This is a genomic window from Leifsonia sp. Root1293, from assembly GCF_001425325.1.
Taxonomy (GTDB): domain Bacteria; phylum Actinomycetota; class Actinomycetes; order Actinomycetales; family Microbacteriaceae; genus Orlajensenia.
Genome location: NZ_LMEH01000002.1, coordinates 223,583 through 451,590, shown reverse-complemented (window position 1 = coordinate 451,590; position 228,008 = coordinate 223,583). Strand labels below are relative to the sequence as shown.

Annotated in this window: 211 protein-coding genes and 3 tRNA genes (2 of these 214 running past the window's edge); 106 read left to right on the top strand and 108 right to left on the bottom strand. The window is 68.5% G+C overall.

Annotation, left to right across the window (positions count from 1 at the left end):
* The 5 genes from ASC59_RS13960 to ASC59_RS13940 form a co-directional block, all read right to left on the bottom strand.
* Positions 1-602, bottom strand: the 5' portion of a protein-coding gene (locus tag ASC59_RS13960) for a DNA-methyltransferase (protein WP_082513695.1). The gene continues 367 nt to the left of window position 1, outside the view; 602 of the gene's 969 nt are visible here — the first part of the coding sequence; the start codon lies at positions 600-602; the stop codon falls past the left edge of the window.
* 123 nt (positions 603-725) lie between these two features.
* Positions 726-1,028 (bottom strand): hypothetical protein, encoded by a 303-nt coding sequence (locus ASC59_RS13955; RefSeq protein WP_055824283.1) that lies wholly within the window; start codon positions 1,026-1,028, stop codon positions 726-728.
* Between the two features lie 91 nt (positions 1,029-1,119).
* Positions 1,120-2,169 (bottom strand): lipoate--protein ligase family protein, encoded by a 1,050-nt coding sequence (locus tag ASC59_RS13950; protein WP_055824280.1) that lies wholly within the window; start codon positions 2,167-2,169, stop codon positions 1,120-1,122.
* Between the two features lie 159 nt (positions 2,170-2,328).
* On the bottom strand, positions 2,329-3,894 hold the full coding sequence (locus tag ASC59_RS13945; protein ID WP_162243189.1) for a glycoside hydrolase family 6 protein: 1,566 nt from the start codon (positions 3,892-3,894) through the stop codon (positions 2,329-2,331).
* A 236-nt stretch (positions 3,895-4,130) separates the two neighbouring features.
* Complete coding sequence (locus tag ASC59_RS13940; RefSeq protein ID WP_055825579.1) at positions 4,131-4,979, bottom strand: alpha/beta fold hydrolase; 849 nt, start codon at positions 4,977-4,979, stop codon at positions 4,131-4,133.
* Between the two features lie 103 nt (positions 4,980-5,082).
* Between ASC59_RS13940 and ASC59_RS13935 the strand changes: the two genes are divergently transcribed.
* Positions 5,083-6,111, top strand: coding sequence for an alpha/beta hydrolase (locus ASC59_RS13935; RefSeq protein WP_055824277.1), 1,029 nt, complete (start codon positions 5,083-5,085; stop codon positions 6,109-6,111).
* Positions 6,112-6,120: 9 nt separating this feature from the next.
* Here ASC59_RS13935 and ASC59_RS13930 read toward each other — a convergent pair whose 3' ends face one another.
* The 4 genes from ASC59_RS13930 to ASC59_RS13915 form a co-directional block, all read right to left on the bottom strand.
* A complete protein-coding gene (locus tag ASC59_RS13930) occupies positions 6,121-6,966 on the bottom strand; it encodes a transglutaminase family protein (RefSeq protein WP_055824274.1) in 846 nt (281 codons plus the stop codon).
* Positions 6,963-7,892: an alpha-E domain-containing protein gene (locus ASC59_RS13925; RefSeq protein WP_055824271.1), complete on the bottom strand. Its 930-nt coding sequence runs from the start codon at positions 7,890-7,892 to the stop codon at positions 6,963-6,965. Before ASC59_RS13925 ends, ASC59_RS13930 begins: the two co-directional genes overlap by 4 nt.
* Entirely contained in the window at positions 7,886-9,607 is a 1,722-nt protein-coding gene (locus ASC59_RS13920) for a circularly permuted type 2 ATP-grasp protein (RefSeq protein ID WP_082513694.1), read from the bottom strand. Before ASC59_RS13920 ends, ASC59_RS13925 begins: the two co-directional genes overlap by 7 nt.
* A 113-nt stretch (positions 9,608-9,720) precedes the next feature.
* Complete coding sequence (locus tag ASC59_RS13915) at positions 9,721-10,500, bottom strand: SDR family oxidoreductase (protein ID WP_055824268.1); 780 nt, start codon at positions 10,498-10,500, stop codon at positions 9,721-9,723.
* Positions 10,501-10,555: 55 nt separating this feature from the next.
* Here ASC59_RS13915 and ASC59_RS13910 point away from each other — a divergent pair, with 55 nt between their 5' ends.
* The 3 genes from ASC59_RS13910 (at position 10,556) to ASC59_RS13900 (ending at position 13,044) form a co-directional block, all read left to right on the top strand.
* Positions 10,556-11,017, top strand: coding sequence for a DoxX family protein (locus tag ASC59_RS13910; protein WP_055824265.1), 462 nt, complete (start codon positions 10,556-10,558; stop codon positions 11,015-11,017).
* 153 nt (positions 11,018-11,170) lie between these two features.
* Positions 11,171-11,590 carry a MarR family winged helix-turn-helix transcriptional regulator gene (locus tag ASC59_RS13905; RefSeq protein WP_055824262.1) on the top strand — a complete coding sequence of 140 codons (420 nt, stop codon included), beginning with the start codon at positions 11,171-11,173 and terminating at the stop codon, positions 11,588-11,590.
* A gap of 5 nt (positions 11,591-11,595) precedes the next feature.
* On the top strand, positions 11,596-13,044 hold the full coding sequence (locus tag ASC59_RS13900; RefSeq protein WP_055824260.1) for an MFS transporter: 1,449 nt from the start codon (positions 11,596-11,598) through the stop codon (positions 13,042-13,044).
* A gap of 202 nt (positions 13,045-13,246) precedes the next feature.
* On the opposite strand, the gene ASC59_RS13895 is transcribed toward ASC59_RS13900, so the two are convergent.
* Positions 13,247-14,257, bottom strand: coding sequence for a LacI family DNA-binding transcriptional regulator (locus tag ASC59_RS13895; RefSeq protein WP_055824256.1), 1,011 nt, complete (start codon positions 14,255-14,257; stop codon positions 13,247-13,249).
* Positions 14,258-14,448: 191 nt separating this feature from the next.
* Between ASC59_RS13895 and ASC59_RS13890 the strand changes: the two genes are divergently transcribed.
* The 15 genes from ASC59_RS13890 (at position 14,449) to ASC59_RS13820 (ending at position 31,521) form a co-directional block, all read left to right on the top strand.
* Positions 14,449-15,969, top strand: a complete 1,521-nt coding sequence (locus ASC59_RS13890; RefSeq protein WP_157488150.1) for a sugar ABC transporter ATP-binding protein — start codon at positions 14,449-14,451, stop codon at positions 15,967-15,969.
* Positions 15,966-17,000 carry an ABC transporter permease gene (locus tag ASC59_RS13885; protein ID WP_055824253.1) on the top strand — a complete coding sequence of 345 codons (1,035 nt, stop codon included), beginning with the start codon at positions 15,966-15,968 and terminating at the stop codon, positions 16,998-17,000. Before ASC59_RS13890 ends, ASC59_RS13885 begins: the two co-directional genes overlap by 4 nt.
* Positions 16,997-18,073 (top strand): ABC transporter permease, encoded by a 1,077-nt coding sequence (locus tag ASC59_RS13880; RefSeq protein ID WP_055824250.1) that lies wholly within the window; start codon positions 16,997-16,999, stop codon positions 18,071-18,073. The genes ASC59_RS13885 and ASC59_RS13880 overlap by 4 nt, the downstream gene beginning before the upstream one ends.
* 64 nt (positions 18,074-18,137) lie before the next feature.
* Positions 18,138-19,184 carry a rhamnose ABC transporter substrate-binding protein gene (rhaS, locus tag ASC59_RS13875; RefSeq protein ID WP_055824247.1) on the top strand — a complete coding sequence of 349 codons (1,047 nt, stop codon included), beginning with the start codon at positions 18,138-18,140 and terminating at the stop codon, positions 19,182-19,184.
* Positions 19,185-19,326: 142 nt separating this feature from the next.
* Complete coding sequence (locus ASC59_RS13870) at positions 19,327-19,722, top strand: L-rhamnose mutarotase (protein ID WP_055824244.1); 396 nt, start codon at positions 19,327-19,329, stop codon at positions 19,720-19,722.
* Positions 19,719-20,885, top strand: a complete 1,167-nt coding sequence (gene rhaI, locus ASC59_RS13865) for an L-rhamnose isomerase (RefSeq protein WP_200942408.1) — start codon at positions 19,719-19,721, stop codon at positions 20,883-20,885. The genes ASC59_RS13870 and rhaI overlap by 4 nt, the downstream gene beginning before the upstream one ends.
* A 115-nt stretch (positions 20,886-21,000) precedes the next feature.
* The gene (locus ASC59_RS13860) at positions 21,001-23,037 is read left to right on the top strand and encodes a bifunctional rhamnulose-1-phosphate aldolase/short-chain dehydrogenase (RefSeq protein ID WP_055824241.1); all 2,037 of its coding nucleotides are present in this window, start codon (positions 21,001-21,003) and stop codon (positions 23,035-23,037) included.
* A gap of 5 nt (positions 23,038-23,042) precedes the next feature.
* Positions 23,043-24,470 (top strand): rhamnulokinase, encoded by a 1,428-nt coding sequence (locus ASC59_RS13855; protein ID WP_082513693.1) that lies wholly within the window; start codon positions 23,043-23,045, stop codon positions 24,468-24,470.
* Between the two features lie 112 nt (positions 24,471-24,582).
* The gene (locus tag ASC59_RS13850; RefSeq protein WP_055824235.1) at positions 24,583-24,966 is read left to right on the top strand and encodes a hypothetical protein; all 384 of its coding nucleotides are present in this window, start codon (positions 24,583-24,585) and stop codon (positions 24,964-24,966) included.
* A 183-nt stretch (positions 24,967-25,149) separates the two neighbouring features.
* Positions 25,150-26,280, top strand: a complete 1,131-nt coding sequence (locus ASC59_RS13845; protein WP_055824232.1) for an ABC transporter substrate-binding protein — start codon at positions 25,150-25,152, stop codon at positions 26,278-26,280.
* 14 nt (positions 26,281-26,294) lie between these two features.
* Positions 26,295-27,215, top strand: coding sequence for an ABC transporter permease (locus ASC59_RS13840; RefSeq protein WP_055825570.1), 921 nt, complete (start codon positions 26,295-26,297; stop codon positions 27,213-27,215).
* Entirely contained in the window at positions 27,212-28,111 is a 900-nt protein-coding gene (locus tag ASC59_RS13835) for an ABC transporter permease (protein ID WP_055824229.1), read from the top strand. The genes ASC59_RS13840 and ASC59_RS13835 overlap by 4 nt, the downstream gene beginning before the upstream one ends.
* Entirely contained in the window at positions 28,108-29,235 is a 1,128-nt protein-coding gene (locus tag ASC59_RS13830; RefSeq protein WP_055824226.1) for an ABC transporter ATP-binding protein, read from the top strand. Before ASC59_RS13835 ends, ASC59_RS13830 begins: the two co-directional genes overlap by 4 nt.
* A 121-nt stretch (positions 29,236-29,356) precedes the next feature.
* A complete protein-coding gene (locus tag ASC59_RS13825) occupies positions 29,357-30,181 on the top strand; it encodes a FadR/GntR family transcriptional regulator (protein WP_055824223.1) in 825 nt (274 codons plus the stop codon).
* 8 nt (positions 30,182-30,189) lie between these two features.
* Entirely contained in the window at positions 30,190-31,521 is a 1,332-nt protein-coding gene (locus tag ASC59_RS13820; protein WP_055824220.1) for an alpha-hydroxy acid oxidase, read from the top strand.
* Between the two features lie 302 nt (positions 31,522-31,823).
* Here ASC59_RS13820 and ASC59_RS13815 read toward each other — a convergent pair whose 3' ends face one another.
* Positions 31,824-32,777, bottom strand: coding sequence for a transglutaminase-like domain-containing protein (locus ASC59_RS13815; protein ID WP_082513692.1), 954 nt, complete (start codon positions 32,775-32,777; stop codon positions 31,824-31,826).
* Between the two features lie 40 nt (positions 32,778-32,817).
* The gene (locus ASC59_RS13810) at positions 32,818-35,070 is read right to left on the bottom strand and encodes a glycoside hydrolase family 3 C-terminal domain-containing protein (RefSeq protein ID WP_055824217.1); all 2,253 of its coding nucleotides are present in this window, start codon (positions 35,068-35,070) and stop codon (positions 32,818-32,820) included.
* Positions 35,071-35,216: 146 nt separating this feature from the next.
* On the opposite strand from ASC59_RS13810, the gene ASC59_RS13805 reads away from it, so the two are divergent.
* Positions 35,217-35,798 (top strand): TetR/AcrR family transcriptional regulator, encoded by a 582-nt coding sequence (locus ASC59_RS13805; protein ID WP_200942407.1) that lies wholly within the window; start codon positions 35,217-35,219, stop codon positions 35,796-35,798.
* On the opposite strand, the gene ASC59_RS13800 is transcribed toward ASC59_RS13805, so the two are convergent.
* The 3 genes from ASC59_RS13800 to ddaH are packed head-to-tail and all read right to left on the bottom strand — an operon-like array spanning position 35,795 to position 39,562.
* Positions 35,795-37,282 carry a peptide MFS transporter gene (locus tag ASC59_RS13800; RefSeq protein WP_055824210.1) on the bottom strand — a complete coding sequence of 496 codons (1,488 nt, stop codon included), beginning with the start codon at positions 37,280-37,282 and terminating at the stop codon, positions 35,795-35,797. The genes ASC59_RS13805 and ASC59_RS13800 overlap by 4 nt on opposite strands.
* 34 nt (positions 37,283-37,316) lie before the next feature.
* Entirely contained in the window at positions 37,317-38,699 is a 1,383-nt protein-coding gene (rocD, locus tag ASC59_RS13795; protein WP_200942406.1) for an ornithine--oxo-acid transaminase, read from the bottom strand.
* On the bottom strand, positions 38,696-39,562 hold the full coding sequence (ddaH, locus tag ASC59_RS13790; protein WP_055824208.1) for a dimethylargininase: 867 nt from the start codon (positions 39,560-39,562) through the stop codon (positions 38,696-38,698). Before ddaH ends, rocD begins: the two co-directional genes overlap by 4 nt.
* 197 nt (positions 39,563-39,759) lie before the next feature.
* On the opposite strand from ddaH, the gene ASC59_RS13785 reads away from it, so the two are divergent.
* Both ASC59_RS13785 and ASC59_RS13780 read left to right on the top strand, forming a co-directional pair.
* Positions 39,760-40,200 carry an Lrp/AsnC family transcriptional regulator gene (locus ASC59_RS13785; RefSeq protein WP_055824204.1) on the top strand — a complete coding sequence of 147 codons (441 nt, stop codon included), beginning with the start codon at positions 39,760-39,762 and terminating at the stop codon, positions 40,198-40,200.
* 5 nt (positions 40,201-40,205) lie between these two features.
* Positions 40,206-40,568, top strand: a complete 363-nt coding sequence (locus ASC59_RS13780) for a GntR family transcriptional regulator (RefSeq protein ID WP_235492740.1) — start codon at positions 40,206-40,208, stop codon at positions 40,566-40,568.
* A 377-nt stretch (positions 40,569-40,945) separates the two neighbouring features.
* Here ASC59_RS13780 and rimK read toward each other — a convergent pair whose 3' ends face one another.
* Positions 40,946-42,145 carry a 30S ribosomal protein S6--L-glutamate ligase gene (gene rimK, locus ASC59_RS13775; RefSeq protein ID WP_055824201.1) on the bottom strand — a complete coding sequence of 400 codons (1,200 nt, stop codon included), beginning with the start codon at positions 42,143-42,145 and terminating at the stop codon, positions 40,946-40,948.
* 25 nt (positions 42,146-42,170) lie between these two features.
* On the opposite strand from rimK, the gene ASC59_RS13770 reads away from it, so the two are divergent.
* Complete coding sequence (locus ASC59_RS13770) at positions 42,171-42,650, top strand: ATP-dependent zinc protease family protein (protein WP_055824199.1); 480 nt, start codon at positions 42,171-42,173, stop codon at positions 42,648-42,650.
* A gap of 125 nt (positions 42,651-42,775) precedes the next feature.
* Here the strand turns inward: ASC59_RS13770 and ASC59_RS13765 are convergent, their stop codons facing one another.
* Positions 42,776-46,372 carry a proline dehydrogenase family protein gene (locus ASC59_RS13765; protein ID WP_055824197.1) on the bottom strand — a complete coding sequence of 1,199 codons (3,597 nt, stop codon included), beginning with the start codon at positions 46,370-46,372 and terminating at the stop codon, positions 42,776-42,778.
* Between the two features lie 136 nt (positions 46,373-46,508).
* Here ASC59_RS13765 and ASC59_RS13760 point away from each other — a divergent pair, with 136 nt between their 5' ends.
* The gene (locus tag ASC59_RS13760; RefSeq protein ID WP_055824196.1) at positions 46,509-47,435 is read left to right on the top strand and encodes a LysR family transcriptional regulator; all 927 of its coding nucleotides are present in this window, start codon (positions 46,509-46,511) and stop codon (positions 47,433-47,435) included.
* A 209-nt stretch (positions 47,436-47,644) separates the two neighbouring features.
* On the opposite strand, the gene ASC59_RS13755 is transcribed toward ASC59_RS13760, so the two are convergent.
* Complete coding sequence (locus ASC59_RS13755) at positions 47,645-50,359, bottom strand: OmpL47-type beta-barrel domain-containing protein (RefSeq protein ID WP_200942405.1); 2,715 nt, start codon at positions 50,357-50,359, stop codon at positions 47,645-47,647.
* Between the two features lie 253 nt (positions 50,360-50,612).
* On the opposite strand from ASC59_RS13755, the gene ASC59_RS13750 reads away from it, so the two are divergent.
* Both ASC59_RS13750 and ASC59_RS13745 read left to right on the top strand, forming a co-directional pair.
* Positions 50,613-52,211: a phytoene desaturase family protein gene (locus tag ASC59_RS13750; RefSeq protein ID WP_055824195.1), complete on the top strand. Its 1,599-nt coding sequence runs from the start codon at positions 50,613-50,615 to the stop codon at positions 52,209-52,211.
* 375 nt (positions 52,212-52,586) lie between these two features.
* Positions 52,587-53,387 (top strand): alpha/beta hydrolase, encoded by an 801-nt coding sequence (locus ASC59_RS13745; protein ID WP_082513691.1) that lies wholly within the window; start codon positions 52,587-52,589, stop codon positions 53,385-53,387.
* Positions 53,388-53,530: 143 nt separating this feature from the next.
* Here ASC59_RS13745 and ASC59_RS13740 read toward each other — a convergent pair whose 3' ends face one another.
* A complete protein-coding gene (locus ASC59_RS13740) occupies positions 53,531-53,914 on the bottom strand; it encodes a hypothetical protein (protein WP_055824194.1) in 384 nt (127 codons plus the stop codon).
* A 146-nt stretch (positions 53,915-54,060) separates the two neighbouring features.
* On the opposite strand from ASC59_RS13740, the gene ASC59_RS13735 reads away from it, so the two are divergent.
* Together ASC59_RS13735 and ASC59_RS13730 are read left to right on the top strand one after the other, a co-directional pair.
* Positions 54,061-54,561: an SRPBCC domain-containing protein gene (locus ASC59_RS13735; RefSeq protein WP_055824193.1), complete on the top strand. Its 501-nt coding sequence runs from the start codon at positions 54,061-54,063 to the stop codon at positions 54,559-54,561.
* Positions 54,562-54,596: 35 nt separating this feature from the next.
* Complete coding sequence (locus tag ASC59_RS13730; RefSeq protein ID WP_055824192.1) at positions 54,597-55,694, top strand: AI-2E family transporter; 1,098 nt, start codon at positions 54,597-54,599, stop codon at positions 55,692-55,694.
* A gap of 24 nt (positions 55,695-55,718) precedes the next feature.
* Here the strand turns inward: ASC59_RS13730 and ASC59_RS13725 are convergent, their stop codons facing one another.
* The 5 genes from ASC59_RS13725 to ASC59_RS13705 all read right to left on the bottom strand — a co-directional run bounded on the left by ASC59_RS13725 (position 55,719) and on the right by ASC59_RS13705 (position 61,382).
* Positions 55,719-56,288, bottom strand: coding sequence for an acyl-CoA thioesterase (locus ASC59_RS13725; protein WP_055824188.1), 570 nt, complete (start codon positions 56,286-56,288; stop codon positions 55,719-55,721).
* 119 nt (positions 56,289-56,407) lie between these two features.
* Positions 56,408-57,529, bottom strand: coding sequence for a bifunctional 2-methylcitrate synthase/citrate synthase (locus tag ASC59_RS13720; protein WP_055824183.1), 1,122 nt, complete (start codon positions 57,527-57,529; stop codon positions 56,408-56,410).
* A 75-nt stretch (positions 57,530-57,604) separates the two neighbouring features.
* Positions 57,605-58,504 carry a methylisocitrate lyase gene (gene prpB / locus ASC59_RS13715; RefSeq protein ID WP_055824180.1) on the bottom strand — a complete coding sequence of 300 codons (900 nt, stop codon included), beginning with the start codon at positions 58,502-58,504 and terminating at the stop codon, positions 57,605-57,607.
* 129 nt (positions 58,505-58,633) lie between these two features.
* Entirely contained in the window at positions 58,634-60,172 is a 1,539-nt protein-coding gene (locus ASC59_RS13710) for an MmgE/PrpD family protein (protein ID WP_055824176.1), read from the bottom strand.
* A gap of 124 nt (positions 60,173-60,296) precedes the next feature.
* Positions 60,297-61,382, bottom strand: coding sequence for an enoyl-CoA hydratase/isomerase family protein (locus ASC59_RS13705; protein WP_082513777.1), 1,086 nt, complete (start codon positions 61,380-61,382; stop codon positions 60,297-60,299).
* A gap of 173 nt (positions 61,383-61,555) precedes the next feature.
* Here ASC59_RS13705 and ASC59_RS13700 point away from each other — a divergent pair, with 173 nt between their 5' ends.
* On the top strand, positions 61,556-62,194 hold the full coding sequence (locus ASC59_RS13700; protein WP_055824173.1) for a LysE family translocator: 639 nt from the start codon (positions 61,556-61,558) through the stop codon (positions 62,192-62,194).
* Positions 62,195-62,446: 252 nt separating this feature from the next.
* Here the strand turns inward: ASC59_RS13700 and ASC59_RS13695 are convergent, their stop codons facing one another.
* Entirely contained in the window at positions 62,447-62,983 is a 537-nt protein-coding gene (locus ASC59_RS13695; protein WP_055824170.1) for a YbhB/YbcL family Raf kinase inhibitor-like protein, read from the bottom strand.
* Positions 62,984-63,172: 189 nt separating this feature from the next.
* Between ASC59_RS13695 and trhO the strand changes: the two genes are divergently transcribed.
* Positions 63,173-64,096: an oxygen-dependent tRNA uridine(34) hydroxylase TrhO gene (trhO, locus tag ASC59_RS13690; protein WP_055824167.1), complete on the top strand. Its 924-nt coding sequence runs from the start codon at positions 63,173-63,175 to the stop codon at positions 64,094-64,096.
* A gap of 136 nt (positions 64,097-64,232) precedes the next feature.
* Here trhO and ASC59_RS13685 read toward each other — a convergent pair whose 3' ends face one another.
* A complete protein-coding gene (locus tag ASC59_RS13685) occupies positions 64,233-65,663 on the bottom strand; it encodes an LssY C-terminal domain-containing protein (protein ID WP_055824164.1) in 1,431 nt (476 codons plus the stop codon).
* Between the two features lie 102 nt (positions 65,664-65,765).
* Between ASC59_RS13685 and ASC59_RS13680 the strand changes: the two genes are divergently transcribed.
* The gene (locus ASC59_RS13680; protein WP_055824163.1) at positions 65,766-66,977 is read left to right on the top strand and encodes a cysteine desulfurase-like protein; all 1,212 of its coding nucleotides are present in this window, start codon (positions 65,766-65,768) and stop codon (positions 66,975-66,977) included.
* Between the two features lie 134 nt (positions 66,978-67,111).
* Here the strand turns inward: ASC59_RS13680 and ASC59_RS13675 are convergent, their stop codons facing one another.
* A complete protein-coding gene (locus ASC59_RS13675; protein ID WP_055825546.1) occupies positions 67,112-68,653 on the bottom strand; it encodes an MFS transporter in 1,542 nt (513 codons plus the stop codon).
* 143 nt (positions 68,654-68,796) lie between these two features.
* Between ASC59_RS13675 and ASC59_RS13670 the strand changes: the two genes are divergently transcribed.
* The 6 genes from ASC59_RS13670 to ASC59_RS13645 all read left to right on the top strand — a co-directional run bounded on the left by ASC59_RS13670 (position 68,797) and on the right by ASC59_RS13645 (position 74,519).
* The gene (locus ASC59_RS13670; protein WP_055824159.1) at positions 68,797-69,432 is read left to right on the top strand and encodes a TetR/AcrR family transcriptional regulator; all 636 of its coding nucleotides are present in this window, start codon (positions 68,797-68,799) and stop codon (positions 69,430-69,432) included.
* Positions 69,433-69,542: 110 nt separating this feature from the next.
* Complete coding sequence (locus ASC59_RS13665; RefSeq protein WP_055824157.1) at positions 69,543-70,322, top strand: isocitrate lyase/PEP mutase family protein; 780 nt, start codon at positions 69,543-69,545, stop codon at positions 70,320-70,322.
* Positions 70,323-70,428: 106 nt separating this feature from the next.
* Positions 70,429-71,433, top strand: coding sequence for an ABC transporter ATP-binding protein (locus tag ASC59_RS13660; RefSeq protein ID WP_082513689.1), 1,005 nt, complete (start codon positions 70,429-70,431; stop codon positions 71,431-71,433).
* On the top strand, positions 71,430-72,260 hold the full coding sequence (locus tag ASC59_RS13655; protein ID WP_055824155.1) for an ABC transporter permease: 831 nt from the start codon (positions 71,430-71,432) through the stop codon (positions 72,258-72,260). Before ASC59_RS13660 ends, ASC59_RS13655 begins: the two co-directional genes overlap by 4 nt.
* A gap of 32 nt (positions 72,261-72,292) precedes the next feature.
* Positions 72,293-73,372 (top strand): MDR family oxidoreductase, encoded by a 1,080-nt coding sequence (locus ASC59_RS13650; RefSeq protein WP_055824153.1) that lies wholly within the window; start codon positions 72,293-72,295, stop codon positions 73,370-73,372.
* 4 nt (positions 73,373-73,376) lie between these two features.
* Positions 73,377-74,519 carry a winged helix DNA-binding domain-containing protein gene (locus ASC59_RS13645; RefSeq protein WP_055824151.1) on the top strand — a complete coding sequence of 381 codons (1,143 nt, stop codon included), beginning with the start codon at positions 73,377-73,379 and terminating at the stop codon, positions 74,517-74,519.
* A 23-nt stretch (positions 74,520-74,542) separates the two neighbouring features.
* Here the strand turns inward: ASC59_RS13645 and ASC59_RS13640 are convergent, their stop codons facing one another.
* The 13 genes from ASC59_RS13640 to hemE form a co-directional block, all read right to left on the bottom strand.
* Entirely contained in the window at positions 74,543-74,884 is a 342-nt protein-coding gene (locus ASC59_RS13640) for a DUF4190 domain-containing protein (RefSeq protein WP_055824149.1), read from the bottom strand.
* A 77-nt stretch (positions 74,885-74,961) separates the two neighbouring features.
* Positions 74,962-75,330 carry a hypothetical protein gene (locus tag ASC59_RS13635; RefSeq protein ID WP_055824147.1) on the bottom strand — a complete coding sequence of 123 codons (369 nt, stop codon included), beginning with the start codon at positions 75,328-75,330 and terminating at the stop codon, positions 74,962-74,964.
* 203 nt (positions 75,331-75,533) lie between these two features.
* Positions 75,534-76,856 (bottom strand): glutamate-1-semialdehyde 2,1-aminomutase, encoded by a 1,323-nt coding sequence (gene hemL / locus ASC59_RS13630; protein ID WP_055824144.1) that lies wholly within the window; start codon positions 76,854-76,856, stop codon positions 75,534-75,536.
* The gene (gene hemB, locus ASC59_RS13625) at positions 76,853-77,851 is read right to left on the bottom strand and encodes a porphobilinogen synthase (RefSeq protein WP_235492739.1); all 999 of its coding nucleotides are present in this window, start codon (positions 77,849-77,851) and stop codon (positions 76,853-76,855) included. Before hemB ends, hemL begins: the two co-directional genes overlap by 4 nt.
* A gap of 367 nt (positions 77,852-78,218) precedes the next feature.
* Positions 78,219-79,004 (bottom strand): uroporphyrinogen-III synthase, encoded by a 786-nt coding sequence (locus ASC59_RS13620; RefSeq protein WP_442915101.1) that lies wholly within the window; start codon positions 79,002-79,004, stop codon positions 78,219-78,221.
* On the bottom strand, positions 79,005-79,973 hold the full coding sequence (gene hemC, locus ASC59_RS13615) for a hydroxymethylbilane synthase (protein ID WP_055824141.1): 969 nt from the start codon (positions 79,971-79,973) through the stop codon (positions 79,005-79,007). It abuts the gene before it with no gap.
* Positions 79,970-81,238, bottom strand: coding sequence for a ferrochelatase (locus ASC59_RS13610; RefSeq protein WP_055824138.1), 1,269 nt, complete (start codon positions 81,236-81,238; stop codon positions 79,970-79,972). The genes hemC and ASC59_RS13610 overlap by 4 nt, the downstream gene beginning before the upstream one ends.
* The gene (gene hemQ / locus ASC59_RS13605; protein ID WP_055824136.1) at positions 81,238-81,993 is read right to left on the bottom strand and encodes a hydrogen peroxide-dependent heme synthase; all 756 of its coding nucleotides are present in this window, start codon (positions 81,991-81,993) and stop codon (positions 81,238-81,240) included. The genes ASC59_RS13610 and hemQ overlap by 1 nt, the downstream gene beginning before the upstream one ends.
* Positions 81,994-82,074: 81 nt before the next feature.
* Complete coding sequence (locus ASC59_RS13600) at positions 82,075-82,377, bottom strand: DUF3618 domain-containing protein (RefSeq protein ID WP_082513687.1); 303 nt, start codon at positions 82,375-82,377, stop codon at positions 82,075-82,077.
* Positions 82,364-82,774 (bottom strand): phage holin family protein, encoded by a 411-nt coding sequence (locus ASC59_RS13595; protein ID WP_055824132.1) that lies wholly within the window; start codon positions 82,772-82,774, stop codon positions 82,364-82,366. Before ASC59_RS13595 ends, ASC59_RS13600 begins: the two co-directional genes overlap by 14 nt.
* Before the next feature lie 12 nt (positions 82,775-82,786).
* A complete protein-coding gene (locus ASC59_RS17530) occupies positions 82,787-83,245 on the bottom strand; it encodes a YtxH domain-containing protein (protein ID WP_200942404.1) in 459 nt (152 codons plus the stop codon).
* Positions 83,246-83,369: 124 nt separating this feature from the next.
* The gene (locus ASC59_RS13585; protein WP_082513686.1) at positions 83,370-84,944 is read right to left on the bottom strand and encodes a protoporphyrinogen/coproporphyrinogen oxidase; all 1,575 of its coding nucleotides are present in this window, start codon (positions 84,942-84,944) and stop codon (positions 83,370-83,372) included.
* Positions 84,941-86,092 carry a uroporphyrinogen decarboxylase gene (hemE, locus tag ASC59_RS13580; RefSeq protein ID WP_055824129.1) on the bottom strand — a complete coding sequence of 384 codons (1,152 nt, stop codon included), beginning with the start codon at positions 86,090-86,092 and terminating at the stop codon, positions 84,941-84,943. The genes ASC59_RS13585 and hemE overlap by 4 nt, the downstream gene beginning before the upstream one ends.
* Positions 86,093-86,127: 35 nt before the next feature.
* Between hemE and ASC59_RS13575 the strand changes: the two genes are divergently transcribed.
* The 3 genes from ASC59_RS13575 to ASC59_RS13565 all read left to right on the top strand — a co-directional run bounded on the left by ASC59_RS13575 (position 86,128) and on the right by ASC59_RS13565 (position 89,329).
* Positions 86,128-87,012: an alpha/beta fold hydrolase gene (locus ASC59_RS13575; RefSeq protein ID WP_055824126.1), complete on the top strand. Its 885-nt coding sequence runs from the start codon at positions 86,128-86,130 to the stop codon at positions 87,010-87,012.
* Positions 87,013-87,332: 320 nt separating this feature from the next.
* A complete protein-coding gene (locus tag ASC59_RS13570; protein ID WP_082513685.1) occupies positions 87,333-88,706 on the top strand; it encodes a glutamyl-tRNA reductase in 1,374 nt (457 codons plus the stop codon).
* Positions 88,706-89,329, top strand: coding sequence for a GNAT family N-acetyltransferase (locus tag ASC59_RS13565; protein ID WP_082513684.1), 624 nt, complete (start codon positions 88,706-88,708; stop codon positions 89,327-89,329). Before ASC59_RS13570 ends, ASC59_RS13565 begins: the two co-directional genes overlap by 1 nt.
* 135 nt (positions 89,330-89,464) lie before the next feature.
* Here the strand turns inward: ASC59_RS13565 and ASC59_RS13560 are convergent, their stop codons facing one another.
* Complete coding sequence (locus ASC59_RS13560) at positions 89,465-90,850, bottom strand: glycine--tRNA ligase (RefSeq protein ID WP_055824123.1); 1,386 nt, start codon at positions 90,848-90,850, stop codon at positions 89,465-89,467.
* A gap of 201 nt (positions 90,851-91,051) precedes the next feature.
* Here ASC59_RS13560 and ASC59_RS13555 point away from each other — a divergent pair, with 201 nt between their 5' ends.
* From ASC59_RS13555 to ASC59_RS13545, 3 genes are all read left to right on the top strand, one after another.
* Entirely contained in the window at positions 91,052-91,483 is a 432-nt protein-coding gene (locus ASC59_RS13555; protein ID WP_055825524.1) for a VOC family protein, read from the top strand.
* A 109-nt stretch (positions 91,484-91,592) separates the two neighbouring features.
* Positions 91,593-92,432 carry a helix-turn-helix domain-containing protein gene (locus ASC59_RS13550; RefSeq protein ID WP_055824120.1) on the top strand — a complete coding sequence of 280 codons (840 nt, stop codon included), beginning with the start codon at positions 91,593-91,595 and terminating at the stop codon, positions 92,430-92,432.
* A 247-nt stretch (positions 92,433-92,679) separates the two neighbouring features.
* Positions 92,680-93,408, top strand: coding sequence for an alpha/beta fold hydrolase (locus ASC59_RS13545; RefSeq protein WP_055824118.1), 729 nt, complete (start codon positions 92,680-92,682; stop codon positions 93,406-93,408).
* A 156-nt stretch (positions 93,409-93,564) separates the two neighbouring features.
* Here the strand turns inward: ASC59_RS13545 and ASC59_RS13540 are convergent, their stop codons facing one another.
* From ASC59_RS13540 to ASC59_RS13530, 3 genes are all read right to left on the bottom strand, one after another.
* Positions 93,565-94,194: a DNA alkylation repair protein gene (locus ASC59_RS13540; RefSeq protein ID WP_235492738.1), complete on the bottom strand. Its 630-nt coding sequence runs from the start codon at positions 94,192-94,194 to the stop codon at positions 93,565-93,567.
* A 16-nt stretch (positions 94,195-94,210) separates the two neighbouring features.
* Complete coding sequence (locus ASC59_RS13535; protein ID WP_082513683.1) at positions 94,211-95,119, bottom strand: serine hydrolase; 909 nt, start codon at positions 95,117-95,119, stop codon at positions 94,211-94,213.
* A gap of 315 nt (positions 95,120-95,434) precedes the next feature.
* Positions 95,435-97,411 (bottom strand): M13 family metallopeptidase, encoded by a 1,977-nt coding sequence (locus tag ASC59_RS13530; protein WP_055824113.1) that lies wholly within the window; start codon positions 97,409-97,411, stop codon positions 95,435-95,437.
* Positions 97,412-97,473: 62 nt separating this feature from the next.
* Between ASC59_RS13530 and ASC59_RS13525 the strand changes: the two genes are divergently transcribed.
* Positions 97,474-97,848: a YccF domain-containing protein gene (locus ASC59_RS13525; RefSeq protein WP_055824110.1), complete on the top strand. Its 375-nt coding sequence runs from the start codon at positions 97,474-97,476 to the stop codon at positions 97,846-97,848.
* 55 nt (positions 97,849-97,903) lie between these two features.
* On the top strand, positions 97,904-98,431 hold the full coding sequence (locus ASC59_RS13520) for a GNAT family N-acetyltransferase (protein ID WP_055824108.1): 528 nt from the start codon (positions 97,904-97,906) through the stop codon (positions 98,429-98,431).
* Positions 98,432-98,558: 127 nt separating this feature from the next.
* Here ASC59_RS13520 and ASC59_RS13515 read toward each other — a convergent pair whose 3' ends face one another.
* The 3 genes from ASC59_RS13515 to ASC59_RS13505 form a co-directional block, all read right to left on the bottom strand.
* A complete protein-coding gene (locus tag ASC59_RS13515) occupies positions 98,559-99,026 on the bottom strand; it encodes a GbsR/MarR family transcriptional regulator (RefSeq protein WP_055824106.1) in 468 nt (155 codons plus the stop codon).
* A gap of 71 nt (positions 99,027-99,097) precedes the next feature.
* Entirely contained in the window at positions 99,098-100,735 is a 1,638-nt protein-coding gene (locus ASC59_RS13510) for an ABC transporter permease (RefSeq protein WP_055824103.1), read from the bottom strand.
* On the bottom strand, positions 100,732-101,676 hold the full coding sequence (locus ASC59_RS13505; RefSeq protein ID WP_055824100.1) for an ABC transporter ATP-binding protein: 945 nt from the start codon (positions 101,674-101,676) through the stop codon (positions 100,732-100,734). The genes ASC59_RS13510 and ASC59_RS13505 overlap by 4 nt, the downstream gene beginning before the upstream one ends.
* Before the next feature lie 113 nt (positions 101,677-101,789).
* On the opposite strand from ASC59_RS13505, the gene ASC59_RS13500 reads away from it, so the two are divergent.
* On the top strand, positions 101,790-103,124 hold the full coding sequence (locus ASC59_RS13500) for an MATE family efflux transporter (RefSeq protein ID WP_055824098.1): 1,335 nt from the start codon (positions 101,790-101,792) through the stop codon (positions 103,122-103,124).
* 154 nt (positions 103,125-103,278) lie between these two features.
* Here ASC59_RS13500 and ASC59_RS13495 read toward each other — a convergent pair whose 3' ends face one another.
* Entirely contained in the window at positions 103,279-104,502 is a 1,224-nt protein-coding gene (locus tag ASC59_RS13495) for an amidohydrolase (RefSeq protein WP_055824096.1), read from the bottom strand.
* Positions 104,503-104,622: 120 nt separating this feature from the next.
* Positions 104,623-105,681, bottom strand: a complete 1,059-nt coding sequence (locus ASC59_RS13490; RefSeq protein ID WP_055824093.1) for a LacI family DNA-binding transcriptional regulator — start codon at positions 105,679-105,681, stop codon at positions 104,623-104,625.
* A gap of 151 nt (positions 105,682-105,832) precedes the next feature.
* On the opposite strand from ASC59_RS13490, the gene ASC59_RS13485 reads away from it, so the two are divergent.
* From ASC59_RS13485 to ASC59_RS13460, 6 genes are all read left to right on the top strand, one after another.
* Positions 105,833-107,086 carry an MFS transporter gene (locus tag ASC59_RS13485; protein WP_055824090.1) on the top strand — a complete coding sequence of 418 codons (1,254 nt, stop codon included), beginning with the start codon at positions 105,833-105,835 and terminating at the stop codon, positions 107,084-107,086.
* Positions 107,087-107,112: 26 nt separating this feature from the next.
* Positions 107,113-107,808: an endonuclease NucS gene (gene nucS / locus ASC59_RS13480; RefSeq protein WP_055824087.1), complete on the top strand. Its 696-nt coding sequence runs from the start codon at positions 107,113-107,115 to the stop codon at positions 107,806-107,808.
* Positions 107,809-107,924: 116 nt separating this feature from the next.
* Positions 107,925-108,614, top strand: coding sequence for an HAD hydrolase-like protein (locus ASC59_RS13475; RefSeq protein WP_055825518.1), 690 nt, complete (start codon positions 107,925-107,927; stop codon positions 108,612-108,614).
* A gap of 85 nt (positions 108,615-108,699) precedes the next feature.
* Entirely contained in the window at positions 108,700-109,554 is an 855-nt protein-coding gene (locus ASC59_RS13470) for an SMP-30/gluconolactonase/LRE family protein (RefSeq protein WP_055824084.1), read from the top strand.
* Between the two features lie 319 nt (positions 109,555-109,873).
* Positions 109,874-110,512: a ScbR family autoregulator-binding transcription factor gene (locus tag ASC59_RS13465; RefSeq protein WP_055824083.1), complete on the top strand. Its 639-nt coding sequence runs from the start codon at positions 109,874-109,876 to the stop codon at positions 110,510-110,512.
* Positions 110,513-110,633: 121 nt separating this feature from the next.
* Positions 110,634-110,846 (top strand): hypothetical protein, encoded by a 213-nt coding sequence (locus ASC59_RS13460; protein ID WP_055824080.1) that lies wholly within the window; start codon positions 110,634-110,636, stop codon positions 110,844-110,846.
* 105 nt (positions 110,847-110,951) lie between these two features.
* Here the strand turns inward: ASC59_RS13460 and ASC59_RS13455 are convergent, their stop codons facing one another.
* The 3 genes from ASC59_RS13455 to ASC59_RS13445 all read right to left on the bottom strand — a co-directional run bounded on the left by ASC59_RS13455 (position 110,952) and on the right by ASC59_RS13445 (position 113,046).
* The gene (locus ASC59_RS13455; RefSeq protein WP_055824078.1) at positions 110,952-111,545 is read right to left on the bottom strand and encodes a gamma carbonic anhydrase family protein; all 594 of its coding nucleotides are present in this window, start codon (positions 111,543-111,545) and stop codon (positions 110,952-110,954) included.
* Between the two features lie 163 nt (positions 111,546-111,708).
* On the bottom strand, positions 111,709-112,575 hold the full coding sequence (locus tag ASC59_RS13450) for an alpha/beta hydrolase (protein ID WP_055824075.1): 867 nt from the start codon (positions 112,573-112,575) through the stop codon (positions 111,709-111,711).
* 105 nt (positions 112,576-112,680) lie between these two features.
* The gene (locus ASC59_RS13445) at positions 112,681-113,046 is read right to left on the bottom strand and encodes a DUF2834 domain-containing protein (protein ID WP_055824073.1); all 366 of its coding nucleotides are present in this window, start codon (positions 113,044-113,046) and stop codon (positions 112,681-112,683) included.
* 132 nt (positions 113,047-113,178) lie between these two features.
* Here ASC59_RS13445 and ASC59_RS13440 point away from each other — a divergent pair, with 132 nt between their 5' ends.
* Positions 113,179-114,003 carry a hypothetical protein gene (locus ASC59_RS13440; RefSeq protein ID WP_055824070.1) on the top strand — a complete coding sequence of 275 codons (825 nt, stop codon included), beginning with the start codon at positions 113,179-113,181 and terminating at the stop codon, positions 114,001-114,003.
* A 63-nt stretch (positions 114,004-114,066) separates the two neighbouring features.
* Here ASC59_RS13440 and ASC59_RS13435 read toward each other — a convergent pair whose 3' ends face one another.
* Positions 114,067-115,485, bottom strand: a complete 1,419-nt coding sequence (locus tag ASC59_RS13435; protein WP_200942403.1) for an MFS transporter — start codon at positions 115,483-115,485, stop codon at positions 114,067-114,069.
* Between the two features lie 275 nt (positions 115,486-115,760).
* Here ASC59_RS13435 and ASC59_RS13430 point away from each other — a divergent pair, with 275 nt between their 5' ends.
* The 3 genes from ASC59_RS13430 (at position 115,761) to ASC59_RS13420 (ending at position 121,882) form a co-directional block, all read left to right on the top strand.
* Positions 115,761-118,547 (top strand): immune inhibitor A domain-containing protein, encoded by a 2,787-nt coding sequence (locus ASC59_RS13430; RefSeq protein WP_055824064.1) that lies wholly within the window; start codon positions 115,761-115,763, stop codon positions 118,545-118,547.
* A 162-nt stretch (positions 118,548-118,709) separates the two neighbouring features.
* A complete protein-coding gene (locus tag ASC59_RS13425; protein ID WP_055824062.1) occupies positions 118,710-119,687 on the top strand; it encodes an NAD(P)-dependent alcohol dehydrogenase in 978 nt (325 codons plus the stop codon).
* 71 nt (positions 119,688-119,758) lie between these two features.
* On the top strand, positions 119,759-121,882 hold the full coding sequence (locus ASC59_RS13420; RefSeq protein ID WP_055825516.1) for a S9 family peptidase: 2,124 nt from the start codon (positions 119,759-119,761) through the stop codon (positions 121,880-121,882).
* Between the two features lie 246 nt (positions 121,883-122,128).
* On the opposite strand, the gene ASC59_RS13415 is transcribed toward ASC59_RS13420, so the two are convergent.
* The 4 genes from ASC59_RS13415 to ASC59_RS13400 all read right to left on the bottom strand — a co-directional run bounded on the left by ASC59_RS13415 (position 122,129) and on the right by ASC59_RS13400 (position 125,932).
* Positions 122,129-123,007, bottom strand: coding sequence for a pentapeptide repeat-containing protein (locus tag ASC59_RS13415; protein WP_055824059.1), 879 nt, complete (start codon positions 123,005-123,007; stop codon positions 122,129-122,131).
* 48 nt (positions 123,008-123,055) lie between these two features.
* Positions 123,056-124,183: an NYN domain-containing protein gene (locus ASC59_RS13410; protein ID WP_055824056.1), complete on the bottom strand. Its 1,128-nt coding sequence runs from the start codon at positions 124,181-124,183 to the stop codon at positions 123,056-123,058.
* 194 nt (positions 124,184-124,377) lie between these two features.
* A complete protein-coding gene (locus ASC59_RS13405; RefSeq protein ID WP_055824053.1) occupies positions 124,378-125,226 on the bottom strand; it encodes a DNA/RNA non-specific endonuclease in 849 nt (282 codons plus the stop codon).
* A 136-nt stretch (positions 125,227-125,362) separates the two neighbouring features.
* Positions 125,363-125,932 (bottom strand): NADPH-dependent F420 reductase, encoded by a 570-nt coding sequence (locus tag ASC59_RS13400; protein ID WP_055824051.1) that lies wholly within the window; start codon positions 125,930-125,932, stop codon positions 125,363-125,365.
* A gap of 111 nt (positions 125,933-126,043) precedes the next feature.
* Here ASC59_RS13400 and ASC59_RS13395 point away from each other — a divergent pair, with 111 nt between their 5' ends.
* Positions 126,044-126,604, top strand: coding sequence for a MarR family winged helix-turn-helix transcriptional regulator (locus ASC59_RS13395; RefSeq protein WP_082513679.1), 561 nt, complete (start codon positions 126,044-126,046; stop codon positions 126,602-126,604).
* 301 nt (positions 126,605-126,905) lie between these two features.
* Entirely contained in the window at positions 126,906-127,841 is a 936-nt protein-coding gene (locus ASC59_RS13390) for a lytic transglycosylase domain-containing protein (protein ID WP_235492735.1), read from the top strand.
* 123 nt (positions 127,842-127,964) lie between these two features.
* Here the strand turns inward: ASC59_RS13390 and ASC59_RS13385 are convergent, their stop codons facing one another.
* Positions 127,965-130,034, bottom strand: a complete 2,070-nt coding sequence (locus ASC59_RS13385) for a glycosyl hydrolase family 28-related protein (protein ID WP_055824046.1) — start codon at positions 130,032-130,034, stop codon at positions 127,965-127,967.
* A gap of 294 nt (positions 130,035-130,328) precedes the next feature.
* On the opposite strand from ASC59_RS13385, the gene ASC59_RS13380 reads away from it, so the two are divergent.
* The 6 genes from ASC59_RS13380 to ASC59_RS13360 all read left to right on the top strand — a co-directional run bounded on the left by ASC59_RS13380 (position 130,329) and on the right by ASC59_RS13360 (position 134,304).
* A complete protein-coding gene (locus ASC59_RS13380) occupies positions 130,329-131,060 on the top strand; it encodes a hypothetical protein (RefSeq protein ID WP_055824043.1) in 732 nt (243 codons plus the stop codon).
* A complete protein-coding gene (locus ASC59_RS13375) occupies positions 131,060-131,929 on the top strand; it encodes a hypothetical protein (protein WP_055824038.1) in 870 nt (289 codons plus the stop codon). Before ASC59_RS13380 ends, ASC59_RS13375 begins: the two co-directional genes overlap by 1 nt.
* 31 nt (positions 131,930-131,960) lie before the next feature.
* Entirely contained in the window at positions 131,961-132,125 is a 165-nt protein-coding gene (locus ASC59_RS17285; RefSeq protein ID WP_157488145.1) for a hypothetical protein, read from the top strand.
* 174 nt (positions 132,126-132,299) lie between these two features.
* Positions 132,300-133,190, top strand: a complete 891-nt coding sequence (locus tag ASC59_RS13370) for a carbohydrate kinase family protein (RefSeq protein ID WP_055824035.1) — start codon at positions 132,300-132,302, stop codon at positions 133,188-133,190.
* Between the two features lie 5 nt (positions 133,191-133,195).
* The gene (locus tag ASC59_RS13365; RefSeq protein WP_055824033.1) at positions 133,196-133,666 is read left to right on the top strand and encodes an SRPBCC family protein; all 471 of its coding nucleotides are present in this window, start codon (positions 133,196-133,198) and stop codon (positions 133,664-133,666) included.
* An 80-nt stretch (positions 133,667-133,746) separates the two neighbouring features.
* Complete coding sequence (locus ASC59_RS13360; RefSeq protein ID WP_055824030.1) at positions 133,747-134,304, top strand: NADPH-dependent FMN reductase; 558 nt, start codon at positions 133,747-133,749, stop codon at positions 134,302-134,304.
* 53 nt (positions 134,305-134,357) lie between these two features.
* On the opposite strand, the gene ASC59_RS13355 is transcribed toward ASC59_RS13360, so the two are convergent.
* The 5 genes from ASC59_RS13355 to ASC59_RS13335 all read right to left on the bottom strand — a co-directional run bounded on the left by ASC59_RS13355 (position 134,358) and on the right by ASC59_RS13335 (position 139,442).
* Positions 134,358-136,019 (bottom strand): molybdopterin-dependent oxidoreductase, encoded by a 1,662-nt coding sequence (locus tag ASC59_RS13355; protein WP_055824027.1) that lies wholly within the window; start codon positions 136,017-136,019, stop codon positions 134,358-134,360.
* 128 nt (positions 136,020-136,147) lie between these two features.
* Positions 136,148-136,507 (bottom strand): hypothetical protein, encoded by a 360-nt coding sequence (locus tag ASC59_RS13350; protein WP_055824023.1) that lies wholly within the window; start codon positions 136,505-136,507, stop codon positions 136,148-136,150.
* Positions 136,508-136,586: 79 nt separating this feature from the next.
* Positions 136,587-137,606, bottom strand: coding sequence for a PHP domain-containing protein (locus tag ASC59_RS13345; RefSeq protein WP_055824020.1), 1,020 nt, complete (start codon positions 137,604-137,606; stop codon positions 136,587-136,589).
* A gap of 49 nt (positions 137,607-137,655) precedes the next feature.
* The gene (locus tag ASC59_RS13340; RefSeq protein WP_268765498.1) at positions 137,656-138,072 is read right to left on the bottom strand and encodes an arsenate reductase ArsC; all 417 of its coding nucleotides are present in this window, start codon (positions 138,070-138,072) and stop codon (positions 137,656-137,658) included.
* 26 nt (positions 138,073-138,098) lie between these two features.
* A complete protein-coding gene (locus ASC59_RS13335) occupies positions 138,099-139,442 on the bottom strand; it encodes an FAD-dependent oxidoreductase (protein WP_055824017.1) in 1,344 nt (447 codons plus the stop codon).
* A gap of 111 nt (positions 139,443-139,553) precedes the next feature.
* Here ASC59_RS13335 and ASC59_RS13330 point away from each other — a divergent pair, with 111 nt between their 5' ends.
* Positions 139,554-139,907, top strand: coding sequence for an ArsR/SmtB family transcription factor (locus tag ASC59_RS13330; protein ID WP_055824014.1), 354 nt, complete (start codon positions 139,554-139,556; stop codon positions 139,905-139,907).
* Between the two features lie 236 nt (positions 139,908-140,143).
* Positions 140,144-141,088: a J domain-containing protein gene (locus tag ASC59_RS13325; RefSeq protein ID WP_055824012.1), complete on the top strand. Its 945-nt coding sequence runs from the start codon at positions 140,144-140,146 to the stop codon at positions 141,086-141,088.
* A 3-nt stretch (positions 141,089-141,091) separates the two neighbouring features.
* Here ASC59_RS13325 and ASC59_RS13320 read toward each other — a convergent pair whose 3' ends face one another.
* The 5 genes from ASC59_RS13320 to ASC59_RS13300 form a co-directional block, all read right to left on the bottom strand.
* Entirely contained in the window at positions 141,092-143,746 is a 2,655-nt protein-coding gene (locus tag ASC59_RS13320) for a phosphoenolpyruvate carboxylase (protein ID WP_442915100.1), read from the bottom strand.
* Positions 143,747-143,869: 123 nt separating this feature from the next.
* A complete protein-coding gene (locus ASC59_RS13315; RefSeq protein ID WP_055824005.1) occupies positions 143,870-144,193 on the bottom strand; it encodes an L-rhamnose mutarotase in 324 nt (107 codons plus the stop codon).
* Positions 144,190-144,969, bottom strand: a complete 780-nt coding sequence (locus ASC59_RS13310; RefSeq protein ID WP_055824003.1) for an SDR family NAD(P)-dependent oxidoreductase — start codon at positions 144,967-144,969, stop codon at positions 144,190-144,192. Before ASC59_RS13310 ends, ASC59_RS13315 begins: the two co-directional genes overlap by 4 nt.
* A complete protein-coding gene (locus ASC59_RS13305; RefSeq protein ID WP_055825510.1) occupies positions 144,966-145,811 on the bottom strand; it encodes a fumarylacetoacetate hydrolase family protein in 846 nt (281 codons plus the stop codon). The genes ASC59_RS13310 and ASC59_RS13305 overlap by 4 nt, the downstream gene beginning before the upstream one ends.
* 14 nt (positions 145,812-145,825) lie before the next feature.
* Positions 145,826-146,737 carry an amidohydrolase family protein gene (locus tag ASC59_RS13300; protein WP_157488144.1) on the bottom strand — a complete coding sequence of 304 codons (912 nt, stop codon included), beginning with the start codon at positions 146,735-146,737 and terminating at the stop codon, positions 145,826-145,828.
* A gap of 104 nt (positions 146,738-146,841) precedes the next feature.
* Here ASC59_RS13300 and ASC59_RS13295 point away from each other — a divergent pair, with 104 nt between their 5' ends.
* Positions 146,842-147,612 (top strand): FadR/GntR family transcriptional regulator, encoded by a 771-nt coding sequence (locus tag ASC59_RS13295; protein ID WP_055824000.1) that lies wholly within the window; start codon positions 146,842-146,844, stop codon positions 147,610-147,612.
* A gap of 4 nt (positions 147,613-147,616) precedes the next feature.
* On the opposite strand, the gene ASC59_RS13290 is transcribed toward ASC59_RS13295, so the two are convergent.
* Positions 147,617-148,588 carry an aldo/keto reductase gene (locus ASC59_RS13290; protein ID WP_055823997.1) on the bottom strand — a complete coding sequence of 324 codons (972 nt, stop codon included), beginning with the start codon at positions 148,586-148,588 and terminating at the stop codon, positions 147,617-147,619.
* Between the two features lie 188 nt (positions 148,589-148,776).
* On the opposite strand from ASC59_RS13290, the gene ASC59_RS13285 reads away from it, so the two are divergent.
* The 4 genes from ASC59_RS13285 to ASC59_RS13270 are packed head-to-tail and all read left to right on the top strand — an operon-like array spanning position 148,777 to position 152,199.
* On the top strand, positions 148,777-149,829 hold the full coding sequence (locus ASC59_RS13285; protein ID WP_055823994.1) for a zinc-dependent alcohol dehydrogenase: 1,053 nt from the start codon (positions 148,777-148,779) through the stop codon (positions 149,827-149,829).
* Positions 149,826-150,584, top strand: a complete 759-nt coding sequence (locus tag ASC59_RS13280) for an SDR family oxidoreductase (RefSeq protein ID WP_055823991.1) — start codon at positions 149,826-149,828, stop codon at positions 150,582-150,584. Before ASC59_RS13285 ends, ASC59_RS13280 begins: the two co-directional genes overlap by 4 nt.
* Positions 150,581-151,189 (top strand): bifunctional 4-hydroxy-2-oxoglutarate aldolase/2-dehydro-3-deoxy-phosphogluconate aldolase, encoded by a 609-nt coding sequence (gene eda, locus ASC59_RS13275; RefSeq protein WP_055823987.1) that lies wholly within the window; start codon positions 150,581-150,583, stop codon positions 151,187-151,189. Before ASC59_RS13280 ends, eda begins: the two co-directional genes overlap by 4 nt.
* Positions 151,189-152,199, top strand: coding sequence for a sugar kinase (locus ASC59_RS13270; RefSeq protein ID WP_055823983.1), 1,011 nt, complete (start codon positions 151,189-151,191; stop codon positions 152,197-152,199). The genes eda and ASC59_RS13270 overlap by 1 nt, the downstream gene beginning before the upstream one ends.
* Before the next feature lie 10 nt (positions 152,200-152,209).
* On the opposite strand, the gene ASC59_RS13265 is transcribed toward ASC59_RS13270, so the two are convergent.
* Positions 152,210-152,584, bottom strand: a complete 375-nt coding sequence (locus ASC59_RS13265; RefSeq protein WP_055823981.1) for a hypothetical protein — start codon at positions 152,582-152,584, stop codon at positions 152,210-152,212.
* Positions 152,585-152,632: 48 nt separating this feature from the next.
* Here ASC59_RS13265 and ASC59_RS13260 point away from each other — a divergent pair, with 48 nt between their 5' ends.
* Positions 152,633-153,388, top strand: a complete 756-nt coding sequence (locus ASC59_RS13260) for a DeoR/GlpR family DNA-binding transcription regulator (protein WP_055823978.1) — start codon at positions 152,633-152,635, stop codon at positions 153,386-153,388.
* A gap of 27 nt (positions 153,389-153,415) precedes the next feature.
* On the opposite strand, the gene ASC59_RS13255 is transcribed toward ASC59_RS13260, so the two are convergent.
* From ASC59_RS13255 to ASC59_RS13205, 11 genes are all read right to left on the bottom strand, one after another.
* Positions 153,416-154,933, bottom strand: a complete 1,518-nt coding sequence (locus ASC59_RS13255) for an aldehyde dehydrogenase (NADP(+)) (RefSeq protein WP_055823976.1) — start codon at positions 154,931-154,933, stop codon at positions 153,416-153,418.
* 14 nt (positions 154,934-154,947) lie between these two features.
* The gene (locus tag ASC59_RS13250) at positions 154,948-156,150 is read right to left on the bottom strand and encodes a fumarylacetoacetate hydrolase family protein (RefSeq protein WP_055825504.1); all 1,203 of its coding nucleotides are present in this window, start codon (positions 156,148-156,150) and stop codon (positions 154,948-154,950) included.
* 61 nt (positions 156,151-156,211) lie between these two features.
* Complete coding sequence (locus tag ASC59_RS13245; protein ID WP_055823973.1) at positions 156,212-156,994, bottom strand: enoyl-CoA hydratase/isomerase family protein; 783 nt, start codon at positions 156,992-156,994, stop codon at positions 156,212-156,214.
* Positions 156,991-158,190, bottom strand: coding sequence for an extracellular solute-binding protein (locus ASC59_RS13240; protein ID WP_157488142.1), 1,200 nt, complete (start codon positions 158,188-158,190; stop codon positions 156,991-156,993). Before ASC59_RS13240 ends, ASC59_RS13245 begins: the two co-directional genes overlap by 4 nt.
* Positions 158,190-159,467, bottom strand: a complete 1,278-nt coding sequence (locus ASC59_RS13235) for a CaiB/BaiF CoA transferase family protein (RefSeq protein ID WP_200942401.1) — start codon at positions 159,465-159,467, stop codon at positions 158,190-158,192. Before ASC59_RS13235 ends, ASC59_RS13240 begins: the two co-directional genes overlap by 1 nt.
* Positions 159,464-160,537, bottom strand: coding sequence for a Gfo/Idh/MocA family protein (locus ASC59_RS13230; RefSeq protein WP_082513678.1), 1,074 nt, complete (start codon positions 160,535-160,537; stop codon positions 159,464-159,466). Before ASC59_RS13230 ends, ASC59_RS13235 begins: the two co-directional genes overlap by 4 nt.
* Positions 160,534-161,505 carry an MBL fold metallo-hydrolase gene (locus ASC59_RS13225; protein WP_055823966.1) on the bottom strand — a complete coding sequence of 324 codons (972 nt, stop codon included), beginning with the start codon at positions 161,503-161,505 and terminating at the stop codon, positions 160,534-160,536. Before ASC59_RS13225 ends, ASC59_RS13230 begins: the two co-directional genes overlap by 4 nt.
* A gap of 4 nt (positions 161,506-161,509) precedes the next feature.
* The gene (locus tag ASC59_RS13220) at positions 161,510-162,661 is read right to left on the bottom strand and encodes a mandelate racemase/muconate lactonizing enzyme family protein (RefSeq protein ID WP_055823963.1); all 1,152 of its coding nucleotides are present in this window, start codon (positions 162,659-162,661) and stop codon (positions 161,510-161,512) included.
* Complete coding sequence (locus ASC59_RS13215) at positions 162,658-163,560, bottom strand: carbohydrate ABC transporter permease (protein WP_235492733.1); 903 nt, start codon at positions 163,558-163,560, stop codon at positions 162,658-162,660. Before ASC59_RS13215 ends, ASC59_RS13220 begins: the two co-directional genes overlap by 4 nt.
* Entirely contained in the window at positions 163,553-164,497 is a 945-nt protein-coding gene (locus ASC59_RS13210) for a carbohydrate ABC transporter permease (protein ID WP_235492731.1), read from the bottom strand. Before ASC59_RS13210 ends, ASC59_RS13215 begins: the two co-directional genes overlap by 8 nt.
* A gap of 1 nt (position 164,498) precedes the next feature.
* The gene (locus ASC59_RS13205) at positions 164,499-165,872 is read right to left on the bottom strand and encodes an ABC transporter substrate-binding protein (protein WP_055823960.1); all 1,374 of its coding nucleotides are present in this window, start codon (positions 165,870-165,872) and stop codon (positions 164,499-164,501) included.
* Positions 165,873-166,021: 149 nt separating this feature from the next.
* On the opposite strand from ASC59_RS13205, the gene ASC59_RS13200 reads away from it, so the two are divergent.
* Together ASC59_RS13200 and ASC59_RS13195 are read left to right on the top strand one after the other, a co-directional pair.
* A complete protein-coding gene (locus ASC59_RS13200) occupies positions 166,022-166,789 on the top strand; it encodes a FadR/GntR family transcriptional regulator (RefSeq protein ID WP_082513677.1) in 768 nt (255 codons plus the stop codon).
* Between the two features lie 232 nt (positions 166,790-167,021).
* Complete coding sequence (locus tag ASC59_RS13195) at positions 167,022-169,781, top strand: beta-glucosidase H (protein WP_055823954.1); 2,760 nt, start codon at positions 167,022-167,024, stop codon at positions 169,779-169,781.
* A 123-nt stretch (positions 169,782-169,904) separates the two neighbouring features.
* On the opposite strand, the gene ASC59_RS13190 is transcribed toward ASC59_RS13195, so the two are convergent.
* Positions 169,905-169,988 (bottom strand) — tRNA-Leu (locus ASC59_RS13190).
* 330 nt (positions 169,989-170,318) lie between these two features.
* On the opposite strand from ASC59_RS13190, the gene ASC59_RS13185 reads away from it, so the two are divergent.
* The 9 genes from ASC59_RS13185 (at position 170,319) to pknB (ending at position 182,619) form a co-directional block, all read left to right on the top strand.
* The gene (locus ASC59_RS13185; RefSeq protein WP_235492730.1) at positions 170,319-171,122 is read left to right on the top strand and encodes an HAD family hydrolase; all 804 of its coding nucleotides are present in this window, start codon (positions 170,319-170,321) and stop codon (positions 171,120-171,122) included.
* Positions 171,119-173,629: a glycoside hydrolase family 65 protein gene (locus tag ASC59_RS13180; RefSeq protein ID WP_055823948.1), complete on the top strand. Its 2,511-nt coding sequence runs from the start codon at positions 171,119-171,121 to the stop codon at positions 173,627-173,629. Before ASC59_RS13185 ends, ASC59_RS13180 begins: the two co-directional genes overlap by 4 nt.
* Before the next feature lie 77 nt (positions 173,630-173,706).
* Entirely contained in the window at positions 173,707-174,450 is a 744-nt protein-coding gene (locus tag ASC59_RS13175) for an FhaA domain-containing protein (protein WP_055823946.1), read from the top strand.
* Positions 174,447-175,025 (top strand): FHA domain-containing protein FhaB/FipA, encoded by a 579-nt coding sequence (locus ASC59_RS13170; RefSeq protein ID WP_055823942.1) that lies wholly within the window; start codon positions 174,447-174,449, stop codon positions 175,023-175,025. Before ASC59_RS13175 ends, ASC59_RS13170 begins: the two co-directional genes overlap by 4 nt.
* 4 nt (positions 175,026-175,029) lie before the next feature.
* Complete coding sequence (locus ASC59_RS13165) at positions 175,030-176,265, top strand: PP2C family protein-serine/threonine phosphatase (protein WP_055823939.1); 1,236 nt, start codon at positions 175,030-175,032, stop codon at positions 176,263-176,265.
* Between the two features lie 82 nt (positions 176,266-176,347).
* Positions 176,348-177,664: an FtsW/RodA/SpoVE family cell cycle protein gene (locus ASC59_RS13160; protein WP_082513772.1), complete on the top strand. Its 1,317-nt coding sequence runs from the start codon at positions 176,348-176,350 to the stop codon at positions 177,662-177,664.
* Complete coding sequence (locus ASC59_RS13155) at positions 177,664-179,130, top strand: peptidoglycan D,D-transpeptidase FtsI family protein (RefSeq protein ID WP_055823936.1); 1,467 nt, start codon at positions 177,664-177,666, stop codon at positions 179,128-179,130. The genes ASC59_RS13160 and ASC59_RS13155 overlap by 1 nt, the downstream gene beginning before the upstream one ends.
* Positions 179,127-180,857, top strand: a complete 1,731-nt coding sequence (locus tag ASC59_RS13150) for a protein kinase domain-containing protein (RefSeq protein WP_082513676.1) — start codon at positions 179,127-179,129, stop codon at positions 180,855-180,857. The genes ASC59_RS13155 and ASC59_RS13150 overlap by 4 nt, the downstream gene beginning before the upstream one ends.
* A gap of 64 nt (positions 180,858-180,921) precedes the next feature.
* Entirely contained in the window at positions 180,922-182,619 is a 1,698-nt protein-coding gene (gene pknB, locus ASC59_RS13145) for a Stk1 family PASTA domain-containing Ser/Thr kinase (protein ID WP_055823934.1), read from the top strand.
* 147 nt (positions 182,620-182,766) lie between these two features.
* Here pknB and ASC59_RS13140 read toward each other — a convergent pair whose 3' ends face one another.
* The 3 genes from ASC59_RS13140 to ASC59_RS13135 are packed head-to-tail and all read right to left on the bottom strand — an operon-like array spanning position 182,767 to position 184,374.
* Positions 182,767-183,402, bottom strand: a complete 636-nt coding sequence (locus ASC59_RS13140) for an anthranilate synthase component II (protein ID WP_055823930.1) — start codon at positions 183,400-183,402, stop codon at positions 182,767-182,769.
* Complete coding sequence (locus ASC59_RS17525) at positions 183,399-183,557, bottom strand: hypothetical protein (RefSeq protein WP_167756862.1); 159 nt, start codon at positions 183,555-183,557, stop codon at positions 183,399-183,401. The genes ASC59_RS13140 and ASC59_RS17525 overlap by 4 nt, the downstream gene beginning before the upstream one ends.
* A gap of 1 nt (position 183,558) precedes the next feature.
* The gene (locus ASC59_RS13135; protein WP_235492729.1) at positions 183,559-184,374 is read right to left on the bottom strand and encodes a class E sortase; all 816 of its coding nucleotides are present in this window, start codon (positions 184,372-184,374) and stop codon (positions 183,559-183,561) included.
* A 45-nt stretch (positions 184,375-184,419) separates the two neighbouring features.
* Here ASC59_RS13135 and ASC59_RS13130 point away from each other — a divergent pair, with 45 nt between their 5' ends.
* Entirely contained in the window at positions 184,420-184,659 is a 240-nt protein-coding gene (locus tag ASC59_RS13130; protein WP_055823927.1) for a cell division protein CrgA, read from the top strand.
* 223 nt (positions 184,660-184,882) lie between these two features.
* On the opposite strand, the gene ASC59_RS13125 is transcribed toward ASC59_RS13130, so the two are convergent.
* Positions 184,883-185,587: a rhomboid family intramembrane serine protease gene (locus tag ASC59_RS13125; RefSeq protein ID WP_235492728.1), complete on the bottom strand. Its 705-nt coding sequence runs from the start codon at positions 185,585-185,587 to the stop codon at positions 184,883-184,885.
* 146 nt (positions 185,588-185,733) lie between these two features.
* On the bottom strand, positions 185,734-186,273 hold the full coding sequence (locus ASC59_RS13120; RefSeq protein WP_055823921.1) for a peptidylprolyl isomerase: 540 nt from the start codon (positions 186,271-186,273) through the stop codon (positions 185,734-185,736).
* A gap of 135 nt (positions 186,274-186,408) precedes the next feature.
* On the opposite strand from ASC59_RS13120, the gene ASC59_RS13115 reads away from it, so the two are divergent.
* The gene (locus tag ASC59_RS13115) at positions 186,409-186,939 is read left to right on the top strand and encodes a hypothetical protein (protein WP_055823918.1); all 531 of its coding nucleotides are present in this window, start codon (positions 186,409-186,411) and stop codon (positions 186,937-186,939) included.
* Positions 186,940-186,988: 49 nt separating this feature from the next.
* Here ASC59_RS13115 and ASC59_RS13110 read toward each other — a convergent pair whose 3' ends face one another.
* From ASC59_RS13110 to dnaA, 11 genes are all read right to left on the bottom strand, one after another.
* Positions 186,989-187,441 carry an NUDIX hydrolase gene (locus ASC59_RS13110; protein WP_082513675.1) on the bottom strand — a complete coding sequence of 151 codons (453 nt, stop codon included), beginning with the start codon at positions 187,439-187,441 and terminating at the stop codon, positions 186,989-186,991.
* A 52-nt stretch (positions 187,442-187,493) separates the two neighbouring features.
* Positions 187,494-187,566 (bottom strand) — tRNA-Ala (locus tag ASC59_RS13105).
* Positions 187,567-187,598: 32 nt separating this feature from the next.
* Positions 187,599-187,672 (bottom strand) — tRNA-Ile (locus tag ASC59_RS13100).
* 154 nt (positions 187,673-187,826) lie between these two features.
* Positions 187,827-188,231 carry a DUF3566 domain-containing protein gene (locus tag ASC59_RS13095; protein WP_055823915.1) on the bottom strand — a complete coding sequence of 135 codons (405 nt, stop codon included), beginning with the start codon at positions 188,229-188,231 and terminating at the stop codon, positions 187,827-187,829.
* Positions 188,224-190,833 carry a DNA gyrase subunit A gene (gene gyrA / locus ASC59_RS13090; RefSeq protein ID WP_235499195.1) on the bottom strand — a complete coding sequence of 870 codons (2,610 nt, stop codon included), beginning with the start codon at positions 190,831-190,833 and terminating at the stop codon, positions 188,224-188,226. Before gyrA ends, ASC59_RS13095 begins: the two co-directional genes overlap by 8 nt.
* A gap of 67 nt (positions 190,834-190,900) precedes the next feature.
* Positions 190,901-192,880 carry a DNA topoisomerase (ATP-hydrolyzing) subunit B gene (gene gyrB, locus ASC59_RS13085; protein WP_055823911.1) on the bottom strand — a complete coding sequence of 660 codons (1,980 nt, stop codon included), beginning with the start codon at positions 192,878-192,880 and terminating at the stop codon, positions 190,901-190,903.
* Positions 192,881-193,002: 122 nt separating this feature from the next.
* Positions 193,003-193,584, bottom strand: a complete 582-nt coding sequence (locus ASC59_RS13080; protein WP_082513674.1) for a DUF721 domain-containing protein — start codon at positions 193,582-193,584, stop codon at positions 193,003-193,005.
* Entirely contained in the window at positions 193,577-194,755 is a 1,179-nt protein-coding gene (gene recF, locus ASC59_RS13075) for a DNA replication/repair protein RecF (protein ID WP_055823908.1), read from the bottom strand. The genes ASC59_RS13080 and recF overlap by 8 nt, the downstream gene beginning before the upstream one ends.
* Before the next feature lie 276 nt (positions 194,756-195,031).
* Positions 195,032-195,919 (bottom strand): phosphogluconate dehydrogenase (NAD(+)-dependent, decarboxylating), encoded by an 888-nt coding sequence (gene gnd / locus ASC59_RS13070; protein WP_055823904.1) that lies wholly within the window; start codon positions 195,917-195,919, stop codon positions 195,032-195,034.
* A 28-nt stretch (positions 195,920-195,947) separates the two neighbouring features.
* The gene (gene dnaN, locus ASC59_RS13065) at positions 195,948-197,096 is read right to left on the bottom strand and encodes a DNA polymerase III subunit beta (RefSeq protein ID WP_055823901.1); all 1,149 of its coding nucleotides are present in this window, start codon (positions 197,094-197,096) and stop codon (positions 195,948-195,950) included.
* Between the two features lie 481 nt (positions 197,097-197,577).
* The gene (gene dnaA / locus ASC59_RS13060) at positions 197,578-198,996 is read right to left on the bottom strand and encodes a chromosomal replication initiator protein DnaA (RefSeq protein WP_055823898.1); all 1,419 of its coding nucleotides are present in this window, start codon (positions 198,994-198,996) and stop codon (positions 197,578-197,580) included.
* A 387-nt stretch (positions 198,997-199,383) separates the two neighbouring features.
* On the opposite strand from dnaA, the gene rpmH reads away from it, so the two are divergent.
* From rpmH to ASC59_RS13020, 8 genes are all read left to right on the top strand, one after another.
* A complete protein-coding gene (gene rpmH / locus ASC59_RS13055; protein ID WP_055823896.1) occupies positions 199,384-199,521 on the top strand; it encodes a 50S ribosomal protein L34 in 138 nt (45 codons plus the stop codon).
* Positions 199,522-199,530: 9 nt separating this feature from the next.
* Complete coding sequence (rnpA, locus tag ASC59_RS13050; protein ID WP_055823894.1) at positions 199,531-199,866, top strand: ribonuclease P protein component; 336 nt, start codon at positions 199,531-199,533, stop codon at positions 199,864-199,866.
* Positions 199,863-200,174, top strand: a complete 312-nt coding sequence (gene yidD / locus ASC59_RS13045) for a membrane protein insertion efficiency factor YidD (RefSeq protein WP_055823892.1) — start codon at positions 199,863-199,865, stop codon at positions 200,172-200,174. The genes rnpA and yidD overlap by 4 nt, the downstream gene beginning before the upstream one ends.
* An 8-nt stretch (positions 200,175-200,182) precedes the next feature.
* Positions 200,183-201,172, top strand: a complete 990-nt coding sequence (gene yidC / locus ASC59_RS13040) for a membrane protein insertase YidC (RefSeq protein ID WP_055823890.1) — start codon at positions 200,183-200,185, stop codon at positions 201,170-201,172.
* A gap of 28 nt (positions 201,173-201,200) precedes the next feature.
* A complete protein-coding gene (locus ASC59_RS13035; RefSeq protein ID WP_055823889.1) occupies positions 201,201-201,701 on the top strand; it encodes a Jag family protein in 501 nt (166 codons plus the stop codon).
* Between the two features lie 39 nt (positions 201,702-201,740).
* Positions 201,741-202,382 carry a 16S rRNA (guanine(527)-N(7))-methyltransferase RsmG gene (gene rsmG / locus ASC59_RS13030; protein ID WP_055823887.1) on the top strand — a complete coding sequence of 214 codons (642 nt, stop codon included), beginning with the start codon at positions 201,741-201,743 and terminating at the stop codon, positions 202,380-202,382.
* 448 nt (positions 202,383-202,830) lie between these two features.
* Entirely contained in the window at positions 202,831-203,754 is a 924-nt protein-coding gene (locus tag ASC59_RS13025; RefSeq protein WP_055825475.1) for a ParA family protein, read from the top strand.
* Positions 203,754-204,704 carry a ParB/RepB/Spo0J family partition protein gene (locus ASC59_RS13020; protein ID WP_055823885.1) on the top strand — a complete coding sequence of 317 codons (951 nt, stop codon included), beginning with the start codon at positions 203,754-203,756 and terminating at the stop codon, positions 204,702-204,704. The genes ASC59_RS13025 and ASC59_RS13020 overlap by 1 nt, the downstream gene beginning before the upstream one ends.
* Positions 204,705-205,421: 717 nt before the next feature.
* Here the strand turns inward: ASC59_RS13020 and ASC59_RS13015 are convergent.
* The 6 genes from ASC59_RS13015 to ASC59_RS12990 all read right to left on the bottom strand — a co-directional run bounded on the left by ASC59_RS13015 (position 205,422) and on the right by ASC59_RS12990 (position 213,424).
* Positions 205,422-206,393, bottom strand: coding sequence for a D-alanine--D-alanine ligase family protein (locus ASC59_RS13015; RefSeq protein WP_055823882.1), 972 nt, complete (start codon positions 206,391-206,393; stop codon positions 205,422-205,424).
* A gap of 23 nt (positions 206,394-206,416) precedes the next feature.
* Positions 206,417-207,730: an aminotransferase-like domain-containing protein gene (locus tag ASC59_RS13010; RefSeq protein WP_055823880.1), complete on the bottom strand. Its 1,314-nt coding sequence runs from the start codon at positions 207,728-207,730 to the stop codon at positions 206,417-206,419.
* Between the two features lie 136 nt (positions 207,731-207,866).
* Positions 207,867-208,190: a thioredoxin gene (trxA, locus tag ASC59_RS13005; protein ID WP_055823877.1), complete on the bottom strand. Its 324-nt coding sequence runs from the start codon at positions 208,188-208,190 to the stop codon at positions 207,867-207,869.
* A gap of 52 nt (positions 208,191-208,242) precedes the next feature.
* Positions 208,243-209,223, bottom strand: coding sequence for a thioredoxin-disulfide reductase (gene trxB / locus ASC59_RS13000; protein ID WP_055823875.1), 981 nt, complete (start codon positions 209,221-209,223; stop codon positions 208,243-208,245).
* A 132-nt stretch (positions 209,224-209,355) separates the two neighbouring features.
* The gene (gene murJ, locus ASC59_RS12995; protein WP_235492727.1) at positions 209,356-210,978 is read right to left on the bottom strand and encodes a murein biosynthesis integral membrane protein MurJ; all 1,623 of its coding nucleotides are present in this window, start codon (positions 210,976-210,978) and stop codon (positions 209,356-209,358) included.
* The gene (locus ASC59_RS12990; RefSeq protein ID WP_055823868.1) at positions 210,971-213,424 is read right to left on the bottom strand and encodes a DUF6049 family protein; all 2,454 of its coding nucleotides are present in this window, start codon (positions 213,422-213,424) and stop codon (positions 210,971-210,973) included. Before ASC59_RS12990 ends, murJ begins: the two co-directional genes overlap by 8 nt.
* Positions 213,425-213,507: 83 nt before the next feature.
* On the opposite strand from ASC59_RS12990, the gene ASC59_RS12985 reads away from it, so the two are divergent.
* From ASC59_RS12985 to dnaB, 6 genes are all read left to right on the top strand, one after another.
* Positions 213,508-214,941, top strand: a complete 1,434-nt coding sequence (locus ASC59_RS12985; RefSeq protein ID WP_055823866.1) for a CCA tRNA nucleotidyltransferase — start codon at positions 213,508-213,510, stop codon at positions 214,939-214,941.
* Positions 214,942-215,131: 190 nt separating this feature from the next.
* A complete protein-coding gene (gene rpsF, locus ASC59_RS12980) occupies positions 215,132-215,560 on the top strand; it encodes a 30S ribosomal protein S6 (RefSeq protein ID WP_055823863.1) in 429 nt (142 codons plus the stop codon).
* A gap of 5 nt (positions 215,561-215,565) precedes the next feature.
* Positions 215,566-216,069 carry a single-stranded DNA-binding protein gene (locus ASC59_RS12975; protein WP_055823859.1) on the top strand — a complete coding sequence of 168 codons (504 nt, stop codon included), beginning with the start codon at positions 215,566-215,568 and terminating at the stop codon, positions 216,067-216,069.
* A gap of 66 nt (positions 216,070-216,135) precedes the next feature.
* Positions 216,136-216,396: a 30S ribosomal protein S18 gene (gene rpsR / locus ASC59_RS12970; RefSeq protein WP_055823856.1), complete on the top strand. Its 261-nt coding sequence runs from the start codon at positions 216,136-216,138 to the stop codon at positions 216,394-216,396.
* 11 nt (positions 216,397-216,407) lie between these two features.
* A complete protein-coding gene (gene rplI, locus ASC59_RS12965; protein WP_055823853.1) occupies positions 216,408-216,860 on the top strand; it encodes a 50S ribosomal protein L9 in 453 nt (150 codons plus the stop codon).
* A 497-nt stretch (positions 216,861-217,357) separates the two neighbouring features.
* On the top strand, positions 217,358-218,731 hold the full coding sequence (gene dnaB, locus ASC59_RS12960) for a replicative DNA helicase (protein WP_055823850.1): 1,374 nt from the start codon (positions 217,358-217,360) through the stop codon (positions 218,729-218,731).
* 8 nt (positions 218,732-218,739) lie between these two features.
* On the opposite strand, the gene ASC59_RS12955 is transcribed toward dnaB, so the two are convergent.
* Positions 218,740-220,035 (bottom strand): NAD(P)/FAD-dependent oxidoreductase, encoded by a 1,296-nt coding sequence (locus ASC59_RS12955; RefSeq protein WP_055823847.1) that lies wholly within the window; start codon positions 220,033-220,035, stop codon positions 218,740-218,742.
* Positions 220,036-220,134: 99 nt separating this feature from the next.
* On the opposite strand from ASC59_RS12955, the gene ASC59_RS12950 reads away from it, so the two are divergent.
* The gene (locus ASC59_RS12950) at positions 220,135-220,749 is read left to right on the top strand and encodes an HdeD family acid-resistance protein (RefSeq protein WP_055823844.1); all 615 of its coding nucleotides are present in this window, start codon (positions 220,135-220,137) and stop codon (positions 220,747-220,749) included.
* On the top strand, positions 220,746-221,105 hold the full coding sequence (locus tag ASC59_RS12945) for a hypothetical protein (protein ID WP_200942400.1): 360 nt from the start codon (positions 220,746-220,748) through the stop codon (positions 221,103-221,105). The genes ASC59_RS12950 and ASC59_RS12945 overlap by 4 nt, the downstream gene beginning before the upstream one ends.
* 55 nt (positions 221,106-221,160) lie before the next feature.
* Here the strand turns inward: ASC59_RS12945 and purB are convergent, their stop codons facing one another.
* A complete protein-coding gene (gene purB / locus ASC59_RS12940) occupies positions 221,161-222,540 on the bottom strand; it encodes an adenylosuccinate lyase (RefSeq protein ID WP_055823843.1) in 1,380 nt (459 codons plus the stop codon).
* 161 nt (positions 222,541-222,701) lie between these two features.
* Between purB and ASC59_RS12935 the strand changes: the two genes are divergently transcribed.
* Positions 222,702-223,613 carry an aminoglycoside phosphotransferase family protein gene (locus ASC59_RS12935; protein ID WP_055823838.1) on the top strand — a complete coding sequence of 304 codons (912 nt, stop codon included), beginning with the start codon at positions 222,702-222,704 and terminating at the stop codon, positions 223,611-223,613.
* A 10-nt stretch (positions 223,614-223,623) separates the two neighbouring features.
* On the opposite strand, the gene ASC59_RS12930 is transcribed toward ASC59_RS12935, so the two are convergent.
* Entirely contained in the window at positions 223,624-224,142 is a 519-nt protein-coding gene (locus ASC59_RS12930; protein ID WP_055823835.1) for a low molecular weight protein-tyrosine-phosphatase, read from the bottom strand.
* A gap of 142 nt (positions 224,143-224,284) precedes the next feature.
* Between ASC59_RS12930 and ASC59_RS12925 the strand changes: the two genes are divergently transcribed.
* Complete coding sequence (locus tag ASC59_RS12925; RefSeq protein WP_157488136.1) at positions 224,285-224,578, top strand: hypothetical protein; 294 nt, start codon at positions 224,285-224,287, stop codon at positions 224,576-224,578.
* Positions 224,575-226,203: a hypothetical protein gene (locus ASC59_RS12920; RefSeq protein WP_157488134.1), complete on the top strand. Its 1,629-nt coding sequence runs from the start codon at positions 224,575-224,577 to the stop codon at positions 226,201-226,203. Before ASC59_RS12925 ends, ASC59_RS12920 begins: the two co-directional genes overlap by 4 nt.
* 28 nt (positions 226,204-226,231) lie before the next feature.
* Here ASC59_RS12920 and ASC59_RS12915 read toward each other — a convergent pair whose 3' ends face one another.
* Entirely contained in the window at positions 226,232-226,621 is a 390-nt protein-coding gene (locus ASC59_RS12915) for a phage holin family protein (protein WP_055823828.1), read from the bottom strand.
* A gap of 55 nt (positions 226,622-226,676) precedes the next feature.
* Here ASC59_RS12915 and ASC59_RS12910 point away from each other — a divergent pair, with 55 nt between their 5' ends.
* The gene (locus ASC59_RS12910) at positions 226,677-227,843 is read left to right on the top strand and encodes a histidinol-phosphate transaminase (RefSeq protein ID WP_082513672.1); all 1,167 of its coding nucleotides are present in this window, start codon (positions 226,677-226,679) and stop codon (positions 227,841-227,843) included.
* A 4-nt stretch (positions 227,844-227,847) separates the two neighbouring features.
* A protein-coding gene (locus tag ASC59_RS12905) for a thiamine pyrophosphate-dependent enzyme (protein WP_055823823.1) crosses the window boundary here: on the top strand, positions 227,848-228,008 show its start. It continues 973 nt past the right edge of the window; the window shows 161 of its 1,134 coding nt (coding positions 1-161); the start codon lies at positions 227,848-227,850; its stop codon lies beyond the right edge, outside the window.

Below are 228,008 nucleotides of genomic sequence, written 5' to 3'. Positions count from 1 at the left end.
GGGTTCTTCACGTATACCAGGATCGTGTCGTGCTTCGTGGGCCAGCGCTTCTTGGACTTCGCGCCGTAGTCGTAGGCCCAGATGAGCTCATTGAGGAAGCATTCGCGACCGAACAGGGCGTCGAGCATGACCTTCGCGTAGTGAGCCTCGCGATAGTCGAGGTGCAGGTAGAGAGTGCCGTCGTCGGCGAGCAGGCGCCAGGCCTCGATGAGCCGCGGTTCGAGGAAGCCCCAGTAATCCTCGAACTGATCGTCGTAGCTGTAGAGGTCGCCGCGGATGCGCTGGTACTGCCGCCCCTTGAACCCGGAGATGACCCCGGCGGCGCGCTGGGGAGCCGCGTCCGCGTCACCCTCGGCGCCCAGTCCCGTGCGCACATGCGTCGTGCTCTGGCGGGACTGCGGGCGCCCGGTGTTGAAGGGCGGATCGAGGTAGATCAGCGTGAACGTCGCATCGGCCAGGCTCGGGAGCACAGTGAGGTTGTCGGCGTGGATGATGCGGCCGACGGATGCCGCGGCCGGCGCTGCATCACCGGCACGGCCGGGCTGCGCGCGGCCGGTGTCGTCGCCCGCCACCGCTATGTCGTCGTCGCGGAGGTCGGGCATCCCATCATTGTGTCAGCAGCCGGCGCTTCCGCCCTCTGGCCCGGATGGGAGTCTCGCTCGCCACGTGTGGCCGCTGGAACGACCGCCGGCGGCCACAGATGGCGAGCCGGCGAACGAAGCCGGCTAGAGGTCGAGGCGGATGCGGCCGTCGAACCGGGTCGTCGGGTCGTCGGCGTCGTTCGTCTCGAGGATTCCCTTGTCGTCATCGTCGGCGACGGGAGACGGGGCTGGAAGCACGCTCTCCCGCTCGCGCTGCACCTCGATCTCGTGCCGGTGCGGCGCGAACACCTCGTCCACCACTCCGAGGGCGCCGCCGCCTGCCGTGCCCCGGCCGACCTTGTTGCTGAAGTCGACCCAGCCCATGCGCGAGGCGAACACGATGAACGCGACGAGCACCGCTATCGCGACGGGGATCCACCAGTTCATGCGTCCAGCCTAGAAGAATGAGCCGGTGGTTCGTCAGCCCGGCCGGCCCGCTGTGCGGGAACCGAAGGCCTGACGCGGCTGCCGTCGGCGATCACGGCACGCGGTTGAGCCACTCCGCTGTCGCGAACTTCGACGCGACGAGCGCCTCGGCCTGGGCGTACTCCTCGTCGGTGATGTCGCCGGGAACGGCATCCGTCAGCGCGGTGAAGGTCTTCTCGAGCTGCTCGATGATGACGGCCCGCTCGACTCCGGCCTGGCGCTTGAGAGGGTCGACCCGCTTCGCCGCGCTCGCGATGCCCTTGTCGCTGATCTTCTCCCGGCCGATGCGGAGGACCTGCGTCATGATCTCGCCGTCCATGTCGTAGCTCATCGTGACGTGGTGCAGGATGCCGCCGTTGCCGAGGCGCTTCTGCGCGGCACCGCCGATCTTGCCGGTCGGACTCGTGATGTCGTTGAGCGGCTGATAGCTCGCTTCGACCCCGAGGGCGCGGAGCGCGTCGATGACCCAGGCGTCGAGGAAGGCGTAGGAGTCGGCGAAGGTCATGCCCTGCACGAGATCGGCTGGAACGTAGAGCGAGTAGGTGACGACAGAGCCCTTCTCCATCATCATCGCGCCGCCCCCGGAGATGCGGCGCACGACGTCGTAGCCGAACCTGGCGGCGCCGTCGGGGTCGACCTCGTTCTTGAGCGACTGGAAGCTGCCGATCACGACGGCCGACTCGTCCCACTCCCAGATGCGCAGCGTCGGCTGGCGGCGTCCAGCGCCCACCTCGACGGCCAGCACCTCGTCGAGGGCGAGGTGCATGGCCGGGCTCACGGCACGGGCATGGATGAGCTGCCACTGGTAGTCGCGCCAGCTGGTGGCCTTCTTCAGGGCGCGGCGGATGGCGACCGCCACGCCTTCCGCCGAGAAGCCGAGCATGACGGTTCCCTCGGGAAGCGCCGCCGTGATGGCGCGGGCTATCCCCGTGGCATCCGTCTCGGCCGAGAGCCCGTTGACAGCGGTGTCGATCGCGCCGAGAGCTTCGTCGGGTTCGAGGAAGAAGTCACCGGCGAGCCTGAAACCCGAGATCAGGTCGTCGACGACCTCGAAGTCGACGACGACGAGCTTGCCCTGGGGAACCTTGTACTCACCGTGCATGCGTCCAGCCTAGGACGGGGCGGGGCGTGTCTGCCGCTGACCGAGGGCCGGACGTGCGCTGCGCGTCCGAAAGCGCACGACGACAGTTCAGGCGCCGTCGTGCGCTTCGGGCAACCGCTCGCCCGGCCCTCGGGCACCGGGCGGAGCGGCCGTCGGCGATCAGTCAGAGGCGCAGGCCCGTCCGTTCAGCGTGAACAGCCACGGCTCGACTCGCTGCTTCGCATGCGAGCCCACGAAGGCGACAGGCACCCAGGCGCCCGGCTTGATCTTCGCGGTGGCCGAGGAGTTCTTCACGGTGACGGCATCGCCCACCTGGGTGACCTTGCCGCCGATGAGCTTCACGACCCTCTCGGAGCCGGCGAAGTTCCACTTCAGCGTCCAGCCCGTGATGGGGGCCGCACTCGTGTTACGGATGCGCAGCTCGGCACCGAACAGGCCGAACAGCGACTTCGTGGCCGAGTACGAGACCTGGCAGCTCGGAGCCGGGAAGGCCGGTACGGCGTTGGCGATCAGTTCGCGCGCCTGCTCCACGAACCACTGGCCGGCGGCCGGGTCCTCCATGCCGCGAACGGGATCGAGCGGGCCGGCAGTGCCGCGATAGCACTGCCCGTCGGACTCGCCGGGAACCTTGATCCAGAGGTAGGCGTCGATGATCGCGTTCCCGGTGTCCGTCGTCGGACGGACTCCGGCGCCGCGGTCCGGCGGGTTGCACCAGACCTCGGCGTCGCCCTGCCAGCCAGCCGGCGCCGTCCAGGGGCCGACGCCGTTCCGGCTGGTGTCGATGACGAAGTGCGCCTGCGCGGCGGGGTCGGGGGTGAGTCCGGTGTCGGCGTAGGCCTGCGCGTAGGCGGCATCCGTCAGTCCCCAGGTCGAGAAGTCGTCGGGGCTGGCCGGGTAGTACTGACTGCCGCAGTAGCTCGGCTCATACCAGCTGTTGACGCTGAGGTTGATGCAGTCCGAGATCCAGGTGCCGTACTTGGCGAGGCGCTCGGTCTGCACGTAGTTGGAGGCGTTCAGGAAGAAGCCGTCAGCCTTCTCGACGCCGCCGGCGATGAGGCGCTGCGAGATGTCCCCGACGCCCAGCCAGCCGCTGTGGGTGCCGTCGAGGTAGACAGCGGTGTTGGGCAGGGCCGTGAGCACGTCGACGGCGTGGTTGACCTGCTCGAAGCGGTCGGATGCGGCCGTCGCCGGGTCGAGGTCCGGCGGCTGGCACCACTCGAGGTTGCCGTTGATATCGGTGTGCCACGGAATGATGCCGAGGCCGTCAGGCTCCAGGATGATCGCCGCCTTGGCGTCGCCGATACCCGCCGCCACCGCGTCGACCCACGCCTCGTAGGCTGCCGTGTCGAGAGCTCCGCCCGCCGAGTACTGGGCGCAGTCGCGGTACGGCAGGTTGTAGACCACGACGGTGGGCACGGCACCGGATGCAGCCGCGGCCGAGGTCACCTCGGCTGCCGCCGCCTGCGCCTGCGCCGGAGTGCCCTTGGTGAGCCAGGTCGCCGAGGGGAAGCTGCCGAGCAGTTGGGCGTCGGTTCGCGCCTGGCCGGACAGGCCGGACGCCGCCTCGAGGGTCGTCGAGTGCGGATCGACGTAGAGAGCGCTGCCGGGGCCGAGCACGTCATTGGCTGCCGCGGCAGGAGTGGCCGTGAGGCCGAGCGTCGCCAGGGTCGCGATCGCCGCGACGGCAGCGATCCGCATCCCGAGGCGGGTGTTCTTCTTCATCATGCTGAGGACTCCCAGGGGGTCATCGTCGACCTCGGTCGACATCCTTGTGGACCGTGCAGGGTGGTGCGTCATGCGTGCGGCGCGAGGTGTACCCCGTTGTGAGAGCGCTCTCACGGGTGCCGCGTCTCCCAGAGTGCCGCAATCCATGACCCCCGTCAAGGGGTCGCCGCCGTTCCGCGCCACCGCGGTCTGACGCCGGTCAGTGAGGGTCTGCGGATCAGCGCTGTGCGAAGGGGCTAGCCGAGATGCTCGTCGAGCCAGGCCGTCGTGTCGGCGAGAACGTCGGCGCGGTTCAGCTCGTTGAAGATCTCATGGCGAGCCTCGGGGTAGACGATGAGGGTGACGTCGGTGAGCCCGGAGCGGCGGTGGTACGCATCGACCAGCTTGAGCGCACTCTTCTCGCCACCGACGCTGTCGTCGCCGCCCACCTGGATGAGCACGGGGATGTCGGGCAGGTCGGGCGCCGGGCGACCGTACAGACGTACGCCATCCACCAGTCCGAAGAGCTTCGCGATGGGAACGGAGGTGGTGAGCGGGTCGTCGAGGAAGGCCTGCTGCACCTCCACATCGCGGCTGAGCCACTCCATGCCCGTCGTTCCGAGGTTCTTATGGCGACGGTTGAGGTCGCCGCTGTTGACGGATCCCGGCATCCGGTACCCGGTGCCGGTGAGAATGGCGGCGGCGTAGTCGGCGGCCGATGAATTCAGGATGATCTGGGCCATGAGGGAGCCCCACGAGTGGCCGAGGAGCACGACCGGAGTCTCGGGGTTCTCCTCGCGGATGAGCTCGGTGAGCTGGTGCACCGCCGCCACGGTTGCGCGAAGGCCACCGGGGCCGAGCCTGCCGAGCATGGCGACGTCTCCGCCATGCTGCTCCATGCCGGTTCGACCATGGCCTCGGTGGTCGTCGGCGTAGACCGTGTAGCCCGCGTCGTTCAGCGCCTGGGCGACGTGACGGTAGCGACCGGCGTGCTCGCCGACCCCGTGCACGAGCTGCACGATCGCCTTCGGCTGCGGCACGTCGTGCACGTCGAAGTGGATGCGGATGCCGTGGCTGTCGGTGAAGGTGCGGGCTGCGCTGCTCATGGGCTCAGGGTATGACACGGATGCGGCGATCGCATGCGCCCGACGCGTGCGCAGCATGCGGCATCCGCCGCCTCGACGACACGCACGCCGATAGGGTCGGGGAATGCCCAGCGAACCCCGTCGACGTCGGACCGGAGACATCGTGACGGGGGTGATCCTGGGCGGTCTCTCGATCGTGATGATCGCGGTCGTCGTCGCGGCGGTCAACCCGTGGCCCAGCGCCATGCTGATCCGGTCGCTCTTCGAGAAGGGCGCCAGGGACACCGTCGCCGAGATGGAACCCTATGCACCGACGAGCGGGGTGCGCGCGCACCGGGACATCTCCTACGGCGATGCGGGTGCAGAGACCACGCTGGACGTCTTCTCCCCCGACGGGGCGACGGATCCGCTTCCCACGGTGGTCTGGATCCACGGCGGGGCGTGGATCTCGGGCGACAAGCGCGATGTCGCTCCCTACCTCCGGATGATCGCGGCGGCCGGCTACACCACCGTCGGCCTCAACTACTCCATCTCCCCCGAGGTGACCTTCCCGACCGCGTTGAACCAGCTCAATGACGCACTCGGCTTCCTGGTGGAGCACGCCGACGAGTACGGCATCGATCCCACCCGGATCGTGCTGGCAGGCGACTCCGCGGGCTCCCAGTTCACCTCCCAGCTCGCCACCCTCGTGACCAGCCCCGACTACGCGACGAAGGTCGGCATCACGCCGTCGCTCACCCCCGCCCAGGTGCGTGCCGTCATCCTGAACTGCGGCATCTACGACGTGCACGGCATCCCCGACGCCCCCGGCATCGGCGGCTGGGGGTTCCGAGTGGCACTGTGGTCGTACCTCGGCGAGAAGGACTGGTCTGCGACACCGGGCGCGCGGGACATGTCGACCATCGAGTACGTCACCGGCGACTTCCCGACCACCTGGATCTCGGGCGGCAACAGTGATCCGCTGACGGATGCGCAGTCCAAGCCGCTGGCCGCGAAGCTGACCGGACTCGGCGTCGATGTGACGACGGTCTTCTATCCGAAGGACGAGGAGCCGGCACTGCCCCACGAGTACCAGTTCCACCTCGACTTCCCGGCGGCGCAGGCCGCTCTGGACTCGACGATCGCGTTCCTCGGAGTCGTCACCGCCGAGTGACGCCGGGAGCTACGCCTCGCGCGTGATCTCGACGCGCACGAACAGCTTCGAGGCGCTCGGGCCGGCGTAGACGCCCCGAAGCGGAGAGACATCCGAGTAGGAACGACCGCGCCCGACGAGCACGTGCCTGTCGCCGATCTCGATCTGGTTCGTGGGGTCGTAGCCCACCCAGTCGCCGCTGAACCACTCGACCCACGCGTGGGACTCGCCGATGACGGTCTCGCCGATGGCCGCTTCGCGCTTCGGATGCAGGTAGCCGGACACGTAGCGCGCCGGGATGCCGACGGAGCGGAGCGCGCCGAGGGCGATGTGGGCGATGTCCTGGCAGACGCCCTTGCCCTGCTCCCACGACTCTCGCGCGGTGGAGCTCACCCGGGTGGATCCGGGAACGTACTGGATGCCGTCGCCGATGGCGCGACAGATCTCGAGGGCGGCGTCGTGGGGGTCGAGACCGCGGGAGACGATCTCGGCGGCGAGCGCGGCCACGTCATCGGGCGGCTGCGTCGCCTCGGTCTGTCGGAGCTGCTCGACGAAGACACTGGCGGTCTCGCGCACATCGGCGAGCTCCTCCCAGCCCAGCCGGGTGCCGGTGAGAGCGATCGGAGCCACGTCGACCAGGCTCGTCGCGGTGACGGACAACTCGGTGTGAGGCGTCAGCACGTCGAAGGTGCTGACGCGCGTGCCCCAGTAGTCGATGTAGGAGTGCTGGTGCGCCACCGGGTCGATGTGCAGTTCGCTCGACAGCACGAACTGGCCGCTGCCGTGCCAGGGCAGCATCCGTGCCTCGTTGTAGGAGGCGGTCGCCGCACGCGAGTACGAGAATCCGGTTCGGTGGACTATGCGCAGACGGCTCATGAGTTCTCTCCGATCCAGACGGGAACGGCGCTCGTCGGGAAGTATCGCTGTCTGATCGCCTCGCTGGCCGAGGCCGTCGCCACCTGGAACTCTTCCATATGGCCGGGAAGGTCGGAGATGATCTCGCTGATCGGCCTGAACTCCAGCTCGGCACGGATCTGCCCGAGCACACGCTGCGACTCCTCACGCACTCCGAGGCGGCTGCTCGTCGGATCGAGCGCCACGAGATACTCCTCGGCACGACTCAGGGAGAACATGACCGAGCGGGGGAACAGCCGATCGAGCAGCAGGAACTCGGCGGCGTTGCGGGCAGATGGCATGCCGCGGTAGCTGCGCAGATAGGCCTCGAAGGCGCCGCAGCTGCGCAGGATCGTGGTCCAGCTCGGCCCGCTCGCCTCGGTGAGCGACCTGGTGGCGAGCAGGCGCGCGGTCATGTCGGCCCGCTCGATCGTGCGGCCGAGGGAGAAGAACAACCAGGCGTCGTCGTGGCTGGTCGACGTCTCGGTGACGCCGATCGCCAGGGCCGTGCGCTCGCGCACCCAGCGGAAGAACTCGTGGGCCTTGTCGCCGGCCACCCGTCGCGGCATGCGGGCGTGGGTGGTGTTCAGGCACTCCCACAGTTCGGTCGAGATGATCTCGCGGGCGCGGCGCGCGTTCTCCCGGGCGGAGCTCAGCGAGTAGGCGATCGACGCCGAGTTGTCGCGATCGACGGCCAGCAGGGCCAGGACGTCCTTGCGGGTCAGCTGCACGTCGGGATTGCCCTCGCCGCCCATGAGCGCGATGAGCGATCGGCAGGCCGTGTCCTCGTCGATCCAGGGGTCCTCGAGCAGCAGCTGAAGGTGCACGTCGAGGATTCGGGCGGTGCCGTCGGCCCGCTCGAGGTAGCGCCCGATCCAGAACAGCGACTCGGCGATGCGACTCAGCATGAGAGGGTCTCCTGCCGCTGGAGCGCTTCGATCGCCGACTTCGTCCGGCCCTCAGCGAGCGAGGGTGGCTGTTGCTGTTGCTGTTGCTCCTGCTGTTGCTGTTGCTGTTGCTGTTGCTCCTGCTGCTGGCGCACTTCACCGTTGTCCTGCGGAGAGGTGGCGGCAGCCGGCATGGAGTCGTAGATCACCGGAGCGCTCGGCAGGGCCGCCTGATCGGACACCAGGCTCGCGGCATCCGTTCCCCGGGGAGTGCCGATGCGTCCGGTGACCCAGGTGTCCTTCGAGCCGCCGCCCTGCGAGGAGTTGACGACGAGCTGACCCTCGGGCAGCGCAACGCGGGTGAGGCCGCCCGGGAGCACCCAGACGTTCTCCCCGTCGTTGACCGCGAACGGCCTGAGGTCGGCGTGACGCGGGCGCATGCCGTCGTCGACCAGCGTCGGAATGGTCGACAGCTGCACCACGGGCTGCGCGATCCAGCCGCGGGGGTCGGCGATCAGCTGCGAACGCAGGGTGTCGAGCTCGGCGCGACTCGCGTCGGGTCCGACGACCAGCCCCTTGCCGCCCGAGCCGTCGACGGGCTTCACCACGAGCTCGTCGAGGCGGTCGAGGACTTCCTCGAGTGCACCCGGATCCTCGAGGCGCCAGGTGTCGACGTTCGGGAGCACCGGCTCCTCGCCCAGGTAATAGCGGATGAGGTCGGGCACGTAGGTGTAGACGAGCTTGTCGTCGGCGACGCCGTTGCCCACGGCGTTGGCGATGGTGACGTTACCCAATCGCGCGGCCAGCAGGATGCCCGGTGAGCCGAGCACGGAGTCGGGGTAGAACTGCTGCGGGTCGATGAACTCGTCGTCGACACGGCGGTAGATGACGTCGACGCGGGTCGGACCCGACGTCGTGCGCATCCAGACGCGGCCACCGGAGCAGAACAGGTCACGGCCTTCGACGAGCTCGACGCCCATGAGGCGGGCCAGCAGAGTGTGCTCGAAGTAGGCCGAGTTGTAGACGCCGGGGGTGAGCACCACGATCACGGGATCGTCGACGCCCTCCGGGGCACTGGCGCGCAGCGCCGAGAGCAGGCGATTGGGGTAGTCGCCGACGGGGCGGACGTGCATCGAACTGAACAGCTCGGGCAGGGTCTGCGCCATGACTCGGCGATTCGAGATCACGTAGCTCACGCCGCTCGGCACGCGCACGTTGTCCTCGAGGACGCGCCAGGCGCCGTTCTCGTCGCGGATGAGGTCGATGCCCGACACCTGGATGCGCACGCCGTTCGCGGCGACGATGCCTGCAGCCTGGCGGTGGAAATGGGTGGAGCTCGAGATGAGGGCCGCTGGAATGACGCCGTCGCGCACGGCCGCCTGGGCTCCGTAGGCGTCGGAGAGGAAGGCCTCGAGGGCCCGCACGCGTTGTTGAACGCCCTTCTCGACGACGGCCCAATCCGCGCCGTCGATGACGCGGGGAACGGCATCCAGCGGGAACGGGCGTTCCTCGCCGGCGAAGTCGAAGGTGACACCCTGGGCGAGGTAGGAGCTGGCCAACGACTCGGTGCGACCGCGCAGCTCCTCCTGCGTCATGCGGGCGAGCGCCGAGTGGATGTCGGTGTAGGCCTCGCGCACCGAGGTCCCGTCTCCGATGGCCGGGAACATCTCGTCCCAGGGGGACGCGCCGCGCCGCTTGATCGTCGCGGATCCGTAACCTTCGAACAGGTTCACCATGGGCCGAGCATTCCAGCGCACGGTTACGGGCGTGTTTCCGACACGCGTCCGCCCGCTTTCGGCGGTGAATCCGACGAACGGATGCCGCCCGTCGGGCGGACGCGACAGCCGAGTCAGCCGACTGCGAACCCGCCGTTGCTGAACAGGATCTGTCCGTTCATCCACGAGCCGGCATCCGAGAACAGGAAGCGCACCAGATCGGCCGTGTCCTTCGGCGTGCCGAGACGCCCGGCCGGCGTCGCCTCGACGCCCCACGCCCGCACCTCGTCCGTCATCCAGCCGGTGTCGATCGGTCCCGGGTTGATGACGTTCGCACGCACTCCCCGGTCGGCGAGTTCGACGGCTGCAGCTGTGACGATGCGGTCGAGCGCGCCCTTGCTGGCGCCGTAGGGCAGGTTGTTCACGGTGTGATCGCTGGTGAGGGCGACGACCCGTCCCCCGACCTTCCCCGGCGCGACCGAAGCCGGAAGCTCCTCGGCGAACGCCTTGATCAGAAGCCACGTCGCTCTGGCGTTGACGGCGAAGTGGCGATCCCAGCTCTCCAGGTCCGTCGTCAGGATGGAGCTGTCGACGGATTCGCAGTGCGACATGACGAGTCCGGTGACCGGCCCCATCCTCCGGGCAGCAGCGAGCAGCTCGCCGGGGGTGGCCGGGTCGCTCAGGTCTCCGGGGAGGAGCTCGACGGCGGCGCCGAGCGAGCGGCACTCCTCGGCGATCACCTCGGGGTCGTCGGGAAGCCGCTCCAACCCGACACGGTCGTCGTAGGGACGCCAGTGACTGAGCGCGAGGTCCCAGCCGTCCTCGGCCAGCGCGAGCGCCAGGCCGGCTCCGATCGACCGCCGCCGTCCGACTCCGGTGATGACGGCGACGCCCCGTCTGTTCGGTGTGCTCATGACCAGAACGGTACAAGACCGCCATCCCCCGGTCCGGCGGTGTGAGGATGGGGAGATGGCACCCACGCTCGCGTCTCGCTTCGTCACGTCACTCACCACGACCCCGCGTGCGTCGACCACGCCGCAGCTTTTCGGGCGCATCGCGCTCGGCGCCGCGCTGCTGTTCGCCGGAATCAGCCACCTCACCTTCGCGCGCGACGACTTCCAGGCGCAGGTGCCCGACTGGGTTCCCGCAGACAAGGACTTCGTGGTGCTGGCCTCCGGCGTCGTCGAGATCACGCTCGGCGGCGCCCTCCTCGTGCTGGGCCGCAGACGCGTCGCCGTCGGCTGGATCGTCGCCGCCTTCTTCGTCGCCGTCTTTCCGGGCAACATCTCGCAGTACGTCACCAGAACGGATGCCTTCGGCCTGGACACCGACACGGCTCGCGGCATCCGCCTCGTCTTCCAGCCTCTCCTGGTGCTGTGGGCGCTGTGGTCGACGGGCGCGCTGCGCGCTCTGCGCAAGCGCGGTCGCTGACGCCCGTACCCGTTCGCTCAGCCCGTACCCGCTCGCTGAGCCCCGCACGGACCCGCTCCCTGACGCCCGGACGCAGTCCGCGGTCGAAGCGCACTCGGCCCTCAGCGAACGACGATTACTTAGCAACACTAATGAGCTAAGCTAAGTAATACCATGACCATTCCCCAGCAGAGCTCCCTCCTGCGGATGTCGACGTTCCGGCTGGCCAGGCGCCTGCGCGCCCAGAAGAGCGACGACTCCGTGTCCGATGCGCAGTTCGCCGTGCTCGCGACGCTCTCGATCCACGGTGCGCACACGTTGTCTGCCCTGGCCGAGCGCGAGCGCGTGTCGGCGCCGTCGATGAACCGCACGGTCAACTGCCTCGAGGAGGCCGGCTACCTCGCCCGCGCCGAGGACTCAGTCGATCGGCGCAAGACGAACATCAGTCTCACGGCATCCGGAAGCGACCTCGTCACGGCGACCGTGTCCAAGCGCGACGCCTGGCTCACGGAGCGCATGCGTGCGCTCACTGCCGACGAACGCGACCTGCTCGCGCGTGCCGCCGACCTAATGGGGAGGCTCGCCACCCAGTGAGAGCGATGTTCCGTTCCCTCTCGACCTACAACTACAGAATCTGGTTCGTCGGCGCCCTCGTCTCCAACATCGGCGGATGGATGCAGTCGATGACGCAGGACTGGGTCGTGCTCACCCAGCTCACCCAGAACAGCGCCGTCGCCGTCGGCTTCACGATGGCACTCCAGTTCGGGCCGCAGCTCGTGCTGGTGCCGTTCACCGGCCTCGTTGCCGACCGTTTCGACCGCCGCCGCATCCTCTTCGTCACGCAGACCGTGCTCATGCTACTGGCCGTCGGCCTCGGTGTGCTCCTGCTCGGCGGTCACGCCGAGCTGTGGCACCTCTACGCCTTCGCACTGGCGCTCGGCATCACCAACGCCTTCGATGCACCGGCTCGCCAGAGCTTCGTGAGCGACCTGGTCTCCGGCCAGAACACGTCCAACGCCGTCGCACTGAACGCCGCATCCTTCAACACGGCCCGCCTCATCGGCCCGGCCGTCGCCGGCCTGCTCATCGTCGTGATCGGTTCCGGCTGGGTGTTCATCGTGAACGCGTTCACCTTCATCGCCATGCTCGCCGCCCTCGCCATGCTGCGACGCGACGAGTTGAGGCTGCATCCGAAGATCAAGCGCGCCCGCGGCCAGTTCGTGCAGGGCTTCAGGTACGTGGCGACGCGCCCCGATCTGAAGGTCGTGTTCGTGATCGTCTTCCTGGTGAGCGCGTTCGGCATGAACTTCCCGATCTTCGCCTCGACCATGGCCGTGGAGTTCGGTGAGGGCGCCGGCGAGTACGGCCTGCTCTCGTCGATCCTCGCGATCGGATCCCTGACGGCGGCGCTGCTCTCGGCGCGCCGGTCGCGGGCGCGCCTGCGGGTGGTGATCGCGGCCACCGGCTTCTTCGGCCTCGCGGCCCTGACCGCAGCGCTCATGCCCAGCTACGCGACCTTCGCCGTGTCGCTCATCTTCATCGGCTTCGGCACCGTCACGCTGCTCACCACGGCCAACGGCTATGTGCAGACGACGGTGCCGGGTGAACTGCGCGGCCGTGTGCTCGCGCTCTACATGGCACTGCTCATGGGCGGCACGCTCATCGGCGCACCCGTCATCGGCTGGGTGGCCGACGCCTTCGGGCCGCGCTGGGGTCTCGGAGTCGCCGCCATCGCCGCCACCACCGGATTCGTCATCGGCGCGTGCTGGATGTTCTTCGCTCGCGGCGTGCGGCTCGTGCGTGTTCCGCAGACGCGCTGGCGCTTCTCCGTGGCCTCGGCGGAATCGGCCGACGCCATCGCCGTCGGGGATCGCGTGACACTGCCCGGTGCGGCGGATGCCGACCAGGCGACCTCGCGGCATCCGCTGCCCGAGGACTTCTCCGACGAACTGGCACTCACCTCGCCCATCCCGCTGCCGAAGCTGCCGCCACGCGACGCGCAGGCGCACGGGCACACCCGCACGGGACCGCTGCCGCGCACGAACTGAGTCGCGCGCCCGTCGTCGCACCCGCATCCCGGACCCTGGGCCGCGACTCCAGCGCGTACGAGTCAGCGGAGTTCGTCAGCCTCCGCCGGCTGCAGGCGCCGGACTGGGCGGGCTCTGCTGCGCGCCGAGCGGCCGAATCCGCTGACTCGTACACGACGGAGGTGAGTCCGCGGGCGGCGAGCGGGCGGCCGGTGAACTCGGCTCAGACGCCGCTCGTCGACTGACGCACCACGAGCTCGGGCTGGAACACCACATGTTCGCGCTCGAAGCCGGCGGCGCCGGCGGCCTCGCGCAGCATGAGGTCGACGGCCGTGTACCCGATGAGGGCGGCCGGCTGGCGGATCGACGACAGCGGCACCACGGCGGCCGCCGCGAAGCCGATGTCGTCGTAGCCGATCAGGGCGATGTCATCGGGGATGCGGATGTCGCCCAGCATGTGCAGCGCCTGCAGCACGCCCATCGCGAGCAGGTCGTTGGCGGCGAAGACGCCGTCCGGCCGGTGCACGGCCTCACGGGAACGCAGCGCCTCGCCTGCTGCTCTGCCCTGGAGCACGGAGAGCGAGTCGGTGTCGATGAGCTCGAGCTGAACGCCTGGGGTCTCCGTCACGGCCTTGCGCGCACCCGCGAGGCGATCGCGCACCTGCCGCAGGCCGTGCGGGCCTCCCACGAACGCGATGCGCCGCTTGCCCTGCTCGATGAGGTGCCGCACCGCGAGGTAGCCCCCGGCCACGTCGTCGACGGACACGGACGAGAACTCGGCCCGATCGGCCTCTCGGTCGACGAGCACCGCCGGCGTTCCATTCGCCTGCACTCGTCCCAGCCGAGCAAGGTCCTCTCCGACGGGGGTGATCAGGATGCCGTGCACCCGCTGCTCCTCGAACAGGTCGAGGTAGGACCCTTCGCGGGCCAGCTTCTCGTCGCTGTTGCCGAGCAGGAGGGTGAAGCCGTCTTCTGCGGCGCGGTCCTCTGCTCCCCGAGCGACGTCGGTGAAGAACGGGTTGCCCACATCGAGCACGACCATGCCGATGCTGCGGCTCTTGCCGGCCCGCAACTGCCGGGCGGCGTCGTTGCGCACGAAGCCGAGCTTCTCGATGGCGGCCTGCACCCTCGCCACGGTCTCGGCAGCGACCTTGTCGGGATGATTGAGCACGTTCGACACTGTGCCGACCGAGACGGATGCCGCCGCCGCGACGTCGCGGACACTCGCTGACATGGATCCCCCTGACGACACTGACGATGCGGGCGCGTACCTGTCGCCGACGCTCCACGGCGAGGCGACCCGTACACGCCACTGTAACGATTCATCGGCGCGCAGGGGTCACGACTTGACCACGACACCGGGATCGTCCTATTGTTCCCTTGTGCCGTATTGAAACGGTTCAACTCAATGAGGAGATGATGCCGATGGTGTCGCGAGATCAGACGCCCACCGATGCCCTCGTGCTCCGCGACGTCGGAAAGGCGTTCGGCGCCGTCGTCGCACTCCGATCGGCCTCCCTCACGCTGCAGCGCAATTCCATCCACGCGCTCGTCGGCGAGAACGGCGCAGGCAAGTCGACGCTCGTGAAGATCATCGCCGGGCTGTATCAGCGCGACACCGGCGATTTCGAGCTCGACGGCCAGTCCGTCGACTTCACATCGACGGCTCAGTCGAAGGCATCCGGGATCGCCGTGATCTACCAGGAGCCCACCCTCTTCCCCGACCTGTCGGTCACCGAGAACGTGTTCATGGGGCGACAGCCGACAGGACGCTTCGGCCGCATCGACCGGAAGGCGATGCGCACCGAGGTCGTCGCGCTGTTCAAGCGTCTGGGCGTGCGCATCGACCCCGACCGCCCGGCCGAGGGGCTCTCCATCGCCGACCAGCAGATCATCGAGATCGCCAAGGCCATCTCACTCGACGCCAGCGTGCTCGTCATGGACGAGCCGACCGCCGCACTGTCGGGTGTCGAGGTCGACCGCCTGTTCGCGGTCGCCAGAAGCCTCCGCGACGAGGGTCGCGCCCTGTTGTTCATCTCGCACCGCTTCGACGAGGTCTTCGCGCTCTGCGACACCGTCACCGTCATGCGCGACGGCGAGTACATCTCCACGGACGCCATCGTCGACACCAGCGTCGAGGAGATCGTGCGGCGCATGGTCGGCCGCGACGTCGGCGACCTGTTCCCCAAGGAGGTCGCCGAGATCGGCGACCCCGTGCTCGTGGTCGACGGACTCCACTCGGCGGGAGTCTTCAGCGACATCAGCTTCACCGTGCGCTCGGGCGAGATCGTCGGGCTCGCCGGTCTGGTGGGTGCCGGCCGCAGCGAGGTGGCCCGTGCCATCTTCGGCGTCGACTCCTACGACAGCGGCAGCACCAGCATCGGCGGCGTCCCGGTTCCCAAGCGCAATCCGACGGCAGCCATGCGCCTGGGCCTCGCCCTGGTGCCCGAGGATCGCCGCAAGCAGGGACTCTTCCTCGACGCGTCGGTCTCCGGCAACATCACCATGGCCATCCGCCGCCAGCTTGTCAAGGCCGGCATCCTCACCGCGGGAATGGAGAATGCCGCTGCGCAGATCTGGGCGAGCCGGCTCGAGGTCAAGACCAGTGCGCTCGACACCCTCGCCGGAACACTGAGCGGTGGAAACCAGCAGAAGGTCGTGCTCGGCAAGTGGCTCGCCACGGATCCTCGGGTCCTCATCATCGACGAGCCCACCCGTGGCATCGATGTCGGCACCAAGGCCGAGGTTCACCGGCTCCTGTCGGAGCTCGCCGGCCGCGGCCTCGCCATCCTGATGATCTCGTCGGAGCTGCCGGAGGTGCTCGGCATGGCCGACCGCGTCCTCGTCATGCGAGAGGGCCGCATCACCGCAGAGATCGACCGGGCCGACGCCACCAGCGAGTCGGTCATGTTCGCAGCCACCCACGCATCGGAGCAGCACTCGTGACCACCGTCGCCCCCACCGCGAAGAAGCCCAACCGCGTCGTGAGCAGCGCCGGCAGCCTGCTCAAGGCCCGCGAATTCGGCATCTTCCTCGCCCTCGCGCTCGTCGTCATCGTGACGACGGCCAAGAACCCCAACTTCCTCTTCAGCCCGGACGGCTGGCGCGACCTGCTGCTCACGCCGTCGATCCTCGTGCTCGTCGCCGTCGGCCAGGCCATCGTGATCATCACGCGCAGCGTCGACCTGTCGGTCGGCTCGGTGCTCGGGCTCTCCGCATACCTCAGCGGCCGTCTCTTCATCGACCTGCCGGGCATTCCGATCCCGGTGGTGTTCCTGCTCTGCATCATCTTCGGCGGGCTGCTCGGCCTCATCAACGGCGCCCTGGTCGCCTTCGCGCGAGTGCCGGCTCTGGTGATCACGCTCGGAACGCTCTACGCCTATCGCGGCATCAACGTGCTCTGGACCGGCAGCGATCGCATCAACGCCTCCGACTTCCCCAAGGCGTTCCTCGCGCTCGGGACCAACTCCATCCTCACCATCCCGATCCTCACGATCATCGCCCTTGTGGTGCTCATCGTGGCGGCCTGGTACATGAAGAACATCCGCGGAGGCCGCGAGTTCTACGCCATCGGATCGGACCCGGATGCCGCCGAGCTCTACGGACTGCGCGTGACCCGCCGCATCCTCACCGCCTTCATCACCTCGGGCGCCCTCGCCGGACTCGCCGGCGTGCTCTACGCCGCGCGGTACGGAACGGTCAACTCCCAGGCCGGCGTGGGCTTCGAGCTCGACGCCGTGGGAGCGGCCGTCATCGGCGGCGTCGCCATCTTCGGCGGATCCGGCACGGTGTGGGGCGCTGCCATCGGCGCCGTCCTGCTGCTCACCATCAACCGGGCGCTTCCGATCCTCGGGGTGCAGGACTTCTGGCAGCGTGCCGTCGTCGGTGCCCTCATCATCGGCGCCATCGTTCTGGACCGCCTGCTCTCCCTCCGACAATCACGCAAGCTCCTGGAAGCGAGGGAGGAATCCGAATGACCAGCCTCGACACAGCGCCGGCCACTCCGGCCGCCGCCTCGGCACCCCGCAGCTATCGCAACTACGGGCATCCGCTCTGGCGACGCATCCTCGTGAGTCGCGAAGCCGCCGTCATCGGCGCGCTCATCATCGTGATCCTCGTCGCCTCCGGGATGGTGCGCAACTTCGGCAGCCCCATCACGATGACCTATCTGCTGCTCGACGTGGCGCCGATCCTGCTCATCGCCCTGCCGATGACGCTGATCATCATCACCGGCGAGATCGACCTCTCCGTCGCCAGCATCGTGGGCCTCGCCAGCGTGCTGCTCGGCACCCTGACCCAGGGCGGGATGCCGATCGAGCTCGCGGCGCTCGTGGCCATCGTGGTCGGCGCCCTCGGCGGCGCCCTCAACGGATTCCTCGTCACCGTCGTCGGGCTGCCGTCGCTCGCGGTGACGATCGGAACGCTGGCGCTCTACCGTGGTCTCGCGGTCGGCCTGCTCGGCACCACGGCCGTCACCGACTTCCCCGAGTTCTGGACCGACCTCGCCAAGTCGAAGATCGCCGACACCGGTATCCCGGCCATCGTCATCCCCTTCATCATCCTGGCCGCCATCTTCGCCGTGCTGCTGCACTTCACGCCGTTCGGCCGTGGGGTCTTCGCCATCGGCCAGAGCTCGGAGGCGGCGACCTTCTCGGGCGTGCACGTGAACCGCACCAAGCTCATCCTGTTCGTGCTGTCCGGCGCGGTCTCGGCCTTCGCCGGGCTGTACTACACGCTGCGCTTCGGGAGTGCCCGCGGCGACAATGCGACAGGCCTCGAGCTCCAGGTCATCGCCGCGGTGCTGCTGGGTGGCGTGAGCATCTTCGGCGGACGCGGCGCCCTGCACGGCGTCATCGCCGGCGTTCTCCTCATCGGAGTGCTCGCGAGCGCCCTGCGCCTGGCCAACGTCACCTCCGACGTCATCAACATCATCACCGGAGTGCTTCTCGTGCTCTCGGTGGTGTCCACAAGCTTCCTGACCTGGCTGCAGAAGAGACGCCAGAAGCCAGGGGGGATCCGGAAGCCACCGCCGCGCACAGCCACCTCGTAGGCGCAGCACACTCTCTTCCGAATTCGCTTCACCGCACTGCCCACAACCGAAAGGAAGCACAAAGATGTCATTCCCCACCAAGCGCACCCGCCTCGGTGCGATCGCGGCCCTCGCCGTGACCGTGGCCCTCGTCGCGACAGGCTGCTCGAGCGGAGGCTCGGGCGGAGGCTCGACCGAGGGCAGCGGAGGCGGCGACGCCAACCTGGCCATCACGTTCCTGCCCAAGAACCTCGGAAACGCCTACTTCGACACCTCCGACAAGGGAGGCCAGAAGGCCATCGAGTCGTTCGGCGGCACCTACGCCGAAGTCGGCCCGGCCGAGGCGTCGCCCGACGCCCAGGTCAGCTACATCAACACCCTCACCCAGCAGGGCGTCGGCGGCATCGTCGTCTCGGCGAACGACCCCAAGGCCATCTGCGACGCCCTCAACGAGGCCCGCGACGCCGGCATCAAGGTCGTCACCTTCGACTCGGACACCAACCCCGAGTGCCGCGACATCTTCATCAACCAGGCCACGGCCGACGGCATCGCCAAGGTGCAGGTCGACATGATCGCCGACCAGATCGGCGACGCCGGCGAGGTCGCCATCCTGTCTGCGAGCGCCAACGCCACGAACCAGAACGCCTGGATCGAGACGATGAAGTCGCTGCTGGCCTCCGATCACCCCGACATCAAGCTCGTCGACACCGTCTACGGCGATGACGACGACCAGACGTCGTTCGACAAGACCGCAGCGCTTCTGCAGACCTACCCCGACCTCAAGGGCATCATCTCGCCCACGACCGTCGGCATCGCGGCTGCCGCGCGCTACCTCTCGACCTCGGACTTCAAGGGCAAGGTCGCACTCACCGGCCTCGGAACCCCGAACCAGATGCGGGACTTCGTCGAGGACGGCACCGTCACTGAGTTCGCGCTGTGGAACCCCGCCGACCTCGGCTACCTCGCCGCGTTCGCGACCAAGGCCCTCATCGAGGGTGACATCACCGGCAAGGAAGGCGACTCCTTCACGGCCGGCGACCTGGGCGACTTCGAGGTCGGCGCCGACGGCACCGTGCTCCTCGGAGAGCCCTACAAGTTCAACAAGGACAACATCGGCGACTTCGACTTCTAGTCGCCTCGGGGATGCCACGCTCCGTCGTGGCATCCCCACCTCCTCCTTCTCCCCGGGACCTTCGCCATCAGCGGCCTTGCCCGGAGGCAGCTTCACCAGTACTATTGAAACGATTCATTACCTTCACGATCGGATCTCGACGATGAGCCAGGACGACACGGCGACACCGACGCGCGTCTGCTTCCAGCTGCAGGTGCAGCCGGCGAAGCTCGACGAGTACCGCGAGCGTCATGCCCACGTCTGGCCCGAGATGCTGCAGGCCATCGCCGACGCCGGCCGCCGCAACTACTCGCTGTTCCTCCGCGACGACGGCCTCCTCATCGGCTACTACGAGACCGACGACGACGACGCGGCGCAGGCCGCCCTCGAGGCCGACCCGCGCACCGGCGCATGGGAGGCGGCGATGGCCGACTTCTTCGTGCAGCTCGACGGTCGCCCAGACCAGGCAGCACCCAGACTCCTCGAGATCTTCAACCTCGAGACCCAACTCTCAGCGGCATCCGATGCCGACAGCTCGTTCGAAAGGAACCACTCGTGAGCCTCTCCCCAGACACCCTCGCCCTGCTCGAGCAGCAGGCGATCGAACTGCCGTCGTGGGCGTTCGGCAACTCCGGCACCCGCTTCAAGGTGTTCACGACGCCGGGCACCCCGCGCACGCCCGAGGAGAAGATCGCCGACGCCGCGACGGTCAACAGGTACACGGCGCTCGCCCCGAAGGTGGCGCTGCACATCCCGTGGGACAAGGTCGACGACTACGCGGCCCTGCGCGCCTTCGCCGAGGACCAGGGCGTCGCGCTCGGCACGATCAACTCCAACACCTTCCAGGACAACGACTACAAGTTCGGCTCGCTCACCCACGTCGACCCCGCCATCCGCCAGAAGGCGATCGACCACCACTTCGACTGCATCGACATCATGCACGCGACGGGGTCGCAGGATCTGAAGATCTGGCTCGCCGACGGCACCAACTACCCGGGCCAGGGCGACCTCCGCGGCCGCCAGGACCGCCTCAACGACTCGCTCCACCAGATCTACGACCGCCTCGCCGACGAGCACCGCCTGGTGCTGGAGTACAAGTTCTTCGAGCCGGCTTTCTACCACACGGATGTTCCCGACTGGGGAACCAGCTACGCCCAGGTCGCCACCCTCGGCGACAAGGCGATGGTCTGCCTCGACACCGGGCACCACGCGCCGGGCACGAACATCGAGTTCATCGTGATGCAGCTGCTGCGCCTCGGCAAGCTCGGCTCCTTCGACTTCAACTCGCGCTTCTACGCCGACGACGACCTGATCGTGGGAGCGGCAGACCCGTTCCAGCTGTTCCGCATCATCTACGAGGTCGTGCGCGGCGGCGGGTACGGCGCCGACTCCCCCGTGGCGTTCATGCTCGACCAGTGCCACAACGTCGAGGACAAGATCCCCGGCCAGATCCGCTCGGTGCTGAACGTGCAGGAGATGACGGCGCGGGCCCTGCTCGTCGACAGCGCCGCGCTCACCGCAGCCCAGGAGGCGCACGACGTGCTCGGCGCCAACGGCATCCTCATGGACGCCTTCTACACGGATGTGCGCCCCGACCTCGCCGCCTGGCGTGAGAGCCGCGGGCTCGCCGGCGACCCGATGGCCGCCTATGCGGCATCCGGCTACCAGCAGAGGATCGCCGAGGACCGCGCCGGCGGCACCCAGCTGTCCTGGGGCGCCTGACCCACCCGACCACACCGCCACCGAGTCGCCCGTCTTCGTCGCCATTCCCGCCGTCCAGGCGGCCGGATGCGACCAGGATGGGCGACTCGCGGAAACTGAAAGAGAAGACCTCGCCATGACGAACGAGACAGCCGCCGCCCTGATCGCGCGCTCAAACCGCCTCGGGTCCGACCCGAAGAACACGAACTACGCCGGGGGCAACACCTCGGCCAAGGGAACGGATGTCGACCCCGTCACGGGCGAGCCCGTCGAGCTGCTCTGGGTGAAGGGTTCCGGCGGAGACCTCGGCACCCTCACCGAGTCCGGCCTGGCCGTGCTGCGGCTGGATCGCATGCGCGCCCTCGTCGACGTCTACCCCGGCGTCGACCGCGAGGACGAGATGGTGGCGGCGTTCGACTACGCCCTGCACGGCAAGGGCGGGGCCGCTCCCTCGATCGACACCGCCATGCACGGCCTCGTGGATGCCGCCCACGTCGACCACCTGCATCCGGACTCCGGCATCGCCATCGCGACGGCAGCCGACGGCGAGGAGCTCACCCGGAAGATCTTCGGCGAGACCGTGGTGTGGGTGCCGTGGCGCCGCCCGGGCTTCCAGCTCGGACTCGACATCGCCGCTCTCAAGGCCGCGAACCCGCAGGCCATCGGATGCATCCTCGGCGGGCACGGCATCACGGCGTGGGGCGACACCTCGGAAGAGTCCGAGGCGAACTCGCTGCACATGATCGCGACGGCCGAGGCCTACATCGCCGAGCACGGGCGCCCCGATCCGTTCGGAACCGTTTTGTCGGGTTACGAGGCGCTCGACGCCCCTGAACGCTCGGCGAAGGCGGCAGCACTGGCCGCGACCATCCGCGGGCTGGTCTCGACCGACCGCCCGCAGGTCGGCCACTTCTCCGACGCCCCCGAGGTGCTCGACTTCCTGGCGGCATCCGAGCACCCGCGTCTCGCGGCCCTCGGCACCAGCTGCCCCGACCACTTCCTGCGCACCAAGGTGAAGCCGCTGGTGCTCGACCTGCCGGCCGACGCCTCGATCGAGGACTCGATCGCCCGCCTGCACGAACTGCACGAGGCCTACCGCGCCGACTACGCGGCCTACTACGCCGCGTACGCCACGCCGGAGTCGCCGGCCATGCGCGGGGCCGACCCCGCCATCGTGCTCATCCCGGGCGTCGGCATGTTCAGCTACGGCGCCAACAAGCAGACCGCCCGCGTCGCCGGCGAGTTCTACCGCAACGCCATCAACGTCATGCGCGGCGCCGAGGCGCTCTCGACGTACTCGCCCATCTCCGACGAGGAGAAGTTCCGCATCGAGTACTGGGCCCTCGAGGAGGCCAAGCTGGCGCGGATGCCCAAGCCCAAGCCGCTCGCCACCCGCATCGCTCTCGTCACGGGGGCGGCATCCGGAATCGGCAAGGCCATCGCCACCCGCCTCGCCGCCGAGGGAGCGTGCGTCGTCATCGCCGACCTCGACCTTGAGAAGGCCCAGGCCGCAGCAGCCGAGATCGGGTCGACGGATGTCGCCGTCGGCGTGCAGGCCAACGTCGTCGACGAGGCCCAGGTGCAGGCGTCCATCGACGCGGCGCTGCTCGCGTTCGGCGGCCTCGACATCGTGGTGAACAACGCCGGCCTGTCGCTGTCGAAGTCGCTGCTCGAGACCACCGTCGCCGACTGGGACCTGCAGCACAACGTCATGGCCAAGGGCTCGTTCCTGGTCTCGCGTGCCGCCGCGAAGGCCCTCATCGAGCAGAAGCTCGGCGGAGACATCGTCTACATCTCGAGCAAGAACTCGGTGTTCGCCGGACCGAACAACATCGCCTACTCGGCGACCAAGGCCGACCAGGCCCACCAGGTGCGCCTGCTCGCGGCCGAGCTCGGCGAGCACGGCGTGAAGGTGAACGGCATCAACCCCGACGGCGTCGTGCGCGGTTCCGGCATCTTCGCCGGCGGCTGGGGTGCCAAGCGCGCCGCCGTCTACGGAGTGCCGGAGGAGGAGCTCGGCGCGTACTACGCCCAGCGCACCCTGCTCAAGCGCGAGGTGCTGCCCGAGAACGTCGCGAATGCCGTGTTCGTGCTCTGCTCGAGCGACCTCTCGCACACGACGGGCCTGCACATCCCGGTCGACGCCGGCGTCGCCGCCGCGTTCCTGCGCTGACGACCGTGGCAACCACCGGCAGCGTCGCGGCCATCGACCTCGGCGCCACGAGCGGGCGCGTCATCCTCGGCGACGTCGGACCGAATGAGCTGCGGATGCAGCAACTGGCCCGCTTCCCGAACGTGCCCGTCTCGACCCCGGGCGGCCTGCACTGGAACATCGGCGAGCTGTACCGCAACGCGCTCGTCGGCCTGACCGCCGGGTTCAGGCAGGAACCGAGACTGGCGAGCATCGGCGTCGATTCCTGGGCGGTCGACTACGCCCTGCTGCACGACGGCCGGATGCTCAGCGAGCCGTTCCACTATCGCGACACCCGCACGGCCGCTGGGGTGGAGAAGACTCACGCCATCGTGCCGTTCCGCGAACTGTACCGCCGCAACGGCCTGCAGTTCCTGCCGTTCAACACCGTGTACCAGCTCATGGCCGAGGTCGATTCCGATCGGGGCATCGGATGCCTCACCAGAGCCGACGGCATGCTGCTGATCCCCGACCTGCTCACCTTCTGGCTCACCGGCGAGCGCATCGCCGAGCGCACCAACGCATCGACGACGGGGCTGCTCGACGTCGTGACCGGCGAGTGGAATACCGCCCTGCTCGGGCAGCTCCACCTGCCGCCGGCACTGCTGCCGACCCTCGTCGACCCCGGTACCCGCGTCGGCCCCCTTCTGCCCGAGGTGGCGAAGCAGCTCGGCGGCACAGCCGACGTCGTGGCCGTCGGCAGCCACGACACCGCATCGGCCGTGGTCGCTGTTCCCATGGATGCTGCCACCAGTGCGTACATCTCCTGCGGCACCTGGGGGCTCGTGGGTGTCGAACTCGAGGAACCCGTGCTCACGGATGCGGCTCGCGAGGCGAACTTCACCAACGAAGGCGGCGTCGACGGCCGCATCCGTTTCCTGCACAACGTCATGGGGCTCTGGCTGCTGAGCGAGTCGGTGCGGAGCTGGGAGGCCGACGGTCATGCCACCGACCTCGCTGCGCTGCTTGCGGCCGCGGCATCCGTCACGGCTCCGGTCGCCGTGTTCGATGCAGACGACCCGCGATTCCTGACCCCGGGCGACATGCCGGCACGGATCGCGGAATACTGCCGGGAACACGATCTCGTCGTGCCTGGCTCGCCTGCCGAGTTCGTGCGGAGCATCATCGAGAGCCTCGCTGACGCCTTCGCCACCGCGGTGCGCACGGCTGCGGCACTCTCAGGGCGTTCTGTGGAGACGATCCACATCGTCGGCGGCGGTTCGCAGAACGAGCTGCTCTGCCAGCTCACCGCCGACCGTGCCGGGCTGCCCGTGCTCGCCGGCCCCGTGGAGGCGACGGCCATCGGCAACATCCTCGTCCAGGCGCGCCTGCAGGGCTTCGTGGACGGCTCGCTCGAGTCGTTGCGCTCGGTGGTCGCCGCCGCCTTCCCACCCAGGCGGTACACCCCCCGCTGACTCGTCCACGAAGAGACTCTGTCGCCGACGGATGCATGAGAGCAGACTGTTCGAGTCGATACCCGAGACGCACGTCCACCCAGCTGTGCGTCGCGACACTGAGGAGCCTGCCATGGCGCGCAGCACCGTCGAGATCCGCAACGAGACCTCCATCACGCTCGAGCTCGCCGACCAGAAGGGCGACTTCGTCGAGCCGCCGCCTCGAGCGATCCGTACCGGAAGCAGTGCGACGATCATTCTGGAGACCGGTCTGCTCGGCGGTTCCGGCCACGTCGCGTACTCGATCGGGTCGATGTCGGCCGCCCACCTCGACGTCACGTGGAAGTCGGGCTTCCTCGACCGTGACCGCAGCGACGACGTGACCGTCGACGCACCTCAGGGCTTCGACGTCTCGGTGGTGCGCAAGTACGAGCGCGCCGTCGTGCGAGTGATCGAGTCCGTGAGCCCGGCCGCACCCGGGGTGCATCCGTCATCGGAGACGCCGCCGCCTGTGTGATCCTCAGCCGGATGCACCCGGGAGGCTCTCCAGCAGGCGCGTCCATCAGCCAGCCACATGTCGTTCACGCCGGATCGTGCAGCGGTTCACCGCCGGCTCATAGCCTCCTCGTGATCCGGGAGCGTCCACAGTGCGCGCCGACTGGCGCTTTCCGCTCCCGGATGCATCGAGAGAGGAACCCCTGTGCTTTCCACCCCCCTGCGCCGCCGAGCGGTCGGAGCGATCGCCATCGCCGCCGGTGCCGCCATCGCGCTGAGCGCCTGCTCAGCCCCAGCCGCCGACGCCGACTCCTCGTCGGACGCCGCCACGGCCACCAGCCTCACCGACTTCGGCACACTCGCCGACCTCGAGACCGCGGCCGAGGCCGAGGGTGCACTCAACGTCATCGCCCTCCCGCGCGACTGGGCGAACTACGGCGAAGTGCTCGACGCCTTCACGAAGAAGTACCCGGACATCGCCATCACCGAGCAGTCGCCCGACGTCTCCAGCGCCGAGGAGATCGAGGCGGCCAAGACCAACGCCGGGCTCGACACCGCACCGGACGTGTTCGATCTCGGGCTCACCGTCGCCCTGGCCAACACCGACGTCTTCGCCCCGTACAAGGTCGCCACCTGGGACGACATCCCCGACGCGCTGAAGGAGTCGAACGGTCTCTTCGTCGGCGATTACGGCGGATACATGTCCATCGGCTACGACTCCTCGAAGTTCGCCGCCCCCGAGGCTCTCGACGACCTGCTCGGCGCAGACTACAAGGGCGCCGTCGCCATCAACGGCGACCCGACCCAGGCCGGAGCCGCCTTCGCCGCGGTCGGCCTGAGCACCGTGCAGAGCGACGGTACGCTCGACGACTTCCAGCCGGGCATCGACTTCTTCAGCAAGCTGCAGAAGGCCGGCAACATGTTGAAGGTCGACGTGACCACGGCCACGGTCGCGTCGGGCGAGACCCCTGTCGTCTTCGACTGGGACTACTTGAATGCAGCCCACACGGCGGACAACCCCGACTGGAAGGTCGTGATCCTTCCGGGCACGGGCTACGCCGGTTACTACAACCAGGCGATCAACAAGGAGGCACCGCACCCCGCCGCGGCGCGCCTGTGGCAGGAGTTCCTGTACAGCGACGAGGCACAGAACCTCTGGCTGAAGGGCGGAGCGCGCCCCGTGCGTGCCGAGGCCATGTCGGCTGCAGGCACCATCGACGAGAAGCTGTTCTCGGCGCTCCCCGCAGCACCCGAGGAGACCGTGGTCCCGACCGAGGAGCAGAGCACCGCAGCCGGTGAGCTCCTCGGCACGGAGTGGGCCGCCGCGGTCCAGTAGGCATCCGCCCCTCCATGGCGATCAACGCCCCCATCGCGCCGAGCGCCGGGTCGAACCTGCGTGGTTCGTCCCGGCGCTCGGCCGCGCCGGTCTCACTGCCCGCGTTTCTCGGCCTCGTGCCCTTCGCCGCCTACGTGCTGTTGTTCCTGGCCCTGCCCACGCTTCTCGCCGTGCTCAGCGGATTCTTCACCGAAGACGGTTCATTCACCCTCGACAACCTCGCCGCTCTCGCAGACCCCGTGATCGTGCGCACCTTCCTCAACTCCATCGCCATCTCCGCACTCACGGCCGTGATCGGCGCTGTGGTGGGCGCTCTCGCCTGCTACGCCATGCTCGGGCTGGCGGAGGACGGCCGCATCCGTGGAATCGTCGATGGAGCCAGCGGCGTGCTCGCCCAGTTCGGCGGGGTGATGCTCGCCTTCGCCTTCATCGCCACCATCGGAGTGCAGGGGCTCGTCACCGTGTGGCTGCGGGACACCTTCGGCATCGACATCTTCGCCAACGGTGCGTGGATCTACGACCTCCCCGGCCTCGTTCTGCCCTACATCTACTTCCAGGTGCCGCTGATGGTCATCACCTTCATGCCGGCGATGGCGGCGCTGAAGCCGCAGTGGGCCGAGGCGAACCTCACTCTAGGCGGATCGACCCGCGGCTTCTGGCTGCACATCGGATTCCCGGTGCTCGCGCCCTCCTTCGTGGCAAGCCTGCTGCTGCTCTTCGCCAACGCCTTCTCCTCGTACGCCACGGCGGCGGCCCTCGCCAGCCAGGGTTCGCAGATCGTGCCCCTGCAGATCCGCGCGGCGCTCGTCAGCGAGACCGTGCTCGGTCGCGAGAACCTCGCGGGCACCCTCGCCCTCGGCATGGTGGTCATAATGGGCGTCGTCATGTGGGGCTACTCCCTCATCCAGCGTCGCGCGGCCAGGTGGCAACGATGAGCGCCACCCTGGGCCCCGGGCGCGTCACCCGAACTGCGATCGGCGTCGTCATCGGAGGGCTGTTCGCCGTGCCGATCATCGCGATGATCGAGTTCACCCTCCGCGATGGCGATGGACACTCCCTCGTGCACTGGCTCGGGCTGCTCGACCCGGGGAACGCCCCTCGCTACGCTCCGATCTGGCTCGGGCTGGGCAACTCCCTCGTGCTGGCCGCCGTCTCGATCGGCATCGTGCTGCTCCTGCTCGCCCCAACCATGATCCTCATCACCCTGCGCTTCCCGCAGCTGAGGCGCGCATTCGAGTTCGTCGTGCTGCTGCCGATCTCCATCCCGGCCATCGTGCTGGTCGTCGGTCTCGCCCCTATCTACCTGGTGATCGGCCGCACCTTCGGCACGGGCATCTGGTCGCTCGCCTTCGCCTACGGCATCACCGTTCTCCCCTACGCCTACAGGGCCATCCAGAGCAGCATCGACGCGACTGACGTGCGCACCCTCGCCGAGGCCGCTCGATCGCTCGGCGCCGGCTGGGGCCCAGTGCTCACCCAGGTGCTCGCGCCCAATCTCCGCCCGGGACTGCTGGCGGCCTCGCTCATCTCGGTTGCCGTCGTGCTCGGCGAGTTCACCATCGCATCGCTGCTCGGTCGGCAGAACCTCCAGACCGCCGTCGTGGTCGTGAGCAAGCAGGACACCTACGCCGCGATCATCGTCTCCCTGCTCGCCCTGCTCTTCGCCTTCGTGCTCCTCGTCGTCATCCGTCTCGCCGGGCGCACTCCGGGAGCGGATGCGCGCTCGGCGCGCGGTGCACGCACGGCACGCCGCGCACCGGTCGCGGCCAGCGGCCCGGCTCCCGCCACGCCATCAGCATCCGACTCGTCCCGGAAGAGGACCCCAGCATGAGCACCACCCCGGCATCCGCCGCCTCCATCGCCACCGCCGACAACCTGCTCATCGCGGGGCGCGGGGAAGGGGCATCCGTCACCTTCGACTCCGTCGTGAAGGACTACGGATCGACCCGGGTGCTGCACGGCGTCGACCTGGCCATCGAGCCGGGCGAGTTCGTGTCCCTGCTCGGGCCTTCGGGCTGCGGCAAGACCACGGCGCTGCGCGTGCTCGCCGGGCTGGAGCAGTCCAACGGCGGTCGAGTGCTCATCGACGGCACCGACGTCTCGCGCGTGCCGACAAATCACCGCGACATCGGGATGGTGTTCCAGTCGTACTCGCTGTTCCCGCACCTCACCGTGCTGGGCAACGTCATGTTCGGGCTCCGGATGCGCCGCGTCGCCCGCGCCGAGGCACGCCGACGCGGGCGCGACTCCCTCGCCCTCGTCGGACTCGGGCACCTCGCCGACCGCTATCCGCACCAGCTCTCGGGTGGCCAGCAGCAACGCGTCGCGCTCGCCCGCGCCCTCGTCACCGAACCGCGCGTCCTGCTGCTCGACGAGCCGCTCTCGGCGCTCGATGCCAAGGTGCGCGTGCAGCTGCGCGACGAGATCCGCCGTATCCAGCTGCGGCTCGGCATCACGACGGTGTTCGTGACGCACGACCAGGAGGAGGCGCTGGCCGTCTCCGATCGCATCGCCGTGATGGACGCCGGCGGCATCGAGCAGGTCGGCACCCCCGAGGAGCTCTATCTGCGGCCCGCGTCGCCGGTGGTGGCCGCATTCGTGGGCCTCAGCAGCGTCGTCCCCGGAACCGTGATGGGTGATCGGGTGCACGCCGTCGGCACCGACCTTCCTCTCACCCGTGCCCACGCCGACGGACCGGTCGAGGTGTTCATCCGTCCCGAGAGCGTGAGCTTGACCGGCTCCGACGGTGTTCCCGCGACGGTGCAGGAGAGCACCTTCCTCGGCAGCCTCCGACGCACCCTGCTGCTCACGGCCGACGGTGTGCCGCTGCGCATGCAGCACGCGGCGGAGCAGCGCCTCGAGTTCGGCCAGCACGTTCACGTGAGCGTCTCCCCCTCGCCTGTCGCGGTGAGGGAGCTTCGGCAGGCGGCCGCGGGCCCGGTCACGTCCGTCTAGCGCCGCGGGTCCGGCGCCGCCGGTCTGGCGCAGCCGGTCTGGCGCAGCCTCCGAGGCGAGAGGTTGCGTGTGGTCGGACCACACCGCTATTGTGGTCAGACCACAGAGAGGCGGTAGCGCGATGAGCTCCACGGATGCAGCGATCATCCCCGCCCCTGTCGACGACCTTCGAGCGTGGCAATCCGTACTCGCGCACATCGAGGCCCAGCTGCTCGACGGCACACTCTCCCCCGGAGACCACCTGCCTCCCGAGCGCGCCCTCGCCGCCGACCTCGGAGTCGGCCGCTCCAGCCTGCGAGAGGCTGTGCGGGTTCTCGAGGCCATGGGCCTCATCCGCACGCAGACCGGATCGGGCCCGAGCGCCGGCGCCATCATCGTTGCCACGCCGCAGGGCGCGATGAGCGCGCTGCTTCGCCTGCAGGTGGCCGCTCGGGGGTTCCGGGTCAGCGACGTCGTGAAGACCCGCCTCGTGCTCGAGGCCGCCGTGGCCGCCGAGGTGGCCGACGCCGCGAGTCCGGAGCTCGGGGAGTCGGAGCGTCTCCTCGATGCGATGGACTCCCCGTCGCTCAGCCCCCAGGAGTTCCTCGCGCTTGACGCCGCCTTCCATGTGTCGTTGGCGGCGGCATCCGGCAACGAGGTGGTGACGGCGATGATGACCGGCCTGCGTTCCTCGATCGAGGGCTACGTGCAGGCCGGACTCACCGTCATCGACGACTGGGAGGCGACGGCGGCACGGCTCCGCGACGAGCACCGCGGCATCCTGACGGCCATCGCGGCAGGCGACGCCTTCGCAGCCCGCGCCCGGGTGCACTCGCACATCACCGGCTACTACACGCAGACGGCACTCGTCAGCGAGGAGCCTCCGACCCCCGAGACGACCGCCGTCGTCGCAGCCCCCACCGGAACCGGGCACATCGCCCTGTCCCGGCGCGCAGCAGAACAGTGAGGAACACCATGGTCCAGCGCCAGATCCCGAAGCCGGCCGAGCTCGCCGAGCTCATGAAGTTCAAGAAGCCGACCCTCAACCCGACCGAGCGCAGGCTCGAGAAGGCATTGACCATCGCGGACCTGCGCGCGATCGCGAAGCGACGCACTCCCAAAGCGCCGTTCGACTACACCGAGGGATCGGCCGAGGGCGAGATCTCGTTGAAGCGCGCTCGGCAGGCGTTCCAGGACATCGAGTTCCACCCGTCGATCCTGCGCAACGTGCCCGTCGTCGACACCACCCGCCAGGTTCTGGGCGGCCCGAGCGCCCTGCCCTTCGGCATCGCTCCGACGGGCTTCACGCGCATGATGCAGACCGAGGGCGAGGTGGCCGGAGCCGGAGCCGCGGGCGCAGCCGGCATCCCGTTCACCCTCTCGACCCTCGGCACGACCTCCATCGAGAACGTGCGACAGGCCAATCCCGTGGGCCGCAACTGGTTCCAGCTGTACGTGATGCGCGACCGCGAGATCTCCTACGAGCTCGTCCGTCGCGCCGCGGCCGCCGGCTTCGACACGTTGTTCTTCACCGTCGACACTCCCGTCGCCGGCGCCCGTCACCGCGACAAGCGCAACGGCTTCTCCATCCCGCCGCAGCTCACGCCGGGTACCGTTCTCAACGCGCTGCCGAGGCCGGCCTGGTGGATCAACTTCCTCACCACGCCCAAGCTGGAGTTCGCTTCCCTCTCGTCGACCGGCGGCACCGTCGGCGAGCTGCTCGACTCCGCCATGGACCCGACGATCTCCTTCGACGACCTCGACATCATCCGGGGCATGTGGGCAGGCAAGATCGTGGTCAAGGGCGTGCAGACGGTCGCGGATGCGAAGCTGCTCGCCGACCGCGGGGTCGACGGCATCGTGCTCTCGAACCACGGCGGACGCCAGCTCGACCGGGCACCCATCCCCTTCCACCTGCTGCCGGATGTCGCCCGCGAGGTGGGAGGCGACCTCGAGGTGCACCTCGACACCGGCATCATGTCCGGAGCCGACATCGTCGCCTCGATCGCCCTCGGCGCTCGCTTCACGCTGATCGGACGCGCGTACCTCTACGGCCTCATGGCCGGTGGACGCCGGGGAGTCGACAAGACCATCGACATCCTCCGCACCGAGATCGTGCGCACCATGAAGCTGCTCGAGGTGTCTTCACTCGACGAGCTCGGGCCGCAGCACGTCACGCAGCTCGCGCGTCTCACGCCGATCGCGCGTGGAGTGACGGATGCCGCCGAGGCTGCGGCCTCCGCGAAGCCCTCCGTCGTGCGCACGCCGCGTGCCAGTGCGCCGCGCAAGGCTCCGGTCAGGAAGTAGTCGGCTTCGCTTCCTCCGCTGGTCGAATAGGCCGCGATCTCCCGCTGGTCGAGTAGCCCCCCCCTCCGCTGGTCGAGTAGCCCGCGAGCGCAGCGAGCAGGCGTATCGAGACCAACGTCCCCACCCTGATTTCGATACGTGTCCGACTTCGTCGGGCACTACTCAATCAACGGAGAACCGGCCGCCCGCCAGCCCCCGCTGGTCGAGTAGCCCGCGAGCGCAGCGAGCAGGCGTATCGAGACCAACGTGACCGGCACCGCTCACGATGATTTCGATACGTGTCCGACTTCGTCGGGCACTACTCAATCAGCGGGAGCGGAAGCGGAAGCGGAAGCGGAAGCGGGAGCGGAGGCGCCAGAGCGCAGGCGCACCCGCCGCTTGCTCCCGTCGAGCGGCGAGAAGTTGACGACCTCGGCCGGAACCCTGAACCTGTCGTCGTCGTACAGGGCGGCGAGCTCCGCCACCGACACCGCCGGATCGGCCAGCCGAGCTGCGAGCCCGTCGAGCTCCGCTGCCAGGGCGGCATCAGCGGCCTCGAGGGACTCCAGCACGCCCCAGATCTCCCAGAGGATCATCTCCTGCTTGTTGAGCGCGGCGAGGTCGAAGACGAGGTTGTGCAGAAGGTACGGCCACGAGCGCAGGTCGGGCACCATGAGGTCCGGCGCCACCACGAACCGCTCCGGATCGAGCTCGCCCGAGCGGCAGGCGATCCAGGCGGCAGCGCCGGTGAGGAACCGATCGCGCGGCACGTCATCGAACGAGAACGGCACGGCGATGTCGCCATCGCCGAACTGCGCGTCGACGAGACGCCAGCGCTGCTCGTCGGCGACCCACACCTCGGCGACGACGTGGTCGAGGTACCAGCCCTCCACGAAGTAGCCCGAGAAGCCGACCCTGGCGCGGGCCGGGATGCCGAGCCTGCGGGCGAGCGCCACGAACAGCACCGTGTAGTCGCGGCAGCAGCCGAGGATGCGATCCGTTGCGGCGCGCTCCGGTTTCACCAGCTCGGGGTCGAGTTCCGCGAGCCTGGCGAGCATGGCGTCGGCGTAGCGCAGATCGATCTCGTGCAGGCGATCGGGAGCGAACCCGAGCTGTGTCGGGTCGCCGGATGCCCGATAGTGGAACACCAGCCTGGAGACGAGGGCACGGATGCCCGCGATCGACGTCGGCGCTTCGGCGAGGGCCGCATCCGCCCACCCGGGATCGGTGAATGCACTCTGCGCGCTGTAGTACTCGAGGTCGGTGGCGGAGGTCATGGGGACTTGTCTACTCCGTTTGTCGCTGGTTGAGTAGCGGTCAGGCCGCGTTGGCCGCGGCCAGCAACTGCTCGATGTGCGACCGGTCGATGCCCATTCCCGGGAATCCGGCGAGGCGTCCGATCGGGAACGACTCCATCATCTTGAACATCCCGGGGTCGTCCATGAGGGCCGAAGTGAAGCCGTCGCCCTGTGAGGCCATCGCCTGCAGAATGAACTGCGAGGCGACAGGGTGCGCCATCAGTTCGCCGATCGAGGAGTTCATGTCGAGCGTCACCCGCACCTCGTCGCCAGTCACCTCCACCGCGGCCGAGGCGCGGATGTCGCGACTCGACGCTGCGACCTCCACCGTGTACGTGCCGCCCTCGACCATCCAGGAGTCGACGCGGGTGTCGAAGTAGGCGAGGTCCTCCCGGCGCACGGCGACCTCGACGATCCGGCTCTCCCCGGCGGCCAGCGCCACCTTCGTGAAGCCCTTGAGCTCGCGCGGAGCACGCACGACGGCCGAGCCGGGCAGCGACGTGTAGACCTGCACCACCTCGGCACCGGCGCGGCTGCCGGTGTTGGTGACGGTCACGCGCACCGCGAGGCCGGCGGCATCCGTCGTCACCGAGACATCGGAGTAGTCGAAGGTGGTGTACGAGAGGCCGTGGCCGAACGGGAAGGACACCTCGATGTCGCGGGCGTCGAACCAGCGGTAGCCGACGAACAGGCCCTCCCCGTAGCGCACGTGGCCGTGCTCGCCGGGGAAGTCCAGGTAGGCCGCCGTGTCCTGCAGTCGCTGCGGGATGCTCTCCTGCAGGCGACCCGACGGATTGACGACTCCGTAGAGCACGTCGGCCACAGCACCGCCGCCGGCCTGGCCCAGGAGCCAGCCCTCGACGATGGCCGGAACGCGGTCGGCGAAGCCGGAGAGGCGCACGACGCCGCCGTTGGAGAGCACGACGACGGTGTTCGGGTTGGCGTCGATGACGGCATCCAGCAACGAGAGCTGCTCGGCCGGCAGCTCGATGTGGTCGCGGTCGAAGCCCTCCGACTCCTGCTCGGCGGGAACTCCGAGGAACACGATGGCGACGGATGCTGCCGCAGCAGCCGCCTGCGCCTCGGCCACCAGCTCCGCATCCTCGGTTCCGTCGGCCGCGTAGCCGGCGGCGAAGGAGACGGCGTCGGATGCCGCGAGGCGGCGGATCTCGTCGAGCGCATTGTCGAGCCTGGTCGGGTTGATGAGCGATGAGCCGGCACCCTGGTAGCGGGGCGAGCGGGCCAGCTCGCCGATCACCGCGACCGAAGCGTCCGTCGCCAAGGGCAGCACGCCGTCGTCGTTCTTGAGCAGCACGATCGAGCCGCCTGCAGCCTCGCGGGCGAGGGCGTGGTGGGCATCGACGTCGTACGTGGCGTCATCACGAGCGCCGGCGACGGCCTTGAACGCCAGGTCGATGGCCCGGCGGGCCGCAGTGTCGAGCACGGACTCGGCGAGGACACCCGCCCGCACCGCCTCGACGAGCTGCGCGTCGGTGCGCCCGCTGCTCGAGGGCATCTCGAGATCGAGGCCGGCTGCGACGCCGGCGACGCGATCATTGACAGCGCCCCAGTCCGAGACGACGAGGCCGGTGAAGCCCCACTCATCACGCAGCACCGTGTTCAGCAACCACGGGTCCTCCGAGGTGTAGACGCCGTTGAGGCGGTTGTACGAGCACATGACGGTCCAGGGCTGCTCGTCCTCGACGATGCGCTGGAAGCCACGCAGGTAGATCTCGCGCAGCGGACGCTCGTCGATGTCAGCCGACACGCGCATGCGGTCAGCCTCCTGGTTGTTGGCCGCGAAGTGCTTGAGCGATGCGCCGACGCCCTGGCTCTGCAGGCCGCGCACCAGGGCGGAGCCGAGCACGCCCGAGGCGATCGGGTCTTCGGAGAGGTACTCGAAGTTGCGTCCGCCGAGCGGCGAGCGCTTGATGTTGATGCCGGGGCCGAGCAGCACGCCCACGTTCTCGGCGACGGACTCCTCGCCCAGGGCGATGCCCACCCGCTCGAGCAGCGTCACGTCCCAACTGGAGCCGAGGGCGACGGCTGGCGGGAAGCAGGTGGCCGGAACGCTGTCCGTGATGCCCAGGTGGTCAGCGTTCGCACGCTGCTTCCGCACGCCGTGCGGACCATCCGTCAGCATGATCGACGGAACACCCGGCGCCGACTTCGTCGTCCAGAAGTCCGCACCGCTGGTGAGCGAGGCCTTCTCCTCGATAGTGAGGGCCGCGAGGGTCTCGTCGACGGATGGCTGCGTGGTGGTGTCGGTCATGCTGCTCCTTCTGGTGCGGCAGGGGCGTCGGCAGAAGGATGACGTCACTGTCGTCTCGGTGGTCGAGGTGCGCCAGCGGCGAGCCGGCGCTAAAACCATACATCGCTCGGTTTTCGATCTCAAGCACTCCGCCCTACGATCGAGGCATGACAGCACGGGGGCAGTACGCGAAAGGCGTGGCCAAGCGCGAGGAGATCCTGACGAGCGCCCTCGCGGTGATCGCCCGCAACGGCTACCGCCGCACCTCGGTGCGCGAACTCGCCGACGAGGTGGGTCTCAGCCAGGCCGGACTGCTGCACTACTTCTCGTCGAAGGAGGAGCTCTTCCAGGAGATCCTGCGCAAGCGCGACGAGGTGGACCGCGACGCGTTCGACCTCGAGGCGACAGCTCCGATCGACGGACTGATCAACGTCGTCAGGCACAACGCCGAGGTGCCCGGACTGGTGCAGCTGTACGCCCAGGTCTCGACGGAGGCCGGCGATCCGGAGCATCCGGCCCACGACTTCTTCGTCGAGCGCTACAAGAGCTTCAGGGAGAGCTACAGCGCAGCGATCAGGACCGAGCAGGACGCCGGCCGCGTGCCTTCAGATGTCGACGCCGACAGGCTCGCGTCCATCGTGCTGGCGGTCACCGACGGCCTCCAGACGCAGTGGATGCTCGACCCGTCGATCGACATGGCCGCGACCATCGAGCACCTCTGGCAGCTCGTCGCCCGCCCGGCGTCCTAGCGGATGCCGCGCATCAGCTTCAGGACGGGCTTGGCGAACGCCAGCAGGATGGCGCCGAGAACGATCGCGATGCCGCCCAGCACGCCGAAGTACGGAACCTCGTTCTTGACGTCGTAGAGCGCTGCGAGCTGGCCGGAGATGGCCGATCCCAGAGCGACCGACAGGAAGAACAGGGCGACCATCTGGGTCGTGAACGCTCGCGGAGCCAGCTTGGTGGCCACCGACAGCCCGACCGGCGAGATGAAGAGCTCGGCGACGGTGAACACCAGGAGGATGATCACGATCGCCAGCAGCGGCGTGGAGTTGGCTCCGCCACCGGCGAACGGCAGGAACAGCAGGAACGCCGCGCCCATGATCATCGTGCCGAGGGCGAACTTGACGGGCGTCGATGGCTGGCGGGTGCCGAGCTTGGTCCAGATGGCCGCGAACACTCCCGAGAGGATGATGATGAAGATCGGGTTGATCGACTGCACCCACGACACCGGCATCTCCCACCCGAAGATGCTGCGGTTCAGCTTCTCGTCTGAGTAGATGGTGAGCACTGTGAACTGCTGCTGGTAGAGCGACCAGAACGCCACGCTGGCGATGAAGAGCGGGATGAAGGCGAACACCCGCGACCTCTCGGTCGCGTCGATCCTGCTGCTCGACAGGATGACCACGAAGTAGGCGATGGCCGCGATGACGGTGAGGGCGATCACGATCGTCACCAGGTTGGTCGCCGTGATGAGTCCGGTGAACACGCACACCAGGATCACGACGATCGCGGCCACTCCCACGCCGATGAAGAGCGGACGACGCCGGGCCGGCAGTGGGTTCGCGATGCGGTGTGCTGCGGCCGGGAGGTTCTTACGGCCGAAGGAGTACTGCGTGAGGCCGATCGCCATGCCGACGGCGGCCAGACCGAAGCCCCAGTGGAAGCCCAGCGTCGACTGCAACAGTCCGGTGAGGATGGGGCCGAAGAACGCACCCAGGTTGATGCCGAGGTAGAACAGCGAGAAGCCGGCATCACGGCGCGGATCCTCGGGCTTGTAGAGCGTTCCGACGACGCTGGTGGCGTTGGCCTTGAGCCCACCCGATCCGACGGCGACGAGGATGAGGCCGACGATCACACCGGAGAAGCCGGGCAGCAGGGCCAAGCCGATGTGCCCGAGCATGATGACGATGGCACTGACGAACAGCACTCGCTCCGAGCCGAGCAGCCTGTCGGCGATCCACGCGCCGAGGATGGTCGACAGGTAGACGGCGCCGCCGTACGCTCCCACGATTCCGGCGGCCGTCGCCTGCGGCAATCCCAGGCCGCCTTCCGCGGCGGAGTAGTACAGGTAGATGAGCAGGATGCCCTGCATGCCGTAGAAGCTGAAGCGCTCCCACATCTCGACACCGAAGATGGTGGCGAGCGATCGCGGCTGGCCGAAGAAGCCGTGATCGCGCTTCGGGTCGACCGGTTCCTCGTCGATGGCCGACGTGTCAACGTTGCTGCTCATCGCTCCAGTCTGGCACTGAGCGCGCGCGACCGCCTCAGCTGTCTGGGCGAGCGAAGTCCTCGAGCACGGCGGCCAGCTGCTCGACCGCCCAGTCGAGATCCTCCCGCGAGACCACCAGCGGAGGTGCGAGACGGATGGTGGAGCCGTGCGTGTCCTTCGCGAGCACGCCGCGCTCCATGAGGGCCTCGCAGACCGCGCGGCCAGATGCCAGAGACGGGTCGATGTCGATTCCGGCCCAGAGCCCGGCACCGCGCACGGCGACGACTCCGGAACCGACCAGCTGCGACAGCGCGGAATGCAGGTGACCGCCGAGATCGCGTGCACGCTGCTGCATCTCGCCCGTCGCGAGCATCCGCACCACTGCGACGCCGACGGATGCCGCCAGTGGGTTGCCACCGAACGTCGAGCCGTGCTGTCCGGGAGCGAGTACGCCCAGCACATCGACGTTGCCGACGACGGCGGAGACCGGAACGATGCCGCCGCCGAGCGCCTTGCCCAGCAGGTAGAGATCGGGCACCACGCCCACGAGGTCGCAGGCGAAGGTGGCGCCGGTGCGACCGAGGCCCGACTGGATCTCGTCGGCGATGAACAGCACGTCGCGCCGCGTGGTGAGCTCGCGCACGGCGGGCAGGAAGGTCGCGGGCGGCACCACGATGCCGGCCTCGCCCTGGATCGGCTCGATCAGCACGGCCACGGTGTTCTCGTCGATCGCGGCCTCGATGGCGGCGACGTCGCCGTAGGGAACGGTGCGGAACCCCGGGGTGAACGGACCGAAGTCGTCGCTGGCATCGGCGTCGTCGCTGAAGGAGATGATCGTGGTGGTGCGACCATGGAAGTTGCCGGCCATGACGATGATGTTCGCCTGCTCGGGGGCGACGCCCTTCACCCTGTAGCCCCATGCTCGCGCGACCTTGATGCCCGATTCGACGGCCTCGGCGCCGGTGTTCATCGGCAGCACCATGTCCTTGCCGGCGAGGGCTGCGAGTTCGGTGACGAAGGGCCCGAGCTGGTCGTTGTGGAAGGCGCGGCTGGTCAGGGTGATGCGGCCGAGCTGGGCGCGCGCCGCATCGAGCAGCGCGGGGTTGGAGTGGCCGAAGTTCACGGCGGAGTACGCGGCGAGGCAGTCGAGGTAGCGCTTGCCGTCGACATCCGTGACCCAGGCTCCATCACCCGACGCCACCACGACGGGGAGGGGGTGGTAGTTGTGGGCGGCGTGCGCTTCCTCCTCGGCGATGAGGGTGCTGGTTTTTTCGCTCAGTGGAGTCGTCGAGGGCTCTTCGCCCGATGTCTCCGCCCAAGGATGCCCGCCGAACCCCGAGACATCGCGCGAAGAGCCCTCGACTGCGTTATTGGGGAAGGAGCCCTCGACTGCGTCATCGGGGGAAGGGATCGTGGCTGAGTTGTCGGTGGTGGTCATCGTCGAAGCTCCAGGGTGCAGCACTTGACGCCGCCTCCCCCGAGCAGCAGCTCGGAGAGGTCGACGCCGATGGGGTTGTAGCCGTGCGCCCGCAGTTGACGCTCGAAGTCGGCGGCGCGGGAGGCGATCACGACGTTGTAGCCGTCGCTGAACGAGTTGAGGCCCAGCACGGCGGCGTCGATCTCGGTCACGATCACGGCATCCGGGTACCGCGATCGCAGGATGGCCAGACTGGGCTCGTCGAAAGCGCTCGGCAGGTAGGCGATGTGCTCCTGGCCGGGCGTGGAGTCGAGCACGGCGAGGGCCGTGTCCAGGTGGTAGAAACTCGGATTGACGAGTCGCAGGGTCACGACCTCGCGACCGTAGATGGCGGCGAGTTCGCCGTGGCTGAGCGAGTCGCTGCGGAATCCGGTTCCGGCGAGGATCGTGTCGCCGACAAGCAGGAAGTCACCCTCGCCCTCGTTGATCTGCTCTGGCACCCGCACGTCCAGGCCGTGGGCCCGGAACCAGTCCATGTACGCCGGACCCTCTGGCTGGCGTTCGGGGTGAGTGAAGCTCGCGCCGTACGCGATGCCGTCGATGACCATGCCTCCGTTGGCCGCGTAGACCATGTCGGGCAGGCCGGGGATGGGGTCGATGAGGTGCACGTCGAACCCCAGGTCGAGGTAGGTCTGATGCAGCACGGACCACTGGTCGACGGCGAGGTTCGTGTCGGTGGGCAGCGCCGGGTCCATCCACGGATTGATGCGGTACACCACGGTGAAGAATTCGGGGCTGCACATCAGCACCGACCGCGTGGTGGGAGTGCGTGTGGGGCGGATGCCGCCCGGCTGGGTGGTCGTGTCCTCGACGATGTCGGTCATGGCCCTCTCCTCTGGCTCGAAATCTCAATCGCAGGAGTGGCGGACCAGGTCGCTCGAGTCGAGCCGGCATCCACCGGGGTGGGCACCAGACGCCACCTCCAGTGTCACACGCAGCTATCTCGAAGTTCTCGCTGTCGAGCGCAGCATGCATGCGTACGCACGCGACACCACGCAAGGATCGCGCTTACACTTCTCGGATGGACAACATCGACCGCCGAATCCTCGACGAGCTGCGCCAGAACGCCCGAGCGGGCTACGGCGACATCGGGTCCGTGGTCGGGCTGTCGGCATCCGCCGTCAAGCGTCGCGTCGACCGTCTCGTCGCCGACGGAGTGATCCGCGGCTTCACGATCCATGTCGACCCCGCCGTCGACGGCACCACCACCGAGGCGTGGGTCGAGGTGTTCTGCCGCGGCACGGTGTCGCCCGATGAACTGCAGCGCATCCTCTCGGCCGTGCCCGAGGTCGTCTACGCGGGCACCGTGACCGGCAGCGCCGATGCCATCGTGCAGATGCGTTCCCGCGACATCGCGAGCCTGGAGGCCGCGCTCGAGAAGGTGCGCCTGGCGGCCAACGTCGACCACACCCGCAGCGCCATCGTGCTCACCCGGCTGGTGCAGCGCGCCCACGAGGACTGACTCGCGTGATCGCCATCGCGATCGACGCCGCGTCGCCGGTGCCCCCGTTCGAGCAGATCCGCACGCAGGTCATCGCCGCCGTCCGCTCCGGTGACCTCGTCGCCGGTGAGCGGATGCCGACGGTCCGAGCGCTCGCCGAGCGACTGGGGCTGGCGGTCAACACTGTCGCGAAGGCGTACCGGGCGCTGGAGTCCGACGCCGTCATCGAGACGCGGGGACGAGCGGGAACGCTGGTGTCGGCATCCGGCGACGTCACGCATCAGCACGCGCAGACTGCAGCGGCGGCGTATGCAGCGCGCGTCGGCGAGCTGGGCATCGACGCGGACGAGGCGCTGGCGCTGGTCGAGGCGGCGCTGCGCTCACGCTGATCCTCCCGCTCGCCGCGCGGATCGAGGAGCGCCCGACGCAGTCGGACACCCCCGCTGATCGAGTAGCGCCCGACGCAGTCGGACGCGTATCGAGATCCACGGGCCGCCCCGAACAACAGCGCCGTCGGAGTGGTCTCGATACGGCTGCTCGCTCCGCTCACGGCCTACTCGACCAGCGGGAGGCCACGGAGTGGTCTCGATACGGCAGCTCGCTCCGCTCACGGCCTACTCGACCAGCGGGAGGCCATCGGAGTGGTCTCGATACGGCTGCTCGCTCCGCTCAAGGCCTACTCGACCAGCGGGGGGCCGTCGGAGTGGTCTCGATACGGCAGCTCGCTCCGCTCACGGCCTACTCGACCAACGGTTCGAAAAGCGGTCTACTCGGCCGGGGGCGTCGGCAGCGGCTCCTTGGGCAGCTTCCGCACCCTGGCACGGCGCTTGCGTCGCTCGGGGATCATCGACCGCATCTCCTCGAGCTTGCCGAAGCACAGCAGCCTGTCGCCGGCTTCGAGCTCGACGTGCCCCCGCGGATTGGGCACGACGGACGTGCCCCGGTGCAGCGTGAGCACGGTGATGTCGCGCTCCGTCAGGCCCGACTCGGCGATCGTCGTACCGACCAGGTCGGCGCCGGCGTGCACGAGCAGCTCGGCCACGCCGTAGCCGCGCGACACGGTGAGGCGCTGGCGCACATCGATCTCGGGGAAGGCGACCTGGTTGGCCATGTAGTCGATGATGGCGCCCGCGACGTCGAGGTTGGTGGCCGTCTCGATGCCCTGCAGGCCGGGCGAGGAGTTGACCTCCATGACCAGGGGCCCGTCGTTGCCCTCGAGCATGTCGACACCGGCGACCTTGAGGCCCATGATCTGGGCGGAGCGCACGGCGACCTGCTCGTACTCCGGCGTGAGCTCGATGGCCTCGACGCTGCCGCCGCGGTGCACGTTCGACCGGAACTCGTCGCCGTTCGCCGTGCGCCGCATGGCGGCCACGACACGGTCGCCCACCACGAGGGCACGCACGTCCTTGCCGCGGCTCTCGGCCACGAAGCGCTGGATGAGCACGTTCTGGTTCGTCGAGTGCAGAGTCTCGATGATCGCCTCGGCCACCTTCACCTGGGGCGCGAGGATCACGCCGATGCCCTGCGTTCCCTCGAGAAGCTTGATGACCACTGGCGCGCCACCCACCTGCTCGATCGCCGGGCGCACGTCGGCGCGGTTGCGCACGAAGGCCGTCGCCGGCATGCCGATGTTGTGCCGGGACAGGATCTGGCTCGCCCGCAGCTTGTCGCGCGCGTTCGTGATGCCGTTGGCCGTGTTGGGCGTGTAGACGTCCATCTGCTCGAACTGGCGCACCACGGCGGTTCCGAAGTAGGTGATCGAGCTGCCGATGCGCGGCAGGATCGCGTCGTAGTCGGAGAGGGCGCGACCGCGGTACTGCAGGTCGGGTTCGGCACCGGAGAGGTCGATGGCGAAGCGCAGGGTGTTCAGCACTTTCACCTGATGACCGCGCTGCAACGCTGCTGCGCGGAGTCTCTGGGTGGAATACGCCTGCGGGGCGCGCGAGAGGATCGCGAGTTTCAACGGGTGCCCCTGACAAGATGGACGGGTGAGCGAACCTGTCCATTCAAGCACCATCGCCGGCTGGCGCGAATGGGTTGCCCTTCCGGCGATCGGAGTTCCGTGGATCAAGGCCAAGCTCGACACCGGCGCCCGCACCAGCTCGCTCCACGCCTTCGACATGGAGGAGTTCGAGCGCGACGGAGAGTCGTACGTGCGGTTCGGCGTTCAACCATGGCAGGGCAGTGATGAAGACGCCGTCACTGTCGAATGTCCGGTGCTCGACCGTCGCTCGGTGCGCAGTTCGTCAGGCCACAGCGAGGAGCGCATCGTGGTGCTGCTCGACATCGTGCTGCTCGGCAAGGCACTGACGGCCGAAGTCACCCTTACCAATCGGGACTCGATGGGTTTCCGGATGCTGATCGGGCGTGAGGCGCTCGAACAGGGCTTCGCGGTCGACGCCGCCCAGTCGTTCATCGGAGGTCGTGCACCACGGACCGTGCGGCGACAGAACCGCGGGCGGAACTAGCGCCCACCCACCGCTCGCCGAGGCCCGGACGGAGTCCGCGGCCGAAGCGCACCAACGACGAACCGCTCACTGCGGAGCGCTTCGGGCGATCGCTTCGCTCGGCCCTCAGCGAGCGGGTACAGCTCCTAGATCACACCGTCCGACAGCGTGCTCGGGTTTCCGAACCGGTGGGCCGTGATCGAGATGGCCTGCTCGTGCAGGAACGGAAGCAGCTCCACCCGCCCCGACTGGGTCACCTCGTGCGCGTACACCGCGACGTCAGGGGTGCCGTCGAGCGCACCGGCGACGGCTGTCGCGAGCGCATCCCGAGAGCCGGCGGCGACGACTCGCACGCGCTTCGGTCCGTCGTCGTCGAGCACGGCCGACGACGCGAGTCCGGCGAGCCAGGCGGCATCCGTCTCCACGGTCACAGGCACGTCGCGGAGGTCGAGGAGCCCCTGCACCGCCGGTGGCAGCGCCGTCGGGAGCGACACCGTGTACTCCGACTTCGACAGCGTCGCCGCGATGACGACCCGCAGCGCGTCGACGAGCGAGGCGTCCTCCGCCGCCCGCACTGCGACCGGCACCGGAAGGTAGCGGAAGACATTGCGCTCCAGCACGAGCTGCGACACGTCGCGCGTGACGCCGTACTCCTCGCGCCAGGCGATGGCGTCGGAGAGCGCTGCCCGACGCAGCTGGTCGAACTCTTCGTAGCCGAGCGATGCCTGCGACGCCTCGATGATGTCGGTCACGCGGTCCTCGAGGCCGCGCAGGTGCAGCGTCTTCGACCTGTTGCCGGCATCCGTCTTCCAGGTGCCGAGTCCGAACAGGTAGTTGGGCCCACCGGCCTTGGTCCCGGCTCCGACCGACGAGCGCTTCCAGCCGCCGAAGGGCTGGCGCTGCACGATCGCGCCGGTGGTCCCGCGGTTGATGTAGAGGTTTCCGGCCTCGACGGTGTCGATCCAGAGGGCGAGCTCATCGCTGTCGAGCGAGTGCAGCCCTGCCGTGAGGCCGTAGTCGACGGCGTTCTGGAAGCGGATGGCCTCCTCGAGGTTGCGCGCGTGCATGACGCCGAGCACCGGTCCGAAGAACTCGGTGAGGTGGAAGTAGGAGCCGGGAGCGACGCCCGTGCGGATGCCGGGAGACCACAGCCGGCCGGTCTCGTCGAGCTGCTTCGGCTCGACCAACCACTCCTCGCCGATGCCCAGCTCGGTGAGGGCGTTGAGCAGCTTGCCGCTCGCCGGTTCGATGATCGGACCCATCTGGGTCGATGGATCGTCGGGGTAGCCGACCCGCATCGACGTCGCGGCGTCGACGAGCTGGTTGCGGAAGCGCTCGGACCTGGCCACGGAGCCGACGAGGATGACGAGCGAGGCCGCCGAGCACTTCTGGCCGGCATGCCCGAATGCGCTCTTGATCACATCGGATGCGGCGAGGTCGAGGTCGGCCGACGGCGTGACGATCACGGCGTTCTTGCCGCTCGTCTCGGCCAGCAGGGGCAGATCGGGGCGGAACGACCTGAACAGCTTGGCCGTCTCGTAGGCGCCGGTGAGGATGACCCTGTCGACCGACGGATGCGCAATCAGCTGCTGCCCGAAGTCCTGTTCGGCGAGGTCGACGAGCGCGAGAACGTCGCGCGGAACGCCGGCCTCCCACAACGCCTCCACCATGACGGCTCCGGTGCGCTGCGCCTGCTTCGCCGGCTTGATGATCACGCCGGAGCCCGCAGCGAGGGCGGCGAGCACACCGCCGGCAGGGATGGCGACCGGGAAGTTCCACGGCGGCGTCACCACGGTGAGCTGCGCTGGCACGAAGAGCGCGCCCTGCACCCTGTCGAGCTCGATGGCACGCTCGGCGTAGTAGTGCGCGAAGTCGATGGCCTCGCTGATCTCGGGGTCGGCCTCCGCGATGGTCTTGCCGGTCTCGGATGCGGCGACCTCGATGAGGCGATCCCGGTTGGCGGCGAGCGCGACCCCGGCGCGGTGCAGGATCGCGGCGCGCTCCGCCCCTGTGCGCTGACCCCACGCCCGGCCCGCGGCGGAGACCGAGTCGATGAGGGCGTCGAGAGTGTCGGCATCGCTCACCTGCGATGCCGCGATCGTCTCGGATCCGAGGGTCGACGCGGCCACGCGGCCGAGGATGCGGCGTCCCCACGCCCGGTTGGCGGGAAGCGCGGGGTCGGTGTCCGGTTCGTTCGAGAAGCTTCCCGACGCACCCGGGTGCGCGGCCGGGCCGCCGCCGCGCGATCCCCGGGTGATTCCGAGAAGGGCGCCGGTGAGGGTCGGATCGGTCTGCTCGGCTGCCGAGGTCACGACAGGCTCGGCGGGCAGTGGCGGAAGCACCGGAGCCTGCGACCTGTCCTGCGTGCGGTTCGGGCCGGGGACGGTGTCGTCGAGGTCGGCCAGCGACGCGAGGAAGCGGTCGGTCTCACGCTGGAGCAGGGCGTCGGAGGTGGTGAGCTCGAACACCGCCGACATGAAGTTCTCGGTGCTCGCGTTCTCCTCGAGGCGACGGATGAGGTACGCGATGGCCACGTCGAACTCGGCCGGGTTCACCACGGGCGTGTAGAGCAGCAGTTGCCCGACATCGCGGCGCACCGCCTCGGCCTGGTTCGTGGCCATGCCCAGGAGCATCTCGAAGTCCACGGCCGAACTGACACCGCGTCGCTGGGCGAGCAGGTGGGCGTAGGCGACGTCGAAGAGGTTGTGACCTGCGACGCCGATCTTGACGGCGTCGGTGTTCTCGGGAGTGAAGGCCCAGTTGAGCACGCGCTTGTAGTTGGTGTCGCTGTGCTGCTTGGTGTCGTAGGTGGCGAGCGGCCAGTCGTGGATGGCCGCATCGACGTGCTCCATGGCGAGGTTCGCGCCCTTCACGATGCGCACCTTGATGGGGGCTCCACCCTCGGCCCGGCGGCGCTGGGCCCAGCTCGTCAGCCCCTGCAGGGCACCCAGGGCGTCGGGCAGGTAGGCCTGCAGCACGATGCCGGCCTCGAGCTGGCGCAACTGCGGCTGGTCGAGGATGCGCTCGAACACCGCGATGGTGAGATCGAGGTCGCGGTACTCCTCCATGTCGAGGTTGATGAACTTGGTGGTCTTCGCTGAGGCCGCCAGCTCGTACAGGGGCGTGAGGCGCTCGACCACGCGCTCGACGGCCTCGTCGAACGACCACATGGAGAGCTGGCTCACCACGCTCGACACCTTGATCGACACGTAGTCGACGTCGTCGCGGGCGAGGAGTTCCCGCGTTCCCGCCAGGCGTCGGTCGGCCTCGCGGTCGCCGAGAACGGCCTCGCCGAGCAGGTTGAGGTTCAACCTGTTGCCGGTGGAGCGGAGGTGCTCGATCGCAGGCCCCAGCTTGTCCGGCGTCGCGTCGATGACGAGGTGTCCGACCATCTGGCGCAGCACGCGTCGCGCTGCGGGGATGACCACCCACGGCACGACAGGTCCGAGCGCGCCGCCCAGGCCGATCGCGCCGCGCATGTACGACGGCAGGAAGGCCGGCGCCTTCGGGGCGACCTTCGCGAGGTTGTGGCCGGCGACCATGAGGTCTTCCGGGCGCATGACGCCGTCGACGAAGCCGACCGTGAAGTCCAGCCCGTTGGGATCTTTGAGCACGCCGGCCAGACGTTCTCCGGACGGATCGGCTGGGATCTCCGCGCTCTGAGCGAGCCAGCGGCGCACCAGCGCGATGGACTCGGTCGCGAGGTCGGCCTGGGACTCGACGGGCGTGCTCGACATGGTCATGACATTAGTTCTTTCTCGCGGGAGCACCCACCGGGAGAGGCTCTCTCAGCACAGTGTCGGGCATCCGTTCATTCGGGTAAAGCGAAGCTTTCCCACCAGTATCCGTTAGTTTGGCTGATGAATCGGGAGGTGACGGATGCTGGACGTCAGACGCCTGCGCCTGCTGCGCGAGGTGAAGCTGCGCGGGACCCTCGCTGCTGTCGCCGAGGCTCTGGCGTACTCGCCGTCGTCGGTGTCGCAGCAGTTGTCCCTGCTCGAGGCCGAGGCCGGAGTGCCACTGCTCGAGAAGGCCGGCCGCCGGGTGATCCTCACTCCGCAGGCGGAGCTTCTCGTCGCACGCGCCGAGCAGGTGCTCGACATCCTCGAGCGTGCCGAGGACGAAGTGGCGTCGTCGCTCGGTGAGGTGCGCGGTACGGTGCGGCTGGCCGTCTTCCAGTCGGCGGCGCACGCGATCCTGCCGGCAGCACTGACCATCCTGCGTGAGGCCTACCCGCAGCTGCGCGTCGAGGTGACCGAGCGTGAGCCCGATGCCGGCCTGTTCGAGGTGTCGGCCCGCGACTTCGACCTCGTGATCGCCGAGCAGTACCCGGGCCACACTCGAGCGCACCGGTCCGACCTCGACCGGGTGGTGCTGGGCGGGGACGCGATCCGTCTGGGGGTGGGCGGTGCGACCGCCGCAGCGCTGCCCGATGCTTCTGCACAGCATCACGCGCTTCGGCAGATCACCGAGGGGCGGGCGTGGGTGATGGAGCCCGTCGGCACGGCCTCGAGGGAGTGGGCGATGCAACTCTGTCGCGCCGCCGGCTTCGAGCCGGACGTGCGCTTCGAGACGGCCGACCTCATGGCCCACATCAGGCTGATCCGCTCGGGAAACGCCGTCGGACTCCTGCCCGATCTCGTGTGGGCGGGAGAGGCGCCGAGTGTGCGGCTGGTCGACCTGCCTGCAGACCCCCACCGCACCATCTTCACGGCAGCGCGGCGTTCGAGCGCCGACCGTGAGGCCGTGGCGGTATGCCGCGCGGCGCTGGCCCAGGCCGTGGCGCTGGTGACGCCCGCGCGTTGAGGGTGATCTCGATACGCGTCCGACTTCGTCGGGCGCTACTCGATCAGCGGTGAATGAGCCGCTCGCTGCGCGTGATCTCAGCGGTGAATAAGCCGCTGGTCGAGTAGCGAGCGAGCGGAGCGAGCACGCGTATCGAGACCGCCCCCCACCCGCACAGCGCCGCCCACCGGACCCGAACCCCGGTGGGCGGCGCTGCGCGAGCTGCCGGCCTAGCGGCGGCCGCAGTTCAGGGCTGCAAAGCCCGGCGTGTATGTCGAGTACGAGCCGACGCCGTTCACGAAGGTGTAGCCGGCGACGGTCGCCGTGCCCTTCGGCACCGACTTGGCGCCCGTCGGGAACAGCTTGTACACGGCCTTGCCGAAGCCGACCTTGGTGAACTTCGCGTCAGCCCACTGCGTAGTCAGGCGGATGTCGGCCTTGGCCTTGCCGATGTTCAGGGCGTAGACCGCCACCGACACCTTGCCGTTGATGCACAGCGAGGCTGCGGCGACGGCGAGCGGCACCTTGCCCGCGACCTTCGCGGGAACAGACAGCGAGCCGTCGGTCGACCTGTTGCCCGCTGCATCCGTCGCCCGATACCCGAAGGTCGTGGCGGCGTCTCCCACGGCGACCGGCGCCGTGTAGGCCAGCCAGGCGCCACCGCCCAGGCGGTATTCGATGCCCGAGACGCCAGAACCCGAGCCGTCGGTCGCGGTGACGGATGCCTTTCGCGACGTCGCATCGAACGCCACCGTCGCGACCGGAGCAACGCCGTCGACCTTGCCGCTCCACGTGGCGACCGACGAGACGTTGCCCGAGCCATCCGTCGCCCGCGCCTGCACGGAATGCGTGCCGTCGGCGATGGCGATCGGGCCGGTGACGGCCTTCCAGCCGGCGCCGTCGACGTTCGCTTCCAGGTTGAGCGGCGTGTAGTCGTCGCTTCCGGTCACGGTGAGCGAGACCCCGCCGCGGTACCAGCCGTTCGATCCGTCGGGTGCGGCCGGTGCCGCGGCGATCGACACCGTCGGCGCCTGCGTGTCGGCGGGCGGATAGGACAGCAGGCCCGGTGAGGCGAAGCTCCCCACGGCGGGCAGTCCGGCGTCGTTGATGATGTGGTTGATGCCGCCCGAGCCGTTGAGGAACACGCTCACCATGTTGGTGAATGTCACCCCGGCCGATTTCGGCGCCTGGATTCCGCTCTCGACGCGGATGTCGACGTTCTGGTTGAAGAACGAGTAGACGCCGAGACCGGATGCCGAGTGCGAGGTCACGTCCGGTGCCACCTGGTAGGAGGCGTATCCGAGGCGATCGCCGTCGGACCAGGCGGCCTGGCTCGGCGGATCGTACGGGAGCTCGCTCTGGTAGAAGAGCGTCGTTCCGCCGTTGCCGTTCCACACGGTCTGCGCCTTCTGGTAGTGCTCGACGAAGAGGCCGAGGGCCGTGACGTCGTCGCCGTTCACGACGACTCCGTGGTCACCGGTGTTCGAGTCCCAGGCAACGCCGTCGCCGTGATCCGCGCGCCAGGCCCAGATGTGGTCGAGCAGCACGTCGTCGCTGTTCACCTCGATGCTCGTCGTCGCCCGACCGACGTGCGCGCCGCCGACGCGAACGAACACGTCGCTGAGCGTCGTGGGGTTCGCGGGGTCACTGGCGCCGGCTCCGGCTGGTCCGACCTTGACGAGCACCGGCGAGTTGACCTCACCCGCGTCGACCGTGAGGCCGGCCACCTTCACTCCCGGCACGTCGGCGATGTCGATCGCCGCGTTGCCGTTCGTCGGCACCAGGGTCGCGAGGCCAAGGCCGAGCACGACCGTGTCGGCCCGCGTGACCGTGATGGGCTCGCTCAGGGCGTAGACCCCGGGCGTCACGAGCAGGTTCTTGCCCGCGGCGAGCGCGGCGTTGATCTGCGCCGCCGTGTCTCCGGTCTTGGCGATGTAGAAGTCGGCGATGTCGATCGCGTCTCCGGATGCTGCATCCGTCGACCAGTCGATTCCCGAGCTGTTGGTCTTCGCCTTCGGCACGAACACCTTGTACTCGTCGCCGTCGAGGTAGAGGAACGGCGACTCGCGGGTCACCGGAGTCTGGGCGACAGTCGTGTACAGCGGGGTCGCGGCATCCCCCGTTCCGGCGGGAGTCCCGGCATGAGCACCCTCGACACCGACCGAGGTGACGTTCCAGACGCCGCCCTCCCAGGTGCCGACGTTGCTGTCCCGGGTGAACCACTGCTGCTGGGACCCGTTGACCACGGTTCCCGACACGGCGGTGTTGGCCATGTAGCCGCCGCTCGCGTACTCGCCGACCCGGCCGAACAGCGTGAGGGACCCCTCGATGTTCATCCGGCGGAGAGGTGCCGCCTGGGAGACCGCCCACCGCATCTGGTGCGGATCGGTCACCCCGCTCGGGAAGGGTCGTTCGGCATCCACGCCGAGGGGCCTCTGGATCGGGTTGATGCTCATGTTCGAGAGCGATCGCCAGAAGCGCGTGAGGGAACCCGGTGACTGGCAGTCCCAGGGGTTGGGTTCGCAGGCGCGCACCGGTTCGACGTGAAGCGCGCCGTTGATGCGCACGTCCTCCGGCGATGCGCCGAGACCCGAGATCGAGGTGTAGTAGCCCACCTCGGCGTTGACGATTCCTGTCGCCGTGGAGGGGTCGTTCTCCCCTGCGGCACTGCCGTAGGTACCGGGCTTGAAGAAGGCGGCGTGCCGGTTCGTGCTGAACTCGGCCTCGTTCGCGAACGACGCCAGGGTGGCGTTGATCTCGTCGACCGGCGTGCTCGGGTCGAAGATCGTGACGTTCGGACCGAAGTCGGGTGTGCTCGGACCGGCGTAGGCGGGCGTCGCGACGACGGCACCGCTCGCCACCAGCGCGAACACTGTAGCGCCGAGGCCGAGCGCGCGCACACGGCGAGGTGGTGCGCCCTGTGCGGCAGGGGATGGGACTCTCACGGGGACGTTCTCCTTTGAACTGGGCCCATGCGCCGAACGACTCTGGCGACTGCGCTGTGCCGGATCTCGTGGAACGTCATCCACACCCGTACGGGGGATGACGTCGTCAATGTAGCAGAAACACTTACTGACCGGTAAGTAATACTTCTTCATGCAGAGTCTGCTGTCCGGTGCTGCCGGCACGGTCGGGTCCGGGCATCCAGCGCGGAGTCGTCGGAACACAGCCAGTCGACCGGTCGCATAGGGTCGATCCATGAGCTCCGACGCCGCAGCCAGCACTGCCACTGACTCCGCCCCCGCCGCCTCCCACGACGTCGTCATCATCGGAGGCGGCCACAACGGCCTCGTCGCTGCGGCCTACCTCGCCCAGGCAGGACGCAGCGTGCTCGTGCTCGAGCGCGACGACCACGTGGGCGGCGCCGCCATCTCGGCACAGGCGTTCGCCGGGATCGATGCGCGGCTGTCGCGCTACTCCTACCTGGTGAGCCTGCTGCCTGCACGCATCATCGAGGAGCTCGGGCTCGACATCTCCCTGGTGCGCCGCCGCTTCTCGTCCTACACGCCGGACCCGCAGCATCCGGAGCGGGGACTGCTCGTGGACAACGCCGACGCCGAAGCCACCCGTGCCTCGTTCGCAGCCATCGGGGCCGAGCAGGATGCCGCCGCGTGGGACTCGTTCTATGCCGACACGGCGGCGGTGGCACGAGCGCTCTTTCCGACGGTGCTCGAGCCACTCCCCACCCGGTCCGAGGCGCAGCGCCTCGTCGATGACACGGTGTGGAAGCAGGTCTTCGAGCGGCCCCTCGACGAGGCGATCACCGCCAGGTTCGGGAATGACCTGGTGCGCGGAGTCGTCGCGACCGACGGGCTCATCGGCACCTTCACCGCCTTGGACGACCCTGCACTCGACGCCAACCGCTGCTTCCTGTACCACGTGATCGGCAACGGAACCGGCGACTGGGATGTGCCGATCGGCGGCATGGGTGCCGTCAGCGGTGAGCTCGAACGGGCAGCGCGAGCGGCCGGAGCACGAATCGTGACCGGCGCCGACGTGACGGGCGTCACGCCTGAGGGAGTCGTGCGGTACACCCTCGACGGAGGCGAGCACGAAGTACGCGGCGAGAGCCTGCTCGCGAATGTGGCGCCCGTCGTGCTGCAACGCTTGCTCGGCGAGTCGACCGCGGACCTGCCCGCTCCCGAGGGCGCCCAGGTGAAGGTCAATCTCCTCCTCGGTCGACTGCCCCGGCTGCGCGACGCGAGCGTCTCACCCGAGGCCGCGTTCGGCGGCACGTTCCACATCAACGAGTCGTACGCGCAGCTCGGCGCCGCCTTCGAGGCGGCATCCGGCGGGCATATCCCGCATCCGCTGCCTTGCGAGATCTACTGCCACTCCCTGAGCGACCCGTCGATCCTGTCGCCCGAGCTGGCGGCGTCCGGGGCGCACACCCTCACGGTGTTCGGACTGCACGTTCCACACCGGCTCACCACGCCGGAGAACAACGATGAACTGCGTGCGCGGCTGCAGGATGCCGTGCTGGCATCGCTGAACTCGGTGCTGGCCGAGCCGATCGAGAACGTGATCATGACGGATGCCGCCGGCCGGCCGTGCATCGAGACCAAGACCACCCTCGACATCGAGCGGGCCGTGAACATGCCCGGCGGCAACATCTTCCACGGGCCGCTGTCGTGGCCGTTCCTCGAGGACGACGACCCGCGCAGCACCGCGGCCGAGCGGTGGGGTGTGGCCACGGCGCATCCCCGCATCCTCCTGTGCGGATCGGGTGCACGCCGCGGCGGCGCCGTGAGCGGCATCGGCGGGCACAACGCGGCGATGGCGGTGCTGGAGGAGTAGAAGCCCACCGCGGGTCGAGTAGTGCCCGAGCGGAGCGAGGACACGTATCGAGACCACTCCGCCCGACCGTCACGTCTGGAGCGGGGACGATGTGGTCTCGATACGCGTCGGACTTCGTCCGGCGCTACTCGACCAACGGTGGGGGAACGCGTCGGACTTCGTCCGGCGCTACTCGACCAACGGTGGGGGAACGCGTCGGACTTCGTCCGGCGCTACTCGACCAACGGTGGGGGAACGCTTCGACCGCGGCCTTCGTCCGGGCCTCAGCGACCGGCAGCCCCCGATGAGCGGCCAGTCGGGCGCGGCTACTATCAGTAACCAAGGCACTGGCGATGACTTTCACACCCGACATCCTTGCGAGCCGGGAGGCCCACGATGACCGCGACCGAGACTGAAGCATCCGTTCCGCTCAGCCCGAAGGTGCGCGGCGAACGCGGCCGCGGGCTGGGGCACCGCCTGCGGGTGATCGCCGGCTGGATCGTGGGGGTTCTGCTGCTGATCGTGGTGCTCTTCGCGGTCTACACGCAGATCGTCATGCAGGGCGAGCGTCCCGCCGCCATCGACGCGTGGAGCGACGAGGGCGTGAGCATCACCTCGACCGATCACTCCATCGTGATGACACCGACCGGCGAGGCGAGCGGTGATGGCCTCGTGTTCGTCCCGGGCGCCAAGGTCGACCCGTACGCCTACATGAACAAGCTCTCGGGCATCGTGGCCGATGGCACGACCGTCGTGATCACCAAGCCCACGCTCAACCTCGCGTTCTTCGACACCCGCCCGCTGTCGGCCTTCACAGCCGATGCCCCCGATGTCTCGACCTGGTACGTTGGCGGGCACTCCCTCGGAGGAGTCCGGGCCTGCATGCTCGCCGACGACCCCGACGTGAGCGGCATCATCCTGTTCGGCAGCTACTGCGCCAACGACCTGTCGGAGACGTCGCTGGCGGTGTTGAGCCTCGGCGGCCAGAACGACGGGCTCTCCACCCCCGAGAAGATCGCGGATTCCGCCGCGCTGCTTCCGTCGGATGCCACGTTCGTCGAGATCGCGGGCGCCAACCACGCCAGTTTCGGGGACTACGGCGTGCAGCCGGGCGACGGCGAGGCCACCGCGACCTCGGACGAGGTGCGCGAGGAGATCACGGCGCAGGTCGACGCGTTCCTGGGCGAAGTGCGCTGACGCTTCGTCGCTGCATTCTGCGAGCGGCACATCCACGTCCCGGTCGCTGAGGGCCGAGCGAAGCCACCGCCCGACGCGCGTTCGAGCGGCCGCCGTGTGCGCTTCGACCGCGGACTTCGTCCCGGCCTCAGCGACCCGAAGGGCTAGAAGATGAAGAGCTGGCCCAGCACGACCGCGGCGATCACGAGGATCGCGACGGCGGCTGCGACGATTGCGAGAGCGCGGCTCGAGAGGTGCGAGATGCCGAAGCCGACGAGGAACGGCAGCGCGACGAGCAGCAGGGTGATGATCCACCAGAACGCCTGGTAGCCACCCGTCGTCGCATCCGACAGACGCCCGGCGAACAGCTGCTGGGTGTTCGGGTTCGTCGCGAACGCGAGCGACGCCGAGATCGGCACCGCCACGAAGACGAGCACGATGAGTCCCGCGAGCCAGGCGCCCGCGGAGGAACGGTCGCTCGACAAGAACACGCCGCTCCCGGACTGGTGCGAATCGGCCTGGGCCGGGGTCTTTGACTTGCTGCTCATGCCGCCACTCTAGGGCACCACCGCACGCCGCGTGGGGAGTGTGTCGCGCCGCGGCCGGACACCCGAACATGCCCCGTCGCCACTACCCGCCCGGCGGCATCCGGCGTACGCTGACAATCGCAGGCGATGTTGCCACGGAGGTATCCATGTCAGTGCGACCAACAGGGCGTCTCGCCCACCGACCCGACGGCCTCTACCTTCTGATCGACAGGCTGTTCACCGCTCCGATCGAAGACGTCTGGTACAGCCTCACGAACCCGGTCTTCATGCAGAAGTGGATCGGCACCTACACCGGCAACCCGTCGACCGGTGCCGTGCGATTCCTGATGTCGGCCGAGCCCGATGCGGAGTGGGAGTACACCACCATCCGGGAGTGCGACCCTCCCCACCGCTTCCTCGCCGAGGTCGGTACCGGCGATGACATGTGGCACGTCTTCTGCCACCTGCGGGAGGCCGGCGGGCGAACCACGCTCACTCTCGGACAACGCATGCACGCGTCGACGGATGCCGCCACGATGGGGCCGGGCTGGGACTACTACCTCGACCGCCTCATCGCGGCGCGGGAGAACCTCCCCCTCCCCCAGTGGGAGCACTACTACCCGGCGCACTCCGAGTACTACCGCGACCTGGTGGTGCCCTCGGCCTGAGCTGGCGCGGATACCCCTGTCACTATGCTTGCGCCGTGACCAACCTGCAGCAGAGAGCCCGACGTGACAAGACCGTCGCGAGCGCCACGAGCCTGATCGCGAACAAGCCGTTCCAGTGGGCGTTCGTCGCCACTCTCGGCGTGCTGCTGGCGCTCGCCCTCGCGTGGGCGGCATCGAGCATCTCCAGCGTCATCTTCTCGGTCTTCGCCGCCGTCTTCGTCACCCTCGGGCTCGACCCGCTGGTGCGCTGGTTCGAGAAGCACGGGATGCCGCGCGGTGCCGCCATCGTGACCGTCATCATCCTGTTCGTGCTGGTGATCGTCGGGCTGCTCTGGCTCGTGCTCCCGCTGGTGATCGGGCAGGCGGCCCAGTTCGTGCAGGACGCACCGAAGATGCTGGCCGATCTGCAGTCGCAGCAGTGGTTCAAGGACGCCTCGAACGGGTCGGGTGGAGTGCTCAGCACTGTCTACACCTGGCTCACCGGCCTGATCGCCGACCCCAAGTTCTGGACCACGGTGGGTGGCGGTGCGCTGTCGTTCGGCGTCGCTCTGGCGAGCGGGATCTCGAGCGGCATCTTCATCTTCATCCTCACCATCTACTTCACGGCCACCCTCGACGTCTCGAAGCGGGCGGTGTACTCGCTGGTGTCCGCGTCGCATCGCGAGAGCGTCGTCGACTACGCCGAGCGCATCATGCAGAACGTCGGGCGCTACCTGAGCGGCATGGTGGTGCTCGCGTTCATGAACGCTGTCTTCAGCTTGATCATCCTGGTGATCGCACAGGTGCCGTTCGCACTGGTCATCGCCACGGCGGCGTTCTTCATCACGCTCATCCCCCTGATCGGAACCGTGCTCACGACGGCGGTCATGACGGTGCTGGCGCTGTTCGTCTCCCCACTCTCAGCCCTCGTGGTGCTGGTGGCGATGCTGATCTACATGCAGGTGGAGGCCTACATCTTCACCCCCAAGGTCATGAGCAAGGCCGTGCAGGTTCCGGGGTCGATCGTGCTCATCGCGGCCCTCGCCGGTGGAACGCTCGCCGGACTTCCCGGCGCCCTCGTCGCCATTCCCGTGGCCGCCGGCATCCTGCTGATCATCAAGGAGGTCGTGGTGCCGCGGAAGGCCCGCACCTAGCGACTGACTGCCGTTCGACCGCCGTCAGGCGTCGGCCCATTCCGACGGGGCTTCGGCACGGGTGGCCGGCAGCGCCACCCCGGCGCCCCACTCGATCAACCGCTCGGGCACGACCACGCTGTCTGGCACGTGGCCGAGCGCCTCAATGAGCTCCTCCACGGGCACGACGCCACCCGTCCGGCGTAGGAAGCGCCCGCGGATGTAACCCTTCGCGTAGACCTCGGGCTTGCCCGAGGCATCCGGTCGCACGAAACGCTGTTCGACGAAGACGGCCTTGTCATCGAAGCCGAGCACGCGCGACTCGATCGTGAAGCGCTGCCAGAGCGTGAGCGACTTGCGGAAGCTGATGGTCTCGGACACCACGACCGGGTACCAGCCCTTGTCCTGCAGGATCTTCCACGCGCCCGTGCGCTTGAGCATGTCGAAGCGGGCGACGTCCATGATCGACAGGTACACGCCGTTGTTCATGTGCTTCAGGATGTCGAGGTCGGTCGGCAGCGTGATGAAGTTCGTGCGCGCCACGTCGTAGTGCCCGAGGCGCTTGCCGAAGCGCGACAGCCAGAAGTGCAGGAGCGTGCGGAAGAACATGTGCATGCTGCGACGCTAGCGCCGCGACCGCGCTCCGTCACACCGGCTGTCAGGTGCCGACAGTGCGGGGAACGGATGCCGCGGGCCGCGTTGCACGCATCCCACAGGGCGCGGCTCGAACACCCTCAGGCCTCGGGCAGCTCGCGCTGGTCGACTCCGTTGTAGACGGCGAGCGGACGGATGAGCGCGTTCGCCGCGAGCTGCTCCATCACGTGGGCGGTCCAGCCGGTGATGCGACTGGCCACGAACAGCGGCGTGAACGTCTCAGTCTCGAACCCCATGACGTGGTACGTCGGGCCGGCGGGGTAGTCGAGGTTGGGCTTGATGTTCTTCTTCTCGCCCATGCCGGCCTCGAGCTTCTCGTACATCTCGAGAAGGTCGGGTCGGTCGTAGTGCTCGAGCATCGCCACCATCGAGGCGCGCATCGTGGGGACGCGAGAGTCTCCGTTCTTGTAGACACGGTGACCGAAGCCCATGATCTTGGCCTTACGGGCGAGGGCGTCCTCGAGCCAGGCGTCGACGTTGTCGGGGTTTCCGATCTCGCCGAAGGTGCGCATCACGGCCTCGTTGGCACCGCCGTGCAGCGGGCCCTTGAGGGCTCCGATGGCGGCGACCACCGAGGAGTACAGGTCGGAGAGGGTGGACGCGACCACGCGAGCGGTGAACGTGGAGGCGTTGAAGGAGTGCTCGGCGTAGAGCACCATGCTCACTCGGAAGGCTGTCACGACGTCTTCGGGAGCCTCCTCGCCGAAGGTCATCCACAGGAAGTTGCGCGAGTAATCGAGGTCGTCGCGCGGTTCGATGAGCGGGAGGCCCTGGCGGCGGCGCTGGTCGTAGGCGACGATGGCCGGCAGCTGCGCGAACAGCAGCTTGGACTTGCGCAGGTTCTGCTCCGGATCGTTGTCCTCGGCATCCGGGTCGTCCGCCCCGATGACGCTCACGGCCGTGCGGACGACGTCCATCGGATGCGCCGTCACGGGCAGGTCGTCGATGCAGCGACGCACGTTGGCCGCGAGGGCGCGCTCACTGCGCTCGGTCTCGACGAAGGCGTCGAGCTGCTCGGGCGTCGGCAACTCGCCGTACCAGAGCAGCCAGGCGACCTCTTCGAAGGAACGCTGGGCCGCAAGATCCTGCACCGGATAGCCGCGGTAGAGCAGTGTGTTGGTGTCGGGGTTCACCCGCGAGATCGCGGTGTAGTCGACGGGCACGCCCGCCAGTCCCTTGTAGATCTCCGGCGCTTCGCTCATGGCGTCCCCTTCGTCGCTGGCATGGTCTCCCAGACTACTTCCCGCGCGTTCGATTGCTCGAACGGATGCCGAGCCTCAGCGCGCGACGCGGAAATTGAAGATGCTGCTGTCGAAGTGGTTGTAGCCCTCGTAGTCGATGAGCTCGTACAGCTCGGCGCGGTGCTGCATGTCGCCGAGCTTGCCGGTGAGGTTGCCGGCATCCGTCAGCTCATCGAGGCCGGCCATGGTGGCTCCCATCGCGAGGCGCAGCAGCGAGACCGGCCAGATGACGATGTTCATGCCGACGTCGGCGAGCTGCCGGGTCGTGAACAGCTCGCTTTTGCCGAACTCGGTCATGTTGGCGAGCAGCGGCACGTCGACGGCCGCACGCATGGCCTCGAACTCGGAGAGGTCGGCCATCGCCTCGGGGAAGATGGCGTCGGCTCCCGCGTCGACAAGGGCCTTCGCCCGGTCGATCGCGGCCTGGAGTCCATCGACGGCACGGATGTCGGTGCGTGCCATGATGAGGAAGTTCGGGTCTCGACGCGCGTCGACGGCGGCACGGATGCGCTGCAGGGCCGTGTGCTCGTCGACGACCTGCTTGCCGTCGAGGTGACCGCACCTCTTGGGGTTCACCTGGTCTTCGATGTGCATGCCGGAGACTCCGGCATCCTCCATCTCCTGCACCGTGCGCGCCACGTTCATGGGCTCACCGAACCCGGTGTCGGCGTCGACGATGGCGGGAAGCTCCGTCATCCGGGCGATCTGCTTGGAACGTCCAGCCACCTCGGTGAGGGTGGTGAGGCCGATGTCGGGCAGGCCGAGATCGGCTGAGAGCACGGCGCCCGAGATGTAGACGCCCTCGAAGCCCTTCTGCTCGATGAGGCGGGCGCTCAGCGGGTTGAAGGCGCCCGGCAGTCTGAGGAGCTCGCCTGATGCGAGGGCCGATCGGAAATCGGCGCGCTTGTCGGCCGGGGTCTTCTGGGCGTAGAGCATGCCTCCACCCTACTTTCCGCTCGCCGCACACCGAGTCGCCCGAATGTGTCGCGATTCGGCGCCCGGCGCGGCCGCATAGCGACCACTATGGGCGACTCGGCGTTGGGGTGGAGAGGTCGGGGTGAAGGGTTAGAACAGTCCCTGCGGGCTCTCGACCGAGGCCAGCACTCCAGGGGCCGCCGTGACCGTGAGGCCCACGAGCTCATCGGACGTCAGTTCCGGCAGGCGCTGCACGAGCGCCAGGAAGCGCTCGATCTCCGTCTCCTCGAGCACGAAGTCGGCGAGAGTGCGGAACTTCTGCACGTACTCCGCCCGACCGAACGGACGAGCGCCCAGAGGGTGCGCATCCGCCACCGCGATCTCGTCGGTGATCGTGTTGCCGTCGGCCAGGACGATCTCGACCCGACCGCCGAACGCCTTCTCGTTCATGTCGAGCGAGTGGTAGCGGCGCGTCCACTCCTCGTCCTCGACCGTGGTGATCTTGTTCCACAGGGCGACGGTGTCGGGGCGATTGGCCCGTGCTGGCGAGTAGGAGTCGACGTGGTGCCACGTGCCGTCCTGCAGGGCGACCGCGAAGATGTACGGGATCGAGTGGTCGAGGGTCTCGCGCGACGCCGACGGGTCGTACTTCTGCGGGTCGTTGGCCCCGGAGCCGATCACGTAGTGCGTGTGGTGGGAGGTGTGGATGACGATGCGGTCGATGCTCTCGACGTCGTCGAGCAGCAGCGGGTACTCGTTGTGCAGCTTGCGGGCCAGGTCGATCCAGGCCTGGGCCTGGTACTCCGCGGAGTGCTCCTTCGTGTAGCTGTCCAGGATGGCGCGCTTGGCCTCGCCCTCTTCGGGGATCTCGACGGAGTAGCGCGCATCGGTTCCTCCGAGGAGCCAGGCGATCACGCCGTCCTCGCCCTCGTAGATGGGCGACGGGCTGGTCTCGCCGCGCATCGCACGGTCGACGGCCTCGACCGCCATCTTGCCCGCGAAGGCCGGCGCGTGCGCCTTCCAGGTGGAGATGGCGCCCTTCCTGGACTGCCGCGTGGCCGTCGTGGTGTGCAGGGCCTGGCCGATGGCCTGGTAGATCGTCTCCTGGTCGAGACCGAGGAGGGTACCGATGCCGGCTGCGGCCGACGGGCCCAGGTGCGCGACGTGGTCGATCTTGAACTGGTGCAGGCTGATGGCCTTGGCCAGGTCGATCTGCAGTTCGTAGCCCGTGGCGATGCCGCGCACGACGTCGGATCCCGTGAGCCCACGGGCGGCAGCGAGGTGCTGGGCGACAGCGACGATCGGAGGGATGTTGTCGCCGGGGTGCGAGTACTCCGCGGCGAGGAAGGTGTCGTGGTAGTCGAGCTCGCGCACGGCCACGCCGTTGGCCCAGGCGGCCCACTCGGGCGAGGTGCGACGCCCCGCATCGACGCCGAACACCGTCGAGCCCTGACCGCCGACCGAGACCGGGTGGGTCAACGCCTGGCTTCGAGCACTGGTGACTGGGGCGCGTGTGAGCGAGGCGACCGCGACGGCTGCATTGTCGATCACGCGGTTGATCACCATCTCGGTGACCTCGTCTGTCACGGGCACGGAGTCGACGGCGACACCGGCCAACTGCCAGGCGAGTTGACCGTCTGTGGTCAGGTTCTCGTCGCTACGGTGCACGCGGAGTTCATGGGTCTTCACGCTCCCACGGTATCCGACAAGCCGTCGGCGGCATATCCGGGAGCGGTTTCAGTCAGGGGGGTTGACGGATGCCGCACCGCAGTCCGGCCGCGCCGGTCCGCCCCGCGAACGATGTCCCGGCCGATCAGCTCCAGAGCGGCTCGGCCGGATCCTGCGCGATGGCCGCGAGAACGGCATCCGTGTCGATGTCGTCGATGGTGGCCGGATTCCACCGCGGCGAGCGGTCCTTGTCGACGACCTGGGCGCGGATGCCCTCCCGCAGGTCGGGCTGCTCGATGAGCCAGGCGACGGCACGGTACTCGCTCTCCAGGGCCTGCTCGAGGTTCGACGCGGCCCGCGCGGAACGGATGCCGGCGAGAGTCGCCGTGAGCCCCGTCGGTGAGAGGGTCGAGAGGTCGTCGGCGGCGCGGGCCGCTTCTGGCTCCGGCCTCTCGCGCAGGCGATGGATGATGTCCGCCACCGTCGGAGCCGAGTAGCAGGCGTCGATCCAGCCGCGCTGCGCCTCCAGCTCGGATGCCCCGGGCGTCTCGTCGAAGAGCAGCACGATCTCGGGCGGTGATCCGGGGTCCGCCCGTTCCCGGAGCGCCTGCATCAGGTGCGGGAGCGACTCGCTCGGCACGAGGTAGTCGGCGAACCCGGCGGCGATGGCGTCGGCCGGGCCCATGGTGGCGGCGGTGAGGCCGAGGTGGGTTCCGAGTTCGCCGGGGGCACGACCGAGCAGCCAGGTGCCCCCGACGTCGGGGCTGAATCCGATGCGGGTCTCCGGCATCGCCAGCGTCGAGCGCTCGGTGACGATGCGGATCGAGGCATGACCGGCGAGTCCGATGCCGCCGCCCATGGTGATGCCGTCCATCAGCGCGACCACGGGCTTCGGATACCGGGCGATCATCGCGTTGAGGCGGTACTCATCACGGAAGAAGGTGCGCGAATCGGCGTTGCTTCCGGCCGTCGCGTTGTCCCACAGCGCCCGGACGTCGCCACCGGCGCAGAACCCGCGGTCGCCTGCTCCATCGAGCACGACCATCGCCACCTCGGGATCGGAGCGCCAGACCTCGAGGCTCGCGGTGATGATGCCGACCATCGCGTAGCTCAGGGCATTGATGGCGCGCGGCCGGTTGAGGGTGATCCGGCCCACGCCGTCGGTGACGGAGGTGAGCACCTCGGGCTCGGTCTGCGGCTCGCTCGGGGTCTGGCTCGTCGTCTCGGTCACGGATGCCACGCTAGAGCACCCGCATGAAGGCGTCGTCTGAAGGCACCGTCGCGACCCGTTCCCCGGCAACAGGGGAGCCGGCGCGCGGTTGCCTTCACATGGCGGGGAAATCGCCTTCAGATCGCGGTGGGCTGACGGGAGCCGCCGGCGGCCTGCGGCGCTACGATCGACGGGTGATCCCCACCTCGAACCTGCTGGCCTTCGTGCTGGCGTCGGTGGTGCTCATCGTCATCCCGGGACCGAGCGTGCTGTTCGTCATCGGCCGGTCGCTCGCCCTGGGCAAGCTGGGCGGGTTCCTCAGCGTGGTCGGGAACGCGCTCGGGATGCTGCCCCTCGTGGTGGCCGTCGCGCTGGGAGTCGGTGCGCTCGTGGCGCAGTCGGTGGCCATCTTCACCGTCGTGAAGCTCGCCGGTGCCGCCTACCTCGTCTACCTCGGCGTGCAGGCCATCCGGCATCGTCATGACGCCGCGGCCGCGGCGACCGGCGATGTCGCACCCCGCTCGCCGTGGCGCCTGCTCAGCGAGGGCTTCGTCGTCGGTGTGACGAACCCCAAGACGATCGCGTTCTTCGTGGCCGTGCTTCCGCAGTTCGTCGACTACACGCTCGGCTTCGTTCCGCTGCAGATGGCCGAGCTCGGTGCGGTGTTCGTCGTGCTGGCGCTCTGCTGCGACAGTATCTGGGCGCTCGCCGCCGGCACGGCCCGCGACTGGTTCGCCAAGTCTCCGAAGCGCATCTCGACGCTCTCCGCCACCGGCGGCGCCATGATGATCGGCCTCGGCGGCGTGCTGGCGCTGAGCGGCAACAAGCACTGAGCCGACGCCCGGCGCCAGACTGTCGCGCTTCGGCGGCGATCGCTGTTGGCCGCCGGGGCGACGATCGGGCGCATTGTGATGGATCTCGATACGCGTCCTCGCTGCGCTCGGGCGCTACTCGATCAGCGGAAGGTGGGGGGCGCTCGGGCGCTACTCGATCAGCGGAAGGTGGGGGGCGCTCGGGCGCTACTCGATCAGCGGAGTGGGGGGTGCAGTCGCTCGGGCGCGCCTCGATCAGCGGGGTGGGCGGCCTCAGTCGCTCGACGCGGTTCCCACCAGGATGCCGCGGGCGAGACCGTGGAAGTGGGCGTTGAACCCGAGCACGGCCGGGGTCGCGCCGTCGGGGATGTCGAGGTGTGCGACGTCGAGCGCCGTCACGACGATGAAGTAGCGGTGCGTCCCTGTGCCCGGAGGCGGAGCAGCGCCGCTGTACGAGGTGAGGCGCTTCTCGTTCGGCAGCGTGATCGCTCCGGCAGGGAGGTGCTCGCTTCCGGGCGACCCCGCCCCGCTCTCCAGTGAGGTGACGGATGCCGGGATGTCATAGACCGCCCAGTGCCAGAAGCCCGAGCCGGTGGGCGCGTCCGGGTCGAAGATCGACACCGCGTAGCTCTGCGTCTCGGCGGGCGCACCACTCCACGACAGCTGGGGCGAGATGTCGGAGCCACCCATCCCCCGGTCCCACTGCGCAGTGGCGAGCGCTGCGCCCGGCGCGAGGTCGTCGCTCGTGAGCGTGAGCGGTGCGAAGTCGCGCAATGTGGCGAGCTCGGCATAGGGGTCGTAGTTGAACATCGGTCTCCCTCGACGCGGCCTCGGGTCCCGTCGAGCCGATTGCCGACCGGATGCCGCACCTGCAACGCAACCACCGCATCCGTCGGCCCGCAAGGGCTTGCCGGGCCAGGGACCGAACGTGCACCCGATACACAGGCCCGCGCTGCGCGACCGGGCAGAATGGGCTGCGCGACCGGGCAGAATGGACGGATGGCCACCGCCAAGATCCTGCTCTTCTATGCGTTCACGCCCTTGGCCGACCCCGACGCTGTGCGCCTCTGGCAGCGCGACCTGGCCGAGCTGCTGGGCCTGCGCGGCCGCATCATCCTCTCGAAGGACGGCATCAACGGCACTGTGGGCGGCGAGATCAGGGCCGTCAAGCGCTACCTGCGCAAGACCCGCGACTACCCCGCCTTCAAGCACCTCGACGTGAAGTGGAGCGAGGGCAGGGGGCTCGACGACGACGGCTTCAGCATCGACTTCCCGAAGCTCAGCGTGAAGGTGCGCGACGAGCTGGTCTCGTTCGGCGCTCCCGGTGAGCTGCGGGTCGATGAGCACGGCGTCGTCGGCGGCGGCACCCACCTCGATCCCGACGCCCTCGACGCGCTGGTCGCCGAACGGGGAGAGGACGTCGTCTTCTTCGACGGCCGCAACGCCTTCGAGGCCGAGATCGGTCGCTTCGCGAATGCGGTGGTTCCGGATGTCGCCACCACGGCGGACTTCGTCGCCGAACTCGACAGCGGCAAGTACGACGACCTCAAGGGCCGCCCGGTCGTCACCTACTGCACCGGAGGCATCCGCTGCGAGGTGCTCTCCAGCCTCATGGTGAGCCGCGGCTTCGGTGAGGTGTACCAGCTCGACGGCGGAATCGTCCGCTACGGGGAGGCACGCGGAGACGACGGCCTGTGGGAGGGGTCGCTCTACGTCTTCGACAAGCGCGGATCAGTCGACTTCAGCGATCACGCCGCCGTGATCGGCCACTGCGTCGTCGACGGAACGGCGACCAAACGGATGCAGAACTGCACCGATCCGTCGTGCCGCGAGCAGCTCGTGGTGTGCGAGGCGTGCGCCGCCGTGGGCGCGGTGTACTGCGACGCCCACGCGGCGGAACGCGCCGCGTCGCCGATCGAGTAGCGCCCGACGAAGTCGGACGCGTATCGAGATCCGCCAGCGACAGCGCCCGATGAGAGGCGCCCTCGAACGAGGTCTCGATACGGCTGCTCGCTGCGCTCGCGGCCTACTCGACCAACGAGACCGGTGCGCGCGCGGCCTACTCGACCAACGGTTCCCGCCCCCGCGCCCGCCGCGAGTACGCCCGCGCCGAGCGACTCGACAGCGCGAGCAGGATGAGGATGTCGAGTGACAACGTCACCAGCGTGGTGCGCAGCGTGATGCCCTCTCCCCCGGCAGCCACGTCGACGGCGGCCACCACGATGCCGAAGGCGGCGACGACGAGCACGAACAGGCGGGCCCAGTTCACCCCGCGGTAGACGAGCAGCACGACGCTCAACTCGACGAGGAGCACCAGGATGCCGACGCCCACGACGATCCAGAGCACGAGGTCCAGGAAACCGGCCGCCTCGCCCGGAGCCATGCCGTCGATGTCCAACGACGACCCGGCCACGATGCCGTCCCACTCCGTCGCCAGCTGCAGCAGCCAGGCCGAGCCGCCGATCACGCGCAGCACGATGAGCACAGCGCCCATGGTGATCGTCGACGGGCGCTTGGCCGCTGGCGCTGTGGTGACGGGAAGGGCGAGGTCGAGCGAGCTCTCGAAGGCCGCTCGCTTGTCACCCGGACGTGCGGTCGAGGCGGGCTGAGCCGGCATCCGGGAGACGGATGCGGCCCCGGCGGCATCCGTCGGCGCAGATCGCAGGTCGACGATCGGCATGTCGCCATCGGTGGTGATGGAGTCGCCGCCGCCGTTGCGCGAGTGGTAGCCGGTCGAGAAGTCCCTGATGACATCGAGGCGCGCGCCGGGAACGGCTCGGGTGATGGTGTCGATGATGTGGTCGCGCTCGATGTCGGTGTCGGCATCGATCTTGTGCGTGACCTGCAGAGTGAAGAGTGAGAGCCCGACGGCACGGTCGAAGGTGCCCGCGGCCAGCCACTCGACGCGGCGCCCACCGGGCAGCAGCCAGTCGTCAGGACAACGCCAGAACCTCACGTGATGGCGCTTCGCCGGGTTGCCGGCGACCTCCTGCTGGTAGGCGAAATCCTGCTGGCGTCCGAACAGGAACAGCGGGCTCACCGGGGCCTCGTCGTAGGAGCGACGCGTGATCGTCGACGAGATGATGCGCAGGCTCGACGCAGCCGTCACGTCGTCGGCGCGAGTCCAGCCTGCGGCGGCGAGGGCGGCGTGGATCTCGTCCTCGGTGCCGAGCATGGCGAGATTCACCGGATCTCCGAGCAGCCCGTCGCTCGTGCGGGCACGGCCGATGAAGTAGTCGGGCACGTAAATGGTCGTGAGGATGCGGTGGAGCCGGGGCAGAACGAGGTAGGCCAGCAGCACCCAGAACACGATGAAGTACGCCAGAGACGCCCACCGCCACTGGAAGCCCTCGCCGAACACGATCGTGGCCAGCCACACGGCGGCGATCGCGGCGAAGATGAAGAAGAACCCGTCGAGCATCGAGCTCACAGAGAATCGCCGTCGCCCTCCGGCTGCGGCTCTCGGCTCGACCACGATCTCGGTGGACATTTCGTCATGCTATTCCCTCGGCGTCCGGTCAGAGCGGGCACGGCGACGCGACCGTTCCCCCGCCTCCCCGTCGCGCCGGGCCAGAACCCTAGGCTGATTCCCATGGCCTACGACGTCGATCGCATCCGTTCGCTCTTCCCCTCGCTCGACGACGGGGTGGCGCATTTCGAAGGGCCGGGCGGCACGCAGACACCGGCATCCGTCGGCGAGGCCATCGCCAGGACACTCACCGGTCCCCTGTCGAACCGCGGCGTCGTCGGCGATTCCGAGCGCACTGCGGATGCCGTGGTGCTGGCCTTCAGGCAGGCCTGCGCCGACCTGCTCGGTGCCGACCCGCGCGGAATCGTTTACGGACGCAGCGCCACCGCGCTCTGCTACGACTTCTCGCGCACGCTGGCGCAGGGCTGGGGACCCGGCGACGAGGTCGTGGTCACGCGCCTCGACCACGACTCGAACGTGCGCCCGTGGGTGCAGGCGGCCGAGCGGGCAGGTGCCACGGTGCGCTGGGTCGACTTCGAGGTCGAGACCGGCGAGCTGTCGCCGGGTGCGATCGCCGCCGTGCTGAGCGACCGCACGCGACTCGTGGCGGTGACGGCAGCCTCCAACCTCATCGGCACGATGCCCGACATCGCCGCCATCGCAGCACTGGTGCACGCGACCGGGGCGTTGCTCTACGTCGACGCCGTGCACTACGCCGCCCACGAACTCGTCGACCTCGAGGCTCTCGGCGCCGATTTCGTGATGTGCTCGCCGTACAAGTTCCTGGGACCGCATTGCGGCGTGCTGGCGGCGTCGCCCGAGCTGCTGGCCACCAGCCAACCCGACAAGCTGCTGCCGTCGACGGATGCGGTTCCCGAGAGGTTCGAATTCGGAACGCTGCCCTACGAGATCATGGCCGGAGTCACCGAGGCCGTCGACGTGCTCGCCTCGCTCGACGCCGACGCGTCCGGAACCCGGCGTGAGCGTCTGACGACGTCGTTCGCAGCCCTCGAGCAGCACGAGAAGGCCCTGCTCACGCGGCTCGAGGACGGGCTGGCGACCCTGCCCGTGACGGTGTGGTCGCGGGCAGGGCACCGCACGCCCACGGTGCTCATCACTGCCGACGACCCGACGGGAGAGCGTGCAGCATCCGCCATGTACCGCGCCCTGAACGAGCGGGGGATCCTCGCGCCGGCCAGCAACTTCTACGCCCTCGAGGCCAGCCGGCTGCTGGGCCTGGGCGACGCCGGCGGGCTGCGGATCGGCCTCGCCCCCTACACGACAGCCGACGAGATCGATCGCCTGCTCGAGGCGCTGCGCGAGCTGGTGGCCTAAGGGCGGTCTGCTCGTCCGTCGTGGCCGCCCGCCCAAAGCTGGCTCGCCACCTGTGGCCGTTGCCCGCCGGGCGGAGCGGCCACAGGTGGCGAGTGAGGCGTGCTTCGGGCGAGCCGTCGACGGGCGGGTGCCGCCTAGTGCGCGAGCACGGGCTCAGCGTCCGCTGACGCCGGCGCGTGGTTCGACGAGAGCGCCGAGTGCGCGCGGCGCTTGAACAGCAGCGCCGAGAGGATGGCTCCGAAGGTGAAGAACCCGGCGCCCCACCAGTACGCCGCGGCGTAGCTGTGCACGGCGGCATCCGCCGCGATCTCGGCCGTCGTCGGCAGGTGTGCTGCCAGGTAGTCGGCCGCTGCGGTCGCCGCCAAGGTGTTGAGCAGGGCCGTGCCGATCGATCCGCCGACCTGCTGGCTGGTGTTCACCATGGCCGAGGCCACTCCGGCGAACTCGCGGTCGACGCCGAGGGTGGCGGTCTGCATCGAGGCCGGCATGATCGATCCCATCGCGAACCCGAGGATGAGCAGAGGCGGCAGCACGTCGGCCGCGTAGGTGCTGTCGAGGTCGAGATGCGTGAGGTAGACCATGCCGATCGCGCCCAGGGCCATGCCGAAAGGCACCATGAGCTTCGGTCCGAAGCGCGGCACGAAGATGTTGGTCGAGAGCTGCGCGGCGAGCACCAGCATCGCGATCATCGGCAGGAACGACAGGCCGGTCTGGATGGGCGAGTACCCGAGCGACGCCTGCAGGTAGTACGTCACGAACAGGAAGATGCCGAACATGCCGGCACCGGCGATCAGCACCGAGCTGTAGGCAGCGCCCCTGTTGCGGTCGAGCACGATCGACAGCGGCAGCAGCGGGTGCTTGGCACGCATCTGCCAGAGCACGAAGACCACGAGCAGGATCACGGATGCGGCCAGGTACCCCCAGGTGAGTGGCGACTCCCAGCCGTCCGACTCGGCGTTGGAGAAGCCGTAGACCAGCGAGAACAGGGCGGCCGAGACCAGGATGGTGCCCGGAACGTCGAGCTTCGGACGCGGGCCGACGCGCTTCGCGTTGACGACGAAGATCATGGCGCCGATGACCGCGACGATCGCGATGAAGACATTGATGTAGAGGTTCCAGCGCCAGTTGAAGTTCTCGGTGAGCACACCGCCGAGGAGGAGACCGACGGCTCCCCCCGCTCCGGCGATGGCGCCGAACACGCCGAAGGCACGCGCGCGTTCCTTCGGGATGGTGAACGTCGTCGTGAGCACGGCGAGCGCTGTCGGAGCCAGCAGTGCTCCGAACGCACCCTGCAGCGCACGGGCGCCGACGAGCAGTCCGAAGGTGTCGGCGGCTCCACCCAGGGCCGAGGCCACGGCGAAGCCGATCAGGCCGATGATGAAGGTGCGTTTGCGGCCCATCAGGTCGGAGAGGCGGCCGCCCAACAGGAGCAGGCTGCCGAAGGCGAGCGAGTACGCCGTGATGACCCACTGGCGGTCGGCGTCGGAGAAGCCGAGGTCGGCCTGGGCCGCGGGGAGGGCGATGTTCACCACCGTGGAGTCGAGCACCACCATGAGCTGGGCGATGGCGACGACCGAGAGAGTCCACCAGCGGCGGGACGGGTGGTCGGAGGAGCCGGATGCGGCCCCAGACGCGGCGGCTGAAGGCGCCACGGGAACTGAGGTATTCGAGGACATGAAGGACACTATATGCGGTACTGTTGAGTTTCGGATCTAATCCGTTCTGAATTTACCTCCGGGTAACATGGCAGTCACCGAGGTCGCTGTCACGACGCTCGCGACGGCATCCGTCGTCCGCGAAGAAAGGGGTCACCGCCGCAATGACGCAGCTCGACAACCCTGCCGCCCCCACGAAGCTCGGCCGCAAGCGCGACCACACCCGCGACCCCGAGATCCTCGACGCCGCCCTCGACGTGCTCGCCGAGACGGGATACGACGGCATGACGATCGACATGGTCGCCGCCAGGGCGAAGGCGGGCAAGGCCACCGTCTACCGGCGCTGGTCGTCCAAGGCGGAACTCGTCGTCGACGCCGTCGCCTGCATGAAACGCAACGATCTCGACGTGGAGCACCTGCCGGACACTGGCACCCTGCGCGGCGACCTGGTCGCCATGATCAAGCCGCGTTCGATCGAGGACGCCGAGAAGAAGCTGCAGATCATGGCCGGCCTGGTGTCGATGATCTCGCGGGACCCCGGTCTCTCCGAGGCCGTGAACGCGGCCATCGTCGAACCGCGGGTCTCGGTCAACAGGACCTTCCTGAACCGCGCCATCGCGCGCGGCGAGATCTCGGAGGACTGCGACGTGGAGACGCTCGCGCTGCTCAGCCCCTCCATGGCCTCGTACCGCGTGCTCATCGAGCAGAAGCCCGTCGATCGGGAGTTCCTGCTCGCGCTCATCGACGGCGTCATCCTCCCGGCAGTGGGCCTCAGGGCCCCGTCAGACCCCGCTCGCTGAGGCCCGGACGAAGTCCGCGGTCGAAGCGCGCCCGGATGCGCTTCGAGCGGTGCGCCGGTCATGTCCGATGCCCGCCGGACGACGTCCCCAGGCCGCCATACGCTGAACGCATGACCTCGAACACCGCCTCGAAAGCCACCGAACTCCGCCGTCTGCACGAAGCCCCCGAGCTGCTCAGCGTCGTCAACGTCTGGGACGTCGTCACCGCCCGCGCCGTCGCCGCTCTCCCCCAGACCCGCGCCCTGGCCACGGCGAGTCACTCCATCGCCGCCACGTTCGGCTACCCCGACGGCGAGGTGATCCCCCGCGACCTCATGCTCGACATGGTCGGCCGCATCGCGGCATCCGTCGACGTGCCCGTCACCGCCGACCTCGAGGCCGGGTATGGCGACGCCGGCGACACCGTCCGGCGGGCCATCGACCTCGGCATCGCAGGCGCCAACCTCGAAGACGAGCTGAAGCCGCTGACGGATGCCGCAGCCGCCGTGGCCGCAGCCGTCACTGCCGGCGAGAACGCCGGCGTGCCGTTCGCCATCAACGCGAGAACCGACGCCTTCCTTCGCGGCGGGCACCGCCCGCTCGCCGAGAACATCGCCGATGCGATCGAGCGCGGTCGCGCCTACCTCGACGAGGGCGCCACCTGCGTCTTCGTTCCCGGCAACTTCGGCGAAGACGTCGTGCGACAGCTCGTCTCCGGCCTCGGCGAGCGCCGCCTCAGCGTGATCGGGCTGCCGGACCTGCCGGCTCCGGCACGCCTGGCCGAGCTCGGTGTCGCTCGCATCTCGTACGGCCCGTACAGCCAGCGCGCAGTGCTCGGGGACCTCCAGGACCTCGCGAGCGCGCTCTACGACGGCGGCACGCTGCCGACCGACCTGCGTCCGCTGAACTGAGGAAGCACCGGCCGCATGCGCCGGATTGCGGGGTTTTTGCGGCGTGGGCGGGGAAAATGCCCACCTCCGCCGATACGCTGAAGCTGCAGTCGACGAAAGGCCCGCAATGCCCACGGGTGTGCCCATCGAATTCTCCGGCGTGACCAAGCGCTTCGGCGCGGTCACGGCTGTCGCCGATCTCTCCTTCACCGTCGAACCCGGGCGCGTGACCGGCTTCCTCGGCCCGAACGGTGCCGGCAAGACCACCAGTCTCCGGATGCTGCTCGGACTCGTGCGCCCCACCTCGGGCACGGCGACCTTCGGCGGCACCGCGTATCGCGATCTGGAGAACCCGCTCACCACTGTCGGCGCCGCTCTGGAGGCCGCGAGCTTCCACCCCGGGCGCACGGCCCACAACCACCTCAGGGTCTACGCCGCTGCTGCCGGTCTCCCCACGAGCCGCGTCGACGAGGTGCTGCGCCGCGTGGGTCTGGCCGAATACGCGAAGAGGCGCGTCGGCGGATACTCGCTCGGCATGCGCCAGCGCCTCGGCCTCGCCTACACACTTCTCGGCGACCCCGGCGTGCTCGTGCTCGACGAGCCGATCAACGGTCTCGACCCCGAGGGCATCAAGTGGATCCGCCTGTTCCTCCGCGAGTTGGCGGCGGAGGGGCGCACGGTGCTGGTGAGCTCGCACCTCCTGAGCGAGGTGCAGCAGAGCGTCGACGAGGTCGTGATCATCGCCAAGGGTCGCCTCGTGCATCGCGGAAACCTCGCCACCCTCGACACCGAGGTGGCGCCGCACGTGGTCGTCGATTCTCCCGACCGCGCCAGGCTGGCCGAGGTGCTCACCATGGAGGGCTTCGAGTTCAGCACCGGCCGCACGGGCCTGCTCGTCGCAGAGGGCGACCCCGGACGCATCGGCCACGTCGCCTTCGTCAACGGCATCGAGATCTCGATGCTGCAACGCCAGAAGGCCGGGCTCGAGGAGTCGTTCCTCGCCCTGGTCGACGGCGGCGAGGTGGTCGGCGGATCGACGGAGGCCGCGGCCCCGTCGGAGGCGGAGGCCGCGGCCGAGGCCGACGACGCCGACGCCGAGACGACCGAGCACGACGGCGAGGACCAGCGATGAAGGCCCTGTTCCGCTCCATCGCCTCGGAGTTCCTCAAGATCCTCACCACCCGCATCTGGTGGATCCTCGCGATCGTGATGGTCGTCTACGTCGGTGCGACGGCCGGCGGTCTCGCCGCACTGTTCGGATGGCTCAGCCAGAACCCGGAGCAGGCGGGCGGTGGCGGCGGGCAGGGCGTACCCACCGGCGATCAGCTGCAGCCGCTCGTCTACGGCTTCGCCACCACCATCGGCTACGTCTTCCCGGTGCTGCTCGGTGCTCTCGCCACCACCGGCGAGTTCCGTCATGAGACGCTCACGCCCACCTTCCTCGCCACACCCCGCCGCGGTCTCGTGCTGCTCGCCAAGGTGAAGGTCGCGATCATCGTCGGCGCGGTCTTCGGCCTCCTCGCCTGGATCACGACCCTGGCGACCGGTGCTGCGGTCTTCAGCGGATTCGGCATCGAGACCAATCTCGGCGACTCCGACACGTGGGCACTGGCCGGCCGCGGCATCCTGGCGATGGCGCTCTGGGCGGCCATCGGCGTCGGCCTCGGTACCCTCGTGACCAGTCAGGTCGCCGCGATCGTCATCGTCCTGGCCTTCACCCAGTTCGTCGAGCCTCTGCTGCGCCTGGCTGCCAGCTTCATCGACGTGACGGCGAGCATCGCCCGCTTCCTTCCCGGCGCCGCCAGCGACGCCCTCGTGGGCGTGAGCTTCTACTCCCTGAGCGGCGGAGCAGCCGCCGACCCGCTCGACTGGTGGAAGGGCGCGATCGTGCTGCTCGTCTACGCGGCCGTGCTGACCTTCGGCGGCTACTTCTCGAGCTGGCGCCGCGACGTCACCTGACCGGCGTGCGCGTCGATCGCTAGGCTCGAACGATGGGTGATGCGAAGCGATTCCGGGCCATCGTCGTCGATCGGGAGACGGATGGGGCCGACAAGCCACGTCTCGGCTCTGCTCTGCGCGAGCTGAGCCTCGACGACCTGCGCACGGGCGATTCCGCTCCGGATGCCGCCGATGCGGTCGAGCTCGAGGTGTCGTACTCGAGCCTCAACTACAAGGACGGCCTCGCCGTCGCAGGCCGGCCCGGTGTGACGCGCAGCTATCCGATCGTCGCCGGCATCGACGTCGTCGGCACCGTCGTCGACAGCGCCGACTCCCGCTGGGCTCCCGGCGACCGGGTACTCCTCAACGGCGGCGGTCTCAGCGAGACACGTCATGGCGGCTACACCGAGCGCGCCGTGATCCCGGGCGCGTCCCTCGTGCGGGTCCCGGCCCCGCTGACCGATCGCCAGGCGGCTGCCATCGGCACGGCGGGCTTCACCGCCATGCTGTCGGTGCTGGCTCTGGAACGCCACGGCGTCAGCCCGACAGACGGGCCGGTGCTCGTGACGGGCGCATCGGGTGGTGTGGGCTCCGTGGCCATCACGCTGCTGGCACGGGCCGGCTTCGAGGTCACCGCCGTCACCGGCCGAGCCGCGGACAACGGCGACTACCTCCGCACACTCGGCGCTGCGGCCCTGATCGACCGCGCCGAACTGGCCGAGAGCGGCAAGCCCCTGCAGTCGCAGCGGTGGGCAGCGGCCATCGATTCCGTCGGCGGGGTTCCGCTCGCCAACGTGCTGGCCCAGGTGCAGTACGGCGGTGTGGTGGCGGCGTGCGGGCTCGCGGCATCCGCAGACCTGCCGACCACGGTGCTGCCGTTCATCCTGAGGGCGGTCAGCCTTGTGGGCGTCAACTCGGTCGAGGCCCCGCTCTCCCTGCGTGAGGAGGCGTGGGGTCGGCTGGCCACAGACCTCGACCTGGCGCAGCTCGACGGCATGACCAGCGAGATCGGGCTCGATGACGTCTTCACCGCTGCCGACGACATCCTCGACGGGCGGACGCGGGGGCGCACCGTGGTCGCCATCGGCAGCGGCGCCCTCGCTGGCTCCGACCACTCTGACTCCCGGCGCTGACGCGATGACCGGGATCCCGTCGATCAGCGCCGCGGAAGCCGTGAGGTTCCGGATGCTGCGCCTCGGCCTGTGGGATCCGAAGCCCCTGACGCCCGAGCAGGTCGTCGGAGGACTCGTCGCCATGCAGGCGCAGGAGTTTCCGTACGCGCTCTGGTCGATCGCCCAGCGCATCGCCCCCGCCGAACGCCCGGGCGCTGCGGACATGGGCGTCGCCTACGACCTGGGGTCGATCCTGCGCACCCATGTGATGCGCCCCACCTGGCACTTCCTGGCGCCCGGGGACGCCCGGTGGATGTTGACGCTCACCGCCCCGCGGGTGCTCGGCATCAGCCGCATCCACTACCAGCGGGCCGGGCTCGACGCTCCGACTCTGACGCGGGTCACGGATGCGTTCGCCAGCGCCGTGGCCGACGGCAGCCACCGCACACGGGCCGAACTGCGCGACGCGCTCACCGCCATCGGCATCGAACTCGACGGCAACGGCATGGTCTACGCGCTGATGTTCGCCGAACTGCAGCGGGTGATCATCAGCGGGGTCACCATCGGCAAGCAGCGCAGCTACGCCGCCTTCGACGAACGCGTACCGCCCACCTTCGTCGCGGGATCGGCGTCGTACGATCACGAGAACGCCCTGGCCGAACTGGCCGCGCGCTACGTCGCCACGCGGGGGCCGGTCTCCGTCAAGGACATGAGCGCGTGGAGCGGCCTCACCCAGGCGGATTGCCGGCGCGGCATCGAGGTCGCCCTCGAGCGGGCGCCCGGGTCGCTGGAGCAGGTCGAGCTCGAGGGGGTCGTGTGCTGGATGGCGCCGACGGATGAGACCTGGTCGACGCGCGCTTCGGTGCCGGCGTCGCCGCACGTCGACCTGCTGCACGGGTACGACGAATACGTGATGAGCTACCTCGAGACCCGCGGGATCATCCAGCACGCCGAGTTCAGCGCACCGGGCACGCCGGACTCGCTGCTGCACGCGTCCCTGCTCGACGGGCGGGTGGTTGCGACGTGGAAGCACGTCCTCGCCCGACGTGCCGCGACGGTGGAGTTCCGCCCGATCACCCCGCTGCCGGCATCCGTTCGCCCCGAGCTCGACCGGGCCGTGGCCGAGTACGGCCGCTACCTCGGCCTTCCGACCGCTCCCAGCGCCTGACGGCTCTCAGCGCGTGACGGCTCTCAGTTGGAGATGGTGCCGAACAGCGCCATGCCCGTTCCGAGCAGCAGCAGTGTGACGACGCCCCCGAGGACGAAGAGGATGCCGCCCACGATGATGCCGGCGACCGCGAACCCGTTGGAGAATCCGGCCTTCTTCGATTTGTTGTAGGCCACGATGCTGACGATCATTCCGATGATGTTCAGGAAGATCGCCAGCACGAGTCCGACGATTCCGAGAACGCGACCCGGATCCTGCGGCCCGTGCAGCGGCGGAAGCGCATCGGCTTCGAACCCCTCGAGGTGCTCCGGGTTGAAGCCCGGGGACATGGGGTCCTGTCCTGGCATCTCACTGAAACCGGTCATGATTTCCTCGCATCCGTCACTGCCCGTGCATCACTGTGCGCCCGGGATCGGCCGAGCCGATACCCCACGATACTGACTCAGCCCGACACGGCATCCGATTCGTTGATCTTCAGCGAGCCGATGAGCTCCACGGCGTGATTCGTGCTCACCACGACGCGGGAGAACTCGCCTCCGTCGATGTCGATGATGACCGATGGGCGCTTGTTCTTCACCACGATGAAGTCCTTGCCGCCGTGGAACTTCCAGGTGCCGACCGCGAGGGTGAGGGGCACGAATGCTCCTGGAGCCCGGATGCCGCGGATCCAGATCCACGGGTCGTCCGTGATCGTGACCGAGCGGATGTCGTCACGCGGCACCACGATGTCATCCCGTCGCAGCGACAGCACCTTCTCGGCCGACGTGAGATGGATCTCCAGCCGGTCCTGATGCACTCGCAATGACGCCATGCATCCAGTCTGGCAAAAGACGGCGGGAATCGGGCTGTCGACTCCTCACAAACGAAAGATCCGATACCGCATCGAAAGCTACGGAGCGCCCGAGTGGTCTCGATACGCCTGTTCCTTCGTCGCGGGCTATTCGCCCAGCGGATCCCTCCGAACCGCTGATCGAGTCGTGCCCGACGACGTCGGACACGTATCGAGATCACGACCTACGGGCGCGCCTCTGCCGCCGCCCGCGCCGCCGCCGGAAGGGCATCGACGATGCGCGCGATGGCGGCGGCGTCGTGGGCCGCCGTCACGAACCAGGCCTCGAACACCGACGGCGGCAGCGAGACGCCGCCGTCCTGCATGGCGTGGAAGAAGGCGGGGTAGCGCCAGGCCTCCTGCGAGCGAACCTCGTCGTAGTCGCGCACTCCGCCGGCGACGTTCTCGCCGAAGACGAAGCTGAAGAGGTTGCCTGCGCGCTGCACGGCGTGCGCCACTCCGGCATCGGTCAGCGCCTCCGACACCGCGTTCGAGATCCTCAGTGCCGCCGCATCGAGATGGGAGTAGACGGCGGCATCCGCGAGGCGCAGCGTCGTGAGTCCGGCGGCGACGGCGACGGGGTTCCCCGAGAGCGTGCCGGCCTGGTAGACGGGGCCGAGAGGGGCGAGGTGGTCCATGACATCCGCCCGACCACCGAGCGCCGCAACAGGAAGGCCGCCGCCGACGACCTTGCCGAAGGTGAACAGGTCGGGGGCGTATGCGGGGTGGCCTGCGACCCCGGCGTTCTCGAGTCCCCAGTAGCCGGCGCGGCCGACGCGGAAACCTGTGAGCACCTCGTCGAGGATCACGAGAGCACCGTGGGCGTGGGCGATCTCGACCAGAGCGGCGTTGAAGCCGGCATCCGGAGCGACGACTCCCATGTTTGCCGCCGCGGCCTCGGTGATGACGGCTGCGATGCTGTCGCCGCGCTCGGCGAAGACCGCCCGCACGGCGTCGAGGTCGTTGTAGGGCAGCACGAGGGTCTGCGCGGCCGTGGCCGCTGTGACGCCGGCCGACCCGGGCAGAGCGAGCGTGGCGACGCCGGATCCGGCCTCGGCGAGCAGGCCGTCGGAGTGGCCGTGGTAGAGCCCGGCGAACTTCACCAGCAGGTCGCGACCCGTGAACCCGCGGGCCAGGCGGATGGCGGTCATCGTCGCCTCGGTGCCGGTGGAGAGCAGGCGCACCTTGTCGACGGGAGCGACTCGCTCCTCGATGAGCTCGGCGAGTTCCGTCTCGGCCGGGGTCGCCGCGCCGAAGCCGAGGCCCCGTGCTGCGGCCTCCTGCACGGCTGCGACCACCTGGGGCTGCGCGTGCCCGAGGATGGCCGGGCCCCAGCTCGCCACCATGTCGACGTACTCTCGGCCGTCGGCATCCGTCACGTAGGCACCCCGTGCCGAGGTGAGGAAGAGCGGGGATCCGCCGACGGAGCGGAAGGCGCGCACCGGCGAGTTCACGCCGCCCGGGATGGCGGCCTGCGCTCGGGCGAAGAGATCGTCATTGCGGGTCATGCCACCACTCCATCGTTCAGCCAGCCGGCCAGTTCTGTCGCCCAGTAGGTGAGCACGGTGTCGGCTCCGGCCCGGCGGATGCCGACGACGCTCTCGTGAACAGCACGCCGGCGGTCGATCCAGCCGTTCGCCGCTGCGGCCTCGATCATCGCGTACTCGCCGGACACCTGGTAGGCCCACACGGGAACATCCGATGCCGCCGCCACGTCGGCCAGCACGTCGAGGTAGCTGCCGGCCGGCTTCACCATGACGATGTCAGCGCCCTCGTCGATGTCGATCATGGCTTCACGCAGGCCCTCGCGCCGGTTGCCCGGGTCGAGCTGGTAGCTGCGGCGATCGCCCTGGAGCGTCGAGGCGACGGCCTCGCGGAAGGGGCCGTAGTACGCGGAGGCGTACTTGGCCGAGTAGGCCAGTACGGCCGTGTCGATGAATCCGGAGGCGTCGAGGGCGTCGCGCACCGCTGCGACCTGGCCGTCCATCATGCCCGAGAGGCCGAGCAGCGCCGAACCCGATGCGGCCTGCACGAGGGCCATCTCGCGGTAGCGCTCCAGCGTGGCGTCGTTGTCGACGCGGCCGATGGCGTCGAGAACGCCGCAGTGCCCGTGGTCGGTGAACTCGTCGAGGCAGAGGTCGGTCTGCACGAGGAGCGCGTCGCCCACCTCATCGGCGACAACGCGGGTGGCGAGGTTCAGGATGCCGTCGGGATCCGTTGCACCCGAGCCGACGGCGTCGCGCACCTGCGGAACGCCGAACAGCATGACACCGCCGATGCCGGCGGCCGCCGCCTCGTTCACGGCTCCCCGCACGCTGTCGAGAGTGTGCTGGACGACGCCGGGCATCGAGCTGATGGCGACGGGCTCGTCGACGCCCTCGCGCACGAAGACGGGGAGGACGAGGTCGGACGGATGCAGCCTGGTCTCTGAGACGGCGCGGCGCAGGGCGGGGGTCGCCCGCAGTCTGCGCGGGCGCACGCGCGGGATGAAGGATTCGCTCACCGGACAAGCCTACGTCTGTCGCGCGCCGCCTTCCCTTCGGTCATCGAGGAGCGACCGAGCGGAGCGGCATCCGCCCCCAGCCGCTCCACCCGCTCCACCCGCTGATCGAGTAGCGACCGAGCGGAGCCTCACCCCAACCCTCCGCTGATCGAGTAGCGACCCAGCGGAGCGGCATCCGCCCCCAACAGCTGATCGAGTAGCGACCGAGCGGAGCGAGGACGCGTATCGAGATCACGCAGGCGACGACGTGATCTCGATACGTGGCCGACTTCGTCGGGCACTACTCGATCAGCGATAGACGGTCGGGCACTACTCGATCAGCGGGCGGGCGAGACCTACTCGATCAGCGACGGACGAGCGGGATGCCTCAGCCCAGCGACTCGGCCTGACGCACGAGGGCGTCGATGAGCGACTCGGCGGTGCGGTCATCGGCGACGGCGTCGACCTCGAGACCGTAGGCGCGAGCGTCACGGGCGGTCTGCGGGCCGATGCAGACGACCAGCGTTCCCTGCGGGAGCGGGCCGAGCTGGAGCTGCACCTGTTCTGCGACAGATCCGCTCGTGACGAGCACGGCGTTGATCCGGCCGGAGGCGACATCGGCGGTGACCTGCTCCGAGACGGGAACCCCGATGGTGCGGTAGGCGACGACGGAGCGCACATCATGTCCGATGCGGCGCAGGCCCTCGCTCAGGAGGGGCTTGGCGATCTCGGATCGGAGCGTGAGCACCTTGAGCGGGAAGGCCCCGGCGGTGGCCTGGGTCCACTCCTCGAGGAGGCCGCGGGCCGAGTTGTCCTCGTGCGGCACGATGTCGACGCGGTACCCGGCGGCGGTGAGGGCCGCTGCCGTCGTCTCGCCGACGGCGGCGACATGGGTGTCCGCAGGGATCACGGCCCGGTGCGACGACAGCACGTCGACCGTCGTCGCGCTCGTGACGGTCAGCCAGTCGAACTCTCCGGCGGCGAGATCGGCCAGCGCGGCCGCGAGCGTCTCGGCGTCGTCGGTCGGGGCGAAGTTGATCAACGGCGCGATGACAGGGGCAGCACCCTTGGCGCGGAGGTTGGCGGCGACACTGTCACCCCATGGTCCGCCACGAGGAACGAGGACGCGCCAGCCGTCGAGCGGGCGCGGAGCCTTGGCCTGTCGATCGATCACTTAGGTGCCCTTCGTGCCCTGGAGCGGAGCGAGTTCGGCGGCACCGTTGCCGAGAAGTTCTGCGACGACTCTACTCGCCACATCAGCGGCCGATTCCGCCAGATGCGCTGCGGCATGAGAGTCGGGGGTCGCAGCGTGCGAACTGGTCAGCTTGGCGGAGCCGTCGGGGCTGTACACCGTGGCCGTGAGGAACAGCATGTCGCTGTCGACGATGGCGGATGCGGCGATCGGAGCGGAGCATCCGGCCTCGAGTCCGGCGAGCACCTGACGCTCGGCCTCCACCGAGGCTCGAGTGCTCACGTGCTCGACCGACCGCAGTCCTGCCTCGAGGTGGCGCTCGAGTCGCCCATCGCGCACCTCGACGGCCAAGGCGCCCTGACCGGGAGCCGTCGGCCAGTCGTTGATGTCGAGGAAATCGGTGACGGCGTCGAGCCGACCCAGGCGCCCGAGACCTGCGGCAGCGAGGATCACGGCGTCGAGGTCGCCATCGGCCACGCGTCCGAGGCGGGTGTCGACGTTCCCGCGGATGTCGACGATCTCGAGGTCGGGGCGGGCGGCGCGCAGCTGGGCGACGCGGCGAGGCGACCCCGTGCCCACCCGAGCACCAGCTGGCAGCGTCTGGAGAGTGAGCCCGTCGCGGGCGCACAGTGCGTCGCGCGCATCGGCCCGCTTGGGGACGGCACCGATCCGCAGACCCGGGTGCTTCGCCGTGGGCAGGTCCTTGAGCGAGTGGACCACGAGGTCGCACGCGTCGGCGAGGAGGGCCTCACGCAGTGCCGAGGCGAACACCCCGGTGCCGCCGAGGGAGGCGAGGGAGGCCGTCGAGACATCGCCGTGCGTCGTGATTGGTACGATCTCGATCTCGGATCCCGACGCAGCGGCGATCTTCGCGGCCACCGCCTTGGTCTGAGCGAGCGCCAGAGCACTCCCGCGGGTTCCGACGCGGATCACCGATGGCGCGACGGTCATGGGGCGATCCCGCCGAGCGCCGGCCTGAAGCCGAGCCGCACATTCTCGCAGCAGCCGGGGCGGCACACGTCGTACCAGGGGCCGAGTTCGGTGAGGGCAGGGCGTTCGGCAGTCGGAACGCCCTCGACACGCTCCATCACGAGGTCGACGAGACCCGAGACGAAGGCCGGGTGAGTACCCGGTGTCGGCACGCGCACGGCCTGCAGGCCGTGCTCCTCCGCCGATTCCAGGGCCTCGTTGTCGAGGTCCCAGAGAACCTCCATGTGGTCGCTCATGAAGCCGAGCGGCACGATGACCACGGCCTTCACGCCGCGTTCCGGTAGCAGGGCGATGGCGTCGTTGATGTCGGGTTCGAGCCACGGCTGCGTGGGCGGGCCACTCCGGGACTGGTAGACCAGCTGCCAGCTGATGGGTGACGCCGCGGCCTCGAGCATGACGACCTCGGCGACCGCCGTGTGCTGCGCTGCGTAGGCTCCGCCACCGCCGAAGCCGCGATCGGCCTCGGGGTCCGTTCCCGTGGGAGACGAGGGATCGAGCACCGCGGGACCTGAGCGAAGGGCATCCGTCGTCGGAATCGAATGGGTGGCGAACAGCACCTCGATCTCCGATTCGGCGATCCCGGATGCCGTGAGCTCGGCGAGCGCCTCGCGGACGCCCTCGATGAAGGGCGTGACGAAACCGGGGTGGTCGAAGAACTGACGCACCTTGTCGATCTGGATGGTGTCGCCGAGAGCGGTGTCCTCGAGCGCGTCGGCGTAGTCCTCGCGGTACTGACGGCAGCTGGAGTAGGAGCTGTAGGCGCTCGTCGCGATGGCGATGAGCTTGCGGGCTCCGGCCTCCGACGCCTCGGTGAGGGCGTCGTTCAGGTAGGGCTCCCAGTTGCGGTTGCCCCAGAACACGGGAAGGTCGAGCCCGCGGCTGGCGATCTCGGCCTCGAGGGCCGCCTTGAGCCGACGGTTCTGCTCGTTGATCGGGCTGATGCCGTCGTAGTGCCGGTAGTGGTGCGCCACCTCCTCGAGCCTCTCATCGGGGATGCCGCGACCGCTGGTGACGTTGCGCAGGAACGGGATGACCTCGTCCTGTCCTTCCGGTCCACCGAATCCGCTCAGCAGGATGCCGTCGTAGGCGACGGGCGTCTCCACATGCTCCGCTCCGGACTGCGCGGCGGGGGTTGCGCCCGGAACGCGGGAACCGGCGGCGCAGGGCGCACTGGCAGCCGGTGCCGGCTTGTGCGGGGTCGTGGCGCCGAGATTGCGAGCGGCCATTACTGGAGCACCTCCACGAGCTCGGCTGTACTGATGCGGCGGCCCGTGTAGAACGGAACCTCCTCGCGCACGTGGCGGCGGGCATCCGTGGCCCGGAGCTCGCGCATCATGTCGACCAGGTCGGTCAACTCGTCGGCCTCCATGGGCAGCAGCCACTCGTAGTCGCCGAGGGCGAACGAGGAGACCGTGTTCGCGACGACGCCGCGGAATCCGGCGCCCTTTCGGCCGTGCTCGGCCAGCATGCGGCCGCGCTCGGCATCGGGCAGCAGGTACCACTCGAAGCTCCGCACGAAGGGGTAGACGGTCATCCAGCCCTTCGGCTCGACGCCCCGGAGGAACCCGGGAACGTGCGACTTGTTGAACTCGGCGTCGCGGTGCACGCCCATGGCGTTCCATGTGGGCAGGAGCGACTTGAGCAGGCGCACCCGACGCAGTTCGCGGTGGGCCCACTGCAGCGTCTCGGCATCGTCGGCGTGCGTCCAGATCATGAGGTCGGCGTCGGCGCGGAGCCCCGACACGTCGTAGAAGCCGCGGATCGTCACACCCTCGGTCTCGAGCAGGCGCACGACGTCGTCGAGTTCGGCGACCACACGCGGAACGTCGTGACCGTCGAAGTCATCGGGATTCGCGGGATCACGACGGAGGACAGCGAAGAGCGTGTATCCCGAGGGAGATGCCTCGGGGGTGCTCGACACCTCCGACGAGTTCGTTTCGGGCACGGCGTCGGCTGCCTCACCGGCAGCGAGGGAAGTCATGTGTCCAGTCTCTCTCGCTTTGCGGTTCTTTCCAAAGCGGAGCGGATGCCGCATGGCACGCACGCCAGGGCTGGGCCCGGATCAGTCACGGGTCACGAGCGTGACGATCCCCCAGACGGCTCCTCCGATGACGACGGCGACGCCGACGGCGACCCCCGCGAGCGCCACCGGATTCTCGTCGCGCAGGCGGCGCAGTTCGCTGCCCCAGCGGTCGGTGCGCTCGCGCATCCTGCGCGAGACGTTCAGGCGATCCTCGATGGCGTTCAGGGTGGCAGCCAGCTCGGTGCGGGCACGCTGCACCTCGACTCTGAGTTCAGGGCGAGTCAACTCGTCGAGCGGACGCGGCTCGAGCAGGCTCCTCGTGCTCAGATCAGTGGTTGTCATACGGTCCGACCCCCTTCACAACATCGACGTCGGTCTGGATGTGCTCCTTGATCGTCGCCTCGGGCGCCTTCGTCGCGCGCTTGTAGCTGGCGATTCCGATGAGCACGAGAACCACGATGATCACGAGCAGGATGCCGGCGACGATCAGCGCGGCCAGCCAGGCGGGAACGATCAGTGCGAAGGCGAAGATGGCCGCCTCGATGAGCACGGCGAACATCCAGAACAGGAAGAACAGCGCGACCACGAACAGGGCGACGGCGACGCCGACGCTCTTCCCCCTGGCGGTGAGTTCCGCCTTGAACGAGGCGATCTCGGCCTGGATGAGGTCGCGGATGAGGGTGGGAAGCTCGCTGAGGAGTTCGAGCAAGGACTGCTTCTTGAGTTTGGACTCAGGCACTGCGAACCACCTCTATTCGGATTCGGATGAGCTGGGCTTCTTCCGGGTCGCCTGCCCCGACGGAGCGGGCTTGCGCGCAGCGGGCTTCTTCGGCGCCGGCTGGTCGACGGGTTCTGCCACCGTGTAGGACTCGGTGTGGTGAACGGATGCGGCCGTCGACGCCGAGCCGCCGTTCGCAGGGCGGGCCGGCGTGGAGTACGACCGCGCCGAGGACGACTTCGGCTTCGAATTCGAATTCGAATTCGTCGCAGCCGAGATGAGCTTCTTGACGCCGTCGAGCACCGAATCGGAGACATCCCCGACACGGGCGAGGGCGAAGTCCTTGGCGGTGTCGACTCCGCTCTGCACGGCGGGCGTGTTCCACACGCTCTCAGCCGCCGACTTGATCTGCTCGTAGCGCTGGCGGCCGGCGCGTGCACCCAGCACGTAACCGACGGCGATTCCCGTCACGAAGAGGAGTTTGCCCCGCATGCCGTACCTCAATCCCGGATCGTTGGCGATTGGACCAGCGTATAGCGCTGCCTCCACAGTGACGAGGGGATTGACAACATTGAACGGCGATCGCAGGGGGACCTGGAGCCCCTCATATTCCGGGTTAGGTATGCAGCGCCCCGCGACGGAGCCGCTGAGCGGACTCCCGGGCATCCGGGATCACCGAAGCGAGCCCGGTGCCGGCAACCCACGACCCGACGACGGCGATGGTGGCATCCGAATCGATCGCGTCGCGCACCTGTCGCACCCGCGCACGCTGGCCGATCGCGGCATGGGAGACGGCATCCGTCCACACCACCCGAGCCGATGCCACGAGCTGGTCCCGGGTGACGGCGACGCCGAGGATAGCGGAGGCATCGGCGAGGGCGAGGTCCTCGAGGTCCTCGGTGCCCAGCTGTGCCGTGGGCAGGGGCTGCCCGACACGACCGTACGACAGTCGCACGACGTTGCGTCCCTCGGCTGCGGCGGCGGCCCGCTCGGCGAGCCACGACCACTTGGCCGAGGCGTGGGTGAGCGCCTTCGCCGTGACGCCGGGGGTGTCGGACGCGACGAGGACTCCGGTGCCGCGAGGGGCACTGTCGAGCTCCGGTGCATCGAGCACCAGCGTCACGATCTCGACGGATGCCGCAGGCGGCCAGCCGAGATCGGCGAGGTGCGCCCACTCCTCGCGGGCTCCGGCCAGCAGGGGCACGGCGACACCGGCCGGTGCCGCGACGACGACGCGCCGAGCACGCAGCGCGCGATGCTGCGCCCCGTCGACGGAGGCAGGGGAGTCGGCCGCCGCCGCTCCGGCGTTGGCGGTGGCGGCGATGAGCCAGCCTTCCCCACCGCCATCAGGCGTCGGCCGGAGCGACGTGGCGCTCATCCCGGTGCGGATCTCGCCACCGAAGTGGCGGATGTCGGCGACGAGGGCGTCGACGAGTCGCGACATGCCCCCACGGATGCCCTGCACAGCCGCTCCGGCCGGCGCTGAGGCCCGCAGCTCGGCGACCCCGCCCGAGAGCGAACCGGCGCGGGTCATGGCTGCATTCAGGCCGGGGGCGACGAGTGCGACATCGAGGTCGTCGGCGTCGACGGAATAGACGCCCGTCGACAACGGGGAGACCAGGCGGTCGAGCACCTTGCGGCCCATGCGCTTGCGCACCAGAGGGCCGAGGCGCTGGGCGGGCCCGATGGTGAGGATCGGCCGGATGCGGTCGAGGTAGGCCCGCCACGCCCCGGCCGTCCCGATCACGGCGCGAACGTCTTCGGCGAGCGGTGACGCTGGAATCCCGAGCAGTGAGGTCTTCGGCGAGCGCACCGTCACCGCGCCATCACCGGTGAGAGCCGGCAGGTGCAGCCAGGATCCGGCGGGATTCGGGCTGACGATCCGGTCGTCGATTCCGAGCTCGGCGAGCAGGGCCGCCACGGAGCCGGTGCGTGTTGCGAAGCTCTCGGCGCCGACATCGACGCTGAGTCCGCCCACCTCCTGGACGCGCACGCATCCGCCGACGACGTCCGCCGCCTCGAGCACCAGGGTGCGCAGCCCCACATGCACGGCCTCACGCGCTGCGACCAGCCCGGCGATGCCGCCGCCGATGACGAGAACGTCGTATGGGGCGGCATCCGTCGCCGCGGGATCGGTCCCGGCGTCGGGATCGATGCCGGCGTTCGGAGCGGCGTCGGCTGCGTCGGTCATGATCCCAGCGAGTGCACGAGCTCCACCACGCGGGTGAGCACGTCGGGGTCGGTGTCGGGCGAGACGCCATGGCCCAGGTTGACGACGTGGGCTGGTGCATCCTGTCCGCGCGACACGACGTCGCGCACGTGCGCCTCGAGGACCGGCCAGGGCGCGTAGAGCAGGGCGGGATCGATGTTGCCCTGCAGGGGAACGGAGCCTCCGAGACGACGGTTGGCCTCGTCGAGCGGCACCCTGTAGTCGACGCCGACGACGTCGGCCCCGACGTCGCGCATCGCGGCGAGCAGCTCCCCGGTGCCGACGCCGAAGTGCACGATCGGCACGGTGCGGCGCTCGACCGACGGGTCGGCGCCCTCGTCGTGCGGACGGACCGTGTAGCTCAGTCCGCGCACGTGCGTCAGTGCGCGAGCGGATGCCGGCGCGACGTGCTTCTCGTAATCGGCGAGCGACAGGGCTCCGGCCCACGAATCGAACAGCTGTGCGGCGCTGGCACCCGCCATCACCTGCGCCCGCAGGAAACGACCCGTGACGTCGGCGGTCCACTCCATGAGAGCCGCCCACGCTGCCGGGTCGGCGTGCATGAGCGTGCGGGCGGCCAGGTGATCCTTCGACGGACCGCCCTCCACCAGGTAGGCCGCCAGGGTGAATGGCGCGCCAGCGAAGCCGATCAGGGGGATGGAACGGTCGCCGAGGGTGGAGAGCCCGGCGACGGTCAGTCTCACGGCCTCGGTGATGGGGGCGATCACGTCGTCGAGGCTGGCGGGATCGATCGCGGTGAGGGCGGCGACCTGCGCCGAGGTGCGAACGGCCTCCCCCATGACGGGCCCCCGCCCCGGCACGATCTCGACGTCGACGCCCACGAGCTTCAGCGGCACGACGATGTCGCTGAAGAAGATCCCGGCGTCGACCCCATGGCGACGCACGGGCTGGAGGGTGATCTCGCTCGCCAAGGCGGGGTCGAGGCAGGCATCGAGCATCTTGGTGCCGACGCGGAGTTCGCGGTACTCGGGCAGCGACCGGCCGGCCTGGCGCATGAACCAGACGGGCGGGACGCCCTGTCGCACACCTTGATAGGCGCGCACCAGCCGCGACTCGGTCGTGCGGCCACTGGACAGGGGGTGCTGCGACGGAAGACTCACGTGCTCCATTGTCTCCCATGGCACCTGTGCACGAAGCTGGGGCGATGCGCACAGCCACGGTGACGACCCCTGTCCTCGACATCGCCTACGAGGAGTCCGGAGATCCCGGCGGTCGCGTCGTCGTGCTGATGCACGGCTTCCCCTATGACGTGCGCGCCTACGACGGCGTGGTGGCACGTCTGACCGCGGCTGGAGTGCGGGTCATCGTGCCCTGGCTTCGGGGCTACGGCGGTACGCGCTTCCGCTCCGCCGAGACCCTGCGCTCGGGGCAGCAGGGCGCCCTCGGCTCCGATCTGCTCGACCTCCTCGACGGCCTCGGCATCGAGAAGGCCGTGGTGGGAGGCTACGACTGGGGTGGGCGGGCGGCCTGCATCGTCGCCGCCCTGCATCCCGAGCGCATCTCCGGACTCGTCACCGTCGGCGGCTACAACGTGCAGGATCTGGCTGCCGGTGCCGAAGCCGGTCCGCACGAGTTCGAGCCGACCTTTTGGTACAAGTTCTTCCTGCACTCGGAGTGGGGGCGTGGCGGACTCGAACGCAACCGGGAGGCGTTCTGCCTGCGGCTGTGGGAACTGTGGTCGCCGACGTGGACTGGGGCATCCGCCGCCTTCCCCGCCAGCGCACCGAGCTTCGCCAACCCCGACTTCGTCGACGTGGTCGTGCACTCCTATCGTCACCGCTCGGGACTGGCGGCCGGCGACCCGCGCTACGACGACGTCGAGGCGCGCCTGGCACGGATGCCGCAGATCAGCGTGCCGACAATCTCCCTCGACAGCGGGGCCGACGGCATCGTCGGTGACGACGACTCGCGGGCCGACCTGCCTCACTTCAGCGGACCCTTCGAGCGCATCCTGCTGCCGGGCATCGGGCACAACGTGCCGCAGGAGGCGCCGGCCGCATTCGCCGAAGCGGTGCTCAGCCTGCTCTGACGATCGGCGATCGCGTCCGGCGTCGCGCCCCGAACGGGGCCGCGCCGTGGGCGCGACCCCGTCGTGCGCACCGCCCCTACGCGGGTTGCAGAGGAGACGGCAACGACGCCCGATCCGAGCGGTGTGCTGCGGATGCGCGTCGTTTCGTCGGTGGGCGGTCCGGCTGACCGGGCCGCTTGGGGACAACCTAAGCACGCACGGGCATGCGCACGCATGTCCCCGTCCGCGTGACGCGGCGCTCCGACGGACCGACCGTCGAGGCGGATCGCGGCTGGGAGCCCCCGCAGGAACGACGTTCTCGAGCGATTACAATCGAACCCGTGCTCATCTGTCTCTCCGCGAGTCACAAGAACTCGAGCTTCGACCTGCTCGAGCGATTGAGCGTCGATGCCGAACAACTCGGACGCCGCATCGTCGGCTCGCATGACTCCCTCGGCGGTGCCGTCGTCGTCGCGACGTGCAACCGCTTCGAGGCGTACCTCGACCTCGACGAGCCGGAGGGCACCTCCCCCCTCGCCGCGGTCTCAGCGACCCTCGAGGCCGTGGCGGCCGAGAGCGGGGTGAGCAGCGAGACCCTCCGCGAATCGTTGGCTCTGACCCACGGCAACAGCGTCGCCGAGCACCTGTTCGCCGTCTCAGCCGGGCTCGAGTCCGTCGTCGTGGGCGAGGGCGAGATCGCCGGCCAGGTTCGCCGCTCGCTCGAGCGCGCTCGCACCGTCGGCACCACCACTCCAGAACTCGAGCGGCTGTTCCAGCGCGCATCGCAGACATCGCGGGGCATCAAGAACCGCACCGGCATCGGATCGGCCGGCCGCTCCCTCGTTCGCCTCGCCCTCGACCTCGCCGAGAGCCGCATCCCCGACTGGTCGACCCAGCGAGTGCTCCTCATCGGAACGGGTCGCTACGCCGGCGCCTCCCTCGCGAACCTGCGAGAGCGCGGCGTCACCGATGTGCAGGTGTACTCGCCGTCGGGTCGAGGGCGCAAGTTCGCCGCCAACCACGACCTGCCGGCCATCTCCGTGGCCGACTACCCCGCCGCTGCGGCATCCGCCGACGTGATCGTGGCCTGCTCAGCCGTCGAGGCCTTCGTGCTCACGGCCGATGATGTGCACACCGGCCGCAGTGCTGTCGAGATGCTCGGGCGCACCGTCGACTCCCCGGCCAGACAGCTCGTGATCGATCTGGGCCTGCCGCGCAACATCGAGCCGGCTGTGGGAGAGATCGACGGCATCTCGCTGCTCGACCTCGAGACGATCCGGCTGCACGCCCCGCTCGACGACCTGACGGCGACGGATGAGGCTCGGGCCATCGTCGGCAAGGCGGCCCGCAAGTTCGGCGCCGTGAGCGAGGAGATCAACCTCGCGCCGGCCGTCGTGGCACTGCGCACCCATGTGCTGGGCATCGTCGACGACGAGATCGCCAGAGCCCGCGCTCGGGGCGATGACTCCGCTGCCACGGAGCAGGCGCTGCGTCACCTGGCCGGCGTGCTCCTGCACACCCCGATGGTGCGCTCGCGCGAATACGTGGCGCGAGGCGAGCAGCGCACCTGGATCGACGGCGTCGAGGCGATCTTCGGAGTGGTTCCCGGGGTTGCCGCGGCATCCGTCGGGGCGAGCGACGATGCCGTCGACGGACACGCTGCCGCAGTCGTAGCCGCCGACGACGACGCCGAGTTCGGCCTGACGGCCTCCTGATGGGGTCGCCGCCTCCGTCACTGAGACTGCCATTCGACATCGCGGCCTACGACGGGGCTCCGATCACCACCGAGCGACTCGTGCTGCGCCCGCTCAGTGCCTCCGATGTCGCGGACGTCTGGGAGTACCAGCGCCTCGACGAGGTGCTGCGTTTCATCCCGTGGCCCAGCCGCACCGCCGATGAGGGCGCGGATCACACCCGCACGCGTGCCGGCATGCGCACGATCGCGGAGAACGGCGACGCTGTGTTCTTCGCCTGCGTGCTCCCCGGAGAACCGTCGCTGTTCGGCGACGGTGACGGTCGCGTCATCGGCGACGTCATGCTGCGGCTCTCGGATGCCGGCAACGCCGACGTCGAGATCGGCTGGGTGTTCCACCCCGACTACGCCGGGCGCGGCTTCGCCACGGAGGCGGCGGCCGCAATCATGGCGGTCGCGTTCACCGCGATCGACGCGCACAGGGTGCACGCCCAGCTGGACCCGCGCAACACGGCGTCCGCCGCCCTGTGCGAGCGACTCGGGATGCGCCACGAGGGCACGACGCGCGAGACCTTCTACGACAAGGGCGAATGGTCGGACTCGGCGTTCTACGGCATCCTGCGCTCGGAGTTCGACGCGCGCTGATCCGGTCCGCTGCGCGCGGTCTCCCACTCGCCTGCAGGCCCGCTCGCCACTTGTGGCCGCATCCGGGACGCCCGTTCGCCAGCTGTGGCCGCATCCGTGAGCGGGATGCGGCCACAAGTGGCGAGCGAAGGCGGGTTACGCGCCCTTGAGCCGCTCGGCCAGGTAGGCGTGGAGGCCAGCGAGCGGAACCCGCTCCTGCTGCATCGTGTCGCGGTCGCGCACGGTGACGGCCTGGTCCTCGAGGGAGTCGAAGTCCACGGTGACGCAGAACGGCGTGCCGATCTCGTCCTGGCGGCGGTAGCGGCGACCGATCGCGCCGGCGTCGTCGAAGTCGACGTTCCAGCTCTGGCGCAGCTCGGCCGCCAGCGAGCGGGCCATCGGCGACAGCGCCTCGTTGCGCGAGAGCGGCAGGATGGCCGCCTTGACGGGCGCCAGGCGCGGGTCGAGCTTCAGCACGGTGCGCTTGTCGACGCCGCCCTTCGCGTTCGGCACCTCCTCCTCGTGGTACGCGTCCACGAGGAAGGCCATGAGCGACCTGGTGAGGCCGGCAGCGGGCTCGATGACGTACGGGATCCAGCGCTCGTTCTTGGTCTGGTCGAAGAAGGAGAGGTCCTTGCCGGATGCCTCGGAGTGGGTGCGCAGGTCGAAGTCGGTGCGGTTCGCGATGCCCTCGAGCTCGCCGAACTCGCTTCCGGTGAAGCCGAAGCGGTACTCGATGTCGACGGTGCGCTTCGAGTAGTGGCTGAGCTTCTCCTTGGGGTGCTCGTAGAAGCGCAGGTTCGCGGGGTCGATCCCGAGACCGGTGTACCAGCTCATGCGCTGCTCCATCCAGTACTCCTGCCACTGCTCGTCTGTGCCGGGTTCGACGAAGAACTCCATCTCCATCTGCTCGAACTCGCGCGTGCGGAAGATGAAGTTTCCGGGTGTGATCTCGTTGCGGAAGCTCTTGCCGATCTGGCCGATGCCGAACGGCGGCTTCTGGCGCGACGCCTGCAGCACGTTGGCGAAGTTCACGAAGATGCCCTGAGCGGTCTCCGGGCGCAGGTAGTGCAGGCCCGACTCGTCGTCGACCGGACCGAGGTAGGTCTTCAGCAGACCGGAGAAGGCGCGCGGCTCTGTCCAGGTGTGGCGGTTTCCGCAGTTGGGGCAGGCGATGTCGTCGAGGCCATTCTCGGGCGCGCGGCCCTTCTTCTCCTCGTACTCCTCCTCCAGGTGGTCGGCCCGGAAGCGCTTGTGGCAGTGCTGGCACTCGACGAGCGGGTCGCTGAAGACCTCGACGTGGCCGGATGCCTCCCACACCTGCTTCGGCAGGATGACGCTGGAGTCGAGGCCGACGACGTCGTCGCGGCTCTGCACCATGTAGCGCCACCACTGCTTCTTGATGTTCTCCTTGAGCTCGGTGCCGAGGGGCCCGTAGTCCCACGCGGATCGCGACCCTCCGTAGATCTCGCCGGCCTGGAAGACGAACCCGCGATGGCGGGCGAGGGCGATGACGGCGTCGAGACGGCTGGGTGCGGCCATGGTGGCTCCAATGGGGCGATGGGGGCGAGCGGGAACCGCGCGATCTCGAGGCGAGGCTCGGAGCACGGTGCCTCCAGTTTAGGGAGTGATCCTGTACCACCGGTGCGTGCAGGCTCCCGCACCGCCGAGGCCCTGACGGGGGTCCGCCGGAGCGATGATGCGACGGTGGTCGGCGCATCGCCGCGGTTCTACGCTCGAGCCATGACAGCGCGCATCTCCAACGTCACCTTCCACGCGGAGAACCCCACCGAGCTCGCCGGCTTCTGGTGCGCCGCCATGGGGTATCCGGAACCGACGGGCTGGCCTGCCGACGAGGTGGCCGCCCTCAGGGAAGCCGGCCTGGACGACGACGACATCGCGGCCCGCGCCGAGGCATGGGACGGCGACCCGACCCACCAGCGCTTCTACTTCACCCGCTTCCACCGCGAACGGCGGCAGCGGAACCGGATGCACATCGACATCACGCCTTTCGACGACAGGCGCGCGTCCCGTCAGGAGCTGGAGGTCGAACGGGATCGGCTCGTCGCGCTCGGGGCATCCGTCGAGAAGACGCTGACCGGATCGTGGGGGCCGTTCGAGGAGTTCGCGATCATGATGCGCGATCCGGAAGGCAACGAGTTCTGCCTGCAGTGATGGTCGCGGAGAAACGGGCCCTCTGTGCGCGTTCAGGGGTTCCGAAGCCAACAGGGAGGCGCGGCTCCACGAAGTACGGTGGATTCGGTCCGAACTGGAGGATGGGTGGATGTCAGCGGAATCGGTCGCACTCGGTGAGTTCCTGCGAGCACGGCGCAACGTGTGCCAGCCCGAGGACGTGGGAATCGCTCGCGACGCCGGACGACGGGTCGCCGGCCTTCGGCGTGACGAGATCGCCAGGATCGCCGGGATCAGCGCCGAGTACTACGTGCGCCTCGAGCGCGGCCGGGGCGCGAGGCCGTCGGACCAGGTGCTGAACGCCCTTGCTCGCGCCCTGCAGCTGGATTCCGACTCACGTCGATTCCTCTTCCGGCTCGCGAGCGGAGACCTTCCCACCCCCGAACTCCCGGCGGCCGACTCGGCCGAGCGCATCGCGCGCGTGCTCAGTCAGTGGACGCACACACCGGCCTACGTCTCCGACAGCAACCGCGACATCGTCGCATCGAACCACTTGGCGACGGTCTTCGGTCACGGCGGGCTCGCTGCCGGGTCGAACGTGGCACTCGATCTCTTCGTCGACAGGATGAAGAAGACCCTGGTCGAGTGGGAGCCGATGACCAGGTCGACGCTGGCTGGGCTGCGGCGCGACGCCGACCCGTTCTCACCGCGGCTCAAGGAGATCGTCGACGAGCTCTCGGTCGACCCGGACTTCGTGCGGATGTGGGCCCGGTACGACGTCTCGGGGCCCGAGGACGCACACATCCACATGGAGATCGATGATCTCGGGACCATCGAGATCGACCTGCAGAACTTCGCCGTCCGCAGCATGCCCGGATACCTCCTCACTGTGCTCTCGGCTCCCCCGCAGAGCCGCACGGCCGCTGTGTTCTCGCACCTGGCCGCCTCCCTCGACGAGGCGGCGGATCGTAGCGCGCCCCGAGCCGTCTGAGCACAGCTGACGGTTCTCGGAGGGGGTACCACCGGGGACACGCACGTCGACGAGGGCATGGGTACCGTGACCCGAGGAACACCAGGGTCGCCGGAGACCGTCGAGATCGCGGATGCCTCGCTCTCGGGTCGCGGCAGGGAATCCCACCGCCGTTGCAGACCCTGACAGGGTGCCCGCGTGCTCGCCCCGCCGGCGGAACCTGCCCCCGGTCGACGTGCCGTCGGCCGGGACGATCGAAAGGAACCCCATGTCAGATCAACAGCCCACCATCGTCCTCGTCCACGGCGCCTTCGCTGACGGCGCCTCGTGGGCGCCCGTGACGAGGATCCTGCTCGACCAGGGTCACACCGTTCTCGTTCCTCCGGTGTTCAACCGCAGCCTGTCGGGTGACTCCGCCTACATCAAGGACTTCGTCGAACAGATCGACGGTCCCGTCATCTTGGCCGGGCACTCCTACGGCGGCGCCGTCATCACGGTCGCCGGAGTCGCAGAGAACGTCGTCGGACTCGTCTACGTCGCGGGCTACGCCCTCGACGAGGGAGAGAGCCTCGGCCAGCTCCAGGGCGGTTTCCCCGACTCCGAGCTCGCCGCGAACCTCGTCTACAGCCCCTACCCCGTCGCCGGTGGCGAGCCGGGAACCGACGTCTCCGTGAAGATCGACGCGTTCCCGGGCGTCTTCGCTGGGGGCCTCGATGAAGGCGTCGCGCGCGTGCTGGCCGTATCCCAGCGGCCCCTGTCGGCTGTGGCGTTCGGCGAACCGGCCACGGCCGCCGCGTGGAAGACGAAGCCGGGATGGGGCATCGTCTCCAGCGACGACCACACGATCAACCCCGACGTCGAGCGCTTCGGCTACAAGCGCGCAGGACTGAGGAAGGTCGTCGAGATCGCGGCGCCCCACCTGGTCATGCAGACCAACCCCGCCGAGGTGGCCGCTTTCATCACGGACGCCATCGGCGACCTCGCCGAAGGCTCCTGATCCGGCCGTGAGGGGCTGACGCACCGATAGCGGCGCTGGTCGGGTCGGGTCATGAATGGATCCACTCGACCAGCGCCGGTCCACCTGCCCACCGACAGGCCGGAAGGCCGGAGGCACTTCAAGGGGAGGGCTCCGCCCGGCGCCGGCGAGCGACTCCTACGCCAGCACCGCACGCACCCGATCGACGGCATCCTGCACGACGGATGCAGCATCCGTGGGCACCACGTCCTGCGCGGAACGGAGGCGCCGCTCCACGCGATCGCGATCGACGGTCAGTGCGCCCGCCTTCAGCTCGCGGAACGGCGCCAGCACCGCCGCCCGCCGCACCCAGTCGTCGGGATCCCTGCCCCACCGATCCAACACGAGGTCCGCGCGCGCCCGGCCACGCCGATCGAGCGTGCGCAGCATGGGCCCGACCACATCGACGGCGAGCAGGTCGACGAGCTCCGGCATCCGTCCCTCCCGCACGAATCCCTCGACGCGCGTGAGGTCGGTGCCGATGAGTTCAGCGGCGTGCGACTGCAGGAGCACCACGGCGGCGAGACGACGTTCGAAGATCCGCGGGCGCCAGAGCTCGGAGCTGAGCGCTGTGACCTCGTCGTGGCTCAGTCCCGGGTAGCGACGGCCGGCGTCCCGCACCGTTCCCCGCACGATGCCGACGGATGCTCCGTAGAAGTCGAGGTCGCTGGCGAGGCGCTCGCGCTCGGCCTCGGCCCGATACGGCGAGGCCTCGAGCTGCATGGTCGCGTCGATCCACTCGGCGATCTCGGGCACCGAGGCGATCACTGAAGCACTGTCGTGTTCAGTGCACGTACTCCAGCAGATCGAGTCCGACCTGGCGCATGCCGTCGAGCACGGCGAGCCTCGCCTGGAGATTGGTGTCGGCGAAGTACATCGACACGGCATAGGTGACAGCCGTGCGCGGGCCGCGGAGCACGCCCACCTCTGCCCGCACCCCGCCGTCGGCTCCGGTCTTGTTGACCAGCAGGATGCCGTGATCGGCTCCGCGGTGCGCCAGCGGATCGAGGCCGAAGGCGCTGGCGACGAGCGAGAGGTCTGCGTTCAGCGAGAGCCAGCCGATGACGCGCTGCGACACCTCCTTCGACACGATCTCGCCGCGCGCGAGCGATGCGAACAGCCAGGTGAGCTCGCTGGCGGCACCGATGCTCAGCTGCGGGGCGTCGTCGGGTCCGCGGTGGTCGCGCACCAGATCGAGGAGCGCCGTGCGCTTCAGGCCGAGAGCCTCGGTGCGCGCCCGCACCGACTCGAGGCCGACCGTGCGGATGAGCACGTTCGTGGCCAGGTTGTCGCTCGTGGCGCCCACGAGTGCGGCGAGGTCGGCGATGGGAAGTGCGGGTGCCTGCAGGTGCTGCCAGATGCCGGAGTCGCCGACGAAGTCCGCGGTCTCGCGATCGAGGATCGTGTAGCCGTTGAATCCGGGGTCGGCCAGGCGCGCGGCCACCTCGACGAGCAGCAGCACCTTGCCGATGCTGGCCGTGGGCATCACCACGTGGTCGTCGACCGAGAACAGCACGCGCCCTGACGCGAGGTCGGTGGCCCGTGCCGACACCTGCACGCCGCTCACGGCGAGGGAACCGAGGGCGCTGAACCCGCGCGAGAAGTTGTCGTCGGCGTCGCCTCCGATGTGACGACCGGCCCGCTGGGAGGTGTGCCGGGCGCGACGCTCGGACTCCATGGCGGGGATCGTCAACGGGGCTCCTCAGTCGGGCTCTGGCGTCGCACGGGGCGGTGGCGCGGTGGCGCTCCCGATGTGACGCGAAAGGGGTTCACGGCAGCATAACCCCACCGGATGCAGTGCGCACCGCATCCGTGACCGAGCGTAGCCGTGTTCTATTCACAGTCTCCAAAGAGTTATCCACATTCGAAGATGAATCCGCGGTGAGCGAAGTGGGAACGAGACGGAAACCTCCGGTTCACAGGCCGCATCGGCGAGAACAGGCCCGACCGGCCTGTTCTCGCCCGGATGCCTCGATCGGGCCTGTGATCGACGCCCGGGGGCCGGCCGTCACCAGATCGTGACGCGATCCTCCTCGGCCAGCCAGAGGGCATCCGTCGGCTGCACGTCGAAGGCCGCGTAGAACTCGTCGATGTTGCGCACGATCTGGTTGCAGCGGAACTCGTTCGGCGAGTGCGGGTCGATCGCGATGAGGCGGATGACCTCCTCGTCGCGCGCCTTGAGCTGCCACGCCTGCGCCCAGGAGAGGAAGAACCGCTGCGCACCCGTGAGGCCGTCGATGACCGGCGGCTCCTGGTCGTCCAGCGAGATCAGGTAGGCCTTCCAGGCGATCGCGAGGCCACCGAGGTCGCCGATGTTCTCCCCGATCGTGAGTGCGCCGCTCACGTGGTGCTCCGGCACCTGCAGGGGTGCGAGCGCGTCGTACTGGGCGATGAGCGACGACGTGCGCTCCTCGAAGGCGGCCCGGTCGGCCTCGGTCCACCAGTCGGTGAGGCGCCCATCGCCGTCGTACTTGGACCCCTGGTCGTCGAAGCCGTGCCCGATCTCGTGGCCGATCACAGCGCCGATGGCGCCGTAGTTGGCCGCGGCATCCCGATCGGGGGCGAAGAACGGGAACTGGAGGATGGCGGCCGGGAAGACGATCTCGTTGAAGCCGGGGTTGTAGTAGGCGTTGATGGTCTGCGGTGTCATGAACCACTCGTCACGATCGAGCGGCTTGCCGATCTTGCCGAGCTCGCGGTTGAACTCGAACTCGCTCGTGGCCCGCACGTTCGCGACCAGGTCGCCCGGGCGGATGTCGAGCGCGGAGTAGTCGCGCCACTTCACCGGGAAGCCGATCTTGGGGGTGAACTTGTCGAGCTTGTCGAGGGCGCGCTCACGCGTCTCGGCGCTCATCCAGTCGAGGCCGGTGATCGACTGGCGGTAGGCCTCGACGAGGTTGGCGACCAGCACGTCCATGGCTGTCTTCGACTCGGCCGGGAAGTGACGCTCGACGTAGATGCGGCCGACGGCCTCGCCCATGGCCCCCTCGACGAGGGAGACGCCGCGCTTCCAGCGGTCGCGCATCGACGGGGTTCCCGTGAGGGTCCGTCCGTAGAAGTCGAAGTTCGCCTCCACGAAGGCCGACGACAGGTAGGCGGAGTTCGAGCGGATGATCTGCCATGCCAGCCAGTCGCGCCAGGCTTCGAGGTGGCTCTCGTCGAGCAGCGTGCCGAGTCCGGCGAGGAAGGAGGGCTGGCGCACGACGAGCTCGTCGAAGGACCCGGCTGGAGCACCGAGCGCGTCCAGCCAGACGTCGAGGTCGGCTCCGGATGCCGCAGCAGCCGATGCAGCGGCGTCGGTCCAGGTCGTGAGGTTGTAGGTCTTCTCGCTGTCGCGCGATGCGACGTTGTCCCAGTGCTGGGCGGCGATCGCCGTCTCGAGCTCGAAGACACGGGCGGCGCGCGCCTCGGCGTCGTCGAGGCCGGCGAGCCCGAACATGCGGGCCAGATGAGTCCGGTACTTCTCGCGGATCTCGGCGAACTTCTCGTCGCGGAAGTAGCTCTCGTCCGGCAGGCCGATGCCGCCCTGCTCGACGAAGACGAGGTAGCGCTCGGGGTTGCCGGGGTCGTTGTCGACGAAGAGCTGGGCGAAGCCGCTGGTTCCCGCCCGTTCGAGCGAGCCGAGAGCGCTCAGGAGATCCGGGACGGAGTGAACGGATGCCGCGAGCGCGAGCTGCTCGGCGATGGGTGCGGCGCCCAACTCCTCGATGCGCGCCTCGTCCATGAAGCTGGCGTAGAGGTCGCCCACCTTGCGCTCTTCGACGGAAGCGTCGGCTCCCGCATCCGCCGACTCCACGATGATGTCGCGCACGGCCTTCTCGGCCTCTTCGTGCAGGAGGTAGAACGAGCCGTAGCGGGCCTTGTCCGCCGGGATCTCGGTGCGGTCGATCCACTTGCCGTTGACGTGCCTGAAGAGGTCGTCCTGCGGGCGGATGCGCGCATCGAGTTCGTCGAGGTCGATTCCAGAGCTGAGAGCATCGGTCATGCCGTTCAGCCTATTGGCCGCGTGCGGGCACATCCCCGGCATCCGGCTGCTTGAATGGCACCATGCGACTGCTGCTGAACATCATCTGGCTCGTGCTCTCGGGCTTCTGGCTGTTCCTGGGTTACGTCGCGGCCGGTGTCATCTGCTGCATCCTGATCGTGACGATCCCGTTCGGCATCGCGTCGTTCCGCATCGCGCTCTACGCGCTCTGGCCGTTCGGCCGCACCGTGGTGGCGACCCCCACCTCGGGCGCTCTCTCGTTCATCGGCAACGTCATCTGGTTCGTCGTCGCCGGACTGTGGCTCGCCATCGCGCACGTCGTGTCGGCGGCGGCACTGGCCATCACGATCATCGGAATCCCGTTCGCCTGGGCGAACCTCAAGATGATTCCGGTCTCGCTGGCGCCCCTCGGCAAGCAGATCATCGACCAGCCGTAGAACACCCGTCCGCGGGAGGGCAGGCACCGGCCGTCGCGCCGGTAATGTCGTCGGGATGACCCTGGCATTCAGCATCCGTCCGACCGTCGCCGACGACTGGGAGCAGGTGCGGGCGATCCGTCTGGAGATGCTCGCAGACACTCCGCTCGCCTACGCCGAGACGCGCGCGCATGCTCTCGACCAGCCGGAGTCCGAGTGGCGCATGCGCGGAGCACGCGGCCAGACCGATCGGGGAACGTCGCTGGTCGCGATCGACCAGGGCGGCCGATGGATCGGGGCCATGGCGGGCTACCTTCCGGATGCCGAGGGCGATGCCGACGACCCGGTCCCGCTGCTGGTCGGCGTCTACGTCGCCCCGGACGTGCGCGGACGCGAGTTCGGCGTGACCGATGCGCTCCTCGCCGGCATCGAGGACTGGGCGCGCACCCACGGCGACACCCTCGCCCTGCACGTGCACGAGGACAACGCGCGCGCCATCGCCGCCTACAGGAGCCGGGGCTTCGAGCTCACCGACGTGACAGTGCCCTACAACCTCGACCCGGCGAAACTCGAACTCGAGATGATCAAGCGGCTGGGGAGCTGAACCGACCGTCGTCGGCGCCGAGAACGTCGACCATGCGGGTCTGGCGAGCGCGGCACCAGCATCAGCTGCGGTCTCGGCGCGAAGCATCCGCACGAACTGCGGACTGGGCGCTGCGGATCGTCCGCCGTCACCGTCGGCGTTCCGCCTCCCACTCCTCGAGCACCTCGGGCAGGCGCCGTTGGATGAAGACGAAGAAGTCGCTCATCTCCTGCACGCGCCTGGAGGCGGCGGATGCCGGGTCGTCGATCGCGACGACGGCCTTGGCAGCCAGCTGTTCGATCAGGTCGTAGAGCGAGTTCTTGCCGATGGAGGCCGTGTACCAGGAGTCCTCGGGCAGTTCGTAGAGGTCGCGCCGTGAGCCGGGCTGCGAGACGCGGCGGATCATGCGCACGGTCTGCAGGTAGCGCACGGCGCCGGAGATCGCGGCGGCACTGGCACCGAGGCGATCACCCAGTTCCTGCGCCGTGAGACCGGAGTTCTCGGCCACCATCAGCGCCATGAGCACGCGCGCAGGCATGCGCGGGAAGCCGGCGGCGGTCATGGCGGCCGCCGACTGCTCGACGAAGTCGTTCACGCCCTTCTCGTCCCGTGCCATGCAGTCATCCTCTCAGGAGCGGGTGGGGGCGGCATCCGGTGGCCGCGAAGGCGGGTACCCCGTCCCCGAGGTCATCCACCGAGCGCGACATCGCGTCGACGCACGAGCAGAACCGATGCCGCGCCCACGACGACGGCCAGGCCCAGCATCAGCCAGGCGGGACCCCAGTCGGCGTTCGCCTCGGTCACGATGGGGGTGTGGCTGAAGGGCGAAATGTCACGGGCCCAGTCGGGCAGGCCGAAGAGGCCGCCGAACTGGCCGATGAAGATCGCGAGCAGCAGGAGGGTCCATCCCAATCCGATGGTCAGACGTGGCACGAGGGCGAACACCAGTGCGACCACGGCGAGCAGCAGGAACACCGCCGGCAGCTGAGCCAGTGCCGCCGACGCGATGGTGTCGACAGTGCCCGATGGCGCTCCGGATGCGGCCGACCCCACGATGGCATTGAGCACGGCGACCCCGACGACCAGCACGGTCGAGATGACGGCGATGACGAGATAGGCGACGAACCAGCGGAGGCGGGACACCGCGGTGGAGAGCACGATCTCAGCCGTGCCTGTGGCCTCGTCGTGCCGCGCCCGCGCCACCGACTGCACGGCGCAGACGGCCGCGATGGCCCCGATCACCGAGAACATCGCGACGATGAACACGTCGACGAGATCACCGTGCGCGTTCGGCCCGGCGATGCTGCCGATGGTGTCGCCCAGGTTCTCCTTCACATCGGCCGGCGCATTCCCGGTCAAGGTCACGCTGAGGCTGCCGACCAGCAGCCCGAACAGCGCTGCGGCGACCAGCCAGCCGAGGGTCGGGTTGCGCAGTTGCCGCCAGACGAGAGCGGTGGGCCCGGCGAGGGAGGCGCGGGCGTGCGCTCGACCCGGCCGTTCACCGATGAGGCTGGAGTCGATGTCGCGACTCGATCGCAGCGCCAGCGCGCCTGCGAACGCGAGTGCTCCGAGCGCCAGACCGAGCAGCGCAGGCCACACGGCCGGATCGGAGAACGGGCTGGTTCGCTGGCCCCACCCGATGGGCGAGAGCCAACTCACCCAGCCGGCGGTCATGCTGAGCTGGTCGTCCGCGTCGACCGTCCCCGTCGCGTCGCCGATACCCCTCACCATGTACGCGGCGGCAACGACGGCAGCGGCCAGACCGTTCGCGCCCCGCGAGGTGCGCATCACCTGAGCCGCCAACAGGCCGATGCCGAGGAAGCAGAATCCGACACCGGCCAGAGCGAGGCCGGCGAGCGCGGCCCCTCCGGCATCCGCCCCGTACAGCAGGAATCCGCCCGTGTTCACGAGGCCGACCACGGCGATCGCGATGACGCCCTCGAGCGCCGTGGCGATGAGGGGCGTGATGCGCCCGGCCGGCGTCGACTCGACGAGCTCGGCACGGCCCTGCTCCTCATCGCCGCGGGTGTGCCGCACAGCGAGGAAGGTGGCCATGAGGCCGATCAACACGCCGAGGAACGCGAACAACAGCATGAACTGGAAGGCATCGGACTGCGTTCCCTGCGGGGTCCCGCGCAGAACGAGCACGCTCGGCGTCTGCTCGAGCAGCACGATGACCCCGGCGCGGTCCTTCGCCGTGCCGTAGCTCTGCGCGACGGCGGCATGCCCGACCGAGGCCAGGGCGGCGAACCCCAGCACCCAGACGAGCAGCTGCACGCGGTCGCGACGAAGGCGCTGCCTCAGCAGGATGCCGAGGCCGGTCATCGTCCGACTCCGTCCGTTTCCGCGGCCGCATCCGTCGAGATGTCGTCGTGGTAGTGCCGCAGGAACAGCTCCTCAAGGCTGGGCGGGTTGATGGTGAGGCCGCCGACCCGCCGTGCGGCGAGCGCCTCGAGCACTGGTGCGAGCGCATCGGAGTCCGCGGTGAACTTCACCCTCGCGCCGTCGACCACGAGATCGTGGGCACCGGGGATGCCGACGAAGATGCTCGCGTCCTGTCCGGCGCTCGCGAACGAGACCTCCGTGCGAGTGAGATGACGCAGCTCTGCGAGAGTGCCGGTCTCGACCGTGCGCCCGGCGCGGATGATGCTCACCCTGTCGCACAGGTGCTCGACCTCGCTGAGGATGTGGCTCGACAGCAGCACCGTCGCGCCCTCGCCGAGGACCGAGGCGACCTCGTCGCGGAAGACCGCCTCCATGAGCGGGTCGAGGCCCGAGGTCGGTTCGTCGAAGATGTAGAGGTCGGCCGGGGTGGCGAGAGCTGCGATCAGGGCGACCTTCTGCCGATTGCCCTTCGAGTAGGTGCGGCCCTTCTTCGTCGGGTCGAACTGGAAGACCTCGGCCAGGTGGGCGCGTCGGGCGGCGTAGGCCTTCCCGTCGCGCATTCCGCCGCGGAGGCGCGTGATGAGGTCGATGGCCTCGCCCCCGCTGAGTCCGGGCCAGAGGCTGACATCCCCCGGCACGTAGGCGATGCGCCGGTGCAGGGCGACGGCATCCGACCATGGATCCCTGCCGAAGATGGTGGCGGTGCCTCCCGACGAGCGCATGAGTCCGAGAAGGATGCGGATGGTGGTCGACTTGCCGGCCCCGTTTGGGCCGAGGAAGCCGTGCACCTCGCCGGCGGCGACGCTGAGGTCGAGGCCGTCGAGAGCCGTGATGCGGCCGAAGTCCTTGCGCAGGCCGGTGATGTCGACGACGGTGTTCATGCGGGTCACGCTACGCCGATTTCATAATTTTGTGAATCTTCCTAACGGATTCCTAGCGCTGGTCCTGGGCTCCGAGAATCCTGTCGACCCGGCACCTGAGAGACTCGACGACGATGAGCATCTTCAGCCGCCGCCCGGTCGACCGCGACATCCTGCGGCTCGCCGTCCCGGCTCTGGGCGCACTCATCGCCGAGCCGCTGTTCCTCCTCGCGGACTCCGCCATGGTCGGTCATCTCGGAGAGGCCTCCCTGGCCGGCCTCGGCATCGCGAGCATCGTGCTGCAGACGATCATCGGCCTGATGGTGTTCCTGGCCTACGCCACGACCCCGGCGGTCGGCCGTCGACTGGGCGCCGGAGACGAGCGCGGGGCCGTGGAGGCGGGCATCGACGGCCTCTGGATCGCGTTGGGTCTCGGCATCGTGCTCGCCGTCGGCGGGTGGTTCACCGCGCCGGCGCTCGTCGGAGCGTTCGGAGCGGCACCGGATGTCGCAGCGGAGGCATCCGCCTACCTGACGATCTCGATGCTCGGCCTCCCCGCCATGCTCCTCGTCTTCGCGGCGACAGGTCTGCTGCGCGGCCTCCAGGACACACGCACACCCCTGGTCGTCGCCGGCATCGGCTTCGCCGCCAACATCGTGCTCAACTTCGCACTCATCTACGGTGCCGGGCTGGGCATCGCCGGCTCAGCCATCGGCACCGTGATCGCGCAGTGGGCGATGGTGGGCGTCTACGTCGTCGTCGTCGGCCAGCACGCGACACGCGTCGGCGCACGGCGGATGCCGCATCGCGCCGGGGTTCTCGGCGGCATCACCTCGGGCGGTTGGCTGTTCCTGCGCACGGTGAGCCTCCGCATCGCCATGCTGTTGGCCGTCATCGTGGCCACCGGGCTCGGCACCTCCGAACTGGCCGGATTCCAAATCGCCATGACGCTGTACTCCACGCTCGCCTTCGCGCTCGATGCGCTGGCCATCGCCGCGCAGGCGCTCATCGGCAAGGCGCTCGGCGGAGCAGACGTGCCGCTCGTCCAGGCCGTTCTCGATCGCTGCCTCCAGTGGGGCGTCGGCGGTGGAGCCGTACTCGGGGCGGCGCTCATCGCCCTGTCGTGGCTGATCGGGCCCGTCTTCACCAGTTCGTCCGACGTCATCGGGCTGTTGCCGCCAACCCTCGTCGTCCTCGGCCTGTCCGTGCCGCTCTGCGGCTATGTGTTCGTGCTCGACGGCGTGCTGATCGGAGCCGGCGACGCGAAGTACCTGGCGCTCACCGGCATGCTGAACCTCGTCGTCTTCGCGCCGCTGGTGATCGCTGTCGGGGCCTGGGCTCCGCACGACGCGCTCGGTCTCGCGCTCCTCATGGCGTCCTTCGCGTTCGGCTACCTGGGGGCACGGGCCGTGACGCTCGGGCTGCGGGCGCGGGGAACGGCATGGATGGTGACGGGAGCCGTGCGGTAGCTCCGGCGGCCGCTCGCTGAGCACTCTCGATCCGCTCGCTGAGGCCCCGATCCGCTCGCAGAGGGCCGGACGAAGTCCGCGTCCGAAGCGCCGTCGAGGCGCACACCACCAGGCGCTGCAACACGTCGACCGCTGGCTTCGCCCTGGCCCCACCTCAGCCGACGGGCGTGAACCACTCCCGCGACGCCGCGACCAGGGCCTCAACACCCATGGTCAGCGTCGGCTCGATCACCGGCGCGAACTGGGCCGAGTGGTTCGACGGGATGTCGATGTCGAGCCTGTCGGCCGCCGCAGCCGCGGCATACGCCTCCGGGTCGACGCAGCCGAGGAGCCAGTAGACCAGGGGAACTCCAGCGGCCGTCGCCAGCATGCCGACGTCTTCGCTGCCCATGAGCACGCCCGGGTCGATCACCCTGTCGGCTCCGAAACGGCGGCCGAGCGCATCCGTCACCCTGCGCGACGCCTCGGGGTCGTTCACCGTGACCGGGTAGACCTCGCCGCTGGTGAACTCGGGCTCTCGGGGCGCCCCCGAAGCCTCGGCCTCGGCACGGATGATGCGGCGCACCGAGGCATCGAGGCGAGCACCGACGGCGGAGTCGAAGCTGCGGATGCTGAGGCCCATCGTCGCCTCGCCCGGGATGATGTTGTTCTTCAGGCCCGCGTGCAGGGTGCCGACGGTCACCACGGCGGTGTCGAACGGCGCGACCTCGCGGGCCACGACGGTCTGCAGCCGCATGACCGTCGCCGCCGCCATCACCACGGGGTCGATGGTCTTCTGCGGACGCGACCCGTGCCCGCCCCGGCCGAACATCTTCACGTGGATCGTGTTGACGGCCGCCATGAAGGTGCCGGGATGCACGCCGACCGTTCCCGCCGGCAGCGGGTTGAGGTGCTGCCCCAGCACGACATCCGGCTGCGGGATCCGGTCGAACAGGCCATCGGCGATCATGGCCTGGGCGCCGCCCTCCCGCTCCTCGGCCGGCTGGAACACCGCGACGAGGGTTCCCGACCACTCCGAGCGGGTCGCGGCCAACCGCTCGACGGCGCCGATCAGGCACGTGGTGTGCATGTCGTGACCGCACGCGTGCATGACGGGCACGTCGGCACCGTCGGGGTCGACGCCCCTGGCGACCGACGCGTAGGGCAACCCGGTGTCCTCGAGCACGGGCAGCGCGTCCATGTCGGCGCGCAGCAGGACGGTCGCGCCCTCGCCGTTGGCCAGCACCGCCACAACGCCGGTCTGCGCGATGCCCGTGTGCACCTCGAGGCCGGCATCGTGCATCCGTTGGGCCACGATGGCCGCAGTCCGGTGCTCGGCGAACGAGAGTTCGGGGTGGGAGTGCAGGTCGCGGTACAGCTCATCGAGCGTCAAGGCCATCACCCCACGCTACTCACCCGGGAGGGCGCCGCTCTCGTGCTGCGCCATTTCCCCGGGCAGTGCGCCATCCGATGTGGCGCGGATGCCCGCGAAATGGCGCGAACCGGGAAGGGCGTCGCCTCAGTCGGCGCGCGGCGGTGCCGTCGTGGCGCCGCGATGGAACGTGCTCGTGAAGGTCACCGACGCGGGGTGCTCCCCCGCCAGCATCCGCACGATCGCCTCGCCCGCCGCCCTGCCCTTGGCCTGCGAGGGCTGCACCAGGGTGGTGAGGTCGTAGTCGAGGCCGTCGACGCGCACACCGTCGAACCCGACGACGCTGAGATCCTCCGGCACGCTCAGGCCGAGTTCCTCGGCCGCACGGATGACGCCGGCAGCCAGCAGATCGCTCTGGGCGATGATCGCCGTCGGTCGCGGTGTCGCGGCCAGCAGCTCGCGTCCGGCGATGAGTCCTTCATCGAGATAGCTTCCGGATGCCACCACTCCAGCGGCGTCGGGAAAGACGTCGCGGGCCCCCGCCAGCCGCTCCGTCGCCGTCGCGACGGCGGAGCTCGCCGCGCGCTCGTCGGTGAGGGCGCCACGGGCGCGATCGGGGGCGAGCGGCAGCACGACGATGGCCACCCGCTCGTGGCCGAGGTCGCGCAGGTGCTCTGCTCCGAGGCGCGTCGCCTCCCGGTTGTCGAGAGCGATCTCCGGAACGTTCTCGCCGGCGTCGCCCTCGATGACGACGGCGGGGATGCCGCGCTGGGTGAGCATTCCGATCGAACGCTCGAGCGTCGTGCTGCATCCGAAGAGCACCACGGCGTCGAGAGGAGCGGTCTCGAGGCTCACCGGCTTGTCGCTGCCGGCACCGGCCGTCAGCAGGAGGAGGGCCGCATCGATCTCGCCGATCGCCTCGGAGACGCCGTCGAGCATGGCGATGTTCACGGGATCGCGGAACGCCTCGCTCACTCGGTCGTCGATGACGACGCCGACGATTCCGCTGCGGCCTCGGCGGAGCGAGCGGGCGCGAGGATCCGGGCCGGCGTAGTGCAGCTCCCTGGCCGCGGCGAGCACCTTCTCCCGTGTCGCCGTCGACACCGGGCCCGTGCCGCTGAAGGCGAGGGAGGCCGTCGAGGGGGAGCATCCGGCCCGCGCAGCAACATCGGACAGGGTGGGGCGCGTGGTGGTGTCGCCGTCCACGAGGATCCTCTCGGCAATGGTGCGTCGGCTTGACCGCGACGCTTCGTGATCGATAGTTTAGTCGAATCGATTCGATCGAATCGATTCGATACGTCAGAATGACAGTTCCGCCCGTTCCACCCGCCCCGGGCCATCAGCACAGGATCCTCCGATGTCGCAGACCACTCCCCCTGACAGCAAAGTCACCTCCCCCGTGCGCTCGCGCCGTGAGCTGGTCGCCTGGCGCAATGCCGTCTTCGCCATCTTCTTCCTGAGCGGCCTCTCGATCGCCAGCTGGGTCGCACGCATCCCGGCCGTGCGCGACGACACCGGCCTCACCCTCGGCGGAATCGGCCTCGTGATCTTCGGCATGTCGGCCGGCTCGGTGCTCGGCCTCATCGCCGCGCCGTGGTTCCTCGCTCGGGTGGGGGCGCGCCGCGGCATGGTCTCGGCGCTCTTCCTGGTGGCCATCGGCGTCATCATCGTAGGTCTCGGCAGCACCGTGCTGGCATCGCCGGCGGTCATCTTCCTGGGCATGGCGATGTTCGGCTTCGGCAACGGAGCCTGCGACGTGATGATGAACGTCGAGGGGGCACTCGCCGAGCGCGAGAACGGGCGCACCCTGATGCCGCTCATGCACGCCTTCTTCAGCTTCGGCACTGTCGCGGGGGCCGGTATCGGCGCGCTCGCCTCTGGTCTGGCCGTTCCCGTGGCCTGGCACCTGCTCGTGATCGCGGCGCTCATCATCGGCGCCGCCCTCTGGACGATCAGGTTCATCCCCATACGCGAGTCGGCCGGAGACTCCCGCGCCGGACAGCCCCGGGAACCGTGGCGCGAGCGCATGCGCCACTCGCTGGCGGCGTGGAGCGACGTGCGCCTCATCTTCATCGGCGTGATCATGCTCGGCATGTCGTTCGCCGAGGGCAGCGCCAACGACTGGCTGGCTCTCGCCACTGTCGACGGGCACGGCTACGACAACACGACGGGCGCTCTCGTGTTCGGCCTGTTCGTGACGGCCATGACGGTGAGCCGAGTCGTCGGAGGCCCTCTGCTCGACAGGTTCGGGCGGGTTCCGGTGCTGCGGGTCTGCGCCGCCCTGGGCGTGCTCGGCCTCCTCGCCTTCATCTACGGCACCGAGACCTGGATGCTGCTCACCGGCGTCGTGCTCTGGGGCTTCGGATGCGCGCTCGGCTTCCCCGTCGGCATGTCGGCAGCGGCCGACGTCGACGACGACGAGGCCGCTGCCGCCCGAGTGAGCGCCGTCGCGATCATCGGCTACTGCGCCTTCCTCGCCGGCCCGCCGCTGCTGGGCTTCCTGGGCCAGCACTTCGGCATCCTGAACGCCCTGCTCGTGCTCCTCGTGCTCATGGTGCTGGCGGGCCTCGCAGCTCCGGCCGCGAAAGAACGCGCGAAGGTCAGCGCCTGACCGAATCCGCCGCATAAACTCATCCGGTGCGTCTTGTCATTGCGAAGTGTTCCGTCGACTACGCGGGACGCCTGAGCGCGCACCTGCCGCTGGCCACCCGGCTGCTGATGCTGAAGGCCGATGGCAGCCTGCTGGTGCACTCCGACGGCGGCAGCTACAAGCCGCTCAACTGGATGAGCCCGCCGTGCACGATCGCCATGAGCGAGCCGAGCGACGAGCAGCGCGAGTTCGGCATCACGGAGCTCTGGACGGTCACGCAGGCGAAGACCGCCGACCTGCTCATCGTGTCGATCCACGAGGTGCTGCACGACTCGGCGCACGAGCTGGGCATCGATCCCGGCCTGCAGAAGGACGGCGTGGAGGCGCACCTGCAGAGACTGCTCGCCGAACAGATCGAACTCCTGGGCGACGGGCACCGCCTGGTCCGCCGCGAATACATGACGGCCATCGGTCCCGTCGACATCCTGGCGACGGATGCCGAGGGCAGGTCCGTCGCGGTGGAGCTCAAGCGGCGTGGAGACATCGACGGCGTCGAGCAGCTCACCCGCTACCTCGAGCTCATGAACCGCGACCCCCGACTGGCCCCAGTGCAGGGGGTGTTCGCCGCGCAGGAGATCAAGCCGCAGGCGCGCACGCTCGCCGAGGATCGCGGCATCCGGTGCCTCGTTCTCGACTACGACGCCATGCGCGGCATCGACAACGCGGACGAACGGCTGTTCTGACCCATGCCCGGCGTTCGGCCGGTCGGGTGTGATCCTGTGCGAGCGCTGAGCATTCACTGAGTGCGTGCACAGCGGGCGTTCCGCCACTGCTCACTTTGCTCCCTTACTATTTCAGCGTGAGCACCACCGACACCCTCAGCATCCCCACCACGGTCACCCGCGCGTGGACCACAGTCCTGTTCGATCTCGACGGCACCATCGTCGACTCCGCCCCCGGCATCACGGCCGCCCTCGAGCGCACTCTCGTCGCGCTCGGGCTGCCCGTGCCCGACGCGGCCGGCCTCCTCTCCTACGTCGGGCCGCCCCTCCTGGAGAGCTTCATGGAGCGCGCCGGCATGACCGAGCCCGAAGCGCGCCACGCGCTCGACCTCTACCGCGCCGACTACAACACGACCGCCGTCGAGACCGCCGTCTTCCCCGGCGTCGTTGGTCTGCTCGAGCGCCTGCACAAGGCGGGCATCCCGCTGGCTCTCGCGACGAGCAAGCCCGAGACGATCGCCACCCTGGTGCTCGAGCACTTCGACCTCGCCCAGTACTTCACGGTCATCACCGGCGCCACGGAGGACGAGTCGCGCAGCGAGAAGGCCGACGTCATCGCAGAGGCCATCCGCCGCCTCCGGGAGATCGGCATCGACACCAGCCGCACCGTCATGGTCGGCGACAGGTCGCACGACGCGCTCGGTGCCGCTGCCCACGGCATCCCGACCATCATGGTCGAGTGGGGGTACGGATCCCCCGCGGAGGCCGTCGACGCCATCGGAACGGTCTACTCGGCCGACCAGCTCGCCAAGCAGCTGCTCGCCTAGCCAGCCAGCCCGGCCGGGCGACCAGCCATCCCGACACCAGCACCACGCACCGCAGCCCAGCCCTCCCGTCGACGAAAGGCCCAGCATGCGCGCCGAGAACATCACCGGCCCCGTCTCGCACCACGGTGAGGGGCCGGTCTGGAGCGAGTCGTGGGGCGGTCTGCGCTTCGTCGACCTCACCGAGGGCGCCCTCCTCACGCTCGAGGCAGACGGCGCTTCGGTGCGCCGCCTCGACATCGGCAGCCCGGTGGCGGGCTTCGTTCGGCCCCGTGCGAATGGCGGCTACATCGTCGCCACCGAACGCGGCCTCGGTCTGAGCGATGTACCGGATGCCGCTCCCACCCGCACGGTCGAACTCTGGACCGACCCGGGCATCCGCATGAACGATGGCACGACCGATCCGCTCGGCCGCCTCTATGCCGGGTCCATGTCCTACGAGGAGAAAACGGGCACGGCCAGTCTCTACAGGGTCGAGACCGACCTGTCGGCATCCGTCGTTCTCGACTCGGTGACCATCTCGAACGGAATCGCGTTCTCGCCCGGTGGTGCCCTCTGCTACTACGCGGACACCCCGACCGGACGCATCGACGTCTTCGATCATGTCGACGGCGCGCTGCGGAATCGACGCCCCTTCGTCGAGATCGACGAGGCGACGGGCTACCCCGACGGATTCACCGTGGACGCAGATGGCCGGGTCTGGGTCGCCCTGTGGTCGGGATCGGCCGTGCACGCCTACGAGCCCGACGGTTCGCTCGGCGCCGTGGTCGAGCTGCCCGTGTCGCAGGTGAGCGCCTGCACCTTCGGCGGATCCGATCTGCGCACGCTCTACATCACGACGTCGCGGCAGGGCTTCTCGCCGGAGGAGGAGCCCGAGGCCGGTTCGCTGTTCGCCGTGCAGCCGGGAGCGACGGGGCTGCCGGTCGTGCCGTTCGCCGGCTGACCGTCGCCATCGCCCGCCGACTTCCAGTCTCCGGGTGAGCATCACCCAGACGTCGGCGGACCGCTGCCGACGACGACCGCACCAACCGTTGCACGGTCGTCGGCTTCGGGTCGCCTTCCGTGCGCCCCCCATTGGGTGGTGCAAGCCGTCGTCAGGCGTTGCGCTCAAACGCTCGCCTGGGGCAGGGCCATCAGGACGTGCGGCGAGTCTATTGGTGAGCAGTGGTCGAAAACAAACCAGTCGTCCCGTTTAGGCAGGCGAAGAGACATCGCCTCCGGATGTGGGTACGCTTTAATCCGGGGCCAGCTGGAGGATTGTTGTGACGCAGCAGCAGCGTGCTCAGGTCACCCGCGAGCGGGCCATCGATGGCGCCGCCGCCGTCTTCGCCCGGCTCGGCTACGCGGCAGCCTCGATCTCCGACATCTCGACCGAGACCGGCGTCTCCAAGGGCTCGCTGTACTTCCACTTCACGTCGAAAGAGGAGATCGCGCGCGCCGTCATCGCCCGCGAGCAGGAGTTGGGCAAGGCATCGGCCGAGCGTGTGATCGCGGCATCCGCCAGCAGCCTCGAAGCCGTCATGGGCCTGTGCGCGGACTTCGCGCACTGGATGGCCACGAGCATCCTCGCCCGAGCCGGTGTGAGGCTCACGACCGAGACGACGACATTCGATCCTCCGCTGCGTGGTCCGTTCGAGGACTGGATCCCGTTGATCGCCGCGCTGCTCGGCGGAGCCGCAGCCGAGGGCGACCTGAGGCCGGACGCCGACCCGGAGACGATCGCGCACTTCGTCATCCCGGCGTTCACCGGCGTGCAGATGGCGTCGGGTGTTCTCACCGGCTACCAGGACCTCGTGAAGCGCGTGCGAGAGATGTGGGTCGTCATCCTTCCCGGCATGATCAGGCCCGAGCGACTGGCCGCCGCGCACGCCTCGCTCGACAGGGTGCTGCCCGAGGCCTGAGTCCCCTCGGCTCAGCGGCGTCGACCTCGGCTCGCACCCCTAGCGCCGTCCCGGGTGCGCGCCTAGCATGGGCATTCCGGGCACGACGCAGTGACTCGGGAGGCAGAGGAAGGGCTTTTCGATGACCCAGAACCCGAGTGAGCAGACCGGAAGCGACGAGCGCGAGGGCCGGTACACCGAGACCGACGGAGAAGAGCCGGAGATCCGCCAGGTGCACGGCCAGTACACCGAGACCGAGGGCGACGGGCCCGATCCGAGCGTCGAGGGCGCGTACACCGACGAGGAACTCCCGGCCGACGCTCCCGAGGGCGACTTCACGCGCAAGGACGAGTAGCCTCATCCGCTCGCATCCGCACGGAGTCGGCGTGATGGTGGCTTCGGCGTCGGCTTCACTCGTGCCGGTGGGCCGACGACCTCGCTCGGGGTCAGTGCGGCCGTCTCACTCCAGCAGTCGATCGTCGCGGTGCGCGCCGTAGAACTCGGCCTGCCCGCGCATGATGTCGCTCATCGTCGCGTCGGGCGCGGCACCGTACACCGTCGCCACGAAGCCGAGCTCGCGCTGAATCGCCCAGATCTCGTCGTGGCGCTCAGGCGGCAGGATGCTGGCCGGACTCCCGACCGCCACCCAGCCGATCGGCACCACCGCGCCGGGTTCGAGCGTGGTGTTGACCTGCACGACCGCGTTGATGCGCACCTCGGCGCCTGCACCGACGACGGCGCCCGGAAAGACCGACGCGCCCGTCGCGATGAATGCCCCGTCGCCGATCTCCGCACCGTTCACGTGGGCGCGTGGACCGATCATTACGGATGACCCGACGACGACGTGATGCCGAGCCCGGCCGCGCAGCAGGGCGCCCTCCATGATCACGACGTCGTCTCCCACGGTGATCAGGCCGTCCTCGGCGCTCAGCACGGCTCCATGGAGCACGCGCACGTTCTCGCCGAGGGTCACGTCTCCCGAGATTACGGCGGTCGGGGCGACGACGGCGGATGCTGCGACGACGGGAGTGCTGCCGCGATGTTCGATGAGCATGCGGTCAGCCTAGGACCATCGCGTGTGGCCTCATCCGCCCGCCAGTTGTGGCCGCATCCGTTCCCTTGCGTCGCCACCTGTGGCCGCTCCGAGCGGGAGCAAGCGGCCACAGGTGGCGAGCGAGCGGGTAGCGAGCGGGCAGGCGACTGCGCGGGCGCCGCGCCTACGCGGTCGGAGCGTACTTCTGCGCGAAGGCCAGCGCCTCGTCAGCGACGGTACGCCAGCCGCTGTCGATGATGAGCGAGTGCCCGCGACCCGGGATGACGATCTCCTCGGTCACACCGGGGTTCTTCGCCTGGATCTTGTAGCTCGCGTTGCTGATGGCCAGCGGCACCGTGTTGTCCTTCTCGCCGGCGATGAGAAGCAACGGTCCGCGGTCCGGGTTCTTCGAATCGACGGATGTCTCTCCGCCGAACGGATTGAAGTTCGCCGTCGCCGCCTGGAACAGCGGTGCCCCGGCGGCCGGAACGTGGTACGTCTCGTAGAGGTGGCGGGCCTCGGTCTCGTCGAGGTTGTTCGCCCACCCGAAGGTGAACTGCTCGAAGGTGAGTGAGACGCCGCGATTGATGTTCGCCGGGTTGGTGAGCACAGGCGACGCCGACTTGAGCGCCGAGACAGGCAGCGGCAGTACCCCCTTGAACGGCGCGTTGTCGATGGAGATCGTGGCCTCGGCCACGCCCTCCCCCGCGATCTTCTGGGCGATGAGCCCGCCGAAGGAGTGCCCGATCACGACGGGGCGCTTGTCGAGTCTGGCGATGGCGGCAAGGTAGTGGTCGGTGACCTGCGCGACCATCTTCTTCGCGAAGGTCTCCGGGTGCTCGCGGGCCTCGGCGACGGTGTCCGGGTCGTCCGGCCACCCGGGGGCGAGTGACGCGTAGCCGTTGTCGTCGAACAGCTCGCGCCAGTTCTTCCAGCTGCTGGAGAGCAACCAGAGCCCGTGGACGAAGACGACGGGGGTGCGACCCGAGTCGTTCGCGGCGTCGATCTCGGCGATCTCCCACTCGGTGAGCAGAGGGACTGATGCTGTCATGCGGTTCTCCTGAAGGTCGGTGGTACCGGTGGAGCTGCGGATGAGAGCGCGATCTGGGCGACGGCGTCCCCGCCGCCCAGTTTCGACCCTGGGGTGCTCCGAGCGCTAGGGCGTCGGGTCGATCGCCTCGGATCGCGTGGGAGCGGCGAGCGCCCGCATCCGCCGCTCGCGCATGGCCAGGAACAGCGGAAAGGTGAACGCGAACGCCGTGAGTCCCGACGCCACGACGTAGAGCCAGCCGAATCGCATGCCGAGGCGCCGCGCCTCGATGACGATGAACAGGCTGCCGGCCACGGCAGCCACGAGCAGATCGACGGTCAGGGACGACACGGCCGGCCCGCTCCCGAGCCAGTCGCCGAAGAAGTCGCGGAGTTGGATCACGGCGAAGACGTTGAAGGTCCACGTGCCCACCAGTCCGCAGACGGCGAGCGCGAGGTAGACGATGGCGAGCGGGCTCCAGTGACGGGTCATGGGCTCATTCTGGCCGCCGGATGCCGCGCATCGATGAACGTCATCGCGCGCCGTACCCCAGCGGGCGCGTGCGTCTCCCGACTCGCGCGCGCCGCGCCGCCCTGAGTCCCGTGCATGCGCCATGCTTGCGACATGGTCGCGTCCCCCATCACCACCATCTGGGCTTGGGGCAACTCGGTGCCCCCGAGCGCGGATGCCAGAGGCAACGGCTACGCCGACATGACCCCGGCCGGGGTGATCGGCTTCGCCCAGGCGCACTCGCTGACCACCGTGTACCTGAGCGTTCCGTGGGCGGCTGATCAGGGCGGACCCATCCAGGACTGGTTGCTCGAGACCGTCTCGGGCCTGCAGGCCATCGGGGTGCGCGTGCTCGCACTCGGCGGCGACCGCTCGTGGGTGGCCGAGCCCGCTCTCGCGGTGTGGTGGGCCCGCGCTGCGCTCGCGTCGGCTCCGTTCGACGGCCTGCAGTTCGACCTCGAGCCGTGGGTGGCCGGAACCGAGCCGAGCGTCTACGCCCCCCAGCTCGCCGCGCTCTACGCCCTGGTGCGCTCCTCGGTCCCGCTCGGCTCCGGCGCCCTCCTGGCCGATGCGCCCTGGTGGTGGGCCGTCACTCCGACCGGAGGCCCGGGCAGCCCGACCGTGCTCGAGATCACCCTGCCGCAGTTGGACGGCATCGCCGTGGTGGCGTTCGCCGACCACGCGGCCGGGAGCGACGGCATCATCGCGCTGGCCCAGCCGGCCGCGACGGCGGCATCCGTCGCCGGAAAGCCGTTCACCATCGGAGTCGAGACGGACACCCCCGAGGTGGCCGGCGGCGCCCAGTACACCTTCTTCGACGAGGGGTCCGCCGTGCTCGAGGCCGAGGCTGGTCTCGTCCGCGACGCCTTCGTCGGCCTGGCGGGCTACTCGGGCATCGCCGTCGAGCACCTGCGCAGCTGGCGGGTGCTCCAGGCCTGACGCCGTGTCGCTCGCCGGCGGCAGCGACGGAGTCGCTGACGACGTGCTGCGCTGCCGGGATCGCTAGGCCACCGGAGCGCCAGCCGCGGCGTCGGGGGCGGCATCGCCTGCGGCATCCGGAACGGCTTTCGGGGTACGGATGCCGGCGAACGACACCAGCCCGCCGGCGATGAACAGCACGGCCGTCACAAGCGCGACGCGGTGGAAGGCGTCGGTGTCGAGGGTGCCCCCGATGATGGTGCCTGCGCACGCGATGGCCACGAGACCGGCCACGCGTGAGACGGCGTTGTTGACGGCGGATCCGATGCCGCTCTGAGCCGTGCTGACGGCACCGAGGATGGCGGCGGTCAGCGGAGCGACGGTGATCGACAGGCCGAGTCCGAACAGCAGGATGCCCGGCATCATCTGCAGCCAGAACTGCAGCGGATCGCTGACCGTGAGCATGAGGAGGAAGCCGGCGCCCATGGTGAGCGGACCGATGGTCATGAATCTGCGCGGTCCGTAGCGGCCGGCGAGCGAACCGAACAGCGTCGAGAGCGAGATCGACAGGATCGAGAGCGGGATCGTGGCGAGGCCCGCAGCCGTCGCCGAGAAGCCGCCGACCTCCTGCAGGTACACCGCGATGATGAACTGCCCGAGTGAGAGGGCAGCGTAGACGGCGGCCGTCGCGATGTTTCCGACGGCGAAGTTGCGCGCCCGGAACAGCGAGAGCGGCATGAGCGGGTGCCGCGAGCGCGTCTGCCACCAGAGGAAGGCGGCGAAGCAGATGAGGCCGCCGATGAGCGGAATCAGCACGAGCGGGTCGTCCCAGCCGAGGCGACCGTGCTCGATCAGTGCGAACACGGGGCCCGCGAGCCCGAGGGAGGCGAGCACGGCTCCGAGGACGTCGATGCGCACCCCGGGAGCCGCGTGCTCAGGGATGCCCAGGCGTGCCAGGCGCACCAGCAGCACGAGGGTCAGGGCGATCGGCAGCACGTTGAGCACGAAGATCGAGCGCCAGCCGACGGTGTCGACGAGCAGCCCGCCGAGGGGTGGGCCCACCACGAACGCGACGCCCGTCCAGGCCGTCCACGTTCCGATGGCCTTGGCGCGGGCAGGACCGTCGAAGGTGGCCGTGATGAGGGCGAGCGAGCTCGGCACCAGCAGCGCTGCCCCGACTCCCTGAACCGCGCGCGCCCCGATGAGCACGATGGCGGTGGGAGCGATGGCGCAGGCGATGGAGGCTATGCCGAAGATCACCAGTCCCAGTCGGAGGATCCGGATGCGGCCGAACAGGTCCGACAGCGATCCGGCGAGGAGGATGAACGAGCCGAGGGTGAGCAGGTAGGCATCGATCACCCACTGCTGGGTCTCCAGCGAGCCGCCCAGGTCGTCGGCGATGGCGGGCAGCGCCACATTGACGATCGATCCGTCGAGGAAGGAGACGAAACTGGCGAGCACCGCCACCCAGAGCACCAGTCGTCGCCGCATCCGTTCATCCATGGATCGCAGTCTGGCATCCTCGGCAGCCCCGCACACCCGCCAGCGGATGACGAATGCTCAGCTTCGCGGAGCGACCCTCGCATGGGTGACAGATTCTTGCGCGAAACGACCTGTCGGCGAAGGATCCCCGCAAGATATTCGTATGTCCCTCCAATAAGGGCCACAGGCATTTACCAGCGTGGGGTCTTAAGGGCAGGATTCGGGTTACGTCCGTCACACATCGGACGCCGTTTGTGCCCGGTGGTCATCGCTACGGGGTACGTGGAGGGAGAAGCATGTCAGGAACCAAGGCACGACGCAGGCGCGTCGTAGCTGCAGTACCCATACTGGCTCTCGTCGCCGCCGGCCTGGCGACGACGGCTGCGGTGGGGCCGGCAGTGGCGGGACCGCAGATCGCACCGATGATCAGCGATTCCGAGTACTACATGAACTATGCGGAACCGCGGGCGGAAGCCGCTTTCGGGACCGACATCGCCGTCGACTCGTCTGCGAACCGCAATGCGGAGCAGGCCATCGTCGAGGCCCAGAGCATCGATGAGAAGTTCGCGAGCGGTAATCCGGTCGCGGCCCAGGGACTGGCCAAGCTCGAATCCGAGTCGATCAAGACCGGCAAGAGCCCCAAGGCCCTCAAGAGCATCTACAAGAAGGCTGCGACGACGCAGAAGGCCAAGCTCCTCACGATCCTCGTGGAGTTCGACCCCAACGCCGCCGACGACTTCTCCAACGTCCAGGTGCCGACGGAGTTCGGCGCCACGGAGTGCAAGCTCGGCGACGTGCAGAGCGGCCCTCTCCACAACACCATCCCGAACCCCGCCGACGCGTCCAAGCCCGACAACAACTCGATGTGGGTGCCCGACTTCTCGTCGAAGCACTTCAACGACATGCTCTACACCGACAAGGGCATCACGAAGCGCGTGCGCACGGACCTCACGGGTCCTGATGGCAAGAAGGGCTTCGACATCTCGGGTTACACCATGAAGCGGATGTACGAGGAGATGTCCCAGGGCGCCTACACGGTCACCGGTTCGGCGACCCCGTGGATCACGGTGCCGCACTCCGAGGCCTACTACGGTGCGAGCACCTGCCACCTGAACGACGAAGGCGTCTACGAGGCCGGAGCCATCCAGGACATGCAGGGCCACCCCGACAACCCCCTCGGCGCCGGTCAGCTCCCGATCGACGCAGTGACGGCCCTCGCCGCAGCTCAGCCCGACTTCCCGTGGGCCGACTACGACCTCGAGGACCAGGGCGACCGTGACGGCGACGGCAACTTCAGTGAGCCCGACGGCGTCATCGACCACGTCGTGCTCGTGCACGCCGGATCCGACAAGTCGGGTGGCGGTGGAGCCGAAGGCACCTACGCCATCTGGGCGCACTCCTCCGCTGTCGCGGGTGGAGCGGCCATTCCGGGCACGAACCTCAAGCTGTCGAACTACATCGTGCAGCCCGAGGACTCGGGCGTCGGCGTGTTCGCCCACGAGTACGGCCACGACCTCGGTCTGCCGGACCTCTACGACACCTCAGGTGCCGCAGACTCCGACGTCGACTTCTGGGACCTCATGTCGTCGGGATCGCACAGCGGACCGATCTTCCAGTCGATGCCCGCTCACATGGGCATCTGGGACAAGTACGTGCTCGGTTGGAGCGACCCCGAGGTCGTCAACCCCGGTGACCGTGCTCGCACCATCGCGGTGAGCCAGGCCTCGCGTCCGATCAAGTACACCGAGGACGGCGTGAAGATCAACCTGCCCGACAAGGTCGTGACCCTCGCGACGCCGCACAGCGGTGAGGGCATGTGGTACTCCGGTGCCGACCAGTCGTGGGCCGACGTGCGTCTCTCGCGCGCGGTCGACGTGCCGGCCGATGCCAAGTTCTGGATGTGGAACGACTTCGTGATCGAGGAGGACTGGGACTTCGGATTCGTCGAGGTCTCGACCGACGGCGGAACCACCTGGGTGAACGAGAAGGTCTACAACGAGGACGGCTCCGAGGCATCCACCCCGGATGACTACCCGGACCCCAACGGAAACCTCGCCACGTTCGGCAACCTCAAGTACGGCCTCACCGGGTCGTCGAACGGCTGGGCTCACCAGTACGTCGACCTCTCGGCCTACGCCGGAACCTCGGTCGACGTGCGTCTTCGCTACGCGACGGATGCCGCCTTCGAGGAGCGCGGATGGTTCTCCGACGACTTCGCCCTGACGAGCGGTGACACGCCCGTCTGGACGGATGACGTGGAGGGTGGCGACACCGGCTGGACCACCGAGGTCTCGACGCACACCGACACCACCGGTGCCGGTTGGCACATCGATTCGGGAACCCAGATCAAGGCGCAGTACTACCTGGTCGAGTGGCGCAACTTCGACGGCTTCGACAAGGGCCTCCAGTACGGCTACACGACCGTGTACAGCGACGACGCCTGGAAGGTGCAGAAGATCAAGTACAACGCGCCCGGTGCCCTCGTCTGGTACCGCGACACGACGTACGGCGACGTGAACCACGTCACCAGCAACCTCACGTCGCTCCCGAGCGGTGGCGCCAAGGGCGGTCTGCTCATCGTCGACAGCCACTTCGACCCGCTGCGCCGCACCGGCGCCGCGGCCGAGGTCGACCCGTCGAGGCTGAAGAACATGAGCTCTCGCGCGAACTCGTCCAACGCGGCCTTCGGGTTGAAGAAGACGTACCCGTTCACGGAGTGCATCACGGATGAGGCGTTCACCGAGTACTGCACCAAGGTTCCGGCGCAGGCACCCGTGAAGACCTTCACCGACGACAAGGGCTGGGTGCCCGGCATCGAGGTCAACGATGAGGGGATCTTCTGGCGCTACGCCCAGGGTTCGGTCGTCGTTCCCTCGGTGGACGGTGCACCGTACTCGACCCGCGTGGTCCACGCCGACGGCAGCCCCGCCACGGAGTACTACGGCGAGGATCTCGGCTTCGGTCCGCTCGGAACTGGCAACCCGGCTGACGCCGGTGTCGGCTACGGCACCAAGGTCGAGGTGAAGGCCTCGCTGTTCGACAAGGTGGCGTTCCTGCGGATCACCCCGCCGCGCGCCGGCTAGTCCGACACGCACAACGAGGGCCCGACCGTCAGCAGACGGTCGGGCCCTCGTCTCGTGTCCGGCCCCAGCACTGCGCTACTGTGTGCTCGTGTCCGCCACCCGGCCTCCTGTACGCGCCGGCATCGACCGCGCCCGACAGCCTCGACGCGCTCGGGCGATGCCGTGAAGGCCATCGTGCAGAGGGGCTACGGCTCCCCCGTCTCCGTCCTGCGCCTCGCCGAGGTGGACCGCCCACAGGAGCCGACGGGCGACGAGGTGCTCATCCGCGTGCATGCGGCATCCGTCAACTTCGGCGACTGGGCCTTCGTCACCGGAGAGCCGGGCATCATCCGGCTCGCGGCCGGCCTGCGCACCCCGCGGGTGACCGTGCGAGGGCGGGACGTCGCCGGCACCGTCGAACGGGTGGGTCCCCGGGTCACGCGCTTCCGGGCGGGCGACGAGGTCTACGGCGAGATCGGGACCGGAAGCTTCGCGGAATACGCCGTCACGCCGGAGTCGACGCTCGCCGCGAAGCCGCGCACGCTCACGTTCGCACAGGCGGCGGCGCTGCCGATCGCAGCGGGCACGGCACTGCAGGCCGTCCGCGACAGCGGCGGCGTCACGCCGGGCCGGAGCGTGCTCGTCAATGGGGCATCCGGGGGCGTCGGCACCTACGCCGTGCAGTTCGCGAAGGCGTTCGGGGCAGAGGTGACCGGCGTGTGCAGCAGCCGCAACCTCGAGCAGCTGCGCGCGCTCGGAGCCGACCACGTCATCGACTACACCGCCGAGGACTTCACCCGGGGCAGCCGCCGGTACGACGTCATCATCGACCTGGCCGGCAGTCATCCCCTGAAGGCGCTGCGCCGGGTGCTGGAGCCTCGCGGAACCCTCGTGCTCTCAACCGGTCAGGGAGGGCGCCGGCTCGGACCAATCCCCGCGATGGCGGCAGCAGGGCTCACCTCCCCCTTCGTGTCCCAGCGGCTGCGGATCCTCGCCTCCACGACCACCCCGGAACGTCTCGACGATCTGGCGAGGTTCGCCGACGAGGGTCGGGTCGTCCCCGTGATCGAGCGCAGCTACGGCCTCGACGAGGTGCCTGAGGCCCTGCGCCACTTCGGCGAGGACCACGCACGTGGCAAGCTGGTGGTCGACGTCGGGTGATGCCGACGCGGCGGCGCTCGTCGGGACCCCGTGCCAGCGGTCAGCGCGGCGCCGCCGGGTACGCTGAGATCGTGCTCACTCCCCCGGTCACTCCGAAGCAGCCCACCGAACGAACCCATCACGGCGACACCGTGATCGACGATTACGAATGGCTGCGCGCCAAGGAGGATCCGGCGGTCCTCGCTCACCTGCACGAGGAGAACGCCTACACGAAGGCGCGCACCGAGAATCTGGTGCTGCTGCAGGAGCAGATCTTCGAGGAGATCAGGAACCGGACGCAGGAGACCGACCTCAGCGTTCCGCGCCGCGAGGGCGACTGGTGGTACTACACGCGCACCGTCGAGGGCAGCCAGTACGGCATCCACTGCCGCGCCCCGATCGCCTCGGCCGACGACTGGACTCCTCCGGTGCTCGAAGGAGACGCATCCGTTCTCCCCGGAGAGCAGATCCTGCTCGACGACAATGCCGAGGCGGCCGATCAGGAGTTCTACTCGCTCGGCAGCTTCGACGTGTCGACCGACGGCGGCACCCTGCTCTACGCGACAGATCTCGAGGGCGACGAGCGGTACACGATCCGCCTGCGGTCGCTGGCTCCGGATGCCGCGGGCGACGAGTTCACCGACGTCATCCCGAACACCTCGTCAGGTGCGATCTTCGACCCCAGCGGGCGCTACCTCTTCTACGCCACCGTCGACGACGCCTGGCGACCCGACACCATCTGGCGGCACGAGATCGGCACGCCGCAGTCTGCCGACGTCTCGGTGTTCCACGAGCCCGACGAGCGCTTCTGGATCGGCGTGGGCCTCACCCGCAGCCGCCAGTACCTCGTGATCGAGGCCGGCTCGAACGTGACCACCGAGATCCACCTGCTGCCGGCATCAGACCCCACGGGCGAGTTCTCCGTGGTGTGGCCGCGCGTCGACGGCGTCGAATACGACGTGGAGCACGCCATCGTCAACGACCACGACAGGCTGCTCATCGTGCACAACGACGGCGCTGTGAACTTCGAGCTCGTCAGCGTGGCGGCATCCGACCCCCAAGGGGAACGACGGATGCTGTTGCCCCACGATCCGGCGGTGCGCCTGGAGAGCGTCGACGCCTTCCGTGACTTCGTGTCGGTGGAGTACCGCCGCGACGGCCTGCCGCGTGTGGCCGTCGCGCGCATCCCCGACGCGACGCACGACGACGCCCTGCACGAACTCGGGTGGGACGAGCCGCTCTTCACGGTGGGAACGGGGTCGAACCCGGAGTGGACGCAGCCGACGCTCCGGCTCGGCTACACCAGCTTCGTGACGCCGTCGACGGTGTACGACTACGTCGTGGCGACCGGGGAACGCCGCCTGCTCAAGCAGCAGCCCGTTCTCGGTCACTACGACGCCGACCTCTTCGAGCAGCGCCGCGAGTGGGCGACGGCGGCCGACGGCACCCGCATCCCGATCTCGCTCGTCTACCGCCGTGACCTGGTCACGCCGGGGGAACCCGCGCCAACCCTCTTGTACGGTTACGGGTCCTACGAGCACTCCATCGACCCCGGTTTCGGCATCCCGCGGCTCAGCCTGCTCGACCGCGGCATGATCTTCGCGGTCGCCCACGTGCGCGGTGGGGGCGAGATGGGCCGGCTCTGGTACGAGCACGGCAAGAAGCTGCACAAGCGCAACACCTTCACCGACTTCGTCGATGCGGCGAAGCACCTCATCGAGGCCGGCTACACGGCGCCGTCGAAGCTCGTCGCCCAGGGTGGAAGCGCCGGCGGACTGCTCGTCGGGGCCGTGGCGAACATCGCGCCGAAGTACTTCTCGGGCATCCTCGCCGAGGTGCCCTTCGTCGATCCACTCACCTCGATCCTCGATCCATCGCTGCCGCTCACCGTGATCGAGTGGGACGAGTGGGGCAACCCCCTCGACGACGAGGAGGTGTACCACTACATGAAGTCGTACTCCCCGGTCGAGAACGTGCACCAGGTGCGCTACCCGCGCATCCTCGCCGTCACCAGCCTCAACGACACCCGGGTGCTCTACGTGGAGCCGGCCAAGTGGGTGGCTCGCCTGCGCGAGGTCGGGGCGGATGCGCTGCTCAAGGTCGAGATGGCGGCCGGCCACGGCGGCGTCTCGGGTCGGTACAGCGCCTGGCGCGAGCGGGCCTTCGCCTACGCCTGGGTCATCGACGCTGCAGGGGCGCACCCGAGCGGGGAGTAGGTCGGCCCGCCCGCCCGCCGGCCCGCTGGTTGAGTAGGCCGCGAGCGGAGCGAGCAGCCGGCCCGCTGGTTGAGTAGGCGCGAGCAGCCGGCCCGCTGGTTGAGTAGGCGCGAGCAGCCCGTCCGCTGGTTGAGTAGGCCGCGAGCGCAGCGAGCAGCCGTATCGAAACCACCCCACCCCCGAGCTCTCGGAGCCCGTCGACGGTGATCTCGATACGCGTCCTCGCTCCGCTCGGTCGCTACTCGATCAGCGAGGGGGGCGGGCGCCCCAATGCCGCGGCATGCCCAGCGCCTCCGGAAGGCGCGTCGTGGCGTCGCCCCGAGCCGACGCCACCTGAGGTCCGGTGAGGAACAGCGCAGCCGAGAGGTCGGCTCCCCTGAGGTCGGCATCCCGCAGGTCGGCGCCGATCACATCCGCAGCCGTGAGGTCGGCACCGCGCAGGTCGGCAGCGATCAGGTAGGCGCCCCTCAGGTTCGCCCCGCGCAGATCCGCACCGCGCAGCTTGGCTCCCATGAGGTCGGCGCCGCGTCCGGCCCGCGGATGCGGATCGCGGCCGGCGAGCGCATCAGCCCGCACCGACTCGCTCACCTGCACCAGCACGGCGTTCACCCGCGCCCAGTGCTCGTTCACGTCGAGGGCGAGGAGGCCATCCGGGGTTCCGCGCGTCATCGACTCGGTTCTGCTGAGGAGGGCGTCGATGTCCGTCGCCGTGGCGGAATCCGCGCCGCCCGCGAGCGCAGCGAGCCTCGACGCACGTTCCCGTGCTTCGACCAGGTACCAGAGGAGCTCGTGCAGTTCCCTCATCACGCCGAACGACGCGAACATCTCCGTCGCTGTCGACCTGTCGGTGCGCCAACTGCGTCCACCGAAGGTCTGCTGCGAGATGTGCTGACCGGCGCCGAAGCAGTCGTAGACGGTGCAGCCGCGGAAGCCGATCTCGCGCAACTCCGAGTGCACGCCGCAGCGGTAGTCGTCCTGCAGATTCGGACACGGATCGCCGGCGCGCTTGTCGATGGCGAAGTCGGCCGATGCCACGAAGTTGAGCGCGACGCAGCACAGTGCGAAGCAGTTCGCGCAGTCCGCGCGGAGTGCGCTGCGATCGGTCAACGGCAACAGGTCGGGCATCCGTTCAGCCTAATGACGGCGCCTGAACTGTGCCGCGTCCGTTGCGCGTCAGGCCTTCAGGCGCAGGCGACGGGTGTTCGCGGCAGCCTTGTCGTTGACCTCGACGACATCGGAGCGCGACGCGATGAAGTCGGAGAAGGACTTGAATCCGAGGGGCTTCTCCTTGAAGGCGGGATCCATGCGGATCATCTGGTTCTTCACCTCAGAGGTGAACGCCCACTCCTCGTCGTTCGAGCGGGTGTGCACCAGGCGCAGCGCCCTCACGAGCAGGTCGGTGGCCGCCTTCTGGGCGGCGGCAGGGTCGACCGGCGCCTCCTCCACGTCCTCGTCGAGGCCGGAGTCGATGGGCTCGAGCGGGTGCGAGAACTCGGGGATCGTCGTCGGCTTGCGCTTCGGTCCGCTCTCGGGGGCCGCGGATGCTGCAGCTGACGGCTCGGCCTTGCCGACTGCATCCGTCGACGTCGATTTTGCCCGACGCGACCCGGCCTTCGCCTTCGTGGCGGGAGCTGCCTGGGCTGCGTCCGTGGCCGCGGCATCCGTCGACGGAGCCTCCGCCGGAGCAGCGGCCGCAGGAGCAGCGGCGACCCGGGGTGGCGCCACCCAGCGCTCGATGCCGGGCAGGTCGTCGTAGTCGGAGAACTCGTCGCAGGCGGCCATGAGCGCGCGGCTGGTGGCACCGGCGACGCCGATTCCGATGACGTGGCGGCCGAGACGGCGGGCGCGCTGGGCGAGGGCGATGTAGTCGGAGTCGCCGGCGACGATGACCACGTGGGTCACGTCGGGCAGGCGGAACAGGTCTTCGACCACGTCGACGGCCAGACGGATGTCGGCCCCGTTCTTGCCGGCGAGAGTGGTCGTGAACATCTGGGTCAGATCGATCGCGCGGTCGATGAGCTGCTTCTGGTAGGCGGCGTTCACCCGCTGCGACCAGTCGGCGTAGGCGCGGCTGACCACGATGGAGCCGAAGGAGGAGGCGTAGTCGATGACCGCGCCGACATCGACCTTTGCCTGCTGCAGGCGACCGGAGACCTCGTCGGTTCCGCCGGCGACCACCTCATGAGTCCGGGCGCGGTCGCGCGTGAACGCGGCCTTGCCGAACATCTGGTTGTAGCGGGAGATGACGATGTTGTCGAAGTCGATGTAGACGGCGACGCGGGGAGTCTGGGGTTCGGCCATGTGCCCCATCATCCTCGGTATCGGCGCGCCCCGCTCTCCGTCGGGGTGGGCCGCTCGCCGGTTGTGGCCGCTCAGAGGGCGCGCCGACGCCATCGCTCGCCAGTTGTGGCCGCTCCCGACGTCTCCATGCGGCCACAGGTGGCGAGCGGGGGCAGCGCCCAGACCTCGGCGAGAGGCGCGCGGCGCGCGGCGCGCTACAGGATGATGTCGGCCGGCTCGCTGAGCTCGCGCCATCCTCCGGCGGCGACGGATGGCGGCATCCGATCGGCGGCGATCAGGTCGTCGAGCACGAGCCCGGTCGCTGCTGCGATGTCTGCGATCGGCACCTGGAAGGTGCGGTACGGACCCAGCTGCGGCGGTTCGCCGGCGTCGCGCAGCATCCGTTCGCCGTCACGCTCTGGCACGAGCGACGACTGGTCGAGCACGAATCCGGCGCTGGACAGCTCGGGCGCGTCGGCACCGGATGCCGCGTCGGGTGCCGCCGTCCACGCCACGACCTTCCAGAATCGCAGCGGAATCCGGATGCCCCGATAGGGCGGGTCGTCGGGACCGAGCACCGGCGCCGTGAAGACGCTGAGCTTGAGTTCGTTCACGTTCGCGAAGGCGAAGACGTGGTTCTCCAGGCCGAGCCACAGCTCCTTGCCCTGATTGAACGCCGACGCCTGAGGGGCCGCATTCGTGAAGTGGAAGGTGTCGGACTCGGCGGTCTCGGCATCGGGACCCCACACGGGATCACGACGACGCACCAGGTGCCCGCGGTCGAGATCGTTGTTCGCGTAGACCGCGGGGCCGGTCTGCCAGTCGGCAGGCACGCGTTCGTCGAAACGCCAGTCGTCGCCCCGCGGCACGTCGACGATCGCCGACCCGTCGATGTTCACTCCGGTCACGCGCGCTAGCCGGCGCTCCCGGTCGAGGTCGATCGTGAAGTGCTCGTAGTCGAGCAGAGCCGTGTCGGGTTCGACGGATGCCGCCGTCTCGGACTCGACCGCCGCAGGCGTGGGGAACGCGACGGGAACGGCGAGGAAGTTCGGATCGAAGCCCATGACCCCAGCCGACCACGGACCGCCGACAGTGCACAAGGGCCGAGCCGCATCAGGCTCCATCGACGGAGACAGCCCGGATCGGCCTGTGCCCGGGGGCATCAGTCGATCCGGCCTGCATCCGTCACAGCGCCGAGAACTAGCCGACGAGCGCGAAGCCGCCGGTCCAGCTGATCTTCTCCTGTGCGGCGAGGGTGAGTTGCAGGAAGCCGATGGCCTCGAGCTCGCGGGCGCGCTTGAGCGAGCCGGCGTCGACTGCGGCGACACCGGCATCCTTCAGCACGGAGGACAGCAGTCGCTTCGCAGTGTCGTCGTCACCGGCGATGAGCACTGTGACGCGTGAGTCGCCGACGGACTTGGCCGCGAGGGTGCCTGCGAAGTTGGTGTTGAACGCCTTGAGCACCGTCGATTCGGGCAGCGCCTCGGCGATGACGGATGCGGCTGAGCCGTCGGAGGGAACGACCAGGCCGTCGAAGGTCTCGAAGTCGAGCGGGTTGGTGATGTCGACGACGATCCGGCCGGCGAGTGCCGAGGCACGGTCGGCGATGATGCCGGCAACCGAGGGGTAGGGGACGGCGAGCACGACGATGTCTCCGGAGATCGCGGTCGACTGCCGGTCGATGAACTCGACGGTGTGACCACCCTCGGCCGCGAGCGAGCCGATCGCGGTTCCCATGTTGCCGTTTCCGATGATGCTGACCGTGGTCATGATGTCTCCTTGTGATGCTGTGCAACGAACGCCGGTAAATAGGTTGTACCGACAACTAAAACAATAGCCCACTTTAGTTGTTGCTTCAACCAATCGCGCTAGAATTCAGGAATGGCCGATGCAACTCCTTCCGATCCCCGCCCGATGAGCGCCGTGGAGGAGACGGCGTGGATCCGCCTGATCGCTGTGACCGAGCTCCTGCCCGCAGCGCTCGACGCCCAGTTGGTGCGGGATTCGCGGCTCACGCACTTCGAATACCGCGTGCTCATGGTGTTGGCCGACTCCCCTCGCCGCACCTCCCGCATGACCAGGCTGGCGTCGCAGACCAACTCGACGCTCGCCCGCCTGTCCCACGTCGTGCGTCGACTCGAGGACCGCGCCCTCGTCGAGCGCTTCCCCTGCCCAGAGGACCGCCGGGCAACGAACGCGCGGGTGACCGACGCCGGTCTCGCCGCGTTCACCGAAGCGGGTCCCGGTCACGTCGCGACGGTGCGGGCTCTCGTGCTCGACGCCCTCACGCCCGAGCAACTCGACCAGCTCTCGGCGATCGGCGCGTCACTCCTCGAGCGACTCGATCCCGACGGACGTATGACGGCCACGTCGTGCAGCCCGGTGCTGACCGGTGCGACGTCAGCCGCCGGTCGCGCCGCGGAGCCTGCCGCATCCGTCTGAAACCGCGCACTATTGCACGGAATCGAGCCGGATCGGCCCGTTCATGAGAAGTTCTGCGATTTCGGGCACCTTTTCCGCGGTCGATGACACCGTGTGCGACACCCCGGACATCCCCGTCGTAGAGCGGATGCACGGGGGTTCGAGCGCGCCGCAGCGACATCCGGACTCGGATGACATTCACAGGACAACATGAGGTTTCGTCCAGAGTGCGTGTGCAGACTGTCCACTTCGCCCGGGCGCCCCCGCCCGAGGAACGAAAGATTCAGGCCCGCGCCAGCCGATGTGCCGCGCGAACCGCCGAGTGAAAGTCATACGCAACCTGTTCTCTTCAACGAAAACCCGTACGTCCGCATCGAAGGCAGAGGCGCTCGACGCCTCGCCCCGAACCTCCATCTGGCACCGCGGCCGTGTTCCCATCCTCACCGCCGGCGCGATCGTCGCCATCGGAAGCATGGTCGGAACCGGCTTCGTGCTGCAGTCGGCCGTGACAGCCCAGAACGAGCGCAACGTCGCCACGGCGGCCTTCGCCCAGAGCACCGGCCTGCACTCCGAGCAGCTCGGTACCCACGGCGGCATCCTCGAGGCCCAGGCCACGAAGTCGGCCACCGTGACGCTCGCGAACGCCCAGGCCACAGTCACCGCCGCCCAGGGCAAGACCGACGCCACCACGCTGTCGACCCAGGTCGCCGCCCTCGGCCACTACGAGCTGCTCGCTCCCCAGCGGGTGTTCGAGCTCGTCGACAGCATCTCCGCCGAGGCGCACACCGTGGCTGCCGCCACAGCCGAGGTGGACCGCATCGCCGCCGAGAAGGCCGCGGCCGAAGCCGCTGCAGCAGCAGAGGCGGCCGCAGCAGCTGAAGCCGCAGCAGCCGAGTCCAGCGCGTCGACCGAGACCGCATCGAGCGGATCCCGCCCGTCCGCCCCGTCGAACCCGAGCGAGGCGCAGGCCATCGCTCGCGACATGATGGCGTCGCAGTACGGCTGGGGCGACGACCAGTTCGGCTGCCTCGTGCCCCTGTGGGACAAGGAGTCCGGCTGGAACGCCAACGCCTACAACGCCTCGAGCGGAGCCGGCGGCATCCCGCAGGCCCTGCCCGCCGACAAGATGGCCTCGGCCGGTGCCGACTGGGCCACCAACCCCGCGACCCAGATCAGTTGGGGCCTCGGCTACATCGCTGGCCGCTACGGATCGCCGTGCGCCGCCTGGGACACCTCCGAGGCGCAGGGCTGGTACTGATCCAGCGCTGCTGAACCCTCCTGCCGTCGAGTCGCCCGACTTCGTCGCCACCACGGATGCCGCAAGGCATCATGGCGACGAAAGCGGGCGACTCGACGCGTTTGTGGGTGGAGGGGGCGGCGGCTACCAGGCGGACGGGGCCGGGGGTGCCACCACCGGCGGGCGATCGTCGCAGGTGATCGTGTTCGGCAGCTCCCAGGGCGCCAGCCACGGCCCCGTCGTGCCTCCGCCGTCGTTGCCGCCCAGGTCGACGAGCGAGAACTCCGACCCCGCCGGCGTGAAGTGGAAGGTGCCGCAGTTGTTCACGCCGACCGCACCGACGTTGCGGGCATCGACGTTCTCGAACGTCGCCGTGCCGGCCGCGCGAGCGCTCAGCACCGACGTTCCCGTGCCGTCGACCCTGATGTCGGCGAAGTGCAGGTTCGTCACCGAGTAGAGGTCCTTCACCGGCCAGTCGGCGACGACCATGATCGCGTTGTAGGTGTTGTCGAGGAAGTGGTCGCCCACGACCTGGATGTCGGCATCGATGTTCTTCTCCAACGCGTAGACCCAGATGGCGCCGAGCCCGATGTTCCAGTTGAGTTCGTACGTGCCCGACCTCACGGTGGTGTTGTCGGTGATCCAGAGGTGGCCGGTGAACGCCTCCGCTCCGAACCGCGACCCGACCTGGATGGCGCTGCCTTCACGGATGGGATCGGCGATCAGGTTGTTCGACACCGTGTTGTCCGTCCCGCCGTAGATGGCGATGCCGTTCGCGAGCGTCGGCGTCTGCACGGTGTTGCGGTCGAAGGTGTTTCCGGCGTTGCCCACCTTCTCCGACCACATCGCCAGGCCGTCGTCGCCGGTGTTGCGCACGAAGTTGTTCGCCACCGTCGAGTCCGTGACTCCCGTGTGGAAGTTCAGCCCGTCCGCGATCTGGTCGACGATCACGTTGTCGGTGATCGACACGTTCGTCATCGGTCCGTCGAGCCAGATGCCGACCTTGGTGTGCTGGATGTACAGGCCGTCGATCGTCGAGTCGCTGAGGGCGCCGCCGATGCCGTTCACCTGATCGGTGTCGATGCGCTCGCGCACGTCGCCCTGGATCGCGAAGCCCGACAGGTGCACGTTGCGGCTGCCTCCGACGGAGGCATCCTTCCCGTAGAACCCGACGCCCGTGTGCACCGACCCGTCGGGGGTGGGAGTCGACAGCGCGACCTCGGTGCCGCGGATCGTCGTATACCAGTTGCCGGCGCCCTCGATGGTGACGTCGTCGACGATGATGTGCCGATTCACCTGGTAGACGCCCGGCGGCACGTACACCTTGAGCTTGTGCTTCTTCGCGAAGGCGATGGCCTTGTCGAATGCGGGCGCCGAATCCTTCCTGCCGAGGGGGTCCGCACCGAACAACAGCACGTTCGCCGCGACGAGTCTCACGTGCGGAAGGCCGACCTTCTCGCTGTCGAGCAGATCGATGACGGTGACGGATGCCGCGCTGCCGACCGGCGCGGTGAGTCTCACGACGTCGCCCGCCCTGTAGGTCTTGCCCAGCAGCAGGCGCTGCTCGTCGTAGAAGTGCATGGGACGGAACGGCGTCGAGATCACCGGAGTCGGGGTCGTCGCCGCCGGGACGCAGGCGCACTCGGTGATCCACCAGTCCGGGTGGAGGAGGCCGGCCTGCGGGTCGTTCGTGAACGGGTACTGGTTGTAGAGCCAGGAGTACTGCGACGTGAGGGTCATGGTGCGCTTCGCGCCGCCGTTGACGGTGACCGCAAGGGGCGCCGTGATGCCGCCGCCCGAGGCTGAGTCGGGGATGCTGTAGCGCACGGTGATCGCGTTGGCTGCCTTCGGCAGGGTGAACTCGACGTACTGGCCGGGCGTCAGCGATACGGCACTGCGCCCCGACGCCTCGGCTGCGAGGGTGTAGGCCGTGCGGTCGGCCGCCAGGACGGATCCTGTCGTCCTGGCGTTCTCGGCCTCCTGCTCGCTGAACGCGACATCGGCGCCACGACCTGCCACGAGTGACGGGTCGAGAGCCGCGCGGGTGACGACCGGCGGCGCGGATGCTGCCGCGGAGGCGGCGGCAGTCGCCGGCCCTGCGCCCGCGATCGCGAGCGCGGTCGTCATCGTGAGAGCCACGACCGCCGCGAGTGCCGCTCGGCCGGGCGGGCGTGATGGGGTCACGCGTGCCGTCGTGGATTCGTTCCGTGTCATCGTCGACTCGTCTCTCGAAGTGGTGCGCTGCGTCGGGCACCGACGTGCCTGGAGCACGCGGGGATGAGGCCGACATTACGAGTGGCCGCATCCGCCGCACAAGGGTGCGTGAGGAAATGTCAGCTTTTTGATGATTTCTTGCGTGATCGGGCGCATGCGCTTGCGGGGCGCCTCGCAAACCGCAGCGTAAGAGCCCGCACCGGCATTGCCCTGTGGCATCGGAAGGCGGATAGTGGAGGCCACCGGCACCGCCGGAACCGCGTCGGTCGCCGATCCCACTCCTGGGGGGCCACTATGCGCGTCAGCACTCTGTGGGCGATCGCCGTCGCGGCGTTGACCATCACCGTCTTCGCCGGCTGCGCACCGAGCGCCGCCGAACCGGAACCCGAGCCGACGCCTTTCAGCACGGCTGCGCCGACCGCCGCGACCAGCGCACCTCCTCCGGACGACGGCGGGGACGAGGGCAGGGACGAAGACGGCGAGGCCATCGCGATCGAACTGCCGCACCTCCCGATCGGCGGGCCCCACGCACCCGACCCGGCCGATCCGGCCCGGCAATGCGTCGACGTCAACTGGATCACCCAGGGCGGCGAGCCCATTCCCGGCGGCATCGCGATCACCGTGACCGGCGCGCACTTCTCGCCGCCGATCTTCGACGTCGTCGACGGATGCGCCGGCAGCGCCCCCGCCTGCCTCGGCCACGTCTTCGACGCCGCAGCGCTGAACTGCGTGCTGGCCGTCGCCGGGAACGGCGCGGTCTTCGTCGCCGATCAGGGCACGCCGCCCACCGTGAGCCTCACCGGCTCGGCCGAGTGCGATGCGCCGGACTCGGCGGAGTGCTCCGCCTTCGTCGAGGGCGTGCAAGCGGATCCGAACGTCGCGATCTCCCTCGAGTATCCGGCCGATGGCGGCACGCCCACCGACGACGGCACCTCGATCGACGAGACGCCCACCGTCGAGGACGCCCCCGAGGGCGAGACTCCCACCGACGACATCACCCCGCCCGACGACGGCACGGGCGAGTGATGTCCGCGCCGACGACTCCCCCCGAGCAGCCGGAGGGTGCGCGGTTCGAGCGCTGGATCGGGTTCCTCGGCAACGTCATCGCCCCGGCCACCCTCATCGGAGCGCTGCTGTTCTACTTCGGCTACGTCTCCTCGCGAGCGCAGTACGACTACTTCGGCGTCGACGTCGACGTGATCGGGCTGGGCACCCAGGACTACGTGATGCGCAGCCCCCAGCCCCTGCTCGTTCCCCTGCTCGCGTTCGTGCTGGTCGGCGCCGCGCTCGTCGCACTGCACGCCGCGGTTCTGCGCCGGAAGGAGGACCCCGGATTCGGGCGACGGATGCGGCGGGTCGCCGTGACCGGCCTCGCCCTGCTGGCCGCCGGCGTGGTCCTGCTCGTGCTCTACCCCCTGCTGGGCGACTGGCCGTACTACCCGCTGGTCACGCCCCTGGTGATCGCGGCCGGCGGCGGCGGCAGTGCCTACGCTCTGGCCCTGCTGCGCCCGCGACCGCGCCTGGCGCTCATCGTGCTGCTCTGGCTGGCGGTCGCGGCGGCGTTGTTCTGGGCCACGGCCACGATCGCCCAGTGGTCGGGGCGCGGAATCGCCCAGGCCCAGGTCCGCCAGCTCGGAGACCTGCCGAGCGTCATCATCGACACGCAGCAGCGGCTCTTCCTCCCGGCGGAGGCCGGGGTCGACGAGCTCGAGCTGCCAGACTCCGCCGAGGAGAAGTTCCGCTACCGCTACTGGGGCCTGCGGCTCCTCATCGTCGGCGACGACAGGATGTTCCTCGTTCCCGACGTGTGGACCAACCGCGACACCACGCTCGTGGTTCCCCTCGACGGGTCGTCCAGGGTGCAGTTCCAGTTCCGCAACGACGCACCCGAGTGATGCTGCGGCGGAGCGGAGTAGCGTGGCGGACATGACCGACACGAACCTCCCCGACAACACCAGCCCAGACGACCGCGACTTCGCAGACGACCCCGAGGTGCAGGCGAAGCTGCGCAAGGAGAACGACAAGGACCTCGGCGTCGACCCCTTCTTCGAGGGCGCGAACATCACCGAGAGCGACGGGCCCGTCCTCTAGCCGCATCCGTCGGCGCCCGTCGCCCTGTGCGCCATTTCGCGGGGTTCCGCGCCGCATCACGGGGCGCACAGGCCCGCGAAGTGGCGTGAACGGACGCGGACAGGTCCGTCGCCACTGCACGCAGACCCCGCTACTCTCGATGTGGCCGATCGGCGGCCGACACCGGGAGGCAGCATGGCCGAGCACGTCTTCATCTCAGGACCGGCATCCTGGAACCGCCTGGTCTACCTCGACCACCTGCCGGAGCCCGTGCCGCACATGCAGTTCGCCTCCGAGGAGTACGAGACCCTCGGCGGCACCTCGGCGGGCAAGGCGCTCGGACTGGTCGGGCTCGGCCGGCCCGTGGTGCTCCACACCCTCCTCGGCACCGACCCCGACGGCGAGCGCGTGCGTCGGGTGCTCACCGACAGCGGCATCCGCCTGATCGCCCCCGAGTCCGACGCCACCGAGCGCCACATCAACCTCATGACCCGCGCCGGCGAGCGCGTCTCGCTCTACCTCTCGTCGCCGACCTCGCCAGGTGCTGCGGCGGATGACGAGCTGATGACCGCGATGACGGATGCCGCTGCCCTCGTGCTCGACCTGTCGGTGCGCAGCCGCGACCTGCTGCCGGCGGCCAGGGCAACCGGCGTGCCGATCTGGACCGACCTGCACGACTACGACGGTGAGAGCGAGTTCCATCGTCCGTTCCTGGAGGGGGCCGACGCCGTCTTCATGAACGCCGACAGCCTGCCGGGCGACCCGTGGGACTTCCTCGAGACGACGGTGCAGGGCGGCGCGACCCTCGCGGTCTGCACCCTGGGGGCGCGCGGAGCGATCGCAGTGTCGGCATCGGCATCCGCCGGTGACTCCGGCCGCCGGATGCGGCGCCACGAGGTCCCGGCCGTGCCCGTCGTCGTCCGCGACACCAACGGAGCGGGCGACGCCTTCATGTCGGCCGTGCTCGACGCGACGCTCGGCGGTGCCGACGTCGATGCCGCGCTCCGTGCCGGAGCCGCCCACGCCGCAACCGTGCTCCCGTCCAGGCACCTGCATCCGTCGCTCGACGCCCTGCTCGGAGCCTGACAGCGGTGCCCAGCCGCGTGCTCTCGCACTCGTTCACGGTGACGGCTCCCCCAGCCGCCGTCGCCGCGCACCTCTCCGACCCGCACAGCTATCTCGGGCTCTCGCCGCTCATCGTCGCGGTGCGCGACGTGCGCGCCGTCTCCGGGCGACCCGGCGTCACGGCGTACACGGCTGTCGAGCGCTTCTCGGCGATCGGGCTGCACTACGACAACCTCATCGCCGTGACCCTCGCCAGCGACGTGTCGGATGCGGAGCATCGGGTCGTGGGCGGCGACGTCGAGAGCCCCGGGGGCGTTCGGCTGAGCTATCGGTACACGGTGGAGCCGTCCGGCGGGGCGGATGCCGCCTCCCGCGTCACCGACACCATCACGGTGCACGCCCCGTTCGGCCTGCTGCGATTCGCTTCTGGCCAGGCGCGCTCGGTGCAGCTCAGCCGAGCGCGGATCTTGGCCGGGCGTCTTACGGCTGCGACCTGAGGGAACCCGCCGGCCGCCCCGGGGCGCGAGTGTTGCCCCAGCCCGGGCATAGTGTCGAGGCATCCGTTCAAGGGGGATCCATGACAAGACTGATGATCATCGTCGGCAGTGTGCGACCGGGCCGAGTGGGACTGCCGATCGCGGAGTGGGTGCGCGATCGGGCGATCGAGCACGGCGGCTTCGACGTCGACTTCGTCGACCTGCTCGAGCTCGGCCTGCCGTTCATGGACGAGCCGAATCACCCGCGGCTGCGTCAGTACACCCAGCAGCACACCATCGCGTGGAGTGAACGCGTCGACGCGGCGGATGCCTTCCTCTTCGTCACGCTGGAGTACAACTACAGCTCCTCCCCCGCCCTCAAGAACGCGATCGACTTCCTCAACCAGGAGTGGTGGAGGAAGCCCATCGGGTTCGTGAGCTATGGAGGCGTGTCATCAGGCACCCGTGGCGTAGTCGCCCTGCTTCCCGTGCTCGCCAGCCTCGGAATGATCCGCGTCGGCGCCAACGTCGAGCTCACCTTCGGCGGCAGGCAGGTGGTCGACGGCGTCTTCGTCGCGCAGGAGAAGGAGACGGCGATCATCCGCAAGGAGCTCGATGAGCTGCAGGCGCTGGCCGAGGGCCTGGCGCCGTTGCGCTGAGCCGCGTCTCGTCATAGCGCTCGCCTCCTTCGGCATCCGGATCGGAACTCGGTCTAGTTCACCCTGATGAGGGTCTTCTGCAGGCCGCTCGATCCATCGGGGGCGATGGGGGCCCGCTCCTCGACCTGCTGCTTGCCGTTCTTGTCCGTCGCCCGCACGGTGACGTAGTGGGTGCCGGGCGTCGCCTCCCAGTCGACGTACCACTGCACCCAGGTGTCGACGTTCACCGGAACCGAGAGCGTCGCCTTCTGCCAGTCGGCGTCGTCGATCTTCACGTCGACCTGCTTGATTCCGACGGTCTGGGCCCAGGCGACCCCGGCGACCTTCACCGGACCGGCGTCGATGGCCTTGTCGAGCCGGGGGGTGTCGATGCGCGAGGAGAACTTGATCGGGGCCTTCGCGCTGTAGCCACGGGGAGTCCAGTAGGCCTCGTCCTTCGCGAACGTGGTGACCTTGAGCTCGGTCAGCCACTTGGTCGCCGAGACGTAGCCGTAGAGGCCGGGCACCACCATGCGCACGGGGAAGCCGTGCTCGAGCGGGAGCGGCTCGCCGTTCATGCCCACAGCGAGGATGGCGTCGAGCTTCGGATCGGTGAGCGAGGCGAGCGGGGTGCTGGCCGTGAACCCGTCGATGCTGCGCGAGAGCACCATGTCGGCGCCCGATTTCGGGGCCGCCTTCTTCAGCACGTCGCGCACGGGGATGCCGAGCCACTTCGCGGTGCCGAGCAGGTCGCCGCCGACCTCGTTCGAGACGCAGGTGAGGGTGATCGAGTACTCGTTGAGGCCCATCCCCACCAGATCGTCGAAGCTCAGCTCGATCTTCTCGCCGACCATGCCGTCGATCGTGAGGCGCCAAGAGTCGGGGTCGATGCTCGGCACCGTGAGAGCGGTGTCGACGCGGTAGAAGTCCTTGTTGCTCGTGAAGAGCGGAGAGATGCCCGGGATGTCGAGGTCGGCGCCATCCGGGATCGTCACGGCCTCCTGAGCGGCCGGCAGCTTCAGTGCCTTGCGGACCGCGTCGATCGACCCCGTCGTCACATTCACCACGCGGGCACCGACGCCCACGATCGCCGCACCGGCGGCGGTGATGCCGAGCAGCCGGAAGAAGCTGCGGCGGTCGAGCGGACCCTTCGCGGCCGCAGCCGCCGGGTTTGCGGATGCGGTTCCGGATGCGGTTCCGGATGCCGCGGCGGACTCCGAGCCGGCGGCGGCATCCGTCGAGGTGACCGCATCGCGGCGCGACGCCACCACGTCGTCGCGCCACGAGCGGAGCTTGGTCACGAGCAGCCAGAGCAGAAGCGAGCCCACGATGGTGCCGACGACCGGCGGCAGCCAGGCGAGGGCCGTCGCACCCGCGCGGGTCACGATGGCCGCCGTGGAGAGCACTCCGGCGATGCCCAGAGCGATGACGCCGAGCGGCGGACGCAGGAACTGCAGCACACCGGCCACGGCTGCGGCCACGGCCACCCCGACCGCGAGGCCGAGCAGCAGGAACAGCTTGTCGTTGGCGCCGAAGGTCTCGATGGCGAATTCCTTGGCCCAGCGCGGCACGATGTCGATCACGAACGAGCCGACGGCCAGGATGGGGCTGCCCTCACGGGCGAACACGAGGGCGACGAGCTCGGCCGACGCGAGGAAGGCCGCTGCACTCACGAGCCCCGCGAGCGCGCTCCAGACCCAGAACCGCTTCCGGGGGTGGCGCTTGTCGTTCGCCATGTCGCTCTCCGCATCCGCTCAGCGCGGGAGAGAGATCACCCGCTAGAGAGTGTTCGGAGCGGGCGGGCGAACGGATGGCCTCGTGGCCGGCTGGAGCGGCGTCGGCCGCGGGGCGAGGTGGGCCGCGCTCAGTCGCTTCTGCGGCTGAGGCGGGCCAGCGCCAGCCCGACGGCCGAGACCAGCGGGATCGCGACGGCGATCATCGCGATCGGGTTCGGGCGGAAGACCGGCCCGTCGGGGCCACCGACGTACGCGCCGATCGGCAGCGCGTAGCCACCGCCGCCACCGCCGCTGCCATCGCCACGCCTGTCGGCGCCTGGACCGTCGGCATCGGGAACATCACCCGATCCCTCGCCTCCGCCGAAGCCGAAGACGACCACGGCGACCGGAAGGATCTCGTGCCCGTCGAGCGTTGTCTTGTCGCCGTACGCCAGTCTCGCTCCCCAGGAGGGCACGGATTGGGCGAGTCTCTCGGTGAGGGTGCTCATGGCACGACGGTACGCGCGTCAGCCGGCGACCGGTAGATGCGAACATCCCCGATGCGCGAGGGCAGCCTCGCAAGCCGTGTCAGCCCGAGACGGGTCGCGCCCAGTCGAGCAGCTTCTCGACCGGCCAGGTGTTGACGACCCGATCGGCCGGAACCCCGGCCTTCTCGGCCCGTGCCGCCCCCAGATCGAGCAGCCCCAGCTGCCCGGGCGCATGGGCGTCGCTGTCGATGCTGAACAGGCATCCGATCTCCAGCGCCAGAGCGATCAGCTCGTCTGGCGGATCCTGCCGTTCCGGGCGCGAGTTGATCTCAACGGCCACCGAGTTCTCCGCGCAGGCCTCGAACACCCGTCTGGCGTCGAACTCCGACTGCGGCCGGGTGCCGCGGGACCCCTGAACAAGCCGCCCGGTGCAGTGGCCGAGCACGTTCGTGCGCGGGTCGGTGACACCGCCGAGCATCCGCTTCGTCATGGTGGCGGCATCCGCCCGCAGCTTCGAATGCACCGAGGCGACAACGACATCGAGCTGGCCGAGCATCTCTGGCGTCTGGTCGAGGCTTCCGTCGAGGAGGATGTCGACCTCGATTCCCGTGAGCAGACGGATGCCGCTGCCGTGCACGTCGAGCGCCTCGATGGTCTCGAGCTGCTCGGCGAGGCGCTCGGCCGTCAGCCCGCGGGCGACCTTCAGGTTCGGCGAGTGGTCGCTGATAACGAGGTACTCGTGCCCCAGCGCCTCGGCTGCCCTGGCCATCGTCTCGATGCTCGTCGTGCCGTCCGACCACTCGGTGTGGCTGTGCAGGTCGCCGCGCAGCTTCGTGCGGAGCGACCCGGCCGGCGCATCCGTCGCCGCATCGCGCGTGCGCAGCTCGGAAAGGTAGTCGGGCACGCGACCCTCGCTGGCCTGCTCGATGACGGCATAGGTCGTCGCGCCGATGCCTGCCGTGCGCTTCAGCCGTCCGTCGGCGACCTGGGCGGCCACCTCGGCGGCACCCAACGGCTCGATGATGCCGGCGGCCTTGCGGAACGCCTTCGACTTGTAGCGCGAGGCGAGCTCGCGCTCCAGCCTGAACGCGATCTCCTCGAGGGCTTCAACGGGGTCCATTCCGCCATCCTCGCCGTCGCGGGGGTCGGAGCGCTACGGGTTGCGCCGCTCAGGCCAGGTCGGGCAGCAACTCGCCGAGCAGGCTCCGGATGCGGCTCTTGATGTCGTCACGGATGGGGCGCACAGCCTCGATCGACTGTCCGGCCGGATCGTCGAGCTCCCAGTCCTCGTATCGCTTGCCCGGGAAGATCGGGCAGGTATCGCCGCAGCCCATCGTGATGACGACATCGGAATCGCGCACGGCATCCGTCGTGAGGATCTTGGGCACGTTGTTCGCGATGTCGATGCCCTCCTCTGCCATGGCCTGCACGGCGATCGGGTTGATCTGGTCCTTCGGCTCCGAGCCTGCCGACAACACCTCGACGCGACCGCCCGAGAGGGCCGTCATGTAGCCGGCGGCCATCTGGGAGCGCCCGGCGTTGTGCACGCACACGAACAGGACTGATGGGGTGGTCGTCGTCACGATGGGTTCGCTTTCAGTCGATGTGAGGATCAGGAGCAGCAGGATGGCGCGGGTGCCGCGGACACCGCGGCGGCCGATTCGGCCGGCACCCCAGTGGAGCACACCCCGGTTGCCGGCAGCTGGAGGCGCACGCTCGACGCCGCTGCCAGATCGCCGTCGAGCCACGCCGCGATGGAGCGCACCTGCTCGTAGCCCGTCGCGAGAAGGAAGGTGGGCGCCCGGCCATAGCTCTTCATTCCGGCGAGGAAGAAGTTCGGCTCCGGCTGCTGGAGCTCGGCGAAGCCGTGCGGCTCGACGGTGCCGCAGCTGTGCACGTTCGGGTCGATGAGTGGCGCCAGACGGCGGGGCGCCTCGACGACCTCGTCGAGGTCGAGCCGGATCTCACGCAGCATGTCGAGGTTCGGGCGGAAGCCCGTGGCATTGACGATGATGTCGGCGGTCAGCGTCGCCTCGCCGTCGGAGCGGCGACCGGTGATCGCGACCCCGCCATCGGTCGCCGAGAGCCTCACGATCTCGAAGCCGTCGACGCGGTCGATGGCACCGGAGCCGATGAGCCGTTCGACGCGCTGCCCCAGAGAGGCGCGACCCGGCAGGCCATCGGCATCCGATGACGACACCCTCGCCGCGGCGGAGTTGCGGATGAGCCAGGTCACCCGAGTGCTGCGCTCATCGCGCGCCAGCCTGGCGAGGTCGATGAGGGTGTTCGCCGCCGAGTGGCCGGCGCCGACGACGACAGTGTGACGACCGGCGAACCGCGGCCGCTCGACGCCCAGGACATCGGGAAGCGCCGCGCTGATCCTGGCGCCGACGGTGTCGTAGCCGAGGGGGTCGAGGCCGCTCGAGCCGAGACTGTTCGGGTGGTTGTAGGTGCCCGAGGCGTCGATCACGGCTCTGGCCGCCAGTTCCGAGACGCCGTCCGGCGTCGCGAGCCGCAGGACGAACGGTGTTCCCGCCCGGTCCAGTGAACGCGTGCGATCCATCCCCTCGCGCGACACCGACACCACGGTCGTGCCCGTTCGGATGCTGGAGGCGATCGGACTCAGGGCGGCGAGCGGCGCCAGGTAGTCGTCGACGAGGTCGCCGGCGTAAGGCGCGACTCCAGAGCTGGGAGGCGTCCAGCCGCTCGCCTCCAGGAGACGGCGTGCCGCGGGATCGACGAGGTGTTCCCACGGCGAGAAGAGGCGGATGTGCCGCCACGATGCGATGCCGGCCGCCGGCGTCGGCCCGCTCTCGAGGAGCACGACCTCGATGCCGCGCTCGACCAGGTGGGCTGCAGCGGCCAGGCCGACCGGACCGGCGCCGATGATGGCGACGGGCAGGCCCACGAGACGCGGCGAGCGCTGCAGCGTCGGTGCGAGGTCGAGCAAGGTCATGGCATCTCCGGATATCTCGGCGCCCTCACGGGCTGCGCCTATATCGATGGGTTTCGATATGGAGTATGGCCGCTTATATCGACGGATGTCAATATCCCCTAGACTGACGGCATGTCGCAGACGCTTCCCCTCCTCCCCGTGACGGACGTCACCGCGTGCTGCTCACCTCTCACTCGCGATACCCTGACGGCGGCCAACGCCGACGACCTCGCGCGATCACTCAAGGCACTCGCGGACCCCACCAGGTTGCGGCTGATCTCGATCGTGGCGGCATCCGAGGGCCAGGAGGCCTGTGCCTGCGACCTGACCGAGCCCGTCGGGCTCAGCCAGCCCACGGTCTCGCATCACCTCAAGGTTCTCGTCGATGCCGGCTTCCTCAGCCGCACCCAGCGCGGCACCTGGGCGTACTTCGCGCTCGTTCCCGGCGCGCTCGATTCGGTGGCCCGCCTGCTCGTCACCGCCTGAGGACGCACCGCTCGCTGAGGGCCGGGCGCAGCGACCGCCCGAAGACGCACCGCTCGCTGAGGGCCGAGCGCAGCGACCGCCCGAAGCGTGCAGGTCCGAAGGGGCGCTTCGACCGCGGACTCCGTCCGGGCCTCAGCGAACGCAGGTCGCGGCAGGTTCTTGCCACCCGACCTGACGTTCGAGCCGCCGGATGCCGCAGACTGGAGACGTTCCGGGAGCGAAGGGAGCGTGGGCCCATGCCGAGCACGCACTCCCACAGCGCCCTGACCCCCCAGCGGGCTGCTGCGATCCTGGGCGTTCCGCCCACGGCGAGCCAGACCCAGATCCGCGCGGCCTACAACGCCAAGGCCCGGCTCGCACATCCCGACCGGTTCGCCGGGGGAACCGCCAAGCAGCAGACGGATGCCGCCGCCCGCTTCATCACCCTGACGGAGGCCTACGAGGTGCTCCGCGTGTACGCCACCGGCGATCCCGTCGGCACCGAACGAGGGCCTGCGGCATCCGGAACCTCGTCGGCCCCGCGAGCCCCGCGCTTCGACGACAACCCGGCACCCCGTACATCGGGCACCTCGCACCGGGCGCCGGCCTCCGGCGAGGACGGCTACGCCTACGGAGCTCCGGGGGCGCCCGATGACGGAATCTGGATGACGCGGCCGGAGCCGGCGGTTCGGGAGGCAACGCGCCGCCAGCGGGCCGTCGTCCGCGGGGTCGTGATCGTGCTCGCGTCACTGGTGGCGCTGATGTTCTCGAGCAACGCCGTCGGCCTCTCCCCCGGAAGCTTCGGAGTACCGCCGCACTCCGACTGGTACCTGCCGGTGATGATCGTCGCCGAACTCGTCTGCCTGCTCGCCGTCGCCTCGTGCGCAGCGTACGCCGCGACAGGCATCGCCTGGCTCGGCCGCACCGGGGTGGCGCTGGCGGGCGCCGTGGTGCTGGCCTTCATCGTCTCGGCGCTCATCGCGGCGCCGTTCACGTTCAGCACCCTCGTGTTCACCTCGTTCGCGGCGTTCGTCACCTTGAGCCCGTTCCTCGCTCTGGCGCTCATCGGCCGCTCGCGTCAGGAAGTGCGCGAGAGCCGCGCCCGTGCGCGGGCGCAGGATGGAGAAGACGACGGCGAATCGGCGGCCGGCGGGGCAGCGGCATCCGGAGCGGATCCGGAGCCCGGAGGCGGCGCCTCCTGACTCCTAGCCGGTGTTCTGCAGTCCGGCAGCCACCCCGTTGACCGTGAAGAGCAGCAATCGCAGCGGCTCCGCCGCGGCATCCGGCCCCTCCGCCGATCGGAGGGCACGAAGCGCCCGCAACTGGAGCAGCGAGAGCGCGTCGACGTAGGGGCTGCGCAGGCGGACGGCCCGCTGCAGCACCGGGCGGCGTTCGAGCAGCTCGGCGTTGCCACTCGTACGCAGCACCCACTCACGGGTGAGCGCCATCTCGTCGAGCACGAGATCGCGCAGGTCGTCGCGCGACCCGAGCGCCAGGTAGCGCTCGGCGAGGCGCACGTCGGTCTTCGCCAGCGACATCTCGACGTTGTCGATCATGGCGGCGAAGAGCGGCCAGCGCGCGTAGGCGGCACGGAGCCGGTCGACGTCGCCGACGGCCTTGAGCGCCGTGCCGAGGCCGAACCAGCCGGTGAGGTTGATGCGCGCCTGGGTCCAGGAGAACACCCACGGGATGGCGCGCAGGTCTTCGAGCGACTCGACCGAGAGTCCGCGACGAGCCGGGCGCGAGCCCAGCGCGAGGAGGCCGATCTCCTCCATCGGCGTCACCTGCGCGAACCACGGAGCGAAGCCGTCGGCCTTCACCAGCGCGAAGAAGCGATCGCGCGAGGTCTCGTCGAGGCGATCGGCCAAGGAACGGAACTCGGCCGCAGCCAGCCTGTTCGCCTCCCCGTTCGCCGGAGCGGATGCCAGCAGCGCGGCGGCGGCCATCTGCTCGATGTGCCGTTCGGCGATGGACTGGTCTCCGTACTGGGCGAAGATCACCTCGCCCTGCTCGGTGAGCTTGAACCGGCCGTCGACCGATCCCGGAGGCTGGGCCATCACGGCCTCGTTCGCCGGTCCGCCGCCGCGGCCGAGGGCGCCGCCGCGGCCGTGGAAGAGAGTGAGCACGATGTCGTTCTCGGCGGCCCAGTCCGAGATGCGCGCTTGGGCGGTGTCCAGGGCGAGGGCGGCCGCGACGGGCCCGACGTCCTTGGACGAGTCCGAGTAGCCGAGCATCACCTCGACCTTCCGGCCCGTCGCCGCGAGCCGTGCCTGCACGGCCGGAAGCTCGAGCATGCCGTTCAGGATGTCGACGGATGCCTCGAGGTCGGCGAAGGTCTCGAACAGCGGCACGGCGTCGAGCACCGGAGCCTGCGCGCCGAGAGCTGCATCCGCGAGCTCGTAGACGGTGGCGAGGTCCTGTGCACTCTGCGTGAACGAGACGATGTACCGGCGCGAGGCGTTCACGCCGTAGGTGTCCTGAAGGGTCTTGATCGTGCGGAAGACGGCGAGCACCTCGCGGCTCATCTCGCTCAGTTCTCCGCCGGCCCGCACCTCGGCGAGGGTCTCCCGGTGCACCTTGGAGTGCTGGCGCACCTCGAGCTCGGCGAGGTGGAATCCGAAGGTCTGCACCTGCCACACGAGCCCCTGCAGTTCGCCGTACGCACTGCGGCGAGCGCCACCGGCACTCAGCGAGCTCTGGATGACACGCAGCTCGGCGATCAGCTCATCCGGTCCGCTGTAGGCGAGGGCGTCGTCGCCCGTGCGCGTGGCGGCGATGCGCGCCGCAACGACGAGCAGCACTCTGCGGTGCGGTTCGTGCGGAGCGCGGGTTCCGATCTTCGATGCGACGGCCGCGGCCATGTCGCTCTGGCGTTCGAGCAGCTGTGTGAGTTCCGCGGATGCCGGCGTGTCAGTGGAATCGATCGTCAGCGTGCGACCGATGCGGGTCGCCGCCTTCTCGAGCCCGAGCAGCACGTGCTCCGATGCGATGCGAGCGGCCTCGAGAGTGGTGTCCGCGGTGACGAACGGGTTGCCGTCGCGGTCGCCGCCGATCCAGGTTCCGAGCCTCATGAACGCCGGGGCGGCAGCGGGCGCGAGGCCGGCGGTGTCGGGCTGCAGGGCGTCGTCGAGCATGCGGTAGACCCGCGGAACGACCTCGAACAGCGTCTGGTCGAAGATGCTCATCGCCGTGCGCACCTCGTCGAGCGGCGTCGGACGCGTCGTGCGGATGGGCGAGGTCCGCCACAGGGTGTCGATCTCCTCGAGCATCCGACGGTGGAGCTCGATCGCCGCGGAGCTGTCGGGGCGCACGACGTCGTGCCGGTCGAGCTGCTCCGAGATGCGCCGGATCGCGGATGCCACCGCCCGTCGTCGCGCCTCGGTGGGGTGTGCGGTCAGCACGGGGTGGAAGCGCAGCCCCTCGAGGCGGGCAGCCGTCTCGTCGGCCCCGACCTCGTCGACGAGCCGGGCGAGGGCTCCGGGCAGGGTGTCGCTGCCGGCATCCGTCTTCGAGGTGTCGCGCGAACGCAGCACCCGCACCCGGTGGTGCTCCTCGGCGAGGTTGACGAGGTGGAAGTACACGGTGAACGCCCGGGCGACCTGTTCGGCGCGGCCGGGGGTGAACGACTCCACGAGTTCCTCGGCGGCCTCGATCGAGACGCGGCCGTCACCCTCGTAGGCCTCGATCGCGAGTCCGCGCAGGCTCTCGACGTCGTGCAGCAGTTCTGGGCCGCCGGCCTCAGTGAGCACGCGGCCGAGCAGGCTTCCGAGCAGGCTCACGTCGGAGCGCAGAGCGTCGGCTACACCGCCTCGCACCACGTCGCGGCCGGGCTCTTCCAGGGGCGTCGGGATGAAGGTCACCAGCCGAGACTACGGGCTTCCTGTGTACGTCATGTTTCACCGCGTCACTCTCCGACCCCGTCGGGGCACGGATGCCGCCGGGCAGGTCGACGCCACTCGCCCGGTCGTCGAGCGCCGCGTCCGTCAGTCGAGGTGGAAGATCTCGGGGATGTCCTTCCACCACTCGCCCTCGGCCCGATCGGCGAACGGTCGCTGCAGCGGCTCGCAGACCGCCCACCACTCCTGGGTCGCCGGGTCGGCGGCAATCGCCGCCATGTCGGCCTCGAAGTCGTCGCCGACGTACTCCATGTAGGAGAACAGGACGTCGCCGTGGCGGTAGATCGAGTAGTTGGTGACGTTGCTGAGCCGGAGTCTCTCGAGCACGGCGGGCCAGACTGCGGCGTGGAGGCGCTCGTACTCCTCGACGTTCTCGGGCGGCATCCCGATCACGGAGGCGAGGCGCCTCATGATCGTGCCGCCGCCGGGCGCACGCGGAGGTGCGTGACGCCGCCGTCGACCTCGAGCGCCGTGCCCGTCGTCGAGCCCGAGAGCGGGCTGGCGAGGTAGGCGATCGCGGCAGCGACCTCTGCCGGCTCGACCATGCGTCCCGTCGCCTGCCGGGCGTCGAGGGCCGCGCGCTCGGCGGCGGGGTCGGCGAAGCCTGCCAGCATCCGATCGACGAACGGGGTCGCGACGGTGCCGGGGCTGACGCAGTTGACGCGGATGCCGTCGGCGACGTGATCTGTGGCCATCGCGTAGGTCAGTGCCAGCACAGCGCCCTTCGATGCCGCGTAGAGGGCTCGCTGCGGCAGTCCGTTGAGCGCGGCGATGGAGCAGAGGTTCACGACGGCTGCGGCATCCGACATCCGCAGGAAGGGCAGCGCGGCGGCCGTCACCCGGGCCATGCCGACGACGTTGATGTCGAGCACGCGCGCCCACTCGGCGTCGTCGTTCTCCTCGACGGTGCCGACGGCGCTGATGCCGGCGTTGTTCACGACGATGTCGATACCGCCCAGCTCGTCGGCGATGGCCGCGACGGCCGCGTTCACCGAGGCGCGGTCGGACACGTCGGCGACGAAACCATGAAGCGGCTCGGGGAGCCCATCGATCGCCCGATCGAGCACGGCCACCCGCGCTCCGCGTGCCGCGAGGGTCTGCGCGGTCGCCAGGCCGATGCCCGACGCCCCGCCTGTCACGAGGGCGACGAGGCCGTCGAACTCACCGCTCCCAGCCGCGGCGCTCATGCCTGCACCAGCGTCTGGCGTGCGCGGCCGAGGCCGTCGATCTCGAGCTCGACCACGTCGCCCTCGCGCAGGTAGGGGTTGCCGGCGATTCCGAGGGCGACGCCGGCAGGAGTGCCGGTGTTGATGACGTCCCCCGGATGCAGCACCATGAACTGGCTGACGTACCAGATGACGTGAGCCACGGAGAAGAGCATGTTGGCCGTGGTGCCGTCCTGGCGGACAGTGCCGTTCACGCTCAGGCGCAGACCGAGGGCCTGGGGGTCGCCGACCTGGTCGGCCGGTACGAGCTCCGGTCCGAACGGGTTGAACGTCTCGCAGCTCTTGCCCTTGTCCCATTGGCCGCCGCGCTCGAGCTGGAACTCCCGCTCGGACACGTCGTGCGAGACGGCGTAGCCGGCCACGTGGGCGAGGGCGTCATCGGGAGAGTCGAGGTAGCGGGCTGTGCTGCCGATCACGACGCCGAGTTCGACCTCCCAGTCGGTCTTGACCGATCCGCGCGGGATCAGCACATCATCGAAGGGGCCGACCAGAGTCGACGCATCCTTCATGAAGATGACGGGCTCGGCGGGGAGGGCTGCGCCGGTCTCCTCGGCGTGGTCGCGGTAGTTGAGGCCGATGCAGACGATCTTGCCGGGTCGCGCGATGGGGGCGCCGATCCGCAGGTCGGCGCTCGCCTCGAGCTCGGGCAGTTCGTCGACGGCCGCGCGCAGGCGGGCGATGCCGTCGGCCGCGAGGAAGGCGCCGTCGAAGTCGGCCGTGACACCGCGGGCGTCGAGGGTGCGGCCGCCGATGCGCACGACGGGGATCTCGGAGCCGGGCTCCCCGAGTCTGGCGAGGCTGATGGGAGTGTCTGTGGTCACGGGGTCTCCTTCTGGAGGTCGGTGGCGAGGTCGGTGGCGATGCTGGAGTTCGGGGTGGGCGGAAGATCGAGCGAGTAGACCTCGGCGGCCGTTCCGGCGAGGATGCGGGCCCGGTCGCCCTCGTCGAGGTCGGCGAGCAACGCGGTGATGCCCGCGAAGACCCTGCCGTACCCGCCGGCGATGAGCGAGACCGGCCAGTCGCCGCCGTAGAGCAGGCGGTCGGGTCCGAACACCTCGATGGCGTGCTCGAAGACCGGGCGTACGCCCTCGACGGTCCAGTCGGCCGGGTCTCCGACGGAGGAGTAGAGGCCGGAGACCTTGCCGAACACGAGCGGGTTCTCTGCCGCCCGGGCGATGAGCGACCACCACGGCTCGTGATCGGCGGCGCCGATGGGCGGCTTGTTGAGGTGGTCGAGCACCATGCGGAGCCGCGGATGCCGCTCCGAGATCGCGATGACGGCCTTCAGGTGCTCCGGCAGCACCCCCACCACGTCGAACGGCACGTCGGCCTCCTCGAGCATCCCGAGGGTCGCGTCGACGTCGTCACGCAGCAGCCAGTGCGGGTCGCTGCGATCGTGGATGAGGTTGCGCACCCCGCGGAACAGCGGCTCGCGCTGCAGCTCGGCGAGACGCTCGGCCGCGCGGTCCGGTTCGTGCAGGGGCACGTAGCCGACGACCGCGAGTACCTGCGGTGTGCGCCGCGCCACCTCGAGCATGTAGTCGGTGTCCTCGTCGTTGTCCGCGGACTGCACGAGCACGCTGCCCGTGATGCCGGCGGCGGCGAAGGACGGGAGCACCTCGTCCATCGGGATCGACCTGTGCAGGATGCCGGCATCCGGCCCCAGCCAGGAGTACTCGGCCCGGTTCAGGTCCCAGACGTGCTGGTGCGAATCGATGATGAGGCTCACGGGCGCTCCTTGGTTCTCTGGGTCGGTGCCGGCACCGGCATCCGCGTCGGCAAAGATCTGATGACTGTCGCTAGTGCAGCGCGGCGCCAGCCTAGGATGTGCCCATGACCACACGCACCACGGGCGGCGAGACGCCCCGATCGCAGTCGAACGTGGTGATCGACGGCATCCGGGAGATGCTCACGAGCGGGCGCCTCGTCGCTGGCGCCAGGCTCCCGGTCGAGAAGGACCTCTGCGCCCTGCTCGGCGTCTCGCGCGGATCCCTCCGCGAGGGCGTGCGCGCCCTCGTCGTGCTGGGCGTCCTGGAGACCAGGCAGGGCGACGGCACCTATGTGACCGACCTCGGGCCGAGCCAGCTGTTCGAGCCGCTGGGCTTCCTCGCCGACCTGCAGTCGCCCGAGAACAGCGTGCATCTGCTGGGCGTTCGTCGGGTGCTCGAGCCCGAGGCCGCGGCCCACGCCGCGCTGCGCATGACGGATGCCGACCTCGAGGCCGCCGGGCGCATCCTCGACCGCGGCGACGCGCTGCTCGCCGACGAGCCGGGCATCGACCTCGAGGCGACCATCGACGTCGACACGGACTTCCACAGGCTCATCGCGCAGGCCAGCGGCAATCCGGCCTTCGCGGCCATCATCGAGGCACTCGTCGGACGCACCGCCAGAGCGCGCCTCTGGCGTGCCATCCACGAGCAGGGGGCCGTGCGCGAGACGCAGCGCGAGCACCGCGCCATCCTCGAGGCGCTCATGGCCCGCGACCCGGATCGTGCCCGCATCCGCATGTCTGTGCACGTGCTGGGCGTCGAGGAGTCGACCGCGATGCACTTCGGCGAAGCCGATGCCGCTCTCGCCGACCCCGACGCCGCCACGGCGGGCTGAGCGCTCAGGCACGGCGCACCAGGCCGCGCTCGTCGAGAGCAGTCCAGAACTCCTCCGGGATGTCCCGTTCGTAGCGCTCGGCCGTGCCGCGCACCTGCTCGGCCGTGCGCATCCCGACGACGACGGAGACGACGGCCGGGTGCCGCAGCGGATAGGCGACGGCCGCCTCGGGCAGGGTGATGCCGAACTCCTCGCAGACGTCGGCGATGGCGTTGGCCTTCGCGATCAACTCGGCCGGAGCGGGCGCGTAGTCGTAGAGGGCGCCGGCGGGCGGACGCGGGCGCGACAGCAGCCCGGAGTTGTAGACCGCTGCAGCCACGATCCCGACGCCGCGCTCCTCGGCGAGCGGCAGCAGGTCGTCGAGAGCTCCCTGCTCGAGCAGGGTGTAGCGGCCGGCGAGCATGATCACATCGACGTCGTGGCGGCGCACGAACTCGGCCGGCATGGCGGACTGGTTCGTGCCGGCCCCGACGGCGCGCACCACGCCTTCGTCACGCAATTCGATCAGTGCGGGGATCGCCGTGGAATGGGCTTCGGACCCGAAGTCGTCGGGGTCGTGCAGATAGGCGATGTCGATGCGGTCGAGCCCCAGGCGCTCGAGGCTCTCGTGCACCGACCGCCGGATGCCGTCGCGGCTCAGGTCCCACTCGCGGCGTACCGTCGCCGGAACGGCGAAGCCGCCGTCGTCCATGGTGCCCTCCGGGTACCCGCTCGGCACGAGCAGGCGGCCCACCTTGGTCGACAGCACGTACTCGTCGCGCGGGCGATCGGCGAGAGCGGCTCCGAGGCGGCGTTCCGAGAGGCCAAGACCGTAGTGCGGTGCCGTGTCGAAGTACCGGATCCCCGCGTCCCAGGCGGCATCGACCGCACCGCCGGCTTCGGCATCCGTCGTCTCGCGGTAGAGGTTGCCGAGCTGGGCGGCACCCATCCCGAGTTCGGTCAGGCGCACGGCCGACCCCAACGTGCGACTCAACATCGAGGAACCTCCACAGCAACGGGCAAGGGTGCGTCTAAAGATTAGATCAATCGACACCGAAAGACCATTTCTCTGCGATAATCGGGTCAGAGTTGCCCAATTGATTGGGTGAATCACCCGACATCGACGATGCCGCCGGGCCAGCAGGCGCGCAGCATCCGCTCGATTCATCACTGCCAGGAGACTCAATGTTGACCGCCGCGTACACAGGCGATTCCACGATCACGATCGCCGACGCCGTTCCGCACGCGCCCGGACCGGGCCAGGTGCAGATCAGGGTCTCCTTCGTCGGGCTCTGCGGCACCGACCTGCACATCTTGCACGGCGCCATGGATGCCCGGGTGGCGACCCCGCTGGTGTTCGGTCACGAGATGAGCGGGACCATCGCCGCGGTCGGAGCCGACGTCGGTGGGTGGAGCATCGGCGACGCGGTGACGGTCATGCCGCTCGACTGGGACGGCACCTGCCCGGCCTGCCTGGCCGGCAACCAGCACATCTGCCAGAACCTCGACTTCATCGGCATCGACTCGCCCGGCGCCCTGCAGGCGCTCTGGAACGTGCCGGCCGCCACGCTCGTGGCACTGCCGGCCGACATCCCACTCGACGCCGCGGCCCTCGTCGAACCCGTCGCCGTCGCCGTGCACGACGTGCGCCGCTCGGAGATCGCTCCCGGCGAGAAGGCGGTGGTGATCGGCGGCGGCCCCATCGGCGTGCTCATCGCCACGGTGGCCAGGGCGTTCGGGGCGGAGGTGGCCGTGATCGAGCTGGACCCCAACCGACGGGCCCAGATCGAGGCACTGGGTTTCGCGACCATCGACCCGCGCGAGACCGACCAGGTCGCCTGGGTCGAGGACTGGACTGCCGGCGCCGGCGCCGACGTGGTGTTCGAGGTCTCGGGCGCTGCCGCCGCAGTGCTGGGAGCCACGGCCCTGGCCAAGGTGCGCGGCACGATCGTCGTCGTCGCCATCCACCCGACTCCCCGGGAGATCGATCTCCAGCGCGTGTTCTGGCGCGAGTTGCGGCTGCTCGGCGCCCGCGTGTACCAGCGCACGGACTTCGAGCGCGCTGTCGAGCTCATCGCCGACGGCACCATCCCGAGTGCCGTGCTCATCTCCAAGATCGTGCCGCTCTCCGAGACGCGGGCGGCGTTCGATGACCTGCAGGGAGGACGCGCCATGAAGGTGCTCGTCGACGTGCAGGCCGGGCAGCCGATCGAATCGGCAGACGGGGCAGCGTCGTGAGCGCCCTCTTCGACCTCACCGGCACCACCGCCGTCGTCACCGGCGCCAGCCGCGGCATCGGCTTCGCCATGGCGTCGGCCCTGGCCGAGGCCGGAGCCGACATCATCGCCGTCAGCGCCACCATCGAGGAGCATGGCAGCGCCATCGGCTCCGTGGTCGCATCATACGGCCGCGCCTTCGAGGCCCGGGCTGTGGACTTCGCCGATCGCGATGCCGTCATGGCCCTGGGAGATGAGCTGCGCGGGCGTTCGATCGACATCCTGGTGAACAACGCAGGCACCATCGAGCGGGCGCCCGCCGCTGAGCATCCGCTCGCCCTCTGGGATCGGGTACTCGAGGTGAATCTCTCGAGCCAGTTCGTGCTGACCCAGGCCGTGGCCAACGGGATGCTCGAACGGGGTCGCGGCAAGATCATCTTCACCGCGAGCCTGCTGAGCTTCCAGGGCGGCATCAACGTTCCGGGCTATGCAGCGGCGAAGTCCGGTGTCGCCGGTCTCGTGAAGGCCCTCGCCAACGAGTGGACGGCGCGCGGCATCACGGTGAACGGCATCGCCCCCGGCTACATCGCCACGGACAACACGGAGGCTCTGCGGGCGGATGCCGACCGCTCACGCGCCATCCTCGAGCGCATCCCCGCCGGTCGCTGGGGCGACGCCGACGACATCGCCGGCGCCACGGTGTTCCTCGCGGCGCCGGGCTCCGACTACGTCTCGGGCATCATCCTCCCCGTCGACGGCGGCTGGCTCGGCCGATGAGCATCGTGGGCCAGCGCTTCGTGCCCGTGATCGTGATCGACGATCCGGGCCACGCCCCCGACCTCGCCTCGGCGCTGCTGCGGGGAGGCATCGGCTGCGCCGAGATCACGCTGCGCACCGAGGCCGGCATCCGTGCCATCGAGGCCGCCGCAGATGTTGCCGACTTCGTCGTGGGCGCCGGCACCGTGCTCACCGCGGCCGATGTCGATCGGGTGGTCGACGCCGGTGCCCGTTTCGTCGTGAGCCCCGGCCTGGCCGACGACGTCGTGGAGCGGGCCATCGAGCTCGGCGTCGACGTGCTGCCCGGCGTCGCGACGGCCACCGAGGTGCAGCGTGCACTCCGGTTCGGCCTCGACCGCCTGAAGCTCTTCCCGGCCGGCCCCCTCGGCGGGCTCGACCTCATCCGCGCTCTCGCCGGTCCGTTCCCGGGCGTGCGTTTCCTGCCGAGCGGTGGAGTCACGCCCGAGAACGCCCGGGAGTATCTCGCCTCGCCATCGGTCTTCGCCGTCAGCGGCAGCTGGATGGCCACCCGGGAGCTCATCGCAGCCGGCGATTTCGACGAGATCTCCCGGCTCAGTCGCGCCGCGGTCGAGTTGGTGCCGTGATGGCCGAGCACGACACCGGAGTCGGCACTGTCGCAGGGTCATCGCCGCGGGCATCCGGCGTCCTCACCGTCGGCGAGGGCCTCGGCGTGCTGCGCACCCGCGAGATCGGCTCTCTCGCCCATCTCGGCGAGCTCGCCGTCGGCACCGGTGGCGCCGAGGGCAACGTCGCCATCGGACTCGCCCGGCTCGGGATGGCGGTCACCTGGCTCGGCCGCGTGGGAGACGACGGTCTCGGACGCCGTGTCGTGCGGGAGCTCAGGGCCGAGGGCGTGACCGTCGTGGCCCCGGTGGACCCGACGGCCGCCACGGGCCTGCTCATCAAGGAGTCGCCGTCGGCCGGACGAACCGCCGTCACCTACTACCGTGCCGGCAGTGCCGGCAGCCGACTGCGCCCCGACGACCTCGACGTCGTCGACATCGCGGGCTTCGCGCTCGTGCATGTCACGGGCATCACGCCGGCGCTGTCTCAGTCCGCGCGGGCGAGCATCGAGGCCGCCATCGATCGGGCGGCGGATGTCGGCGTCCCGGTCTCCTTCGACGTGAACCATCGCTCCGCCCTGTGGACCGACGTGCCCGGCGAGCGGAGCGCGGGAGAGGTCTACAGGACGCTGGCCGAACGCGCCGACATCGTCTTCGCCGGAGCCGACGAGGCCGCCCTCGTCACCGGTCTGCCCTCGCACGACCCCGCCGCACTGGCGCGTGCCCTCGCTGCACTCGGCCCCGCGGAGGTCGTGGTGAAGCTCGGCGACCGCGGTGCCGTCGCCCTTCGCGACGACGAGCTCACCTGGCGGCCTGCCGTGCCCGTTCCCGTCGTCGACACCGTCGGAGCCGGCGATGCCTTCGTGGCCGGCTACCTGGCCGAACTGCTGCGCGGAAGCAGCGTCGCCGAGCGGCTCGACCTCGCCGTGCGCACGGGGGCGGCGGCCTGCCTGCACCCCGGGGACTGGGAGGGCTTTCCGTCACGGGAGGAGCTCGAGCGCCCCGACGGAACCGATCCCGTCAGTCGCTGACGGTCCCCGCTCAGGCGGCCCTCGCCACCGGAATCTCGGCGAGGGAGGTGTACACCGGCAGTCCGCGCTCCCGGGCGATCGCCACATCCTGATCTGCGCCGGAAGATGCGCCGGGCAGACGCAGTACGGCGTCGCAGTGCTGGAGCAGCCGTTCTGCCGTGGGGTACATGATCTCGCCGGCGACCGGGTCGGCAACGCTCTCGCCTCCGGCTCCACGCAGCACCGGTAGAGCGACCCACTCGCCGATCATCGGGATGTGGCCGGCCTCGAAGATCGGCCATGCCGCCTCTTCCAGGCGGGCGAGATTGGCGGCGAGGGCGTCGGGCCGGTCACCCGTGCCCGAGCGGTACGGACCGGCGATGAGAATGAGCAGAGGTTTGGACATGGCGCCACTATAATCGGCATAAACACGCTTAAACAAGGAGAAACGCGCATGCTGGCTGCAGAACGCCGTGACCTGCTGGTGGCCAGGCTCGAACGCGACGGCAAGATCGTCGCCAAGGACCTGGCTCGCGAGCTGGGCATCTCCGAGGACAGCATGCGTCGCGACCTCAGGGAGCTCGCGGCCGCCGGACTCTCCCAGCGCGTCTACGGCGGAGCGCTCCCCGTCTCGCCGGCCATCGCCGACTACGCCACGCGGGGAACGATCGCCTCGGAGGCCAAGGAGCGCATCGGCCGAGTGGCCGCCGGCCTGATCCGCCCCGGCTCGACGGTGATCCTCGATGGCGGCACGACGGCCCTGGCCGTCGCGCGAGCACTGCCACGGGAGCTGAGCGCCACGATCGTCACCCACAGTCCCACCGTGGCGAGCGCCATCATCGACCTGCCGAACATCGAGATCTTCCTGATCGGCGGGAGGGTGTTCAAGCACTCGGCAGTCACGAGTGGTGCCGCGGCCGCGGAGGCGGCAGCCGGGATCAACGCCGACCTGTTCCTGCTCGGCGTCACCGGCGTGCACCCCGAGGCCGGACTGACGACCGGCGATGCCGACGAGGCCGCGATGAAGCGGCTGCTGTCCCGGCGGGCTGCCGAGACCTGGGTGCTGGCCAGCTCGGAGAAGATCGGCACGGCGTCGCCGTTCACCGTCGTCGGCCTGACCGAGGTCGCCGGTGTGATCACCGATGCCCCGGCGGAGGAGCGCACAGTGGCCGCTCTCCGTGCCGGCGGCCTGGAGGTGCTCTCCGCCTGATCGGGCCGGCTCTGCCGACTCGACACCTCAGCCGAGCAGCAGCTTCCCGTCGATCCGCCGCGGGATGCCGGTGGCATCATCGCGCAGGTCTGTCGGCAGCAATGCGGTCGGGGCGTCCTGGAACGCCAGCGGACGCAGGAACCGTCGGATGGCGCTCACACCCACCGAGGTGTGCTGCGAGTTGGTCGCCGGCCATGGCCCGCCGTGGTGCTGCGCCCACGACACCCGCACTCCCGTCGGGTAGCCGTCGAAGACGATGCGACCGACGCGCGGCGCGAGATCCTGCACCAGGGCGCTCACGCTCTCCCGCTCGTCGTCCTCGCTGTGGATCGTCGCGGTCAGCGAGTCCGGCACGGCGTCGAGAGCTGTCGTCACCTGTGCAGCATCGTCGTAGCGCGCCACCACGACGAGCGGCCCGAACGCCTCCTCGGTGACGGCGGCCGTGAGTTCGGCGGCGTCGAGTCCGAGCACTGTGGGCACTCCTGTGAACCCGTCGGCCGCAGTGCCGCCGGTCGCGAGCACCGAGACCAATCCCGAGTCGATGAGGCGCCCGCGGATCTCGTCGAACGACGTCGAGATGCGTTCGTTGAGCAGCACGGGGGCCGACGCCGACGCGGCCTTCTCGACGAGCCGCGCCACCAGGGCGTCGCCGTCCGCTCCCCGAGGCACGAAGGCGACGCCGGGCTTGGTGCAGAACTGGCCTCCGCCGAGGGTGAACGAGCCGAACAGTCCGTCGGCGATCTCGGTGGCGCGGGCCGAAGCCGCGCCGGCCGTGATGATCAGCGGGTTCAGGCTGGAGAGTTCTCCGTAGAACGGGATGGGCTGATGACGCGCCGCGATGATCTCCATCAACGCCCGGCCTCCGTCGAGCGAGCCCGTGAAGCCGACGGCGGTGACGAGCGGATGCGCCACCAGCGTTCGCCCCGCCTCGGTGCCGAACACGATGCCGATCAGGCCGTCGGGAGCACCGTACGAGCGGGCGGCCTCCGCGAGCACGGCGTGCGAGAGCACCGAGGTCTCGAGATGGGAGGAGTGGGCCTTCAGGATCACGGAGTTCCCTCCGGCGAGCGCCGATGCCGTGTCTCCGCCTGCGACCGAGAAGGCGAACGGGAAGTTGCTCGACCCGAACACGGCAACGGGGCCGATCGGCACCAGCATGCGACGCAGTTCCGGCGCCGGTCCCAGCGCGGTGGCTCCGCCATGGTCGATCGTCACCTCGAGATAGCCCCCGTCGCGGACGGCCTCGGCGAACAGGCGGAACTGGAAGGCGCTGCGCGACACCTCGCCGTCCAGGCGTGCGCTGCCGAGCCCGGTCTCGCGGTCGGCGATGGCGACCAATTCGGCACGGCGGGCGTCGAGCCCGTCGGCGAGGGCGTCGAGCAGGCCCGCGCGCCAGCCGCGTTCGTTCCAGCGTGCCGCCTCGAAGGCGGCCTGCGCGGCCCGCACGACGGCATCCGTCTCGTCGGCGGAAGTCGGAGATGTGCCGGTCGGGTGGCTCTCTCCGGTGCGCGGGTCGATGCTGGGGAGGGTGTTCTGGGATGACATGGGATCTTCCGGGGTCAGCGCAGCAGGCCGCGCGCGGTGAGGGATCGGTAGAGGGCGTCGATGCCGAAGGTCCACGGGGCCGCTTCGGTGCTCGAGCGCACGCGGTTGACGAGCGCGCCCAGCCTGGGCTCCGCGATGCGTACGAGGTCGCCGTCGTGGTGGGTGAATCCGCGGCCGGCCACATCGCGATCGTCGACGGGGGCGAACATGGTGCCGAGGTAGAGCACGAAGCCGTCGGGGTACTGATGATGCGCCCCGACCACCTGGTCGACGAGGTCGGCCGGATCACGGCTGATGCGCGCGAGCTCGCTGTGGCCGTCGAGCCGATAGCCGTCCTCGCCGTCGATCGACAGCCGCACGACGGAGGCGCGCAGCGCGTCGAGGTCGTAGCTGGAGTCGAACAGCCGGATGAACGGACCGACCGAGGCCGAGGCGTTGTTGTCCTTGGCCTTGCCGAGCAGCAGCGCACTGCGGCCCTCGATGTCGCGCAGGTTCACGTCGTTGCCGAGGCTCGCCCCCACGATGCGCGCGTCCGAGCTCACGACGAGCACGATCTCCGGCTCGGGGTTGTTCCACTGCGATGCCGGGTGCACTCCCACGTCGACGAGAGGTCCGACCGTCGAGAGCACCGGTGCCTTGGTGAACACCTCGGCGTCCGGGCCGATGCCGACCTCGAGGTACTGGCTCCACCATCCGCGCTCCAGCAGCAGGGCCTTGAGGGCCGAGGCCTCCTCCGAGCCGGGGCGCAGAGCGTCGAGAGAGCCTCCGATGGTCTCCAGGATCTCGGATCGGATGACGGCGGCTGCGTCCTGGTCGCCCCGGGCGCGCTCCTCGATCACGCGTTCGATCATCGAGACCGGGAACGTCACGCCTGCCGCCTTCACGACGTGCAGGTCGATGGGCGAGAGCAGCCACGGCAGGCTCCGGTCCCGATTCTCGGGCGGGGTGTTGGCCGCGAGTTCGTCGAGGGTGCCGATGACGGGTCCGGATGCCGCCGCAAGCGCCGCCGCCGGATCCGCCTGCTCGGTCAGGGCGTGCATCGTCGCGAACGACGACGACACGTCGACGACGCCGTCCGCGCGGATCGCCACGACGACGGGGCCGGAGTGAGAGTCGCGACCGTCGGTGTCCGGAAGCCACGCGCGGCCCGCGAGGGTACCGGCGTAGCCGTCGTCGGGCAGCAGCCCGGTCGCATCCGTTGGCCATGTCGTGCTCATGCTGCTCCTGGTGGTCGAGTCCGGCTGTTCATGATCGGCGATGCTCGCGAGTCCCGTGGTCTCAGCGCCTGTGGAAGGTGCCGGCACGCTTCTCGGCGAAGGCCGCGCGGCCTTCGTCGGCGTCGGCGGTCGCGAAGGTGATGGTCTGCAGGTCGCGCTCGTAGCGGAGAGCCTCCTCCTGCGTCATGTTGACCGCTGCGCGGAGGTTGGCCTTCGCGGTCTCGGCTGCGATCGGCGGGCGCATGGCGATGACGGCCGCGAGCTCCTGCGCCCGCTGCAGCAGATGACCCGGCTCGACCAGCTCGCTCACAAGGCCCCACCGTAGCGCTGTCTCGGCATCGATCGGGTCGCCGGTCATCAGCATCACGGCGGCGTTCGACGGGCCGACGGAGTGCGACAGGAAGGTGGCCATGCCGCCGCCGCCGATCCACCCGAGCTTGATCTCGGGCGCCGCGAAGCTCGCCGTCGTCGAGGCCAGCCTGATGTCGCAGCTGAGGGCGGTCTCGAGCCCGCCGCCGAAGGCGTATCCGTTCACAGCGGCGATCACGGGCTTGCGGCCGGCGCGGATGGCGTCGCAGTAGTCGGTGCGGTTGCGGAAGTCCCACGGGGTGGCGTACTTGTCCAGCGTCCTGATGTCGGAGCCGGCGCAGAAGGCCCGCTCACCCTCGCCGGTGAGCACGAGGGCCCGTACCTCGTCGGCGCCGTTCGCCCATTCGATCACCTCGACCAGCGCATCGGACATCTCCTGGGTGACGGAGTTGAGCTTCGCCGGCCTGGCGAGCGTGATGGTGGCGACGTGGCCGTCGACGGCCAGGCGGATCTCGTCGCTCGAGGGGGTGATCATGCGGGCGACCTCTCTGCGGTGATGCGGGTGGACGTGCTGCTGGCGATGCGACCTGACGCGGCCGGAGGTCCGGTGATGGCGTCGAAGAGGGCGTCGATGCGCGCGAGAGCCGCGTCGACCTGGCCATCGCCGGCCGAGTTCGCGATCACCTCGCGCAGCACGGCCGAGGCATGCGATTGGAAGGGGATGTAGCCGGCGACGCGGGGACGCACCCATGCGTCGGCCATCGTGCGCCGCGTGCGCCGGTAGAAGTCTCCCGACGCCGCGTTCACGCCATCGTCGGACCACGCACTCGCCAGGCTCGGCTGGCCGGCGTTCTGCGGGATGAAGCCCGCCTGCGTTGCCGGATCGAAGAGCTCGCTCAGGTGCCCGATGAGCACGGGGTCCGGCTCGCTGCGTCGGGTGACGGCGATGCCGGTTCCGCCGATCGTCGATCCGCGGCGCCCACCGGCCGCAGCGCTCGGCGCCTCGGCGAAGCTCAGGGCTCCCGGGCCGGACGCGTAGTTCACGTAGCCGTAGACCAGCGGGATGTAGGCGATGTCGCCGACCGACCGCATCCGTTCGAGCAGTCCGATCGGATTGAGGGCGACGGATGCCTCCGGCGCCCGAGCCGCGATCTCGGCGAGCAGCGCCACGGCCTCGCGGCCGGTAGCCCTCGACACGAAGCCGGACCCCGGCAGAACGGACGGCTCCTCGCCGAGCGCGACGCAGACCGAGGCGAAGCTGAGCAGGGCGTGCGGGCCGGCCAGGCTGAGGGCTACGGGAACCCGCTCCGACAGCGCGACGACCTCGCTCCACGTGGCCGGGGCCGCCTCGAGGCGATCGGGCCGGAACACGGCCACCTGCGTCGCCGCATCGAGAGGAAGCGCCCAGGGTCGGCCGTCGATGACGTAGGACAGGAAACTCGGCCCGACGCAGCCCGCCTCGAGGGAGTCGAGCAGTTCGGCGCCGAACACCTCGTCGGCCGGCCTGATCGCGCCGGTGGCGATGGCGTCGCCCAGGTGGGGATGATCGAGCACGATCACGTCGTAGCGGGCGGCGAGCTCGTCGATGGGCGCGGATTCGAAGCCCTCGAGCGGATGCGCGTCCCACTCGATGAGCGCGCCACCTCTCTGCGAGCTTGCACCGGCCCCGGCCCGCTCGAGGGCGAGCCGCCCGCGTGGGTGGTCCCAGGTGAGGCCGCGGTACTGCGCCATCACGCGGGAACGACGGATGCGGGCGCGGGCTCGGATGCGGAGCCCGCGGCGGGACCGGCGGCACCGGCATCCGCAGCAGGCGTCGCCGCAGCGGCACCGCTGCCCAGCAGCGCCTCGATGCTCTCCGCGCTGAAACCGGCCTCAGCCAGGATCTCGCGGGTGTGCTCCCCGACGAGTGGGGCGCCGCGATAGAGCCGGGGCGGCGTCTTGGAGAACCTGTACGGGAAGCCGGGGGTCTTCACGTGGCCTTCGGTGGGGTGGTCGTACTCGATGAAGGTGCCGTTGTGGGCGATCTGCGGATCGTCGACCAGCTCCTGGTAGCCCAGCACCGGCCCGATCCAGATGCCGGCGGCCCCGAGGGTCTCGATCCAGTAGCCGGCCGGCTTCTCACGCAGCTTGGCGGCCGTCTTCGCGTGGATCTCGTCGCGGCGGGTCCAGCCCTCGACCTCGCTGTTCCAGCCCTCGAACGCCGGCTCGTCGATCAGGCGTCCGAGTTCGTGCAGGTCGGCGAAGGCGAGCGCGACATAGCCGTCGCTGGTGGCGAAGACGCCGTAGGGCGCGCGGATGTAGACGTGCGCGTGCGGCTCGGCCGAGCGCTCCTGGGTCTTCTTGCCGACGGTGAAGACCGAGAGCTCCTGCATCTGCAGGGTGGTGAGGGCGTCGAGCATGTTGACCGTGACGAACTGGCCTTCCCCCGTGCGCTCGCGGTGCAGGAGCGCGGCGAGCACTCCCTCGAAGGCCGTCGACGCGGTGATCGCGTCGGCCAGGTACTGTCCCGCCGGCGACGGCTCGTCTCCATGGCGGCCGGCCGAGAGCATCGCGCCCGACATGGCCTGCAGCAGCAGGTCCTGGCCGGGCCTGTCGCGGTAGGGGCCGTCCTCGCCGTAGCCCGAGATTGACACGTAGACGATCGACGGGTTGACCGCACGCAGCGATTCGTAGTCGACGCCGAGCCTGGCGGCGACACCAGGGCGATAGTTCTGGAGGAAGACGTCGGCTCCCCGCACGAGCTCGCGCAGCGCCTCGGATCCGTCGGGGCTCTTCAGGTCGAGCGCGACCGAGCGCTTGTTGCGGTTGAGCGAGAGGAACGACACGTTGATCTCGTTCCCCGCCGCGCCGCCGGCCGCAGCGTGACGCTGCCACTCGCCACTGGTGGGTTCCACCTTGATCACGTCGGCCCCGAGGTCGCCGAGCCGCTGGGCTGCGAACGGCCCGGCCATCGCGATGGAGCAGTCGATGACGCGGTAGCCCGCCAGCACTCCGGTGGTCTCGGTCACGGGTTCTCCCTGTCGTCGTCGTGCACGAGCACCTCGGCGCCGCCGGCAGCGGAACTGCGCAGCATGGCGTCGATGAGCTCGACCGAGCGTGCTGCCACCTCGGCGTCGGAGTTGTTCTCGGTGCTGGCACCGGTGATGAGGTCGATGAAGCGGTTCGGCGGAACGATGCACTCGTAGTCCCCGGATCCCGGCGGCACGTCGAGGTCGTACTTCGTGCCGTCGTAGCGGTGCAGCGACATGCGCTCCCGCTCGGTGTCGAGCAGCAGAACGCCCTCGGTGCCGAAGATGCGGATGTCGACCTGGTACGGATCGCCATCCGGAACCGTCGCAGCGCCCGACAGCGACCCGAGCGCTCCGTTGTCGAAGGTGATGACGGCGGCGTTGAAGAGGTCCACCGCCGCTCCTCCCGTCGAGACCTTAGCCATGACGGATGCAGCTCGCAGCTCGCTCAGCCAGAACAGCAGGGCGCTCGAGTGCGTCACCTGCCCGTGGGCGTAGCCGCCGCCGTGGGCCGGCGACTGCCACGTCGATGGATCGGGACCGCTGGTCTGCGAGTCCCAGAGCGCCCGGATGTGATTGGTGTCGCCGGCGAACAGGCCGCGCGTCGGCGAGGCCATGTGGCAGAGCACGTGCTGGATGGTGCCGAGGTGGCCGGCGTCGACGAGGCGCTTCGCCTCGATCGTGAACGGCTTGTAGTTCCAGCCGTAGGGCGCGAGGAAGTGCACCCCGGCGGCCTTCACGCGATCCGCGAGGTCCCAGCCCTGCGCGGCCTTCAGCGTCACGGGCTTCTCGACCAGGACGTGCAGGCCGCGGTCGATGGCCGCTGCGGCCTGGTCGTAGTGCAGGTCGTGGGGGGTGGAGACGACCACGGCGTCGAGGCCGGCGTCGAGCAGCTCGGTGTAGTCGGAGGTGGCCATTCCGAAGCCGAACTGGTCGCGAACCGCATCGAGTTCCGGCCCGATGCCGCAGACGCCGACCAGCTCGACGTCGTCGCGGCCGGCGAAGATCGGGAAGTGATTGCTGGTGGCCCACCAGCCCGCACCCACGGCACCCAGACGCACTCTGCTCATCGGGCGGTGCTCCCGACGAGGGACCAGCGCCGACGGCCGTCGACGATCGCCGACGAGATGAGGCCGCGGCGCTGCATCCGCTCCAGGTTGCCCGTCACCGGGAAGACCGCATAGTCGAGGGCATCCGCGTTCCACGGCCCGAGCCGGTCTCCGGCGGCACGCACCAGCTCCAGCGTCGTGGCCGGGCCGGCGCTGCGAGCCAGCTCATCGGCGAGAACAGCGTCGATGAGCTCGGTGTATGCGACGCTCTCGTCGAGGAACGCGGCGGCAGCGGCTCCCTCGTACACCGGGTAGTGGGCCGTGAGCACCATGTCGGCGTCGAGCGCACGGAAAGCGTCGATGGAGGCGAGGTACGGGTCGACGTCGCGATAGGTCGGGGGGAATGCTGGCCGTCCGTCGGCGAAGGGAACCGTCGCCCCGAGGGTCGCGTCGCCGATCACGAGGGCGCGGTTCGACGGGTCGTGCACGGCGATGTGGCCGGGGCTGTGGCCCGGAACATGCAGGATCGTGACGACGCGGTCGCCGAGGTCGATCTGCTCCCCGCCCGTCACGATGCCGTCGACCGGCACCAGATCGGAGACCGACCGCAGGTAGGCGGTCGTCTCGGCCGGATCGTCGAAGCCGTCGGTGTCACGGAACTCGCCGTAGCGCACGTCGATGAGACGCTGCACGTCCTCGGTGAGCTCGCGATCGAGTTCGTGCACGAGCAGTTCGACGCCCGGGATCGCAGCCTTGAGCGCGCCGTTCCCGCCCGTGTGGTCGAAGTCGCAATGGGTGTTGATCGCCCAGCGCACGGATGCAGGGTCGATGTCGTGTGCGGCGAGGTAGGGCAGCAGCGTCTCGGTGATCGATTCCCGGATGCCGGTGTCGACGAGCAGCGCTCCTGCCGAGCCGACGAGCAGGTGGAGGGCCACGAAACGCTCGCCGAGCGGAGCCTCGATGCGGTGCAGGCCGGGGCGGATCAGCATGGTCTCAGCGCTCCACGCCGTCCAGCACGAGACGGAGGCCTGCTCGCTGGGGGCGCACGTGGGGTCCTGCCGGGTCCGACCAGTCGGGGGTGCTCGCCGCAGCCGTGATGGCGTCGACGTCGATCGAGATTCCGGCGCCGGGGGCGTCGCTCAACACGATGCCCCCATCGGTGAACTCGTGATCGACATTGATGCCCGTGGCGAATCGCACCCCCTGCACCTCGGTGGTGAGGTGGTTCGGAATCGCCGACATGGCGTGCGCGACGGCGGGATTGGCGTTGTAGCCGACCGGGCTCACCGGCAGGTCGCGGGAGGCGGCGACTGTCGACAGCCGCATCAGGTGCGTCACGCCCCAGACCGCTCCAGCCTGCACGATGTCGGGGGCTCCGGCATCGAAGAGAGGGCGGAACTGGTCGACTCCCGTCAGGTTCTCCCCCGTGGCCACTGCGGCACGGATGGAGTTGCTGAGCCTGGCGTGGCCGACGGCGTCCCAGCGGCGCAACGGCTCCTCGACCCAGAGCAGGTCGATCTGCTCCTCGAGGGTGCCGATGTAGCGCACGGCCTGCTTCACCTGCCAGGACTCGTTGGCATCGAGCATGAGGCCGGGCTTCGAGGTATTGCGGCGGAAGACGCCGTCGATGATGCGCAGGCGCCGCAGGTCGGCATCCGGATCGAAGCCGCCCTTCAGCTTGCCCGCCACGTAGCCGCGGTCGGCGAACTCGGAGTAGAACGATTCGAGCTGGTCGTCATCGAGGGCGATGTCGAGGCCGGAGGCGTAGGCGGGGATGAACCTGTCGCGTCCGCCGAGCAGACGCCAGAGTGGTTCCCCGGCGGCTTTGGCCTTGATGTCCCACAGCGCGGCGTCGATGGTGGCGATGCCGCCGTAGGTCGCGCCGGCGTGACCCGACTTGAACACCTGCGCGAGCATCCGGTCGAAGAGCACCGAGACGCTGCGCGGATCCTCGCCCTCGATCGCGGGGAACAGCCGATCGATGTCGGCGTGCGAGCCCATGCCGACGCCGGTGATGCCCTCATCAGTGTCGATGAGCAGGATCGGGACGTCGGTGACGGCATCGGTGATGTGGCCGTTGATGTCACCGACGGCACGGTGCCATTCATGTCGACTGGACAGGGTGCGGTACCCGGTGATCTTCATTCCTTGGTACCTCCGGCGGTCATGCCCTCGACGAGGAATCGTTGGGCGAAGAGGAAGATGACGAGGATGGGCGCCACCGACAGCAACGTGGCCAGGGCCAGGGTCGGCAGTTCGATCACGATGCTCGTCGCTGTGGTCGGGTTGAAGGCCGGCACGTTGGCCAGCAGGTTCGACAGGCCGACCTGCACCGGGATCTTCTGCCCGCCGACCACGAGGAACGGCAGGAAGTAGTTGTTCCAGTTGCCCACGAAGCTGAAGAATCCCACCAGCGCGATCACCGGAGTGGCCAGGGGCATGGCGACCTGGCCGAACACCCGCAGCTCGCCGGCACCATCGATGCGGGCGGCGTTCAGCAGGTCGCGGGAGACGGCCGTGGAGAAGTAGATGTAGGTGAGGTAGACGCCGAACGGGAAGAACGAGAACGGCAGGATGACCGCGAGGGGGCTGCCGATGAGCCGCACGGCACTCAGCTCGAGGAAGATCGGCAGCACGAGCGCCGTGTTCGGGATGAGCATCACGATGAGCGTCGTGACCAGCAGCAGTCGGCGACCCTTGAACTCGATGAGGGCGAGGGCGTAGCCGGCCGGGATGCTGACGATCAGGGTGATGACCAGCGCCGAGAACGAGTAGAAGACCGAGTTGCCGATCCAGGTCGTGAACACTCCGCTTCCGAAGGCGAAGAGCTGGTTCCAGTTCGCCGCCAGCTGGTCGAGGGAGCCGAAGCTGAACGGTCCGTCGAGGAGCAGCTGCGAGTTGCTCTTGGTGGGCGCGAGCACGAGCCAGACGATCGGCAGGATGAAGAAGGCCGTGAACGCGAGCAGCATGATGGCCACGAGGGCCCGGCCGATCCACTGACCCGGCGAGATCGCGCGACGGCGGCGCAGGGTGGTGTCACTCACTGTCGAAGAGCCTTCCACGGAAGATGAAGATGGTGGACAGGCCGAGCGCGACCACGAGCAGCACGATCGAGATCGCGGCGGAGCCCGAGAAGTCGTTCTGCCTGAAGGCGTACAGGTAGGCCAGCTGGTTGAGGGAGTAGTCCTCCGGCACCACGTTCTTCGTGGCCTGGGCGAGGATCTTCGGCTCGACGAAGAGCTGGGTGCCGGCCGCCAGCGACATGATGCCCATGTAGCTGATCCACTTGGTGAGCATCGGCAGCTGGATGTGCCACGCGGTCTGCACGGGCCCCGCACCGTCGATGCGGGCGGCCTCCATGATGTCGCCGCTGATGTTGTTCAGCGCGCCGTACATGATGACGATCCAGCCGCCGGCGCCGGCCCAGAAGGCGATGACCGTGAAGACGACGGGCAGATTGCCGACCGCCACGACGCTCACCAGGGAGTCGTAGCCCATGCCCTTGAGCAGGGCGGAGACCGGACTGACGCTGGGATCGAGCACGAACAGCCAGAGCAGCACGCTCGAGGCGCCGGCGATGGCACCCGGGATGTAGAACAGGAAACGGGCCGTGTTGCCGAGCCAGCGCACCCGCACCGCGTGGACGATGAGCGCGAGGATCACCACGAAGATGATGAGGCTCACGAGCCAGAACACGATGTACAGCGCGACGTGGGCGACGGCGGGAAGGAACCTGTAGTCGTTGAAGACCCTGGCGAAGTTGTCGAAGCCGACGAAGGCGCCGTTGCGGGTGAAGGCGAGGTAGACGGCGTAGAGGGTCGGCAGGAGACCGAAGGCGAGCAGCAGCAGGGTGTAGCCGCTGACGAAGACGTAGCCGTACCGTGACTGCCCCGCGTTCATCCGGCCGGCGCGCCGGCCCGCCGGTCGGCGCCGCCCCGTGGGGACGACGCCGGCCGGAGCCGGAGGAGCGGTGACGGTCACGCTACTTGACCGTGTATCCGTTGACCGTGGCCTCGTTCTCGAGTTCCTTCTGCCACTCGGGAAGCAGGGACTCGACGGTCTTGCCCGCGGCGATGCCGGGGATCACGATCTTGGCCCATGCGGTCTCGGGGCTCCAGCTCGTGACGTTCCAGCCGTCCCAGATCTGCGTGGCGGCATCCGTCATCACGGTCGTGAAGTCGTCGTTGACGAAGTAGCCGGCCTCGGCCTGCTTGTCGAGCCACTTGGAGGCTGCGGTCGTGTAGGCCGGGTAGCCCGACGACGCGTCGACCTGGAACTCGTCGGCACTGGTGACGAACTCGAGGAACGTCTTGACCGCGTCGAGGTTCTTGGAGTGGCTCGATGCGTACCACTCGCCACCGCCCACGTTGCCCGCGGCGACGTCGCCACCCTCCCACTTGAGAGCCGGAGCGACGCCGATCTGACCGGCCGGGGTCTTGAGCCCGCCCTGGAAGATGGCGCCGGTGTACCAGACCGGACCGGGAACGCCCACGAGCTTGTCGGCGTACTTGGCGGCGAAGTCAGCGCTGAAGAAGCTGTCCTGCACGAGGGTGCCGTTGGCGAGCATCTTGTCGATGATCTTCGACACGCCCTCCGCGTTCTTGTCGGAGGTGTCGGAGTGGAACACCCCGGACTCCGGCGACTGGAACACGGGCGACTCGCTGCCGCCGTAATAGATGTAGGTCATGAAGCTGTCGCCCATGCTGCCCAGGATGTAGCCGGGGTGCTCGGCGGCGAGCTTGTCTCCGAGCTCTCCGTACTCCTCCCAGGTGGTGGGCACGTCGTAGCCGAACTGGTCGAGCAGGGTCTGGTTGTAGTAGAAGACCGTCTGCGCGAGGTCGTTGCGGAGCGCGTAGGTCGTTCCGTCGATCGTGGCGTAGTCGAGCGAGCCCTTCGCGAAGCCGTCGAGGAAGTCCTGGTCGAGGAAGCCCTTGTTGAGCGGTGCCGCGAAGCCCTGCTCGCCGTTGCTGGTCTGCTTCGACGCCCAGATGGCGTCGTTCTGCTGGGTGGAGAACACCACGTCGGGCCAGCCCTCTCCGGCCTGGTCCATGAGGGTGATCTTGCTCTGGAACGATCCGCTGCCGCCGGCGGAGCCGTCGTAGGTCTCGTACTTGATCTTGATGTCGGGGTACTTCTTCTCGAACGCCGTCACAGCGGGCTCGCGGGAGGCGTCGACCCACACGGTGATCTCGCTGTCCTTCACCTGCTCGGCGGGCGTGAAGCCGTACTCGCTGTCGCTGTCGCCGCCCGAGGCGGCCGGCGAGCATCCACTGAGGACGAGGAGTCCGGCTGCCGCTGCTGCGGCCACGGACATCAGCCGAGTGACTCGGCGTCGGGAGGACGATTGCTGTGACATGGAAAGCATCCTGTTCTGGTCGGCTTCTCTGACGACTAAAGCACCCTGGCAGGGCCAAGAGTGATTACATCATACATGTTACCAAAGCATCAAGTAGGCTCGAGAAATGGTCATCATAGGTGTGACGTCGTGGTGGGTAGGCTGTGCCCATGCCCGCTGAGTCGACAATGCCCGATGGTCGCGGATCCGCATTCGTGCCCACCATCGCGGCGCGAGCGCGCAGTCCCCGCCTTGGTGTCACCGTGGTCTCGGACCTCGTCGATGCCATCGTGCGCGGCGACATCGAGCCCGGCTCGTCACTGCCTCCTGAGGCCGTGCTCTGCGAGCAGTTCGGCGTCAGCCGTACCGTCATCCGCGAGTCGGTGAAGCGCCTCGAGGAGAAGGGGCTCGTCGCCGTCGCTCAGGGTCGCGGCACGCGTGTGCTTCCCATCGACTCGTGGAACATGATCGATGCCACGGTGCTCTCCGCCCTCGTCGCCAACGACGAGACGCTCGGCGTGCTCGACGACCTCAGCATGGTGCGCGCCACCCTCGAGGCCCTCATCGCCCGCGATGCCGCCCAGGTGCGCACCGAGGAGCAGCTCGCCGCGCTGCGCAATGCCCTCCAGCTGATGCGCGACACCATCGGGGACGAGCCGGCGTTCAACCAGGCCGACGTCGTCTTCCACGCCGTGGTCGGCGAGATGACGGACAACCGCCTCGCAGACAACATCGTCAAGACGCTCTTCCATCAGGCGAGGTCGAGCGCGCGCTTCAGCATGCACAGCGAGCTCGAGCTCACTCTCGATGAGCACGAGAACGTCTTCGCCGCGATCGAGGCCGGCGATCCGACTGCAGCCGAGAACGCCATGCGCACTCACATCACCGACGCGTGGGAGCGCCGCCGCCCGCCGAGTCCTCGGCACCGCCCGAGCTGAGACTCCACGTCGAACCGCGCTCCGGCCCGCGCTTCGTGAGGCCGCGATGAGAAACCCGGGGAAACATCCGCCAGCCCCTTGACGGCATCCCCCGAACGGGGGTGGAATGGCCATCCCCATAAGAGCCCGTGTGTGAAGGCATCGCAACGTAGCCGTCCTTCCAGACCCCCACGACGCGAGGCGCTCCCGACATTGCATTGCGGACGACAACGCAACAAGTCGGGAGTCTGACATGTATTCCTTCACGCACCGTCGGCAGGGACGCCGGCGGCTGATGCTCATCGCGGCCGCGTCGGCAGCACTGCTGCTCGCGTCTCCTGCCGTCGCCCAAGCGGCGAACGACGATCCGAACGGCGAGGCGGCCACGGCAGACCAACTCCGCGCGGCCGAGGCGTACGCCTTCCCACCGGGCAATTGGTGGGACAGCTCGAGATCCGACACCCGCCGCGCTGCTGCGCTGCTGCGGCAGATGACCCTCGAGGAGAAGGTCGACATGCTGCACGGGGAGATCAACAACTTCTACGGCTTCTACAACGCCCCGATCGAACGCCTCGGAATCCCGGCGTTGACGATGGCCGACGGTCCGGCCGGCACGCGCATCGCGAACCCGGACGTGAACGGTCAGCGCTCGACCCAACTGCCATCGCCCCTGGCGCTGGCCGCGACCTGGAACGCCCAGTTGGGCGAGCAGTACGGCGATCTCGCCGGATCCGAGGCCTTCGACACCGGGCACAACGTGCTGCTCTCCCCCGCCGTGGACATCGCCAGGGTCTCCCAGGCCGGGCGCGCCTTCGAGGCCTACGGCGAGGATCCGCTGCTCAGCGGGACCATGGGGGCTGCGAACCTCCGCGGAATCCAGTCCAACCCCGTCGTCGGAGACATCAAGCACTACAACGTGTACACCCAGGAGACCAACCGGCTGGCCGGCGGCAATGCCGTGATCGATGAGCGGGCACTGCAGGAGATCTACACCCGCCCGTACGCGATCGGCATCCGGGACGGCCACCCCGGATCGGCGATGTGCGCCTTCAACGCCGTCAACGGCGTGCAGGCGTGCGAGAACGGGGAACTCCTGAACCAGATCCTCAAGGAGCAGCTGAAGTTCCAGGGCTGGGTGATGAGCGACTACGGTGCGACGCACAGCACGGTGCCCGCGATCCTCAATGGTCTCGATCAGGAGATGCCGGGCAACTTCAACCCCGCCCAGCAGCCGGGAAGCTGCTTCTTCTGCGGCCCGCTCATCGACGCCGTGAACGCCGGGCAGGTGCCGATGTCACGCATCGACGACGCCGTCACCCGCATCCTGCGCCCCATGTTCGCCCTCGGATTGTTCGACAACCCGCCGGTGATCCAGCCGCTTCCTGAGGCAGAGCACGGCGCAGAGGCACTCTCCATCGCCGAGCAGGCCATGGTGCTGCTGAAGAACGACGACGGAGCGCTGCCTCTCACGAGCCGGGTCGGATCGATCGCTGTCATCGGAACGGATGCCGACACCGTCGTACAGGGTGGCGGCAGCTCCCAGGTGAAGCCGACGTACACCGTCAGCCCGCTCGAGGGCATCCAGGCCCGAGCCGGCAGCGGCGTGAGTGTGAGCCATGTCGCCGGATCGGATCCGGTGACATCAGCGGCCCTGATTCCGGGTCCGGATCCGATTCCGTCGGACTTCCTCACGCCCGCGACGGGCACCGGAAACGGTCTGCGCGCCGAGTACTTCCTGAATCGGGAGTTCTCGGGCACCCCCGAGCTCGACCGCACGGATCCTTACGCCGGCATCTACGGTGGCTTCTTCCTGTTCAGTGGATTCAACGCCGCCTCGCCGCACTTCCCGGCGCAGCCCCAGTCCGTGAACGGCGAATCCTCCATCCGCTGGACCGGATCGCTCACCGCCCCCGTGGACGGCAGCTATCAGCTGTCCGTCGTCGCGACGGGCTCGTCCACCCTCTACCTCGATGGAGAGCCGATCATCCAGACGGCACCGTCGACGACGCCTCAGGAGTCGTCGGTCGAGGTCGACCTGACGGCGGGAACCGTGTACGAACTGCGGGCGGAGAACGTGAACGACGCCCCCAGCGCGACGGACAACGGACCGGTGTTCAAGCTCGGCTGGGTGCCTCCGGAGGGTGTCGTCGCACCGCAGGCCCTCGCCGCCGCCGATCTGGCCCGGAACGCGCAGGCCGCAGTCGTCGTCGTGCGCGACTACTCCTCCGAGGGCGGTGACCGTCCGAGCCTCAACCTGCCCAACGGTCAGGAGGAGGTCATCCGTCAGGTCGCCGCCGCGAACCCGAACACCACCGTGGTGGTCACCTCGGGCGCCGGCGTCGAGACCAGCACGTGGGAGGCCGGAGTTCCGGCCATCCTCCAGGCTTGGTACGGCGGTCAGGAGCAGGGCAACGCGATCGCCAACATCCTGTTCGGTGACGTGAACCCGTCCGGAAAGCTGCCCATCACGGTGCCGACTGACGAGGCCAGCACCCCGGTGAGTTCACCGGAGCAGTTCCCCGGCGTCGGGCTCGACCAGCAGTTCTCCGAGGGCATCTTCGTCGGATACCGCGGCTACGAGGAGTACGGCATCACCCCGCAGTACGCCTTCGGTCATGGCCTGTCGTACACGAGCTTCGAGTACTCCAAACTCAAGACCTCGTCGGCCAAGGGCAAGAACGGTGTCGGCAAGCAGCTGAAGGTCGATGTCACCGTGCGCAACACCGGTTCGGTCGCCGGCCGCGAGACCGTGCAGGTCTACGTCGGCCCGCTGCCCACCCGCGAGGTGCCGACAGCGGCCAAGGCACTCGCCGGCTGGGCGCAGGTCGATCTGCAGCCAGGCGAGCGCAAGAAGGTGACCGTCATGCTGAGTGCCGAGTCGCTGTCGTTCTGGGACGTGGATCGCGACCGGTGGCGCACGCCGGCGGGCACCGTTCCGCTGTTCGTCGGCTCGTCGTCGGATGACATCCGACTCACCGGCGACCTGCGCGTGGGCCGGGTCGTGCAGCAGTAGCGCATGGGAACCGGTGCAGCCAGCTGCATCGGATAGGAGAAACCAAACGATCGCCGGCAGCCTCATGGCTGCCGGCGATCGATTTCGTTCAGGTCGACGGCTGCATCCGCAGTTCCGTCCGTGTGCGCGAGGGGGGACTTGAACCCCCACACCCTTGCGAGTACTGGCACCTGAAGCCAGCGCGTCTGCCAATTCCGCCACTCGCGCACGCTTGGTTCCACCCGAGGGCGAACCAACCCAGTGACATTATCATTTTCTCCCGCGAGAAGCCATTTGACGCCCATCCGCCCCCGCGAGGCATCGAGGTGACTCGGATCGACCTTCGAATGCGCCGTGAACATCGGTTTCGGTCATCTCGGCGAGCGCAGCGGCGGCGCACGCCCTGATCAGGTCATCCGCACGAATGCGCACGAATGGAAACGCCGCCCCCGCTCGCATCCCCTGCCCAATGCGCAATAGGCTCGTTGCCGTACTGCAGGGGTCGAAGGCGACCCTTTCTCGCTCACAACTTTTCATGAAGCCGAGATGGGGGCCCGCGTGACGGACACCACTGAAGAAACTCCACCAGACCTGCTGCACGGACGCGACATCCGTGCCTTCCTGTTCGACCTCGACGGCGTGCTCACGCCGACCGCCGAGGTGCACATGCATGCCTGGGCGCGGCTGTTCACGCCGTACCTCGAGAGCCACGGCGTCGCCCCCTACGTCGAGCAGGACTACTTCGACCACATCGACGGCAAGCCGCGCTTCGACGGCGTGCGCGACCTTCTCGCGTCGCGCGGCATCGAGCTCGAACCCGGGACTCCGGATGCCGACCCGGCCGATGACACCGTCTGGGGTCTGGGCAACCGCAAGAACACCGTGTTCAACGACACCATCACCGAGGAGGGCGTCGCGGCCTATCCCGCCTCGCTCGCGTTCCTCGAGGCCGTCATCGCTGACGGCTACGAGGTCGCCGTCGTCTCCAGTTCCAAGAACGCCCCGGCCGTCCTGGCCGCAGCCGGGATCGCCGACCGCTTCGAGATCGTCGTCGACGGCAACGTCGCGACCGAACTCGGTCTGCCGGGCAAGCCCGCGCCTGATACCTATATACATGCAGCGAAAGCGCTCGGCCTGACCGTGCTCGAATGCGCCGTCGTAGAAGACGCCGTCTCGGGCGTGCAGTCCGGCGCCCGCGGCGCCTTCGGCCTGGTCATCGGCGTCGATCGCGGCGTCGGACGCGCAGTGCTGCAGGATGCCGGAGCCGACGTCGTCGTGGAGGAGCTCGACGAGCTCATCGACGCCGTCGCCCGCCCAAACGACGAGATCACGGATGCCGTGAACATCAAGGAGAGCAAGTGAAGATCCTCGACGCCGACCCGATCGACCGCATCCGGCACCCGCTGGACGAGTGGGCGCTGGTCGAGACGGCCTTCGATGCCGCCGACATGGGGCGCACCGAGACCATCTTCACCGTGGGCAACGGCTACCTCGGTCTGCGCGGCAACGTCGAAGAGGGCCGCGACGGCCACGTGCACGGCACCTTCGTGAACGGCTTCCACGAGACCTGGCCCATCCGCCATGCCGAGGAGGCCTACGGCTTCGCCCGTGTCGGCCAGACCATCGTGAACGCCCCGGATGCCAAGATCATCCGCCTCTACGTCGACGACGAGCCTCTCGTGCTCACCGAGGCCGACGTGCTCTCCTACGAGCGCCGGCTCGACTTCGCCAGCGGCGTGCTCGAGCGCGAACTGGTCTGGCGCACTCCCGCGGGCAAGCGCGTGCTCATCACCTCCCGCCGCATGGTCAGCTTCACGGACCGACACCTCGCCGTGGTCACCTACGAGGTCACGCTGCTCGACTCGGATGCCTCCATCACCCTGTCGAGCCAGATCCTGAACCGCCAGGACGGCCGCGACGAGTACAGGTCGAACGTGCACGGCGCCTCGGAGGGCTTCGACCCCCGCAAGGCCGACCTGTTCACCGACAGGGTGCTGCAGCCGCGCATCAAGCGCGAGCACGAGGAGCGGCTGCTGCTCGCCTACCGCTGCACCAACTCGGGCATGACGATCTCGGTGGCCGCCGATCACCAGATCACGACAGTCGACGAGTACACGTCGACCACCACCCTCGAGGACGACCTCGCCAAGCGCATCTACAGGGTGCACGCCAAGCAGGGCCACAGGGTGCGCCTCACCAAGCTCGTCAGCTACCACACGGCGAGCACCGTGCCCGTGCGCGAGCTCGCCGACCGTTGCGACCGCACGCTCGACAGTGCTCTCGAGGTCGGCGCCCCCGAGCTGTTCCGCCAGCAGCGCCTCTGGCTCGACGCCTACTGGAAGCGCACCGACGTCATCATCGGCGGCCAGCCCGAGCTTCAGCAGGCCGTGCGCTGGAACCTGTTCCAGCTCGCCCAGGCCAGCGCACGCACCGATGGCGGCGGCGTCGCGGCCAAGGGCGTCAGCGGAACCGGCTACGGCGGCCACTACTTCTGGGACAGCGAGATCTACGTGCTGCCCGCCCTCACCTACACCTCCCCGGTCGTCGCACGGAATGCGCTGCGATTCCGGCAACGGATGCTGGATGCAGCCAGGGCGCGAGCCCTCGAGCTCAACGTGCGCGGGGCGCTGTTCCCCTGGCGCACCATCAACGGCCTCGAATCCAGCGCCTACTACGCCGCCAGCACGGCTCAGTACCACATCGACGCCGACATCTCCCATGCGCTGTGCCAGTACGTCTCGGCCACGGGCGACCAGGATTTCCTCAACCGGGGAGCCATCGACATCCTCGTCGAGACTGCCCGCATGTGGGCCGACCTGGGGTTCTGGCGCGGCAACGGTGACGACGTCTTCCACATCCACGGCGTCACCGGCCCCGACGAGTACACGACCGTCGTGAACGACAACCTGTACACGAACGTCATGGCGCGGGCGAACCTCGACGCGGCGGCGACATCGTTGCGCGTGCTCGAGCGGGAGGACCCGGCCGCCTACGCCCAGGTTGTCAAGCGCCTCGATGTGCAGGACGGCGAGGCCGCGGAATGGGCTCGGGCTGCCCAGCGCATGCACATCCCGTTCGATGAGAACCTCGGCATCCACCCGCAGGACGAGGCCTTCCTCCAGAAGGAGATCTGGGACCTCGACCTCACGCCGCCCAGCCACCGACCACTGCTGCTGCACTACCACCCGCTCGTGATCTACAGGTTCCAGGTGCTGAAGCAGGCCGACGTGGTGCTCGCCCTGCTGCTGCAGGGCAACGAGTTCACGCTCGAGCAGAAGCGCGCCGACTTCATGTACTACGACCCGCTGACCACGGGAGACTCGACCCTCTCGGCGGTCGTCCAGTCGATCATCGCGGCCGAGGTCGGGTACGGAAAGCTCGCGACCGACTACTTCAACTCGGCGCTCTTCGTCGACCTGCTCGACCTGCATTCCAACACCGCAGACGGCATCCACGTGGCGTCGACGGGTGGCATCTGGAACGCGTTGACCTTCGGATTCGGCGGCTTCCGCGACCACCGGGGCGACTTCACCTTCGACCCGCGCCTGCCAGAGAACTGGGAATCCCTGCAGTTCCGTCTCACGCTGCGGGGCAACCGCATCCGTGTCGATCTCGAGCGGGAATCGATCACGTTCACGATCGAGGAGGGCGAGTCGTTCAGGCTCACCGTGCGGGGCCAGAAGGTCTTCGTGAGCGCCCAGAACCCAGTCACCGTGCCGCTTTCGCACCAGGGAGCACGGCTCGTGGGAACCCCGACGATGGACGACGTGCGGGGCCAGCGCCGTGCAGACGGCTCCCTGCTCACGGCGTCCATCCCGGCCATCGCCCTCGACTTCGACGAGGGTGAGGCGCTGGGCCCCATCGATTGACTGGCGGCACGAGTGAACGTGCTTTCCAGAGTCTCCGACTAACATTCAAGAGTCGCGAGAACCGGATCGGGAGACCTGTGGGGATACTGGACAACTTCGAGAAGGGTCTCGAACGCGCCGTCAACGGCGCTTTCGCGAAGACCTTTCGCTCGGGGCTGCAGCCGGTCGAGATCACGTCAGCACTACGACGTGAGCTCGACACCAAGGCTGCAGTCGTCTCACGCGACCGCGTTCTCGTGCCGAACAACTTCACCGTTCGGATGGGATCGGCCGACTACGAGCGCATGGCCGCGATGGGGCCCACCCTCATCGACGAACTCACCGACCTCGTGCAGAAGCACGCGGCGAGCCAACGCTTCCAGTTCGCCGGCGGCATCACCATCCGCCTGCGCGAGGACCCGGCTCTCACCGTGGGCATGGTCGCCGTCGACTCCACGAACGTAAAGGGCGAGATCGCCTGGACTCCGCTGCTCGACATCGGAACCAAGCGCTATCCGCTCATCAAGGCGCGCACGGTCATCGGCCGCGGCAGCGACGCCGACATCACCATCGACGACACCGGCACCAGCCGCAAGCACATCGAGGTGCTGTGGGACGGCAAGCGCGCCCAGGTGCGCGACCTCGGGTCGACGAACGGGTCGCAGCTGAACGGCCAGCCCGTCAAGCAGGCCGTTCTCGAGCCGGACTCCGTCATCACGATCGGCCGCACCCGCATCATCTTCCGCGTGCTGGCGCAGGCGCAGTCATCCGATGCCGCAGCGCCCATCGACGATGCGACGCAGCGCCACGACATGGGCGGGTTCTGGGGGCCCGCCTCGTGAGTGAACTGACCCTGCTCGTCCTGCGACTGAGCTTCCTCGTGCTGCTGTGGGCGTTCGTGTTCGCGATCGTCTACGCGCTCCGCTCCGACCTGTTCGGGCAGCGTGTCCGCAAGGTCACCGAGGCGGATGCAGCTTCCCCGAGTCCGGCGCCGGTCCCCGTCTCGCCGTCGGCTGCCGCCGCGGCGGCGGCCGCCCCGACCGGGCCCATCGGCTCGATGCCCGTCGCGGCATCCGCGGCCCCGACCCTCTCGCCCTCGCTCGGCCGCGAGATCGCCGGCACCGGCAACGCCCGCGCCATCGTCGTGACGAGCGGCGCCAAGGCCGGGGCCGAGTTCCCGCTCGGCAACGACGAGATCACCATCGGCCGGTCCTCCGATTCGGCCATCGTCATCCGCGACGACTACACCTCGACGCATCACGCCAGGCTCATGCTCTGGAACAACCAGTGGATGCTCCAGGACCTCGACTCGACCAATGGAACCTTCCTCGACGGCGCTCGGGTCACCGTGCCGACGCCGGTTCCTCTCAACGTGACCGTCAAGGTCGGCGCGACCACGTTCGAGCTGCGACGGTAGGCCCATGGCGACGCTCATCGACAGCGCGGCCGTCTCCAACGTCGGACGCGTGCGCGCGAACAACCAGGACTCCGGCTTCGCCGGCCGCGGTCTGTTCCTCGTCGCCGACGGCATGGGCGGTCACGCCGGCGGTGATGTCGCATCGGCCATCGCCACGAAGCGGATCGCCGAGGCCGACCAGCCATACGCGAGCCCGGAGGACGCCGAGTTCGCGATGCAGTCCGCGCTCATCGCCGCGAACCAGCAGCTCGCCGAGACGGTCTTCGAGCACGCCGAGCTCACGGGCATGGGCACGACCGTCAGCGCGCTCTACGTGCTCGGCGACAAGGTGGCCATCGCCCACATCGGCGACTCCCGCATCTACCTGCTGCGCAGCGGCACCCTCACGCAGATCACCACCGACCACACCTTCGTGCAACGCCTCGTCGACAGCGGCCGCATCACCGAGGAGGAGGCGGCGGTGCACCCGCGCCGGTCCGTGCTCATGCGCGTGCTCGGCGACGTCGAGTCGTCCCCTGAGATCGACACCAGCATCGTCCGCACGATTCCGGGCGACCGCTGGCTGATCTGCTCCGACGGCCTGTCCGGTGTCGTCTCGTTCGATGACATCCGCGAGGCCCTCGAGCAGTCGTCCTCCGCAGCCGACGCCGCCGAGCGCCTCGTCAAGGAGAGCCTCGACGGCGGCGCCCCCGACAACGTCACCGTGGTCATCGTCGACATCGGCGGCGATGACGTCGCGCCGGCGCCGATGCCCGTCGCCATCGTCGGGTCGGCGGCCGAACCGTTGGCCTTCGAGATCGAGGAGCCGCCGCGGCGCGCGCTCCGGATGCCGCCGTTCAGGCTGCACTCCGTTCCCGAGGCGCACTTCGAGCCGGACTCCGAGGAGTACCTCGACGAACTCATCGAAGAGGACAAGCGTCGCGAGCGCCGGCGTCGCATCACCTGGATCACGGTGATCGTGCTGCTGGTCGCGGCGGCGGCGGTCCTCATCGCCATCACCTACCAGTGGACGCAGTCGCGCTACTTCGTCGGAAGCGACGGCGACAGCGTGGCCATCTTCCGCGGCATCCAGCAGGACATCGGCCCCATCTCGCTGCACAGCGTCTACCGCGACACCGACATCCCGATCGACAGCCTCACCTTCTACGACCGTCAAGCCGTCGAGGCGACGATCAGCGCGGCCGACCTCGACGACGCGATCGCCATCGCCAAGCGCCTGGAGGTGACCAGTGCCGACTGAGTCGACCGGTATCGTCCAGACGCCGAACCCGAAGGGCTCCCCCCAGACCGCTCCGGTCCGGCGCATCCGCCTTCCCCAGAAGATGCGCAACCTCGAGCTGGCCCTGCTCATCGTTGCCTGCGCCATCAACGCCATGGCCGTGGTGCTGGTGCAGTTCGGCGCGCTCGGCCACATCGACCTCACGCTGGTCTTCCTCGGTGCAGTCCTCTCCGGCCTCGTCGTCGCCCTGCACATCGTGATGCGCTTCGTCGCCCGAGAGGCCGACCCGTTCCTGCTGCCCATCGCCACCCTGCTCAACGGGCTCGGCATCGCGATGATCTACCGCATCGACATCGCCGACGGCCACAGCGGCTGGGACAGCGCCGCCGTTCGGCAGATCGCCTGGAGCGCGATCGCGATCCTCAGCGCCATCGCCGTGATGCTCGTCATCCGCAACCACCGCGTGCTGTTCCGCTACACGTACATCGCCGGGTTCGTCGCCGTCGTGCTCCTGCTGCTGCCCCTGGTCCCCGGTCTGGGCAGGCAGATCAACGGCGCGCGGGTGTGGATCGGCATCGGCGAGGTGCTCACCTTCCAGCCCGGTGAGATCGCCAAGATCGCCCTGGCCGTGTTCTTCGCCGGTTACCTGGTGCGCAACCGCGACTCGCTGTCGATGGTCGGTCACCGCTTCCTCGGCATCAGGTTCCCGCGTGCCCGCGACCTCGGACCGCTGCTCGTCGTCTGGGCACTGTCGATGTCGGTGATCGTGTTCCAGCGCGACCTCGGAACGGCGCTGCTCTACTTCGGCATGTTCCTCGTGATGCTCTACGTCGCGACGGGACGCCTCAGCTGGGTGCTCCTCGGACTCTCCCTGTTCCTCGGCGGAGCGTTCGTGGCCAGTCGCACGCTGGACTACGTCAACGGGCGTTTCAAAAACTGGCTCGACGCGTTCAACCCCGACGTCTACAACGCCGACGGCGGCAGCTTCCAGCTGGTGCAGGGCCTGTTCGGCCTGGCGCACGGCGGGCTCATCGGCACGGGCCTCGGCCAGGGACGCCCAGACCTCACGCCCGTTCCGCAGAGCGACTACATCATCGCGAGCCTGGGTGAGGAACTCGGCCTCGCCGGTCTGTTCGCCATCTTCGCGCTCTACCTCCTCTACGTCTCGCGCGGGTTCAGGGTGGGCTTCGCCGGCCAGGACGACTTCGGCAAGCTGCTCGGCGTCGGCCTCTCGTTCGTCATCGCCCTGCAGTGCTTCATCGTGATCGGCGGCGTGACCCGCGTCATCCCGCTCACGGGTCTCACCACTCCCTTCCTCGCTGCCGGAGGATCATCGCTCATCGCGAACTGGATCATCACGGCCATCCTGCTGCGACTCTCCGACACCGTGCGCAATCAGCCCAGACTGGTGGTGGATTGATGAACCGCGAACTCAAGCGCGTCAGCATATTCGTGCTGCTGCTGTTCCTGGCCCTGTTCGTCTCGACGACCGTCATCCAGGCCGTGCAGGCCGACGCGTTGAACGCAGACTCCCGCAACACCCGAACGCTGTACGAGAGCTACCAGGTCGAGCGCGGGCCGATCCTCGTGGCAGGAACGCCGATCGCGTCGTCGTCGCCATCGGATGACGAGTACAAGTGGCAGCGCAGCTACAGCAACGGACCGCTCTACGCCCCGGTCACCGGATTCTTCCCCGTCAACGGCGAGCCGACCGGCATCGAGGGCTCGTTCAACGACTACCTCAGCGGAACGGCGAACTCGCAGTTCCTCAGCAGCCTCGAGCGCATCTTCACGGGCCAGAAGCCGAAGGGCGCCGCCGTCGAGGTCTCCATCGACCCCGTCGCCCAGCAGGCCGCCTGGGACGCCCTCGGCGACTTCACCGGCGCCGTCGTGCTCACCGAGCCCGCCACCGGCCGCATCCTCGCCCTCGTCTCCAAGCCCAGCTTCGACCCGAACAGCCTGGCCGGACACGACACCGATGCCGTCGACGTCACCTACGACGCCCTGGTGGCCGACCCCACCGATCCGCTCATCGATCGCAACCGCGGCGGCGACCTCAACCCTCCCGGGTCGACCTTCAAGCTCGTCGTGGCCGCAGCGGCCTTCGAATCGGGCAAGTACACGCCCGAGAGCACCTTCCCCAACCCGTCCGAGTACCAGCTGCCCGGCAGCACCTCCGTCGTCATCAACTCGGGCGGAGGAACCTGCGGCCCGGGGGCGACCGTCACGATCGCGGATGCCGTGCGCCTGTCGTGCAACATCCCGATGGCCGAACTCGGCGTGGAACTCGGCGACAAGGCCATCCGCGAGCAGGCCGAGAAGTTCGGATTCAACGTCGAGCACCACATCCCGATGACCGTCGAGAAGAGCATCTACCCGGCACTCCTCGACGACGCCCAGACCGCGCTGAGCGCTTTCGGACAGTACGAGGTGCGCGCAACGCCCATCCAGATCGCCATGGTCTCGGCCGCGATCGCCAACGACGGGATCGTCATGGAACCATCGCTCGCCGACCAGATCACCGGCACCGACCTGGCTGTCGTGAAGAGCTTCGAACCTGTCGAGTTCGGCCGCGCGATCAGCAGTGAAACCGCTGATGCCCTCAAGAAGATGATGGTCGCCGACGTCGATGACGGCGCTGCCAGTAATGCAAGAATAGACGGGGTCAGCGTGGGCGGTAAGACCGGCACAGCGGAGAACATCGCGGCGGATGGGGGCGAGGATCCCTACACGCTCTGGTTCACCGGGTTCGCCCCCGCGGAAGACACGAAGTATGCAATCACGGTCCTCATCGAAGACGGTGGCGGAATGGGAACGGACGGGTACGGCAATCTCTTGGCCGCTCCCGTGGCACAGAAGGTACTAGAGGCGGTGCTGAACAAATGAGACCCACAGCAGGGCTCACCTTCGGGGGGCGCTACGAGCTGTCCACCCGCATCGCCATCGGCGGTATGGGCGAGGTGTGGCAGGCCACCGACCTCGTGATCGGTCGCCAGGTCGCGATCAAGATCCTCAAGGACGAATACCTCGGCGACCCCGGCTTCCTCGAGCGCTTCCGCGCCGAGGCCAGGCACGCCGCCCTCGTCAATCACGAGGGCATCGCCAACGTCTTCGACTACGGCGAGGAGGATGGCAGCGCCTACCTCGTGATGGAGCTCGTGCCCGGCGAGGCGCTCTCCACCATCCTCGAGAGGGAGCACGTGCTCTCCACCGACAAGGTGCTCGACATCGTCGCCCAGACCGCGGCCGCCCTGCACGCCGCTCACGCAGCGGGACTCGTGCACCGCGACATCAAGCCGGGCAATCTGCTCATCACGCCCGACGGGCGCGTCAAGATCACCGACTTCGGCATCGCCCGCATCGCAGACCAGGTTCCGCTCACCGCGACCGGTCAGGTGATGGGCACGGTGCAGTACCTCTCGCCCGAGCAGGCGTCGGGTCACCCGGCCTCGCCGACCACCGACATCTACTCGCTCGGAATCGTGGCGTACGAGGCCCTCGCCGGTCGACGCCCCTTCACCGGCGAGTCACAGGTCGCCATCGCGATGGCCCAGATCAACGAGGCTCCCCCCGAGCTTCCGGTGACGGTCTCCGAGCCCGTGCGCAACCTGGTGTTCGCGTGCATCGCCAAGAACCCGGCGGATCGACCTCAGTCGGCCGCTCACCTCGCGCGCGCCGCGACGGCCCTGCGTCGCGGCGACGTCCAGGCCGCTGCAGCCTCCGTGCCGGCGGTCCTCGGTGGTGCCACCGCCGCGACCACCATGCTCCTTCCGCAGTCCAACTCGACGAGCGCGGCCACGACGGTGCTTCCCACTGCTACCCGCGCCTCTGCTCTCGAGGCCGAGCAGGAGGAAGGCGAGAAGAAGAAGCGCAGTCCGTGGACGTGGCCGCTCATCACCCTCATCGCCCTGCTCGCGATCGTGCTGATCGGCACGATCATCGCCTTCGCCGTCAACAGCAACGGTGGCGGTGACACCCCCAAGACCACGACGCCGGCGGTGAGCACCCCCAAGGCGACCACTCCCAAGCCGACTCCGACGAGCACGAAGATCCCGGTCAACGAGGCCGACTTCGTTGGCCTGTCGAGCGCGGATGCGCGGGCGAAGGCGAACGGCCTCGGGCTGAACGCCAACGTCACGACGGGCAACGCGGCGACGGACCCGGCCCAGGTCGACACCGTGTACGCCGTGAACCCCACCGGGAACCTCGACCCCGGAGCAGAGCTCACGCTCACCGTCTACGGTGACGTCGTCGCTCCCGGCCAGGCCACCGCACCGACTCTCCAGGGCGACGACCCGGTCCCAGCCAACAGCGACGTCACCGTGACGTGGGACACCCAGTCCTGCCCGGCCGGCCAGACCCTGAGCGGCTACAACATCGCCGTCTCGGGTGCTGTGCTCAAGGTCCAGGACCAGACTCCCGGCGGCACCCGCACGGCTGTCGTCACCTCGGGTGATCCCGGATCGAGCTTCCAGGTCACGCTGCAGTACTTCTGCGGCCAGGTCGACTCGCCGATCTCCGACCCGCTCACCGTGAACGTCGAGGCGGCTCCGCAGCCGGAGCCCGAGCCCACCGAGACCCCGGCAGCCGAGGGACCGGCGACCGGCGAGTAGGCATCCGCTCATCCACCGACCGCTACACTGACGAATCGACCGCCCGACACTGAAGGAGTTCGCATTGACTGACGACGGCCGCCTGCTTGCAGGCCGTTACCGCGTCGGCGAACTCATCGGTCGCGGCGGCATGTCCGAGGTGCACATCGGCACGGATTCGCGGCTCGGCCGCACGGTGGCGATCAAGCTGCTCAAGGCGACGCTCGCCCTCGACCCGGCATTCCGCACCCGCTTCCGCCAGGAGGCGCAGGCCGCTGCTCGCATGGCGCATCCGACGATCGTGCGCGTCTTCGATGCCGGCGAGGAGACGGTTCGGGATGCCTCAGGTCACGAGACCCAGCAGCCGTACATCATCATGGAGTTCGTCGACGGCCGGCTGCTGAAGGACGTCATCAAGGGCGGCGCACTCGAGTCCAAGGAGGCCGTGCGCATCCTCGACGGCGTGCTGACGGCCCTGGAGTACTCGCACCGCGCCGGAGTCGTGCACCGCGACATCAAGCCGGGCAACATCATGATCACCAAGTCCGGCCAGGTGAAGGTCATGGACTTCGGCATCGCCCGCGCCATCTCCGATTCGTCGACCACCGTCGCGCAGACCACGGCGATCCTCGGAACCGCGTCGTACTTCTCCCCTGAGCAGGCGAAGGGCGAACTCGTCGACGCGCGCACCGACCTGTACTCGGCCGGCGTAGTCCTGTTCGAACTGCTCACCGGGCGTCCGCCGTTCCGCGGCGACACCCCCGTCGCCGTCGCCTACCAGCACGTCAGCGAGACCGCCGCCAAGCCCAGCCACATCAACCCGAAGGTCTCCCCGGCGCTCGACATGGTCGTCGCCAAGGCTCTCGCGAAGGATCGCTTCGAGCGCTACCAGACCGCAGCCGAGTTCAAGGCCGACCTCGAGATCGCGGCATCCGGCAAGCTTCCCATCCACAAGGTGGCCGACGATGTCGGTGCGACGCTGTTCGGCGCCCCGCCTGCCCTGCAGACCGGAACGGAGCTCGCCTTCAAGCAGCTCGCCGACGACGATCGCATGGTGCGCACGCAGCGCCGCCCTCCAGCCGTGTGGGTGTGGGCCGGCATCCTGAGCATCATCGTGATCGTGGCTGCGGTGGTCTTCTGGGTGTTCAACCTGGCACCATCGAACGAGCTGCCGTCGACGTCTCGAGAGGTCCCGACCCTCGCCGGTCTCACCCTCGAGGAGGCGACGGCCCAGTTGGCCGACCTCGACCTCGCGGTTACCCCGATCGAACAGGCCAGCGGCTCGGTCGAGAAGGGCAAGGTCATCGAGACCGACCCGGCCGCCGGTGAGACCGTCGCGCCCGGAACCTTCATCAAGGTGTCGGTCTCGACCGGCAAGGAACAGGTCGACGTTCCGGATGCGACCAACAAGTCGATCGCCGACGCACAGGCGGCGATCACCGAGGCAGGGCTCGTTCCCGGCGCGGTCACGAAAGAGGACTCTCCCACCATTCCGACCGACGTCGTGCTCAGCACCAAGCCGGCGGCCGGCACCTCCGTCGACGACGGATCCACAGTGGACTTCGTCGTGTCCAGCGGTCTCGTGACGCTGCCGGACCTGACGACGCAATCGCTGCAGGCGGCGACAGACATCCTGCAGGGCGCGATGCTCCAGCTCACTCCGAACCCGAAGCCCGACGACTCCTGCCCCCAGGAGGCGAACTTGCCGATCACGAGCCAGTCGCTGGCTCCGGGGTCCGTACCGCAGGGCTCGACGGTCGACCTGGTCTACTGCGCGGGCTGACGCCATCCCGCTCGCTGAGGCCGTCCCCGCTCGCTGAGGCCGTCTCCGCTCGCTCGCTGAGGCCCGGGCGCAGACCACCGCGGCCGAAGCGCCGTCTCGGCGCTTCTCGGGCGGCCGCTGCGCCCTGCCCTCAGGGAGCAGTAGGGACTACAGCCGCACCAGCGGGGTGCGACCGGCAGCCGCAGCACGAGCCCCGGCGAGTCCGGCATCCTCGAGCCAGTTGCCCAGCATCGTGTAGCCGCCCTCGGTGAGAACCGACTCCGGGTGGAACTGCACGCCGTAGAGCGGGGAGTCCGCGTGCCGTAGGCCCATGATCACGCCGCCGGGAGTGCGGGCCGTCACTATGAGCTCCTCGGGAACCGTTCCGTCGACGACGGCGAGCGAGTGGTAGCGCGTGGCCGTGAACGGCTGCGGCACGTCGTCGAAGAGCACGCTGTCGTCGTGCTCCACGACACTCGTCTTGCCGTGCATGAGCTCCTCGGCGTTGGTCACGACCGCTCCGAAGGCTTCCGCGATGGCCTGATGCCCGAGGCAGACACCGAGCAGCGGAGTCCCGCTCTGATGGGCTGCCAGCACGACGGCGATGGAGACACCGGCGTCGGCCGGCTTGCCCGGGCCGGGCGAGACCAGCACCGCGTCGTAGTCCGCGATACGGGCTGCGGCATCCGTCGCCTCGAAGTCGTCGTTCCGCACGACCTCGGTCTCGGCGCCCAGCTCCCGCAGGTAGCCGTTCAGCGTGTAGACGAAGCTGTCGTAGTTGTCGATGACGAGCACTCTGGTCATTGGTCCACCGTTACATCCTGTGGGTTGACGATCTGGTCGATCCACGGGAAGACCCACGTGGACAGGGCGAAGAGAACGGCGGCGATCAGCACGATCACGATCAGGATGCGCACCCAGACCGGACCGGGAAGGACGCGCCAGAGGGCGGCGTACATGTCAGGCCCCGTTCGATTGTGCGGCGACCTGGGCCGCGATCTCGGCGGGCGGCCCGGCCGACAGCGGTTGCCAGCTGTCATAGACCCCGTAGGCGATGATGCGCTCGGCCGTGGACAGCAGCGGATTGCAGCTCGTCAGGGTGATGACCCTGTCCGTCGCCGGCACGTCGGGAGAACCCGGTACAGGAGCCAGCACCTCCACCTGGTCGGGCAGCACGTACTGGAGCGATCGGAACTTGTAGGTGTACCAGCCGTCCTGGGTCTGGACGATGATCGAGTCGCCGAGCTGCAGTTCATTGATCAGGTGCATGCCGCCGCCGTAGGCACTGCGGTGGGCGGCCACGACGAAGTTGCCGACCTCTCCGGGCAGCTGGGTGTCCGGATAGTGGCCGACGCCGAGTTCGGTGCTGTTGAGAACGTCCATGCCCGTGCCCTCGGCGATGGTGCGGTGGTAGTCGGGACCGTAGCGCGGTACGTAGAGCACGGCGAACGGCGCTCCGGCGGTCACGGAGGTCAACACGACCGGATCGCCCGGGTCGGTGGGCTCCGCTGACGCATCGGGGGTCGGCGTCGGAGTCGCGCGGGACTGCTCGATCCACTCCTGGCTGAGCGATGATGCCGCAGCGGTCTGCTGGCTGGCGGTGATCCAGTCGTTCCACCACAACTGCCAGCCGATGAACAGCAGCACCAGGACGCCGGCCGTGATGAGCAGTTCGCCCAGCACGCTCAGCACGGTGGCCCGGCTGCGGCGGCGCTTCGGCGGCGCGGTGGTGGCAGGCTCCAGCCCGCTCTCACCTGCGACGGGCCGGTCATCCATGTGTCGATTCTAAGGTGACCGGCTGATGACGATAGAATCGCGGGCATGGCACGCACCAAGTCGACGAAGCCCGCGCGCGCGGAGACCACCACCAACGCTGACACCCCGAACCCGGTGTGGTTCAAGCCGGTCATGTTCGGTTTCATGCTGCTCGGCCTGGTGTGGATCATCGTCTTCTACGTGAGCAACGCCTCACTCCCGATCCCGTCGATCGGATCCTGGAACATCCTCGTCGGCTTCGGCATCGCCTTCATCGGCTTCCTCATGACGACGCGCTGGCGCTGACTCCCCCCACGAACACGAACCGCCGGCATCCGTCATGGATGTCGGCGGTTTTTCTGTGCCCTGCACGGGGTCAATTACACCGGTGTAATTATCCCCAATGTTAATAAACCTGTGGATAACTTCTGTGGACAAAGCTGTGGAAAAGGGGAAAGTCACCGGCTGACCCGGTTACACGCGCCGGGGACAGCGACGCGCCGGGATCTCGCTCTGGGGGAGGCTCGGGTCAGACCAGCGGGAAGACGAGGTAGCGCAGGCTCAGGCTCAGAAGCACCAGGGCGAGAGCGACGATCAGCACGGTCTGGAGCGTTCGCTGACGGGCGTTGCGGGTCTCGACGAAGATCAGCCCCATGATCGCGCCGGCCACGAGGCCGCCCACGTGGGCCTGCCAGGCGATGTTGGTACCGGGGATGAAGCCGATGACCAGGTTGATGCCGACCAGAACGAGCAGCTGGGTCATGTTGCCCCCGAGGCGCCGCTGGATCACGAGGAATGCCCCCATGAGGCCGAAGATGGCGCCGGATGCTCCCACGACGGCGGTCAGCGGAGAGGCAAGCCAGATCACGGCGACCGAGCCGGCGAGCCCGCTGATGAGGTAGAGGGCGAGGAATCGCCCCCGCCCGAGCAGGCTCTCGAGCAGCTGTCCGAAGATCCACAGCGTGTACATGTTCAGTGCCACATGCAGGATGAACCCCGTCGAGTGCACGAACACGGTGGTCAACATGCGCCACGGCTCGAGTGCCACGGTGCTCATGTACACCGGCTGGAACAGCAGGTACTGCGTCACGTTCAGCGCGGGGATGAGCTGCAGCAGGACGACCGCGAGCGTCACGCCGATGATCGAATAGGTGACGACGGGCTTGCCGCGGCCGCTCAGGCGGGTGAGGATCGCGGGCTTCGTGCGCGGGGCGTTCGCCCGCTGTTCCTTCATGCATTCCGGACAGAACACGCCCACAGCGCCAGGGGTCTGGCACTCGGGACAGATCGTACGTCCGCAACGCTGGCAGAGGATGTAGCTCTGCCGATCCGGATGCCGGTAGCAGTAGTCACCGGCATCCGGTCTGTTGGTCACGTGTGTCAGACCTCTTCGACGGTGATGCTCTCGATCACGACATCCTGGAGCGGACGGTCGCGGCCGTCGGTGGCGACGGCGCCGAGCTGGTCGACGACCTTGCGCGACTCCTCGTCCTCGACGGCGCCGAAGATGGTGTGCTTGCCCTGCAGCCAGGTGGTGGGAGCGGTGGTGATGAAGAACTGCGAACCGTTGGTTCCGCGGCCGCCCTGGATGCCGGCATTGGCCATGGCGAGCACGTAGGGCTCGGTGAAGTCGAGCTCGGGGTTGATCTCGTCATCGAACTGGTAGCCGGGGCCGCCGATGCCCTGACCGAGCGGGTCGCCGCCCTGGATCATGAAGTTGGGGATGATGCGGTGGAACACCACACCGTTGTACAGCGGGTCGGTGCTCTTCTTGCCGGTGCCGGGGTGGGTCCATTCGATCTCACCGGTGGCGAGGCCGACGAAGTTGCGAACTGTCTTCGGGGCGTGGTTCCCGTAGAGGTTGACCTTGATCGGTCCGAGGGTGGTGTTGAGGGTGGCGACTGCCGTGTGCTTGGACATGCAGACAATCCTACAGAGCGTCATCGGCGGGCCCCGCGGCTGTTCGCCGGGGACGAACTGTGAACTCGCCGCTAGGAATCACGCCGATCGGTGGCAAGATGGGAGAAGTTCACCCCCGATCAATGGAGGTCTTTCATGGGCTTGACTCGCAAGCGCCGCAAGGAATTGAATCGTCTGCGCGCCAGTGCCGAAGAGCTCTGGAGCCGTCAGCAGGAAGTGCTCGACCGCGCCAATCACGTCGCACGTGAGGCCGGACGCCAGGTCGGCTACCTGACACGCGAAGAGGTCGCACCGCGGATGCAGTCCTCCTATTCGCAGTATGTACAGCCCGGAGTCCAGGGAGCGCGTTCTCTGGCGCACGACACCGGCAAGAGCATCGAACAGACCGTGCTCCCCGCAGTCGGCACTGCGCTCGGCGCCGTGCTCACCGTCGGTGACATCGCCAAGGACCGCCGCGTGAAGGCCGCGATCGACCGCCTCAACCGCGGCAAGATCACCGTGCCCGTCAAGACCGGCCCGGGCGTCGGAACCTACCTGGCCGTTGCCGCGGGCGTCATCGCAGCCGCCGGCGTCGCGTATGCCGTCTGGCAGACCTTCCGCGCCGACGACGAGCTGTGGATCGCCGACGAGCCGCTCCCCGGAGCAGAGTCGGCAGCCAACGACTGATCTCGATCGCATCGGGAAGAGCCGTCACCCCCTGGGGTGGCGGCTCTTCTCATTCCCGCACGTAGGTACCCGTGGGAGGCTCGGTCTCGTTCAGGGTGAGTCCGACGCGCACGAGCTCGACGGTGTTGAGCCCGTCGACCTCGTCGAGGGGGATCCAGCGGGCCTCGTCCGTACTCCCGCCGATCTCGTCGGTGAGGTCGCCGGACACGACATGCGCGCGGTAGACGATGCGCAGCGCCTGCAGAGGCCTGTTCAGTGGGCCCGGACGATTGCGGCCGGGAATGACGTGGGTGTCGATGCCGAGAAGCCGATCGAGTGCGGCGACGTAGCCCGTCTCCTCGAGGATCTCCCGCACCGCGGCGACGGCCGGATGCTCCCCGTGCTCGATCCCGCCGCCGGGAAGGGTCCAGCCGCTCCGCCCGTGCTCGTTCCAGTGCGAGAGCAGAATGGCGCCGTCTCGGATGATGACCCCGTATGCACCCACGCGAATGTCCATCATCATGCTGGCAACCCTATAAGCCGCAGGGGCGCGAGCCGCCGGAAGAGGGAAAGTGTGGAGCCTGGGAGAATCGAACTCCCGACATCCTGCTTGCAAAGCAGGCGCTCTACCAACTGAGCTAAGGCCCCGTGAAACGGGTGGTGCGTGTGAAGTTGTGCTGTGGGGATACGAGGACTTGAACCTCGGACCTCTTCGTTATCAGCGAAGCGCTCTAACCGCCTGAGCTATATCCCCGAAATGGCCAGATGAAAGACTACCTGACGCAATCCGATTGGAGAAATCGAGTCGATCTCGTCGTGCTGCGCGCACCGGAGATCTCGATACGCGTCCGCCTGCGGCGGGCGCTACTCGATCTGAGGCGAGCGCGCCGCTTCGCGGCGGCTCGGCCTCAGTTGTTCGTGAAACCGACGAGAACGCCGCCGGTGACCTTCACACTGAGGTTGTAGAGCAGCGCCGTGATGGCACCGAGCGCCGTGGTCACGACCAGGTTCAGCAGCGACACCACGACGGCGAAGCCCATCACCTGTCCGAGCGACAGGATCGCCTTGAGGTCGTTCGATCCGCCGGCGACATCCTTGAACAGCTTGTTCGCCGCGTCGAAGATGCCCGTCTGGCTCACGACCGTGTAGACGAGGAAGGTGCCCACGATCGTGACGATCGCCAGGCAGATCGCAACGAGGAACGACAGCTTGACGGCCGACCAGAAGTCGACGTACACCAGCCGCAGCCGCACCTGCTTCGACGGTGAACGCCGGGGTGATTTCTTGGCGAGCTTCTCGGCAACGCTACTCATCTACGGTTTCTTCCTTTCCCGATCCGCCGTCGGCTTCCGGCTGCTCTTCAGCGCCCGTCAACCCGCGTTCGGTGTTCTTCGCGATTGCGATGATCCGGTCGGAGTCCGCGAATTTCGCGAAGATCACGCCCATGGAATCGCGTCCGGTGCGGTTCACCTCGGCGACGTCAGAGCGTATCACCTTGCCACTGGCGAGGACCACGAGCACCTCGTCCTCCTCGGCAACGATGAGGGATCCCACGAGATCTCCACGGTCTTCACTCAGCTTCGCGACCTTGATTCCGAGGCCGCCGCGGTTCTGCACCCGGTACTGGTCGACGGACGTGCGCTTCGCGTAGCCGCCCTCGGTGACCACGAAGACCGACGCCGGTCCGGATGCCGTCGTCTCGCCTGCGGCATCCGCCACCCCGTCGCTTCCCGTGGCCGGCGAGGCCGGCACGACGGATGCGCTCAGGAGCTCGTCGCCGGCACGGAAGTCCATGCCCTTCACGCCCGAGGTGCTGCGTCCCATGGGGCGCAGGGCCGAGTCGGTCGCAGCGAACTTGAGCGACATGCCCTTTCGCGACACCAGGAGGATCTCATCACCCTGGTCGACGAGCATGGCCGAGACGAGCTCGTCGCCCTCGCGCAGCTTCACGGCGATGACTCCGCGCGAACGGTTGGTGTCGTACTCCTCGAGGGCCGTCTTCTTGACGAGTCCGTCACGGGTGGCGAGCGCCAGGTACTGGGCCACCGAGTAGTCGCGGATGTCGAGCACCTGGGCGATCTGCTCATCGGGCTGGAGCTCGAGCAGGTTGGCGACGTGCTGGCCCTTGGCGTCGCGGCCGCCCTCCTGGATCTCGTAGGCCTTGGCCCTGTAGACGCGTCCCATGTTGGTGAAGAACAACAGCCAGTGGTGGGTGGTCGTGACGAAGAAGTGCTCGACGACGTCCTCGCCGCGGAGGGCAGCGCCCTTGACGCCCTTGCCGCCGCGGTGCTGGTTGCGGTAGTTGTCGCTGCGGGTGCGCTTGACGTATCCGCCGCGGGTGATGGTGACGACCATCTCCTCCTCGGGGATGAGGTCCTCGACGGTCATGTCTCCGCCGTAGCCGTACATGATCTCGGTGCGGCGGTCGTCACCGAACTTGTCGGTGATCTCGGTGAGCTCATCGCGCACGATGGTGCGCTGACGCTCGGGAGTCGCCAGGATCTCCTTGAGGTCGGCGATGGCCAGTTCGATCCTGGCGAGATCGTCGAGGATCTTCTGGCGCTCGAGAGCGGCGAGGCGACGCAGCTGCATCGCGAGGATGGCGTCGGCCTGCAGCTTGTCGATCTCGAGCAGGTTCATGAGTCCGGTGCGCGCCTCGTCGGCGTTCGGCGACCGACGGATGAGCGCGATGACCTCGTCGAGGGCGTCGAGCGCCTTGGCCAGACCACGCAGGATGTGGGCATCGGCTTCTGCCTTGTCGAGACGGAACTGGGTGCGCCGCACGATCACTTCGATCTGGTGGTCGACCCAGGCGCTGATGAAGCCGTCGATCGCGAGCGTGCGCGGAATGCCGTCGACGATCGCGAGCATGTTCGCGCCGAAGTTCTCCTGCAGCTGCGTGTGCTTGTAGAGGTTGTTGAGCACAACCTTCGCCACGGCGTCGCGCTTCAGCACGATCACGAGGCGCTGGCCCGTACGACCCGAGGTCTCATCGCGGATGTCGGCGATGCCCGAGAGCTTGCCGTCCTTCACGAGGTCGGCGATCTTGATCGCCAGGTTGTCGGGGTTGACCTGGTAGGGCAGCTCGGTCACGACGAGGCAGGTACGACCCTGGAGTTCCTCGACGCTGACGACGGCACGCATCGTGATCGATCCGCGGCCGGTGCGGTAGGCATCCTGGATCCCCTTGACGCCGAGGATCTGCGCACCTGTCGGGAAATCGGGTCCCTTGATGCGCTGCAGCAGTGCCTCGTGCAGTTCCTCGCGCGATGCGTCGGGGTTGTCGAGGAACCACTGCGCTCCGGATGCCACTTCGCGGAGGTTGTGCGGCGGGATGTTGGTCGCCATGCCGACCGCGATGCCGACGGAGCCGTTGACGAGCAGGTTCGGGAACCGAGCCGGAAGCACGGCGGGCTCCTGCGTGCGGCCGTCGTAGTTGTCCTGGAAGTCGACGGTGTTCTCGTCGATGTCGCGCACCATCTCGAGCGCGAGCGGGGCCATCTTTGTCTCGGTGTATCGAGGCGCGGCGGCTCCATCGTTGCCGGGCGAGCCGAAGTTGCCCTGCCCGAGAGCGAGCGGATAGCGCAGGCTCCACGGCTGCACCAGTCGCACGAGCGCGTCGTAGATGGAGGAGTCACCGTGCGGGTGGAACTGGCCCATGACGTCGCCGACGACACGTGAGCACTTGGAGAAGGCCCGGTCGGGACGGTATCCGCCGTCGTACATCGCGTAGATCACACGACGGTGAACGGGCTTCAGTCCGTCGCGCACGTCGGGCAGCGCGCGCCCGACGATGACGCTCATCGCGTAGTCCAGGTAGGACCGCTGCATCTCGAGGCGCAGGTCGACCTGGTCGATCCTGCCGTGCACGCCGGGACCGTCTTCGATCGGATCGGTCGGTGTCGCGTCTGCCATCATTCTTCTTTCTCAAGTCCGCTGGTCGAAGGGCGCGACGCAGGAGCCGCCGCGGGAATCGACCGGATCAGATGTCCAGGAACCTGACGTCCTTGGCGTTCGTCTGGATGAAGTTGCGTCGGCTCTCCACGTCTTCTCCCATGAGGGTGGAGAAGATCTCGTCGGCCGCTGCCGCGTCGTCGAGGGTCACCTGCAGCAGGGTGCGGGTCTCGGGGTTCATCGTGGTCTCCCACAGCTCCGAGTAGTCCATCTCCCCCAGACCCTTGTAGCGCTGGATGCCGTTCTCCTTGGGGATGCGCTTGCCGGCGGCGGCGCCGTCGACGAGCAGTGCGTCGCGTTCCCGGTCGGAGTACACGTACTCGTGCGGCGCGTTCGTCCACTTGAGTCGGTACAGCGGCGGCTGCGCGAGGTAGACGTAGCCCAGGTCGATGAGCGGACGCATGTAGCGGAACAACAGGGTGAGCAGCAACGTGGAGATGTGCTGGCCGTCGACGTCGGCATCCGCCATCAGCACGATCTTGTGGTACCGCGCCTTCTCGGGCACGAACTCCTCGCCGATGCCGGCGCCGAACGCCGTGATCATCGCCTGGATCTCGGCGTTTCCAAGAGCGCGATCGAGCCTGGCCTTCTCGACATTGAGGATCTTGCCGCGGAGCGGGAGGATCGCCTGGGTCATCGGGTTGCGTCCCTGCACTGCCGAGCCACCGGCCGAGTCACCCTCGACGATGAAGATCTCCGAGAGCGACGGATCCTTGGACTGGCAGTCCTTGAGCTTTCCCGGCATGCCGCTCGATTCGAGCAGGCCCTTGCGGCGGGTCGCCTCGCGAGCCTTGCGGGCTGCGAGTCGAGCCGTCGCTGCCTGGATGGCCTTGCGGATGATGTCTCGCGCCTGCGTCGGGTTACGGTCGAACCAGTCGCCGAGCTGATCGCCGGCCACCCGCTGCACGAAGGACTTCGCCTCGGTGTTGCCGAGCTTGGTCTTGGTCTGGCCCTCGAACTGCGGCTCGGAGAGCTTCACCGAGATGACGGCCGTGAGGCCCTCTCGCACGTCATCACCGGAGAGGTTGTCGTCCTTCTCCTTGATGATGCCCTTCTCGCGGGCGTACTTGTTGATCAGCGTCGTGAGCGCGGCGCGGAAGCCCTCTTCGTGGGTGCCGCCCTCGTGCGTGTTGATCGTGTTCGCGTAGGTGTGCACCGACTCGTTGTAGGCGGTGGTCCACTGCATCGCGACCTCGAGCGCGATGTGGCGCTCGGTGTCCTCCTGCTCGAAGGAGATGATCTCGTCGTGCACCAGTTCGGCGCGCTTGGAGTGGTTGAGGTACTCGACGTAGTCCTTGAGACCGTTCTCGTAGAAGAACGTGTCGTTGCGCTGGACGCCCTCCGGGTCGCGCGACACCTCACGCTCGTCGGTGAGCTTGATGGTCAGTCCCTTGTTGAGGAACGCCATCTGCTGGAACCGGGCGCGCAGGGTCTCGTAGTCGAACTCGACGGTCTCGAAGATCTCCTCGCTCGGCCAGAAGGTGATGGTCGTGCCCGTGGCCTCCGACTCCTCGTCCATCGAGAGGGGAGCATCCGGAACACCGACCGAGTAGCTCTGGCGCCAGACGTGACCCTGTCGGCTCACCGCGACGTCGAGCTTGGTGGACAGGGCGTTCACGACAGACGAGCCGACGCCGTGGAGACCGCCCGAGACCGCGTATCCGCCGCCGCCGAACTTTCCACCGGCGTGGAGCACGGTGAGAACGACCTCGACGGTCGAGCGGCCCTGGGCCTTGTTCAGGTCGACCGGGATGCCGCGTCCGTTGTCGATGACACGCACTCCGCCGTCGGGCAGGATCGTGACGTCGATGAGGTCAGCATGACCGGCGAGGGCCTCATCGACGGAATTGTCGACGATCTCGTACACGAGGTGGTGAAGACCTCGGGGACCGGTTGAACCGATGTACATTCCCGGTCGTTTGCGAACGGCTTCAAGTCCTTCGAGGACTTGGATCTCATCCGCACCGTATGCGTGCTCGGGAGACGTATCCTTCGGTTCCGCTGTCATATGAAATTGGGCTCCTGACCGTCGTTCAAGCGACCCTTCATCCTACCAAACGGGGGTCACCACTGCGGCCACGACAGCCGATCTGAGGCACTTTTCGAGCGACTCCGACCGAATTTGTCGCCTTAGCCGTAGGTATCGCGTGGACCACGCCCTGGAATTGATCTGGGGCCCTTTTTCCACGATGGGGCGTCCGGCCCCAGAAAGCGCACCGAGGTGATGCCCGCATCCGGGTAGCGCTGCGAGATCGACGTCATGATGGCCACCCGCATGAGCCGCAACTGCGTCGCCCATGCCGTCGACTCGCACTGGACGGTGAGTCGGCCATCCTCGATTCCAGCCGGGGTGGAGTGCTTAGCGGTCTCGGCGCCCGCGATCTCGGCCCACGATTCCATCAGCGACGACTGCGCCAGAGGTGATTGCCAACCCAGCTGCGCAGTGAGCGCGTCCAGTGCGGAGCCCAGTCCTTTCGGGTCGCGGCCGGGGCCGAATGGCTGGCTGCCCCCGTCGTCCTTGGTCTTGTACCGCTTGCGTGTCAGGCGAGGACGCGAGCCCGACTCGGTGAACACGCCCTTCAGTCGCAGGTAGAACCGGCTCGACTCGGTGTCGGCCAGATCTTGGGCCGCAGCAGTGTCGACGGCATCGGTGTTCCCGCCCGTGCCGTCGGCACGGGTTCCACGTGAAACATCGCCCGGAAGCTCAGGCATCGACGACCTCCCCCGCTCGGATCCGCACAACGGTCCCCGCCAGGGCCTCCGGCACGTCATCGAGCACGGCCGCCGTGATGAGCACCTGCTCGTAGCCGGTCACCGCCTCGGCCAGACGACGCCGGCGGGCCTGGTCGAGCTCGGCGAACACGTCGTCGAGGATGAGCACAGGGTCGCCACTGGCGAAGTCGTGACGCAGCAGTTCTGCAGAGGCCAGCTTCAGCGCGAGTGCGAACGACCAGGATTCACCGTGGCTCGCATAGCCCTTCGCCGGCAGGGCATTCAACATGAGCACGATGTCGTCTCGATGCGGTCCGACAAGGGTGATGGCCCTGTCGAGTTCCCGTCCGCGCAGTCTCTTCAGCATCTCGCGGAACCTGGTGGCGATGTCGCCGACGGATGCCACAGCCGGGCCGGATGCGGAATCGGAGGGCACGGCATCCGATGCCTCGCCCTCCTCCCCCGCTCCTGCGCCGTCGATGGAGAGCGCCGGAACGAGCCGAGGCACCTGGTCGTCGCCCGCCACGGACTGATAAGCGACACGCAACGGATTCTGTAACCGGTCTATGAGGTTCAGTCGCTCGGCGATGATCTCAGATCCGAGAACCACGAGTCGGTCGTCCCAGATGTCGAGAGTGCTGAGCTTGGCATCCCGGAGGCCACTCGCCCGCGCGGACTTCAGGAGTGTGTTGCGCTGCCGGACCACCCGCTCGTAGTCGCTCATCACACCAGCCATGCGTGGGATCCGCTGGACGAGCAGTTCGTCGAGGAAACGACGCCGTCCCGATGGCTCGCCGCGCACCAGTGCGATGTCCTCGGGGGCGAACAGAACGCTGTGGCAGTACCTGACGAGTTCGCGCGGCTTCACGACTCCACGGTTGAGTTGGGCACGGTTGGCCCCCACCCTGTTGATCTGCAGCTCGGCCAGAAGCTCGCGATCCGAACTCTGCAGACGAGCCCTGATGATCGCGGCATCTCTACCCGCCCTGATGAGCGGCTGATCGTTCGACACCCGGTGCGACGACAGTGTCGCGAGGTATCCGATCGCTTCGACGAGATTCGTCTTTCCCTGGCCGTTACGGCCGACGATCAGCGTGGGTCCTGCCTCGAACGCCACCTCGGCCCGCTCGTAGTTGCGGTAGTCGGTCAGCGAGAGGTGGGCGATCCGCATGGGCTCGATCCTCTCCTCTTGCTCTGACACTGCTGCGCTGATTTTACGGCCGCTGGATCTCTTGAACGACCGAAGGCAGTTGTTGGCCCCGGTCGCCCATCCCCGCGGACATGAGCAGGGGGAGGCGATTCGATATGTCTGGGGTTCGGTGGGCATCTTGGGGCGAGACCTACCGGATGGACTCACCGGCGACACCGACATTCCACCCGCAGATGTGAATGGGGTCCGGTCTTCGACGAATCGAGACGACCGAACCCCTACTCACGAGGGCTGGCCTCAGCCGGCATCCTTCACGCCATGCCCGCCGAACTGCTGGCGCAGGGCCGCGACGGCCTTCATCGCCGGGGACTGGTCCTGGCGGGACACGAAGCGAGCGAAGATCGAGGCGCTGATCGTCGGAACCGGGACAGCACTGGCGAGGGCTTCCTCGATGGTCCAGCGACCTTCACCGGAGTCCTCGACGTAGCCGGCGATCTTCTCGAACTCGGGATCCTGCTCGAGGGCACGGACGAGGAGTTCGAGCAGCCAGGACCGAACGACCGTTCCGCGCTGCCAGGCCTTGAAGGTGCCGGGAACGTCTTTGATGATGTCTTCGCGCTTGTCGAGCAGCTCGTAGCCCTCGGCGTAGGCCTGCATCAGGGCGTACTCGATGCCGTTGTGCACCATCTTGGCGTAGTGGCCGGCGCCGACCTCGCCGGCGTGCACGAAGCCCTCTTCGCGGGGACCTTCCGGACGGAGCGCGTCGAAGATGGGCATGGCGCGCTCGACCTGCTCGGTCTTGCCGCCGACCATCAGGCCGTAGCCGTTCTCGTGTCCCCAGATTCCGCCGGAGACACCAGCGTCGATGTACTCGATGCCCTTCGCCGAAAGCTCCTCGGCGTGACGCAGGTCTTCGGTGAAGCGGGAGTTCCCGCCCTCGATGATGAGGTCGCCCGCCTCGAGGTGTTCACCGAGTTCGGTGATGACCGAGTCGGTGATGGCGCCGGCGGGAACCATGACCCAGACGATGCGGGGAGTGGGAATCGTGGCGACGAGATCGGCGACTGATGCCGCATCCGTCACAGCGGGATTCTGGTCGAAGCCGGTCACTTCGATGTCGTGTTCGCGAATGCGGGCGCGCATGTTGCCGCCCATTCTGCCGAGGCCGATGAGCCCGATGTGCATGAAGGTGCTTTCTGTTGTGTGCGAGATGTCAGCGCAGAAGCAGGTTGGGCTGCAGCAGGTAGCGATAGCTGTCAGCGCCGGCCTGGTCACGGGACGTCTGGCTCGTGATGAGCACGGGTCCCGGCTTGTTGGGGTTCTCGGTCTTGGTGAAGGAGATGCGCACGAACTCCGAGTGCACCGCTCCCAGTCCATCGAGGAGGAACTGCGGCTTCAACGATACGACTGTCTCGACGCCGGTGAGTACGGCATCGATGGTCTCGGATGCCTGCGCCTGCTCGGAGCCGATGGCCTCGAGGGTCAGCCCGTCGGCGGTGAAGGAGTAGCGCAACGCGGCCTCGCGCTCGAGCACGAGCGAGACGCGGCGGGTCGCTTCGATGAGATCTGCGGTGTTCATGACCGCGTAGTTCTCGACCGTGTCGGGGAAGAGGCGGCGGACGGGCGGGAAGTTGCCCTTGATCAGCAGGCTCGTGACGGTCTTCTTGTCGGCGGTGAAGGCGATGAGCTCGCGCTCGTCCTTGCTGGTGATCGAGACGGAGATGGTTCCGCTGTGGCCGAAGGTCTTGCCGACCTCCTGGAGCGTGCGAGCCGGAACGAGGGCCGAGATGGTCTCGGCAGTACCGGTCGATCCTCCGTCCCAGTCGATCTCGCGGACCGCGACACGGTAGCGGTCGGTTGCGACGAGGCCGAGGCTGTTCTCCGACACCTCGAGCTGCACTCCGGTGATGACAGGAGTGACGTCGTCTCGGGATGCGGCCACGGCGACCTGTGCGACGGCGGCCGCGAACTCCTCGGCCGGCACGACACCGGTCTCGCTACTGATCTGCGGAATGCTCGGGTATTCCTCCACGGGCATCGAGAGAAGCGTGAAGGATGCCGAGCCGCAGCTGACCAGGATGCGCGAGTCCTCGGTGCTGAATCGCACGGGTGCGTTCGGAAGGCGGCTGGCGATCTCGGCGAGGAGGCGACCGGAGACCAGGATCGTGCCTGTCTCTTCGACATCGGCGCTGATCTCTGTCTGGGCTGATACTTCGTAGTCGAACGACGAGAGAACGAGTCCTGTGGCCGTGGCCTCGATGAGGACTCCACTGAGGATGGGCAGGGTGGTCCGCTGCGGGAGGAGCTTGACGGCGAAGGACACTGCTTCGCTGAAGACATCCCGATTGGCTTGGAACTTCACTGAGCCACTCCTGTCGTACGTACGTGTAGTGCTGCCCATGCTAGCCCGTGGGTGTCTCGGGCGGAGTGCGTCTGCTCGCCTGCCGCTTGTCATTCGACCGCTGCTCGTAAAAGTTGTCGAGCTGGAGTGTTTAAAGAATTGTGTTTAACGGTGTTAACAAGTGTGGAAACTGTGGATAACTTCGTCGATGCCATGTTCTAACTGGGAACTACAGCCGTGTGACTTGTTGGCGGCCTGTGAGCGTTAACCGGAAGGGGTCGGGCCCGATCCCAGTGATGACGGGCGAGTTTCACAGTGATCGGGCAGTAGTCAACATTAATCAGGCACTTACTCGTTAAGTTTCCACAGGTTATGCACAATGTGTGAGTAGCGGCATATTTCAGTGGTCGTATTCCACAGGTGGGCGTGTCGCGGGTGGCTCGAGCGCACGCCGAAGAACCCCGCACCAGGCCTGGGTCGGGGTCGCTCGGCGCAGCGTGCGCTACTTGTAGCGGTGCGTCTGCTTGATGCGGTTGGTGAGCTCGGTCACCTGGTTGTAGATCGAACGTCGTTCCTTCATGAGCTCGCTGATCTTCTTGTTGGCGTACATGACCGTCGTGTGATCGCGGTTGCCGAAGAGTTGACCGATCTTGGGCAGGGAGAGGTTCGTCAACTCGCGGCAGAGATACATGGCGATCTGGCGTGCTGTGGCGACGGCCTGCGATCGGCTCGAGCCGTAGAGGTCGTCGACGGTGAGCTTGAAGTAGTCCGCGGTGTGCGTGATGATGTCGACCGGCGCGATGACGTTGTCCTCATCCAGGGTGATGAGGTCCTTCAGCACCGTCTGCACGAGGGCCATGTCCACGGGGGTCCGATTGAGGCTGGCGAAGGCGGTGACCCTGATCAGGGTGCCCTCGAGCTCCCGGATGTTCGACGACACTTTCGTCGCGATGAACTCCAGGATGTCGTCGGGGACCTGCAGCTTGTCGTTCTGCGCCTTCTTACGGAGGATCGCGATGCGAGTCTCGAGGTCGGGCGCCTGCACGTCGGTGATGAGGCCCCACTCGAACCGGCTTCGCATCCGGTCCTCGAAACCGGTGAGGTGCTTCGGCGGGAGGTCGGAGGTGATGACCACCTGCTTGTTGTGGTCGTGCAGGGTATTGAAGGTGTGGAAGAACGCCTCCTGCGTCTCCGCCTTGCCCTGCAGGAACTGGATGTCGTCGATCAGCAGGATGTCGATGTTGCGGTACCGCGCCTGGAAGACGGATCCGCGGTTGTTGGCGATCGAATTGATGAAGTCGTTCGTGAACTCCTCGGAACTCACATAGCGAACCCGGATGCCGGGATACAGGCTCATGGCGTAGTGACCGATGGCATGCAACAGGTGGGTCTTGCCCAGCCCCGACTCCCCATAGACGAAGAGGGGGTTGTAGGCCTTGGCCGGCGCTTCGGCTACCGCGACGGCGGCGGCGTGGGCGAAGCGATTCGACTGTCCGATGACGAAGTTGTCGAAGCTGTACTTCTGATTCAGGCGCGTGTCGCTCGAGCGCTCCGGCTGAGTGGTCTCGAAGACCGATTGCGGGGTTGCCGGCGTCTCGACCTCGTTGGGCTGTTCCATGGGGGCTGCGATGTCGGGCCGGAGGTTCTCCTGCTCGAGCTCGGGGTTCACGACGACATAGAAGTTCGTGACCTCGGTGGGCAGCGTGGCGAGGGCGGCCAGAAGGGCCACGCGCATCCGCTGGTTGAGCATGCTCGCCGTGAAGTCGTTCGGCACCTCCAGATAGAAGGTGCCGGCCGCGATGCCCTTCGGTTCCACGAGTCCCAGGAATCCGTAGAGCATGGGCGTCACGCTCTTGTCGCCGCCGAGCTGGGTGAGTACGTCCTGCCAGACCTCATCGATCGGTCGTTCGCCCTCAGCCATACCCACTCGCATCCATTCGATATGCCGCCGGAAGGAAATGCCTCGACGCTGAGCTTGCCCGGTCGGCAAAGTATTCACAAAGTTATCCACCTCCTGTGTGGAATACAGGCGATTTCTCAGGTTTGATGCACCCAAAGCTGGGGATAACTTGGTTTCACACGCTACTGGGGGCGTCGGAGGGGATCAAATCCCGCACAAGTCCCGGCGTGTCGATGCCGCCCGAAACCTCCGAGTGTGTGGAGAATTTCAGGTTTGGCCCCGTCCCGGTTTGACCCTAGGTCGGTCAGGGCCTAGTTTTAATCAGTTGACGACGAGCCTTCTGGCTCCCCCCTGCCTTCCCGCCGCTGAACGCGGTGCGTGGAGAACCAAGACTGTGGAGATCACCCCATGAGCAAGAGAACGTTCCAGCCGAACAACCGCCGCCGCGCGAAGGTCCACGGCTTCCGCCTGCGTATGCGTACCCGTGCCGGTCGCTCGATCCTCGCTGCGCGTCGTCGCAAGGGCCGTACCGAACTCTCCGCTTAAGCGACTGAGGTGCTCGCTCGAGCGAACCGGGTCACGAGTGCCGGTGACTACAAGGTCACCGTGCGTCGTGGTCGTCGGTTCGTGGGAGCGAACACCGTCACCTACGTGCGACCCAATCCGGACAGCGACCAGGTGCGCTTCGGATTCATCGTCGCCAAGAACGTCGGCACCGCGGTGCGACGTAACAGGGTGAGACGTCGGTTGAAGGCTGCGAGTTTCGAGATGGTCGGTTCGATGACCCCGGGAACGGATGTCGTCATCCGTGCGCTTCCCGGGGCTTTCGATGCTTCGTGGACTACTCTGCGGGCTGAGGTCGTTCGGGCCGTGACCAAGGGCGTGATGTGAATACCGCTGTGACTGCTGCCGTGCTGGCACCGCGCAATGCGGCTGTCGTCATGCTTCGCGGGTATCGCGCCGTCATCTCCCCGCTCTATGGAGATGTCTGCCGCTACTACCCATCGTGCTCGGCCTACACCTTGCAGGCCATCCAAGAGCATGGCGTTGTGATCGGCTCCGGCCTCGGCCTGAAGCGCATCGCCCGATGCCACCCCTGGGCGGAGGGCGGGATCGATGACGTTCCCCTGAAGAAGGTCCGCCGTTATCGCGTGACCCCGTTCGGTTTTGTAGTTGCTGAGAGCCAAGGAAAGGGCTGACCTTCACGATGGACCTTATTGGAACGATTCTCTGGCCACTCAAATGGGTGGTGGAGCTTCTCCTGGTCGGTTGGCACCAGCTGTTCGAAGCCATCGGCATGGACCCGGCAGCCGGAATCACCTGGGTGCTGTCGATCGTCGGCCTCGTGGTCGTCGTGCGCGCCGCTCTCATCCCGATCTTCGTCCGTCAGATCAAGAATCAGCGTCGCATGCTCGAGGTGGCGCCGCAGCTGAAGAAGATCCAGGAGAAGTACAAGGGCAAGAAGGATCAGTTCTCGCGTGAGGCCATGTCCCGCGAGACCATGGAGCTCTACAAGAAGACGGGCACCAACCCGCTGAGCTCCTGCCTTCCGTTGCTCATCCAGATGCCGATCTTCTTCGCGCTGTTCTCCGTACTGAACGACGCGCAGCACTCCAAGGCCGGCGTCGGCCCCCTCAACGACGTGCTGGCCGAGCAGTTCGGTTCCGCGAAGCTGTTCGGGATCGCTCCGCTGCACGACTCCTTCGCCTCGCAGTGGACGCTGATGACATCGGGTGAGCCGTACGTCGCAGCGGTCATGTGGATCGCCGGCATCATGGTCGTGCTCATGACTGCCTCGCAGTTCTTCACCCAGCTGCAGATCGTGTCGAAGAACATGTCGCCGGAGACCAAGGCGAGCCCCATGTTCCGTCAGCAGCGGGTTCTGTTGTACCTCCTCCCCCTCGTCTTCGCCTTCTCCGGTGTGGCCTTCCCTCTCGGCGTGATGTTCTACTGGCTCACCTCGAACATCTGGACGATGGTGCAGCAGTTCATCGTGATCCGGAACATGCCGACCCCGGGCAGTGAAGCAGCGAAGGCCCGTGAGGCGCGACTCGCTCGCAAGGGCAAGCTCGAGGCTAAGGACGGCGACATCATCGTCCTCGACGAGCCGAAGAAGACCACGACCCAGCGCCAGCAGCCCATGAGCAAGGACCGGGCGAAGAAGCAGCAGGCCAAGCCCGGCGATGCCGGCAGCTGATTTCGACAGACATCCAGAGAGCAGAATCATGACGGACGTTCAGAACGCCACCACGCACTCCCCCACCCGTGAGCAGTTGGAGCAGGAGGGTGATGTCGCAGCCGACTACATCGAGGAGTTCCTCGACATCTGCGACATCGACGGTGACATCGACATCGATGCCCGCAACGGTCGCGCGTATGTCTCGGTGAACGCCGAGGATGGTGCCAACCTGCGCGTGCTCGCCAAGGCTGACGTCGTCAACGCACTGCAGGAGCTCACCCGTCTCGCGGTCCAGGCTAAGACCGGAGTGTTCTCCCGTCTGATCCTCGACATCGGAGGCTCTCGTGATGCTCGTCAGGCCGAGCTCGCCTCGCTCGTGAGCCGCGCCATCGAGCGCATCGAGGGCGGCGCCGCCGAGGCTGCCCTGCCGCCGATGTCGTCCTACGAGCGCAAGCTCGTGCACGATGTGGTCGCAGAGCGGGGCTACGTCTCGGAGTCGCGCGGCGAGGGCTCCGACCGACACACCGTCATCACGCCCTCCTCCTGAACCGATCGCTGCTGATGTTTCACGTGAAACGGGACTCCCGTGGCTGATGCGTCGGCCGTGACCGTCGAGGTCGAGCCAGACGTCGCAGAGGAGATCTTCGGCGACACGATCGCCGTTGCCCGCGCTTTCACCGCGAATCTCGCCCGCCTCGGCGAGGAGTTGGGTCTCATCGGCCCGTTGGAGTTGCCGCGCCTCTGGACGCGCCATGTTCTGAACAGCGCCATCATGGCCCCGCTGCTGCGTCCGGGACGCGTCGGCGACATCGGAAGTGGAGCCGGCCTTCCCGGGCTGGTGTTGGCGATCGCCCGTCCAGACGTGGATTTCGTGTTGATCGAGCCCATGGAGCGACGGGTCGCCTGGTTGCAGAGTCAGGTCGACGAACTCGGCCTCACCAACGTCGAGGTGCTTCGTGCGCGTGCTGAGGAAGCGAGATTGAGCCCGCTCCTCGACCAGGTCACCGCCCGCGCGGTGAGTGCTCTCCGCACCCTCATACCTTTGACCGCTCCCCTGGTGAAGACCGGCGGTGAGCTCGTCTTGATGAAGGGTGCGAACGCGGAGCGCGAGATCGAAGCTGCCGCTAAGGCGATCCGCAAGTACCACCTGCTCGATGTCGAAGTCGTCGTCCTCGGCGAGGGTGTGCTGAGCGAAGTCACAAGGGTCGTTCGGGCTACAGTGGACTAGTCCTCTCCCCTGCTGTTCGAGGGCTGAGTTCCTCCACAGATTCGGCGTTCCTGTACGTCGTGTTCCGCGGATTCGGCACGATCGCCGGATGATACGCGTATTCATCGAGTTGCGAAGTAGGAGTTTTCTGCAGATGCCGAACGAGACCCGTCGCGGTTGGTTCCACCGCAAGGACGACGACGATCGATCGGCAGCGACTCCCGTCGGTGGCGAGCAGTCACAGCCGTCGAGCGAGCCTGTTTCGACCCCGAATTCGGGCGGAATCGATGCTGTGGGAGCCATCCTAAGCGCGGGAGCGAGCACTCCATCCGTCGATTCCGAGCGAGATCTGGCGTCAGAGGGTTCTGACGAAGCAGTTTCGGCAGCCGATTCGGTGTCCGCAGGTCCGTCGGGTGACGAAGTGGATGCTGTTCAGTCGGAGACGGAGTCCGAGTCCGAGCCCGCCCCCATTCCCGAGCCGGCGGCTTCCGTGCGCACGACCGAGGCCGAGACTCCGCTTGCGCGGGAGGTGGCTGATCATGCACGCCGCCGTCAGGCCCTCGCATCGGCTCCGCTCCCCCTTCCGGAACACACGCGGATCTTCACGATCTCGAATCAGAAAGGCGGGGTCGGCAAGACCACCACAACCGTCAACCTCGCTGCCGCGCTCGCGCTCTCGGGCGCCAAGGTGTTGGTCATCGACCTCGACCCTCAGGGCAACGCCTCCACGGCGCTCGGCGTCGAGCACCGTTCCGACACCGCGAGCGTCTATGACGTCATCATCGGCGACGCCCCGCTCGGTGACGTCATTCAATCGAGCCCGGAGGCCGGTGACCTGTCGTGCGTTCCGGCCACCATTCACCTGGCCGGTGCCGAGATCGAACTTGTCTCCCTCGTCGCGCGTGAACAGCGACTTCGGCGTGCGCTCGATCTTCATCTGAAGCAGATGGCGGAGCCGTACGACTACGTCTTCATCGATTGCCCGCCATCGCTGGGACTGCTCACCATCAATGCCTTCGTGGCGGCGAACGAGGTTCTCATTCCCATCCAGTGCGAGTACTACGCGCTTGAAGGACTCAGTCAGCTCCTCAAGAACATCGAGTTGATCGAGAAGCACCTGAACCCCGAGCTGAATGTCTCGACCATCCTCCTCACCATGTACGACTCACGGACCAACCTGGCGAACCAGGTGGCTCAAGACGTGCGTGATCACTTCCCGCAGCAGGTTCTTGGAACCATAATCCCCCGGTCAGTACGGGTTTCCGAGGCACCGAGCTACGGCCAGAGCGTCATCGGCTACGACCCCGGATCCTCGGGTTCATTGTCCTATCTCGAAGCAGCGGCTGAGATCGCTCGCCGAGGGGCCCCCATCATCGAAGGAGCACGCAGGTAATGGCGAAGCGCACAGGACTCGGCCGAGGGATCGGCGCACTCATCCCCACAGGAGACGAGGAGCGAACCAGCCGACCGGTGGACGTCTTCTTCCCCGGGGCACCCAGCGTGGAGTCCGTCGAGCCGGAGGCTGACCTCCTGGCCGTTCCGGGCGCGCGTCTCGCCCAGCTCGACCCGGCCGACATCGCGCCGAACGCCCACCAGCCGCGGTCGGTCTTCGTGCCCGAGGATCTTGCGGAGCTCGTGCACAGCGTGCGGGAGTTCGGTGTTCTGCAGCCGATCGTGGTGCGTCCGCACAACGATCTGCCCGGCAAGTACGAGCTCGTCATGGGTGAGCGACGCCTGAGGGCCACGAAGGAAGTCGGCCTGTCGACGATTCCGGCCGTCATCAAGGACACGGCGAACGAGGACATGCTCCGCGACGCCCTCCTCGAGAACCTTCACCGGTCCAACCTGAACCCGCTCGAGGAAGCGTCCGCGTACCAGCAGCTCCTGGCTGACTTCGGCATCACTCAGGAGGAGTTGGCGGGACGCATCGGCCGCTCGCGACCCCAGATCTCGAACACCCTGCGCCTGCTGAAGCTTCCGGAACCCGTGCAGATGCGGGTCGCTGCGGGTGTGCTGTCTGCCGGGCACGCTCGAGCCATCCTCTCTGTGGGTGAGAGTGAGGCCATGCAGGTGCTGGCCGACAAGATCGTGAACGAAGACCTGTCCGTGCGGGCGGCTGAGGCCGCCGCCGGCGCGACTCCGAAGGTCGTGAAGACCCGACCGAACGCGGGCAAGCACCATGGTCACCTCGACGAGATCGCTTCCACCCTCGGCGACAGGCTGAATACCCGGGTGAAGATCTCCCTCAGCGCGCGCAAGGGTCAGATCACGATCGACTTCGCGACCATCCAGGATCTCAACCGCATTCTCGAAGAACTGGGCGAGGGGAACTTCCCCAGCTGACGGGCTACTCCATAGCGCCCCCGTTTCACGTGAAACGGGGGCGCTGTGTCGTTCTGCGGGCATTCAGAGCGCTGCACAACAATGTTTCACGTGAAACATCTCCGCTGGCGTTCCGCGCGGCTGTCGCTTCTGGGTGGTCGACCCGACCCCGCGTCGACACTGCGCACAGCCTCGTCTTCCGGCTCTGGGTGTATGGCTCTGGGTGCTGCGGAGCACGCCACCCACGGTCCCGATCCGATCTGCAGGGCCTTGGTGTCGCTTTCACGACCTAGACAACACTTCGCACCGATCCCAATCGGTCCCACTCCCCCGCTATCTAAGGAGTGGAAGGCAGACGACGCCGGCCATCCGGGCCCGCATGGAGCAACATCGCAAGCCCGCCCGCATCGTTTCACGTGAAACGTGCGCGCCCACCTCTGCTTGCTGGCAACTGGCAACTGGCAACTGCAACTGGCAATCACGCGCTCCGCACGTGTCCTATGTCCGAGGTCGTTGCCAATCGACATCGAAGGGATGTTCTCGGCCATGGCTCTCGTCGGGACCCTGTACCCACCGGCCGGACCGATCGCCCGCGCTCGTCGAGCGGCGCGGCGCCTGGTAAACGGGGACTCGAAAGCATGGCGAAAACGTACGGCGGCACCGAAGGAACTGGCTGTCGGCCGTGCACTACGCCGAGCTGTGCGTGAGCGGCTCCCTACGAGCGTTTCACGTGAAACATCAGCGCGCGGCTTGGATGGCCAATGCCGAGTACAGCCCAGGCAGAGTGAGCCCCGCGGCCTCGATCGCTTGAGGAACGAGCGATGTCTCCGTCATTCCCGGAAGGACGTTCGCTTCCAGGAACCACGGCGTCCCGTCCTCGTCGACGATCAGGTCGATCCGTGAGAGCTGGCGGAGGTGGAGGAGTTCGTGAATAGCGACAGCCGTGTCCCCCACCCGTCGTGCGACGTCGTCCGAGAGCCGTGCGGGAGTGTAGAACAAGGTCTCCCCCGCGTTGTAGCGGGCGTCGAAGCTGTACACGCCACTGAGGGGTTCGATCTCAACGGCGGGAAGCGCGTGCGCACCCTCTCCGTCATCCACGACGGCGACGGCGACCTCGGTTCCTGCGACGTGCCGCTCTACGACGGCGGTATCCGAGTAGCTGTAGGCCTCGACCATGGCGCGCGGCAATTCCGAGGCCTCACGGACGATGGAGACGCCCTGAGCGGATCCGCCCTGCGACGGCTTCACCACCACGGGGAACTCCAGAGCCGCTGACACCCGCTCCAGGACGTCGGCCGCTCCGAGATCACGGAACGTCTCCCGTCCGAGGGTGATCGAATCCGGCGTGGCGAAACCGGCGCGGCGGATGAGGGCCTTGGCCACCGGCTTCAGCCAGGCCAGTGATGCATCGTCACCGTGGGCACCGATGAAGGGGATGCCGGTGGTCTCGAGGAGAGCCAAGAGTGCGCCATCCTCACCCGTGGTGCCATGCAGAGCCGGCCAGATGACATCGGGCCGGTGTTCAGCAAGGCGAGAGAACAGGGAGGCGTCCGGATCCACCACGCGCACCGTGTGCCCGGCGGAGACCAGGGCGTCGGCGATGCGTCGACCGCTGCGCAAGGAGACATCGCGCTCGTGGGAGATGCCGCCGGCGAGCACGACGATGTCGAGGTTGGGTGTGGAGCCCTCTGACGGTGCGTTGGTGGTCATGGTGTCCGTTTCGTCAGGGGAGGTCAGTTGAGATCGGTGGGTGGAAGACTGAACCGGGTGGAGGTCCGCGCCGACGTGAGGCTTCCCGTGCCGGCGAAGGTGTCGAGAAGCTCGAGTTCGCCCCGCAGCACGTTCGAGAGCCGTCGCACGCCGAGCCTGATCTGTTCCGGAGTGGGGTAGCAGAACGACAGGCGGATGTTCTGCTGCCCGCCTCCGTCACCGTAGAACGCCGTGCCGGGCGTATAGGCGACGAGTTCCTTCACGGCCCGTGGCAGCATGGCCTTCGAGTCGAGCGGTTCCGGCAGGGTCAGCCAAACGTAGAACCCGCCGTTGGGATTGGTCCACGAGAGTTCGGGCAGGTACTCCCCCAGGGCCGAGAGCATGGCTTCCTTGCGTTCACGGTAGACGCCGCGGAAGGTGTCGATCTGCGCCTTCCAGTCAGCGGTCTCGAGGTACTTTGAGATGACCAGTTGACTGAAGGAACTCGGCGAGAGCACGGCCGCCTCGTTGGCCAGAACGAGCTTCTCACGGATCGCGTGCGGTGCCAGGGCCCAGCCGGTGCGGAATCCGGGTGCAAGGGTCTTCGAGAACGTCCCGAGATAGATCACGCCGTCCTCCTCGATCGAGCGCATGGCGTCAGGTGCCGGCTGATCGAAGTAGAGGAGTCCGTACGGGTTGTCCTCGAGCACGAGGATGTCGTTCTCGCGGGCGATCTGCAGAATCTCGACCCGCCGCTCCCAGCTCAGGGTGACACCCGCTGGGTTGTGGAACGAGGGGATCGTGTACAGGAACTTGATCGTCCGGCCTGCTGCCTTCAGCCGCGCGATGTGCTCACGAAGCGCCTCGGGGATGAGGCCGTGCTCGTCCATCGGCACGTGGTCGATGTCGGCCTGGTAGGAGCGGAAGATGACCATCGCGGTCACATAGCTCGGACCCTCGGAGACGACGACGTCTCCAGGGTCGAGGAAGAGCTTGCTGACGAGTTCCAGGGCATGCTGGGACCCTGTGGTCACGACGACATCGTCCGCGTTCGCGCGGATGCCCTCGAGCGCCATGACCTCGAGGATCTGCTCGCGGAGCTTCGGGACGCCCTGACCCGAGCCGTATTGCAGCGCGACCGGGCCTTCTGTTCGCATCACGTCGTCCATGGCACCCTGGATGAGATCGCTGGGGAGCGCGGAGACGTACGGCATGCCGCCGGCGAGGGAGACGACCTCCGGGCGGGAGGCCACGGCGAACAGGGCGCGCACCTCACTGGCGCGCAGACCGGCGGCTCGCTCGGCGTAGTGGTGGAACCACGGGTCGAGGTTGTTGCCGGACTGCGCTCTGTCGTTCACTGGGTGATCCGTTCTGTGAGGGTTCCATGCTATTCGTCGCCGCCGATCGGCCGTGACGTGTGTCGTGCAGGTGCGTGGGATGCAAAAGACCCGCCCGGCGTGAGCCGGGCGGGTCTCGAGTCGTTCGAGCGGCCGGCTACGAGATGTAGGCGGCGAGGTCGGCCTCGAGGGCGGGCTTCGGCTTGGCACCGATGACGGTCTTGACGACCTCGCCTGCCTGGTAGACCTTGAACGCGGGGATCGACGTGATCTGGTACTTCATCGCGAGCTGGGGGTTCTCGTCGACGTTCACCTTCACGATGTCGAGCTTGTCGGAGTGCTCCGACGCGATCTGGTCGAGGATCGGGGAGACGGCACGGCAGGGGCCGCACCACTCTGCCCAGAAGTCGACGAGGACGGTTTTCTCGCTCTTCAGGACCTCGGCGTCGAATGTCGCTTCGGTGACGGCACGTGCAGTCATTCTCATTCTCCTTCTGTGGATGTCGGATGCGCGGGTCGGATGACCCGCGAGATCAGTGGGCCGCGACGAGGTTGTCGGCGTCGGCCGGAACGGGGCCGTCGGGCAGGATCTCGGGGATGGACGCCAGGAAGTGCTCGGCGTCAAGGGCCGCGACCGTGCCGGAACCGGCGGCGGTGATGGCCTGTCGGTAGGTGGGGTCGATCACGTCACCTGCAGCGAATACGCCGGTCAGAGACGTTTTCGACGAACGCCCGTCGACGGCGATGGTTCCCTCGGGGGTGAGCTGCAGCTGGCCGTGCACGAGGTGGGTGCGCGGATCGTTGCCGATGGCGACGAAGAGGCCGCCGATCTCGATCTCGCTCTGCTCGCCTGTGATGGTGTCGCGGAGCACCAGGCCGCTGGCGGCATCCGTTCCGGTGATGCCCACGACCTCGCTGTTCCAGATGAACTCGATCTTCGGGTCGTTGAACGCGCGCTCCTGCATGATCTTGGAGGCGCGCAGCTCACCCTTGCGGTGGATGACGATGACCTTGGAACCGAATCTGGTGAGGAAGGTGGCCTCCTCCATGGCGGAGTCGCCGCCGCCCACGACCGCGATGACCTTCTCCTTGAAGAAGAAGCCGTCGCACGTGGCGCACCACGAGACGCCGCGACCGGAGAGGCGCTCCTCGTCCTCCAGGCCGAGCTTGCGGTAGGCGGATCCCGTCGCGAAGATCACGGCCTGAGCCTCGAGGGTCGCACCAGAGCCGAGAGTCACCTTCTTGACATCGCCGGCGAGCTCGAGGTTCACGACGTCGTCGTAGACGACCTCGGTTCCGAACTTCTCGGCCTGCTCCTGCATCTGCATCATCAGCTCGGGGCCCTGGATGCCGGCGGGGAAGCCGGGGAAGTTCTCGACATCGGTCGTGTTCATGAGTTCGCCTCCGACCTGCACCGAGCTGGCGATGAGCAGCGGCTCGAGCTGGGCACGCGCCGCGTAGATCGCAGCGGTGAAACCGGCAGGACCAGAGCCGATGATGATGAGCTGACGCACGTGAAACTCCTTGGATCACAACACCGTGGCGCCCGTTCGGACGCCTGGCTGTTCGGTACAACACAGTGTACGGGGGTGCTATTCCAGAGCTGTGAGGCGCATGGGAGCGGCGCACGTGCCGTCGGACGCGGGTCAGCTCCGCCGCAGCCTGGCGAGGATCGGGTCGAGGAATCCCCGCAGCTCGCTCGATCGGAGCAGGAGCAGACCGCCGACGTAGAGGGCACTCATGACCGCGCCGATGATGACCATGCTGATGATGGCCAGGAACCGTCCCGAGACCGCGAACCCGCCCTCCGTCGTTCCGCCCAGGGCGATGAGAATGCCCACGCCGGCGGCGACGGGGATGACAGCCGCGGCCAGATACTTCGCGAGGCTGCGCAGGATGCGGGCGCCGTCGAGGGAGCCGAGGCGACGATGAAGAAGGATGACGGCCAGGATCAGCTGGAGGATGCAGGCGATGCTGACGGATGCCGCGATGCCGATGGCCGTGAGGGACAGGGGCAGCATCAGGCAGAGCAGCACCAGCACGGTGACGACGATGGTCTGGAACAGGGTGAAGAAGAACGGCGTGCGGGTGTCGCCGAGGGCGTAGAACGTGCGCTGCACGACGAAGAGGATGCAGAACGGGACGAGCCCGATGACATAGGCGATGATCACGTTGCCGAAGGCCTGCACCTGATCGAAGGAGACGCTGCTGAACACGGCGCTGAACGGGTAGGCGCACACGATGAGGCCGGCTGCAGCAAGCACGATGATCAGGCTGATGCCCCGGGTGGCCGACGATACGTCGGTGCGCAGATCGGAGATGCGGTCGTGCGAGACGTGCTCGGCCATCCGTGTGAAGTAGGCGGTGGCGATCGAGACTGTGATCACCGAGTGCGGGAGCATGAAGATGAGCCAGGCGTTGGACAGGGCTGTGGCCGAGGGATTGCCCTCGGGCCCGGAAGCACTGCCGACGACGATCGTCTCGACGATGCCCGCCAGGCTCGTGAGGATGAGCATGCCGAACGTCCAGCTCGCCATCCGGCCGGCGGATCCGAGGCCGACGCCGCGCCACCGGAAGTCCGGTCGGTATCGCAGTCCGATGCGGCGCCAGAAGTAGAACAGCACGATCGCCTGGGTCGCGACCCCCAGGGTCGCTGATCCGCCGATGACGGCGATCATGGCCGGTGTCCAGTCCGATGCGACGCGAACGCCGTCGGAGTCAGCGCCGAACAAGAGGACGAAGACGGCGAGACCGGCGATGGCGACGACGTTGTTGAGCACGGGCGCCCAGGTGTACGGCCCGAACGAACGCCGGGCGTTGAGCACCTCCCCCAGGACGGTGTAGAGGCCGTAGAAGAAGATCTGGGGAAGGCACCAGAACGCGAAGGCCGTGACGAGCGCGCGCTGATCCGCAGACAGCAGCGGACCGAGGATGAGGCTCAGCACCGGGGCGAGGAAGGTGGCGAGCACGGCGGTGCCGGCGAGGATCACGAGGGCGACCGTCACGAGTTTGTTGATGTAGGCGACTCCGCCGTCGGCGTGGAGCCCGGCCCTGACGATCTGCGGAACCAGCACCGCGCTGAGCACTCCCCCGGCGACGATCGCGTAGATCGTGTTCGGGAGCTGGTTGGCGATCGTGAAGGCGTCGGTGCTGACGCCCACGAGGCCGATGGTGCTCACCAACAGGATGGCCTTCACGAACCCCAGGATGCGGGAGACGATCGTCCCGGAGGCGAGGAACGCGCTGGCGCGCCCGATGCCGTCAGCCACGCGGCTGCTCCGGCTCGTCGGCTGTAACCACATCATCCGGTTCGGAGTGCGGGAAATCAGAGTTCTGGGCGTCCGCATCCGTAACCACATCATCCGGTTCGGATGCCCCGGTTCCAGCCCCGGTGCCGACGTCCGCCGCGGTGTCCCGGGCATCTGAAGGGTCTACCTCTGCCCCGGGATCGTCAGCCACAGGCTCGTCGGCCACGTTCTCAGCGGCCGCTCGTTCGCGCCGCCGGCGGCGGATGGTGCGCACGACGCCGAAGCCGAAGAAGAGCACCACGAGGGTCCCGAGGATCGCCGCTCCGATGCCCTCCCAGTCGGCGTGCACGTTCGCGACGACGGTGTACGGCTGCCCGATGGCCACGCCGCTGGCGCTCGTCAAGGCGATCGTGAGACCGACGGTGCCGCTTCCGACCTGAGCGCTCACGGGGATCTTCACCGAGGAGCTCGACCCGGCCTCGACGGTGACGTCCACACCGTTGTCGACGACTAGGCGCCCGTTCGACGGCGTCGCCTCGACGTGCACTGTGACCGCCGAGGTGAAGTCGTTCTTGATGGTCACGGGGATGGCCGTCGGGCTGCCGACGACGAGCACGGAGCTCGACGGCGAGACCGACACGGAGTTCAGGGTCGCGACGCTGGCCTCACGATGCTCGGCGAGAGCTTTGGCCCAGGGCGCGGGCTGCTCGATCCACCCGATCGACAGCAGGGCCAGGACCTCATTCCGCTCCCGTCCCGTCAGGACGGCGGGATCGGTCAGCGCGGACGAGAACGCCGTGAGGGAGGCCTCGTCCTGGAGCAGAGGAGGAACGACGGCCACGCGGTCGGCTGGTTCCCCGACATCGGCGATGGCGACGGATGCCGCCGGCGACCCGAGCGAGGTGAGCAGCGGTGCCGGAGCCGCCCAGGCGAGCTGCGCCAAGGCGTCCAGGGTGTCGGGGAGGCGCGTGCTGTTCGGCCAGCCGCGGTCGAGGGCCGCCAGCACCGCTGAGGTCGTGTCGCCCTCGGTGGAGGCCACGGCGAGGAGGGCGGCCACCTGATCCATCGCCGTGCGCCACTCCAGGTCGGTGAGCGAGCCGACGGCGGCGCTGAGAGCCGAGGACAGGCGATCGTCGGCCAGGGCGACCAGCGCGTCGCCGTCATTCGCAACGGCGGCGGCACGCGGCGTCGTCGTGCTCGGTTCGGCGAGGTCCGAGCTCGACATGATCGTGGTCGTGAGCCCATTGGCGGCGAAGACGGCCGGATCCGGTGCCGCGACGGTTCCCGAATCGGGCCAGGCGATGTTCGTCGCCGTGTACGGCCACGACAGCAGGTCGGCGAGGGTCGGCTGGATCGTCGGGATGCCGGCAGTCGGTGAGGCCGTCGGCGACTCGGTCGGCGGCGCCTCGGTCGAGCCGGGGGCCGGCGTGGGCGCATCCGTGCTGCGAACTCCGGCATCCGACGAACTGGGCTCTGCTGCCGGCGAATCGGTTGCCGTCGACTCGGGAGTCGTGGGAGTGGGCGTCGGCGTCGCGGTCTCTCCCGAGAAGTTCGCGGGGTCGATGGCGTAGTCGAGCGAGGTGGGGCCGAGCAGCTGGGTCAGGCCGGCCTGGGCCTGCACGGCGAGATCGGCATCGGCCCAGGCCAGCGGGAAGGTCTCGTTGTCGAGAGCGGCGAGTTCGTCCAGCCAGGCGACCGCGCTCTCGGGGGCGCTGGTGCCGAGAAGCCGGATCGACGCGATGATCATCGGATCGATACCGATGGTGACGTCTCGACCAACGACACCGTCGAGCTGGCGCTTGAGCAGTCCACCAGGACGAGTGAGCTGTGCCAGCTCGCTACCGGTCAGGACACCGGTCGTGCCGACAGGGGCGGTCATGCTCATCGCGACAGCGACGGGTGTGACGGGGACCGGTTCCCCGGCATACCAGGTGACGGTTCCGCGACCCTCCGCCACTTCGGCATCGCCTGCGGTGTACGTAGCGGCGATTCCGCGTGCTCCCCACTCCGATCCGGTCAGGCCGACGGATGCTGCGGGGATGGCCGCCGTGAGCGTGGTGTTGGTCGACGGAGCGAGACCAGGGGCGTCGACGGTGACGCTCGGCCCGTCATCCGGATCGTCCTCCTCATCACTCGGTCCGTCGAGCCAGGCGTCGAGTTCGTCGCGCGTCGTGATGCGGTCGGGGTCGAGGACGACCTCGATGCTGCCCGGCTCGGTCGCCGTGGCTCCGGAGTTGGTGAGAGTGACGGTGACGCTGAGATTCTGACCCGGGCCGAGCTGCGGGTCCGTGGCGATCGACACCGAGACGTCGCCCGGCTCGGCCGCGCCCGCGGAGGGAGCATTTAACCCGATGAAGGCCAGCGCGAGACCGGCGACGGCTGCTGCAGCGGAGAGGCGCGCAGTCGCACGACGGGCGGAGGAGAGGAGAGGTGCCGACCGACGCGCAGCATCGGTGTCGGCCATCATGCGTGAGATTCTACGGCGTGGGGACTGCTCGCCTCCTGTGCGCCGAGCCGATGGGTCATTCTTCGACGCTCTACCATGGAGGCATGCAGAGCGTCGCGGCAGCACTCATGCGGTTGGGTGAAGTCGCAGCCTCCCCGACCGTCTCCCGTCTGGCGACCGCTTTCGCCGCCGCGGGACACGAGCTGGCCCTCGTCGGCGGTCCCGTTCGTGACGCCTTCCTCGGACGCGTGGCGAACGACCTGGATTTCACGACGGATGCCACCCCCGACCAGATCCTCGCGATCATCACGCCCATCAGTGAGGCGCACTGGGACATCGGGCGTCAATTCGGCACGATCGGGGCCAAGATCGCCGGCGAGACCGTCGAGGTCACGACCTACCGCGCCGACAGCTACGACGGCGAGAGCCGCAAGCCCGACGTCGTCTTCGGCGCCTCGCTCGAGGACGACCTCCTGCGGCGCGACTTCACGGTGAATGCCCTCGCGCTGCGTCTTCCCGAGATGAAGCTCGTCGACCCGTCGGGCGGCATCGACGACATGCTCGAGGGGCGGCTGCGCACTCCCTCCTCCCCCGCGGTGTCGTTCGGCGATGATCCGCTCCGCATGATGCGGGCCTGCAGGTTCACGGCACAGCTCGGGTTCCTCGTCGACGAGGACACGGAGGCTGCTCTCGTCGAGCTGGCGCCCAGCATCGAGCGCATCTCCGCCGAGCGGGTGAACGAGGAGCTCTCGAAGCTCCTGCGCACCGACGAGCCGAGGCGTGGCCTCGAACTGCTCGTCGATTCAGGCCTGGCGGCCTACGTGCTTCCGGAACTGCCGGCGCTCCGCCTCGAGGTCGACGAGCACCACCACCACAAAGACGTCTACCAGCACAGCCTCACGGTGCTCGAGCAGGCCATCGGCTATGAGAAGGCGCGCGGCAATCTCGTCAGCCCCGACCTCACGCTCCGCCTCGCAGCGCTTCTGCACGACATCGGGAAGCCGGCGACGCGCAAGCTCGAGGGCGGCGGGGTGGTGAGCTTCCACCACCACGATGTCGTGGGTGCGAAGCTGGCGCGCAAGCGCCTGCGCGAGCTGCGCTTCGACAACGACACCATCGCCGCGGTGTCCCGGTTGATCGAACTCCACCTGCGCTTCTTCGGGTACACCGAGGGCACGTGGACCGATTCGGCTGTTCGCCGCTACGTCCGCGATGCCGGTGACCAACTCGAGCGGCTGCACATCCTCACCCGGGCCGACGTCACCACCCGCAACAAGCGGAAGGCCGACCGCCTGGCTTTCGCCTACGACGACATCGAGCGCCGGATGGCCGAGCTGGCCGAGCAGGAGGAGCTCGCGGCCGTGCGGCCCGACCTCGACGGCGAGCAGATCATGGCCATCCTCGGCATCCGTCCCGGCCGGGAGGTGGGCGAGGCGTACAGGTTCCTGCTCGAACTGCGGCTCGACGAGGGGCCCCTGGGCGCCGACATCGCGACGGAACGCCTGCGCTCCTGGTGGGCCGAGCGCTCCTCAGCCTGAGTTCCCCTCGGGCTTCGAACTGGGAGTTCGGAGCGGATGCCGATCCCGACGTGCGCGGAGGGCCCGCATCCGTTACTCTGGGAAGGTTGCCCGTGTGCCGCGATTGTGCGGCCTCCACGAATCAACACATGCACAACCCTCCTGTTGCAGAAATACTGCAGCCGTTCAGTCCGAAGGAGGTGGGTTAGTCATGCATCAGTACGAATTGATGGTCATCCTCGATCCCGAGATCGATGAGCGCACCGTCGCTCCGAGCCTCGACAAGTTCCTCAATGTGGTGCGTAACGATGGTGGATCCATCGACAACGTCGACATCTGGGGCCGTCGTCGTCTCGCCTACGAGATCAACAAGAAGAACGAGGGCATCTACGCCGTCGTCAACTTCACCGCAGAGCCGGCTACCACGTCGGAGCTCGACCGCCAGCTGGGTCTCAGCGAAGCAGTCATGCGCACCAAGGTGCTCCGCGCCGAAGAGGGCATCGCCCAGGTCGCCGCCGCCAAGAAGCTCGCCGACGAGAAGGCCGCCCGCAAGGCAGCCAACCCGAAGGCCGTCGTCGACGCGAAGCCCGAGGCAGCGGCTCCCAAGGCCGACGCCGCCAAGGTCGAGAAGGACGCCTAGTTCCCATGGCCGGCGAGACCGTAATCACCGTGGTGGGCAACCTCACTGCAGATCCCGAACTGCGCTACACGCAGGGCGGACTGGCGGTTGCCAACTTCACCATCGCATCCACTCCTCGCAGCTTCGACCGCGCGTCGAACGAGTGGAAGGATGGCGAGGCTCTGTTCCTGCGCGCGAGCGTCTGGCGTGAATTCGCCGAGCACGTCGCAGGGTCCCTCACCAAGGGTTCCCGTGTCATCGCTTCCGGGCGTCTCAAGCAGCGTTCCTACGAGACGAAGGAAGGCGAGAAGCGTACGAGCTTCGAGCTGGAGATCGACGAGATCGGTCCTTCGCTCCGGTACGCCACCGCGTCGCTGACGCGCGCCCAGTCGTCCGGTCCTCGTGGTGGAGGCGCCCCCGCGGGCGGCTCCGACGAGCCGTGGGCACCCAGTGCACCCGCAGCCGCCGCTTCCGGTGGTTCGGATGTCTGGGCCACACCGGGCAGCTACAGCGACGAGACCCCCTTCTAGGCCGAGAGGCCCCACACGGATGCCGCTTCGGCATCCGCGCAGAACTACTTCAACTAAGGAATAACAATGGCTGGAAAGAGCAGCGGCGACCGCCGCAAGCCGCTCCGCGGAGGCAAGGGCAAGAACGCCGCCCCCGCCAAGAGCATCCGCGTCGGCGTCATCGACTACAAGGATGTCGCGACGCTTCGCAAGTTCATCTCCGAGCGTGGAAAGATCCGCGCCCGCCGTATCACCGGCGTCTCCGTGCAGGAGCAGCGCCTCATCGCCCGTGCCGTCAAGAACGCCCGCGAGATGGCCCTGCTGCCGTACGCAGGCAGCGGCCGCTAAGGAGCACCGACATGTCAAAACTCATTCTGACGCACGAGGTCACAGGCCTCGGAACCGCCGGTGACGTCGTCGAGGTCAAGAACGGCTACGCCCGCAACTACCTCATCCCCCAGGGCTTCGCGGTTTCGTGGAGCCGTGGTGGCGAGAAGCAGATCGAGCAGATCAAGGCGGCTCGCGCCGCTCGTGAGCTCGCGACGCACGACGAGGCAGTCGCCCTCAAGAACGCCCTCGAGGGCACCAAGGTCAAGCTCGTCGTCAAGGCGGGTGCCGAGGGACGTCTCTTCGGTTCCGTCAAGACCGCCGATGTCGCTGACGCTGTCGCCGCTGCAGGCCTCGGTGCCATCGACAAGCGCAAGGTGGAGTTCTCGAACCCCATCAAGTCGGTCGGCGAGCACCAGGCGACTGTTCGTCTCTTCGACGAGCTGTCTGCCACGATCACCCTTCAGGTGGTCGCCGCCAAGTAAGGCTGCGAACACCTCGGTGTAGCGACGGGCTGAGGCCCGTCGCTACACCCGTTTAAGGGGATTGCACAAGGTCGGGAAGCCTGAGTTACCCCCAATTCCATACACAGGCCTGTGCAAAGCCGAGCGACCTTCATGCAGTGATTCAAACAACTTTCCACACACAGGTGTGGAATGTTCAAAACCCCGGTCAGCGGGCATAAATTCCAAGAAAATAGTTTGCTGTCCACACCTGTTTCTACAGGCTTTGCACATGCAGCGCGGCGTTTCGCCCACTTTTCCCACAGCGTTATCCACAGGCCGAGTTGAGGGTTCCGGATGGCGACCGTAGTGTTGGCCATCGCCGTCGATTCCGGTGGTCTCGACCGGCTCGAAAACAGCGGTGGGCCGCCCTGTCGGCGGGTGCTGTTCCAATGGTCATGGAACGCCTCACGAGGCGAGCAGACCGGGAAGCAACGCCGCCGCACCGGCACACCGAAGCATCATCCTGGAGGAACCGCGTGTCGATCGCCCACCTTGGACTCGCCGAACCGTGGGACGGCGAAGACGCTCGGAAGGCCGAACGCACTCCCCCGCACGACCTCCTCGCCGAGCAGAGCGCCCTCGGCGGCATGCTGCTCTCGAAGGACGCCGTCGCCGACGTCGTGGAGTCCGTGCGCGGCAACGACTTCTACGTGCCCAAGCACGAGCTCATCTACGACGCCATCCTGTCGCTCTACTCGCACGGCGAGCCGACCGACGTCATCGCGGTCACTGACGAGCTCTCGAAGACCGGAGAGCTCTCCCGTGCCGGCGGCGCGGAGTACCTCCACACGCTGACCGCCCTCGTGCCCACGGCCGCGAACGCCGGCTACTACGCCGAGATCGTCGCCGAGCGTGCGCTGCTCCGCCGCCTCGTCGAGGCCGGAACCCGCATCGTCCAGATGGGCTACGCGGCCGAGGGCGAGCCCCTCGACCTGGTGAACAACGCCCAGGCCGAGATCTACGCCGTCAACGGCAACACCGAGACCGAAGACTACGTTCCGCTGACGGATGCCGTCACCGTCGCCATCGACGAGATCGAGGCCGCCAAGCACACCGACGGCAAGATGACGGGCGTCCCCACGGGCTTCGCCGACCTCGATGACCTGACCAACGGCTTTCACCCCGGGCAGATGATCATCGTCGCCGCCCGCCCCGCACTCGGAAAGTCGACCCTCGCCCTCGACTTCGCCCGCGCAGCCGCCATCGGCAACAACATGCCCACGATCTTCTTCTCCCTCGAGATGGGGCGCTCCGAGATCGCCATGCGTCTGCTCGCGGCCGAGGCATCCGTTCCCCTGCAGAGCATGCGCAAGGGAACCGTCGATTCCCGCGACTGGACCACGATCGCCTCGACCCGCGGTCGCATCAACGATGCTCCCCTCTACATCGACGACTCGGCCAACCTGACGCTCGTCGAGATCCGGGCGAAGTGCCGTCGCCTGAAGCAGCGCATCGGCCTCAAGATGGTCGTCATCGACTACCTCCAGCTCATGACCAGCGGCAAGCGCGTCGAGAGCCGTCAGCAGGAGGTCTCGGAGTTCTCACGAGCACTGAAGCTCCTGGCGAAGGAACTGCAGGTTCCGGTCATCGCCCTCTCGCAGCTGAACCGTGGACCGGAGCAGCGTGCCGACAAGCTGCCGGCCATCTCCGACCTGCGCGAGTCCGGCTCCATCGAGCAGGACGCCGACATGGTCATCCTGCTGCACCGCGAGAGCGCCTACGAGAAGGACAACCCGCGTGCCGGCGAGGCCGATCTCATCGTCGCCAAGCACCGCAACGGCCCAACGCGCACCGTCACCGTGGCCTTCCACGGACACTTCTCGCGCTTCGCGGACCTGGCGCAGGCGTAGGCCGAGGGTCAGGCGTTCCCCACCAGACCTTCCGGCGGCTGACTGAACTCGGTGAGTACGGCCCTGGCCGCGCGCTCGCCCGACACCAGTGCACCCTGTATCGACGCAGTGTCGCGGTGGTCGCCGGCGACGAAGACTCCTGCACTCAGAGGTGACGGCAGTCTCGTGCGGAGCGGCGGCGGCTGGGTCGGCAGCGCGTGCGGGATGTCATCTCGCCGCAGCAGCGACCACGTGGCGGCATCCGTGCTCCAGATCTCGCCGAGTTGGCGCCGGACGTCGACCTCTCGCGGCGCTGCAGCCGAGTGCGTCCGAGCAGCATCCGGCAGCAGGCACGTAGCCTCGATCAGGTGGCGGCCGCTTGGCGCATAGCTGGGCACGGCGTTGGAGATCACGACGGTGTTGACCACCGGCCCGGCGCGGCGGCCGTCGACGGCGAGCATCGCGGAGCTCGCGGGGGGTGTGTCGGTGGCGAACCACCACGTCTGCAGGCCCTTCGTGGCCAGCCGCGGCACGTCGAGCAGCCCGGCGGCGGCCTCGGGACCGACTGCGACGACGACGGAACGCGCGCGCACGGTGTCGCCCTGTTCCACGTCGACCTCGACCATGCCGCTTCGAGTCGTGATCCTGCGCACGCGCATCCCGAGACGCACATCGGCACCCGAGGCCGTCGCCGAGCGCGCCAGCTGGGCGGGAAGGGCCCCGATGCCCGCTTCGGGGAGGCCGGGCCTCCCGAGAATGAACATGCGCACGAGCAGACGGGCGAAGGAATCCGATGTCTCGCCCCGATCGTCTGCGAGAACGCCCGCCAGGAACGGCTCGAGCACCTCGGTGCGCAGCGGCCCGCGGAGCCCGACGTGGTTCCATCCGTCGTCGAGCGTGCGATCAGTTCCCGAGATGACGGCGCGAGGTCGGAGCAGCACCGGCGTGATCCAGCGAACGAGCGCGGCAGTGTCTCGCGGGGTGAGCAGACCACTTCGCAGAGATGCGGGCAGGGAGAGCGGATGGCGCACCGGATGCCGGAGCTCGACCGTCCCCGATCCTCGCCGCACGCGCACCCCGACAGGGAACGGCCGCATCCGCAGGTCGGCGACATCCACCCAGCGCTTGACGGCGGGATAGGCGGGGTTGAGCACGTGGAACCCGCGGTCGAGCCGGAATCCGTCGATCACGTCGGTGCGCTCGCGCCCACCGACCCCGTCCTGCGCCTCGAGCACCACGACATCGAGTCCGGACTCCGCGAGACGCACCGCGCATCGCAGGCCGGCCAGGCCTGCGCCGATGATGATGACGTCGTTAGCGTCCACGGTCCCACGATAGGCGCGTTGGCGCGGAAGGACGCCTGCCGCGGCGCGATTAGACTGGAAGCTGAAATCCCCCCTGATCGACAGACGAAAGGTCGCTGCGTGGCCAACACGGATGCCGTCGCCTCCTCAGCGCGGTATTGGATCGTCCCCGTGGTGCGAGCCGTCCTCGCCTTCATTCCCGCGATCGCGATCACCTTCATCCCCGACCACTCGGCCGACTTCGGACTTCTGGTGTTCGGATGCTGGGCACTCGTGTCCGGGCTCGTTCTGGGAGCTCTCGCGCTCCGCACCCTGTCGGGTCTGGCACGCACGCTGTTCCTCGTGAACGGCATCGTGTCTGCTGTCGCCGGGCTCCTGGCGCTCAGCTTCCAAGGTGCCGGCCTTCCGTTGTACCTCTATCTCGTGAGCGTGTGGGCGGCCATCACCGGTTTCGTCGAGCTCTACGCCGGCATCCGCGAGCGCGCTCGGTCCACCCGCTCCGCGACTGCGCGGCACTCTGATGCCCGCCCGAGCGTCGCCCGCGACTGGATCGCCGGTGGCGCCCTCACAGCGATCTTCGCCGTCGCCTACCTCCTGTTGCCTCCCAACGCCGTCGTCTCCGTCGGTCTGCTCGGCGCCTACCTCGTGATCCTCGGTGTCTACCTCGCCATCGCAGGGTTCTCCCTCAAGTGGGACGGCGCCCGCGTCGCCCCCGAAACCGAAGAAGTCGTATGAGCCAGTCCCCAGTCCCCCAGCCGAGCCGTCGCGACGTGCTCCGTCCTCTCGAGATGGTCGGAGGCGCGGCCATCGCTGCCGTGTTCCTCGGGCTGGTCGTGCTCATGGTCACCCGCGAACCCGTGCTCGCGGCGATCGGCGCCGGCTCGGTGTTCATCATCGTGCTCGTGGCCCTCGCCATGTTCGCCATCACGCTGAAACCCGACGAGGCCGAGAACGCCGACATCGCCGAGCAGAACAGCGGAGCGGCGGGAGCCGGAGCCACGCCCGGGCCCCTCAGTGGTGCGGGTGGGGTCGGCGGCGCAGACACGATCTCCGGCACAGACGACGAGACCCCCGGTACCCGCGGGCACTGAGGGTCTCGACTCCACGAAGGCGACGGACGTCGCCGGGCGCTCAGCCCGATGCGGGTCAGTTCAGATAGTCGACGAGCTCCGACGCCAGGCCGATGTAGCCGGCCGGGGTGAGGGCCAACAGGCGGGCCTTCGCCTCGTCGCCGATGTCGAGGCCGGAGACGAACTCCGCGAGGTCGGCGGCGCCGATGCGGTGTCCCCGGGTGAGGTCCTTGAGCTTCGCGTACGGGTCGTCGATCGACGAGCGGCCGGCCGCGACCTCGGCTCGGATCACGGTCTGCACGGCCTCGCCGAGCACTTCCCAGTTGGCGTCGAGGTCGGCCGCCAGAACCTCCTCGGCGAGGGCGATCTCGAGCAGGCCGCGCTGGATGTTGTCGAGCGCGAGCAGTGAGTGCCCGAAGCCGACGCCGATGTTGCGCTGGGCGCTGGAGTCGGTGAGATCACGCTGGAGGCGACTGGTGACCAGCGTGGCTGCGAGCGAGTCGAGAACGGCCGACGAGAGCTCGAGGTTGGCCTCGGCGTTCTCGAAGCGGATCGGATTGATCTTGTGCGGCATGGTCGACGAGCCCGTCGCCCCCGCGACGGGAATCTGCCGGAAGTAGCCCATCGAGATGTAGGTCCAGATGTCGGTGGCCAGGTTGTGCAGGATCCGATTGGCGTGCGAGACGCGTCCGTAGAGCTCCGCCTGCCAGTCGTGCGACTCGATCTGGGTCGTGAGCGGGTTCCAGTCCAGGCCGAGGCCCTCGACGAACTCGCGGGAGATCGCTCGCCAGTCGGCATCCGGGGCCGCGGCGAGGTGGGCGGCGAAGGTGCCTGTGGCGCCCGAGAACTTGCCCAGGTACTCGGATGCCTGCACCTGCGCCGAGACGCGGGAGAGGCGGTGGGCGAACACCGCGAGCTCCTTGCCCATGGTGGTCGGCGTCGCAGGCTGACCGTGGGTGCGCGCGAGCATGGGCACGGCACGGTGCTCGACGGCCAGGGCGGTGATGGCATCGATGACGGCGGCGAGCTTGGGTTGCCAGACCGTCGTGACGGCGTCGCGCACGATGAGCGCGTAGGAGAGGTTGTTGATGTCCTCGCTCGTGCATGCGAAGTGCGTGAGCTCGGCGATGGCGTCGAGGCCGAGCTCGTGCAGGGCGTCGCGGACGAAGTACTCCACGGCCTTCACGTCGTGGCGGGTGCGAGCCTCGTGGGCCCCGATGGCGTCGATGGACGCCTGGCCGAAATCGCTGGCGAGGGCACGCAGAGCCGACTTCTGCGCATCCGTCAGCGGGGACGATCCGAAGAAGCCCCGGTCGGTGAGGAAGATGAGCCACTCGACCTCGACGTGCACGCGTGCCCGATTGAGGCCGGCCTCGGAGAGGAACTCGCCCAGGTCGGAGACGGCACTCTGGTAGCGGCCGTCGAGCGGGCTGAGGGGCTGGGCGGGCAGGCTCATGGGGATCCCTGTCTGAGTTCGGGAGAGGAAGGTGGCGTCGAGAGCCGGCAGCGCCGAGCAGCGACTGCTCTATCATCCCAAGAAAGCACGGGCATCCCAAAGGCGCCGGTGCCGTGCTGGCCCGGTGTGGCCGGCCAGGACCACGGAAGAGGGGTATCCCCGTGCCGGACGCTCCGGATGCCGACATCGTCGTCGACCCGCACCTCGTCGAGCGTCTCGTGCGCAGCCAGCGCCCCGATCTGGTCGGCGCGTTGCGGCTCGTGGCCAACGGCTGGGACAACGCCGTCTTCAGGCTCGGCGACGACCTCGCGGTGCGGATGCCGCGACGCAGCACGGCAGCTCACCTCATCGAGCACGAGCAGGAGTGGCTGCCGTCGATCGCCGCCCGCGTTCCCGTCGCCGTTCCGGTTCCGCTGCACGCTGGAAGCCCCGCCGCCGAGTTCCCCTGGCCGTGGTCGATCGTGCCCTGGTTCGCGGGACGGTCGGCGGCATCCGTCGACCCGGCATCGCGAGCCGGGATGGCACGGCCGCTCGCCGACTTCGTGCACGCGCTCGCCGTTCCGGCACCCGCCGGGGCCCCTCGCAATCCCTATCGGGGCGTGCCGTTGGCCGATCGCGAAGAGGTCGTCTGGGAACGCCTCGCCGGACGCCGGGTGCACCGCGCCGCCGAGCTCGCCGTGCTGTGGGATCACCTCGTGCAGGTGGAACCCTGGTCGGGGCCGCCGCTCTGGGTGCACGGCGACCTGCATCCCGGCAACATCGTGGTGACGGATGCCGCCCCCGATGTGGCCGGAGAGTCCGTTGACCTCGTCGCCGTCGTCGACTTCGGGGACCTCACCGCCGGCGACCCGGCTACGGACCTTGCGGTGGCGTGGCTGGCCTTCGATGTCGGCGGGCGGGCGGCGTTCCGCGCACGCATGGACGAACTCGGGCCCTATGACGACGCAACGTGGCAGCGCGCCCGCGCCTGGGCGCTCGTGTGGGCCACCGCCGTGGCCGACTCCACGGACGGCGATGGACCGATCTCGGCGATCGGCAGGCACGCCGCCTCCCAGGTTTTGCTCGAGGAGTGAGAAGCGACGCTCAGCCGCGGTGCCGCAGGGCGGGCGCCAATTGCCGGAACAGTGCGGCGGTCGCGCGCTCGATCATCACGAGCACGGCGTCGAACATGACGCGGTCGGAGTAGTAGGGGTCTGGAACGTCGCGCAGGGCCGCCTGCTCCGGATCGAAGCTCAGCAGCATGCGCACCTTGTCGCGCTGGTCGTCGTTCTGGGCCCAGTTGCGGAGGATCCTCTCCTGCGACCCGTCGAACACCACGATCAGGTCGTAGTCGTCGAAGGCCAGAGGATCGAACTGCCGCGCGCGGTGGAGTGAACCGTCGAGACCGTGTTCGTTCAGCGCTTCGATGGTGCGCTCGTCCGCCTGCTCGCCGACGTGCCAGTCGCCGGTGCCGGCCGACGACACCTGGATCTGGGCGGTGAGGCCGGCGCGCGCCACCTGTTCGCGCATGGCGACCTCGGCCATGGGCGAGCGGCAGATGTTGCCGGTGCACACGAACGAGATGCGGAACGGAGTCGGGTCGTCCGTGGGTCCAGCGGGCATGGCCCCATTCTGGCCGACCGCGGCACTCCTGCACAGGGCTCCGGCGACGTCGACCGCCCCCCGATCGGGATGATCCGGGCCTGTGCCGGCGCCGAGCGGACCACGATCGGACGAGCACGATGCACTGAAGCCGGAGGGGAAGATGCCGATATGGGGATCGGATGCCGCTTCGACGGCGACACCGACGGCGACGGAGCGGGCGGATCTCGAGACGCTGGCCGTCGTGCTGGCCAGGCTCCGGGGCGAGGTCGACGAGGCGATCGGTGGCGCTGTGCTCGAACCGGGCGTCTGGAGTTCCCCCGCCCGAGATGCCTGCGCTGCCAGGGTCGACGAGTTGCGAGCTGCGCTCGGAACCCTGCAGGGCCTGCTCGATGACGCCGCTGAGGGGGCGCGTGCCCGGATCGGAGCGCTCGACTCGCTCGGAGCACTCGGATGACCCGGCGCTCCGGTGACACGGGCACGGGTACGGGCACGGGCATGGACCCGGACACTGGTGCGGATGCGGCCGCGGAAGCGGCGACGGTATCGGCGCACCCGGATGCCGTGTCGCCACAGCAGGGCGGGCCACTGGTGATCTCGGGTGGCGGGTCGACGGCGGTGGCGACCGACGAGCTGTTCGCCCTGGCTGCGCGGCTGCACGCGATCGCGGCATCCGCAGAGCACTGGGTCGATGCGCTCGGGACTCTCGGCTGGCTCGCACCGCGCGGCATGCTCGCCGGGACGTTCGCTGCGGCGGGCTCGGCCGCCGGAGTCGTCGCGGCGGACGCGAAGGACATCGCCGGTGCCCTCGATCGCTCCGCCGAGGGCTACGGGGAGATGGAACGCCGCGGGGTCGGCCTGCAGCAGGCGGTCGGGTCACTGCTCGGCTGGGTGGGCGGCTTCCTCGCCGTCGGCATGCTCCCCGCTCTGGCCTGGGGCGCCGGGTTGCTCGCGGTCGACGTGGTGCTGGCCTGGTTCTTCGTCCAGGGGGCCAACCGCCTGCTGGGTCGGCCGGTCGACGATCCGGCGGACTGGCTGGAACGCAACGCGCGAGCGCTCAACTCGCCCGGGAACGTCGCATTGGTGCGCATGCTGGTCGCCTCCGTCGACGACGCTGCCGGTGGGGTGGTCCGGCTGCCGTATCCACTGGCACGGGCTCTGGGCGATGCCGGCCTCGACGTGCTGGGAGTCGGCTCGTCCGCCTTCGGCATCACCGTGCTCGGCGGCCTGTTCGGTGCTGTGCGCGAGACGGATGTGCGCATCGACCAGGTGCGTGCCGATGGCTCGAGGCTTCCGACCCGCACTCGTCGTGGGGCCGCGATCGGCCCGACTCCCGGGGTCGCCGTAGCCGCCCCGAGCACGGTGAGCGAGCTCCTCGCACGGGTTCCGACGGCAGCGCCCGACCTGCCCCAGGTTCGCGTCGAGCGCTACGGCACCGAAGACGCCCCGCACTGGGTGGCGTACATCGGCGGAACCGTGTCGTGGGAGGTGGCCGGGTCGAGTGAGCCGTGGGACCTCACCTCAAACGTGCACGCCGTGGCGGGACCGGATTCAGGCTCCTATCGCGCCGTGCTCGACGCCCTCGATCAGGCCGGCGTGCGCGAGGGGGATCGTGTCGTCGCAGTCGGGCACTCCCAGGGAGGGTTGCTCGCGGCGCAGCTCGCTTCCGATCCCCGGTACTCGGCCGCCGGACTGGTGACGGCCGGCGCGCCCATCGCGCAGCTGGCCGTTCCGGCAGACGTCCCGACACTGCAACTCGAGCACAGCGACGACATCGTGCCGGCTCTCGGCGGTTATGGAGACGCCGACCCGTCGCCCGAGCACCTGATCGCCCGGCGCGAATACCTCGCCAACCGGCTCGACCCGGTCGACGGCGCCATGCCCGCCCACGGACTGGACTCCTACCGGGAGACCGCCACCGCCGTCGACGCCTCGGAGGAGCCCCGTCTCGTCGCCCTGCGCGAGCGGCTGACCGCCGCCATCGCCGGTGGTGCCGGTGCTGCCGGTGCTGCCGGGCAGAGCGCAGGGCCCGCCTCTGCGGCATCCGGAACCGCCACCTGGTGGCGGGGCGAACGGCGCTGAGGCGGGCCCTGAGTGGAGTGTGCTGAGCTCAGTCCGCGTGACGCGGGCGGATGAAGATGCCCAGGATGCTGGCGATGATCGAGAGCACGAGCGCTCCGAGCACGGCCCACCAGAAGTTGTCGACAGTGAGACCGAAGCCCATGAGGCCACTGATCCAGGAGACGAGCAGCAGGAGCAGGGCGTTGACGACGAGCGAGATCAGGCCGAGCGTGAGGATGTAGAGCGGGAACGCCACGATGCGGATGGCCGTGCCGATGATGCCGTTCACGAGGCCGAAGATCAGCGCGATGATCAGGTAGGTGAGCACGGTTCCGACAGGCGTGTCTTCGTAGGGCGTCATGTGGACGCCGCCGTAGACGATCAGCGTGGTCAGCCAGAGGGCCAGAGCGTTGACGATGAGTCGAAGGAGGAATGCCATGGCACAACTATGGCATCGCGCATCCGCAGCCCACGAGTGATTCCGTGGGAATCGCATGCCCCCAGCGGAATCGGCCGTGTCTAGACTCGACTGCGTGACCGCTGCAACGCCCCCCTCGAACGCCGCGCCGTCCGCCGGCATCCGCCTGCGTCCGGAGATCGCCGCACTACCCGCCTACAGGCAGGGCCGAGCCGCTGCACCCGACGGCTTCAAGCTGTCGAGCAACGAGAACCCGTACGACCCGCTGCCCGGCGTCGCCGAGGCGGTTGCCGCGGCCTCCGACTTCAACCGCTACCCCGATGCCAGTGCTCTCGCCCTGCGCGAGAAGCTCGCCGAGCGTTTCGGTCGCACGGCCGACGAGGTGCACATCGGTGCCGGATCGGTGGCTCTGCTCTCCCAGCTCATCCTCGCGACGTCGGGTTCTGGCGACGAGGTGGTCTACTCCTGGCGGTCGTTCGAGGCCTACCCGGGTCTCGTCACGGTCGCCGGGGCCACGAGCGTTCAGGTTCCGAACCGCGCCGACCACTCCCACGACCTGGTCGCGATGGCCGCAGCCGTGACGGATGCCACCAGGCTCGTGATCGTCTGCTCCCCCAACAACCCCACGGGGACGATCGTCTCGGCCGAGGAGTTCTCGGCGTTCCTGGCCGACGTCCCGGACGACGTGCTCGTCGTGCTCGATGAGGCCTATGCCGAGTTCGTCACCGAACCGCGCGCCGTGGACGGCGTGCCCCTTTTGGCGCGTCACCAGAACCTCGTGGTCCTCCGCACGTTCTCGAAGGCCTACGGCCTGGCCGGGCTGCGGGTGGGCTACGCGCTCGGTCCCGTCGCCGTGCTCGATGCGGCACGCGCCACCGCGATCCCGTTGTCGGTCACCGGGCAGGCCTCGGCTGCAGCGATCGCGTCGCTCGATGCCGAGGACGAACTGTTGGAGCGGGTGCGCCACATCATCGCCCGACGTGACGCCGTCTACGACGGCCTGCGCGAGCAGGGCTGGGACGCCCCGAAGCCTTCCGGCAACTTCATCTGGTTGCCGACCGGCGAGCACACGGCCGCGGCGGCGGAACGGCTCTACGACGCCGGGCTCGTGGTGCGGGCGTTCGCACCCGAAGGCATCAGGGTGTCGATCGGAGAGGAAGAATCGGTGGAGAAACTCCTACAGATCTCCGAAGAGATTGTGCGCTCTCTACCAGAAGGGCACTCCGCACGGCGGATAGCGTAGAGAAATGGCAGCCAACTCGAACGACTTCAGCGTGCCGACTGTGCAGCTGCTCGCGCCGGATGGAACCTTCGCCCCCACCGAGGCGGCCGAGGAGTTCGTGCCCTACTTCGAACGCCTGACCGACGCCGACCACGAACGCTTCTACCGCGAGATGGTCGTCATCCG

Excerpts from the sequence above, each read along its gene's own strand:
- ASC59_RS13955 (WP_055824283.1), bottom strand. The coding sequence starts at position 1,028 with ATGAACTGGTGGATCCCCGTCGCGATAGCGGTGCTCGTCGCGTTCATC.
- ASC59_RS13950 (WP_055824280.1), bottom strand. The coding sequence starts at position 2,169 with ATGCACGGTGAGTACAAGGTTCCCCAGGGCAAGCTCGTCGTCGTCGAC.
- ASC59_RS13945 (WP_162243189.1), bottom strand. The coding sequence starts at position 3,894 with ATGATGAAGAAGAACACCCGCCTCGGGATGCGGATCGCTGCCGTCGCG.
- ASC59_RS13940 (WP_055825579.1), bottom strand. The coding sequence starts at position 4,979 with ATGAGCAGCGCAGCCCGCACCTTCACCGACAGCCACGGCATCCGCATC.
- ASC59_RS13935 (WP_055824277.1), top strand. The coding sequence starts at position 5,083 with ATGCCCAGCGAACCCCGTCGACGTCGGACCGGAGACATCGTGACGGGG.
- ASC59_RS13930 (WP_055824274.1), bottom strand. The coding sequence starts at position 6,966 with ATGAGCCGTCTGCGCATAGTCCACCGAACCGGATTCTCGTACTCGCGT.
- ASC59_RS13925 (WP_055824271.1), bottom strand. The coding sequence starts at position 7,892 with ATGCTGAGTCGCATCGCCGAGTCGCTGTTCTGGATCGGGCGCTACCTC.
- ASC59_RS13920 (WP_082513694.1), bottom strand. The coding sequence starts at position 9,607 with ATGGTGAACCTGTTCGAAGGTTACGGATCCGCGACGATCAAGCGGCGC.
- ASC59_RS13915 (WP_055824268.1), bottom strand. The coding sequence starts at position 10,500 with ATGAGCACACCGAACAGACGGGGCGTCGCCGTCATCACCGGAGTCGGA.
- ASC59_RS13910 (WP_055824265.1), top strand. The coding sequence starts at position 10,556 with ATGGCACCCACGCTCGCGTCTCGCTTCGTCACGTCACTCACCACGACC.
- ASC59_RS13905 (WP_055824262.1), top strand. The coding sequence starts at position 11,171 with ATGACCATTCCCCAGCAGAGCTCCCTCCTGCGGATGTCGACGTTCCGG.
- ASC59_RS13900 (WP_055824260.1), top strand. The coding sequence starts at position 11,596 with ATGTTCCGTTCCCTCTCGACCTACAACTACAGAATCTGGTTCGTCGGC.
- ASC59_RS13895 (WP_055824256.1), bottom strand. The coding sequence starts at position 14,257 with ATGTCAGCGAGTGTCCGCGACGTCGCGGCGGCGGCATCCGTCTCGGTC.
- ASC59_RS13890 (WP_157488150.1), top strand. The coding sequence starts at position 14,449 with ATGGTGTCGCGAGATCAGACGCCCACCGATGCCCTCGTGCTCCGCGAC.
- ASC59_RS13880 (WP_055824250.1), top strand. The coding sequence starts at position 16,997 with ATGACCAGCCTCGACACAGCGCCGGCCACTCCGGCCGCCGCCTCGGCA.
- rhaS (WP_055824247.1), top strand. The coding sequence starts at position 18,138 with ATGTCATTCCCCACCAAGCGCACCCGCCTCGGTGCGATCGCGGCCCTC.
- ASC59_RS13870 (WP_055824244.1), top strand. The coding sequence starts at position 19,327 with ATGAGCCAGGACGACACGGCGACACCGACGCGCGTCTGCTTCCAGCTG.
- ASC59_RS13860 (WP_055824241.1), top strand. The coding sequence starts at position 21,001 with ATGACGAACGAGACAGCCGCCGCCCTGATCGCGCGCTCAAACCGCCTC.
- ASC59_RS13850 (WP_055824235.1), top strand. The coding sequence starts at position 24,583 with ATGGCGCGCAGCACCGTCGAGATCCGCAACGAGACCTCCATCACGCTC.
- ASC59_RS13840 (WP_055825570.1), top strand. The coding sequence starts at position 26,295 with ATGGCGATCAACGCCCCCATCGCGCCGAGCGCCGGGTCGAACCTGCGT.
- ASC59_RS13835 (WP_055824229.1), top strand. The coding sequence starts at position 27,212 with ATGAGCGCCACCCTGGGCCCCGGGCGCGTCACCCGAACTGCGATCGGC.
- ASC59_RS13830 (WP_055824226.1), top strand. The coding sequence starts at position 28,108 with ATGAGCACCACCCCGGCATCCGCCGCCTCCATCGCCACCGCCGACAAC.
- ASC59_RS13825 (WP_055824223.1), top strand. The coding sequence starts at position 29,357 with ATGAGCTCCACGGATGCAGCGATCATCCCCGCCCCTGTCGACGACCTT.
- ASC59_RS13820 (WP_055824220.1), top strand. The coding sequence starts at position 30,190 with ATGGTCCAGCGCCAGATCCCGAAGCCGGCCGAGCTCGCCGAGCTCATG.
- ASC59_RS13815 (WP_082513692.1), bottom strand. The coding sequence starts at position 32,777 with ATGACCTCCGCCACCGACCTCGAGTACTACAGCGCGCAGAGTGCATTC.
- ASC59_RS13810 (WP_055824217.1), bottom strand. The coding sequence starts at position 35,070 with ATGACCGACACCACCACGCAGCCATCCGTCGACGAGACCCTCGCGGCC.
- ASC59_RS13805 (WP_200942407.1), top strand. The coding sequence starts at position 35,217 with ATGACAGCACGGGGGCAGTACGCGAAAGGCGTGGCCAAGCGCGAGGAG.
- ASC59_RS13800 (WP_055824210.1), bottom strand. The coding sequence starts at position 37,282 with ATGAGCAGCAACGTTGACACGTCGGCCATCGACGAGGAACCGGTCGAC.
- rocD (WP_200942406.1), bottom strand. The coding sequence starts at position 38,699 with ATGACCACCACCGACAACTCAGCCACGATCCCTTCCCCCGATGACGCA.
- ddaH (WP_055824208.1), bottom strand. The coding sequence starts at position 39,562 with ATGACCGACATCGTCGAGGACACGACCACCCAGCCGGGCGGCATCCGC.
- ASC59_RS13785 (WP_055824204.1), top strand. The coding sequence starts at position 39,760 with ATGGACAACATCGACCGCCGAATCCTCGACGAGCTGCGCCAGAACGCC.
- ASC59_RS13765 (WP_055824197.1), bottom strand. The coding sequence starts at position 46,372 with ATGACCATGTCGAGCACGCCCGTCGAGTCCCAGGCCGACCTCGCGACC.
- ASC59_RS13760 (WP_055824196.1), top strand. The coding sequence starts at position 46,509 with ATGCTGGACGTCAGACGCCTGCGCCTGCTGCGCGAGGTGAAGCTGCGC.
- ASC59_RS13750 (WP_055824195.1), top strand. The coding sequence starts at position 50,613 with ATGAGCTCCGACGCCGCAGCCAGCACTGCCACTGACTCCGCCCCCGCC.
- ASC59_RS13745 (WP_082513691.1), top strand. The coding sequence starts at position 52,587 with ATGACCGCGACCGAGACTGAAGCATCCGTTCCGCTCAGCCCGAAGGTG.
- ASC59_RS13740 (WP_055824194.1), bottom strand. The coding sequence starts at position 53,914 with ATGAGCAGCAAGTCAAAGACCCCGGCCCAGGCCGATTCGCACCAGTCC.
- ASC59_RS13735 (WP_055824193.1), top strand. The coding sequence starts at position 54,061 with ATGTCAGTGCGACCAACAGGGCGTCTCGCCCACCGACCCGACGGCCTC.
- ASC59_RS13725 (WP_055824188.1), bottom strand. The coding sequence starts at position 56,288 with ATGCACATGTTCTTCCGCACGCTCCTGCACTTCTGGCTGTCGCGCTTC.
- ASC59_RS13720 (WP_055824183.1), bottom strand. The coding sequence starts at position 57,529 with ATGAGCGAAGCGCCGGAGATCTACAAGGGACTGGCGGGCGTGCCCGTC.
- prpB (WP_055824180.1), bottom strand. The coding sequence starts at position 58,504 with ATGCTCTACGCCCAGAAGACCCCGGCCGACAAGCGCGCCGATTTCCGA.
- ASC59_RS13695 (WP_055824170.1), bottom strand. The coding sequence starts at position 62,983 with ATGTTCAACTACGACCCCTATGCCGAGCTCGCCACATTGCGCGACTTC.
- trhO (WP_055824167.1), top strand. The coding sequence starts at position 63,173 with ATGGCCACCGCCAAGATCCTGCTCTTCTATGCGTTCACGCCCTTGGCC.
- ASC59_RS13685 (WP_055824164.1), bottom strand. The coding sequence starts at position 65,663 with ATGTCCACCGAGATCGTGGTCGAGCCGAGAGCCGCAGCCGGAGGGCGA.
- ASC59_RS13680 (WP_055824163.1), top strand. The coding sequence starts at position 65,766 with ATGGCCTACGACGTCGATCGCATCCGTTCGCTCTTCCCCTCGCTCGAC.
- ASC59_RS13675 (WP_055825546.1), bottom strand. The coding sequence starts at position 68,653 with ATGTCCTCGAATACCTCAGTTCCCGTGGCGCCTTCAGCCGCCGCGTCT.
- ASC59_RS13670 (WP_055824159.1), top strand. The coding sequence starts at position 68,797 with ATGACGCAGCTCGACAACCCTGCCGCCCCCACGAAGCTCGGCCGCAAG.
- ASC59_RS13665 (WP_055824157.1), top strand. The coding sequence starts at position 69,543 with ATGACCTCGAACACCGCCTCGAAAGCCACCGAACTCCGCCGTCTGCAC.
- ASC59_RS13660 (WP_082513689.1), top strand. The coding sequence starts at position 70,429 with ATGCCCACGGGTGTGCCCATCGAATTCTCCGGCGTGACCAAGCGCTTC.
- ASC59_RS13655 (WP_055824155.1), top strand. The coding sequence starts at position 71,430 with ATGAAGGCCCTGTTCCGCTCCATCGCCTCGGAGTTCCTCAAGATCCTC.
- ASC59_RS13650 (WP_055824153.1), top strand. The coding sequence starts at position 72,293 with ATGGGTGATGCGAAGCGATTCCGGGCCATCGTCGTCGATCGGGAGACG.
- ASC59_RS13645 (WP_055824151.1), top strand. The coding sequence starts at position 73,377 with ATGACCGGGATCCCGTCGATCAGCGCCGCGGAAGCCGTGAGGTTCCGG.
- ASC59_RS13640 (WP_055824149.1), bottom strand. The coding sequence starts at position 74,884 with ATGACCGGTTTCAGTGAGATGCCAGGACAGGACCCCATGTCCCCGGGC.
- ASC59_RS13635 (WP_055824147.1), bottom strand. The coding sequence starts at position 75,330 with ATGGCGTCATTGCGAGTGCATCAGGACCGGCTGGAGATCCATCTCACG.
- hemL (WP_055824144.1), bottom strand. The coding sequence starts at position 76,856 with ATGACCCGCAATGACGATCTCTTCGCCCGAGCGCAGGCCGCCATCCCG.
- hemC (WP_055824141.1), bottom strand. The coding sequence starts at position 79,973 with ATGACCGTCGCGCCATCGGTGATCCGCGTCGGAACCCGCGGGAGTGCT.
- ASC59_RS13610 (WP_055824138.1), bottom strand. The coding sequence starts at position 81,238 with ATGGCCGCTCGCAATCTCGGCGCCACGACCCCGCACAAGCCGGCACCG.
- hemQ (WP_055824136.1), bottom strand. The coding sequence starts at position 81,993 with ATGACTTCCCTCGCTGCCGGTGAGGCAGCCGACGCCGTGCCCGAAACG.
- ASC59_RS13600 (WP_082513687.1), bottom strand. The coding sequence starts at position 82,377 with ATGACAACCACTGATCTGAGCACGAGGAGCCTGCTCGAGCCGCGTCCG.
- ASC59_RS17530 (WP_200942404.1), bottom strand. The coding sequence starts at position 83,245 with ATGCGGGGCAAACTCCTCTTCGTGACGGGAATCGCCGTCGGTTACGTG.
- ASC59_RS13585 (WP_082513686.1), bottom strand. The coding sequence starts at position 84,944 with ATGACCGACGCAGCCGACGCCGCTCCGAACGCCGGCATCGATCCCGAC.
- hemE (WP_055824129.1), bottom strand. The coding sequence starts at position 86,092 with ATGGAGCACGTGAGTCTTCCGTCGCAGCACCCCCTGTCCAGTGGCCGC.
- ASC59_RS13575 (WP_055824126.1), top strand. The coding sequence starts at position 86,128 with ATGCGCACAGCCACGGTGACGACCCCTGTCCTCGACATCGCCTACGAG.
- ASC59_RS13565 (WP_082513684.1), top strand. The coding sequence starts at position 88,706 with ATGGGGTCGCCGCCTCCGTCACTGAGACTGCCATTCGACATCGCGGCC.
- ASC59_RS13560 (WP_055824123.1), bottom strand. The coding sequence starts at position 90,850 with ATGGCCGCACCCAGCCGTCTCGACGCCGTCATCGCCCTCGCCCGCCAT.
- ASC59_RS13555 (WP_055825524.1), top strand. The coding sequence starts at position 91,052 with ATGACAGCGCGCATCTCCAACGTCACCTTCCACGCGGAGAACCCCACC.
- ASC59_RS13550 (WP_055824120.1), top strand. The coding sequence starts at position 91,593 with ATGTCAGCGGAATCGGTCGCACTCGGTGAGTTCCTGCGAGCACGGCGC.
- ASC59_RS13545 (WP_055824118.1), top strand. The coding sequence starts at position 92,680 with ATGTCAGATCAACAGCCCACCATCGTCCTCGTCCACGGCGCCTTCGCT.
- ASC59_RS13530 (WP_055824113.1), bottom strand. The coding sequence starts at position 97,411 with ATGACCGATGCTCTCAGCTCTGGAATCGACCTCGACGAACTCGATGCG.
- ASC59_RS13525 (WP_055824110.1), top strand. The coding sequence starts at position 97,474 with ATGCGACTGCTGCTGAACATCATCTGGCTCGTGCTCTCGGGCTTCTGG.
- ASC59_RS13520 (WP_055824108.1), top strand. The coding sequence starts at position 97,904 with ATGACCCTGGCATTCAGCATCCGTCCGACCGTCGCCGACGACTGGGAG.
- ASC59_RS13515 (WP_055824106.1), bottom strand. The coding sequence starts at position 99,026 with ATGGCACGGGACGAGAAGGGCGTGAACGACTTCGTCGAGCAGTCGGCG.
- ASC59_RS13510 (WP_055824103.1), bottom strand. The coding sequence starts at position 100,735 with ATGACCGGCCTCGGCATCCTGCTGAGGCAGCGCCTTCGTCGCGACCGC.
- ASC59_RS13505 (WP_055824100.1), bottom strand. The coding sequence starts at position 101,676 with ATGAACACCGTCGTCGACATCACCGGCCTGCGCAAGGACTTCGGCCGC.
- ASC59_RS13500 (WP_055824098.1), top strand. The coding sequence starts at position 101,790 with ATGAGCATCTTCAGCCGCCGCCCGGTCGACCGCGACATCCTGCGGCTC.
- ASC59_RS13495 (WP_055824096.1), bottom strand. The coding sequence starts at position 104,502 with ATGGCCTTGACGCTCGATGAGCTGTACCGCGACCTGCACTCCCACCCC.
- ASC59_RS13485 (WP_055824090.1), top strand. The coding sequence starts at position 105,833 with ATGTCGCAGACCACTCCCCCTGACAGCAAAGTCACCTCCCCCGTGCGC.
- ASC59_RS13470 (WP_055824084.1), top strand. The coding sequence starts at position 108,700 with ATGCGCGCCGAGAACATCACCGGCCCCGTCTCGCACCACGGTGAGGGG.
- ASC59_RS13460 (WP_055824080.1), top strand. The coding sequence starts at position 110,634 with ATGACCCAGAACCCGAGTGAGCAGACCGGAAGCGACGAGCGCGAGGGC.
- ASC59_RS13455 (WP_055824078.1), bottom strand. The coding sequence starts at position 111,545 with ATGCTCATCGAACATCGCGGCAGCACTCCCGTCGTCGCAGCATCCGCC.
- ASC59_RS13450 (WP_055824075.1), bottom strand. The coding sequence starts at position 112,575 with ATGACAGCATCAGTCCCTCTGCTCACCGAGTGGGAGATCGCCGAGATC.
- ASC59_RS13445 (WP_055824073.1), bottom strand. The coding sequence starts at position 113,046 with ATGACCCGTCACTGGAGCCCGCTCGCCATCGTCTACCTCGCGCTCGCC.
- ASC59_RS13440 (WP_055824070.1), top strand. The coding sequence starts at position 113,179 with ATGGTCGCGTCCCCCATCACCACCATCTGGGCTTGGGGCAACTCGGTG.
- ASC59_RS13435 (WP_200942403.1), bottom strand. The coding sequence starts at position 115,485 with ATGGATGAACGGATGCGGCGACGACTGGTGCTCTGGGTGGCGGTGCTC.
- ASC59_RS13430 (WP_055824064.1), top strand. The coding sequence starts at position 115,761 with ATGTCAGGAACCAAGGCACGACGCAGGCGCGTCGTAGCTGCAGTACCC.
- ASC59_RS13415 (WP_055824059.1), bottom strand. The coding sequence starts at position 123,007 with ATGCCCGACCTGTTGCCGTTGACCGATCGCAGCGCACTCCGCGCGGAC.
- ASC59_RS13410 (WP_055824056.1), bottom strand. The coding sequence starts at position 124,183 with ATGGCCGAACCCCAGACTCCCCGCGTCGCCGTCTACATCGACTTCGAC.
- ASC59_RS13405 (WP_055824053.1), bottom strand. The coding sequence starts at position 125,226 with ATGGGCTTCGATCCGAACTTCCTCGCCGTTCCCGTCGCGTTCCCCACG.
- ASC59_RS13400 (WP_055824051.1), bottom strand. The coding sequence starts at position 125,932 with ATGACCACGGTCAGCATCATCGGAAACGGCAACATGGGAACCGCGATC.
- ASC59_RS13395 (WP_082513679.1), top strand. The coding sequence starts at position 126,044 with ATGGCCGATGCAACTCCTTCCGATCCCCGCCCGATGAGCGCCGTGGAG.
- ASC59_RS13385 (WP_055824046.1), bottom strand. The coding sequence starts at position 130,034 with ATGACACGGAACGAATCCACGACGGCACGCGTGACCCCATCACGCCCG.
- ASC59_RS13380 (WP_055824043.1), top strand. The coding sequence starts at position 130,329 with ATGCGCGTCAGCACTCTGTGGGCGATCGCCGTCGCGGCGTTGACCATC.
- ASC59_RS13375 (WP_055824038.1), top strand. The coding sequence starts at position 131,060 with ATGTCCGCGCCGACGACTCCCCCCGAGCAGCCGGAGGGTGCGCGGTTC.
- ASC59_RS17285 (WP_157488145.1), top strand. The coding sequence starts at position 131,961 with ATGACCGACACGAACCTCCCCGACAACACCAGCCCAGACGACCGCGAC.
- ASC59_RS13370 (WP_055824035.1), top strand. The coding sequence starts at position 132,300 with ATGGCCGAGCACGTCTTCATCTCAGGACCGGCATCCTGGAACCGCCTG.
- ASC59_RS13360 (WP_055824030.1), top strand. The coding sequence starts at position 133,747 with ATGACAAGACTGATGATCATCGTCGGCAGTGTGCGACCGGGCCGAGTG.
- ASC59_RS13355 (WP_055824027.1), bottom strand. The coding sequence starts at position 136,019 with ATGGCGAACGACAAGCGCCACCCCCGGAAGCGGTTCTGGGTCTGGAGC.
- ASC59_RS13350 (WP_055824023.1), bottom strand. The coding sequence starts at position 136,507 with ATGAGCACCCTCACCGAGAGACTCGCCCAATCCGTGCCCTCCTGGGGA.
- ASC59_RS13345 (WP_055824020.1), bottom strand. The coding sequence starts at position 137,606 with ATGGACCCCGTTGAAGCCCTCGAGGAGATCGCGTTCAGGCTGGAGCGC.
- ASC59_RS13335 (WP_055824017.1), bottom strand. The coding sequence starts at position 139,442 with ATGACCTTGCTCGACCTCGCACCGACGCTGCAGCGCTCGCCGCGTCTC.
- ASC59_RS13330 (WP_055824014.1), top strand. The coding sequence starts at position 139,554 with ATGTCGCAGACGCTTCCCCTCCTCCCCGTGACGGACGTCACCGCGTGC.
- ASC59_RS13325 (WP_055824012.1), top strand. The coding sequence starts at position 140,144 with ATGCCGAGCACGCACTCCCACAGCGCCCTGACCCCCCAGCGGGCTGCT.
- ASC59_RS13315 (WP_055824005.1), bottom strand. The coding sequence starts at position 144,193 with ATGAGGCGCCTCGCCTCCGTGATCGGGATGCCGCCCGAGAACGTCGAG.
- ASC59_RS13310 (WP_055824003.1), bottom strand. The coding sequence starts at position 144,969 with ATGAGCGCCGCGGCTGGGAGCGGTGAGTTCGACGGCCTCGTCGCCCTC.
- ASC59_RS13295 (WP_055824000.1), top strand. The coding sequence starts at position 146,842 with ATGACCACACGCACCACGGGCGGCGAGACGCCCCGATCGCAGTCGAAC.
- ASC59_RS13290 (WP_055823997.1), bottom strand. The coding sequence starts at position 148,588 with ATGTTGAGTCGCACGTTGGGGTCGGCCGTGCGCCTGACCGAACTCGGG.
- ASC59_RS13285 (WP_055823994.1), top strand. The coding sequence starts at position 148,777 with ATGTTGACCGCCGCGTACACAGGCGATTCCACGATCACGATCGCCGAC.
- eda (WP_055823987.1), top strand. The coding sequence starts at position 150,581 with ATGAGCATCGTGGGCCAGCGCTTCGTGCCCGTGATCGTGATCGACGAT.
- ASC59_RS13270 (WP_055823983.1), top strand. The coding sequence starts at position 151,189 with ATGGCCGAGCACGACACCGGAGTCGGCACTGTCGCAGGGTCATCGCCG.
- ASC59_RS13265 (WP_055823981.1), bottom strand. The coding sequence starts at position 152,584 with ATGTCCAAACCTCTGCTCATTCTCATCGCCGGTCCGTACCGCTCGGGC.
- ASC59_RS13260 (WP_055823978.1), top strand. The coding sequence starts at position 152,633 with ATGCTGGCTGCAGAACGCCGTGACCTGCTGGTGGCCAGGCTCGAACGC.
- ASC59_RS13255 (WP_055823976.1), bottom strand. The coding sequence starts at position 154,933 with ATGTCATCCCAGAACACCCTCCCCAGCATCGACCCGCGCACCGGAGAG.
- ASC59_RS13250 (WP_055825504.1), bottom strand. The coding sequence starts at position 156,150 with ATGAGCACGACATGGCCAACGGATGCGACCGGGCTGCTGCCCGACGAC.
- ASC59_RS13245 (WP_055823973.1), bottom strand. The coding sequence starts at position 156,994 with ATGATCACCCCCTCGAGCGACGAGATCCGCCTGGCCGTCGACGGCCAC.
- ASC59_RS13240 (WP_157488142.1), bottom strand. The coding sequence starts at position 158,190 with ATGGCGCAGTACCGCGGCCTCACCTGGGACCACCCACGCGGGCGGCTC.
- ASC59_RS13230 (WP_082513678.1), bottom strand. The coding sequence starts at position 160,537 with ATGAGCAGAGTGCGTCTGGGTGCCGTGGGTGCGGGCTGGTGGGCCACC.
- ASC59_RS13225 (WP_055823966.1), bottom strand. The coding sequence starts at position 161,505 with ATGCTGATCCGCCCCGGCCTGCACCGCATCGAGGCTCCGCTCGGCGAG.
- ASC59_RS13220 (WP_055823963.1), bottom strand. The coding sequence starts at position 162,661 with ATGAAGATCACCGGGTACCGCACCCTGTCCAGTCGACATGAATGGCAC.
- ASC59_RS13205 (WP_055823960.1), bottom strand. The coding sequence starts at position 165,872 with ATGTCACAGCAATCGTCCTCCCGACGCCGAGTCACTCGGCTGATGTCC.
- ASC59_RS13200 (WP_082513677.1), top strand. The coding sequence starts at position 166,022 with ATGCCCGCTGAGTCGACAATGCCCGATGGTCGCGGATCCGCATTCGTG.
- ASC59_RS13195 (WP_055823954.1), top strand. The coding sequence starts at position 167,022 with ATGTATTCCTTCACGCACCGTCGGCAGGGACGCCGGCGGCTGATGCTC.
- ASC59_RS13165 (WP_055823939.1), top strand. The coding sequence starts at position 175,030 with ATGGCGACGCTCATCGACAGCGCGGCCGTCTCCAACGTCGGACGCGTG.
- ASC59_RS13160 (WP_082513772.1), top strand. The coding sequence starts at position 176,348 with ATGCGCAACCTCGAGCTGGCCCTGCTCATCGTTGCCTGCGCCATCAAC.
- ASC59_RS13155 (WP_055823936.1), top strand. The coding sequence starts at position 177,664 with ATGAACCGCGAACTCAAGCGCGTCAGCATATTCGTGCTGCTGCTGTTC.
- ASC59_RS13150 (WP_082513676.1), top strand. The coding sequence starts at position 179,127 with ATGAGACCCACAGCAGGGCTCACCTTCGGGGGGCGCTACGAGCTGTCC.
- ASC59_RS13140 (WP_055823930.1), bottom strand. The coding sequence starts at position 183,402 with ATGACCAGAGTGCTCGTCATCGACAACTACGACAGCTTCGTCTACACG.
- ASC59_RS17525 (WP_167756862.1), bottom strand. The coding sequence starts at position 183,557 with ATGTACGCCGCCCTCTGGCGCGTCCTTCCCGGTCCGGTCTGGGTGCGC.
- ASC59_RS13135 (WP_235492729.1), bottom strand. The coding sequence starts at position 184,374 with ATGGATGACCGGCCCGTCGCAGGTGAGAGCGGGCTGGAGCCTGCCACC.
- ASC59_RS13130 (WP_055823927.1), top strand. The coding sequence starts at position 184,420 with ATGGCACGCACCAAGTCGACGAAGCCCGCGCGCGCGGAGACCACCACC.
- ASC59_RS13125 (WP_235492728.1), bottom strand. The coding sequence starts at position 185,587 with ATGAAGGAACAGCGGGCGAACGCCCCGCGCACGAAGCCCGCGATCCTC.
- ASC59_RS13120 (WP_055823921.1), bottom strand. The coding sequence starts at position 186,273 with ATGTCCAAGCACACGGCAGTCGCCACCCTCAACACCACCCTCGGACCG.
- ASC59_RS13115 (WP_055823918.1), top strand. The coding sequence starts at position 186,409 with ATGGGCTTGACTCGCAAGCGCCGCAAGGAATTGAATCGTCTGCGCGCC.
- ASC59_RS13110 (WP_082513675.1), bottom strand. The coding sequence starts at position 187,441 with ATGATGATGGACATTCGCGTGGGTGCATACGGGGTCATCATCCGAGAC.
- ASC59_RS13095 (WP_055823915.1), bottom strand. The coding sequence starts at position 188,231 with ATGAGTAGCGTTGCCGAGAAGCTCGCCAAGAAATCACCCCGGCGTTCA.
- gyrA (WP_235499195.1), bottom strand. The coding sequence starts at position 190,833 with ATGGCAGACGCGACACCGACCGATCCGATCGAAGACGGTCCCGGCGTG.
- gyrB (WP_055823911.1), bottom strand. The coding sequence starts at position 192,880 with ATGACAGCGGAACCGAAGGATACGTCTCCCGAGCACGCATACGGTGCG.
- ASC59_RS13080 (WP_082513674.1), bottom strand. The coding sequence starts at position 193,584 with ATGCCTGAGCTTCCGGGCGATGTTTCACGTGGAACCCGTGCCGACGGC.
- recF (WP_055823908.1), bottom strand. The coding sequence starts at position 194,755 with ATGCGGATCGCCCACCTCTCGCTGACCGACTACCGCAACTACGAGCGG.
- gnd (WP_055823904.1), bottom strand. The coding sequence starts at position 195,919 with ATGCACATCGGGCTCATCGGCCTCGGCAGAATGGGCGGCAACATGCGC.
- dnaA (WP_055823898.1), bottom strand. The coding sequence starts at position 198,996 with ATGGCTGAGGGCGAACGACCGATCGATGAGGTCTGGCAGGACGTACTC.
- rpmH (WP_055823896.1), top strand. The coding sequence starts at position 199,384 with ATGAGCAAGAGAACGTTCCAGCCGAACAACCGCCGCCGCGCGAAGGTC.
- yidC (WP_055823890.1), top strand. The coding sequence starts at position 200,183 with ATGGACCTTATTGGAACGATTCTCTGGCCACTCAAATGGGTGGTGGAG.
- ASC59_RS13035 (WP_055823889.1), top strand. The coding sequence starts at position 201,201 with ATGACGGACGTTCAGAACGCCACCACGCACTCCCCCACCCGTGAGCAG.
- ASC59_RS13020 (WP_055823885.1), top strand. The coding sequence starts at position 203,754 with ATGGCGAAGCGCACAGGACTCGGCCGAGGGATCGGCGCACTCATCCCC.
- ASC59_RS13015 (WP_055823882.1), bottom strand. The coding sequence starts at position 206,393 with ATGACCACCAACGCACCGTCAGAGGGCTCCACACCCAACCTCGACATC.
- trxA (WP_055823877.1), bottom strand. The coding sequence starts at position 208,190 with ATGACTGCACGTGCCGTCACCGAAGCGACATTCGACGCCGAGGTCCTG.
- ASC59_RS12990 (WP_055823868.1), bottom strand. The coding sequence starts at position 213,424 with ATGATGGCCGACACCGATGCTGCGCGTCGGTCGGCACCTCTCCTCTCC.
- ASC59_RS12985 (WP_055823866.1), top strand. The coding sequence starts at position 213,508 with ATGCAGAGCGTCGCGGCAGCACTCATGCGGTTGGGTGAAGTCGCAGCC.
- rpsF (WP_055823863.1), top strand. The coding sequence starts at position 215,132 with ATGCATCAGTACGAATTGATGGTCATCCTCGATCCCGAGATCGATGAG.
- ASC59_RS12975 (WP_055823859.1), top strand. The coding sequence starts at position 215,566 with ATGGCCGGCGAGACCGTAATCACCGTGGTGGGCAACCTCACTGCAGAT.
- rpsR (WP_055823856.1), top strand. The coding sequence starts at position 216,136 with ATGGCTGGAAAGAGCAGCGGCGACCGCCGCAAGCCGCTCCGCGGAGGC.
- rplI (WP_055823853.1), top strand. The coding sequence starts at position 216,408 with ATGTCAAAACTCATTCTGACGCACGAGGTCACAGGCCTCGGAACCGCC.
- ASC59_RS12945 (WP_200942400.1), top strand. The coding sequence starts at position 220,746 with ATGAGCCAGTCCCCAGTCCCCCAGCCGAGCCGTCGCGACGTGCTCCGT.
- purB (WP_055823843.1), bottom strand. The coding sequence starts at position 222,540 with ATGAGCCTGCCCGCCCAGCCCCTCAGCCCGCTCGACGGCCGCTACCAG.
- ASC59_RS12930 (WP_055823835.1), bottom strand. The coding sequence starts at position 224,142 with ATGCCCGCTGGACCCACGGACGACCCGACTCCGTTCCGCATCTCGTTC.
- ASC59_RS12925 (WP_157488136.1), top strand. The coding sequence starts at position 224,285 with ATGCCGATATGGGGATCGGATGCCGCTTCGACGGCGACACCGACGGCG.
- ASC59_RS12920 (WP_157488134.1), top strand. The coding sequence starts at position 224,575 with ATGACCCGGCGCTCCGGTGACACGGGCACGGGTACGGGCACGGGCATG.
- ASC59_RS12915 (WP_055823828.1), bottom strand. The coding sequence starts at position 226,621 with ATGGCATTCCTCCTTCGACTCATCGTCAACGCTCTGGCCCTCTGGCTG.
- ASC59_RS12910 (WP_082513672.1), top strand. The coding sequence starts at position 226,677 with ATGCCCCCAGCGGAATCGGCCGTGTCTAGACTCGACTGCGTGACCGCT.